Source organism: Mycobacterium shunyiense, assembly GCF_058270075.1.
This window is the reverse complement of sequence record NZ_JBZDPU010000014.1, coordinates 285,433-516,118: the sequence shown is the minus strand read 5'-3', so window position 1 is coordinate 516,118 and position 230,686 is coordinate 285,433. Positions and strand designations below refer to the sequence as shown.

Genomic DNA, 230,686 nt, shown 5'->3' with positions numbered 1-230,686 from the left:
CTGGTCCGGAGCAAGGCCCGCTACGAGCTGGTCATGCCCTCGAGCCGCGACGCCGGACTGGCAGAGGCGTTCAGCCACAACCAGCAGCGATTCTTCGAACTGCACCGCAACGTTGTGGTGGCACTCTGCCCGGCCGACACCGACCCGGGTCTGATCGACGAAAAAGCTTATGTGCTCCTGACTTTCATCAGCGGCCTGATGCTGGCACTGGCCCGCGGCGACCGCACGATCAACTCCGACGAGGAACTCCACGACATCATCGCCGCGATCGTCGCCGCCGTGCCGGCGGCCTCACATCGCGAAGGAGTAGCCGCCGTTGACCGGTAGCGTCTGGCCGGTGATCCAGGAGCCGTGGTCGCCGGCCAGCAGCACCGCCAGATAGGCCACATCCTCGGGTAGCCCGGGCCTGCGGATCGGGTAGCGAGACAGGATCGCCTTGGCCTGTGGGGAATCGGCCATCTCGGCCCACAGCGGTTCGGTGAGCGGGGTTCGCATGGTGCCCAGCGCGATGTTGTTGGCGGTGACGCCGTAGCGGCCGTTCTCCAGCGCGATCGACCGCGTCAAGCCCGCGGCACCGGCCTTGGCGGCCGCATAGACCGCTCCGCTGGCGTCCCCCGTCCGGCCCGCATCCGAGACGATCGTCACGACCCGGCCCCACTGCCGCTCCACCATCGCCGGCAGCACAGCGCGAGTGCAATTCAGCACGCCGTACAGATTCACCTGGAGGAACGGGTCCCAGTCCGCGGGTGAGGTTTCCGCGAACGGCATCCGGGCGGCGAATCCCTCGGCCCCGGCATTACCCGCGTTGTTCACCAGTACGTCGACCGGCCCGGCCTCTTCGATCGCGTCGGTGACCGCTCGATAGTCGGTGACGTCGAACGGTACCGCCAGCGCGTCACCGCCCGCTTCCCGCAGTTCTGCGACCACCGCCTCGGCCCGGTCGCCCCGGAGGTCGTTGACCAGCACGGTGGCGCCGGCGGCCGCGAAGGCATCGGCCAGGCCCCGGCCGACTCCCTGTCCGGCACCGGTGATCAGCACGCGTCGGCCCGACAGATCGAATTGCAGCGTCATCGTCGGTGAGCTCTCCTTGTGGTTTGGTTTGGGACAACCTACTCCACGAAGTCTCTATATATGTAGAGTCCGTGCACGACGGAACGGAGCCCTCGTGAAATTCATCTTCAACCTGCCTCACATGCTGCGGCTGAAGGCGACGATGCAGCCGTGGGAAGCTGAAGTCACCGGTGCCGACCAGACCCGGATGGCCAAACGGGCTGACGAGTTGGGATACGACATGATCGCCGTACCCGAGCATTTCGCCATCCCGCGTGAGCACGTCGAGTTGTCGGGGCCGCACTATCTGCAGTCCACAGTCGCGCAGGCCTACCTGGCAGGTGCCACCTCACGGATACGGCTCAACTCCTGCATCACGGTGCTGCCGCTCCAGCATCCGCTCGTCCTCGCCAAGTCACTGGCAACCGCGGACTGGATGAGCAGTGGGCGAATGATGGTCACGTTCGGAGTCGGTTGGCTGCAGCGCGAATTCGAATTGCTCGGTGTGCCATTTCACGAACGGGGGCGGATTGCCGACGAATACCTGGCGGCCATCATCGAGCTGTGGACCAGTGAGAACCCGCGATTCGACGGACGGTACGTGGCCTTCGAGGACATCGCCGTCGAACCCAAACCGATTCAGAAACCATACCTTCCGGTGTGGATCGGCGGAGACGCCGACGGAGCGCTGCGGCGCGCAGCGAAGTACGCCACCGGATGGTGGTCGTTTCTCACCCCTCCCGAACAATTGGCCGAGCGGATCGAGTTCATCAAGTCGCAGCCCGAATACGACGGACGCGACTTCGACGTCGTTCACGGCATGGCGACCAGACGGGTCGGGGAGGCGCATACCGTGCGTGAGGACCCCGATGCCCGGTCCGGGATGAGTGCGCAGGAGATGGTCGACCGGTTGTGCTGGCTGGGGGAACAGGGAGTCACGGTGAGCGCGGTTCCGCTGCCGGCGGTGAGCGGTGTCGACGAATATCTCGAATACGCCCAATGGGTGATCGAGGAGATCAAAACAAAGGTGCCCTAGGACCCTGGGTACGCACCGGTGCAACCCATAACCTGGAAGCGTTCAGCCATAGGAGGGCACTGATGAGCGACCACGACGTACGGATGATCATCCTGTCGACGGACGACCTGGATGAGTCGATCCGCTTCTACAGCGAGACGCTGGGAATGCCACTGAAGTTCCGCGACGGCGCACACTTCGCCGCGCTCGACGGTGGATCGCTCACCCTCGCGCTGGCCACGTCGGTGGACCACCCGATCCCCGGCCAGGTTGTCGTGGGGATCAAGACCGCCGACGTCGACGGCGCGGCCAAGGCCATCGAAGCCAGCGGCGGCGGAATCATCAAGCACCCGTACGACGATGCGCACGAGCGTCGGGCCGTGGTCTACGACAACAAAGGCAACGGCCTGGTCTTCTACAGCCCTCTCAACCGCTAGCCCAGCGAACCCGCGGCGGCGAGCAGGGTTTCGGCCAGAAGTGCTGCCGCGGGTGTCATGCGCTCGGCCGGCGGTGCGGCGAGATAGACCTGCCACACCGCCGGGTCCCGCAAAGCCACAGCTCGCAGATCACCAAAGCGCCGCGCCTCGGACACGGGCATGAAGGACGTCCCAAGACCGTTGCCGACGAGTTCGGCGATCGCGGCGAATCCGGCGGGCACCTCGTACTGCGTCTGAGGTTGCACGCCTGCGCGGTGGAACGCCTCGTCCATCAGGCGCCGCAATCCGAATTCGGGCGGGAAACCGACGAGATCCTCACCGGCCAGATCACCGAGATCGAGGCGACGACGGCGCGCCAGCTCGTGGTCGTCACGGCAGACGAACACCATCGGCTCCTCGAACAGCATCTTCATGTCGAGCTGCGCCGGGAACCGATTGGGCAGCGACACCAGTGCCAGGTCCAGCGAGCCCTCCAGCAGTGCGGCAAGATAGGCCGACGCGCCGGACTGACTCAGCCGCAACCGCAGCCGGACATGCGGGTGGTCCCAATGAAAATCGCCGAGGGCGCGGGCGACATCGACCGGCCCATAGGAGATCAGCGAACCGAATTCGACTGTGCCCATCAGTGATCCACGAAACTGGGCGGCGGATTCAGCCGCCGCCCTGGCTGCGTGCAGAATCTCGTGGGCATGTGCCGAGAAGGCCTCCCCCGCGGCGGTCAGGCTGATCCGCTGCCGTGACCGGTCGAACAACGCCACCCCGAGTTCACGCTCCAATTTCGCGATCGACGTCGACAACGCCGACTGCACGACGTGCGCGCGTTCGGCGGCTCGGGTGAAGCTCATCTCACCGGCCACCGCAATGAAGTGTTCGATCTGGCGTAACTCCACCGTGTCAGCCTATCTATCTAGTCGATAGGGCTCATCAGATTCAATCGTTGGACTTGATGGACACTCGGGGGTGAGATGGATACCGACGAGCCCGCGAGAAGGAGCAGCAACGGTGAACGGTTTGAGCAGAAGGAATTTCGGCTTCCTCACGGCAGCCGCTGCCGGCGCGGCCACCTTGGCGGCCTGTGGCACGCCGTCCACTCCTGCCCCGGCTGCCTCAGCCGGCGCGCCATCGAAACCGTCACACCCCATGAACCCGGTCAAGCAGATCGACGCCGGTGATCTCAACGTGGGCTACACCGAGGCCGGTCCGACCGATGGCCTCCCGGTAATCCTGCTGCACGGCTGGCCCTACGACATCCACAGCTACGCCGACGCCTCCGCGCTGCTCGCCGAGCAGGGCTTCCGCGTGATCGTGCCCCACCTCCGCGGCTTCGGCTCGACCCGGTTCCGCTCGGCCGACACCGTCCGCAACGGCCAGCAGGCGGCCCTGGCGCAGGACGTCGTCGCGCTGATGGACGCGCTGAACATCCCCAAGGCCGTGCTCGGCGGATACGACTGGGGCGGGCGGACCGCCAACAACGTTGCCGCACTGTGGCCGCAGCGCTGTGCGGGACTGGTCGCCGTCAGCGGTTACATCACGGTCAACCTGGCCGCCAACCTCAAGCCGCTGGCACCCGAGGCCGAGTTGGGATGGTGGTACCAGTACTACTTCGCGACCCCGCGCGGCGAACTCGGCTACCGCGAGAACACCAAGGAATTCAACCGGCTGATCTGGACCAAGGCCTCACCACTGTGGCACTTCGACGACGCCACCTACGATCTGTCCGCCGCCGCGTTCGACAATCCCGATCACGTCGCGATCGTGGTGCACAACTACCGGTGGCGGCTCAGCCTGGCTCCCGGCGAAGCGCGCTACGACGCCGACGAAGCCCGGTTGGCCGGCAAGCCCCCGGTCACCGTGCCGACCATCACGATCGGGTCCGACTTCGACGGTGCGGCCAAGGACGGTGCCGGCTACCGCTCGCTCTACACCGGGCCCTACGAACACCGAATCCTCGACGGCATCGGACACAACGTTCCCCAGGAAGCGCCCGAACAGTTCGTCGCCGCCATCGCCGACGTCAGCCGGATGGGTGGACACTGACCTCATCAGGGATACGGCCGTCCGGTCAGCTTCCGGATCGTACGGATCTCACCGTCGCGGTAGGGCCGGCCATCAGCATGGAACAAGTCATGGAACCACACCGGCGGCGGAGCCTTGTACGGCCTGTCCCAGGAGTCCCACGGCAGATAGGTCTGCGTCTTACCCGCGACCAGGCCCCAGTTGTACGCACCGACGTTGTGTCGTTTGGCGATCGGCAGTACACCCTCGATGGTGCTGCCCTCCCCACGGGCCAGGTACTCGGTGCACAGGATCGGACGCCCCATCGGGGCCAGCTCACCGATGCGGGCCTCGAACCCTTCCGGATGGTCATAGCTGTGGAAGGTCACCACGTCGGAGAGGTCGAGCTGCAGCGTCGCCATCCGGCTGCGCGCCAACGGATCAGCCCACGGACCGTCCCACACGCCGCTGGTCAACGGTTGGACGGGATTGACCGAGCGAGCCCACCCGAAGACCTGTGGCAGCAACTCCTCGACCAGGGCGACCTTGTCCTGGCGTTCCACCTCGCGGTAGTTGGCCGCGGGATTGTCCGGCTCGTTCCACAGGTCCCACCCCAGCACCCGCTCGTCGCGACGGAACTGGCTGATCACACCGACGACGTACTCGCGCAGCAGTCGCCGGTAGCGGTGATCGTCCAGGTGCTGTGCACCCGGGCCCTGCACCCACACCGAGTTGTGGATCCCGGGCCGGGGGCGACGCTGATGCCCCAACCGGGGAAACGGATCCCAGCAGGAGTCGAACAGTACGAACAGCGGTTTGATGCCGTGACTGGACGCGAGAGCAACGAACTGGGCCAGGCGGTTCTGAAAGCCCAGATGCCCCTGCGCCCACAGCTGGTCGTGCAGGAAGACCCGCACCGTGTTGAACCCGGCCAGCCGGGCGATCCGCAACTCGTTGTCGATCTGCTGTGGGTCGTAGGTGTCCGGCTGGAACATCTCCAGCTGGTTGCCCGCGTTCGACGGGATGAAGTTGGCGCCGACCAGCCACCCCTGTTCGGCGTACCAGCGGTGCGCCCGCTCCGGCGACCAGCGGGCTCCGTGGCCGTCGATCTGCGCATCGGCCCGCGGCGCCCTGGCTACCGACAAACCTGCGGTGATCAGCAGCGACAGCTTGAACGCAGCACGACGGCCCAAACTGGCGCCGTCGTCTTTCCTGTTGGCCTGCATGGCTTTACGAATCAATGGCAATCTTCCTGTACGAAACCGTGACGCTCGACGAGTACCCACCACAAGGGATCCCAACTCCACGGTGAGTTGTCGACTCCGCATCCGCCGGTAGCGTTGTCCAGGTGGAACACGCAGACGGCGAGAAGGTCCCCAAAAGGGCCGCGGCCAGCGCCCTGACCGGCGTTTCGGAAACCGCACTGCTGACCCTGAACGGCCGGGCCACCCAGGCCCGCCATCCCCACCCCATCATCGATGATGCCATGGCCGTCCAATTGGCCGATTCCATCGCCTACGACTTCGCAAGATTCGGCCGCCGGACGGGTCAGGAGATGGCGCTGCGCTCGCTGGCCTTCGACAAGGCCGCCCGCGGTTATCTGAGCGAGCACCCGGCGGCCACGGTGGTGGCGCTGGCCGAAGGTCTGCAGACGAGTTTCTGGCGACTGGATGCGACGCTACCGGGTGCGCGGTTTCGTTGGCTCACCGTGGATTTCCCGCCCATCATCGAATTGCGCGAGCGTCTTCTGCCCGCGTCCGACCGCATCGCCGTACGGGCGCAGTCGGCGCTGGACTACAGCTGGATGGACGCGGTGGATCCCACCGACGGGGTTTTCATCACGGCGGAGGGGTTGCTGATGTACCTGCAACCTGACGAAGCGCTCGGCCTGATCACCGAGTGCGCCAGCCGTTTTCCCGGCGGTCAGATGATCTTCGACCTGCCACCCGTGCTGGTGAAGAGGTTCGCGCCCAAAGGCATGCGGTCCTCGAGGCACTATCGGGTGCCACCAATGCCGTTCAGCCTGACGCCGGCCCAGTTGGCCGACCTGGCGCACACCGTGCCCGGTATCAAAGCCGTGCACGATCTGCCGATGCCGCGCGGACGCGGATGGTTCTTCCACACCGCGTTTCCGGCGTTCTGGCAGTTCAAGCCCACGCGCCAGATTCGCGGGGCCTACACGCTGCTGGAGTTCGGCTGACTAGCTGCCAGCAGCGGCCAACCGGGCGCGTTCCCGCATCGAGGCGACGACACCACCGTCGTTGAGGATGTCCGTGCCGGTGAGATAGCCCGCCCGCTCACTGGCGCAGTAGGCCAGCAGATCAGCCATCTCCTCGGGCTTGCCCCAGCGCGGTACCGCCGCGTCGGCCACCATCGCGCCCGCGCCCGCCTGCTCCTCCAACCGGCCCATCTCGGTATCGATGGAACCCGGGGAGACGGAGACGATCCGGATGCCACGACCGTTGAACCGCTCGGCCTGTGACGAGCTGTACCACTTCACGAAGGCCTTGCTGATGGCATAGGAGAACCCGGAGCGCATGTCTTCCGGAGCCATGCCGCACGCCGCCAGCATTTCGGTGAGGAACTGGTCCTGGTCCTGCAGCGCCAGGGGGAAGTGCTGCGCGGGAATGACTTCCTCGGGTAGCAGATGTGCCGCCATCGACGCCACGTTGACGATCGCCGCGCCCTCGGGCGCGGACGCGAAAAAGGCTTCGTTCACATGCAGCGTGCCCAGCGCGTTGGTCTTCATCACGTACTCGGCGTCACCCATGCTTGGGCTGACCCCGGCCGCGTGGATGACGGCGCTGACGGTGCCGAGCCCGGCAGCGGTCTCCAACAACCGGTCGACGGCGGCCCGGTCCGTGACGTCGGAATTGACGATCCTGGCGGCGATCCCCAGGTCCCCCAGTGCGGTGGCGGCGGCGTCGAGGCGGTCCTGCCGGACATCGCACAACACCACTGTCTGGTCGCGGCCGACGACCTTGGCCGTGGCGAACCCCATTCCACCTGCGCCGCCTGTGATCACCGTCACCCGTGTCATGGCTAGCACGGTAGTGGCCGGTACGCGGCCCGGTCACGGCGGGGTTGGTGCGACTGCTCAGCAGTGCGCCGGGCCGAGTGTTTCCAACCCGAATATGCGCAGGCCCGCTGTGCGAACGGTCTGACCGGCATATAACGGGTAGTGATGACCTGCCCGTATTGCGGATCTCCGCTCGATGCCGCCGACACCTGCAGCCGGTGCGGGCAGATCCACTCGTCCGCGCCGACCGGGTGGCGTCCGGACCCCACCGCGCGTCACGAAGGCCGCTACTTCGTCACCGGGCATCCGACGAATCGGGTGCGTGACGGCCGAAGCGCATCGAGCGATCCGGATGGCGGGCGGATGCTGCCGGACTACCTCGAACTGAAGACGTCGGGTATCAGGGCAACCTGGTTGGGAACGACGGCCGCGGCGGCGATCATCGTGATGGCCGCTGCCGTGGTCTGGGTGCTGCTGGTGGCCGGGCGCAGACCACCACCCTCGCCGGAAGCCGGATACCTCAACGCACTGAAGGACGCCGGACTCAGCGGTCAGTTCAACTCCGACGCCAACGCCATTGCCCACGGTCGGCAGGTCTGCCGTCACCTGGAAGACGGCGAACCCCAGCAGGGCCTGCTCGCCGACAAGATCGCGGTCGACACCTTCTGTCCGCTTTTCTCGCAGGGTTTTCACATACTCGAAAAGGCCAATGTCACGGGCACTTTCGTACTCACCGATAATTCCGGGGCCGAGGGCATCGTCTCGGACGGCGCAAAATGCCAGGGGGCGAACGGATATGCCGACGTCAATGCCGGCACACCCGTCACCGTCAAGAACGGCAAGGGCGACGTCCTGGCCACCACCACCCTGGGGCCCGGCAAGAGCGGTACCGCCAACTGCACTTTCACGTTCACCGTACCGCTGACCGAAGGTGAGGACCGCTATGTCCTTTCGGTCGGACGCCGTGGCGAATTCAGCTACAGCTTCGAACAGCTTGCGGCCAAAGGGATTCTGATGCAGCTCGGCCAGTGATGTTTGCGAAAACCACGTCTGACGGGGAGTTCGCGCTGCCGATACCCTTCCTTACCACGCCGGACGCGGGCGGTTGGAAACGATGCGGTCACGAGTACGGCTCACTCACATGTCAACCCCGCAACCATCTGAGAACTTGTGTGGACACCGATTTCGGGCAGCTCTACGGTTGCGCTCGACACAATTTTCACCGATGTAATTTATCCGCACGAAAAAGGGAGTCGCTCGTGATGACCACCTTTGCCAACATCACCGTCAAAACTGCTATCGGCGCTGGGTTTTGCCTGACAGCAGTGGCGGCCGCGATGGCGCTGAGCCCGCATGCGGCAGCGCTACCACTCAAGACCGGCGGATATAAATGCGTCGACGGGGCCGCCGCGCCCGGTGCACCGTGCGCCGCGCCGGCGGTGGAAGCCGCGGGGGTTGTTCCCGCAGCCGCACCTGCAGCCGTGCCTCCGGTACCTCTGGCGCCGCCACCGGTGGTTCCGCCGGTCCCCCTGGCACCGCCGCCACCGATCGTTCCGCCCGTGCCGCTGGCACCCCCGCCGGTGCCGGTGGTACCCGCCGCTCCCGTCGTCCCCGCCGCCGCACCGATCGCCGCGGCTCCGGTGACGGTCGCCGCAGGGACCGGAAAGGGTGTGCCGACCGTGTCGCCCGGAGGCGGCCCGGTCGCCGGGACCCCCACGCTGCCCGGCCCCGCCGACTAACCCGTCCCCCAGCGCCAGAAAAGGCGCCTGGCTCGTGAGCCAGGCGCCTTTTCTGTGTCTTCTTCTGCGTGTCTGCCTTCGTGTGTCTTCGTGTGTCTTCGGGAGTCTGCAGCTGGGTTCTGCCCTGCCTCGCGCTGCGTTGACTTGCCTCGCAGCGGGATTCGCTACTCCTGGACGATCACCGGATCGCCGACGTGGACCGTGTTGAAGTACCACTCGGCGGCCGCCGGGATCAGGCTGATACAGCCGTGGCTCGTGTTGTCCAGCCCCATCGACGGCACGGCCCACGGCGCCGAATGCACGAACAGACCACGCTGGGTGAAGCGGACCGCGTAGTCCACGTCAAGGAGGTACCCGTCCGGCGCGTCGACGGGGATACCGACACTGCTGGAGTCCATCTTCACCGTGCGGTCTTTCCCCAGAACGGTGTAGGTGCCGACCGGGGTCGGATATTCCGGACGTCCCAGGGAGGCCAGCAGCACACCCGCCTCGCCGGCGTGCGGCAAGTGGTGCGGCGCGGGCAGATCGATCGGCGGCTCTTCACCGATCCCGTCGATGGTCACCGTGAAGGTGTGCTCGGAGATGTCTGCAACACCGATAACGGCTGGGCCGGTTTGGAACTCGGTCCGCAGGCCCCCGACCGACAGCATCACGGTGCTGTGCGCCGGCCAGAACTCGGCCGGCTTCCACGACACGACATTGGCGTCGAGCCACTCGTAGGTGCCCGCACGAGCCGGTGTCGACTTGAGCCCGAGGGCACGTTCGACGACAGGGCGGTTGGTGACCGCATTCTTGAACGTGACCACCACCGGATGCCCCACCCCGACGACGGAGCCGGCGGCCGGCGCGATCGATTCGATGGTCGACGTCAGCGGAAGGCTCACCGCCGCCGTGTCGACGCTGTTCGTACCGCCAGAGAAATAGGTCATGACGACCACGACCAGAACGAGAACACCCTGAACTACCGCGCGCATCAACCCGATCTCTCTGCGATGCCCCCATGATCTTGAACGATGTCATGGTATGGCTCGCGGACAGCCCGAATGTGTAGTCACACGTAGACAATTCGGTCAAGCGTTCGTCACGTTTCGGCTACGGCGTCGGGCCCGCGGCGAAGGGCCCGCGACCTACCTCGCCGACTGCACCATTGCGGTGGACGGCGGGGCGCTGCGCGCAGCTGAGACCGCGGAGATCTTTCGGACGTCAGTCCGCGATGGCCTCGTCGCGGACGGCGGGCAAGGTGAGGACCCGAGCGCACGCCAGAGGGGTCACCAGGGCGTTGGTCCGCAGGCCGGACTGCGACGGACGCTGAGATTCCACGTCGGGCGCGTCGTCCTCATCGTCAAGCCGATAGGACGACGGATGCCTGCGCTTGGCCGCGGCGAGTTCACGGGCGTACCGCTGCGACGAACACCACAGTGGGTGCGTCGCCAGCTCGATAACCGTCGAGCCGGCAGCTTTTGTCGCCATGTTCAATGACCTCCAGCGGAGCTTCACGACACTTCTACTCAGTGCCAAGCGTGCTCGGCCAAGCTGAGACGGTGCATCGAGTTGGCCGTGGACTCCTTAAGGATCCCTCTTAAACGTCTTTTACACATCCAAAGAGCTTGAACAGAGACGTAATTCACATTCCTGAATTTGACATTGTTTGCTGTGACTGCTCCGGCAAGTCGAAGTGCGTCACGGTGACGCAATGACCCCGTGCATCCCAGCCAGTCGCGGGACCGCTACCCGCCAACCTTCGAGAACGCCGGCCTGCCCGACGCCGGATCCGTGACAACCCGCCGAAGACGGATGATCACGCATCACCGTCCCGCGCAGCAGAATCCATCGACTGTCGCGGTCCCCGTCCCGATCCGGGGTGTCACCCACGACCCTCAGAGAGACGGTGCGGGCTTCCCCGACAGCTTCACCCCGGCCATGCGACGGGCCGCCGGGTAACCGGCCCCTGGTTTGCCGTATATACAGCGGGCCGTCGAGTGCCGGCCGCAACCTGCCGCATCGCTCACCCGGGGACGCGTTGTTGAGTTTCTCAGGGTGTTCCGTCGTCGCCGTCGTGGATTCCAGCTACCGGATTCACCGCCGCGACCCGACTACCCGTCGGGGGAGCCCACAAGAATCGGGCCAGTTTCTTACATTCGCAAGAAACTTGCATGTAGGGCGATTCACAAGTTAAGGAAGCACGCCAGCGAACGCGCCGCGGTTAGCCCCGTCGATGCGCAATCGTTACCAATCATTTAACCTGTCCCGTGGCCGAGCTGCCCTTCTAGAACGTCAATTAGCTCGGCGAAGGGTGGTACGGCTGTGGATGCACATGATCCGAGCGTCGGAGAACATGCGCGTCCGACCGTGACTCGGGCGTCTCGCGCATCGATCGAGAGCTGGCCGCTGCGGTGGAAAGTGGCAGCGACGCTGGTGCTGCCGATCATGCTCGCGGCGACCTTCGGCGCAGTACGTATCTACAACGAGCTGTCGGCCGCATCGCGGCTCAACCTCGCGTCGGACAATGCCGTGATCGTGGTGCCTGCGGTGGAACTGGTCGACCGGATCGACGGGCTGGCGTATGCCGCCGCCTCGGGTGCACCGATCGACGAACCGCTCGCACAATTCGACGAGAGTGCCAAGGCGCTCGACACCCTGATCAAGTCCGCCGACTTCGACTCGACCGTCGCCACCGAGCTGACGACCGCGTCCTCCACCGCCAAGACGTTGCGCGACGACCTCAAATCCGGGCCGCTGCCCCAGCAGGTGATCGCCGAGCGGGCGCAGAACGTGGCCTCCGGCGTCGTCTCCGCGATCGCAGCGACCACCGCCACCGTGGACGACCGCACCGTGCGCCCGCTCGCGGACCAGCTCGTGGACGCCCTCGCGGCGCAGCGTGCACTGACGGCACAACGGATACTGATCGCCGCGCCCGATTTCGCCGATTCCGATGAGCTGCGCAGCGAGGTCGCAGACGCGGCAGGCGCAGAAGCGGCCGCGATCGATCGGCTCAACCGGCTGATGACGACCGACGAGACCACGGCGCTGTCCAAGGAATCCGACGTCCGTCGCGCCACCTACACCCGACCGTCCGACGACAACGTGCACGCGCCCGCGTTCACCGACGCGATGCGGGCCAGCGTCGAGGGCTACCGCGCCATGACCCAGGACCTGTCCGCCGACCTCGACGGCACGTTGCACCATCGGGCCAACGCCCTGCGGTCCGATGCCCTGCGTGACACCGCGATCATCCTCGGTGCGGTGCTGGCCGCTCTCGTCTTCGCGCTCGCCGTCGGCCGCTCGCTCATCCGGTCGATCGGCCGCCTGCGCCAGGGGGCGCTGCAGGTCGCACAGGTCGAGCTACCCGAAGAAATCGAACGGCTCAGCAAGGGCGGCGGCATACCGGAGATCGAACCGCTGCCGTTCCGCACCAATGAAGAGGTCGGACAGCTCGCGCGCGCGATCGACGACATCCACTCCCAAGCCGTCCGGCTGGCCGGCGAGCACGGTGTCCGCCTGCAGATCGGCGACATGTTCGAAACCCTGTCCCGCCGAAGCCGCTCACTCGTCGAAGAACAGCTGGCCCTCATCGAGACACTCGAGCTCGACGAGGAAGACCCGGTCCGGCTGGATCACCTCTTCCGCCTGGACCACCTTGCGACGCGCATGCGCCGCAACGGGGACAACCTCCTCGTCCTCGCCGACACCGTGGAACGCCATCGGGTGTCCGCGCCCGTCGCGCTGCCCGACATGCTGCGCGCCGCCATGTCCGAGGTCGAGGAGTACCGCCGGGTTCAGGTCGGACACCTGGCCGACGTCTCGATCGCCGGCTCTGCCGCCGGCGATATCGGCCACCTGGTCGCCGAACTGCTCGACAACGCGCTGCGCTACTCGCCGCCCGATGCGCCCGTGTTGGTCACGGTGGGACGCGCGATCGACGCCGGCCTGCTGGTCGAGGTGGCCGACCGCGGACTCGGCATGTCCAAGGACGACTTGACCGCTGCGAACGACCGGCTCGCGCTCGGTGGCGAGGTGACCTCCGAAACCGCCAAGCGGATGGGGCTTTTCGTGGTCGGCCGGCTGGCGGGACGTCACGAAGTCACAGTGCGGCTGCGCACCACCTCGGCGTTGACCGATCGGCCCGGTGTGACGGCAAGTGTGCACATCCCCGGCACGCTGGTCTCGCCCATCGGGGTGGGTGAGTCGCTCGACGATCTGCGCAACGGCTCGTTTACCGGGTCGCGACCGCAGCCCGCCGACGAAGGACGGAATGCGCTGACGAGTGCGGCCACCGGCGCGCACGCCGAGGCCAACGGCTCGCAGGCGGCGTCGCTGCCGTCGGAGCGAGGGTCCGACGCCCCGGCCCGGGCCACCGTCAACGGGCTGCCGAAACGCTCGCCCGGTGCCAGCGGCGTCAACGGCACCCCCGCTCCGGTGACCGCATCGACCGCGCCGGCGCCGGCGTCTCCGGCCGCACCTGCGGAACCCGACCGGCCGCAGCGCGGCAACCCGCTGTCCTACTTCACCTCTGGAACATCGGCCCCGGCCGCTGCCGAGCCCGCCGACGCTGCGCCCATACCCGCCACCGAGTCCGAGCAACCGCACATTGAGCCGGAGAGTTTGGAGAGTGCACCGATCTTCGAGCGGATGGCCTCGGAGTGGCTGATGGATCCCACCGCGCCCGAATCCCGCAACCGGGTCTGGTCCAGCTCCGCCGACGCGGGCTGGGCGGCTGCAGCAAAGGCTGTCGAGCAGGAAACCAAGCGGCACACGGCATCCGGACTGCCGATCCGCGAACGTGGAGCGCGCCTGGTGCCCGATGAGGCAAGATCAGAACCCCAGGCCAAGGCCAACGGGGGCAACGACCCCGCGGCGATCCGCGACATCCTGAGCCGACAACTGGCCGGCGTTCGCAGAGGCCGAGCCGAAACCGACGCAGCACACAGCCGAATCGAAGGAGATCGATGAACACCGGCACGCAACCACAGGATCGGTCCGCGGGGTCTGCTGCAACACCGTCGGGGACCTCCGGCACCCTCGACTGGTTCGTGTCCAACTTCGTCCGTGATGTACCTGGCGTGTCACATGCGATCCTGGTGTCGGCCGACGGGCTGCTGATGGCCTCGAACTCCCACCTTCCGGCTGACCGCGCCGAGCAATTGGCCGCCGTGACATCGGGTTTGGCGAGCCTGTCGAACGGTGCCGCCCGGCTGTTCGAGGCCGGCAACGTGCGCCAGTCGATCGTCGAGATGGACGACGGCTTCCTGCTGCTGATGGGCGTTGGCAACGGCTCGTACCTCGCCACCCTGGCGTCGATCTCGTGCGACATCGGCCAGGTCGGCTACGAGATGGCCCTGCTCGTCGACCGGGTCGGCAAGACCGTGGAGGCGACCCCGCGCGCCGGCCATGGTGCTCGATGACGCTCAGCATGGACAGACCCGAGCAGAAACAGACCGCAAGCCGCGCCCGGCCGTACACCCTGACCGGCGGGCGGACCCGCGCCCGGGTCGAGATCCCGATCGAAGCTCCGGTGGAGGCCCTGCTGCCCTCCGGTGAACTCGACTGCGCACCAGGCGATATCCCCGCCGTCATCGTCCGGTTGTGCAGCAGCAGGCCGTCGATCGCCGAGATCTCGGCTCACGCCGGTCTGCCGATCGGAGTGGCCCGGGTGCTGGTGAGCGACCTGGTGGACAGCGGCCACCTCCGAGTTCACGCCACCCTGACCGACCGCTCGACCGTTGCAGAACGGCGCCTACTGATCGAAAGGACCCTCAGTGGCTTACGCGCACTCTGACTCCGGCTCCACGGTGTCTTCGACGAAGATCGTGATTGCCGGCGGCTTCGGCGTCGGCAAGACCACGTTCGTCGGCGCCGTGTCGGAGATCGTGCCGTTGCGCACCGAGGCCCTCGTCACGAACGCCTCGCAGGGACACGACGACCTCGAAGCGATTCCCGGCAAGGAAACCACCACGGTTGCCATGGATTTCGGCCGGATCACCATCGCCGACGACCTCGTGCTCTACCTCTTCGGTACCCCGGGGCAACGGCGGTTCTGGTTCATGTGGGACGACCTGGTCCACGGCGCGATCGGCGCCGTGGTGCTCGTCGACACCCGCAGGCTCGAGGACAGCTTCGCCGCCGTCGACTTCTTCGAGGCCCGCAGCCTGCCGTTCCTGATCGCCGTCAACGAGTTCGACGACTCCCCGACCCACAGCATCGAAGAGCTTCGTGAGGCGATGTCCGTGTCGCCGAACGTACCGATCATCACTGTCGATGCCCGGCAACGCGACTCGGCGAAGAACGCGTTGATCGCCATCACATCGTTTGCGCTGGAACGCCTTCCGACCGCAGCGCCCTAGATCCACAGCCCGCCAGTCTCACAGTCTCGAGGAATCCACCGTGAACCACCAAGTACATCACTTCGACATGGGCCTCTGGCTGCTGTTCCTGGCATACATCGTGTCGGTGACCGGATCGGTCGTCGGCCTGGCATGCACCCGTTGCGGTGCAACTGCGACCAACGGACGCGACCGCCTCCGCTGGCTGCTCATGGCTTCGATCGCCATCGGCGGCGTGGGCGTCTGGCTCATGCACTTCATCGCGATGCTCGGTTTCGCGATCCCCAACAGCATGGTCCGCTACCACCTCGGCTGGACCGTCGCGTCGGCCGTCATCGCGATCGCGGCGGTATTCGTCGGCCTGATCACGATCGGTCGCACCTTCGATCTGACGCGCCTGCTCGCCGGTGGCGTCATCACCGGGCTCGCCGTCGCGATGATGCACTACACCGGCATGTGGGCCGTCCAGATGCAGGGCACGATGACCTACGACACCGCGCTTGTCGTCCTTTCCTTCGTGATCGCCGTCGTCGCCGCCACCGCAGCGCTCTGGTTCACCCTCGTCCTCAAGTCCCGTGGTCTCCGATTCGTCGCCGGCCTCGTGATGGGTGTCGCCGTCGTCGGCATGCACTACACGGGCATGGCCGCGGTGCGCGTCGATGTCGACCACACGATGCCGGTTCCCGGTGGGCCCGAAGTGTTCTCGTTCCTGTTCCCGGTCTTCGTGATCGGCCTGCTCGCGCTCGTGGTCCCGATCACCGCAGTGATGCTGGCTCCTGATCGCAGCGCCGAGAACGCGGACTCCGAGTCACGACCGGTGGCAGCGACGGCCGGGCGGCACCGGTAGAACGGTGCCCACGGGCGCAACACTTCGCCGCCTGACTGTAAAAACTGTCCGAATCTGACAGTTTCTGTCCGCAGCGACGTTCCGCAATGCCATGATGCGGTCGATGCTGGACAACCTCCTCCGCGCGGTATGCGTCGCGCTTCTCGTGGCCATCGCAGGACTGGGGCCGTCGGCTGTGGCCCACGCCGGACTTCCGCCGGGATACGACACGCGCTTCGACATCTGGCCGACCGCGGTCGACAAGGCGCAATGCCGACCGGGCGACCGGGTCGAGACCGGATTGCAGGGTGAGGTGCCGGTTGCGGACCGGGAATCCCACCGCAGCGCGCAGGGCTACAACTGCAACATCGACCTGGTCGGTCAGCACCAGGGCACCGGCGCAGGCATCACGAGCACTTCATACAAGAACTGCACCTACGTCGGGTCCACCTGGCCCTACACCAACGGCGTCCAGGTGATCGACGCGTCCGACCCTGCCCACCCGGTCCAGGCCGATCTGCTCACCGAGCCGGCGATGGTCGGCGGAACCTGGGAGTCCCTGAAGGTACACGCGGGCCGGGGGTTGCTGGTCGGAACGGGCGTTCCCCTGTTGTTCGGGGGCGGCTACATCTCCATCTACGACATCTCACAGGACTGTCGGCACCCCCGGCTGCTCAACGAGGGCGCCGGTTCCCTTCCCGGCGTACGGATCCCGATGCTCACCCACGAGGGCAACTTCTCGCCCGACGGCAACACCTACTGGGCCGGGGGCATCATCTGGAACAGTGCGGTGGACATCACCGATCCGACTGCTCCGCATGTGGTGTGGAGCGCGCCGGTCGGCTGGGCCTCACACGGCATGGGCTTCGCACCGGACGGGCGGACCATGTACATGTCGCAGTTCAGCGGCTTGACGGTGCTCGACACCTCTGCGGTACAGGACCGGGTGGCACCCGATTTCACCATGCACCAACTGCTTCCGGCCTACAGCCACAAAGCCTGGGTGGACGGGCAGGAGGCCCAGCACAGCGTCTACGTCACCTACCGAGGCGTACCGCACATCTTCACCATCGACGAACTCGGTTCCGGGGGCGTCAAGCTGTTCGACGTCTCAGACCCGACCGACCTCAAGCTGCGCAACATCATCAAACTCGAGATCAATCTGCCCGAACACATGGACAACTGGACGAGCAGCGGTGGATTCAACGGGGTGTTCGCCTACGACTCTCACTACTGTTCGGTGGACCGGCAAGACGATCCGACGGCCCTGGCCTGTGGCTGGATCCAGTCGGGTATCCGGGTGTTCGACATCCGCGACCCAGAGCACATCACGGAACTCGCCTATTTCAACCCACCGGCACAGTCCGACAAGAAGTACGAGGACCTACCCAATTCGATTCACGTCTACAATCTTTCGGTTCTCGCGACCCCACCACTCACCGGAATATTCGGGGTGGGACGGGCTGCCCTCGACGGGAAGATCCAGCTTTCCGACATCGTGCTGGGCAACCGGCCGGGCTGGGGACAGCCGGCCGATTTCTCCGCAGACTGGTGCATGTCACCACCGGAGTTCCGGGGAAACCTGCTCTACGTCACGTGCTCCGACAACGGGTTCATGACCCTGAAGCTGGACCCGACCGTCTACCCGCCACGATGAGCGCTTCCATTCCCGCCCGCATTTTCGGCGCCACCGTCGTCATCGCGGCCGCCGCGTTTCTCGGCGCGTTCGCCGAATCCCACCGGCACGACAGCCCACCGCCACTGATGTCAGAGGCCGACGTGACCTTCGCGCAGATGATGATGACCCACCACCAGCAGGCGATCACCATCTGCGACCTGCTCAGCGCGGACGCCGCTCCCGAAATACGCACGCTCGCAGACCAGATCAGACTTCAGCAACAGGCGGAGGTCGGCACCATGGTCGGTTGGCTACAGCTGGCGGAACAGCCCCTCAACCCCACGGTGCCCACAGAGCACACCGGACACGGCATGTCCCATCACCACGACACCGGACAGCCCCTCGGCATGCAGATGGGGATGGCGTCCCCCGATGAATTGGCCCGCCTTCAGCGCGCCACCGGCCCCGCAAATGAAGCCTTGTTTCTCCAGTTGATGACCCGCCACCACCAGGGCGGCGCCGAGATGGCATTCGACGAAACCCGCGATGGCTCCAACGAGGCGATCCGGCGTACGGCCCTGGCCATGGTCACCGAGCAGACGCAGGAGATCCAGGTCATGGAACACCTGATGAAATCGCGGGCCGCCACACCCCTGCCGTATCCGTGAGGCGGAAACGCTAACCCCAGTAGGAGAAGTTGCAGACGGGGTTCACCTCGGTCTTGAACGACACCAACTTGTCGCCGTCCATCGTGATCGTGCAAGTGAGCGTGGCACTTCCGCCATCGGCGGCGACCTCCGACTCCACCTCCCCATAGACGGAGTACTGCTTTTCCCACGGCAGCGTCACGTTCGATTCGGTTTGCTCGGCACCGCCGTTGATCCGGTAGCGGATCGTCACCGGGGCGGATCCACCGAGGACCTTCATGACCGCCGTACCGACCGGCGCCCCGGTCGGCTCGGCAGCCTTGGGCGACTCGGTCGTCGTAGGAGCCGGTTCGGTCGAGGCGCTGTCGGAGGCGACAGCGCTGGTGGTTTTCGCCACCGGGGTTCCTGCGGTCGTCGTGCATCCCGCGGCCACCGCCGCGGCCGACACGACACTGATGGTTACCCCGACGAGACCCCTGAGCGGATGCATACCTGAGATTACGACGCGGAGGTGGGCCCGGATCGCTTATCGCGACAAGTGATTGCCCACCGGGCCCGATCCCCGCTCAGTCGGTCAGGACGCGATCAGCTCATCGATCTGGTTGATCGCCGACGAAGCACCCTCGACCACACCCATGTCCAGGACCTGCTGAAGTGCTTCGGCGGACTCGTAGGTGCTCACGTAGACGGCACGGGTCCCGCCGTTGTGCTCGGCAAAGGTGTAGACGTTCTTGGAAACCGGCATCTCCGGGTTCGGGTTGAAGTCCTGGTCGGCGAATCCGTCGTCGAAGGCGAAGCTACTCGGCTCGTCGACGGCGGTGACCTCCCAGTAGCCCGCGTGCTTGTCACCCTCCGGGCCGGTCATGAAGTAGGTGACGCGGCCACCCGGTGTGAGGCTGTGGTCGACCACAGTGGCCGGGTAGGTCGGCGGCCCCCACACCTTTTCGAGCTGACGCGGGTCGGCGTACACCTGCCAGATGCGCTGCACCGGCGCCGCGAAGTCGGCGGTGATGGTCAGTGTCAGTTTGTCGAGGTCGTGTTGAACGTCGGTCACGGGCATGGTCAGTCCTCCTTGGGATCGGATGCGATCAGTTCATCGATGCGTGCGATGCGGCCACGCCAAACCTGTTCCAGCTCAGTCAACATGGACGCCACCGACCGCACTGCCTCCACGTCACCGCTGGCCAACTGCTCACGACCGTTGCGTCTCTTGGTGATCAGCCCGGCCTTTTCCAGCACGGCGACGTGCTTCTGCACTGCCGCGAAGCTCATGTCGTACTTCGCCGCAAGCACCGAGACCGAGTGCTCCCCCGCCAGGACCCGGCGCATGATGTCCCGCCTGGTCCGGTCGGCGAGCGCGTGGAACAGGGCGTCTGCCCGGTCCTCGTCACGCTCGGTCACTTCTCAAATATACAACCGATTGGTTGTATGTTGTCAAGCGGTTCGTTCCGAGATTCGTGACTGGCATCACACGTTGTCATATATATTGAGCCGGCATGTGTTCGCTGCGGCCGGCATTCCCGTCACCGGCGGATGCGGACAACGTCGGGGAATGTCAAGGGGGACATCGATAATGGCGCACGGTTCACGCTGCCCGAAAACAGCCAAGCGCATACCGCTGCGGTACAGCCTGTCCGTCATAGCGGTCGGCATCGGTGTCGGGATCGCAGGCACCAGCGCGCACACCGTTGCCTGGGCGGACCCCAGCGCCTCCGGGTCATCCGGCTCATCGGGCCAGTCGTCGAGCCATACGAGCGCGGGATCCGGCCACGGCCCCAAGAAGCCGACCGACCGTCGCGGCAACCGGCCGGGCAAGACATCTCCGTCCTCGCCCAAGACCCCGGCCGCCGGCACCACATCCCCCGCGCCGACCTCGTCGGACGAAGACGACGACACATCCGCCGTACGGTCCCCCATCGCCTCCAAGGCGAATTCTCCGGCACCGCAGCAGGAGTCGATCGCCGATTTCGTCCGCGGGAAGCTGCGCGACATCAGGCCCACCGCTCCGGTCCAGCCCGACGGCACGCAGCCGGCCAAGTCCGACTTCTCGCCGCGAGCCACCCCGAAACGCCTGGCCGCGATCACGTCGTCAGCGCTCCCGGACGCCACGCCGTCACGGGCGCAGGCATCGGCACCGACATCGGCTCAAGCCCCGGTGATCAAGGCCACGCTGCCGGATCTCACCGCGATCGTCCGGACCGCCCCCGATACCACCGCGAAGGCAATCCCGCCGACCGCCAAGGTCGCCAAGGTCGCCGCGGTCACCACGACAACCAAGACCACACCGAAGCCCCCTGAGCCGCTCTCGCCGATCGCCAAGATCGCCGAGCTGCCCGGCCGCATCGTCAACACGGTGCTGCAGGTGCTGGACATCACCGTGTCCGCCAACGGGCCGAAGAGCCCGCTCGACTTCGCACCGATCAACAACGCCCTCTTCGCGGCGTTCCGCGAGATCGAAGGACAGCTGGGGCTGACCAAAACTCCTGCCGCGCAACCGGTGCCGCCCACGATGACGTATGACGGGCCCACCACCGGCAAGACCCCGACCGTGTCGCAGTTCCTCAACGCCGCGACCGCCGCGTACGTGTGGGGCGGTACCCCGGGCGACCTGAAACCGTTCGTGGTCAACGGCAAGCAGATGCAATCGACCAATGTGCTGACGGGTATGTCCGGCAAGGCCTGGGTGACACCGGACGGCCAGATCATCATCGCCTACCAGGGCACGACGGGCGGCACGAACCTGCTGCACAACCCGCTGATCGCGATCTCCCAGGTGATCGCCGATACGCAGGTGATCTTCACCGACACCCCACCCCAGGCCTTCCTCGACTCGGTGGCCTTCGAGCAGGAGGTGGAGGCCGCCGCGATCGCACAGGGCTACCGCAAGGAAGACATCTTCGTCACCGGGCACTCACTCGGCGGATGGGAAGCCGCGTACGTTGCGCAGCAGACCGGCGTCGGCGGTGTCGGTTTCGAAAGTCCTGGCCTCAACACCACGGTGCCGGGCAACGGCGCCGACTCCGGGTTCGTCAACGTGCTGACCTACGGCGACACCGCGGCCTATTTCTCCACCGACCTGCCCGGACTGCAGCCGTTCATGCCGGAGTACGTGCCCGGTGGAGGCAGCAAGCCGCACTACGGGTCGATCGTGATGATCGGCAACCCCGACGCCGCAGTCCCACTGATGAACTCGGCTGCGCTGCTGAGCACCGGGCCGATCGGCGCCGCGATCTTCGTCGCCGACATTCTGGTGAACTTCCTCCAGTACCACCTGCCCGGCATCCAGGCCTACCACCTGGGCGTCGACCCGGATCCCGGCGTGGTGCCGTGGCTGGGCAACGCGTCGGGACCGGTGAACGCCGACTACGCCGACATGACGATTCCGGAACTGAAGAAGGCGGCGTCGGATGCGGGGACGCTGATCAGGCCGTGAGCGAGCCGCTGATCGAGCCGCTCATCAGGCGACAGCGGCGGGCCGCTCATCAAGCAGTGGTGGACTCTCGCTGAATCTGTTCTGCCGCTTCCTGTTTGATCTGTTCGAATTGCGCAGCCATCGCCTCGGACAGTGCGGTGGCTCCCGACAGTGGCCGAACCATAACCATGAAGTCGTCGATCTTGCCTTCGTCATCGACATGCAGAAAGTCGCACCCGGTGATCTTCTTGCCATCCACCGTGGCTTCGAAGACCAAGGCGTGGTCGCGGCCATCGGCGATCTCGCGGATGTAGCGGAAGTCCTCGAACACCCGCATGACACCGCGCAGGATCGCCGCGGTGATCGGCTTGCCCGGATACGGCTTGAACGCCACCGGGCTGGTGAACACCACGTTGTCTGCCAGCAATGCCTCGATCGCAGCCTCATCACGCGCCTCGACTGCCTCCCGGAACGGATGCATACGACACCTCCTCAACCCATTCATCGACTAGCGGCGATGGTAGGCACGCCCCCTTCCCATAGTCAACATTTTGATTATTCGCATTGCTGCTAGCATCGGCTCATGGCGTTACGCGACGCGATCCTGGCCACGCTCCTCGACGGCGAGGCATCGGGCTATGACCTGGCCAAAGGGTTCGACGCGTCAGTCGCCAACTTCTGGATGGCCACGCCCCAGCAGCTCTACCGCGAACTGGACCGCATGTCCGCCGAAGGGTTGATCGAAGCGCGGCTCGTCGAACAGGACCGGCGACCCAACAAGCGCCTGTACTCGCTGACCGACGCGGGTCGCAAGGCCTTGGTCGAGTTCACCGAGGTGCCGCCGAAGCCAGGCGCTATCCGCGAAGACCTCCTGGTACAGATCCAGGCGGTGGATTCCGGCAACATCGAGGCGGTCGGCGACGCCCTCGCCGAACGTCTGCAGTGGGCCACCGCCAAACTCGGGCGTTACCGGCGCACGCAGGACCATCTGCTCGCCGGCCGCACCGAGGCTGCCTACCTGGCCGAGGCCGAACGCATCGGTCCGTATCTCACGCTGCTGCGGGGAATCCGGTTCGAGGAAGAGAACATCGACTGGGCGGGCCGGGCACTGGGCGTCATCGAACAGCGACTGGGCGCGGCGGGCCGGCCTCGTCGCTGACAGTCTCCTGCGGCTCGGTGACCCACGCGCTGAACACCGGCACACCGCGCCACGGCTCCGGCCCCTCGTAACGGTCCGCACAGGCCAGTACTGCGAAAGGGCGGTCGAAGCGGATCTCGATCCGGCGGACCAACACCTTGTGGAAGGACGGCATTCCCGCCGCGCGGATACCCATCGCGGTGATGGCGGCGGCCTTGAACCCGGTCCTCGAATAGGAGGCCACGGCCGCCTGCTTCGCATCGAAGCCGGCCGGCTGCTCCTCGTCCCGAACGAAACCGGCCAGCGTCGCGAACACCGGGGCCACCCCGGGTGCGTTGTCGAGATCGTGGTCGCTGATCGCCGACCAGGCCGGCAGGTAACTGCGCCATTCGGCCTGTACGTCCGGACCACCGACCCGGCGTTCCCGTCGCTCGGTCACGGTCCACGCGTGCCCGTCGGTCAGCTCTTCGATGGGGACCCGGCGGGCGGCACGGTCATCGCCGCGCAGCATCGCCGCCACCTGATGTGCCGCGGCGTCCACGTCATGGGGTGCCACCTCCGGCGCGGCGATCACGCTGAAGACATCGAGTGCGGACGACGACGGCGGTGAGGCCACCGCGACCAGACCCGCAGCATCCGTGTCGACCACCAACTGGATCCCGCCCCGGAACGTCAACGCCGTGCCGACCGCGTCTCCGAAGGCCCCGCCCAGCTCCGTCGTGGTATCCAGTGGCTCCACCCAGCTGATGTCGGTGGCGAGCGCGGAAGCGAGTACCAGCCTGGTCAATTCGCCGAGCTGGAGCGGGAATCGGTCGATCAACCCGTTCGTCTGAGACCGCGCCCAGGCATCGGCCTGCGCCTGATCTGGGACCGGGCCCCGCTCCACCACTTCCGGCAGGGTCCGCGCCCATGTGTCGAACGCCGGCCCCAGTTCGCGGTCCCACACCGCCGCGAGTGCGGATACCGCCGGGTGCGGATCACTCAACATGACGCCGGCCCGGGCGGCGGCGTCGTCGACCGTCGTGCCGAGCGCCGCCTCGAGATCACGGCGGGAGGCTCCCGCGGTGGCCGGCCCGACCAACGCCAACAGCAGCCACAGACCCAGCGGCGATGCCACGGTGTGCCCTTTGAGTACCGACTCGTTGAACCGGGCAGCGTAGGCAGACACGATCTCGGGGTTGCTGAGGCCGGGCATGGCCGCACCATATCTGCTGATCGAACATTGCCGGTTGTACGCGTAGCGCCGGGCAGACGTTAGTGTGCTTTCGTCGGCTTCAGCGAACAGCCGATAGAAAAGTTGAGCAAATCCATGACCGCAGCACCAGAAGCATCGGCGCTCGAAGCCCGCGTCGGCCACTACTACGAGGCGGACGGCCTCTACCTGGTAGGCCGCGAGAAGGTACGCGAGTACGCGCGTGCCGTGCAGGACTATCACCCCGCACACTGGGACGTCGACGCCGCGGCGAAGCTGGGGTACGCCGGGCTGGTCGCGCCGCTGACCTTCACCTCGACCCCGGCCATGGCCTGCAACCGGCGCATGTTCGAATCGGTGGTCGTCGGGTACGACACCTACCTGCAGACCGAAGAGGTCTTCGAGCAGCATCGGCCGATCGTGGCAGGTGACGAACTGAAGATCGACATCGAATTGACGGCGGTTCGCAGGATCGCGGGCCGCGACATGATCACCGTCACCAACACCTTCACCGACACCGCCGGCGAGCGGGTCCACACCCTGCACACCACCGTCGTCGGCGTCACCGCAGACGACATCAATCCGGCGACGATGACCGCCGTCCAGAACGCGATGATGCACGACGTCGACTTCTCCGGTATCGGCGCATCCGATGACGATTATGTGAAGACCGTGCGCCCCGAAGGCGAAGTACGGATCTCCGAAGGCGGCCTCACCCGCACGCCCGGAACCCTGTCCTTCGACGACCTCAAGGTCGGCGACGAACTTGGGGTGCACCACACCCGGCTGTCGCGCGGCGACCTGGTGAACTATGCCGGCGTGGCCGGCGATGCCAACCCGATTCACTGGGACGAGGACATCGCCAAGCTTGCCGGGCTGCCCGACGTGATCGCCCACGGCATGCTCACCATGGGGCTCGGCGCCGGCTTCGTCTCCGCGTGGTCGGGTGACCCCGGTGCCGTCACCCGCTACGCGGTGCGGTTGTCCCAGCCGGCGATCGTGTCGGCCAAGGAGGGCTGCGATATCGAGTTCAGCGGAAAGATCAAGTCGCTGGACCCCGAGACCCGCACCGGCGTCATCCTGGTCGCGGCGAAATCCGAGGGAAAGAAGATCTTCGGCCTGGCGACACTGAACATCCGCTTCAGCTGACCCGCTGACGCCGCCTCACGACGCCACCTCCGCCGGATCTCGCTGGATGGGCTTGGGCCATGGGGAACGCGGCGGGCGCGGCCGCACCCGCTGCGGCCACCAGAACCACCGCCCGAGCAGAGTGGCGATCGACGGTGTCATTAACGCCCGGATGACGAACGTGTCGAACATCAGGCCCAGGCCGATGGTGGTGCCGACCTGGCCGATCACGATCAGCTTGCTGACCGCCATCGAAGCCATGGTGAACGCGAACACCAGCCCCGCGGCGGTGACCACCGGACCGCTGCCACCCATGGCGCGAATGGTGCCGGTCTTCAACCCGGCATGGATTTCCTCTTTCATCCGCGACACCAGCAACAGGTTGTAGTCCGCGCCGACGGCCACCAGCACGATGACCGACATCGGTAGCACCATCCAGTGCAGCGGTATCCCGACGATGTGCTGCCATATCACCACGGAGAGTCCGAAGGCGGTGGCCAAGCTGACCACCACGGTGCCGACGATGACCGCCGCGGCCACCAGAGCCCGGGTGAGGATCATCATGATGATGAGGATCAACATCAGCGCAGCCGTTGCCGCGATCAACAAGTCGTAGTCGGCACCCTGCTGCATGTCCTTGAACATCGCCGCGGTACCGCCGAGGTAGACCGAGGATCCCTCCCACGGTGTTCCCCTGATGGCCGCGGCCGCAGCGTTCTTCAGCAGCTCGGAACGGGACGTGCCTTCGGGCGTCAGCGGGTCGCCTTCATGAATGATGGTGAACCGCACGGCCTTTCCATCCGGCGACATCATCAGCTTCATGCCTCGCTGAAAATCATCGGTTTCGAACGCTTCCGGGGGAATGTAGAACGAATCATCGTTCTGGGCTTTGTCGAACGCCTCTCCCATCGCGGTGCTGTCCTTCTGCTGCGCCATGGTCTGGTCCTGCTGCGTCTTCTGAACCTGATACTGATTGAGCATCATCTGCTTCTGGTTCTTCATCGACTGGATCATCGACGGCATCAATGCGACCAGTTGCGGCATCAGGGCGTCCAGGCGCTCCAGGTCAGGTACGAGATCCTGAATGTCGTCAGACAACGTGTTGATTCCGTCGAGAGTGTCGAATATCGACCGCAACGCCCAGCACACCGGGATATCGAAACAGTGTGGCTCCCAATAGAAGTAGTTTCGGATCGGCCGGAAGAAGTCATCAAAGTCGGCAATGTGGTCGCGAACCTCATTGGTATCCGTCGAGGTCTTCTTCGTCTTCTGCACCATGCTGTGGGTGACCGCAGCCATCTGCTGGGTGATGGACTGCATCTTCTGCATCGTGTCGATGGAGGTCTGCATCTCGCCCGCCTGGGCCAGGATGTTGTCGATGACCCCCTGCTGGTAGTCGTTGCCCATGATCTGGCCCGTGCCGCTCTGGCTGAGTGTGTACGGGATCGTCGAGTGCTCAATGGGTTTGCCGTCGGGGCGGGTGATGGTCTGCACCTGGGCGATGCCCGGCACCTGCGCCAGCTCCTTGGCGATCTTGTTGATCACCAGGAAGTCAGCTGGATTCCGCAGATCGTGATCCGTCTCGATCATCATCACGTCGGGATTCATCCTGGCCTCGGAGAAGTGTCTGGTCGCAGCCGCGTAACCGACATTCGCCGACACATCAGGGGGCAGATATCTCCGATCGTTGTAGATGGTGTGATAGCCGGGCAGGGCGAGCAGACCGAGCAGGCACGCCGACACCGCGAACACCAGCAGCGGGCCGGGCCAGCGGACCGCCGCGGTGCCGACCCGGCGCCACCCTCTGGCCTTCGACTTCCCGCGCGGCTCCAGGAACTTGCCCCAGCGGCTGGCTATCGAGATCAGCGCGGTTCCGAACGTCAGCGCTGTCGCGACGACGAACGCCATACCGACGGCCAAGGGGAAGCCCATCGTCTGGAAGTAGGGCAGCCGGGTGAAGTGAAGGCAGAAGGTGGCGCCCGCGATGGTCAGGCCCGAGGCCAGTACGACGTGGGCAGTCCCTTCAAACATGGTGTAGTACGCCGATTCTCGATCCTCGCCGGCTCGGCGCGCCTCGTGATATCGGCCGACCAGGAAGATCCCGTAGTCGGTCACCGCGGCGATGGCCAGGGTCACCACCATGTTCGTCGCGAAGGTTGTCAGGCCAAAGACGTTGTAGTAACCCAGGAATGCGACCAGCCCACTGGCACCCGCCAGTCCGGCGATAAGCAGTACGCACAGGAGGAGCGTGGTGGTCACGGATCGGTAGATCACCAACAGCATGACGATGATGACCCCGAAGGTGACCATCTCGATCATCCGCATGCTCTCGTCGCCGATCCTGTTCTGATCCGAGCTCGTCGCCGCCGCGCCCGTCACGTACGCCTTGACCCCCGGCGGCGCCGGGCTCTCCTCGGCGATCTGACGAACGGCGTCCACCGATTCATTGGCCAATGCCTCGCCTTGATCGCCCGCGAGGTAAACCTGGACATACGCGGCCTTGCCGTCGACGCTCTGGGCTCCCGCCGCCGTGAACGAGTCGCCCCACAGGTCCTGCACGTGCTCTACGTGTTTGGTGTCGGCGCGCAGGTCGCGGATCATCTTGTCGTAGTACGCGTGCGCGTCGGCACCCAACTTGTCCTGTCCCTCGATCACGATCATCACCGAGCTACTGCTGCGGTATTCCTCGAATTTCGTGCCGATACGTTTGATGGCGATCATCGACGGCGCATCGTTGGGGCTCATCGACACCGACCGCATCTTGCCCACTTCCTCAAGTTGGGGCACGACGGTGTTGAGAATCGCGATCAAGGCGATCCAGATAACGATGATCGGGACAGCGAAAATCCGGATGAACCGGGGGATGACCGGCCGCGACTTGTGACGCCGGCCTGGAACGGGAGCGGTCGGCGCATCGTCTAGAGGCGCGCTCATGCTGCCTTCACCAGGCAGAAGGTTTGTGCGTTCACTCCGGTAGCCGTCCTCTCGTCCTTGACGACGTCATCGACGGTGATTCGGCAACCGATGCTGTCGCCGTCGGTCTGGGCCAAGATGTTCGGTGACGCCGAGGGGGCCGTAGTCGTCAACGTCAGACTCCAGGGCAGCCCCACGGTTCCGGCACGCTGTGGAATTCCGTCAAGATCCTTGTAGTTGATCACCGCCGTACCGCCCGAGCCGTACACCTCATAGGTGACGACCTTGGGATTGAACTTCTCCGCGGTGTCAGCGCCGATCGGTGTGACCAGCACCGGATGCGCACCGAAGATCGTCCTCAGGTGCGAGACCGTGAGAAAGCCAACGGACAGGGCAACCATGATGGCGATCGGCAGCCAGACCTTCCGGAATATTTTTGTCAGCATCCCTGCCTCCCGAAGTTGACCAATGCAACCTTCGGCCACCTGCTGACCCGACCGATTTCCCAAGGCCATCGAACACGTGACCGCGGTACACGTGTCGGAAACCTATTGGCAGCTGTCATCGTCCGGCCTTTCGAAGTTTTCGAATGGCCACAGGATCTGGTGGTCGTCGTCAGCTTAAGGAGCAAACCTCGACCGCCGGACGAAAACGCAACGAAATGGGTGGTGAAGAGCTCGCTGCGCTAGTGCAGGCGCGAGTCCAGGGCAAGAAGTCCAGGGCCGGACAGGCGGTCGAACGCGACGGTGCGACCGCACACCGCCAGCATGATCGCAACGCCCGGACCGGAGACGGCCCGGCCCTCCCCCCATGTGCGCCCAGTATCCTCGTCGTGTAGCGCGATACCACGCAGGCGATTACGTGGGAAGAACCCGAATTGTGTTCGGCTGGTGAGGAAATCGAGCACCCGAGCGACGTGCTCAGGATCGGGCTGATGCGGAAGTCCCAGCGGGATGCGCATATCGGCGCCGTGCACCAACACATCTGTCAGTCCCGACAACGGGCCGGTGATGGGCGGGCTGAGCCGATAGTCGGCGCGACGACGGAGCGTCTCGGCGATCTCGGCAGCTGACGCCTGGGCCCGGCGGCGGGCCAGTGCATCGATGCCGCGGTCGATATCACCGTGGCGGATACCGCTGACCAGGAATCCCCAGAACCCGTCGGTGAAATCGCTGACCAGATGAGCCGCAACCGTCTTGACGTCCCAGCCCGCGCACAGGCTCGGTGTGGCCAACTGGTCGGCATCGAGCCCCTCGACCAGGGTGGCGATCGACCGGCGCTCGTCGGCCACCGCCGCGAACACCCGCTCGCGCTCGTCTCGGCTCAACCGCACAGATCGGCCTTTCAGCCCGGGACACCGGCTTTGAGGGTGGCCAACGCTTCGGTGCTCAGCCGGGCGAGCTCGTCGGCCTCGGCCTGATCAAGGGCGGCCTCGAAGATCTCGACCATCCGCCGGTTGGTCGCCTGCTCGATCTCGGCGTACCGGTCCTTCTTGTCTTCACCGTCGGCGAATGGCTCGGGCCAACCGAACATCGCGGTGTACTGGGGCCCCTTGTTGAGCATGTGTGCCTCCACCGGGGCGATACCCGAGATCGTGAGCGCGTTGAAGTGAACGCCCGCGCGCAGTTCACGGAGCACGAACATCACCTGCAGCGCCCGCGCCGGGGCATCGTCGTCCAGCGGCATCGCGCGCCACCCCGCGAACAGCGGCAGGCCCGCGATCGGCGTCGCGGCGATGAGCTTCTCCCCCAGTTCGGAGATGCGATCCAGCCCTTCGGCAGCGGACAGGTACTTGCGTCCGAACTCCGCGGCCTGCTCCCAATACTGTTGTGCCGCACCCTCAGCGCCGCGGACCGCGACGCCTTCATCCCACATCGCGGCAAGGCCGGTCGGCTCGAACACCGCGAAAACGGCACTGACCGTGGCACCGGACGCATCACCCAGCACCCCGCCGCGGCCTGCGACATACCCCGCCAGCGGATTCTCGTAGCCGGCGGCGATACTGGCCGCGAAGCTCTCCGGATGCAGCATGAAGATCGCGACCGCCTGCTCCATCGCCGTACCGGTAGCGGCAGCAGCGTTCAGCATGTCGGTGTTGGTCATGACAGTGATTCCTCCTGGTGCATCATCTGGCGAGATCCCACTGGCCGTAATCGGCTGCGAGAACGTCATTCACGTCGACGTGGATACCGTCGATCACGAAACCCGGGTCGGATGCGGTCACGACCTCTCTCTGGAACAGCACGGCAGCCGGCTCACGCTCACCCCGCGACCATGCCTTCGTCTGCCAGGCCCACCGGTAGCCGGGAGTGCTGGAGGCGCCGACCACACCGTCGGCTAGCGCCCATCCACATTGCCTGCGACCGCCGTAGATTCCGGTCCGCGCCACCCCCAGCACGGAGTTGATCCCCCGAAACCACTGGACTGCCAAACGTTTCCACGTTGCCGCGTCGATGTCCTCATCGACGCTGAAGAAGATCGGTGCCGATGCCGGACCGCCCGCCGCGGTATGGAGCCCCAACGCCGTCCGCGCGTCGGCCACACCTCCGTCGTACCCGCGGGTGAAGTCCGACGGCGTCGGCCACCCGGGCTTGCCGAACTGGTAGCAGCTGACGACCTGCAAGCCGGCCGCGCGGAGGCGATCGGCGTAGTCACGGGTGACGGGCTTGAAATCGAACGTGGCGCCCGGCCGCAACTCGGACACATAGACCAACGCACCGCCGAACCCCGCGGACTTGAGCTGTTCGGGCTGGACCAGCCGGTCGGCGAAATCGACGATCTGCAGACCGTCGGCCGAGGCCGTCGGTGCGCCGGCTGACGCAGTCAACGCACCCGGGACAACCAAGGCCGGGGCCAGGACAGCGGCATACCTGAGGACTTCGCGTCGTGAAGCGGATGGCGTCACGCAGGAAGCGTATCCCCTGTTGCCTCCGCTGAGTGTTGCGGCGTTGGAGCCAGAACTGCTCCGTATCGCGGGCCGATGAACCACAATGTGTTCACTCAGTTGGCGGCCGAGCGAACAGACGATCGACTGGCAGGACCACCCGTGCGACGTGACGTGATCGATTTCGACGTGATGCTGGATCATTCATGTCCGGATATCTGGGAGGTCCTGCAATCACACGAGGAGTATCCGCGATTCTTTCGCGGACTCGGGTCGTGCGAGCAGACCTCTGACCATGCGCAGCAGTTCGAGCTCCGGTTCTCCACCCCCCGCGGCACAGTCGTTGTTCACGAGATGCACCTGACAGTTCGGCGCTCCGGCAGGGAGATGCTCCTCCACGCCACCCAGATGCCCGAAAGTTCGGTGTCGATTCGGCTGACTCCCGGAGCGAACGACACCCGGATCGCAGTGACCGCCTTCTCCATCGGCCAGCTTCACCCTGACCTGGCCAAGATCGACGACAGCGCCGTCGAAAACTGGGTCCGAGAAGGCCTACAGCGCATTGCCGACTATCTGGCCGGCAAGCCATCCTCACTCCTGGTCAACATGGGCGACATGCGCTCCCTGCAGCTCAGCGTCGCCAAGACCATGGTCGTCAGTGGCGTCGTGCGGGCATCCCGGCCCGATCGCGGACTGCGACAACTCAACTCCCTGTCCAAGTGGGGATTCACCCTGGCCGGCGGCCTCACCTCCGCCGCTGCCCGATCACCCCGCAACCTTGCGTTGATCGATGGCCTCGGGCAATCGACCTATGCGGAAGTGGCTGAGCGAACCACCTCCATCGCGTCGGGTCTCACCACCGTCGGCTTCACCGCGAACAGCAAGCTCGCCATCCTGGCGCGCAATCACTCGGCGATGGTGGAGTGCATGGTGGCGGCCAGCAAGCTGGGCGCCGACCTCGTGTTGCTCAACACCGGTCTGGCCGCGCACCCGATCGAAGAGATCATCCGCCGCCATGCCGTCGACGCGATATTCGTCGACGAGGAGTTCGAACAGCAGGTGCGCTATCTCCCCGCCGAGATTCCCCGCATCGCCACGCGCCCCGCTTCCGCTGCACCGCAGCGTCGTTCGATCGGCGACCTGATCTCGGCCGGTACCAACAACGGGCCACTGGCCCCGCCGAAACAGCCGGGCAAGCTGGTCGTTCTCACCTCCGGTACAACGGGCACACCGAAAGGTGCGCGCCGACCCACCCCACAGGGCTTCGGCACGATCGCCGCGATGCTGTCCCGGATGCCGCTGCGTCGCGACGAGGTGATGCTGGTGGCCGCGCCACTGTTCCACGCCTGGGGCCTGGCCGCGCTGCAGCTCAGTGCCGCGCTGCGTGCGACGGTGGTGCTGATGGAACGGTTCGACGCTGAAGAGTGTCTGAAAACCATTGCGCAACACCGATGCACGGTCCTGATTGCCGTACCGGTCATGCTGCAGCGGATTCTTGAGTTGCCGGTCTCCGTGATCAATCGATACGACACGTCGTCGCTGAGGGTGGTTGCCAGCAGTGGGTCGCCGATCCCCGGAGCCTCCGTCATCAAGTTCATGGATACCTTCGGCGACATCCTGTACAACTTCTACGGCTCGACCGAAGTGTCCTGGGCGACGATCGCCGACCCGACCGACCTTCGCGCCGCCCCGACCACCGCCGGTCGGCCTCCGCTCGGTACCCGCATCGCCATACTCGATCAGGCGGGCGATCCCGTGCCGGTCGGCGCCGTCGGTCGCATCTTCGTCGGCAACGACATGCTGTTCGACGGCTACACCAACGCAGCGTCACCTGCCATCAAAGACCAACTGATGGACACCGGCGATGTCGGACACCTCGACGCCAGTGGGCGCCTCTTCGTCGCCGGACGCGACGACGAGATGATCATCTCCGGCGGCGAGAACGTTTTTCCGCGGCCCGTCGAAGAAGCGCTCGCGCTGTTGCCACAGGTCTCCGAAGTCGCGGTGATCGGCGTTCCCGATCCGGTGTTCGGCCAACGCCTCGCGGCGTTCGTCGTCGTTGCCGACGGCGCCTCTCTCGACCAGGAAATGGTCAAGAATTACATCCGAAACCGCCTGAGCCGCTTCTCGATTCCGCGCGACGTCACCTTCCTCGACAAGTTGCCGCGCACGACGACAGGCAAGATCATCAAACGTAGCCTGCTCGAGGGATAGCCCGACCGAAGGCTGCGCGGCATCGCGGTCAGTGGCGCGGCGTCGTGGTGATGTGCACGTGGTCGTAGTGGCCGTAACCCGATGACTGCGGACCGCTCGGCGTGTAATAGGTGCCGCGCCAGATCACGTCCTGCAACCCGAATCGGGCCGCATTGCTCAGCGCGTACGCGAGAATCTCGTCGCCGAGCGCGATGCCCTCAGGGCTTTCGGGGTTGGGAATCATGATGTCGATCGCCAGACCGCTGGGATGCCACGGCTTCGAATCCGGCCGGACCCCGTCGATGTCGGCGATCTGGGGAAAGCGCGCGCTGACGGCCCGGGCGGCCAGGATGGTGTTGGGCTGTAACCCGACCTCGGAGGCGACACCGACCGGCAACCCTTCCGGGATGTCTGCGGGAGCGCCCACGGGAAGTGATCCCGCGTTGTCGACGATTGCCTGCTGTTGCGGTGCCAGTGCGCCGTACTGCGCCTCTGCGGCGGCGATCTGCCGCTGCAGTTCACTCCATTTGGCCTGAAGGTCTGCGCGCACAGCGGAGGCTTGCTCGACGGCGGCGCGGGCATCAGCGGCCGATGTCTCTGACGCCTGCGCGGCGGCCGCCGCGCGCTGATGCGTCGCCTTGAAGGCGAACATGTCATCGGCCGACTTGGCAGCCACGACCCGTTGCAACGACAGCTTGTCGATCAGTTGTCGCGGCGAGCCTGCGGTCAGCACCGCTGCCATCTGACCGTCGCCGCCGCTCATATAGGTCATTGCCGCCACCCGGTTGACCGCGGCCTGATAGGGCGCAAGCTGGACGTTGGCGGCGGCAAGGGCCTCCAGGTCCGCGCGGTGGCGGTCTTCGGCCGCGGTCTGGGCAGCAAGTTTGGCGTCGACATCGCGTTGAGCGGCAGTGACGGCCTCGCGACCCTGCACCGCCTGTCGGGACAACTCGTGGAGCTTCGACAGCGCGTCAGCCCCGGGCTCCGCCTTCACGTCGCCCATCGACGTCGCCACCACCAGGGCGGCGATGGCGGAACCGCACAGCGCTCGCCGCAGTGAATGGCGCACCCAGGTCATACGGATTTGTCACGATCTTTCGCTGCGAGGACCGTCGTGGCCCGGCTTGGACGTCTCGCACAGGCTACGAACTGGCATGGGAGATGTCGAGTCTCTCTTGAGCTGCTTTTCACGATGCCATCCGAAGAGTCGGGTAGCCGACTACTCGCGCACCCCGAAACGTGCCCGCCCAGGATTGGATCCATCAGCAAGCAGCCCGCTTGCGCGAACCAGAGGTGGACGAAAAATGGGACTCAACAGCATGCTCCTCACCTCGCCGGCTCGTGACGGTCAGCTCGAGGCCTGCCTGGTGTCTGATCCGGCGCACATCGGGGAGGGCATCCACGACGTCGGCGAGCACGTGCGGCGAATCCAGATCGCGCTGAATGAGGTCGATGCCGCCGGGCTCTCCGTGGACGGTGTGTACGGAGAAGGCACCGGCGACGCGGTGGAGGCATACAAGAACAAGCGCGGGATTCTGGGCCCGGGGCAGGTCACCGCAGACAGGATCGTCGGAAAAGGCACGATCAGACATCTCGACGACGACGTCAGGGATTTCGAGAGCCTGACGCCACCGGGAGACGGCCTGGTCTCACCCACGGAAGCGGGCGACCTACATGATCATTCGCAATGCCCGACCCCACCGCGCGTCTCCGCGCCGGGGCCCGACGGCCGTGCCCAGCATCAGGGGACCCCGATCAACCCGATCGGGAACGCCATGCGGATCAACATCTACGGCGAGGGGGAAACCGACTACCTCGGGTTCTCCGACTTCGCCACCGAGAGTCAGCATGCTCATGGCCGACCATTGACGGCCGGCCTGGTCAGTGGTTGCGCCAGCGATATCTGCATGCGCAGCGCGCCCATCAACCAGGTGACCCTCGAAGAGATTCGACGCCTGGCACAGTCAGCCCTCGTCGGTGGGTGCCGGTTCACCTACGCATCGAACCAAGTGCAGTTCTCGACCCCACGCGCGGACATTCTCAGCCTCGGCACCGTCATCCAGCAGCACCGCATCTCCGACCCCGCCGATCCCGGGAATCCTCAGTTCGACATGGAGGTGTGGGTCGTCGAAATGTTCTGACTGCCCAACCCGGGAGGAAACCCCGGCTACTCGGCAGCGAGCCTGACGATTGTGTCTCTCGTAGCGGTCTCGCGGAGGTTCGTGTTCATGACGTACACGTTGCCGTCGCCGTCGACCGTGATGGCGGATGGGCTTTGAAGCCCGTTGAACGGGAGTTCGACCCAGTCACCCCCGCCGGCCGGCATCCGAGACACCGTTGCGGCCTTCCGGTCGGTGGCATACAGATTGCCCGCGGCGTCCACCGCCAGCCCGCCCACCTTGTCCGGCGCCCCTGCCACCGGCTCGGCCTTCTCCGCGTCCTTCGCAATCTTCACGATCTTCTCGTCCATGGCTGCATACACGTTGTCGTCGGCGTCGATCACCAAGTGCCCCAACCCGTTGGTGATCTCGACGGAGAGCTCCGTGGGGGCGCTCGCGCCGGGCGTGAGCTTCAACAGCTTGTCGCGCTGGTTGTCGGCCAGGTAGACCGACCCGTCCTGGCCCACCGCCATCTGACCGTGCCTGGTGAGCTTGTCGAACGGCAGCGGCTCCGAGGTGGTCGAGCCGGGTGCGATCGTCTCGACGACGCCATCGAGAGTGGCAAAGGACAACCGGCCGTCCGGCGCAACCCCGAACGTCGACACAGGAGGATTGCCACTGGGCTTCATGGGCGTCGGCTGGGCCGCCCCCGGAATCAAGGTCGCGAACCCACCGATACCACCCAGATAGAGAACGTTCTTCGCGTCGACACCCATCTCCCGGTAGTCAAACCCACTGAACGGAATCGTGGTCTGCTCACCCGACTGCAACGGGACATCCTTGATCAGCGCGGTCGGCGCAGACCCCGGCGAACACGCCACCAGCACACTGCCCAGGACAGCAACGACCATGCCGAAGACACATCCTGCACTCGGACCCAGTTTCATCTGTCCCCTCCCGACAGTTCGGATCCTAAGCTTGCCCGTCCCAGCGGATGACTTCCTCTTCAGGCGCGCGTTTCGGTGAGCCGGGCCAGGGTGACTCGCCGGTCAGGTTGGTCGCCGCGCCTCCTCGGCCATCTGGGCGGCCGATTAAGCTGGTAGGACCGGCGGGCGCAGAGTCCATCCCAGCTGCCCTGGCTATGGATCAATTGGAGGACTTATGCGGAGGCGGCTGTCGAAGCCTGCGATGACGTGCATGGCGATCGTCGGCGTGGCGCTGCTCGTCAACGGTTCTGCGGCACCAGCTTGGTGCATGCCCGCAGCGCCGGTCATCGCCCCGCAGCCGCCGTTGACACCATTGGACGTGGATGCCGAGCCGCTGACGCCATGGGACGGACTCGATGCCCGCACCCGCCAGGCCACCGCCGACGCGGCCAAGTCCGGAGCCGACATCGAAGTCGTCGTGATGGACCGCGACACCGGTCAGATCGTCTCCAACGGTGCCAACCAACCCTTCCCGATCGCCTCGGTGGTGAAGCTGTTCATCGCCGACGACCTGCTGCTGCAGGAATCCAAGGGCGAGACGAAACTGTCTGCTGCGGACCGCAAATCGCTCGACATCATGCTCCGCTCCTCCGACGACGGCGCGGCCCAGACCTTCTGGGACCGCAGCGGAGGAAACGCGATCATCTCACGCGTCGTGGCGCGGTACGGATTGTCGGGCACCACCGCGCCCTACAACGGACACTGGGACGTCACGCAGAGCACCGCAAGTGACCTGGTCCGCTATTACGACATGCTGCTCGACGGCACTGGTGGGCTGCCTCCGGAACAGACCAGCGTGATCATCACCAACCTCGCCCAATCCACGCCGACGGGAACCGACGGATACCCGCAGCGCTTCGGCATCCCCGAGGGGCTGTTCGCCGAGGCGGTCGCCGTCAAGCAGGGCTGGTTCTGCTGCTGGAGCGGCGCCAACCAGCTGCACGTGTCCACCGGAGCGATCGGCCTGGACGCCCGCTATGTGATGGCGATCAGTTCCCTGGAACCGGGCGACGCCGCGGCTGCTCGCAACACCATCACCCAGGCCGTCAAGACCATGTTCCCCGGCGGGCACATCTGACGCCAGCCGTACTCGCTTACGTTCATGGCGTGTTGTCGGTGCTCTCGCGCAAGTAGGTTCTCATCCTCGGCTGAATCGACCGACCGTCTTGACGTGGCCTTTCGACCTTTGTCTCACGGTGACCGCACTGCCGTTGTCTCACGAGCCGTTGCATTTCCTACAAGTACCTCGAAGGTCATGGGCTCTAGATCTGTTGGACGCTGTAGCGGCTTGAGTTCAGGGCGGCGAGTTTCGTCGCGGTGAGGCCCTCCAACCGCCCGTGCTCGCTCGAACGGCGGTGCGACGTGCTGTCGAGATGCAGCGAAGGTTTATAGGACTCGCCTAATTGCCGTCAAGCAGCTTTGTCACCCCTGCGGCTGTTGTTGAGAATGTGATCGCTAAGCGGCATCATCCAATCGCACACCGACGGCGTCTTGTTCTTCTGCTCCTTCCATGCGACCTGCATCTCGGCCTCGTCGACGATTTTCTGAATTCCCTTGCCCTTCGCGGCGGTCCGGTGCAGGATGCTGCCGACGAAGACTTGCGGTCCGAGAATCCCTGCTGCGTAGCTGATTACGGCGGAGCGCTGCTCACCGACGGAGCGGCAGCCGCTACTTCTTCAAGTCCTGTGGCTTCTCAAGTTCTGTGTTCACACCCGGCTCGCGGAGCTGCGTTGTTGGCGACGTTCTCAATTGATGTCCACGCCGCGAATTCTCACTTTGGTGTCCACTGCCACAGGACGGGGCATTGATTCGCGCCGTGTCTAATCCACCCTGACGGGCTCAATACCCGGCGTTTCGCCACTGACGAGCAACGTCGTCGATATTTGCTTGTGGCCCCAAAGTTGCTCAGCAGCAACGCATCTTGCGAATGGGCTGCTTACGATTGCCCGAAGACGTCAAACGGGACGACCCGTTGCCGCGACCGTACCCGACTGTCGAGTCCCCGATTGGCGTTTCGCGACTAGTGGAACCCCCTTCGGCCCGGACACGCGGGGCGCCAAAACGGTTCTTCAGCAAGCCGCGATCCTCTGGTTGTCAGGCAGCTCCGAAACGAGGGAACAAGCGCTCGGCGTTACCTCGCTCGATGGCATGCCGACCGGCGCTGTCGAGCGCCTTTGAGGACATCAACTGCTCGATGTTGCGGGTGATGAAACCCTCTGGCGCGGCAGTAAAATCGGTGCCGAAGAGGATATGATCCGTGCGGGTGACTTCCAGAGTAGGAAGCAACGAATTGGGGCTGCCCGCCAGCGCGGTCTCGTAGTAGAGATCGGCTAGCACATCACGGAACTGCTGAGCATCGATGGCAACATCAGCGGGCCCTTGACCCAGCCCGAGATGCTCGGCGATACGCACCGCCAAGGTGGGTAACGCTCCCCCGCAATGAGCCAGGATCAGCGTGAGCCCTGGGTGACGTTCAAACACTCCGGTCAAGGCGGCATTGGTGATGTTGCGGGCCGTGTCGAACGGGAACTCGATGAACGATCCGACCCTGCCCAGGTTGAGTTCGCTGCTGTACGCGCAGTCTGTCGGATGCACGAACACCGGCACGCGTCGGCGGCCCAGTTCTGCCAGGATCGGCTCCAAAGTCGGCTGACCGAAGTAACGTCCACCAACATTCGAGGTCAGTGCGACACCGTCGAGCTTCAACACATCGAGGGCGTAATCGATCTCAGCCAGCGTCGCGTCGATGGTATTGAACGGCAGCGTGGCGAAAGCTCCGAAGCGCCCAGGATGGTCTTTAATCACCTCCGCCATGGCTTCGTTGATCTGGCGGACCAGCACCGTGGGGGACTGCGAATCGGTGGAATCAGCAGGATTGGTGGTGAAGCTGAACGGCAACGACAACACCTGAGTGGCGATGTCGTGGCGGTCCATGAACGCGATTGCCTTCTCCGGTGTCCACTCCGCGATCGGGAAGTTGCCCGGCAGAAAGCCTGAATTGCGCAGGTATCCGTAGATTGGTTGGCCCATGTAGTGGTTGTGCACATCAATACGACGACCGGCCATCGCACGCTCCTCTGCTGAGGCGGTGTCGCGGCAATGGCCGCTTCAGCCGCAAGATACTATTCGTATCTTGACGCTAAGCTATTCTTTCGAGATACGCAACGTATCTATGTCGCAGGGAGGTGCCTTGGCCAGGCGCTACGGACAGGCCCTTGAGGACGCGATCCGGGCAGCGGTGCGCACCGAGCTAGCGAGGCACGGTTATTCCGGGCTGACGTTCGACGGCGTTGCGGCGCAGGCGCAAACCAGTAAACCGGTGCTGTACCGACGCTGGCCGACCAAAGCGTTGATGGTCGTCAACGCTTTAGAGGTGACCGCACCGCTGACGCCAACTCCCGACACCGGCTCACTCGCCGGAGATCTGACGGCACTGCTCAGCGCGATACGGGATCGGTTTCCCGAAAAGAGCCGCGACACCATCATCGGGCTGATGGCCGACCTCGACGACCGGGCAGGCGTACTTGCACACGCGTTGCTATTGGAATCCGCAGACGAACTACTACAACCGATCCTGCGACGCGGACGTGCTCGCGGCGAACTCGGCGATGGAGAGATCCCGTTAAGAGCACTACGCGTTCCGTTCGACCTGATGCGCCACGACGCACTTGTCGGCGCACCCCTAAGCGACGCCGATATCGACGCAATCGTCGACGACTGCGTCGTCCCGCTGTTGATAGCACTAAGCGACTGACGAATAACAGCCGCGCCTTGCCGATGTCTCACCCCGCCGCTTCCGGCTCCCTTAAACGAAGCGGCACCTCACCGTCCCGACAGACGCACAATTGAACATCCAAGATTGACGCCAGCCAACGAATTGCTATGCGAGACAGCAGAAAAACTGTGAGCAACTCAGACATCTCATCGCGGTGCCCAACGTGCATTGCACAGCGGTGTTCGTCGCCCGCTGCACGCACTTAGCGATGTCGTGATCGGCGGCGCTCCTAGCCTTTCATCTTCGAGGCCGTTGGCGCGCGTCCAGCCACTCCATGAATGCAGTTGGTCTACTTCGCGTTACATCGAATGATGGATGTCCGCCGAGGATGCTCATTTCGACATTCGTCCTGGTTCACGGTGCCAGTGAGGGGGACCCGGTGACGCTGCACAAGTGGATGCGCCAGGCCGATATCGATGAAGGCGCCAAGCCTGGCAGGAGCACTGGCGAGTCCGCTGAGCTGCGGGATGCGCGGCGTCGGATCAAGTTGTTGGAGCAGGAGAATGAAGTCCTGCGCCGGGCCACGGCCTATCTGTCGCAGGCCAACCTTCCGGGAAAAGGTTCTACCCGCTCGTGAGTGAGCTCGCCGCCGACGGGATACCCGTCGCGGTGACGTGCCGGGTTCTCAAGCTCGCCCGCCAGCCCTATTACCGCTGGCTGGCCCATCCCATCACCGACGCCGAACTCGTCGAGGCCTATCGCGCCAATGCGCTGTTCGACGCGCATAAGGACGACCCCGAGTTCGGGTACCGCTACCTGGTCGAAGTGGCCCGAGAGGCCGGCGAGTCGATGGCCGAGCGCACCGCCTGGCGGATCTGCTCGCAGAATCAGTTGTGGAGCGTGTTCGGCAAGAAGCGCGGCAAGAACGGCAAGGTTGGTCCGCCGGTACACGATGATCTTGTCGAGCGTGACTTCACCGCTGATGCGCCAAATCAGTTGTGGGCTGTTGTTTAACAATCAATGCACGCTTTTCAATCTTCATTGCATCTCGACAAGCATGTAGGTTCTCACGATCGGCTGCATTTCCCAGATTGCTGACCTGCAGTTATTCCATATGTCTCACGGCAACTGCACCTGGGTTTGTCTCACGAACCGTTGCATTTCCTAGGCACGGGCGATTTCGCCGAATCCGTCGTCATCCGACATGCTTGCCAAACTCGATAGCCGTTGTCGCCGATTCGTCACAGTGACGGTGGTGGAACAGAACTCGAATACTCCGGCCCTTAGCGCCTTGCCGTCCGTGGTGGCGTCGCCGATGCCGAGGAGGAGACGGGCTATCTGTTTAGGTTGAAAGCTTTTGTCCCACAACATGTCCCGCGTTCTCGATTCGCACTTCTGGTTGTAAGTGGCTTCGACATCGCATTCGGTTATTCTGGGAATGCCCCCAAATTCACGACTGGACCGCGAATCCTCTATCCGCGTGGCATTTACGGTCGTCAACCTAAGTCGTTGAATCAGTACTGCACCCTGGTCGCCCACGCTCCAAGGCGGCTTGGCGACCGGGGGCGGGACGAGGCCGTTCGTATCCTGTGCCCTGGTCCCCCGGTGTTTGGTTCAGCCTTCCAGGTATCGAGCGTGTGGCGCTTGGTTTACTCGCCTTTTGCCGACAGCCCTCTGCCTCAAGGCGCGGCACCCCGCGATCCGATTCGTTGGCGGATCCAGGTCGCGATTCAGTCGGTTACCTCCCCTGCGGAGCTGCCCTTCTCGGCCAGCTTTTCCGCTGCCGCTTCCACGCATACGTGGTGGTGCAGGGATGCGTCAGCGTCGGTCAGTGGTTCGACCGCCGATCGGGGGTGTTGCAGCGGCATCCAGATTCTGGCTACCCAGCGACTCGTCAAACGCCAGCTGCGAAGGAAACGAAGCGGACAACATTCTCTCCCTTATGACGTAGATCGCTATACGTGTCATATCATACGCGCATGACGCTACAAATCGGCGATATTGAGAGGGATCTATCTGCTGCACTTTTCAACAATTGTCATCTCGTTGAGATTGTGAATGCGATCGCGCAGAGTGGCCGGAAACCGTTCACCACGAGAAACATTGCGACGACGACCTCGCTCTCCGACAGCGTGGTGCGCCCCGTTATACGCAGGCTCATCGATTCTCACCTTCTCGAGTTGGCTGAATCCGCTTCTGTCGGCCGCGGGCGGTCACCCAACTATCTCCGTACAACCAACGCATCCGGCTGGACCGAGCTAAAGGCGTTGTGCCGCAAACTAGGTGGCTGAAAGTGACCTACTAAGACTGACTGTCGAAGCTGTTGCGTCAGTTGCGTGTATGAAATGCGCTTGTTGCCTCGCGCGATCGGGTAACACCACAGTGAAAAGCCAAATATTTCAAGCACAGTCAGTGACGGCACTCATGAGCGGGAGCACCGGTGTTACACGCTCAGTGCGGCTGGTCGAGTCGGCTGCGAGCATCTTGACCGTCGGCTTGACCTAAAGTTCGCATCGACGACCCACGGTTCGACGGCTACTTCACGCAGTTGTCCATGAGTTCGAGGTGAGCGCCCACAGAGCCACTGAAGATGCGGTTCCGTGCAGTGCGTCACGCTTCCGTTCTCGTCTTAGCACCAAGCCTGTTCCCGTTCGCTGCCAGCCGCTCGGATAGCAGGGATGGTTTCCCCGAGGGAAGTTAGCGTCCTTGTTAGATACCCACTGCTGGTTGTAAATTCACGCTTTGGTGGCAGGCGAGTACTGCAGAGGGTTGGCACACGACGAGCCTGGCCAACGCAGCATCGCTCAGCCCCGCGTAGACGTTGTGTTCAAGCTGTCGACGCGGCCTGTCGCGACGGAATCAAACGTAGGAGTGCCCTGCTATGCCAAACAGTAGCGATAGCCTGATCGTCGATATCCCAGTCGAACTGACCAGCGTAAGCGTGGTGTTCAGTATTGCGTCGCTGAGCTTTGAGGGTGACCTTCCGGCCGCGTTGTTTCACGCGAATCTGATTCGCGATGACGCAACGGTTTGGGGCGTCGAGCCGAACCTGATTGTCGTATTCCACACCAACGCCGGACATCCCGCGCTCAGCGACCAAGCGTACAACCGCGACCGTAACATACAGACCGGCAATCCATTTCGCGGACTCATCACCGACCTGATGGCCGCCGGTGTCGGTGTTGAACTGTGTGGAGCAACCGCTAGAGCCCACGGGTGGATCAACTCCGACACCATCGAAGGCGTCAAGGTGAACACGGACGCGATGGCTCGTATTACCCAGCTGAGCCAGCAGGGTTACGTGGTCATCTCTGAGTCGTAAGTGGCAACTCTACCGCAGCTTCGAGATTCCATTGCTTTCACCGCTTTCCAGCGTCTACGACGTGTCGCGCTCACACCTGAAGGAACAACCGGAATGACCGAGAAGATCGCAACGACCGATGGCGGCGCACCAGTCCCCAGCGTCGAGCATTCACTGACCGTCGGCCCAGACGGGCCGGTCCTGCTCCAGGACCACTACCTGATCGAGCAGATGGCCAACTTCAACCGCGAGCGCATTCCCGAGCGGCAACCGCATGCGAAGGGCGGCGGCGCCTTCGGCGAGTTCGAGGTGACCGGCGACGTCAGCAAGTACACCAAGGCCGCGTTCCTGCAGCCGGGCGTCAAGACCGAGATGGTGGCCAGGTTCTCCACCGTGGCCGGTGAGCGTGGCAGCCCAGACACGTGGCGCGATCCGCGCGGCTTCTCGCTGAAGTTCTACACGTCCAAGGGCAACTTCGACATGGTCGGCAACAACACCCCGGTGTTCTTCGTGCGTGACCCGATGAAGTTCCAGAACTTCATCCGTAGCCAGAAACGCATGGCCGCCAACAACCTTCGCGATCACAACATGCAGTGGGACTTCTGGACGCTGGTGCCGGAGTCGGCCCATCAGGTGACGTACCTGATGGGGGACCGCGGCATCCCGAAGTCGTGGCGGCATATGAACGGCTACTCGAGTCACACGTATAGCTGGGTCAACGCCGATGGCGAACTGTTCTGGGTGAAGTACCACTTCATCTCCGACCAGGGTGTCGACTACCTCACGCAGGAGGACGCGGATCGCATCGCCGGCGAGGACGGTGACTACCACCAGCGCGATCTCTACGACGCGATCGAGGCGGGCGAACACCCGAGCTGGACGTTGAAGGTGCAGATCATGCCGTTCGAGGACGCCAAGACGTATCGGATCAACCCGTTCGATCTGACGAAGGTGTGGCCGCACGCCGACTATAGGCTCGTCGACGTGGGGACGATGACGCTGAACCGCAACGTCGTCGACTACCACGCGCAGATCGAGCAGGTGGCGTTCGAGCCCAACAACACCGTGCCTGGCACGGGGCTGTCGCCGGACAAGATGCTGCTGGCGCGCGGGTTCTCCTACGCCGATGCGCACCGGGCCCGACTTGGGGTGAACTACAAGCAGATTCCCGTCAACGAGCCCAAGGTCGACGTCAACGCGTACTCGAAGGACGGGGCCATGCGCATCAAGTTGTCGACCGACCCGGTGTACGCGCCGAACTCGATGGGCGGCCCGGTGGCCGAGGATCCGAAACGCGTGGCCGAGGTGCACTGGATGTCCGACGGCGACATGGTCAGGACCGCGTACGCGCTGCGGGCCGAGGACGACGACTGGAGCCAGGCCGGTGCGTTGGTGCGCGACGTGTTCGACGACGCTGAGCGCGAACGTCTGGTCGGCAACATCGTCGGGCACGTCCTCGACGGCGTGAAGGAACCCGTGCTGTCTCGGGTCTTCGAGTACTGGCGCAACGTGGACCCCGAACTGGGAAAAAAGGTCGAGCAGCGTGTGCAGGCCAGCCTCGGGCGAAGGTAGAAGGCCGGTATCGACGTCCCCGCCGCGTTGGGCGGCCAACTCGTGAGCTTCGTACGTGTTTCAGATCTCGCGCTAGCGATCACCCCGGTGCGGCAGCATCGGCGTCATTGCGTGGTTGCTGGAAGGCGAGATCAACTATCCCCAGAAGGAATTGGACATGGCTAGTACAAGCTCCCTAGCGGGGCAGACGGTTTTGGTCATCGGCGGCACTAAGAACATTGGGCTAGCCATCTGCCGCCGCGCAGCGCAGGCTGGCGCATCGGTCGTGATAGCCGGACGCAACGCTGCGTCCGCGGCCGCGGCGGCCGCCGATCTGCCCGGCGCCACCGGCATCAGGTTGGACCTCGATGACGAGTCGACCATCGTCGCAGCCGCCGAATCGATGTCGGTCATCGATCATGTCGTTATCACCTCGGCGGCTCATCACAACGTTGCGGTCGCAGACGTGCAGAAAGACGGAATCCTCGGAGCGTTTCAGGCGAAGGTCGTCGGCCCCTTGTTGGTTGCCAAGCATTTCGCACCGAGGATGCCTGCCGGTGGTTCGTTCCTGCTGTTCTCTGGCATCGCCGCGTGGAAGCCGGCCGCGCCCTACAGCGTCATGGCGATCGCCAACGGAGCCGTGCAGTTCACCGCCAGCTCCCTTGCCAAGGAATTGGCACCTATTCGGGTGAACGCGATTTCGCCGGGAATCATCGACTCGGGAGCCTGGGATGCGATGCCGACCAAGCAACGGCAGTCATTCTTCGCCCAGTCGTCCGACGGCGCCTTGGCGGGCCGGGTCGGCACCCTTACCGATATCGTCGATGCTGCGATGTGGCTATTCACCGCGAGTTTCGTCAGTGGAGAGACCGTGCACGTCGAAGGTGGAGCACGCTACGTGTGACATACGTTACGGCGACGCGGAGAACCTGATCTAGTCTCGCGTGCCGCTAGCCGATGGTTGATTGCGGTGGAGTGTCCGCGGCGGCGCTCCAACCCGAGGGTCGGTGACAGCCGCAGGCGTCGAGGCGCGACGAGCAGGACGTTGGCAACTGCGCGGCTGGGTCCAACCAACTCAGGCGGCGGCAGCAGTTTCGGGACATCCGTGGGCACCCCCGTTGAACTGTCCGACCGCAGCCTCGATAGCAACGACGGGTCTACATGCCGGGCACGCCTGAGTCCTTGATGAAGTTGAGCAGGTCGGCGTTGATCACGTCGGCGTGGGTGGTGGGCATACCGTGGGGGAAGCCGTCGGCGTAGGTCTTCAACGTCCCGTTCACCAGCAACTGTGCCGACTTCGGGCCCGACGCTACAAACGGAACGATCTGGTCATTGACGCTGTGCATCACCAGGGTAGGAATGGTGATGGTCCTGAGGTCGTCGGTGAAGTCGGTTTGCGAGAACGCGACAATGCCGTCGTATTGTGACAGCGCGTCACCCATCATGCCCTGCCGCCACCAATTCGCGATGATGGCCTCCGACGGCTCCGCGCCGGGCCTGTCGAAGTTATAGAAGGGCCCAGCGGCTAGATTGCGGTAGAACACCGAGCGGTTTGCGGCCAGTTGGGCCTGCAAGTCGTCGAACACGCTCTTGGGCAACCCTTCTGGGTTTTCCGCGGTCTGCACCATCAACGGCGGGATCGCACTGATCAGGGCCGCCTTCGCTGCGCGACCCTCGCCGTGGCGGGCCAGGTAGCGGACAACCTCACCGCCGCCAGTGGAGTGCCCTACGTGGACTGCGTCGCGCAGATCGAGGTGTTCTGTCAGGGCTGCCAAGTCATCGGCGTACTGGTCGATGTCGTGGCCGCCGGAGGTTTGGGTGGAGCGGCCGTGGCCTCGCCGATCGTGGGCGATCACCCGGAAGCCCTCGGACAAGAAGTACAGCATCTGGTTATCCCAGTCATCCGAGGACAGTGGCCAGCCGTGGCTGAACACGATGGGTTGGCCGGTCCCCCAATCCTTGTAGAAGATGTCGGTGCCGTCAGGGGTGGTGATGAAAGCCATTGTCCTACTCCGTTATGGTCGTGGCGGGATGATCAAGAATGGCCGACGCACGGCGTCTGAATTCTCTGGTGCGGCAACGCGATTAGCGGAGCGGCCTGGTTTAGTAAGACTGTCGGGTGTTCGGTGTCACGCGACCACGACGACTTTGCCGATCATCTCGCCGGACTCGACGGCTTGGTGGGCCTCCCGTATACCGGAGGCATTCAGGCCGTGGATCGTCTTGGTGACCGTGGTCTTGATAGTTCCGGCATCGACGAGCGCTGCAGCCTCGCTCAGGAGGCGCTGCTGCGCGAGCATGTCGTAACCAAAGAGGGGCCGCGTGAACATCAACTCCCAATGCCATGCGATGCTCTTGGGCTTCAGCGGGGCGAGATCCAGGCCTTCAGGATCGTCGATGGCGGTGATGTGTCCGAATGGGCGCATCACCGCGGAGAAGGTCTCGACGTTTCCGTGGGAGAAGGGCGTGAAGAGGTAATCCACGCCACCGGGAGCCGCCTGGAGCGCTTCCTCTTCTAGGTGGTGATGATCGACGACGTCGTCGGCCCCCATCTGCAACACCCATTCTCGCGATTCGGGTCTGCTCGCGGTGGCGATGACCCGGACCCCGGTCAGCTTCTTGGCCAGTTGCGTCATGATCGAACCAACGCCGCCGGCACCCCCGATGATGACGAGATCCCCGGTTGTGTCCTTGGTCAGGGCGAAGCGCTCGAACAGCGACTCCCAGGCGGTGATCGTGGTCAACGGCAAGGCGGCGGCTTCGGCGAACGTGAGCGTTGTCGGTTTGCGAGACACGATGCGCTCGTCGACCGCGTGCAGTTCGGCGTTGGTGCCGGGGCGGCTGACGTCTCCGGCGTACCACACCTCGTCCCCGATCGACAACGTCGTCACTTCCGGGCCTACGGCTTCGATGGTTCCCGCTGCATCGAAGCCCAGTACCACCGGGCCGTCGGCGGCGGTGAGACCGCGGTGCCGTTTTCGGTCGACGGGATTCACCGACACGGCGGCTACGCGCACCAACACGTCGTGCGGCCGTAACACGGGCTGTTCGACCGCGATGTCCTGGATGGACGTCGGGTCGTCCAGCGACAGCCCCGCATACGACGCCACCGCCTTCATCGTGCTCATTTCGCGTTGTTCCCTTCGCTCGGAGAGTTTCATGACGACCAACAGTGTTGTGGCAGATAATCTTCCGTGCTCACGCCGTGACGTCCAGGGCGGCGCGCACGATACTGTCGGCGTCGATCCCGTGGTATCGGTAGACGGCGTCGAGATCGCCGACTTGTCCGAAGCGGCTGACACCCAGGGACGTCAGCGTGACGTTGTTGATCGTGCTCAGGAACGCCAACGTGTGAGGGTGACCGTCGAGGACCGTCACCATCGGGGCGGAACGGCCAGTTGGGAAGACCTGGTCGAGTATCCAGGTAGGAGCATCGCCGAGCCCGCGGCGCGCCTGCACGGCCTCGAACAGCAACCCCGGACTCGTTACGCACACGACGTCGACGCCGATACTCATGTCCGCCAAACGATCTGCCGCATGAAGTGTTTCGGTCACCATTGCCCCCATCGTGACGAGGGTGACGTCAGCGGCCGCGGCGCGCCGCAGCGTGTAGGCGCCGGCGACCACATGCTGACGCCGCCGCTCGCGAGCGACGGCGTCGGCGGGCACCGCGGCCAGGGTCTGGTCGACGGGTCGGGTCGACAACCGAAGATAGGACGACGATCCGCCGGGGCGACCCAGCCTCCCGATGCACGACAGCAGAATCCATTCGACGTCGAGGGCGAACGCGGGTTCGTAACTCATGCAGTCCGGTTGCTCTAGGCCGATCGACGGGGTCTTGATCGACTGATGTGCTCCGCCTTCGGCGGCCAGGGTCACGCCGGACGGCGTCCCCACCAGGATCGATTGTCCGCCAGCGTAAATGCCGTAGGACCACGGTTCCAACGCGCGTTCGACGAACGGGTCGTACAGGACACCGATCGGGAACAGCGGCTGACCCCAGCGGCTCCATGTCGCCCCCAGTTCGCCGATCAACCCCACCAGGTTGGTCTCGGCGATTCCGAGTTCCATGTGTTGGCCGCTCGGACCCTGTCGCCAGTGCATGAGGGTCTCGGCGTCGTCGTCGAACCAGTCTCGTTGCTCCGCTGGCGACCACACACCCACCTTGTTCAGCCAGCCCGCGAGGTTCGTCGTCGAACTGACGTCCGGGCTCACCGTCACCACTCGGCCGGCTACCGACGGCGCCCCGCGAGTCAGATCGAGCAGCGCCCTTCCGAGGGCGGCCTGCGTGCTCGAGGTTCCGCCGGGTGTGCGCCCGAAGTCGCTCGGGATACCGTCGATGACCGCACTTGCGTCGGGAACGGCATGTCGCGTGAGGCGGCTAGCGGTTTCCACACAGAGCCGCGCCTCGGCGCTCTGTACGTCGAACCCCTTCCAGGGGAGATCGACATCGGTAGCCAAATCGGCGGCCAGTTCTTGGTATTGGGCTTCGGTGAGCAGTGAGGAGTGGTTCTGCGGATGTCCTTCAGTCGGTAATCCACGTCCTTTGATCGTGTAGGCGACGATCACCGTCGGCCGGGAGTCGTCGATCTGCGAGAACGCATCCCGCAATGCTGCGAAGTCGTGCCCGCCGAGGTTGCGGATCGCCGTGGCGAGGGTCTGGTCGTTGAGACCCGCAATCAGCTGCGCGACGGAGTCGGCGTGGGCGCCGCCGCCCGGTAGGCGGCGTCGCAGCTCGTCGATGTCGCATCGCAGCAGACGTTGGTACTCCGGGTTCGGCATTTCGACGATGCGGGCCCGCAGTGAGGCTCCGTGCTGAGGGTCGGCGAACAGGGATTGCAGCAGGCCCCCGAAACGCACGTTGATGACCTGCCAGCCAGCAGCATCGAACATCTGCTCCAGCCGGTCGGCGGCGATGTGGGGTACCACGCGGTCCAGCGACTGACGGTTCATGTCGACGATCCAGACGATCTCACCGAAGTCGGCCACTGCGGGATCCAGAACTGCTTCCCATACCGCGCCTTCGTCGAGTTCGGCATCGCCGACCAGTGAGTACTGGCGCGCCAAGGCCGCGCCGCTCGAACGATCAGCTCCGACAAGGTCATCCGGCTGCCCGTACCTGCTGTCGACGTAACGCCGCGCCATGGCTGTCCAGATGGGCGCCGTCGCTCCGATGCCGACCGACCCGGTCGAGTAGTCGACCGGATCGGGATCCTTGGCACGGCTGGGGTAGCTCTGCAGTCCGCCGAACTCCCGGAGCCGGGTCAGATACGACTCGTCGAGCTCGCCCAGAAGGTAGTTGATGGCGTGGAGAACCGGCGATGCGTGGGGTTTGACTGACACCCGATCACCCGATCGCAGGTGCTCGAACCACAGCGACGTCATGATCGTGACCATGGATGCCGACGATGCCTGGTGGCCGCCGATTTTCATGCCGGAGTTGTTGGCGCGACGGCGATTCGCGTGATGGATCATTGCCGTGGACAGCCACAGAACACGACGCGCAACGTTGTCCAGGACGCCGTCGGTCGATTCGGTATCGGTGATCTGAGCGGACCGGTCCTGCGTCACAGCATGCCCAAGAGTTGGTTGAACGCTTCGGTCATCGACGGATGGGTGTAGATGGAGTCCCGCAGTGTCGTCGCGGTGATGCCGTGGCGCATCGCCAGTGCCACGGTGTTGATCACCTCGTGGGAGTCGTAGGACAGGAGCGCCGCGCCGAGGATCTCGTCGGTGTCGGCGTCAACGACCACCTTCATCAGGCCGGCAGGTTGGTGCACGATGCGCGCCCGCGGCACGGTCGCCATCTTGGCCACCGGCAGCGCAGCGACCTTGATGGCGCCGCCCGTTTCGCGGGCTTGCCGTTCGGTAAGTCCCACTCGCGCCAACGGGGGTGTCATGAAGAGCGTGTAGGGCACAGCGACACGATCGGAGGTGGTGCGGGATCCGTTGCCGTTGAGTTGATCCAGTACAATTCGGTAATCGTCGAGCGATACGTAGGTGAATTGAGGGCCGCCGTTGACGTCACCGACGGCGAATATGTGGGGTTGACTGGTGCGGAGGTGCTCGTCGACCGCAATGGTGCCGTCGTCGCGGATGGCGATGCTCGCGCCCTCCAGGTTGAGGCCGGATGTCACGGGACGACGGCCCAGCGCCACCAGGATGCCGTCGGCTTCCACCGATGTTTCGCGGGCCCCGACGCGGTAGTGCACTGTCGACTCGTCGATCGAGGTGACGTCGGCCGCGCACACGATGCGCACTCCGGCCTCTTCCAACAGTTTCACGGCGACCGCCGCGACGTCGTCGTCTTCACGGCTCAGAACCGCCGGCTGCCGTTCCAGCAGGGTGACGTGGGCGCCGTACGCGGCGCACATCGCGGCGAACTCGAGGCCCACGTAGCCGCCGCCGAGAACGACCAGACTGCTGGGCAGTTGATCCGTGGCCAGTAGCTCGGTGCTGGTCATGGCCCGCGGATTACCCTGTAAGCCAGGAATACTGGGCCATACGGGTTCCGATCCGGTGCCGATTACGATGTGGTGGCCCTCGACCGTCACCACGCCGTCGTCAGTCTGGACCGACACGGTGTGGGCGTCCAGAAACGTCGCCGTTCCCGTCAGGACATCGACACCGGGGATGCTGTCGAGCATGGCGTAGTTCTGTTCGCGAAGGCTGGCTGTCAACTCCGCCGTCCGGTGCACCGCGGCGGTGTACATCTCCGGGTCACGGGGATGGCCGAGTGCTTCCTCGGCTGCGAACACCATCGACTTCGTGGGCACACAGCCGATGTTGATGCACGTACCGCCGTACATCTGGTTCGAGCGTTCGATCATGACGACACGTTTGCCTTGGCGACCCAGCGTCGCAGCGAGTGTCTTGCCGCCCTTGCCGAAGCCGATGACTACCAGATCCGCATCAATGTCACTCACATCAGTCTCGCTTCCGTCACAAAGCACGTCGATTCTTCGGCTGGACCCACCAACTCGGTCAGGGAACGCCGTTGATCCCGGGGTGCTGGCCCCCCGGAACGGTGGGTGCGGGCGGGGCCTGAACCGACGGCGTGAACTTATTCGCGCCGGTCGGATCGATGGCCTTCTCGGTTGGCGTTACGGTCGCACTCGACGTGGTGCTCTCCGACGTGGTGGGACTGGGCTCGTCGGCGTGCCCACATCCGATGACCGACACGGCAACCACAGCCGTTGTCATCGACCAGGCCGCAACCCGGCGTAATGCCTGTGCTCGAACGTTATTCATGCGGGAAGTCCTATCCTTCGATGTGCGGTGCGCATCGACCGTCGGTTCTCACTCAGTTGTTGCGGTGAACGCCGGGCGGCTCGGTCGGTGCCGGCGGGGCCTTGATCTCGGGGGTGAACAGGTTCCCCCCGTTGGGATCGATGCTCTTCGTCGTGGGCTCCACACTGGGCTGCGGGCCGGCCGGCGATGTGGAAGTGGACGTCGAGGTCGGCGCTTCGGGCTTGTCGTTCGAGCCGCAGGCCGAGACGAATGCAACCACCATCAGTAGCACCGCGGTGCAACCCGCGACGACTCGCGACCGTCGTGTTCGTTTCGTTGCTCCCACTTTCGTCTCCTTTGATCCGCGCCGCTTGCTTCGAGTTCTGCGGCGACCACCTCTCGCGCGTCGCCTGGCTTTCCGGGATATCGGTTGCCGCGCACACCGTCCGGAACCACGTTGTGCCGGCGGACTATCCAGCGGATCGTCGGCCGAGCCAGCGCGACGTGCTGGATTACGTCGCCGCGATGGTAGGCCCTGCACCTCGCTGTCCTGCAAGGACCGTTAGTTTCCTAGGCGACACCAAAGCTGGTAAAGCGACCACTGGGTCGCACCTGTTCCGAGGTCCTGCGCGTGCGCGTGAACCACCGACGACCTGCGATCCTTCGGTACCGCTCCCGCATGAACACGCTGCGCGGTCAGCACCGCGGTCACGAACGAGTGTCGAGGCGAATTCTGTCGGCCTCGTGAAGCAAGGAGTCGAGCCCTCGCAGCAGGAGATCGCGACTGAAGTCGAACCGGGCATCGTGGTCGCCAGACACATGATGCTCATGGGCGACCTTCACGGACGGGTACTGCGCCACGTCGACACCATGGTCAAGCCGCTGTCGCCAGTCCTCTGGTTCGCCTTGCTGCTCGAGAACCAGGCCCAACACGAGTGCAGAAGAGTGCCAGGTCGCCCAGGTTGCCACCTCTTCGGAGAACCCGGCGGCGAGGAACGTGCTCGTGAGCTGCTCGGACAGCGCGAGGGTGTTGGGCATCACCGAATAAGTTCCTGCGACCAGACGCGCACCGTCGCGGTGACGTAGCAGGGCGTGTCGATAACTGTTCAGCAAGGCTGCGAGCCGCTCTTGCCAGTCTCCCGACAGCGCGACGCTGCCACAATCGTCCAACACGGCGTCGGCGATCATCTCCAGCAGTTCGGGCTTGTTCTTCGCATGCCAATACACCGTGTTCAACTGCACGCCAAGCTGTTTGGCCACCAAACGCATCGTCAACCCGTCAAGGCCGACGTCATTCAAGACCACCAGGGCGGCGCGCACCACATCTGCCCCCGTCAAATTCTTCGGTGCCCTCGTCGACATGTGGTCTCTCCCGCCTAGTCGCACGCGCAAGCGGTGTGACGTACCGCGGTGCCGTTGATCAATGATCAACGTTAGAGCATACTGGTCTTGATCAAAGATCAAGGAGGCTGCCTTGTCGGATTCGTCGCTATCGCTTCATCCGGATCTGCGGACGGGCACCGCGGACCTGCCTGAACTGCATCTCTTCGCCGACATAGCGGCCACGCGCGCGTCTATGGCGGAAAACCCACCCCGATGTCCGGGTGGCGGTCTACTCGTTGAGGACCGGGTCATCACCGGACCCACCGGCGGACCGCTCACTGTGCGTATCTATCGCGCTCGCCAGGGCCCCGGGGACCAGCTGCGGCCGGCAATCGTGTGGTGTCACGGCGGCGGGTTCGTTCTCGGCGACCTGGGAACCGAGGACGCCCATTGCCGGCGTACGGCACGTGAGCTCGATGCCGTGGTCGTTTCCGTCGACTACCGACTCGCACCGGAGCACCCCTATCCGGCGGGATTCGACGACTGCTGGTGGGCAACGGAATGGGCCATCGCTCATGCTGGGGAGCTGTCGATCGATCGGACTCGGGTCGCCGTGGCCGGCCACTCGTCAGGGGCCGCAATGGCTTTCGGGTTGGCCGTGAAGTCGAGGGATCTGGGCTCGCCGGAAATCTGCTATGTCTTCATGGGCTACCCCGTTGTAGATGATCGCCTCGACACAGGATGTCGGAGTTGCCCCGAGGACGCGCGGTTCTTCGGTCGAGACGACTGTGTGGACATGTGGTCGCTCTACCTAGGCGGCGACGATCCTGCCGAGGCGTTGTATGCAGTCCCTGGGCGTGTCGTCGATCTTGCCGGCCTGCCGCCGATCTACGTGATGATCGGTGCACTGGACCCGAGTCGAGATGCCGTCCTGGGATGGGTGCAGCGACTCACCTCGGCGGGGGTCTCGGTCGAGTTGCATCTCGTGCCGGGAGCACCGCACATGTTCGATCTCTATGGTTCGGGGACTCCGCTGGTCGACAGGGCGGTGACGAACTGGTCGAGTGCTCTCGGTGCTGCGCTGCATCCGGAGGACGCGGTTTCCGTTCATACGCTCGGCGGCTCATCCGGGGGACGTGGCCGATCATGACCGCGGCCTTCGAGGAGCATCTGGGTCCGTGCGCACCACCGGCTCAGTCGATCGCTCGGTGCACGTTGTTCGAACTGCTGGGTTCCAAGTGGTCGGCGCTGACGTTGGACCTGCTCTATGCCCGTGGGGTAGCCCGCTTTGGTGAACTGCAGCAGTCTTTGCCGGGAGTCGGGGCCAAGATGCTCACGCGCACACTGCGACGTTTGGAGGCGGTCTCGCTGGTTCACCGGACGGTGTATGCGGAGGTCCCTCCGCGCGTGGAGTACGAACTCACCGAACTCGGTGTCAGTCTCGCTGAACGATTGGCCAGCATTCAGCGCTGGTTCGTCCTCAACGTCGATACCCCCGAGCTCCGCCTGGCACCGATTCGCTCGCCCAGTACGTCCACGGAGTCGCCTTCTGCGATGTTGCAGCCGCATCTCCACAGCGCACCGTCGCGTGCTGCCGACGACATCGCCTGTGCGCGCGGCTAGTCGAGGATTCGCCTGGCCACGTTCGCGGTGAACAAGTCGAGAAGCTCTTCGCCCCGGCCAGCCAGCACGGTACGGATCGCGTACAACGAGAAGCCTTTTGCCTGCTCTAGCGTGATCGACGGCGGAACGGACAACTCCTGGCGCTCGGTCACCACGTCAATGACGGCTGGGCCCTCGTGGGCGAATGCCTCGGCCAGTGCGGCGTCCAGGTCACCGGGGCGCTCGACGCGGCGGCCGAACATACCCAGGGCCTCCGCGACGTCGGCGAAGTTCGGTGTGTTGTCCGTTGCAATTCTCCGTGTCGAATTGCACTACGAAATGTCGAATGATGTCGAATTCGACATTTCGTAATGCAACAGTAAAACAGAAAAGCCGCGAGAATGCCTAGCCTTGCTAAAGGTTATGGTCGGCCGACCATCATCACCGAAAGTCGAGTCCAGTAAGAGCCGACAGAGTCGCCACCGTGTTGTCGCCGAAAGTCTCGCGCACCGCAAAACCGGTGCGTGTGACGTCGAAGATCGCGTGGTCGGTGTAGACGCGGTCGACACACCTGACACCCGTGAGCGGATATGTGCACTCTGCGACGAGCTTGGACTTCCCGTTCTTGGTCAGCAGGTCGGTCATGACGTAGACGGACTTTGCGCCGATCGCGAGGTCCATCGCACCGCCGACCGCCGGGATGGCTCCGGGCTCCCCGGTGGACCAGTTCGCGAGGTCGCCAAATTGCGACACTTGGAATGCTCCGAGCACGCACACGTCGAGGTGTCCGCCACGCATCATCGCAAACGAGTCTCCGTGGTGGAAGTAGGCGGCACCGGCGACGGCGGTGACTGGCTGCTTGCCTGCGTTGATCAGGTCGGGGTCGACCTGCGCTCGATCAGGTGCTGCACCCATACCCAGCATTCCGTTCTCCGTATGCAGGATGATTTCCAGGTCCTCCGGCAGATAGTTCGCCACCGCAGTCGGCGCGCCGATCCCGAGATTGACGACCGCCCCCTCCGGTATGTCGGCTGCGATTCGCTGGGCGAGGTCATGGCGGGATATGCGGGTGCTCATGTGTAGGCCCCGCCCTCCGCGCGGTCTGCGAGCGGTCGCCCGTCGACATCCACGCCGCCAACGAACATTCCGTCGACGAGCCATGGACGTTCGCCGATCGCGACGACCCTATCTACGAAAACTCCTGGTGTGACAACGACTTCGGGATCGATCGCTCCGAGTGGCACGATCTGGTCAACCTGCGCGACTGTCGTTGTCGCGGCGGTCGCCATGATCGGTCCGAAGTTGCGTGCGGTCGCGCGGAAGACGAGATTGCCCCACCGGTCTGCCAGGCGAGCGGAGATCAGGGCGACATCCGCGGTTATCGGGTACTCGAGCACATAGTCACGGCCGGCGATCGTACGCGTTTCGCGGCCCTCGGCCAGTTGCGTGCCCACACCTGTTGGAGAGAAGAACGCGCCGATTCCTGCCCCGGCGGCACGAATCCGTTCGGCGAGGTTTCCCTGTGGGACGAGTTCCAGTTGTATCCGACCCGCACGGTAGAGTCCGTCGAACACCCACGAGTCGTGCTGACGTGGGAATGAGCAGATCATTTTGCGCACTCGGCCTTCGGCGAGTAGCGCCGCGAGCCCGGTATTGCCGTTGCCCGCGTTGTTCGACACGACGGTCAGGTCCCGGGCGCCGTGCGCGATGAGTGCGTCGATCAATTCGATGGGCTGTCCGGCGCGACCGAATCCGCCGATCATTACCGTCGCACCGTCGGCGACGTCGGCGACCGCATCGTGGGCGGTCGGAACTGTCTTGTTGATCACGCGTCACCCCGTGTGACCGACTGTTCTGCCAACGTCACGATGTTGGACAGGAGCATGGCCCGTGTCATCGGACCCACACCGCCGGGGTTCGGCGACAGCCAGCCGGCGACGCTTTCGACGTCCGGATGGACGTCGCCAGCGAGCTTGGCCTTTCCTGAGGTAGTGGTGCCTACGCGTGTGACACCGACATCGAGTACTGCTGCTCCCGGCTTCACCCATTCCGGTTTGACGAAGTGAGGCGCACCGAGCGCGGCGACCACGATGTCCGCGCGCCGAATCTCGCCCGGCAGATCGACGGTGCGCGAGTGGGTGAGCGTCACCGTGGCATCGAGGCCTCTGCGCGTGAGCAACAGTCCGAGCGGCCGCCCGACGGTGACACCGCGTCCGATCACGGTGACCCGTCGTCCGCCGATCGGCACGTTGTGGCGCAGCAGCAGTTCAACGATTCCGGCCGGTGTGCACGGCAGCGGGGACAACAGGCGTCCCCCTGTCGTGAGCACCAACCGGCCGAGATTGGCGGGGTGTAGACCGTCGGCATCTTTGCCGGGGTCGATCGACTCCAGCACTGCGTTCTCGTCGATACCGGCGGGGAGCGGAAGCTGCGTGATGTATCCAGTCACGTCGTCATCGGAGTTCAACTCTGCGACCGCCCGTGCTATATCGGCGCCTGACGCCTCAGCCGGCAATTCCTTGCGGATGGAGGCGATGCCGACCTCCGCACAGTCTCGGTGTTTACCGGTCACGTAGGAGACAGACCCCGGGTCCTGTCCGACTAGCAGGGTGCCGAGCCCGGGGGCGCGACCGTCTGCCTGCAATCGTTCGACGCGTTGCCGCAACTCGCACTTGATGGTCGCGGCTGTCGCGATGCCGTCCAAATGTTCCGCCACGATGCGGTATACATCCCTTCGAATAGTTCCTGTTGGACTCGGTCCGCGATACGAAGCCGTCGCAGGCCGGCGATGTCACCCGCCAATGGCCGCGCCTAGGGCAGGACGTGGGATCTGCTCGACGTCGACGGCGCGGTTGTTGACGAGATCGAAGTAGGGGTAACGGCCCACCGTTACCCGGATCCGCTTCTGCGGCGTGCCGGGACGACCCCACAACACAGTCAGCTCGGAGCCCTCGGCTGCGTGCCGCTTGTCGATGAACCCAAGCGAGATCATGCGCCGGTAATAGACGCTGTTGATGCGCCCCGTTGACGTCCCGATCTGTTCGCCGTCCGCGAGCACCCAATCGGCGTGGTATCCAAAGCCCGGGCCGCCCAGATTGAAGTAGATGTCGTAGGGCCGGTCGTCGATCCGGTCGTAGGGTTCGACGCCACGGCCGCGGAATTTCGAGGCCACGACATCGGCGATGTCCTGCTCGTTCCATACCAATGTGACCGTCGCCCAGCGATCTTCTTCGGCTTCGCGCTGCAGCGCCTCTTTGCCGATGAAGTCGTGGCCGAAGTCGACCATCTTGCCGAGCCCAATCTGGTACGGAGTCACGAACCGTGCCTCGATATCGGGACCGACGCTGCCGAACAGGTGGCGAAACTTGTTGTAGAAGTTCTGCGTCGGTTGGGTGTCGAAGTACGCGGCCATATCGGGCTCCTCGTACCAGGGCAGCGGGTAGTGCAAGTTGATATTCGGAAAGCCAGCTTCGGTGTGCTGCATGAGATACGCGGTCTGTCCCTGCTTGACAAGACCGAACCGCTGCCCTGCGTCCCAAATTGCCCGGTAAACCGTCTCGGTATCGGCAGTCGCGCCGTGCACCTCGTATCCCAGACCTCCTGCCATGCCAAGGCGCAGGATGCGCACGGGGACATCGGCGATGCGGGACATGCGGTGCCTGCCGAAGCCGATGTCGTGTAGATCCTCTCCGGCCGCCGCCTCGAGCACTTCAAGCGATCGCGGACCCGCCAGCTGGAGGAAGAATTCGTTGAAGGATTGGTCGACGCCGGTCACGTCCATCCCCGAGTTGATCAGTCGGTATGCCAGAACAGGGGCGAGCCAGTACGTGCGATACACGTCGTCGTCGATCCGCGCGGCGACGCCTTCGGTCAGGACCTGACCCTTGTGATTACAGAGCACGGCGTGGCGGATCTGGCCGACGTGGAAGTTCTTGAAGGAGTTGATGCATACCGATCGCAGGAATTCCAGCGCATCAGGCCCGGCTATGTCGTATACCGGCGACATTCCGTTGAGTCCGGTGCCTAGGCATGCGGTCTGCTTGGAGGCTAGGGCCTCCTGCTCGTAGCCGAGGAACTCGAGCGGGATTCCGCCTAGCCCTGGAGCCAGAGTGAATGCACCCTCAGCGATAGTTTCTTGAGCGGTCACGTCATTGTCCGTTTCTGGTCGTGCGCAGGCCCACAAGCCTGTGCGGGTATTGGTGTGGTTCAGTCGGCCGCGTCGGCGACCGCGTAGCCGACGCCGGCGACCGCGCCGCCGTCGACGGGCAGGACGCTGCCGGTGGTGTAGGTAGCACGCGAGACGAGGTAGATCATCATGTCTGCAACCTCTTCGGGGCGCCCGTAACGACGTATCGGCATGGATGCCGTAATGCCAGCCTCATCACCGCCGGTCATCATGGCTGTGTCGGTGTAACCCGGCTGCAACGCGTTCACCCGGATGCCGTGCCGCCCAAGTTCGAGAGCGGCGACTCGGGTCAGACCGAGGATCGCCATCTTCGACGCGACATAGGGGGCGAGAAGGCTGGGTGGGACCACAGCGGTGATTGACGCCGTATTCACGATCGATCCGCCACCTGCGTGCCGCATTGCGGGCACCACAGCCTGGATTCCGTTGAAGTGACCGGTCAGATTCACACTGAGGACGCGGTCCCAGGTCGCCGGCGCCATCTCCTCGATCGCAACCGGCAGGTTGATACCCGCGTTGTTGACCAGGATGTCGAGGGTGCCGCCGAATGCGACCGCGCCCTCAACGCACTCTGACCACTGCGACCGGTCAGTCACGTCCAACCAGGCGAACCGCGCTTGCTCACCGATGGCGGCCGCCAGGGCCTCACCTTCATCTTCGAGTATGTCTGCGATCACGACGTTAGCGCCGCACCGCGCAAGCGCACGGCAATGTGCTGCGCCGATACCGCGGGCACCTCCCGTGACGATCGCGGTGCGCCCTTCGAGGCTGTCAATGGCCATGTTGTCCCGATCCCTGGGTCGTGTTCGGTGAGCACGTCCGGGTTGCTGTCACCGTGACGATGTGCGGCCGGCGCGCTCCGATGCGTGCCCGTCGAGGGTGCTGCGGCACTGCGGCGCAGGACAGCGTGAACACACCCGATAACGCACGTACTTGGCCCGCGCGAGTGTTCATGGGGTCACCCCGTCGGCGCCGCGCATGTCGATGACACCGGTGATCAGCTCACGGTTCACTGCCGCCCTCATTGCTTCGCCCGCTTCGTCCAATGTGTATGCGCGGGAGAGCATGATGTCGACATCGAGCAAGCCGGCTTCGATCGCACTCGCGACGCGCTGTACGTCGCGGTTGAGGAATCCACCGCCGCTCTGAGAACCCACGATGACCCGGCCGAACATCGACACAGCATTTGTCGGGAAGTGCGACATGGCCGAGTCCAACGGCGCGACCATACTGGTGGCCACGACGGTTCCGCCGTTGCGGCACAGCGCGAACGCCTGTTCGTCGCCGCCTGCCTCCCCGGTCGCCTCGAGAGCGAGATCAGCACCCCGTCCAGCTGTGACGCCTTTGACCACTTCGTCGGCGTCCTCTGGTGCGACCACGTCTGTGGCCCCGACCATCGTGGCGAACGCGCGACGTTCTTGAAGCGGGTCCACCGCGATTATCCGGGATGCCCCTGCAGCTTTGGCCGCCTGGATCATCCAAAGTCCGAGGTGTCCGCAGCCCACCACCGCCACGCTGTCGCCCGCCTTGAGGCGCCCGACTTCCCATACCGCGCCGACGCCCGATAAACCTCCACAGCCCAGCAGGGCAAGTTGCCTGGCGTCCAACGTGCTGTCGACCACGGCAAAACAATGCTCGCGGTACTTCATGTACTCGGCGAACGTTCCTGCGCCACCGAAGCCTGCCACGGCCACACCTGAGGATGTGCGTCCGACGACCGGCGGCGTCGGGACTTCGATCCAGAGCCGTTCGCATTGCGACGGCGAACCGTGCTGGCATGGATAGCACTTGCCACATTCCATGGTGCCCGCCACAACGACTCGGTCACCGACCTGAGTCTTTGTGACCCCTGGTCCCACTTGCTCCACGATCCCGCACGCGCTGTGTCCGGGTATAAGCCGCCGGTCCGGGCTCACAGGGTCGTCCATGAACAATTGGTCGGTCCGGCATACAGCGGTGACCTCGACCCGAACTACTACTTCGCCCCAATGCGGCGGATCGAGTTCAACTTCCTCGATCTCGATCGGCGCTCCGCTTCCACGTGCAACAGCTGCTCTCATCCGACACCTTCGTCTCCTGACGCTGGCCTCCTTGCCATGCGTCCGCCTGTGGACCCATGGTCGGGTCGCAGAATGCAAAAGACGATGGATTCGCCGAGCATCGCGTACGACATCAGGTGATTGCACCCTAGGGACGAGTTCGACGCTCTGGCCTAATGTGACCTGGACGAATAGGCGCATCAACGGCGAGCGCCGGGCAAGGATTTACATGAGCACTCATCGGGGGCTGCCCGTCAGCCAACTGACCGAATTTGTCGGTCGTGCAGCAGAATTGGGCGAACTGCGGACCCTCGTGGCAACGCGTAGGCTGGTGACCATCACCGGCCAGGCCGGAGTGGGAAAGTCACGAACGGCCGCGCGCCTCGCCGAAATTCTCCGGCGGTCTTACGGCGAGTCGACGGCACGCGTGGCTGCCAAGTGCGCCACACCGCGCGATCTCATCGAATTGATCGCCGAGACCGTAGGGGCCAGAGGTGCGACGGCCGGGGACATCGCACGGTCGCTGGGTGATAAGCCGTTCCTACTCATCCTCGACGGTATCGAGAACCCCCAGGCCACCGCGACCGTCATCGAGCAGCTCCTGGAGCGCACCACCGAGACGCACATCGTTGTCACGTCGTGTGAACGGACGGGCATCCGCGGCGAGATGCCCTACCCCCTTCCTCCACTCGCCGTTCCGGCGGCGAGCCCGCTGGCACAGACCGCCGGGGCCCCGGGCAGCACCGAAACTGAAGACCTTCTTGTCCAGAGGGTTCTGGATGCCGATCCGGATTTCACCGTGACTGACGCGGCGATCGAGGATTTCCTGGCTGTGTGCCGGTCGACCGATGGGCTGCCCCGTTTCATCGAGGCAGCCGCACGCGCAGTGACCGTCCTGGGACTGCACGAAGCAGCCGTGGCGGTCACCGAGCGGCCGACTGTTCTGGACTCGTTTCTGCCCTACGGGTCCAGTGCACAGGCCTCCGCCGTGGTGTTGGATGCAGCGATTGCTCGGGTGTCGCCCGACGCTCGGGCGCTCATGCAGCGACTGTCCCTGCTCGAGTCGGGCTGCGACGTGCGTTTCGCCGCAGAACTGTTCTCGGCCGGGAGCTTGGCGACGCTGGCCCTTCCGGTCGCCGAACTCGTGGGCGCCTCACTCGTTCGGTCTGAGAATGTCGACGGGGAACGTCGCCTGCGCGTCCCGCTGCACTACCGCGCGAGGTTGATCGAGGTCTGGCCGAGCGAGGAACGAAGCCATGAGGAGCAGCACATTCGCCAGGTGTTGATCGCGCGGCTTCGACACTGCGCGGCGGTCTGGTTCTCCGGCGAACAGCTGTCAGCGGTCCAATTTCTCAATCGTCATGCCGCGGACATCACCCGAATGCTCGGCGCCATGGCCGCGGAGCAGGGCTCCGCCCACGAAGCCCTCGAGATCATCAGCGCGTTGCGCTACTACTGGCAGCTGCATCCGGTGGACCCATGGCCGCGCGCTCGGGACTGGTTGCACAGCGCGTTGTCCCTCGTCGATCTGAAGGACGTGGTCACCCTGCGCGCGATACAGACCGACGCCTACATCGCGTACCACGAAGGCGACCTTGACGGTGCCCGCGCACGACTCAAGGCAATCGACGCCGAGTTCGAACCCGGGATCGCCGAGTACGCGGACGAGCTCTTCGGCGTATTCGTCGCGGCGCTGGTCGACGTCGCCGATGGCCGCGTCGAGGAGGCAGAACCGAAACTGTCAGCAGCCCTGGATGCCGTCCTAGAGGCGGAGGTGCGCGACCATGTCGGCGAAAAATACTGGCATCTTGCCGCCTGTCAAATCGTCTTGAACAAGCAGGACGCAGCGCTGCAGACGGTGACCGACGGGGTGGCCTACTGCGACCGAATTGGCGACGTGTGGGGGCGTGCCTACCTGTGGTGCCTCCTGGCGATCATCGAGGACCGCGACTGTGACAGCACCGCGGCCGGCGAGCGGGTGCGAGCAGCGCTCGATGTGATGGCGCGATTCGGTGATCGCGTCGGGCTTGGCCTCTGTGTGCAGCTGCTCGCCTCCATCCGCACTGAGGCCAGCCAGGGCGCTGACCTCACCAGCCTCAATGAGTTCGTCCCGCAAGCAACGCCGTTACGGCCGGATGCCCTGACAGGGTTCAGTGGTAACAGCGGATGGCTATCGCACCCCGCTGCGCTGCCTGACGGCCGCCAACTCGGCGAGGTGTTAACCCGACTCACTGCGAGGGACGCCCCAATGTCATCCATGCCGGATCGCACCGATGCCTGCGATGCTCTCAGCGCGCGGGAGACCGAGATCGCCGTGCTCATCGCTGAAGGCCTGGGCAATCCTGCCATCGCGGCACGGCTCGTGCTCTCACGGCGCACGGTCGAAGGACACGTGCAGCGCATATTGGCCAAGCTCGGGTTCCGGTCGCGCAGTCAGATCGCGGTGTGGGTGACTAAGAATGTCGATAGCGTCGCCGGACGGAAAGGGTGAGGTTCGCGGCGTTGTCCGCTCACGCGAACACGATCGTGTGATTACCGTGCCGGATGACTCGATCCTCGGCGTGCCACTGCACGGCCCGGGACAGGACGGCTCGCTCAACGTAGGCCCCTCGCGCCTGCAGGTCCGCGACGGTCATCGCGTGGTCCACACGCGTCACGTCCTGTTCGATGATCGGGCCTTCGTCGAGATCCTTGGTGACGTAGTGGCTGGTTGCACCGATGAGCTTAACGCCGCGTTCGTGCGCCTTCCGATACGGCGCAGCGCCGATGAAGGCCGGCAGGAACGAGTGATGGATGTTGATCACCGGCACGCCGACCGTATCGAGAAAATCCTCGCTGATGATCTGCATGTATCGCGCAAGCACGATGAAGTCGACGTTGCCCGCGACCAGCTCCATGATCCTTGCCTCGGCTTCTGACTTGTCCGGCCCTTGTGAGGGCACATGGAAAAAGGGGATGCCGAAGGAGCGAACATCGCTGGCCACATCCGTGTGATTGGAGATCACCATCGGAACCGTCACCGGCAGCTCGCCGCGCCGGTGACGCCACAGCAGGTCGAGCAGGCAGTGATCGGACCTCGATGCGAGAACTGCCATGCGCTTTGGCCTTGACTGGTCGGTCAGCAGCCACTTCATCCCGTAGGGTTCGAGGCTGGTCGCCAGGTCGGATTCGATGTCCGCGATCGCTGCTTGCAGATCGCTGCGATGGAATACCACCCGCTGGAAGAAGTCGCCGCCTTCCGGGTCTGATGAGTACTGATCGAGTGAGACGATGTTGCCCTTGTTGCGGGTGATGAGCGCCGTGACTGCAGCGACGAGCCCGGCTTGGTCAGGTCCGTGCACGATGAGGCAGGCGTGGTCGCGCAGGCGTGTTGTCGGTGCCATGGGATGTGCTTTCTCGGGCGGCGGTCAGTTGACCGGGTCGTCGGATACAGGTGCGAGCGAGATGTCGAAGGATGTCGAGCTCCAGGTCTCGCGCAGTAGCTTCCCGCGGGGACCCGTACCCGGCTCGTGAACGGTGAAGGGGACGATCAGGGACTCTTTGACGCCGAATACGGTGTCGTGACCGAGCCATTCGTCACCCTCTACGAATATGTGGGTGATCAGCGTGTGGTAGCCGGGTGCGCTCACCATGAAGTGGATGTGAGCCGGGCGCATGGGTGAGCGTCCAGCCGCCGCGAGAAGCTGTCCGACCGGGCCGTCGTGCGGGATCGGGTAGGCAGCGGGTTGCACTGTCCAGTAGTCGAAATGTCCGGCCAGGTCGGTGTGTAGCCGGGCGCGGCCGGCGAGCCGGGCACCCTCGTACTGCACGTCGTAGAAGCCGTCGTCGTCGGCGGCCCACACTTCGACGCGAGCGCCTGCAATGAGATCGCCATTGGTCGAACGCACCGTGCCGCGCACGTGGCAGGGTCGTCCGACCATCCCCTGCCCGATGTCGTCACCGTTCATGATCGTCGGAGCGTCGTCAACGAAGAACGGTCCGAACACGGTCGACTCGGTTGCCTCCGAGTGAGGGGGCGAGTTGACGGCGACCGTCATCATTGAGGCACCCAGCACGTCGGACAGGAGGATAAATTCCTGCCGGTGCTCATCGGTGATGTGACCGGTGCGCGTCAGGAAAGCGATCGCGGTGTCCCATTCGGTCTGGCTTAGGCGAATTTCGCGGATGAAGCCGTGTAGGTGTCGCACGAGCGAGGACATGACCACTCTGAGACGAGTGTTCGGGCTGTTTGCGAAGCTGGCGACCACCCTCTCGGTCAGTTCGGTCTCCCTCGACACATTCACCGGGGACACCTCAGCGTTGTCACTCATCCATGGGGTCCCTTCGCTCGGAGGCGGCCGCGAGAATCTGCATCAGGCCGGCGCGTGTGACTGGCCGCGGGTGGTCGATCGGGAGGCGCCCGGCTATGGCCTCGACGGCGGTGGTGATCTGGTCTGGATTCAGGCCGACGTCGCACAGGCTGCGCGGTGCCTTGGTCTGAACGATCAGCGCATCAAGACCGTCCACCGCATCGACGGCTCCGAGCGCCTCAGCGATCGCTGCAGCAGCTTGCGGAACGCTCGGTGCGGTGAATCGCAGAACCTCCGGCAGGATGACTGTGTGGGTCGCCGCGTGGGGAAGGTCGAACTCACCACCGAGCGCGTGGCAGATCTTGTGGTGGAGACCCGAGCCCGCCTGTGCGAACACCAGCCCAGCAAGGAAGCTGCCGTACTGGAGTTCGTCGAGCGCATCCTGCTCGCCTCTTTGAAGAGCGCGGAGGCCATCGGCGAGGTGCCGTACGCCCTCACTCGCCAGTACCGAACTGACCGGGTTTGCCGCGGTGCCCCAATAGGCCTCGATGCAGTGGGCCATGGCGTTGAACGCCGATGTGACTGCCAAGGCCGGCGGAAGTGAGGTTAGAAGCACCGGGTCGTAGACCACCGCGCGCGGAAGCACTGCCGGATGCCGTCCGGTCTGTTTGCGTCCATCTGTCGTGATACCCCAGGTGTCAGTCATCTCCGATCCAGCGAGCGTCGTCGGCACAGCCACGATAGGAAGACCCGTTTCCAGGGCAATGACCTTGGCCGTACCCGTGCTCGATCCGCCTCCGATGGAGAGGACGAGGTCGGCGTGTGCATACGTCGCGGCCTCGACCGCTTCAGTGGCTGTAGCCGCCGGAACGTGCTCGACGACTCCGGCGAATCGACCAGCTACGCGGTCACCGAATTGCGCGGTCAGACGCTCGACATTGGCGGTCTGTGACGACGAGGCGACGACCAGGATGCGGCGAGCATGGTGGTCGTCGACGGCACGGCGAACGTTGTCAGCGGCGGACTCACGTCCGAAGTAGACCTGGACGGGCAGCGCACGGTAGCTGAAGGCAAGCTTCGTCATCTCAACGCTCTTTCAGCTGTTGCGTCACGCACGAAGGCGGGGGAGCGCCGCTGCGAACGCAGGGCGGTGATGACGGCGGTGAGGTCGCGGCGTTCGAGTCCCTCGACCACCTCTTCAAAGCCACCCGTTGGGGAGATGTTGGCGAAGATCGCCGCGGTGATCGTTCGGCGGTCGATGCCCGGCAACCCAAGTGAACGGTACGCTCGCAGCAGTGACTCGGACCCCGCAAGCCCGACGAATACCTCTGCGCAGTCATGCAAAGCGCTGACTAGGTCCGGGATGCTCTCCGCCGAGCCGCCAGGACCTGCACGACGGATCGGCTGCAGAAGGGCACGCAATGTTGCGACGTCGTTGTCGGTGATGCGGCCGATGATCTGGGCGGCCACGCCGAGTTCGATCACAAGTTTCGCTTGATAAGCGTCGTCGACCACCTCGTCTGGAACGGCGGCCACGCTGTGCACCCCGTCGACCCGTTCGGTGAGTCCTTCCGATTTCAGTGCTGACAGGGCACGCAGGATCGTGCCACGTGATGCGCCGAGATCGCGTGCGAGTTCGTCCGGGTCAAGTACGTGCGCCGAGTCGGTGCGGAGCGCGAGGACCCGTGCGCGAACCGTGTCGAGAACCGAACGGTCGGCTTCGGTCCGAAGGTGTGCGAAGTTGCCGCGGTAGTAGGCCAAGGGGTTACCGTCGACGGTGTCTACACCAACCACGCTGGCGCGAAACTCCCAATGTGATCCGGCGGGGATCGCGTCCACGATGCGGCAGCTGAGTGCCGCGACGCGGCCCGCCAGGACCGGGTTTCCAAGGACATCGTCAGCGAACTTGAGTCCCGCGAACCTGTCTGCATCGCGGGTGGCGAATCGACCAGCGACCGCTGCAGCGTCCTCATCGAGAATGTTGATCGCGAACGTGCGGGTACGCAAGATGGCCAGCGCGGTGCGGGACGTCGACGACAGCGACACCATGACCGTGGCAGGGTCAGAAGCGATCGGGGCAATGGCCGCGACGGTGGCCCCGACCGGCTGCCCGTCATCACGGGAAGTCACGACGGCCACCCCCGAGGTGAAACAATTCATCGCCGTCACGAACTCATGTGGCGCAACCGGTTTCGTCAGTTCACTCGGTGCGGACACGGACTCAGCGGGCGTCATCATGACTCCGCTCGCGCGCCGGCGAAATGTTCCGCGGCGTACATGGCGGCGGTGGGATCGGCAAGTTGGGTGTTGAGGTGACTCCACCATTGACTGAGGTCTCGCCAGATGCGTTCAGTGCGAGTGCCCTGAACGACGGCACTCGAACCGATCGACTTGAAGAGAAAATCGCTGACGGCGTCCCAGAGCAGTCGTGCGGATTCATGTGCGACGAGGGCAACGTGGACGTCCGACGCTCGTGAGTAAGGAGTTGACACCGAGTCAGCGATGGTGCGGTCAAACAACGCTCCCGCGAAGTCCATACTCGCGAGCGAGGCATCGAGTTTCGCCCGAGCTCGTCCGTAGCGCCACTGGAAGAAGGTGTCGTCCACACGCAGGACGAAGGGAGCGTTCACGGTCTTGCGCACCGTCATCTGAGCGTCGTATTCGTCAAACAGAGCGAGGGCCGCGCCGAGGGCGAGCGAATTCAGTTCGAGAGAGAAGAACCCGATACCCGGCGCCCCATACATCGGGTTAGCGTGCAGCGCCCGGCCGGGGGCCTGGGTGGCCGGATCGATCGAGAGTTGACTGACCCCTTCGAGCACAAACTCTTCGGGGATGAAGGCGCGCTCGAACTTCACCGAGTTTGAACCGCTACCCCTTAGCCCGAGGGTGCCTCCCCAATCATCGAGCACTTCGTACGTGCCGCGCGGAGCGATGAAGTTCGAGACGACGCCGGGTCGGTCATCGTGGAAGGCGTGCCCACTGAAATGCGTCGCGTAAGGCACACCGGAGGCGTATCGGTGCACGCCGTCGACCAGAAAGCCGCCGTCGACCCGGGTGAGGGTGCCTGAGGGTGCGCTCGTCATCGGCGCAGCAAAATAATCGCCTGCGAAAAGCTGCCGCTGTGCCTTCTCACTCCAGTAAGAGGCGACTTGCAGATTGTGTCCGGAAGCAAGTGTCAGACACCAGGCGGTCGCCATGTCGGCATACGCAATCTCGCGCATGACCCTCAGAAAGTCAGGGAGAGTGAACTCATAGCCGCCCCAAGTTTTCGGGCGCAGGAGATGGTAGAAACCAGCGTCGAGGAACTGCGCGTGCAGTGCTTCGGAGTGACGAGATTTTCGTTCAGTATCGGGAGCCTCAGCTAGAACCTGCTGGCCGATCGAACGCGCGCGCTCCAGCGCCTCATCGAGGGTGAGAGAGTCAGGGGGCGCCGTTCGCGTCGTCGCGGGTGAGGTCATCTTTCTGCTTCCTTCGGCCGTCGTTGGCGGGGTGCCATGACAGGCTCCCGCGCGGACTAGCCCCAGCCATAGCGTGAGGTCACCCGACCTGCACGTGTCTGACCCTCACCTATACCGCCACGTAAGAACGCCGAACAAGTCCTCGGACGTGACCTCTACACACGACGCATCGAACTTGAACAGATCTGCCATCCAGTGAACCGCCGCGAGTTTGAAAGTGACGAAACTTCGACAACGCGATGTGTGGACCTGGCGGTTGTCTACATCGACGCCGAGCGTGCCGTTTAGGCCGGCGCAGCGGAACCGCTTCCGGTGACAGCGCTGCCGGCGGAGCGGATGCGAAAAGTGACAAAATTGAGAAAAGCGAGCGTGACATCAAACGAGAACGTCTCGGTCTTCCCAGCTCAGCGGCCTGGGATGTGACAAGCTATATGAGAACGGACAGGCGGTTGTCCGTTCTCAAACGTGATGTCACATTCTCAAAATCGATGTCACTCCGATGTCTCAAGTGACACGGATTTGAGAATGTCCAGCAATGCTAACCAACCGTCTCCGGTAGGCCACGCCGACCGATGAATGATGACTGCCGGGGCTCCTTTTTAGGCTGAACACGCTGAGGACTTCGGGCAGCCCGCGACGACGGCATGAGCTGACACTAGGCCGACCGCGCCATAGCATCGAGCGCCTCTTTGGAAGACGGACCCAGCTGCTACAGCTCCGGACGTCGGCATTCGATGGGGGTGCCAGCTGGCCGAACCGCCGCGCCCGCAACGCGCCTCCAGTGTGGGATCAGAAGTTCGGGGTGTCGGCGCCAGCACACGGCCGCAGGGTGGTTGAGTGAGTCTCAGGCGTTGGCGCTCGGCACAGACGGCGCCGCTCCCGCAGTCTGGAAGAGGGTGTAGTCCATGGCGCGAGTTGAATGGACTCGCCATGAAGGCGACGACATCGAAGCCGTCGTTGGCATGTTCATCTGCAGCGACTTCCCCAACGCCGTTCGCGTCCGACCTAGTCAAGGCGACGGTGGCGTCGACATCTTCGTGCCCGGCCCCGAAGGCTTCGCCAAGCACCGCACCGTCTATCAGGTCAAGAAGTACCATGCCAACCTGACCAGCAGCCAGAAACGCAAGATCACCAAGTCGTTCAACAACGTCGTCGACGCCAGCAAGGCGGAAGGCTGGGAGATCATCGAATGGCATCTCGTCATGCCGCTCGACCTCACCGACCACAACCTTGCCAACTGGCTGAAGCAGCTCACCGCAGACGCAAAATTCCCTTGCGAGACACACGGTCTGCTGTACTGCGACACGAAAGCCGCTCAGTATCCGAAGGTCGTCGACTACTACGTGCGCGACGGCAAGGAGCGTCTTCAGGCCGCCGTGGACAACCTCACCGCGATCATCGCCCACCGCGTTAATCGCCGACCCAACGAACCACTCATAGCCACGGACGTCATGTCCGACCTTGCGTCGATCTACAAGGCACTCAACGACCACGACCCGTTCTACCGGTACGAGTTCAGCGTTTCAGACAGCCCGCCCGCGCCCACGCCCGTACCGGAGGACCCCGGTCTCGTCGGCGTGTACGCAATGCAACACGACTCGGTATGGGTCGCGATAAAGATCTTTGCGCTCTCGCTGGAGTCCCTGCGGGAGCGCCCGATAACCGCCCAACTCCAGGTCGCTTTTCCCCGCGGAGACAACGAACTGCAGGAGCAATTTCAGAAGTTCATCGCCTACGGAGCGCCGATGGCGATGCCGCGCGGCACCGTCAGCGGCCTACTCGACCTTCCTGGCGGTCTTGGCGGGGAGCTGCAGGACGCCAGCCTTCAGGTGATTGCAGCCCCCGCAGACGAACAAGCAGACCCAATTGAGCTGATCGTTGCCGTCGTTGAGCCAGACTCCGAGACAGTCATCGCCAGCACGACCATCCAGAGAATCGAACAGTCTGCCGGCCAGGCCGGCATACGTAGTGTCTTCACCGACCAGGCCAATCTCTTCACGTTGGAGATGCTGGTACAAGCAGGCCAGCTTGATGGAACCATGAGTCTTGAAGTTGACTACGACCTCGCTGGCCGCAGACCCGCCGAGCTCATTGACAGCCTGAAAGTCTTGTCTGCGTGGCATAGTCCGAACCGCCTTGCCTTCGCTCTAACCTACGGACCGAGGGACTACGGCATCGTCGCGACTCTCCCCACCGACCGATCCGGTAACTCGGGACACTGGCCAGGGATTTGCGAAGCGCTGGCCCAGATTCAAGATCACGTGCCAGTGCTACTGACGATGCCCGAAGAGATGTCCGCAGACGAGGCGCGGGACATCCTCTTTGCAGCCAAACTCGTTTCAGGCCAAGCTGTCCCAACATCGAAGTCAAGACCCTTCACTGTCTACCACGACGTCCACCCGCCAGAGATCGCGCGGGAATCCGGCCGCACCTATGAATTTCTTGCGATCAACCCCACAACGATTTCGCTGGCAGGCCAGAAGATTGACGTCGGAAAGAACGCGTTGTTCTTCCTCGGCAAGTACCTTGAGATCGAAGAGGGCCACTCCAGGATCGAGCCACTCACCGACGGAGTGAGCGTCAGATACCTCGGCGAACTCGAAGCCACACGAGTGCTCGCCCGATCGCTCAACAACCGCTCGATATCGAGCCAGCCTCTGGCGAGCAGCAAACGCACCTTGCGCCGTAAATCCTATGCCGCGCAATGATCATCGGTGAACGCACAACCGCTCGTAACGCCCAAAGTGGCAGCACCCGGGGCAGATTCACCCCGCATCATGAGAGCGCCACCGTGGCCCCGGCCGCCGTCATCGAGCGCCGCCCGTGCGCTGAGGTCGTGCACCACCGTACCGTTCTAGGATTCGACATCCAGAATGCAAAAACCCGTTCGACAAACCTGATGCAATCACGCGAAAGCGCAGGTCAGGGCATCCTGATATGACACGGAGTTTTGCAACCGACAACGAGGAGATCAGCTCGCCGAACAACATCGTCAGCCCCACCGTCACCCGCGAACGCAACGACCTGACGCCGACGATCCACGGCCTGGGCGCCTATCGCCAGGGGCAGTGCGCACGCCATGGTGCCGTGGTTGAACGAACCGATCAGCCGCCGCTTTCCATTCATCGTCAGATAGCGGGCGGCCCACACCACCGGGGAGCCTACGTCGACGGTGAACACCGCATCGTCGGTGGCCATCCGACTGGCTTCTGCCGCAACATATTCCGGCCGTATGGGGGTGCGATCGCGATCGTTGACCGCGAGTGCGTCCAGCGATGAGCGGGTGTTGCGGTAGTGCCGCAGACAGCGATCGAGGTGGGTGCGGTCACGCTTCTGCTGTAGCAGCGGCTGCAGAGCGCTCAGTGTGTCGGCGACCCTACCGACCAAACCCAGGTCGACCGGGGTTCGGCGGCCCAGATGGCGGCCGCGGATGTCGACCTGGATGACCGTCGCCTTCTCGGGATAGAACTGCTGATACGGAAAGTCGGTACCGAGCATCAGCAGCACGTCGGCCTCGTCGATGGCTTTGTATCCTGACGCGAACCCGAGCAGCCCGGTCATGCCGACGTCGTAGGGGTTGTCGTATTCGATGTACTCCTTGCCGCGCAGCGCGTGCACGATCGGCGCCTGCAGGGTGGCGGCCAGCTGAAGCAGTTCATCATGCGCGCCGGCCACCCCGGCACCACCGAGGATGGTGATGTTGTTGGCGCCGTTGAGGATCGCCGCGGCGGCGGCCAACGACTCGTCGGTGGGCCGGACCACGGATCTGGTGGGCAGCACAGGCCGTAGCCACGGCGACTTGGCCATCTTGGCCAGGAAGATCTCGCCGGGCACCACGACGACGGCGACGCCTCTCTCCTCGATGGCGGCGCGCATCGCCATCTCCAGGATGCGCGGCATCATCTCGGGTGTGCTGACCAGTTCGCAGTACACGCTGCATTCTCCGAACAGGTCCTGTGGATGGGTTTCCTGGAAGTACTCGGAACCGATCTCCGTCCGCGGGATGTGCGCGGCGATCGCGAGCACGGGGACCCGGCTGCGTTGCGCATCGAACAGTCCGTTGATCAGATGTAGATTGCCGGGCCCGCAGCTGCCGACGCAGACGGCGAGCTGATCTGTGAGTGCGGCATCGGCGCCGGCGGCGAACGCCGCGGTCTCCTCATGGCGGACGTGTTCCCAGCTGATGTCGCCAGCTCGGCGAATGGCGTCGGTGAATCCGTTGAGGCTGTCGCCGGGCAAGCCGTAGATGCGGCGGATACCGCTGAGCTTCAATACCGAGATGACGTGATCGGCAACAGTTGCCATGGCGATACCGGCCTTCCTCGACGTGGTCGATGACTCATGGGCGTGCGTGACTACTAAGCGGATGCGGCCATCTGTGCGGTGATGGCGGCTGTCGTGGTGACGTGGTGGGCGAGGTATTGGTAGTTCACCATCGCTGCCTGGTATCCGTCACCCCAGAGCGGGTGCCGGGGTCCGGCTGTGGCGTCGGTGACGACGACGACTTCGAATCCCTGTTCCAGTAGCTCGCGCAGGTGGGATTCAACGCACATGTTCGCCAGCATGCCGCCCAGGATGACCTTGCTCACCCGGCGTTTGCGCAGTTGCAGAACGAGGTCATTGGTCTGGGGTCCGAACACCTTGTGGGGGCTGGCGACGATGGTGCGCCCGTCGTCGATGTAGGGCTTGAACTCCGGAAGCCAGTCGGCGCCCGACTCGCTGAATCCGGTCAGGTCCAATGCACCCGCACGGCTGAAGGTCCGTGATTCGAACTCAGCGGATTCCAAGGGGCCGTTGAATTTCCAGTCGTCATCTGCGGGATAGAAGTAGTGGGGCGAGATTGCGACGTGGAATCCGTGAGTCTTGGCGGCCTCGAAGATGGCGGTCATGTGCTCGACGGTTCCGTTCTCTGTGACGCTGTCTTCGAGCACCGCCCAGTTCTTTCCGCGGGGACTAAGGACATCGATCTGGGGATCGATGAACACAACTGCGGTGTCGTGCTTGGTGATCTGCATATTCGGTTCCTCGGGATCTGATGAGTCGATTCGTCGACGGCACTTTGTCAGGACAGTAGAGGTGGAACGGTCGCGTCCACACTCACCTCGATGAGATGAGGCCGGTCTGCTGCGACACCGCGTGCCAGGACGTCACGCAGAGCGGCGGGATGGGAGACGCGTTCGGCCGTGCATCCGTAGCCGTTGGCGAGCGCAATGAAGTCCAGCCCCGGGAGGTCGAGTCCGGGCACTCCCGGTGTTTCCAGCAGTTCAGCGAAGGACTTCAAGATGTTGTACGCGCCGTTTCGAGCCACGACGAACAGCACGGGGAGTCGCTGTTGGACGGCCGTCCAGATGCCCTGGATGACGTAGTTGGCGGCACCGTCCCCGACGATGCAGATGACCTTGCGGTGGGAGCCCTGCTCACGTTCGGCGAGGGCGACGCCGACCGCGGCGGGAAGTCCGTAGCCGAGGACGCCGCTCGACATCGAGTAGAACGACGCCGGACTAGCTGTAGGGATGATTCGGCGTAGCTGCCCGACTGTTGACATGGATTCTTGAACGATGACGCTGTCGGTTGGCCGCACCTGCTCGATCGTCGTGTACAGCAGGACCGGGGTCAGATGGTCGGGATCGGCGACAGCCTCGGCCTTCGGTGTGACCGCGACTTCGCGGCTGGCTTGGGGAAGCGCTTCGGCGAGAACAGCGCATGCGCGGGCGGGGTCGGCGAGGATCGAGGTGCCCACGGGCGCTCGCGCGGCTTCTGATGGGTCGTCGGTGACGTGGAACAGTGTTGTCGTGTCTGCGACGTATTCGCCGGGAATGTAGGGGTAGTAACGGAACACCGGCGCACCGATGACGACGACGATGTCGTGGTCGGACAATCGCAGTCCCAGTGGACCGATGGCCGGTGGCAGTGACCCCGCGAATTGGGGATGATTCTCGGGGAATCCGGGTCTGCCCTCCAACGGTGCGGCGTAGACCTTGCAACGCAACCGCTCGGCGAGCGCAACGGCGTCGTCCCACCCCCCGACTGATCGACCGCCCCACCGAACACCAGGGCTGGCGCGGTCGCTGAGCGTAGGGCGTCGATGATCGGGGCCAGTGTGACCGGGTCGGCCGCCAACCGTGAACTCACCGTGCGTACCGCTGGAATGCGCGCCACGGCCTTGTCGCAGTCGTCCATGGGGATGGACAGGAACACCGGTCCCGCGGGGGGAAGCACGGCGGCGGCATAGGCGCGGACCAGCGCTGCCGGGACATCCTCGGCACGCGCCGGTTCGTAGGCCCACTTCACGAAGGGCTCGGCGACGACGTGCGGTGCGGAGTTCGTCAAATACGGTTCCAGCAGCAGCATTTCGCGTGTCTGCTGGCCGGCCGTGATGATCAGCGGAGCCCGATTGTAGAAAGCGCTTTCGATGTTGCCGATGGCGTTTCCGAGTCCGGCCGCGGTGTGCAGGTTGACCAAGGCCGGTCGTCCGGTCCGTTGCGCGTAGCCGTCGGCCATTGCCACCGCCGGTGATTCCTGCAGCGTGAGCACGTAGGTGAAATCGTCGGGGAAGTCCTGCAGGAGTGGTTCTTCCGTCGATCCCGGGTTCCCGAACATCGTCGTCAGACGCAGCTGGCGGGCCACTTCGAAGAACGCCTCACGCACCGTGAACATGGTCTCGACTCTCGTTTCTATGCGGTTCGTATCGGGTGGCTGTCGTGGCCGTCATACCGATACCACGTACTTGCGGATAGCGGGCTCGTCCCAGATCAGGCCGGCGCCCGCAAGGTTGGGGGCCGTGACGTGACCGTCAACTGGTAGGGCCGGGTTATCCAGGATCGGATGCGCCCAGTCCACCCACTCCAACCAGTGCGCGGACGGGCTGACCCGCAACAGGTGGGCGGCAAATTCCGGGTAGAGGTGGTTGGAGTATTGGATACCTGCTGCCGCGGCCACTCCGGCTGTTCGAAGCCAACCGGTCACGCCGCCTATCCGCATCAGATCCCCCATTGCGTAATGGACGCCGCCAGCGGCCGCCAGATTCCACAGATCCCTTGGCCCGTAGTGGTTTTCGCCGAGCTGCAGCGGCGTCTTCACATGCCTTGCCAGCTGGGCGTATCCGCTGAGGTTGTCGTAGGCGATCGGTTCCTCGAACCAGTACAAGCCCTGATCGTCGAGTTCGTGGCATCGCCGCACGGCGTCCCCGAATCCCAACGCCTGATTGAAGTCCACCATCAAGTCGAGGTGCGCTTCGGTGGCTCCGCGGACCGCCGAGATGGCGTACAGATCGTCTTCGAGGTGTTCGTTGCCCAGGCGCACCTTGACGGCGGTGAAGCCGCCGTCCGAGAGCAGTTCGGCGGCCTCGGCTTGTAGCGTCGCCGGGTCGTGGCGCCACAGTCCGTTGCTGTTGTAAGCCCGCACGGGCCCGACTGATCCGCCGAGCAGAACGGCCAGCGGCAGACCGGCCTGTTTGGCCAGGGCGTCCCACAGAGCCATGTCCAACGCCGAGGCCGCGATCCGCGACACGCCAGCAGTTCCCACGACGTTGGTTGCCTTGGCGGCGGAGTCGAAGACGTCGATCGGTGACGAGCCGCGAAAGACGACGTTGTCGACCAGGTCGCTGATTTCGGCGACGATTCCACGCACCGCGGACTGCCGGTAGGGCGCGATGTAGCTCGAACCCACGACCCCGTTGGTGGTTTCGATATCGACGAGCACCAGGGGCCATCGATCGAATCGGCCGATGTCGGCGATCACCGGTCTCCCCAGCGGCACGACCACTACGCGCGTCGATACGTGTCCTATGGTCAATCCCGAGTCGGCCATTCCCGAGACGTGGTCTTCCATCTTCGGCCGCCTCTCGATCGTGGGGAGTTGAGGTCTCGACGAAGACCGTTTGGTAGCCGACGTGCGCACGCCTGCGGCCAGGCCGAAACGGTAACTGCGAGACGCCGCTTTCCGTCAAGGCCCGCAAGTTTCCTCACGGAAAGCATTGGAGCGTATGGCGGGGCGAGCAAGCACCGGGGCATACGGCCCCGTCCACTCTGGCGCTCCATAGTTCCCTCGGTGATAGTTGCCGCCCTTGCTTGATACCGCACTTCGGCGATTACGTTGGCGGCGTGGTTGCATGTTGGTCGGCGGAAGGAATGTTGTGCCCAGACCCGTCCGCGTTGGACACATTGGACTGTCGTTTCACGATGCCGCCGCCGAACAGGTCGAATTGGTGCTGCGCTCCCACGGTCACGACGTCGAGCGGACCTCGGCGCCGCACTCGTTGATGTTCGAGGCGTTCGGCAGATCCGAAGTGGACGTGCTCGTCGCGGCGTGGTTGCCGTGGAGTCACGGCCAGTACTTCGCCCCGCTCGCCGATAAGGTGCGCATGCTCAGCGTCCTCTACGAGCCCTACCCGATCTGGGGGGTGCCGGATTACGTTCCTGCGGAAATCGCGTCAATATCGGATCTTCTGCGCCCGCTCGCGCTCGATCGCATGGATCGCCGCATCCAGGGTATGGCGCCCGGGGCCGGTATCAGTGAGATGTCCCCGCGGGCCGTCAGTGAGTACGGGCTTGACGGCGCCGGTTACCACTTCGAGAACGGCACCGAGGATGACTGCATTCAGCGCTTCATCGACGCCGTAGGGGATCAGCAGTGGGTGGTGATGCCGTTCTGGCATCCGCAGGCCCTGCACGCACGTTTCCGGATTCGCCGGCTGCAAGACCCGAAGGTGATCCTCGGAGCGACCGACAACGCCACCTTGCTCGTCTTGCGGGACTCCGAACATCTCATCGGAGAGGCGGCCCTGGCCGATCTCGCTCAGCTGTACATCGGCAACGAGATGCTCGTACGACTCGACGCGGCGATCCGTAAACGCTCGTCCAGCCCGTACACGGACTTCTCGGCATGACAGCGCCCGCGCCCGACGAGCGCACCACTGCAGGCGAACTCGCTCACTCCCTACTGCGGCGTCCCGGCACGCTCTACCAGACATCGACCATCGCCGCCCTGTTGGAAGGCGTCTACGACAGCGACGTCACGATCGCCCAGCTGCTCACCCACGGCGACTTCGGACTGGGCACGTTCAACCACCTCGACGGTGAGATGGTCGTGCTCGACGGCATCTGCTACCACCTGCACTCGGACGGCACCGCGGTCCTCGCCGGTCCCGACGAACGGACGCCGTTCGCCGCGGTGACCTACTTCGCCCCCGAGGTGGTGCTCCCCGTCGAGCAACCCTCCCCCTTCGCGGCGATGCGCAACGTGATCGACGCTGCCATCGGCAGCTCCAACGCGATCGTGGCGATACGCGTCTCCGGCACGTTCAGCGAGGTTCGTACCAGAACGCTGGCCGAACAGCACCGTCCCTACCCACGCCTCGCCGATGCGACCACGGGCCAACAGGAAGCGACCTTTGGCGCGATCTCGGGGAATCTGGTCGGCTATCGCACCCCGGCATTCGAACAAGGCATATCGGTAGCCGGCTACCACCTGCACTTCATCGATGAATCGCGCCAACCGGTGGACACGTCCTGGACTGCCAACTCGAGTCGGGTCGGATCGAACTGGCAGTGGAATGCGACCTGCATCTGAGCCTGCCTCAAACGGCTGAATTCCTCGCCGCCACATCTCATCACGATTCCATGGACGCCGAGATCAGGCGCGTGGAAGGTTCGCTCTCACAGGATTGACGAGCATGACAACACCCCATCCGCAACGCGCGCTGGGTGCCTTCGAGCGGCTCTTCTACCGCTACTCCGAACGCAACCCGCTTCACTTCGCGTTCGTTGCTGAATTTCCCTCTGAAATCGGCGATCCCGCGCTTAGGGCTGCACTTCGCGCCGTTCAGGCGCGGCACCCGCTGCTGCGTGTGTCGGTCGAGGACGACGGCGCCGGTGGTCCCGTGTTCATCGCCCAGGCGTCGGTGCGACCGATCCCCCTACAACGCGTCGCAGACACCTCCGCCCAGTGGACGCACATCGCGGCCGTCGAACTGTCCACGCCGTTCGATCGCCAAGCAGCTCCCCTGGTGCGCGCGACGCTCATGGCGGGACCGCTGCGCAGCACCATCCTGCTGACGTTCGATCACACCATCGCCGACGGCATCTCATCGGCTCTGATCGTCGAGGACCTGGTGTCCGCGCTCAACGGTGTCGAACTCCCACCGCTCCCTCTTCCGCCGCCGCAGGAAGTGATGCTGGCGCAGCACCCACCACGTGTCCCGGGTTCGGCGCTGTCACCAGACTCCGTGCCGGCCGCAGATCCGCACCTGAGTGCCATGAGCACGATCCGACCGTTCGACAGAACCCCTCCTCACCTCGCTACCTGCGAGTGGACCGAGAAGGACACCGCCGCCCTGGTCGAGCAGTGCCGAACCCACGGAACTACCGTGCACTCGGCGATCGTCGTTGCGGCATCACGGACATTCGCGGATTCCCGCAGCCTGCCCTACGTACGAGTGTTGTCCCCCATCAACTTTCGCGGGTTGATCGGAAACCCGAACGACTGTGCCGACTACTTCATGGCCGCCCGCACGGGAATGGCCACCACCGATCGCGCCTCGTTCTGGGACGATGCGCGCGACGTGCTGGACCAGCTCCGGCCGTTGAGATCAGCACACGGTATACGCACGGCGTCTGGGACGGTGCAGTCCATGGTGCCGGCCCGTATCAGCGCACACGGGGCGCAGCAGTTCCTGCTCAATGGACTCAGCCACGACCTGACCGTCACCAATCTCGGTGTACGAAAGAACGACTCCGATCCTGTCCGCGCGATCCGGCCCGACGCCCTGTGGGGCCCGATCCTGCTGAATCAGATCGCCGACGAGACCGTCACCGGCGTCACGACGTACCAGGGCCGGCTTCGGATGGTTACCACCAGCTACACGCCACCAGGGGACTTCCTCGATGCCATGGTCGATCGGTTACTGCACGTCGTCCGCTGAATTCTCACCGCAGCACTCGTCGCGTACCCGTTGGATCATCATCAGCAGGCAGGGCTCATCGCCGGCCTGACCGCTGCGGTGTCTGTGTCCACCGGCTCCGGCGGCAGTGGTGTGCTGATCGGCTCCCCAATGCAGATCACCCGGCCCGAACGCCACTCGCGTCCCGTCCTGCGCTTCAATGAACCACCGACCGCGCAACGCGACCACCCATTGCGGATGCGGGCTCTCGTGCCAGTCACCAACCCAACCGACGGGTAGAACGAGAAAGGACACGTTGTCGAAGTGACCGGGAACGTCCTTGGCGGCTGTCGGAGCCGCCTGCCCACCCACCGATCTGACCACGAATCCGGCGAGCTCGGCTTCGGCGATCGTGCTCAGACCGGACGCCCCGGTAACGAGCCGGTGGTAGGAGGCGACCGGCGCCGCCGCCGTGTGCCGAAGCTCTGTCATATCAATGCGCTCAACGCGTTTCGCCGGTGTACTGCAGAACGTCGAGGCCACCGTTGTAATCGGTGGTGAACGTCACCCCGTCGTCGCGGACGTACACGTCCGCGGTCTGCACGACCGGTTTGCCGCCGGGACGAGGGTCGATCACGCGGTCCGGCTGTCCGGGCACGAACGCGGCCACCTGGACGGGCTGAAACGGATCCGATAGATCGTAGGCACGCACCCCGGCGTTCTGGTAGGTGGCGAAGACGATCTCCTCGGACACGAAGCTCCCCGGCCGGTTCTCGTGCAGATTGTGCGGACCGAAGTGACGCCCCTTGTGGGCGTAGTCGTCCTCATCGGGTGTGGGGAACGTCGCGATGCTGATCGGGTTCTCGGGCTCCCGCACGTCGAACACCCAGACGTGTTTGAGGCCGTCGGCGAGGTCGTCGGCGGTGGCCTCATCGGCCACGACCAACAGGCCGCGACCCGGCAACGGCAACGCGGTGTGCGTACCGCCGCCGAAAGGGGGCGACCAGTTGCGGTACGAGATCTGTCGGGGACGTCGCCGATCGCTGATGTCCAGCAAGGCCAGACCGCCGTCGCGCCATGACGCATAAGCGGTGTCGCCGTCGATGATGGCGTGATGCAGCGCGTATCGCCACTTGTCCTCATCCCAGCCCGGAGTCTCGCCGGCAGCGGAATTCATTCCAGGAAGCCAGTATTCGCCGATGAACGAGGGCCTGGCGGGGTCATGCAGGTCGATGACCTTGAACACGTAGTCGGTGAAGCCCTCCGACAACACCGAGGCGTACGCGTAGCGCCCACCGGGGAACCACAGGCGATGCACTCCAACGCCCTCGACCGGGAGGAACGAGATCTGACGCGGTGTGGCGGGATCGGAGATGTCGTAGACGGCGACGCCGGCACTCCAGTCCTTGGTTGACTGCTGCAGTCGGGTGCCTACCGAGCCGGTGTAGTAGCTCTGTTCGACGTCGAACTGTTTCCACAGGTCCTTGGCGTGGATGACCAGCAGAAGGTCATCGGCGGCCTGCAGATGGATGTTCCACGTGTTCTCCGGCGCCGGGTGGAATCCGACGGTGCGCGGTTCGCGGGGACTGGACACGTCGATGACCGAGAATCCGCTGTTGAACAGGTGCCCGACGTAAACATGCTCACGCCAGTACTGCACTTGCATCGCGTCGGGCCGCCCACCCTGATCGGAGTGGCCCAGGTGGATGAACCCGGTCGCGAGGTCGGGGGCTCTCACGGCCGCACCCCGTCGCGTGATCCGGCAGTGACGCGGGTTCTTGGGAGTGAAATCTTCAGCATCAGTACGGCTTTCGCTCGGTCAGGATGTCGGATCGCTTGCGACGTCGATGAGCACCTTGCCGACCGCGTGGTGTTCGACCGCGCTGTGGGAGAGTTCGGTCTCGGCGAGTGTGTAGCGCGTGATGGGCAGCCCGGCGGCATCACCCACGGTGAGCGCCCCTTCGGCAACCGCGGTGCTCACTGACTGCATGGCGCGGTGCTTCTGGGCCGGCGTCGTGGTGTAGGTGAGGATGAAGGACACCTGAACGTTCTTGGTCATCGCCGGTATCGACGGAATCGATGTCGTGCCGTCGCCGGGGGTGTAGATGGAGATGCCACCATGATGGCCGATCATGGCCATGTCGGCCGCGATGTTGGCCTGAGCGTTGACCTCGACGATGAGGTCAACTCCGTGCTCGGCGATGCCGGAAACCTGCTCGGGTACGTCGACCTCACGGTAGTTGAGGACGTGGTGAGCGCCCGCAGCTCGGGCCAACCGCCCCTTGGTCTGGTCACTGACCGTGGCGATGATCTCGGCGCCCGCCCACCGAGCCAATTGGATGGCCGCATTGCCGACCGCGCCGGCGCCGCCGGCCACGAGCACGCAGCGCCCACTGAGCGCACCTGCAGACAGCTCCAGCGGACCCTCGGCGAGAGAGGTGAGCGCGCGGTGGGCGGTCAACGCGGGAATGCCCAGCGAGGCACCGACGTCGAACGACACCTCCGCAGGCAATCGAACGGCCTGAATCGCCGGCACCACGACGTACTCCTGGGCGGTGCCTTCCGTGCGTTGCCATGCAACGTCCCACAACCACACGCGGTCGCCGACCTCGATGCCGTCGACGTGCTCGCCGACCGCATCGATGATTCCTGCACCATCCTGTCCGGGGACGTAAGCCGCTGCCACGGCGTCGCGATCCCGACGGCGAGCGTCCAGATCCGTCGGTTTGACCCCAGCCACGACGACACGGACACGAACTTCCCCGGCACCGACCGGCGGAATCGGCCGATCGATGAGCTCAAGCACCGAATCCCCGCCCGGGTGGTAAACGATCGCCCTCACTGACCGGACTTCACCAGTCGAATCGGCGTCGCGCCGATGTGCTTGCGAATGATCAAGTACGGCAGGATCCGGTCGTCGACGCCGGAGTTGAACAGCGGCGAACGGGGCAACTGGTTGACGCTGACATACAGGTAGCCGTCCCCGCCCAACGCCAACGTGTCGGGCCACAGCAGATCTCGGCCGTGGAACACGGTTGACCACTCACCCTCGGCGTCACGTCTGAACACCGCGGAGTGCTCGTAGGCGGTGACATACAGCGCGCCGTCGGTATCGGATTCCATGCCGTCGGAGGCGCCTTTGTCGCCGTGATCGGTGATTGTCTGTGCGACGTCGTCATCGTCACGGCCACGGTCCAACAATGCTGCGGTGTCCACCGAATACAGTCGGCGACTCGACAAGGGGCAGTAGAAGATTCGTGAGCCGTCGGCACTCATGGCAATGCCGTCGGCACCGACCTTGTAACCCTCGCGCACGACGCCTTGGACCACCGCGCGAAACTGATCGACCGCTTGCGTCGAGTAATGGCCGCGCAGCCGGCACCAGGACTCACCGGTGTGCAGGTCGAAGACGATCAGTGCACCCGTCGGCTGCGAATCGGTGACGTACGCATAACCGGCCACCCCGCGCGAGAAGTCGAAGCGGACGTCGTTCAAGTACGTCGTCGCCGTCACGGCCTCGGCCGAGGGACGCAGCACGCGCACCACTTCATTTGTCGATAGGTCAACCTGTATCAGCTTGGCCCCGCCTGCGACGAACGGACCGAACTCCGGAGCACCCGTATCGAGAAGCCATAGCGATCCAGTCGGGTCGACCACCACGCTTTGCACCGAGATCAGCTGCGTCGCGGGATCACCCGGTGACCACCGGTTCACCTCCGGGTTCGGGTACGGAACCGGCCGGCCATCGACGATCTCGGCGACTGTGAACGGGACATCGTCGCCCCATCGAGGGAACGACACGAAGACACGGCCGTCGTCAGCGACCGTTACACCCGTCGGCATGCTCTCGCTGATCTCGGCGACCACCTCGTAGTCCTCGCCGACCCACGACCCCAGAGGCTCCACGCCGCTCACACGATCACTCTCCAAACGGTGCCACCTGTTCGGACCATCAGCCACCCTTTCGACGGGACTGCACTCTCGTCGCCCCGGACGCGGTATGCGCCGAAACGTCGGTACGCCGAATGGTAGAAGCGACAGCCCGGTGTCCTTCAAGGCCCATTACTATCGGTAGCGAAAGAAATGCAGGTCATCAGCCAGGAGTCGTGTCCGATGCCCACACGTTGTCCCTCGGGACGTCACGATCAGCACAACGTCTACGCCGAACGATGTCCCTGTCGCGCGTTGCTCGATCTGCTTGCCAATAAGTGGTCGGCTCTGGCCATCGGACTGCTCGACGAGCGCGATCGCATGCGATTCTCCGAACTCCAAGCCGCGCTGCCCGGAGTGGGCGCGAAGATGCTCACCAAGACCCTCCGCCGCCTCGAAGCGGCCTCACTGGTGGAGCGGACCGTGTACGCGGAGGTGCCGCCGCGGGTCGAGTATTCGCTGACCAAGCTGGGTATCAGCGTGAACGAACCGTTGGCCCAGATCAGAGCGTGGGCCGAAGACAACATCGACACCATCGATGGTCTCAACCCGCACTGGGACGTCCAGGCTGATTGATGCTGATAGGTGCCATCTCCATCTCGGTTGTTCTGTACGGCGCGCACCACTGATTTGATGGTAGACGCTGGGGCCACGGGCCTCACCGAGCAGGCGCGGAACATTCCGCATGACCGCTGCCTGTCGATCTAGGCGTAATGCGTCGCCGCAGCCGCAAGCCCCCGTCCACCAAGAGGTTCCGTTTTCGGCCGGTGACACCAGGCCGCCGAAGCTGTCTTCGTCGACGCCCCAGATTTCAGCGACAGTGGGCATCCGTTCGCGGCACGGCGACGACCGCAGGCGGGAGATACCGATCAAGTCCGCAATCGTAGCCGTATAGAAGTACTGCGGTGCGGCGCAGCCGCACTTGTGGCGCGTGACCCCGCCCCTCGAGCCTGACGGGTCAAGCCAACCTCAACAATGCTTGCACGCTCATAGAGGTCAGAGGGTCTTGACCTGCGCGTACAAACTCCGCAAAGCGACGTCCGACATGTCGATGATCGGCTCGTACATAAATGAGTTCACGTGAATGTTCTCGGGGGTCATAAGGACCACGGTGTCGAGGGTCGCCGTCGACTCCGGCGTCCCGCAACTGCGGTTCTTGAATGAGTTAAAGAGGACGGCCGTCTGATTCCCGTCGATTGCGTCCGTGAAGGCCTGATCGTTCAGCTCCCCGACCATGAATTTCTCCGCCTGTAACCGCGTCGCAATCGACAGTACGATCTTGTTCTCAAAGTTCACGCCCTCGTCGGCCTGCAGCGCACAGTCGGCCTGAGCGTAAATCAGGTCGACCACCGGATCACTCGCCGCATGCCACGCCTGAGATTCGTTGCCGGGGAACGTCTCCTTGAAGATACGGTCGAGATCTCCATTCGTGATGCCCAGCGAATCGTGCTTCCAGTGCAGCAGCGAGGTGAGCCTCATGTAGTCCGGGTCGTCGGTGCCCTTCGTGTACTCAAGGATGTTTCTGACGAACGGGATCGACGCCACCCGCTGCATTCCGTCGCTGAAAAAGTTCAGCTTGAACGCCCGGATGAACGGGTTGTTCACGTGCTCGGCCTGGCTGAGAACGACCTTTGCTTCTCCCTTCTGAGCCATGAAGCACTGCTTGTAAGTGACGACGCCGCGGCTCAGGAGAGTCCGGAAGAAATCGAAGTTATGAGTCAGGAGGATGAGCTTGAAGTTCGTGTGCTCGGCCATCTCCTTGAGGTACTGGATGATGGCGTACTTGTTCTTGTAGTCGAACGAGTCTGCGAGGTCGTCGATGACGAACAGCGTTTCGCGCCCGGACGCTTTGCGGGCCTCCATCTCGAACAGCACGTTGAGGATATAGAGCGCTTTCTTCTCGCCGTTGCTGAGCACCGAAAGGAGTTCTTCGCGCGCAACGTCCGTCGACTCATCGCCCTCCTCGAACTTGAAGACGAGCTTGAGGACGTCCTCCTGGCCCAACGCGACCCTGTGCTTATTCTCGGCGCTAAGCCTGAACGGCACAAAAAACCGGTCGTTGAAGATCTCGATGACCCTCTCCCATTGGGTCCGCTCAGCCGCCGCCGCCTGCTCGATCTCCTTCTGGCGTGCCTCGCTGTTGGCGAACAAGGTGACGACGCGTGTGAACAGCTCTTCGTGAGACTTCAGGTACGACTGCCACACCTTCTGCCGGAAAAGGTCGATGTTCGCGAACTCTGGGAGCATTTCGACGTGTTCGGAGACATAAGCGAAGAACTGCCGAGTGTTCTCGTTCCGCTGCAGTGCCTTCTCCAGGAGGTTCAGCCTCTTGCGCAGCACCTCATCATCGGTGATCCGCTGCTTCTCCTCGGCGACCAGTTCCTCGAACTCCTTAGGGCTCTTCACGGTGCGGGACTGGGCCGGCCCCTGAAGCACCAGCGAGTGATTGGCCGCGAAGAAACCGTTGGCTCCAAGGCTCTTCGTGACGTTCTCCGCGTTGTAGTAGCTGAACGTCTCACGGCTGAAGAACGCGGACTCGTCCAATAGCTCGTTCCAGCGCGTCACATACTGCGTCAACTCAGATTGCAGGTCCTTCGACTTTAGGATCGCGTCGAGCTTGTCGTTGAACAGCACGTCGTAAGAAAGATCGGAGAACCGGGGCGCGTCCAGCGTGTCGACTTCGTACTTGGTGCGCATGAGCGCTTCGAAAAACTTGTCGTCCTCAGGCATGAACGCCTGCGAGACAGCCCGGATCACGTCCTGCTTCGTTCCCGACTGCACCTTCAGAGCAGCCACCAGCTCCGTGCGGGCGGCGAGCAGATCGGTCTGCAGGGCCTCGTACTTCTTGCGCAGCTCGGCGTTGACGAGGAGGGTCGATGTCGACTTGGTCGGGCCGAGATCCTCGTCGTAGGAGAGCACGACGACGACGTCCGCCGGGTCGATCTCGGTGCCGGCCTCGTCGGTGAAGCTCCGCTGCGACACCCGGTCGCGGAACATGCGGTCGACAGTCTCACCCCCCTTTGCGAAGTCCTTGAACGTGTGCGCCAGGGAGGTCTTCATCGTGCCGTTCGGCGCGTAGACCGCAACAGCATTGCCGCGTTTGAAGTCGAACGTCGCGTTGAGCTCCCGGATGCCGTGACAGTTGGCGAGGGCGACGTCCAGCTTCTTCATGGCCGCCAATGTAGACGGCGACCCCGACACATCTGACCGCCACGCACAATTGGGATCAGGCGACGCCAACCCCGTCACCTGCAATGAATCTACTTGCAGAGGGCCAATGCCGGACTTCGCCATCTGGGCCCGAAGGTCCATCGCTCGCACCTCCGCAAACCAACTAGGTGAGCCGACGTGTGCAGGCACCGCGACTGACTAGCACCTAAAGCCTGTCGGCCGCAGATGTGACAGTAGCTAGTCATGACAGACTTTTCCAAGGAGCGGGTCGACGTCGACGAGCTCCAGCCGGGCATGACCGGGGTCTGGCTCGTCGTATCCCAGGGCAGTCGTCACGAGTGGGATCTCGACACGATGACCTACATGCGTATCGCCGGCCAAGACGGTAAGTCCGGGAGATTCGCGATGGACAGCCAGCGCATGCTCATCACCCGAGTGGGACGGTGGCCGCGAGTCGGTTCCACGTCGTTGGTGTACTACGACGACCCCGCGAGGCCACTGGACTACGAGCACTTCCGTCGATCGTCGCGTATCGAATCCATCACCCGGATCGCGCAGAGTTCTTCGGCCCTCCCGCCGGTTCGACCGGCTATCTGCTCCTCGATGCCCAGGCCGATGGGGACGCCGCCGACAGCTGAGCCCGTGTCCAGTCGCTAGGCCGGTGTGTAGACGAGGTGTTCGGCGCAGGTGGCGCAGAGGGTTTTGATGCGGATGCGGTGGCTGCGGTGCAGGATGCCGGGCGCTCCGCAGCGTTCGCAGATGAGGGTGGAGGCGCGTTCGGCGTTGTCGATGACGGCGTCCATGGCGTCGAGTAGCTCCGGATCGGGATCGTCGCCGCTTGCCTGACAGTAGTAACGCAGGGTGCCGAACTTCTCCTTGATCTGCAGTACCCGGTAGTGGGGGTCGAGTCCTGTGAGTTGTCTGTCGGTGGCGATCACGAGGGGATACCAGCCGCCGTCGACGCTCAGATAGCGCCCCCACCCGTCCGGGATGCGTCGCAGGATGGCCTCGATCGCGGCCGCGTGCTCTCCGGCGTCGGGTGGGATGCGCAGGGCATTGAGGCGCCTATGGGGTTCGACGTCCAGGGCCGTGAGGCGGCCGGTCACGTCGACGTCCTCGGGTGTGGCGGTGAGGTTGTTGAGCGCCTTGCTCATGGCGGTGATGTCGGATTCGACGGCCTGCGAGAGGATCTTCTCCGCCTCGGTCAGCTCCGGGATGCCGTCGTCATCGTCGTCGTCGATGGTCACAGGGACATCCCCTCGGTGGGGGTGGCGCGGTAGCCGCCGCTGCCCACCTCCGCCAGCGGCGCCGCGGTGGTGACGAGGCCGGTGTCGTCGGCGGCCAGGACCGCGCGGCGGACGATCTCGCGCAGGTCGCTGCCGCTGGTGTGCTCCGGAAGCGCGGCGGCCACCGCGTCCGTGTCGACGGCGTCGGCGCCGGGCAATCCGGTCAGCAGGGCAGCCAGGATTCGGGCGGCGTCGGCGCGGGTGGGGTAGCCGATGTCGACGATGGCGTCGAAGCGGCCGGTGCGGATCGCGGCCCTGTCCAGGGCGGCCGGGTCGTTGGTGGAGGCCAGGGTGAGGATGCGGGCGTCGGCGGCGATGTCCATGGCCTGCAACAGTTCCGAGAGTCCGCCACCGTCGGTGTTGCGGTCGCGGCACCACAGGTCGACGTCTTCGAGGATCAGCAGGATCGGGCCGCCGAGACGCTGAGCCTCCTCGACGACGGCACTCAGGAGGTGTTCACCGGCTTTGTCGTCGACGTAGATCACGGTGAACTCGCCGACGACGTCGGCGGCGATCACTGCCGAGACCGCGGATTTGCCGGTGCCCGGTGGCCCGCAGAGCAGCACTCCGCGGCGGGCACCGAGGCCGTGGGTGTTGAGCAGGTCGTGGCGGTCGCGTACGGCGGTCAGGCCGAGGTCGATCTCGCGCCACACCTGCTCATCGACGATGACGGTGTCGCGGGTCGCGGTGGTGGGCAGGGCAGTAACCGTCAGGTGCAGGCCGTGGCTGTAGCTGGCGCGCAGGGCCCGTCCGCGGTAGGGGTTGAGCTCGTTGGCGCGCTCAGCCAACCGGTCCAGCACCGCACGCACCGCGTCCTGATGCTCGGGGGTACAGAACGCGCTGACCTCCGGGAAGCGCATCGACGTCTGCCGTGTCTCGATGCCGATCACACACCCGGTGTCGGGGAGCAGGGTGCCGGCGGGGAAGTGCACTCGCAGGCATTGTGGGTGGCGGTAGGTACGGTCGCCGATCTCGGTCTGGGTCCACTTCGGGGGCTGCGCCCGCTCGCCGGGTCCGATCTCGACCACATCGGCGTGGGCGGTGATCCATTCGGCCAGCGCGACCGCGGTGGTCAACCGCGACACCGGATTGAGCTCGCGGTCCTCGTCGACGAGCAGCCCGGTGTCGGCGACGTCGAGGCAGCAGGCGGTGAACCGGTCCGCCGATTCCGCCCCCACCGGCCGCGCCGTCACCCCGACCAGCAGTTCCCCGAGTGCCCGCAGCACCGCACGGGCGTCCTCGGGCAACTCGTTGAGGTACGCGCCGACATCGGTGATCGGCCGGCGACGAGCCCCGCGTCCCGTTGGGACGTCGGGCGGCGTTGTGGCTGTTGCATTTTCGCTGAGAGTCATCGCTTCAGGTGGGGTCGGCGGGATGGAGCAAAGTCGTACAGGGTCTCATCCCGCGGCCGAACTGGCAAGAACTTTTCCTCCGTCATGCTCGCGGCGCGCCACGGAATTCGCGCGACACGGAGACGGCGGTGGTGTCATCCTGACGTCCCGTGACCGACGAACGGTTTCCGCTGACTGCGGCGGAGTACCTGGAGCGCAGTGAGCGTGTCCGCGCGCAGGCGCGTGTCCGCTACGTCGCCTATCTGGCGGAGATGCTTCATGAGCGGGGCATCGCAAATTCCGTAGACGTGGCGGACGCGGTGTTGGCTGCGTTGACCGAGTGGACCGACATCGAGACCGGTGAACTGTGCCGCTGCTCCTGTCACCCGCAACTGCCCAGCAGCGAACTCCACGACTTCGGCTTCGGCTGCAATTGCACCCGCACGCACAAGAATCGGAGCGACTCAGTTCGCAAGCTGCTCAGCGACATCGACGATTACTGGCGATCCCCAGAAGGAGCCGAAGTCCACGCCGCCGCCGAGGCCGCCGAAGATGAGCTGCAGGCCTGGCTTAGGCAACAACAGGGTGTCGTGGTCGATAGTCACGGCGGCTGGGCACCCGAACAGTGGCGCGGCACCATTGATGGACACCGCTTCCACTTCCGTGAACGCGGCGGCGACTGGGACCTCGAAATCGACGTTCGTCCCACTGGGGAATCCATGCGGATCGTCGACGGTCAGAACGACGACGGCACCACCCGCTACCGACAGCTCAACCTGGAGCGCGGAGACATCATCGCTTCAGGCACGATCTACACCGGCGGCTACGGAACCACCCCCGCCGAGCGCGCCCGGTTCATCATCACCACCATCCGCGACCACCTGGCTCGCGCCGGATGCACACACTATCTGGACAGGCTCGACTCGATCAGCGGAGTCATCGGGTGTACTGCCAGGTGGTGCCCTCGATGCGGAACACGCCTGAAATCACCGCGATTTGACTGAGTTCCACGATTGCTGCGACTACGAATTCGCAACTCCATACCGGCCTTGGCCCGTAACGATGACGGATCCGACTCGGGACCGGCCGGCTCATGACCCTGGAAGCGCCCGAAGACAAGACCCGTTGGTAGCTGGCACTACCAACGGGTACGCCCCGCAGAGCGCTGTCTTGGCAGACGGCAGAAGTGTATCGCTAAGGCTGCACTAGTGGTGCATTTAGGGGTATTCGCATCGGCTAGTTTCGCTCCGCTGCAATACTCTGCCAACGATCATCCCTCGGAAGTTAGCGAATCCCCTCCAAGAGCTCAGAAGCACTGACGCCGACAGCCAGTGCGATATCGAAGAGCCGTTCATGCAGAATGCCTCGGCGACCGTGCTCGATATCCATCAGCACATTCCGTGAAACTCCTGATAGCAGCGCGAGCTGCTCCTGTGTCAGTCCACGCTCAATTCTGAGCTGCTGAATACGCATTCCTACCTGGCGTCGCCGTCTGTGCCAAGCGGCGACCCTCTTGGGGTCGTCTTGACTTGGACGAGTGGGCACGCATTCAAGCTGCTACGCGGCGCGTCCTTAGTCTGCCCTACTAGTAGTGCATTCGCGTTGGAAACGGTGCGCTCCAGCTCTCCCACGTAGGGCTGTTGAAGTGAATCTGCAAACGCTACTTCCGGCCTCGAGATTTGTATGCTCGAACGGCATCCACGACGCGCTCGCCGTCGTCAGTTAGTTGCATGGGTCGCCCGCGCTCGGCACGGATGAACAACTTCGTGGCTAGTTCGCATTCTATGCGGTTGATCTGGTTGACCAATGTGAACTGGTGAATGCCCAACTTCTCCGCGGCGGCGGTGAGCGTGCTGAAGCGAGATGCCGCGACAAATCGTTCGAGGCGCTCTCGCCCACCTACGCCAGCCAGCGCTGGCCCCAGCAGTTCTGGCGCGTTCGCGGCATCGTCTGCGGCGCCCAAGGCCGAACTATGGCTGGGGCCACCGCGAGCACGCAGCGGGATTCCGTGAGTTTTCGCCCATCGAGCCATGTTCGCGGTACTCATGCCGGTTTCCCTCGCGAGATCGGGCAGTGTCCGGCGCTTGTTGACGTATTGGTCGTGCAGCCAGCCGCGTTCGATGACGGTGCGAGCTTTCAGGCCGGGTTCGCGGAGTGCCAGGTCGTAGTCGCGGGCGATCCGGCCGACGACTTGACGACTGACTCCGACGGATTCGGCGATATCGCGTAAGGACATGCGTTGACGTTCGTAGAGTTCGAGCAGTCGTTCTCGTGGAAGAGCTGCCTTCGCGGTGACGTACGCCCGGTTGTACGGAGTCGTCATGGATCGCACCTGCGGAGCTGGGGGGTGGGTCTCCAGCAGATAACGCACCGTGTCAAGGCTGATGTTCAGGCGCTTCGCGGTGGCGCCCAGCTTGATTCCGTCGATCGTGACGGCGTTGTGGAGTTCTTCAATCCTCACTATGCCGGGGTCGTCTCCCGGTAGGTCCAGTCCATCGAGTACTGCTGCTGGGGGTTCCCACATAGACGGTTCGCCTGAGACACCTTGGTCAGCGAGAAACTCCTGTGCGTGCATGTCGAGGGCTTGGTCGAGTTCAGTCGTCAGGTAGCGGGGGAAGTCGGCGACTTGGGTGCGAAATGCATTGCTATCGGGGAATGCTGACGAAGCACTCGCAGGAAGTCCGCTGAGACGCTCGAACAACAAGCATCGCGCGATCCTGGCTCGGATCGAACGAACCCCCGGAGTACCCGTGTCGCGGCAGATCTGCGTCCACACTTTGTCGGGCAGCAGCATGGAGTAGTCGAGCTGGCGCCGCCGACGGTAGTCGATGGGGATGCGGCAATCGGCGAGATAGTCCGCCATCCGGATCAAGGCAAGGCGAAGTCCGTCCCACTGAGCCTGCTCCTCCAGGAGTTGCAGCACGCGGGATACCGCGTGGCCGTCGAGGGGACTGTCGATCATCGTTGCAGCTTCGTCGAGATTGACCCTGCTGTTGACCAGCAGCAGAGCACTGGAGAGCGCCGGTCGCAGATGACGTTGATGGCTGTCAGTGATGGCCATCCGAAGCGAGCACGCGGGCCAGAGCATGGTCGGTAGGCCCTGGGCCAGCACCTCTGCGCCGCGCTTGTCCGCCGTCGGCCGGTTGGGCAATGCGGTGCCGACGCGATGGCGTAGCTGATCGCTCGGCTTCAGGAGTGGCCCGAGTGCTGCCAACTGGACGGCGCTCAACACCGGGGTCGTGTTCTTGCCCCAAGCGATGTTTGTTGCCGAGACCGCGGATCCCCGCTCCCGCGATGAAATGATCAGCCATCGCAGCGAGTCACCGGCCGCAGAGACATCGTTGCGGTTCAGCACATCCATCGCGCCCACTGCCCCTACCGCAGCCGTGGCGGCACGGGCCGGAGCCGCCAGTCCGGGCTTGGCATCATTTTGAGCGGGTGCGTAGCGTCGCGACGGACGCTCGTCCATCGATTGGTGTGCGACCAGTAGGTCCGGTGTGATGGTGGCTTGCAGATCCTCGGTGGTGGCGTAGGCGAGTATCCGGCCGGCGACGGCGCGAATGTCCGACAGAACGTTGATACGCGGCTGCGGATGGAGCCGATAGACCCCGAACGCCGCTGTCTCGCTCTCGATCACAGCGTTGATGGTCTTTTGGGCGCGGACGACCGGGTGGGCGGCGTCAAAGGTCACCGTTGACACTGTTGTCAGATCGGCTCCGCATCGCTCGGGTGCCCGTCCGACCGCATCGCGGGCGGGGTGTGCACAACGACCGGGCTGGGGCACGACGTCGCCTATGTGGGTTCGGAGCCGCTGGACCACCCCGCATTCCGGACATGCGTCCGCCAGCAGGCAGTTGTGCATGGTGCAGGCGAAAGCCCAGCCGAGGCGCCAGCTGAGTTGCCATCGTCCGCCAGTTTCTTCGAGGCACTTCGGGCAGAAGCGTGATCCCCTACCTCGCCCCCAGGGGAAGGTTCGACTCAGGGTCTTTCCGTCGGGGCTGATGCGCAACGCCCTCTCCGAGTAGTGCTGCAATGCCATTGATTCGAGGAGATCGGCACGCAGGGAGGTAGCGACGCTGAGCGACTCGATTTCGCTGGCGGAAGGCTGGACCATCCAGGTGCTGATGCCCATTCCTTTTTTCGCCTTCAGTCCCACTGCGGAGAGCAGGTCGGCGTGCATGGTGTTGGTGCGGTGGGCGACCGCTTCAAGCCACGAATCCAGTGCCTCGCCGGAAACTGGCGCGACACGGATCGGCAGCGTCCGCACCGAACTCATCCGGCCTTGCCGATCCTGGTGGTCAGGCGACGTGATTCGAAGGCCACCTCCAGTTCCTGACGGGCCTTCTCCGAGGCAGCGTCATTCTTGACCAAATCCATCAGCTCGCGCGACAGATACTCGGCTCCGGTGCGCACGGCCCGTTGACAGCCGCGGTTGATCAGCGTCATCAGCGAGCCGATGTGCCCCGTGCTGCGGGCGAAGAGGTAGTCCGATAGGTCATCTGCCAGCATTCCGGGTCGTTTGTCAGCCAGCACGATCCGCTTCTCCAGCGCGAGAAGGAGCTGGCGCCACTCACGACGGCCCTTATCGGTCGTGGTCACAAACGGCTGGACATCGAGTTTTGTTGTACGTCTGCCCGTTTGAGCTATCACGGCATCCTCGTACGAGTGCCCCTCAGAGAAGAGTCCTCGCGCGGCGAGACCGACTCCGACGAAGACCAAGGTGACGGGAAACTCATTGGCGATGTACTTGAAGTGGTTGCTGATCTCGACTCCCGCGGTGTTTCGCCAGCGCAGAAAGTGCAGGTCGTCGACAATCAGTAGCTTCGTTTCGCACGCCAGCACACAGTCGAGTGCTCGGTGTGCAAAGTGGGCGGCGTTGCCCTTGGACATTCCCGGGTGAGCGAAGAATGACAGCATGGCACGGTTGAATTCCACCATCCCCGTGTTCCCGGTCAGCCCCACTCGGCTCACGGGCCAACGTTCGTTGCCACCTGCGGTCTCGCTACCTTGCTCCTTGATCTCGCGCTTGTGAAACTTCTTGGCGAAATCCAGCACCGTGGTGGTCTTGCCCAGGCCCGGAAATGCGTCGATGGCTACGGCGCCCTTGGCCTTGTCACCGTCCTGGACGTTGCTGTCGACGATGTCCCAGAGGTCCTCGTGCAGAGCCGCCATTTGTGGGGTGTTGATTGGGCCGAGGTTGGCGTGCCATTCGCGCCGTTGTCGGTTGTAGTCGTCGAAGGCCTCTTCACCAAGTTGCTCAAGTTCTCTGCGGGTCAACGGTTCCGGCGTGATGCGAGCAGGTGTATTGACGAAACGAAGCCAGCCCTCTTTTCGGGAGAGTGTGAGATTGTCCAGGCGGGCTTCAGATTCCTTGGGTGGCTGCGTCTGTTTCGCCGTCACGCGTCCTCCAGAGCGTCTGCGTAGAAGTCATCCAGATCCTGGTCGAAGTCTTCGGCATGGAGTTCGTCTACGTCCTCGTCCAGATCATCATCACCGGTTTCGGGGTCGGGCTCTTCAACTCTCTCGCTCTGGGCTTCTTCAGGATGTTCGGTGGCGGCAAGGACCCGTGCCACCGACGGCAAGGCGGCAACGTCATTGTTCGAAGGAAGTTCGTCAAGCAGGACGGCATCACGGGATAGACGCAGGGCCATACGCCGCTCGGCGAGCGTGTCACCGAGGCCAAGGTTCCAACGTTCGAAGAGGTCGGCTATGGCCAGCCGGTCATCAGGATAGGTGTACTTGGCGGCAGCCAGTTTCCGGGCAAACGTCATCGCATCTTCGCTAAGAGGCATGTCCATGGACGGCGCGTGCTCCCACGTCAATGTGTGCCATTGTCGCGTCTCGGGATCTCGGAAGTAGGCGCGGGTGATGTCGTCGGGGCTGTAGTGGATAGGCCAGCGCCCCTTAGCTTTTCCAGTGTATGAACTGGTGACATTGCGGTAGGGATTGAGCGCAGAGCCGTTGTATCGGCGCCCGAGATCGACACCGTAGTGCTGGATGGTCCGCCACTGCATGTTCAGGAACTCGTATGCCAAATCGGGGTCGCGGGGTGCCTCGATATACCCGGCCCGAGCCATGCCATGCTCGAACATCTCTGCTGGAGACATGAGCAGTCCCGACGCGTAAGGATCACGCAGACTCTCGTGCGGATCGTGGTGGTAGAACGTTGCAACCCACTCTCGGATAATTGCTTCGAGTTCGTCGAGGTAGAAGAACGCTTCTGATTCTGGATCGACTCCGCGGGAGTGGACGTCGGGGCCCTTGTAGCCTGGTAAGACCTGGAGTAGAGATTCGCGGAGCGTGCGAAAGAATCGTTCGACGGGTCCCTTGTCGCGACCGGTCCGCAACCTGGCGGGCTGAATCGAGACACCCATCCGCTGGCACACACTCGTCAGATGCTCGGAGACGTAGATTTTGCCGTGGTCGACGACGATGGTCTCGGGCACTATCGCCGGACCGGCCACACAGCGGATCGAGCCCTCGATCGCCTCAGTGTCCAACAGCACGGTTCGTGGGATACCGTGCTCCGGCCACACCGCTTGAGCCGGCCAATCGGTCCCTGCGGGTCGTGGCCTGTACGCCTGATACAGAACTGCTGCCGCGTCCACGGACTTGGTCGACACCGGGGTGACCCGAATCCCTGTGATGCACCGCGTGTACCAATCCATCCCCACCGTGAGTTCAGCCTGAACCCATCGCAAGGTGAGCGGGTCCAATGCGAAAACGTCCAACCTGGTGGTGTCCATCAGGAGGTACTCGCCGGGCCTCGTGGGTCGCAGCTTGCCGTGCGCCTCAGAAGGTCTGTCCGCAATGTCGCGGTTACGTTTCGTGCTGTGCCGAAAGGTGGGGTGCCGGTTCTCCAGCTCCGCGAGAATTCGGTACGCAGTCGCCCGCGAAGGGATCTTGACGGCTCCTTCGCCAAAGCGCGCGATGACCCTCGCGTTGGTTCGGCTGATCACCATGCTCTGGGATGGCCTCGATTGGTCCGTGTGCTCGACCATTACTTCAAGAGCTGTTTCACCCCAGACGTCGTCGACGTTGCCAAGGTGCTTTTGGCGGTTGGACTGCTTTCGTGCCAACCCGGCCACGCCGTATCGGCGGAAGTCGGCCACCCACTGCTTGATCGTCCTCAGGCTAACGTCGAGTTCAGCCGCCTTAGCGGTGTAGCGGCTGGTGAGCGACATGCCAGGGTCGTACTGAACCCGTGGTTCATCTTTCGCGGGAAGTTCGGCAGATCCAGATCGATATCCCGTCAACACTTCTCGCACATGAGCCGCGCGCTCGTTGAGCTCATTCCGTTCGAAGTCCGACATCGCTGCGAAGAGGACACCGGCGAGGTCCACATCATCGTCAGCCTGCGGGCCGCTGTCGTCAGGCAGCAGTCGCGCTCGACCACCGTCAAGTAGCTCACGCAATGCCACCCGGATAACAGCTGTGCTCCCGCCTGAGGCAGCTCCAAGAACAACCACCGTTCCGGTCGCGGCGGTCTGCATCTCCACGACCTGCATGAGTTCGCCATCGTGAATGAATCGGGTGCCAACACTGACTCGAACGAGGCCATCGCTCATGGCGGGCTCCTTACCTGAGGACAGTTCGGGGGCTGAGGGGTTGGTCGACTCTCACTGCAAAGTGGTTGCACCACAACAAATGAAGAACGGCGGAACGCACAATGGGCTCTGTCCAATTGCGGTACTCGCAGAACGCGTGAGCCAACGTTCGGCCTTTAAGATCGTCGCGGGCCTTCAGCGCGTTGATGAGTTCCGGGTCGAAACGCTCAGCATTGCGGAATCCCGCCAGAAAGCGGACGGTCTCGAGCTCGGTCGCCGGAGGTTCACTCCATACCTCGTAGCGCCATCCACGCCGTTCGACGAGTGTCCTCGTCCAGTCGAGTGTGAAATGGACTTTGGGCTCATCTAGCTGAGAGCGGGGCTTCACATCAACGACTACCGGCCCATCGTCGGTCAACAGCAAGTAGTCCGGCACGTGCTTGCGCACACGCTTATCGATGACGGCGCGAATCAGAAACGGCTGCGCAATGATTCGAGTAATCGCGGGTTCAAAATCCGCGAACAGCAGCCGCGCGAGCTCCAGGCGAGATTCGTAGATGACATGCGCCCGCTCGGTCGCCGACCAGTAAGTACCCGAATAGTGCTTCTGACCGTGGCGCCAGCGGAACGTCCGCCAAGGCGCGGCATTGCTGATCAATTCAAGAGGAGCGCGATCCCATTCGATGCAGGCCTCCGTCAAGGAGTCCCTTGAGCGCACAGAGATATTCGGGAGTGGCGGTGCGCCCGCTTCCGGCATGCCGCCACCATCGCATCTCCGAAATGCCGCTATGCGGATTCCAGACGGCGTGTCTCAGTCTTTCTGCACAAGTGCAGCAGTGGTGCAGTCAGTCGTGAGAAAGTGCAGTCAAATTTGAGAACCTACAAAGCATTCGGCTAACGCGCCATATTCGTGAACCGCGAGAAGTGAAGCTGGTGCGCCACAGTGATATTCGCGGTAGGTCCGTTACGGTGCTTGCCCAGGATGATGTCGGCTTCACCGCCGCGCGGATCTTCCCGGTCGATCGCATCGGGGCGGTGCAGCAGCAGGACCATGTCCGCATCTTGCTCCAACGAATTATGTAGGCTAACTAAATTAGCGACGAAATTGTGCGTCCCGCTGACCGTTCCGTCGTAGACGTCCTGTTCGCCAATGCTGGTGATCTCCACAATCTCGTCCCAGAACACGTCGTTGGTAGCGAGGTCGCGCAGAGTCTGGTTGTTGAGCAGGTTCGCGGCCTTACGCAACCGTTCCCGACTCGGCGAGTGCTTCCACATTGTCGAACCACAGAACTGGGTGCCCATCGCCGCCGCGAACTGGCGGTGTGTCATGCCGTCACGGGTCAGAGCCGACTTCACTTGCTCCCACACCTCTTTGGGCACGGTGTCGAGATTGGTATTGCAGCTGATAGCCGTCAGGTGGCTCAACACATCACGCGCCAGCACACCACGCCCACCGTGCACGCCGACATCGGACAGGAACCGTCGCTGGTTCTCCACACCATAGATCAGCACGTGCCAGCAGTCCCGGTACCCGGTCTTCTTGGCCCGCTTGATCCGCGCGGACACCCCGACCCGCAGCAGCAACTGCATCACATCGTCGGCCAACTGTCGGCTGGTGGTGGCGTAGTAGATCCGGCCCTGGTTGACCTTGGCGTCCCACCGCACCGATCCATCCGTCGCCCACAGGTGGTGGAGGAACAACGCCACCTGATCATTGGGCAGCGCGAAAACCAGCTTGGGCACGAACTTCTCGTAGCTTCGCTTCCCGAACAGCCCCAAACCGTCCAGCCAGGCTGCGATCGGATTGCGCTTACCGTGGGTGAGCCGGTACGGCGCCGGCATACGCAGGGTCGTCACCCGGGCCGCCGCGTACTCGTCACGTACGGCGGAGATTCCGAAATGGGTCGCCGCCGTCGTCACGGCGGTCAGATTCTCCTCATCGATGCTGGCGTAGCGGATCGGCTGACGCTTCACGCATGAGCCGTCGCCGATCATGTGCGCCAGCATCACGATCTCCGACTCCGCCATCCGTTCGGTATGCACCGGTTCGGGCACTAACCGCGGAGCCGCCACCCGGGAACCAACGGTCAACTCTCCCAATGGAACCCAACCGTCCAGTGTGTGGAAGGGGTGGTTGGCGGTGGCCTCGACCTCACGCCCCGATGCCAGCCGGACCTTAAAGACTTCCTTGTGCCCGCTGTAGAACACGTTGGTCATCGGGCGGGCGACCATGCGCTTGTGCTCGTCGAGCGACCACACCAACGGGCGCTCATCGGTCGCCATCAGCTCACCGAAGGTAACCTCAGCACCGTTGTCGGCGCGCAGAATTCGCGTGTTCGCCGTCAGGCAGCCCGACTCACGAAGATCAGAGACCTGGGGACGCTTGTCGGTACGTTGCTCGGGACCACGGTTGAGCTGGCTGATCGCGATCACCGGCACTTCGAGTTCCTTGGCCATCAGTTTGAGGCTTCGGGAAAAGTCCGACACTTCCTGCTGGCGTGACTCGTACTTCTTGCCCGAGCTCATCAGCTGCATGTAGTCGACGACCACGAGCTTCAGATCCGCCTTCTGCGCGAGCCGTCGCCCCTTGGCCCGGATCTCCATCATGGTCAGGTTCGGCGAGTCGTCGATGTAGAGCGGCGCCTCGCTGATCTCACTCATCCGACGGGCCAGCTTGGTCCAGTCGTCATCGCTCATCCGGCCCGAACGCATATCGGCCAGTTTGATTTTCGCCTCGGCCGAGAGCAGTCGCATCACGATCTCGGACTTGCTCATTTCCAGCGAGAAGATGACGCTGGCCATCCGGTGCTTGATCGAGCACGACCGCATGAAATCCAGGCCGAGGGTGGAGTTGTGCGTCGGCACCATGGCCGGACCCGCCAGGTACAGATGCGCAGCATTGTCGACCTCGACACACCGGACCGGCACGCTGGGTAGCCGCCGCACCGCCGCCACCTGGCAGACCGGCGTCAGCACCGCCGCTCCCCCACCCGAGGTGGGCGCAGCAATGGTGTGCAGGCCCGGGCGCAGCCGAGTGGTGGTGCGAATGCCGTCGCCCGTCGGCCATTGGTGCTGGGCATCGGCGACGATCACTGTGCCGTCGGAGAATTCGACCTCGAAACACGGTCGGTCAAGCATGACCTCGGTGGCCGCCACAACTCGCGTGGGCTCACCGTCGGCACCAATGAGATGGTCGCCCACGGCGACGTCACCCATCGTGGTCCAACCGTTCGGTGTCGGGAGCGGGGTATCGAGTGCGAGTGCCTTCCCCACGCCAGGTCTCGCCGCGATGATGATCATCTGCCCGGGGTGCAGGCCGTTGGTGATCTCGTCGAATTCGGTGAACCCGGTGGGCACACCACGCGAGATACCGCCCTGCGAAGCGATGGCGTCGATCTCGTCCATCGTGGGCTGCAGTAGGTCTTCGAGCGCGACGAAGTCCTCCGAGGCGCGTCGCTCGGTCACGTCGTAGATCTCGGCCTGGGCCCGGTCGACGACATCCGTGACATCGGCGCCGTCGGCCCCGGCATAGCCGTACTGGACCACCCGGGTGCCGGCCTCCACCAACCGGCGCAGCAGGGCCTTCTCGGCCACGATGCCGGCGTAGAAACCCGCATTGGCCGCAGTGGGCACGGTGGAGATCAGCGTGTGCAGATACGGCGCCCCGCCGATGCGGCGCAGCAGACTACGCCGGTCCAGCTCGGCCGCCACGGTGACCGCGTCGGCGGGCTCACCCCGGCCGTAGAGGTCCAGGATCGCGTCGTAGACGTTCTGGTGTGCCGGGCGGTAGAAGTCGCCAGGACGCAAACGCTCGAGGACGTCCGCGATCGCGTCCTTGCTCAACAGCATGCCGCCCAGGACCGCCTGCTCGGCCGCCATGTCCTGCGGCGGCTGCCGGCCGAAGTCCTCCCCAGGCGGAGGGCCATCCATCTCCGAATCCGGATGCCCCAGGTCGTCCACCACCGCCACGGACTCCCCACCCCCTTCCGAGACCCGCCTCAGACAAGCTCGAACGTTTATTCGAATCGGTACTGCAACTGTAAAACACGTCGGCGACAAAGCTTCGTGACGGCGCCGCGACGCATCACGGTAGACGTTGCTGGAGCCGCCCGAAACCACCCCTGTTGATCAACCTGTGGATGGTGTGGGGATAGGTCTCGGTCGCGGTGTTGAGCCTCTGGGGAGAACCTGTGGATCATTCCCGAGCGATCTTTTGTTTTCCCTGGTCAGGGTGCCATAGGGGTTGTCAGTGTTTGTGTATGGGAAGTTCTTCGGCGTGTCGTGCCGGGTTGCCGTCCCGGGCGTGTTGTGTTGCGCCCCGGGACCCGGCGGGTTAACACCGAGTTAGCTTCGCTGTCCAGAGTTTCCCGCAACGAGTTCGCCAGAGATACAGCAAACGCCCGGGTGGAAACCTCTGCAGGTCCCCACCCGGGCGATTGAGTGCCGGCGGAATTGCTCCGCTACGGATTACTCCGCGGCGGGTTTACTCACTCAGCGACGACGTTCAGCGACACCTTGGCTTCGACCCCGGTGTGAAGCTTCACGGTGACCGGGTGCGTGCCGACCGACTTGATATGCGCCTTGGGCAGCTGCACCGTGCGCTTGTCCAGGTTCGGGCCGCCGGCCTTCTTGATCACGGCCACGACGTCAGCCGCGGTGACCGAACCAAACAGCTTGCCGGTATCGGCAGCGGCGTGAACCGGCAGCGACACCTCGCCCAGACCTTCGAGCGCGGTCTTGAGCTCGTTGGCGTGCTCGACGCCGCGGATCGACTTGGCCTCGCGGGCCCGGCGGATCTCCTCGGCCTGGCGCTCGGCGCCGCGGGAGGCCACGATGCCCAGCCCACGGGGCAGCAGGTAGTTACGGCCGTAGCCGTCCTTGACCTCGACGACGTCGCCTGCGACGCCCAGGTGCTCAACCTCAGCGGTGAGAATCAGCTTCATTGGTCTGCCCCCTACCGCGTCGACGAGCCGAACGGCAGCAGAGCCACCTCGCGGGCATTCTTCACCGCGACGGCAACGTCGCGCTGGTGCTGGACGCAGTTGCCCGTCACCCGGCGGGCACGGATCTTGCCGCGCTCGCTGATGTAGGTGCGCAGCAGCGCGGTGTCCTTGTAATCGATGATCTGCCCCTTGCCCTTCTTGGAGCAGAACACGCACTTGCGGGTCTTGACCGGCTTTTCCGGTGCCGGCCGCCGCTTGGTATTCGACTTGGCCATTGGTTATCTCTTCCTTGCAAAAATTTCGTTGTTGATCAGAACGGCGGCTCGTCGTCGGCTCCACTGAAGGAGCCCGACGCCGGCGCACTGCCCCACGGATCGTCTTTGGGCTCGGCCTGGCGCGAACCTCCGCCGCCACCACCACCGAAGCCACCACCACCGCCGCCGCCACTACGGCTGGCCTTGTTTACCTTGGCCGTGGCGTAGCGCAGGGACGGACCGATCTCGTCGACCTCGACCTCGACAACGGTGCGCTTCTCGCCCTCTCGGGTTTCGAAGGACCGCTGCTTGAGCCGGCCGGTGACGATCACCCGCGAACCCCGGGTGAGGCTCTCGGCCACGTTCTCGGCCGCCTCACGCCAGATGTTGCACCGCAGGAACAGCGCCTCGCCGTCCTTCCACTCGTTGCTCTGCCGATCGAACATCCTCGGCGTCGAGGCGACGGTGAAGTTGGCGACTGCTGCGCCAGACGGAGTGAAACGCAGTTCCGGGTCAGCGGTCAGGTTTCCGACAACTGTGATGGTGGTGTCACCAGCCACGAGATCCTCCTGGGATAGGCATGTCCGTTTGCGCGAAGCCTACGTAGCCCCGCCGACGACTGACAGCCTTTAGTGCTTGTCGGTCCGCATCACCTTGGTCCGCAGCACGGACTCGTTCAGGTTGAGCTGACGGTCGAGCTCGGACACGGTGGCCGGTTCAGCCTTGACGTCGACAACGGCGTAGATGCCCTCGGCGTGCTTGGCAATCTCGTAGGCCAGCCGGCGGCGTCCCCAGATGTCGACCTTGTCGACAGAACCGCCATCCTTGCGGATGACGTTCAGGAACGTCTCCAACGACGGAGCTACAGTGCGCTCGTCAAGTGTGGGGTCGAGAATGACCATGATTTCGTATGGACGCATTAGAACCTCATCACCTCCTCTGGTCGTGTACGGCCACGGCGAATTCCGTGGCAGGAGGGTCGCCTGCGTCGGCAACCGGGTTAGGCTACCGGAAATAGCCCTGATCTGCGAAATCCGTGCGATGCGGGCCATCCGACGTCAAGATCGAGGGGATCTGTGACCTATCCCAATTCGCCCTTCGGCCAGGAGTTCCCCGACCAGTCCGGCTATCCGGAGCCCAGTTACACGCAACAGCCATTGCCACCACTCTTCAGCCATCCGCAACAACTTCCCAGCGCAGGACCGTCCGTGGAACCCAGCGGGGCCACGGGGATCACCGCGGCCGTGTTCGCGGCGCTCGGCGCTGTTGCAGGCATCGGGACCAGCGTTCTGGCGGCGATCGCAGTCGCCGCATGGGCCACCAGCTCCAGCGGCTCCGGTGCCGAGCTCGCGTTTCTGATCATCGTGACCGCGCTCAATGCCGCCTTCGGAGTGATGTGTGCCATCGGAGCGGTGAAGCTGCGCGAACGGCAGATGCGAGGCCGATGGCTCGTGGTCGGGTCATGCGCGCTGGCAATCGTGAGCACCCTGCTCATCTTCGGCGTGACCGCTGCCGAAGCGTCGTCCTACGGCTACCACGCCCGTGAGATCTTCGCTGTGGTGGGGACCGTCTTCCCCATCGTGACCATGGTGTTGGCCCTGGTGCCGTCGACGACCGCGTGGATCGAAGCCGAACAGAATCCAGTTGCGCCCCAGCCCTACCCGCAGCACCCGGGCTGGGGTTGACCCGAAGCCGACCTGAAGCCAAAGCCGCTCTGAGTCACCCAAACCGGAATATGGTGAGCCTGTAAAACTTCGAGGGTCGGGGGAACCGTGACGTATCCCAATGGGCCGTACGGTCAGGGGCTTCCCGGCCAGCCCGGCTATCCGCAGCAGCCTGGCTACCCGCCGCCGCAGCCCGGCTACCCGCAGCAACCCGGCTATCCGCCGCCGGGCTACCCGCAACAGCCCTATGGCATGCCGCCCTCAGCCCCGGTGCCCCCGAGTGGGGTCACCGGCATCATCGCGGGTGTCCTTGCGGGCCTCGGCGGCTTGGCGAACGTTGTAGGGGGCCTCTTCATGGCCTTCGGGCTTTCGATACTGATAGGCGAAACGTCCGATGCTGCCGGAAGCGCATGGACACCCCTGGTCGCCATCACGGGGCTGAACATCGTTGCCGGAGTGCTGCTTCTGATCGGGACGGTGACGTTGTTGCTACGCAAGATGATTGGGCGGTGGCTCGTGGCCGCAGGCTGTTCGGCATCCATTCTGAGCACCCTGATCAATCTCACCTGGACGCCGTCGGCGATCGCGGACTATGAGTACGACCGCGGCGTCGCTGCGGATCTCGTGGGTGTGATCTTCCCGATCGCGACTCTCGTGCTGGTACTACTGCCGTCGACAGCTGCATGGATCCGGGCGAAGCAGAATCCGATTGCGCCCCAGCCGTATCCGCCGTACCCGGGCTGATTCCGTACACCCCCACCAACCACCCACGATCGGAGCAGCAGTGACCTCTCCCCACGGATCCGAGGGGCAACACCCCGAGTCCGCGCTCGTCGAATCCCGATCCGAGGGCCATCCGGAGGCCGCGCCGGGCGCGCTCACAGCGATCATCACTGCTGTCCTGTCCGGGATCGGTGCACTGCTGACTCTCAGCAACGGCATCATCGGGCTGAGCGGTCTGGCCGCACTGGCAGGAGACACGGGCCTACGGACTTTGGCCCTCAGAACCCCCGGTGCGCTGGCGTTGACCGTCCTCGCGACGCTGCTGAGCGTCGTCTGCGGAATCCTGCTTCTGGCCGGCACCGTGGCGCTGGTGCGACGCAAGATGATCGGACGCCGACTGATCGTCAGCGGCTGCGTATTGATCATCCTCGGCAGCCTGATCAGCCTCGGACTGAGTCTGGCCACGACAGCCCGCTACGGGTCCTACGCCATCAGCGGACTGGCGATCCTGAGTCTGATTCTGCCGATCGCCACCCTCGTGGTGGCATTGCTCCCGTCGACCGCGGCGTGGATCCGGGCGAAACAGGACCTGGTTGCCGCGACCTGACGCCGACTGGCTCGGGCTGCGCGAACGACACTGGCACTGTGCCCTCGGCAGTCCAGATAGGCTGGGCCCTGTCAGCCTTTGAGACTCCGGGGGGATCTGTGACGTTTCCCAGTGGTCCCTTCGATCAGGGAATGCCGGAACAACCGGCCTTCTCACAACAGCCCGTTTTCGAGACGCCGCCGCCCGTCTTCTCCCACCAGCCCGGGTTCGGCCAACCCAGCTACCCGAGCGCCCATCAGCCGGCACCGTCGAGCGTCCCGAGCGGTGCCACCGGGACCATCGCCGCCATCGTGGCGCTACTGGGCGGACTGGCCGGACTCGTCCTGGGCATCCTGATCATGGTCGCGGTGATCAGCAGGCATCGTTCCGAGGTGCCGGCTGCCACGGTTGCTCTGTTGTGTATCGCCTCCGGACTGGCACTCGTGACCGGAGCGATACAGCTGTGGCGACGCAAGGCAATCAGCCGCGGGATCATCGCCGGCGGATGTGCCGCGATCATGCTGGCCGGTGCGCTCTTTCTGATCGAAGGATTCTCCAACGCCGAACCCAGCGCGGGCGCCATCGTCACAATCGCATTGCTGGACTTCGCCTTCCCGATCGGAACGCTGGTCCTGACGATGCTGCCCTCGACGAAAGCCTGGATCCAGGCGAAGCAGGATCCAGTTGCTCCGCAGTACTATCCGCCATACCGGGGTTGAAGCGGTGCGGATCTCGTGCCTACCGCGGCCCGTGTGAACGTGGACTTCGAGGAGGCGGTGTGAACGATCCGTACGGGCCCTACCGGCCGGGGTCCGGTGGTCAGCCCGACTTCGCACAGCAGCCCTCCGGATTCCCGCAACCGGGACTCCCCCACCAGGGCGGTTCTCCACAGTTCGGCCAGCCGCCGGTCGTAAACGCCCAGCCCGGCCAACCGCAATCCGGACCAGCCGCCCCGGCCAGGGGTGTCTTCGGGATCGCCGCCGCCGCCCTGGCAGGCGTCGCCGCGGTGATAGTTTTCGGCGTCCTTCTGGCAGGGGTGGTCGCAATGCTTGTGGATGTGAGCAACGGCCGGATGGAACTCGGCGAGGCTTTGGGAACGATCGTCGGTAATCTTCTGGTGATCGGCGGCTACGGACTGCTCTGGCTGTTCGGCGCGATAAAGCTGTACAAACCCAAGAGGGCCGGCCGCGGGCTGGTGATCGCCGGTTCCGCACTGGCCGTGCCGATCGCTGTCGTCGGCCTCGCGGCGACCTACACCGACGCCACCCGCGATGGCCGCCCCGCCTTTTTCTTGGTCTGGACCGTGGTTCTCATCTACGTGCTCACGACGCTCGTCCTGGCCATGCTGCCGGCCACGGGTGCCTGGATCAGGGCCAATCAGCCTGCCGCACCAGAGGAAACCCCACCTCAGCCGTTTTCACCGTTTCAGGGGTACCCGGTGCAAAACCCGGGGTACCCGCCACATCACGGCTGAGCCCACCCATTGTCACGCCAGCGTGGCTGTCGGCGCCGAGCGTCACTCTGGCGTGACAACCGAGGCGTCCAACAGCTCGGGCTCCGGAGCCGGTTCGATACGCACCCGGTCAGCCGACGGTCGCAGCCAGTCCGGCAGCCACCGCGGCGGGCTATCGGGTGCTTTGTCGAACACCCCACCGGTGGGGTCGTCGATGCGGCCGCCGTGCCGGACCAGGTCGAGGTCCGGGCGATAGATCTGACGAATAACCAACGCGCACAACGCGATCACCGCGAGATCACGCAGCAACACAGTGGTGGTGAACCACTGCTCGGGGAGACCCTTGTTGGCCTCGCCGTACAGATAGAGCATGCGCGGCACCCACACCAGGGCGTCGATGGTCATCCACGCCAACAGGATTCGGCGGTGCGGCAAGGCGAGCACCGCCAGCGGCACCAACCACAGAGAGAACTGCGGGCTCCACACCTTGTTGGTCAGTAGGAAGGTGGCGACCACCAGGAACGCCAGTTGCGCCAACCGTGGCCGCTGCGGCGCCGTCAGTGCGATGTAGCCGATCGCAATGCAGCACGCGGCGAACAACACCGCGGTGACAGTGTTCAACACCGTCGGCGGCTGCCAGAAACCCAGGTCCGGATCGAAGCCCTGCCAGTCGCTGAACGATTTCACCACGTTGTACAGCGAATCCATGTCGTCACCACGACGGGTGTTGAGCCGGAAGAACTCTGACCATCCGCGCGGGAACATCACCATGATCGGCAGGTTGACGACCAACCACGTCACCACCGCTGTCAACGCCGTCTTGCCGACCTCACGCAGACGCCCGGTGCGCAACCCGAGCAGCACGAGCGGAACGAACAACAGCAACGGATACAGCTTGGCCGCCACCCCGATTCCGATCAGCGCCCCGGCCCACACCGGTTTTCGACGGGCCCACGCCAGCATCGCGCCCGCCGCGGAGGCGGTGGCGAGGGCATCGAAATTGGTGAACACCTGGAAGATCACGATGGGTGAGCCGGCCACCAACGCGGCATCCCACACCCGCCGGCCGGCCAGTCGTGAGGTGGCCCAGATCGTCGCCAACCAGGCCAGCGCCAAACCGAACGCGGCAATGTTGAAGAACATCACCACTTCGGCGATGAGCGGGACCGACACCAGCTTCGTCAGTGCGGTATAGGTCTTGGCCAGTGACATCGACACGTACTGGTAGAGCCCCGTCAGCACCGGGTATTCCATGTAGCGGATCGCCGGACTGCCGTCGTACTGCATTCGTGGCTTGCCGGTCGCGTCGTTCTCGACCCAACTGGACTTGTAGGGAAACTTGCCCTGGTTCAACAACTCTGCGGTGTAGAGCGGAACCGTGTCGGAATAGCACAGCTCGTAATAGGCCCGGTTGTTCTCCCAGTTGGCCACCCGCTGCCCAGCGGTCCCGCTGCCGGTCGTCTGCAGGCACGCGGCCTTGGACGTATAGCCCAATGCCAGGAACACCACGGCGATGATGAACATCACCCTCAGCGGGGTCATGAAGCGGGACCGGCCGATCAACGCATGTCGGCCGACGGGCCCGCCCACCGTCTGCGACAGCGCCTCGGTCAGCCGGTCGTTGCGGCTGGGGAGGTCGCGGTCGTCGGCGCTCCGTCGGTCTTCTGCGGGCGGCGCCGGGGATACCAGTTCGGCCGGCGGGGCCGGCGAATCCAACTCGACCGGCGGAGCCGGGGACGCCTGGTCCGTCACGGAGGCGGCGGTGGCACCGGCTCGCCCGGCACGCCAGGCACAACGGGAGCTCCCGGCGGCGGTCCGATCGGCACGGTCGTCGGGGGGCCGATCGGGATCGTGATACCCGGGGCCACTTCGATGGTCGGCTGAATCACGGTCTCCGAAGGCATCACGATCGGTGGACCACCCGGAGTACCCGGTGCGGGCGGGGGCGGCGGGGCCTGCGGCACACCCGCATAGCCCCCGATCTCGGTCGGCTTCGGGAACTTCTCGTTGTCGGTGCCTTTCAGTGCGCCGTCCATCGTGGATTTCCAGATGTCCGAGGGCAGACCGGATCCGTAGACGGGGCCCCCTCCTGCCGTCTTCAACGGCTTCACACCGTCGGAGGTACCGACCCACACCGCGGTCGAAAGCGACGGTGTGTAGCCGACCATCCAGGCGTCCCGGTTGTCGCCGGTATCGCCGAGCTGATTGGTGCCCGTCTTGGCGGCCGAGGCGCGCCCGCCGGCCAGGTTGTGCCCGCGCGACCAGCCGGCGATCGGCTGCATCGCCGACGAGACGTTGTCGGCCACGGCCTTGTCGATCCGCTGTTCACCGTTGTCCTGGCTGGACGCGTCGAAAAGCACCTGTCCCGACGAGTTCACGACCTTCTGGACGAAGTGCGGCTTGTGGTAGACGCCGGAGTTCGCGAGCGTCGCGTACGCCGAAGCCATGTCGATCACCCGGGACTGGTACTGGCCCAGCACCACACCGTTGTTGGGCGGGCCGCCCTTGCCGTCCTCGGACAGCGTGTGTTCGACGCCGGGGAAACTCTCGGCCACGCCGGCATCGTGGGCCGCCTTGGCGACATCCTCGGGGCCGTGCTCCAGCTTCAACATCAACCGGTAGTAGCTGGTGTTCAGCGATCGCTTGAGCGCCTCGGCGATCGAGCAGGTGCCGCACCCTTCACCTTCGACGTTGCTGATCTTGATGCCGTTGACCTCGACCGGTCCACTGTCGACCTGATAACCCAGACCGATGCCCTGCTGCAGGGCGGCGACGAGAGCGAACACCTTGAACGAGGAGCCTGTCGGCAGACCGGCCTGGGCGAAGTCGAAGCCATTGGCATCCGAACCGCCGTAATAGGCCTTGACCGCGCCGTCACGTGGATCGATGGACACCACCGCGGTCCGCATGTCGGAGTCTTGGCCGTCCATGTATTTGGTCACCGCATTCTCGGCGGCCTGCTGGGCCTGCGGGTCGATCGTGGTGGTGACCTGCAGACCCTCGGTGTTCAGCGCCTGCTCGCTGATGTCGAACAGATCCAGCAGTTCCTTGGTGACCTGACGCTCGATCAGTCCGTTCGGGCCCGTGGTCTGATTCGCCTGGCGGGCCTGGTCCGGCGGCACCGTCGGCGGGAACACCTGGCCGGCGCGTTCCTGGGCCGACAACGCGCCCATGTCGACCATGCCGTCCAGCACCCAGTTCCACCGCTCGGCGGCGCCCTCCGGATCCACTGCGGGGTCCAGCGTCGAGGGACGCTGGATCAGCGCGGCCATCAGTGCGCCCTCGGCGACGGTGAGCTGCTCCACCGGCTTGTCGAAGTACGCCTTGGCGGCCGCCGCGATCCCGTAGGAGCCGCGACCGAAATAGATCATGTTGAGATACGCCTGCATCACAGCGTCTTTGGACCATTCGCTGGCCATCTTGGTCGAGATGACCAGTTCCTTGGCCTTACGGATCAGACCGCCGATGCCAGAGCGCTCGTCACCGACGAGCGCGTTCTTGACGTACTGCTGGGTGATGGTCGACCCGCCCTGCAGATCACCGCCGACCAGGTTGTTCTTTATCGCGCGCAACAGCGCGGTGAACGAGAAGCCCGGATTGGTGTAGAAGTCGCGGTCCTCGGCGGCCATCACCGCGTTGCGGACGTGCTCCGGGATCTTGTCGATTCCGACGTCGACGCGGTTGCCTTCAGGAGGCACGATCTTGGCGATCTCGCTGCCGTCGCTGGCCAGGATCGTCGACACCTGGTTGGTGCGGATGTCACCGGGCTGCGGGACGTCGACGATCATGTACGCCATCCCGAAGGTCACCAGCGGAAGCAAGATCATCGCCACGACAGCGGCTATCGACAGCCGTCGGACCAGCTTCCAGTTGATGTGGAACTGCCGGGTCGTCTTGGGGCTCGACCCCGACGGACCTGACGGACCCGAAGGCCCGTTCCCGCGGCCGCCTCCCGGCGGCGGAGGGGGAGATTTGGGTGGCGGCGGTTTCGGCGGCGGAGTGCCGTCCATCGCCGCCCTGACGACGTCGAGCGGGGCAGGTGCGCCGTCGCGCACCGGCGGCAGCACCGTGGTGAGCCGATCATCGGGCGGTACCGCCGGACGACCGGGACGACCCGTGGGACCGTTCGGCCGTCCCGTGGGCGCATTCTCACGAGCGGGCGGGCGGTTCTCCCGCACCGGGGGCTTGTCCAGCATCGGCGGCTTCTCCCGCGCGGGCGGGTTCTCTCGCGCGGGCGGGTTCTCTCGCACCGGGGGCTTCTGGGCCGGCGGCCGGTTTTCGCGCGCGCCGAGGCGGTCAGCCGCACTACGGATGTCGTTGGCTGACCGGCTATGGCGCCCTTCGTTATTCACTGGCCGTACGCGCCGACTTGCGCGTGCCTCGAGTGCCACGTGCCTTCGGCGGCCGAGGCGCGCCCAGGACATATGACTTGACCAAATGATTCCAACTGCAGGTGCGGCATACCTCAACCACATGGACTGCGAACTCGTCGTAACGAGTTGCCAACATCACCAGCTCCTCCGCGGTGCGCGCTGAGCCCGACACCGGGCCCAGATGATCACCGAATACCCACGACACCAGCGTGAGCTGCTCTTTACGGCAGATCGGACACATCACCGAACTTTGCTTGCCGTGAAATTTTGCCGCGCGCAGCAGGTACGGGTTGGCATCACAGACCTCCGAGACGCCGGTGCGCCCCGAATAGACCTCAGCCAGCAGGGACCGCCGCCGAAGCGCGTAATCCACCACCTGTCTCTGCAATCGCACGATGACCAGAGTACGTCGACCCCTTGGACACCGAGGCGCGACCGCGTCACACCTCCTACGATCATCTTCCGTGGCAACTCGGCAGACCTCGACCACCCGGGCCAAAGACAGCGATCGCAACGACACCTGCAAGGTGCTCGACAACGCGCTCGGTGAAGGCCAGTTGTCCATGGAAGAACACCGTCAGCGGGTGTCGGCGGCCACCAACGCCACGACCCTCGGAGACCTGGCCCGCCTGGTCGACGATCTACAGAACTCCAATGCGCCGGTGAAGATGCCGACGCTGACCGAGCCCCGCCTGCCCCGCATTCGCAAACCAGCCGGTTCCGGGTGGGGGTTGCGGGTGGCCTCGGCCGTCGTACTGGTCGTGCTCGGCATCGGTATCGGCTGGGGTCTGTACGGAAACACCCCGTCACCGTTGAGTTTCAACCCCGACCCGGGGGCGGTGCCGGACGGCATCGACCCGGTGGTGCTGACCCCGCCGACGCAGCTGCAATCGCTCAACGGGTTCAAGGGTCTGTTCGAGCAGATGCACCAGAAGTTCGGCAACACCTTGGGCTTCGAGATCGACATCCACGACGACATGGCGATGCTGGACCGGCCCGATCCGCAGGACAACCGCCGCAAACAGACCTACTACTACCGCGGCGGCTGGGGCGATCCCAGTTCGTCCCCGAGCACGATCGACAGCGACGACCGGCTGATCGACCTGGCCAAGTTCGACTACGAGAAGACCCTGGCGATCCTGCGGGGAGCACCCGACACCGTCGGGGTGAAACGGGCCGACGTCAAAGACGTCTGGATGCGGATCGGGCCGGGCAAGGACCCGTCCGCCCCCGAGGCGGTGAACGTCGAGATCTTCGTCAACAGTGATTTCGGCTCCGGCCGCATCGAGCTGTACCCCGACGGAACCACCAAGCAGCTCTGGCCCGCCAACCGCTGAGCCGGCTGCGCCGTCGTCGCCGCAGTTCGGGCCCAGCGTCACGCTGGCGTGACGCTGGAGCTCGACCGCCACTCCAGCGTGACAATCGACGGCCAATCGATGGCCAACCGCGTGAATCCGTGGCATTCAGTTGGCACGCAATATATCGGCGCGATACAGTTTGGCGAGGTGTTGATCCGTCGTAGCGATCAATTCCATCTGATCTGTCGAAAGGGGTGTTTTCGATGCTGGAGCTCGCAGTCCTGGGCCTATTGCTCGAATCACCCATGCACGGCTACGAGCTGCGCAAGCGATTGACGGGTCTGTTGGGGGCGTTCAGGGCGTTCTCGTATGGGTCGCTCTACCCGGCATTACGGCGCATGCAGGCCGATGGCCTGATCGTCGAGGACGCCGCACCCTTGGGACCGACCAAGGTGCGTCGCGCTCGGCGGGTGTATCAGCTGACCGATGCCGGCAAGCAGCGGTTCACCGAGTTGGTCGCCGACACGGGGCCACAGAACTTCTCCGACGACGGGTTCGGTGTCCACCTGGCCTTCTTCAACCGCACCCCGGCCGAGGCCAGGATGCGAATCCTTGAGGGCCGGCGTCGTCAGGTGGAGGAACGTCGGGAAGGTCTGCGTGAAGCCGTGGCGCGGGCCAGCAGTTCATTCGACCGCTACACCCGTCAGCTGCACCAACTGGGCCTGGAGTCCAGCGAACGAGAAGTCAAATGGCTCAACGAGTTGATCGCGGCCGAACGTACGGCCCAGGGGCGCTCGGAAAACATATGAGCACCGATCCGCACAAGGCCCCAGGCCGAGCACACAGAACGAGTAAGGAGATCGTCCATGTCTGAGCACGCAGGAGAAATCCGGGTCGCCATTGTCGGCGTCGGTAACTGCGCATCGTCCCTGGTCCAGGGCGTGCAGTACTACCACAACGCCGACGAAAATGCGTCCGTGCCGGGCCTGATGCACGTGAAGTTCGGCCCGTACCACGTGCGTGACGTGAAGTTCGTGGCCGCGTTCGACGTGGACGCCAAGAAGGTCGGCTTCGACCTGTCCGAGGCCATCTTCGCCTCCGAGAACAACACCATCAAGATCGCCGACGTGCCGCCGACCAACGTGACGGTGCAGCGCGGCCCGACCCTCGACGGCATCGGCAAGTACTACGCCGACACGATCGAGGTCTCTGACTTCGAGCCCGTCGACGTGGTCAAGGCGCTCAAGGATGCCAAGGTCGACGTCCTGGTCTCCTACCTCCCGGTGGGCTCCGAAGAGGCCGACAAGTTCTACGCCCAGTGCGCGATCGACGCCGGCGTGGCGTTCGTCAACGCGCTGCCGGTGTTCATCGCCTCCGACCCGGTGTGGGCCAAGAAGTTCGAGGACGCCGGTGTCCCGATCGTCGGCGACGACATCAAGAGCCAGGTCGGCGCGACCATCACCCACCGCGTCATGGCCAAGCTGTTCGAAGATCGCGGCGTCACGCTGGACCGCACCTACCAGCTCAACGTCGGCGGCAACATGGACTTCCTGAACATGCTGGAGCGCTCGCGCCTGGAGTCCAAGAAGGTCTCCAAGACCCAGGCCGTCACCTCCAACCTGACCGGCTCGCTGGCCGGCAAGGTCGAGGACAAGAACGTCCACATCGGCCCGTCCGACCACGTCGCGTGGCTCGACGACCGCAAGTGGGCCTACGTGCGCCTGGAAGGCCGCGCCTTCGGTGACGTCCCGCTGAACCTGGAGTACAAGCTTGAGGTGTGGGACTCGCCGAACTCCGCCGGTGTGATCATCGACGCGGTGCGCGCCGCCAAGATCGCCAAGGACCGCGGTATCGGCGGCCCCATCGAGGCCGCCTCGGCCTACCTGATGAAGAGCCCGCCCAAGCAGATCGCCGACGACGTCGCGCGCATCGAGCTGGAGACCTTCATCAACGGCTAGATCCTCCTTTCACTCTGCGCTCAGGGCGTGTGCTTCTCGCACATCTACGCCCTGGGCGCAGAGTCGTTTTGGAAGTAAGGTCGGCGGCGTGGTGAGCGACGACGCATTGACCGACCTCGACGAGTTCGGCCTCCTGCACGAGAACGCTGAACAGATCGGCGCAACCGCGATACCACCGGTCGAGCGCATCGAACAGGGGCCCGTCAGCGCGCTGAAGTTCGGCACTGCCGCTCCGCGGATCGTGTTCCTGCACGGCGGCGGTCAGAACGCCCACACCTGGGACACCGTGATCCTCGGACTCGGTGAGCCCGCCCTGGCCGTGGATCTACCCGGCCACGGCCGCTCGGCCTGGCGCGAGGACGGTGACTACGGCCCGAAACTCAATGCGGCAAGCCTGATTCCGGTGCTCGAAGATCACGCACCCAACCCACGCCTGGTCGTCGGAATGTCGCTCGGCGGGTTGACGGCCCTGCGGATCGCTGCGACCGAACCCCGGCTGGTTCCCGAACTCGCGCTGGTCGACGTCACCCCGTCGGCCCCCGAGCGGCACAACGAGATGACCAAGGCACAGATGGGCACCGTCGCCCTCGTGCAGGAGAACCGCACGTTCCCGACATTTCAGGCCATGCTCGATGTGACCGTCGCCGCCGCCCCACACCGGGACCGGAACTCCTTGCGGCGCGGCGTGTTCCACAACTCCAAGCAGCTCGAGGGCGGCAGCTGGACGTGGCGCTACGACACCTTCCGCAAAGGCGACGGGTTTGACGGCCTGTGGGACGACGTCCCGGCGATCACCATGCCCACCACCCTGATCCGCGGCGCCAACTCCTATTTCGTCAACGACGACGACGCCGAGCAGTTCGCAAATAGCGCACCAGGTTTCCAGCGCACCCACGTGGTCGCCGACTCGGGCCACTCGGTGCAGGGCGATCAGCCGGCCAAGCTGGTCGAGATCCTGCGCGGCCTACTGGGCTGATCCGGCGCCCCGCGCATCACATCGGAGAGCGCTGCGGGGGTTCAAAGAGCAGTCCTCGTGGGTACGCTCACCCATGTGAGCCATCCCATCCGCATCGGCGTGCAACTGCAGCCGCAGCACTCCCCCACCTACAGCCACATCCGCGACGCGGTGCGTCGCTGTGAGGACATCGGGGTCGACATCGCCTTCAACTGGGATCACTTCTTCCCGCTCTACGGCGACCCCGAAGGCGCGCACTACGAATGCTGGACGATGCTCGGCGCCTGGGCCGAGCAGACCTCGCGCATCGAGATCGGCGCACTGGTCAGCTGCAACTCCTACCGCAATCCGGAACTGTTGGCAGACATGGCCCGCACCGTCGACCACATCTCCGACGGCCGGCTCATCCTCGGCATCGGAAGCGGTTGGAAACAAAAGGATTACGACGAGTACGGATATGAGTTCGGCACCGCAGGCAGTCGCCTGGACGATCTTGCCATAGCTCTGCCGCGGATCGAGGCCCGGCTGGCCAAACTCAACCCGGCGCCCACCCGTGAGATCCCGATCCTGATCGGCGGTCAGGGGGAACGCAAGACTCTGCGCCTGGTAGCCGAGCACGCCGACATCTGGCACGCATTCGTCGACCGCAACACCTACCCGGGCAAGGCGGAGGTCCTCGCCGAACACTGCGGCATCACCGGCCGCGACCCGGCGACCGTGCAGCGCTCGGCAGGGGTGCAGGAGACCGGCGGCATCGACGCGATGCTCGCCGAGGCCGACGCACTGGCCGATCTGGGGGTCAGCATCCTGACCGTGGGGGTCAACGGTCCGGACTACGACCTGACGGGGGCCGAGGCCCTGTGCCGCTGGCGCGACGACCGAGCGCGCAAAGTTCAGCGACTGAGCTGAACCGACTCAGGTCTCCGAACTGGCGGGCGCGTGAGAAACTGGCGAAACATAATCGCCATAGGGGGAGATAAACCAGGGTGCCGAAGAATTACGGGGTCAAGGAGAAGGACCAGGTTGTCACGCACATCATCAATTTGGTGATGACGGGCAAGCTGCGCTCCGGCGACCGCATCGACCGCAACGAGATCGTCCGTGACCTCGGGCTCAGCCGCGTTCCGATCCAGGAAGCAGTGGTTCAGCTCGAGCACGACGGAATTCTCTCGACGCGATATCACCGCGGCGCATTCGTCTCCCGCTTCGACGAGGCCACAGTGGCCGAGCACCATGAGCTGTACGGAATTCTCAACGGCATCGCCTCCGCCCGCTGCGCCACGAACCCGACTCCGCGCATGGTCGCGCATCTCGATGACACGTTGCGCATGATGCGTTCAGCAAAGGACACCAAGGGCTTCCAGGAGGCGTGCTGGGTGTTTCGCGACTCGATCAACGACGAGTACGCCGGGCCGCGCCTGCACGCCACCATCCGTGCCGGTAAGAGCTTTGCGCCCGCGGAGTTCTGGATCAGCTACCCGAAGGCGAAGGCCGACTTTCTCGACGGCTACGAGGAGGAGATGGCGGCGATCCAGGCCCGCGATCCGGAGAGAGCCCGCAAGGCCTGCACCGACCGCGCCGAGAAGATGGCGCAGATCATGATCGGCGAGCTGACCCGGCGCGGAGTGTTCGGCGACTTGCGGTCCCCTTGAGCGGAATCACTCATCACGAGGCGCCCGCCCACTAGGTTGCATCAGATGGACGCCAGACGATCGGCCGCGCTGCTGACCACGGTCCTGATGCTGCTTGGGCTGGTGTGTGCAGCGCCGGCCGGAGCGGACGTCGACCAGTGCGCCCCACCCGGTGTCGACAGCGCGAGCGCACTGCCCACCAACCTTGCCGCCGCGGCCACCGGACCCGGCGCCGACAAGTACACGACCGCCACCGTCATACCCCTGGACACGGTCCGGCCCGAGAACCTCGGCCTCGGCACGCCCGGCGTCCTCACCGTCGGCACGCTGTCGGACGCGCCGCCCAGCATCTGCATCAACTCGGCCGGACAGTTCACCGGTTTCGACAACGAACTGCTGCGCGCCATCGCAGGCAAGCTCGGCCTTCGGGTCAACTTCGTCGGCACCGACTTCTCCGGCCTGCTGGCCCAGACCGCCTCCCGCCGCTTCGATGTGGCGTCCAGCTCGATCACCACCACCGACGCCCGGCGACGCACCGTCGGCTTCACCAACGGCTACGACTTCGGCTACTTCTCGCTCGTCGTGCCCTCCGGCTCACCGATCAAGGGATTCGGCCAGCTCGCCGCCGGGCAGCGCATCGGCGTGGTGCAGGGCACCGTGCAGGAGGCGTACGTCATAGACACCCTGCACCTGCAGCCGGTGAAGTTCCCCGACTACAACACCGTCTACGCCAGCCTCAAGACCCGGCAGATCGACGCCTGGGTGGCACCGTCACAACAGGCCTCGGGCACCGTGCAGCCCGGCGACCCGGCACAGATCATCGAAAACACCTTCAGCCTGGACAACTTCGTCGCATGGGCGGTGGCCAAGGAGAACCAGCCCCTGATCGACGCGCTGAACTCCGGACTCGACGCCGTCATCGCCGACGGGACCTGGGCCCAGCTGTACTCCGACTGGGTGCCACGGGCTCTGCCGCCCGGCTGGAAACCGGGCTCCAAGGCCGCCCCCGAACCCAAGCTGCCCGATTTCGCCGCGATCGCCGCCGCCAACGAGAAACCCGCCGCCGGTGGTCCGGTGGCACCCAAATCGACACTCGCACAACTGGCGGACTCGTTCCTGGACTGGGATCTCTACAAGCAGGCGATCCCCGACCTGCTGCGTACCGGACTGCCCAACACGCTCATCCTGACCGTGTGCGCCAGCATCATCGGACTCGTACTCGGCATGGTTCTGGCGGTCGCGGGCATCTCCCGGTCGCGCTGGCTGCGCTGGCCCGCCCGGGTATACACCGACATCTTCCGCGGCCTGCCCGAAGTGGTGATCATCCTGTTGATCGGATTGGGCATCGGCCCGGTGGTCGGATCACTCACCGGCAACAGCCCCTACCCGCTGGGCATCGCGGCCCTCGGCCTAATGGCAGCGGCCTACGTCGGGGAGATCTTTCGCTCGGGCATCCAGAGCGTGGAAGCCGGACAGCTGGAAGCCTCACGCGCGCTGGGCTTCAGCTACGCCTCGTCGATGCGATTGGTCGTCGTTCCACAGGGCATCCGGCGGGTGCTGCCGGCATTGATGAACCAGTTCATCTCGCTCCTGAAGGCCTCGTCGCTGGTGTACTTCCTCGGCCTGGTCGCCAGCCAGCGCGAACTGTTCCAGGTGGGCCGAGATCTCAACGCACAGACCGGCAATCTGTCACCGCTGGTCGCCGCCGGGCTCTTCTACCTGCTGTTGACGATCCCGCTGACCCATCTGGTGAACTTCGTCGACAACCGCCTGCGCAGAGGCCGGCCCCCGGCCGAGGAAGATCCCCTCCCCCCGGCGACCACCCAGGAGATGATCTGATGTCGGCACCACAGCCGGTCGCGCTGGCCGCCAACGACATTCACCTGTCGTTCGGGCCGAACGCGGTGCTCCGCGGGGTGGATCTCGACGTGCCTGCCGGTACGACGACAGCCATCATCGGCCCGTCCGGATCCGGAAAATCGACGCTGCTGCGCACCCTCAACCGCCTGTACGAACCCGACCGCGGTGACATCCTGCTCGACGGACGCTCGGTGCTGACCGACAATCCCGATCAACTGCGCCAGCGCATCGGCATGGTGTTTCAGCAGTTCAACCTGTTCCCGCACAAGACCGTTCTCGACAACGTCACCCTCGGTCCGCGAAAGCTCAAGCGGCTCAGCCCCGAACATGCCCGCACCGTGGGGCTGGAGCAGCTGGATCGGGTTGGCCTGCGGCACAAGGCCGATGTACGTCCGGCAACCCTGTCGGGCGGCCAGCAGCAGCGCGTCGCCATCGCACGCGCGCTCGCCATGGCCCCCCAGGTGATGTTCTTCGACGAGGCCACCTCGGCGCTGGACCCGGAGCTGGTCAAGGGGATTCTGGAGTTGATCGCCGAGCTGGCCGCCGAAGGAATGACCATCCTGGCGGTCACCCACGAGATGGGCTTCGCCCGTTCCACCGCCGACTCGGTGGTGTTCATGGATCACGGAAAGGTCGTCGAGTCGGGTACCCCCGACCAGATCTTCGAAGCGGCCGAGACAGATCGGCTGCGCCGCTTCCTGTCCCAGGTGCTGTGAGTTTGCCGTGAAACCCCTGCATCAAACGGAACAAGCTGACAACCTGGCAGCGTCAGACAGGTTAGACTAGCGAATTATGGGAGAGCCCGAACCGCAGGTCACTGAGCTGGCCGGAGAGCTGCAACGCGTACTCTCCAAGGTTTTCTCGGTGCTGCGCCGCGGCGACACCAACAAGGGCACCGCCGGGGAGCTCACGCTGGCCCAGCTCTCGATCCTGCTCACCCTGCTCGACCAGGGCCCGATCCGGATGACCGAACTGGCCGCCCGTGAGCGCGTGCGCACCCCCACCACGACCGTGGCGATCCGCCGGCTCGAGAAGCTCGGGTTGGTCAAGCGCTCTCGCGACCCCTCCGACCTGCGCGCCGTTCTCGTCGAGGTCACCCCGCGCGGCCTCGTGCAGCACCGCGAATCCCTGGCCGCCCGGCGAGCTGATCTGGCCGCCCGGTTGGCCAACCTGAGCTCCGACGATCTCGCGACGCTGGCCACCGCACTGGCCCCGCTCGAGCGGTTGGCCGGCCAGAACGACCAGGCCACCGCCGCCCACGCCAAATCTGAGTAACCGGGTCAGCCCAGCCAGTCCAGCACCGCAGCCGCGGTCCACGACTGCTGCATGCTGCCCAGCGGTTCCCCGGTGAACGGCTCGTAGTACTCGGCGAAAGTCCCGTCGCTGGCCTGACGCAACCCTTCCCGGCGCAGCGTCGTGGCCCGCTCGGCCCAGCCCCGCCGCGCGAAGCACCACGAGAACAGCCACGTCATCACCGGCCACACCGGGCCGCGCCAGTACTCGCGCGACCGGAAATCCCGCGACACCGGCGACGTCGACGGGATGAGCGCGTACTTCAGGTCCGGATGCCCGCAGAACCGCGGGCCTTCCAGCAGTCGCAACAGGGCGCGTTCGCGTTCGTGCGGCAGCCCTCCGCACAGCAGCGGGGCGAACTGCGCCACGGTCTCGGTGGCCACCCACCTCTTCGCCCGAACGTCGTAATCCCTTGCCGCACCGGTTCGTTCGTCGGTGGTCTCGACAACGCCGACCCGGAAACGCTCGGCCCACGAGTAGAGATCGCGGACGTCGGCGTTCGGGCGTTTGTAGTCCTCCCCGATCTCGGCGAGCACCTGGCAGGCGACCGAGAAGATCGCCGAGACGAACACATCCTCGACCGCGAAGCTCATCACCTTCGGAAGCAGATCATCGTCGTAGCGAACGGATTTCATCTCCTCGAGCAGCCACAGGTACCTGTCGTACTCGAGATCGCTCGGCCGCTGGGTGGCGTCGGTGATGATCGCGTTGTCCTCGCGCTGGTACTCCGGCACGCTGCCAGGAACCACGTTGGCGTAGGCGCTGTCCCAGCGCGGCGAGTTGTCCATTCCGGACTCCCACCCGTGGTACAGCGTGATGCGGCCGTGGCCGTCCTGGTCCCGCGACTCGGCCAGCCAGCGGTGCCACCGCACCAGATCGGCCCACCGTCGATCGAGGAAGGTCTCCGCCACCGCCCGCGTGGACCGGCCTCGGCTGCGGGCGTGGTCGAGGATGCGCTGCACGGCGATCGCATGGACGGGCGGCTGCGTGATGCCCGAGGTGTGCCGGACCCGCGGCGCGTTGGCGGCCAGCGCCGAGGTGGCCCACCTGGCCGGACCCGGAAAGTAGCCGTCGACGCCGTTGGCGAACACGATGTGGGGAATCATCCCGTTGCGCCACTGCGCCGAGAGCAGCGTGTCGAGTTCCACTACGGAACGCTCCACACTCAGCGGAGCCAGCCCGATCGCGACGAACGCCGCATCCCAGCTCCACATGTGCGGATACAGCAACGGCGCGGCAGTGGTCATCACACCCAGGTCGTTGCCGCGCAGCAGGTAGGCGGCGCGCGCGGCGAGTTGGGTGGGAGCGAAGCTGGGATCCGGTGGCATCCCTACCATGATGCGACGCCGCGCCCCGGTCCGCAGGTCGGCCCCGTCGCATTCGGCATCACAGTAACGTTGCAGTCGTGCCGACTGCATTGATCACCGGAGCCTCTGGCGGCATCGGCTCGGCCATCGCCGCCGCCCTTGCTCCCACCCACACGCTGCTGCTGGCCGGTCGCCCGTCGCGCCGCCTCGACGCGCTCGCCGAACAACTCGGCGCGCCGACCTGGCCGCTGGATCTGACCGACGCGGACTCGATCGAATCGGCCACCGAGGTGCTTGCCGAACTCGATGTACTGGTCCACAACGCCGGCGTCCTCTACCCCGGCCGGGTTTCCGAGTCGATCGCCGAGCAGTGGCGGGCGTCGTTCGAGGTGAACGTCACCGGTGCGGTGGCGCTCACGCTGGCCTTGCTGCCTGCCCTGCGCGCCGCCCGCGGGCACGTTGTCTTCATCAATTCCGGTGCCGGGCAGAAGGTTTCGCCCGGAATGGCGTCATATTCGGCCAGCAAGTTCGCGCTGCGGGCATTCGCCGACTCACTGCGCGCGGACGAACCTTCGCTGCGGGTCACCTCGATCTTCCCCGGGCGCACCGACACCGAGATGCAGCGCGATCTGGTGGCCTACGAAAGCGATGGCGTCGGTGAGTACGACGCCACGAAGTTCCTCAAACCCGAGACCGTGGCCGGACTGGTGGCGACCGCCGTCACCACCCCGCCCGACGGCCACGTCCACGAAATCGTGGTCCGCCCCGGGTGATTCGGGTGCGTCCTAGACGACGAGGTTGACCAGGCGGCCCGGGACCACGATCACCTTCTTTGGTGTGGCACCGTCCAGGAACGCCTGCACCTTCTCGTCGGCCAGCGCCGCCGACTGGATGGCCGCGGCTTCGGCATCGGCCGCAACCGTGATCTTGCCGCGGACCTTGCCGTTGACCTGAACCGGGAACTCGATGGTGTCGTCCACCAGGTACTGCGGATCGGCCACCGGGAACGGACCGTGCGCCAGTGAGGTGTCGTGGCCCAACCGCTTCCACAACTCCTCGGCCAGGTGCGGCGCCAGCGGGGCCACCATGAGCACCAGCGGCTCGATCGCGGCGCGAGCCGACACGCCCTCCTTGGTGAGGTGGTTGGTGTACTCGATCAGCTTGGCCGCGGCGGTGTTGTTGCGCAGTGCCGCATAGTCTTCGGTCACACCGGCGATGGTGCGGTGCAGGACCTTGAGCGTGTCGGTGTCGAGTGCCTCGTGCTCGTTGACGTCGGTCGCACCGGTTTCTTCGGAGACCACCACACGCCACACCCGTTGCAGGAAGCGGTGCGCGCCGACGACGTCCTTGGTGGCCCACGGCCGCGACGCCTCCAGCGGGCCCATCGACATCTCGTAGACCCGAAGCGTGTCCGCGCCATACTCGTCGCAGATCTCGTCGGGTGAGACGGAGTTCTTCAGGCTCTTGCCGATCTTGCCGAACTCCTGGTTGACCTGTATTTCACCATCGGGGCCCGGCCAGAAGAACTTCCCTTCCCGCTCAACGACTTCGGCCGCAGGCACATAGCTACCCCTGGCATCGGTGTAGGCGAAGGCTTGGATGTAACCCTGGTTGACCAGGCGGCGGTAGGGCTCCTTCGAACTGACGAAGCCGAGGTCGAACAGCACCTTGTGCCAGAACCGCGAGTACAGCAGGTGCAGCACCGCATGCTCGACGCCGCCGACGTACAGGTCCACACCGCCCGGATCGTTCGGTCCGTGCTCGGCCGGACGCGGGCCCATCCAGTAGGCCTCGTTCTCCTTGGCGCACAGCTCTTCCGAGTTCTGCGGGTCGGTGTAGCGCAGCTCGTACCAGGAGCTGCCCGCCCACTGCGGCATCACGTTGGTGTCGCGGGTGTAGGTCTGCAGCCCGTCGCCGAGATCCAGCTCGACGTGTACCCACTCGGTGGCCTTGCCCAGCGGCGGCGACGGTTCACTGTCGGCGTCGTCGGGGTCGAACGAGACCGGGGCATAGTCCGGGATGTCCGGAAGTTCGACCGGCAGAGCCGATTCCGGCAGCGGGTGGGCGCGGCCGTCGGCGTCGTACACGATGGGGAACGGCTCACCCCAGTACCGCTGCCTGGCGAACAGCCAGTCCCGCAGCTTGTACTCGATGCGGGCCCGGCCACGACCGTCGGCCTCCAGGTGCTCGATGACAACCTTCTTGGCCTCGGCCACCGACAGCCCGTTGAGATAGTCGGAGTTGACCATGGTTCCGTCGCCGTTGTAGGCCGCCTCGGTGATGTCACCGCCGGAGACCACCTCGACGATGGGCAGGCCGAACTCGGTCGCGAAGTCCCAGTCACGCTGATCACCGCCGGGCACCGCCATGATGGCGCCGGTTCCGTATCCGGCCAGCACATAGTCGGCGATGAACACCGGAACCTGTTGCCCGTTCACCGGATTGGTGGCACATGCACCCAAGAACACGCCGGTCTTGGTCTTGTTCTCCTGGCGCTCCAGATCCGACTTGGCCGCGATCCCGGCGCGGTAGGCAGCGACTGCCTCCGCCGGCGTCGCCGCGCCGAAGGTCCACCGCGAATCGGTGCCCTCGGGCCAGGCGTCGGCCGTCAGCGTGTCGACCAGATCATGCTCGGGAGCCAGCACCAGATAGGTGGCGCCGAACAGGGTGTCCGGACGGGTGGTGAAGACCTCGACGTCGCCGGCCGCAGTGCCGAACTCCACCGATGCTCCGGTCGAGCGGCCGATCCAGTTGCGCTGCATGGCCTTGACCTTGTCCGGCCAGTCCAGCAGCTCCAGGTCGTCGAGCAACCGGTCCGAATAGGCGGTGATGCGCATCATCCACTGCCGCAGGCGCTTCCGGAACACCGGGAAATTGCCGCGATCGCTACGGCCGTCGGCGGTGACTTCCTCGTTGGCCAGCACCGTGCCCAGGCCCGGGCACCAGTTCACCATCGAATCCGCGTGGTACACCAGCCGGTAATCGTCCACCACATCGGCGCGCTCGCCTGCCGACAGCTCCGCCCAGACCCGGCCGTCGTCGAGAGTGCGTGCCCCGGACTCGAATTCGGCCACCAACTCGGTGATGGGCCGGGCCTTGCCCGCCGCCGTGTCGAACCAGGCGTTGTAGATCTGCAGGAAGATCCACTGCGTCCACTTGTAGAAATCGACGTCGGTGGTGGCGAAGCTGCGCCGCGAATCGTGGCCCAGACCCAGCCGGCCCAGCTGGCGACGGAAGTTGACGATATTGGCGTCGGTACGGGTGCGCGGGTGCGTCCCGGTCTGCACGGCGTACTGCTCGGCAGGCAGACCGAACGCGTCGAAGCCCAGTGCATGCAGCACGTTGTGCCCGGTCATCCGGTAGTACCGGGCGTAGACGTCGGTGGCGATGTAACCGAGCGGGTGCCCGACGTGCAGGCCGTCGCCGGACGGGTACGGGAACATGTCCTGGACGAACATCTTGTCGGCCGGCACCGGCGAGGTGTCCGCCAGCGAACCCACCGGATTGGCCACATTGAAAGTCCCAAGCTCGGCCCAGGTCTGCTGCCAGGACTGCTCGATCTGACCCGCCAGCTCCGCGGTGTAGCGGTGCTGCGGGGTGTCCTCTGACTGCCCTGACTGGGCGGCGGCGGCGGGTTCGATCACGCCGTTCAGGGTATAAGGCCACGGTTTGGGCAGCTCACCGCCCGTCTTTCGATGACGCAGGCCACAGGTTGGTATCGGTTTCGTCGCGGCTCTGTCAGGGGTTGATTCCAGGTCGATTGAGTTGCTGGTGGTGGGCGGTCATCCCTGGATAGTCTCGGCGCTCAGTGGAGAGGTCCCAGGTGGGACACGGTTTGCTGGGAGGAATCAAGCGATGATCGAGTTGACCCGCCGGTGGCGGGTACTGGCAGCGGGCACGGCCATCGGCGTGGCCGGGGTTGTCGGTTTCACCGGTCAGACCGCTTCTGCCGAACCCCTCCTCCCGGCTCCCAGCGTTCCCGGCCCGGTGACGGTGACCCAGACCGTCACGGTCGCCCCTGCCGCAGCCCCTGCCGCTCCTGCGGCCCCGGCCGCCCCCGCCGCAGTACCCGCTGCCGCAGCAGCCCCCGGCGTCCCGGGTGCGGCAGCCAACGCCGCGCCCGCGGTCGCAGCGCCTGTCCCACCGGCCCAGACCATCACCCCCGCCTCGTCTGGCACCCTTGCCGAATTCTTCAAGAGCAAGGGCGTGAAGATGGAGCCTCAGGTCAGCCACGACTTCAAGGCGCTCAGCATCGTCCTGCCGCTGCCGTCGGGCTGGACCAAGGTGCCCGACCCCAACGTTCCCGACGCCTTCGCGGTGATCGCCGACCGCGCCAGCACCGACCTCTACACCCCCAACGCGCAGGTGGTGGTCTACAAGCTCGTCGGCAATTTCGACCCGGTCGAAGCGGCCAGCCACGGATTCGTCGATACCCAGCAGCTGCAGAACTGGCGTCCCACCGACATGGCCATGGGTGACTTCAACGGCTTCCCGTCGGCGTTTATCGAAGGTAGCTACCTGTCCGGCAGCCAGGTGCTCAACACCTCACGCAGGCACATCCTGGCCACCGCGGGCCCCGACCATTACCTGGTGTCGTTGTCGGTGAACTCCTCGGCCGCCAACCAGGGTGTTTCCGCGGCTGCCGACGCCGCCGACGCGATCGTGTCCGGGTTCAAGGTCAGCGCGCCGGCCCCGGCGGCTCCCGCTCCGCCAGCTACTCCCGCCCCGGCCGCACCGGCGCCACAGCCGGGTTTGCCCCAGCTCCTGGGCCTGCAGGGCTGAAACACCAGAACCCGCCCCGACCTCGCAATACCGACCGGCGCCTCGTATTGTGTGGCGCATGCTGATCGCCGCGCTGCTGTGTTTGAGCGCCGCCGTCATCGTCGGTGTGCTCGGGCTGTGGTTGTTGACCAGGCCCCGTACCGGTGATCCCGTGCGCTCGGTCCTGAGGGCTGTGGCCCCGACCCAACTGGCCGCCGCGGTCATGCTCGCCGCCGGGGGTGCCGCCGCCCTGGCTGCCGCGCCCCACACCGGCCTCATGGTCGTCATGGTGTGCATCATCGGGGCCATCGCCACGGTCGCCGCCGGCTGCTGGCAGAGCGCCAAGGCCGTCGCGGCGGCGGAGGCGGGCGCCGGCTCGGGAGCGGACTGCGCCGGCTCGTGCGCCAGCTGCACCCTGTCTTGTAAGTAGTCCAGAAGCTAGTTGCGGCTCACGTCGATCGGATGCGTGGCCAACAACGACATCGGCAACGGCTGACGACGCAACACCCGGCCCCACAGATCGACCCGGGGCTCGATCAACACATCCGACGGCAGCGCCGACAGCACGATCCAATCGTCGCGCTCGATCTCGCCGTCGAGCTGGCCGATGGTCCAGCCGGAGTATCCGGCGAATATCCGCACACCCTCGATCACCGGGGCCAGCGTGTCCGGATCGGCGTCCAGATCGACCATCACCACGCGGCCCTGCACGTGCCGCAGTCCCGGAACGCCGTCGGCCTGCATGCCGACCCGCAGCGTCGCCAGGCACAGCGCCGAGTCCCGCTTGACGGGGCCGCCGATGAACATCGTCTTGGGTTTGTTGGTGAGCTTCGCCCACTGCGGCAGGACGTTGTAGACCGCCGTCTCACTGGGGCGGTTCAACACGACGCCGAGGGTGCCGCCGGCGTTGTGCTCGACGATGTAGATGACGCTGCGCCGGAAGGTCGGCTCCAGCAGATCAGTGTTGGCCAGCAGCAGCGTGCCCGGACGTACCCGGTGCGCCGCAGGCGCGATGAAATCCTCCGGGTCTTCTGACTGCGCCACGGTTACATCATGGCACCGCGATTGCCAAGACGTGGCGAACAAGCCCGGGCGCGGTCGGATTTCGGCGCAGCTTTGTACTGTTGATCGAGTGGTTCATGCTCAAGCGCTCCGTGCCCTCTGGCACTCGTTGCGTGGCATGACCGAGTTCCGCCGCCTGCTCGAGTTGCGTGCGGTCAGTCAGTTCGCCGACGGCCTGTTCCAGGCCGGCCTGGCCGGCGGACTCCTGTTCAATCCCGACCGGGAGGCCGAGCCGTGGGCCATCGCCGGTGCGTTCGCCGTCCTGTATCTCCCGTACTCGGTGCTCGGTCCATTCGCCGGGGCACTGCTGGACCGCTGGGACCGGCGAATGGTGATGATCGGTGCCAACCTGGGCCGACTGCTGCTGGTGCTCCTGGTGGGTGGGCTGCTGGCGTTCGGTGTCGGGGATCTGCCGATCCTGTGCGGGGCGTTGATCATCAACGGGTTCACCCGGTTCGTATCGTCAGGTCTGTCGGCGTCGCTGCCCGATGTGGTGCCGGCCGACCGGGTCGTCACGATGAACTCGGTGGCCACCGCGATCGGAGCGCTCGCCGCGTTCCTCGGCGCCATCTTCATGTTGGTGCCGCGAACGGTGGTCGGCGCCGACGACGTGGGCGCCTCGGCGGTCATGTTCATCGTGGCGCTCCCGGTGGCGCTCGCGTTGTGGTTGTCGGTGCGCTTCGGCCCGCACGTGTTGGGGCCGCACGAGAGCAAGCGCGCCATCCACGGCTCGGTGGCCTACGCGGTGTCCACCGGCTGGGTGCATGGCCTGCGCACGGTGCTGACCGTGCGGCCCGTCGCAGGAACCCTGGCCGGGCTGGCCGCGCATCGGATGGCCTTCGGGATCAATTCCCTGCTGGTGCTGGTGATCGTGCGGCACACCGATAACCCCGATATGACCGGGCTGGGCCTGGGTAGCGCGTTTCTGTTCCTGGCAGCCGGCGGTATCGGCCAGTTCCTGGCCACCGTGGCCGCCCCGGCGGTGATCGGCCGGTTCGGGCGCTATGCGACCGCCAATGGCGCGCTCTGCTTCGCCGCGGCCATCCAGCTCTTGGCGCTCGGCCTGCACATCCCGGTGATGCTGACTTGTGGTCTGCTGCTCGGCGCGGCCGGGCAGCTCGTGAAGTTGTGTGCGGATTCGGCGATCCAGATCGACGTCGACGACGCTCTACGCGGTCACGTGTTCACGGTGCAGGATGCGCTGTTCTGGATGTCGTTCGTCGCGGCGATCGCGGCGGCCGCCGCTCTGATCCCCGCCGGCGGGCACTCGCCTGCTCTGGTGGCCGCCGGGGCCGTCGCCTACCTGATCGGGCTCGGACTGCACGCGGCGGTGGCATCCCCGAAGCGGGTGTGATCCCCCGGTCTAGGCTGACCGCCATGGTGAGCGCCGGGCCGATCGTGGCCGACCTGTCCGCCGAGAGCGATGTACTCGACGCCCTGGTGGCCGACCTGCCGCCCGAGCGCTGGGCCACCGCCACGCCGTCCGAGGGCTGGACCATTGCCCACCAGATCGCCCACCTGTTGTGGACCGACCGAGTGTCGGTCATCGCGATCACCGACCAGTCCGGCTTCGACGCCGTCCTCGCCGAGGCGATGCGGAACCCGACGGGGTTCGTCGACGCCGCAGCCGAGGAACTCGCACTGACGCCGCCAGAGCAGCTGTTGGCGGACTGGCGCGAAACCCGTGCGCGACTGCACACCGAACTCGTCGACGTGGCCGAAGGCCGCAAGCTGCCGTGGTTCGGCCCGCCGATGAGCGCGACGTCGATGGCCACCGCCCGCATGATGGAGACCTGGGCGCACGGTCTCGATGTGGCCGACGCGCTGGGGGTTCATCGGCCCGCCACCGAGCGGCTCCGCTCGATCGCCCACATCGGCGTTCGCACAAGGGATTTCGCATTCACCGTGCACGGGCTGACCCCACCCGCCGAGCCGTTCCGGGTGGAGCTGACCGCGCCCGACGGCTCGCTGTGGGAGTGGGGGCCGGCCGACGCACAGCAGCGCGTGACGGGATCTGCCGAAGACTTCTGCATGCTGGTCACCCAGCGACGGGCCCCGGCCGAACTCGACGTGACCGCCGTCGGCGACGACGCCGCCAAGTGGTTGACGATCGCGCAGGCCTTCGCCGGGCCTCCGGGCGCCGGGCGAGGCTGAGCGGCGAAATTGATCCTGCGCTCAGGGCGCGGAAGTTCGAGTAGACGGGGCCCTCACCGCAGAGTCATCGCTCAGGAGACCGAATCGGCGCGGCCGTCGCCATCGGTGTCGGCCAGCTTCATGTCCCACCGGCCATCACCGTCGGTGTCGACGTACGCCAGGTTCCCGACCAACGCCCGATCGGCCAGGCCGTCCCCGTCCACGTCGATCAACCGGTCGTCGGTAGCCCCGTCACCGTCGAAATCGACCACCGGTACTCCATCGATTCCCGAGTCGCTGCGCTCCTGCCCGCCGACCGCCCGCTCCACCCCGTCCAAACCGAACCAGCGCACCTGTCCGGACCGGTCCACACTCACCGCCCAGGTACCCGAACCGTCGTCGGAGAAATAGCTCTCGGCCTGTCCGTCGTCATCGGCGTCGAGCACCATCCGCTCGGCGACGCCGTCCCCGTCGAAATCGGCCATCACGTCGTCGAGCCGGCCGTCCCCGTCGAAATCGAGTCCGATGCCGTCGGGGCTGCCGTCCCCGTCCACATCCATGTCCGGCACGCCGGTGAAGATGGCAGCGGTCCCGTCGGGCTCACCCAGGCAGTAGTCCATGACTGATCAGACGCACGATCAGCTTCTGGCGTTCCACCACTTCAACAATTCGTCGATGGCCTGCTCACGGGACAGCGGTCCATGGTCGAGCCGGAGCTCCTTGAGGTACTTCCAGGCCTCGCCGACCTGGGGGCCCGCGGGAATGCCGAGGATCTCCATGATCTCGTTGCCGTCGAGGTCCGGCCGGACCCGCTGCAGATCCTCTTTCGCCGCCAGCTCGCCGATCCGGTTCTCCAGATCGTCGTAGTTGGCCTGCAACCGCGCCGCCCGGCGCTTGTTCCTGGTGGTGCAGTCGGCGCGGACCAGCTTGTGCAGCCGGCTCAGCAGCGGACCGGCATCGGTGACGTAACGCCGCACCGCCGAATCGGTCCACTTCCCGGTGCCCTTGTCGTCGGCATAGCCGTGGAACCGCAGATGCAGATACACCAGCTGCGACACGTCGTCGACCATCTGCTTGGAGTACTTGAGCGCGCGCATCCGCTTGCGGGTCATCTTGGCGCCGACCACCTCATGGTGGTGAAAGCTCACTCCCCCGTCGGATTCGTGCTTGCGGGTCGCGGGCTTGCCGATGTCGTGAAGCAATGCGGCCCAACGCAATACGAGATCCGGACCCTGATCCTCGAGATCCACCGCCTGCCGCAGGACCGTCAGCGAATGCCAGTACACATCCTTGTGCTGGTGATGTTCGTCGATGGCCATCCGCATCTCGCCGACCTCGGGCAGGACCACCTCGCCCAACCCGGTCTGCACCATCAGATCGACGCCGGCCACCGGATCCGCGCCGAGCAACAGCTTGTCCAACTCGGCGGCGACCCGCTCGACGGTGATGCGCTCCAGCTGCGGTGCCATCTCCAGCAGCGCCTCCAGCACCCGCGGCGCCACCCCGAACCCGAGCTGCGACACGAACCGGGCCGCGCGCAGCATCCGCAGCGGATCATCCCCGAACGACACCTCCGGCGCCGACGGGGTGTCGAGCACCTTGGCCTGAATGGCCGCCAAACCGCCAAGCGGATCGCGGAATTCGGCCGGACCGTCGGCCGTGATGCGCACCGCCATGGCGTTCACGGTGAAGTCGCGGCGCGCCAGGTCGTCATCGAGGTTGTCGCCGAACTCCACCGTCGGGTTTCTCGACACCTGGTCATAGCTGTCGGCCCGGAACGTGGTGATCTCGAGCCGGTGCTCCACCCCGCCCACCCGCTTGCCCACACCGATCGTGCCGAACTCGATCCCGGTCTCCCACAGCGCGTCGGCCCACGGACGCAGGACCTTCAGCATCTGCTCGGGACGGGCGTCGGTGGTGAAATCGAGATCACTGTGATCGGTCAGCCGGCCCAGCAGCGCATCGCGCACACTGCCGCCGACCAGATACAGCTCGTGACCCGCCTCAGCGAACACCGCGCCGAGCGCGCGCAGCACCTCGGCGCGGTGGTTCAGCGCGACCAGCGCGCCGGCCAGCAATTCGGCATCAGTAACAACAGCGTCGGACACGTTCGATGAGCCTAATGCTCGCGGTGTGGTCACAACCGGCGAGTGCGGCAGGAGGCCAACCCCATGGCAGCTACTATCGCTTGGGTGTCGGACGGCGAACAGGCCAAACCACGACGGCGCCGCAGCCGGCGTCGTGGCCGTCGTCGTGCGCAAAGGGCGGCGGGGCCACCAGCCGGTGATCAGGGCAACGATGCCGAACGCCACACCGACGGCCCCGGCGAAGCTCCCGTCAGTACCGCAAATTCCGCCCCGACCCCGCGCGACCAGTCCAAGCAACGTAAGTCGCGTCCTCGGCGACCACCGGAACGTCTGCGCACCGTTCACGAGACCTCGGCAGGCGGCCTGGTCATCGACGGAATCGACGGACCCAAGGACACCCAGGTGGCGGCGTTGATCGGCCGGGTCGACCGGCGTGGCCGGATGCTGTGGTCCCTGCCCAAGGGGCACATCGAACTCGGTGAGACGGCCGAACAGACCGCGATCCGCGAGGTTGCCGAAGAGACCGGTATCCGCGGCGACGTGCTGGCCGCGCTCGGCAGCATCGACTACTGGTTCGTCACCGAGGGCCGCCGGGTGCACAAGACCGTGCACCACTACCTCCTGCGCTTCCAGGGCGGCGAACTGTCCGACGACGACGTCGAGGTGACGGAGGTCGCCTGGGTCCCGCTGCGGGATCTGGCGTCCCGGCTGGCCTACGCCGACGAGCGCAAGCTCGCCGAGGTGGCCGGAGAGCTGATCGACAAGCTGCACACCGACGGGCCGGAGGCCTTGCCGCCACTGCCTCGCAGCGCGCCCCGGCGGCGTCCCCAGACCCATTCGCACGCCCGCACCCACCGCCGCGACGACTCTGCCCAACCCCAGCCCCGCCGGCGCACGAACGGATGCGGACAGGGGCCGTGACCGCCGCCCCGGCGGTGCGCCGAGGGTTCTCCCTCCTGGCGCACACAGTGGTGCTTGTGGCGGTGGTGTTGTTGTTCTCGGTGTGGTCCACCGCCGCGTGGCCGGTGCTTCTGCCGCGCGCGAGCGCCAGTGAACCGGGAGCGATGCCGTTCCTCCAGATCCGCATCGACCGCGTCACCCCCAACGTCGTCACCACCACGAGTGAATCGGTGCTGACGGTGACCGGGGCCGTGCTCAACGTCGGCGACCGGCCGGTGCGTGACGTGGACATCCGGATGGAGCACGCGCGCGCGGTGACCTCATCGAGCCAGCTGCGCACCGACCTCACCGGAGATGTCGACCGGTTCGAGCCGGTAGCCGACTTCGTGACCGTGGCACCCGAGATGGATCGCGGCCAGTCGGTGGGCTTCACGCTGTCCTATCCCCTGCGCTCCGAAGGCCCCGGGTCACTGCACATCAGCGAGCCCGGCGTCTACCCCGTGCTGATCAACGTCAACGGGACACCGGATTACGGTGCGCCGGCCAAACTCGACGACGCCCGCTTCCTCCTCCCGGTCCTCGGAGTGCCGCCCGACCAGGCCGCCGACAATGCTCCCGAATCGATGTCGGCCGCCGACACCCTCAGCTCGGTGGTACCGCCGGACACCTCCCACCCGGTGCGGATGACCATGCTCTGGCCGCTGGCCGACCGACCACGACTGGCCCCCGGCGCCCCCGGCGGCACCACACCGGTGCGGTTGGTCGACGACAGCCTCGCCGCGTCCCTGGCCCCAGGCGGGCGGCTCGACACCCTGCTGTCGGCAGCCGACTTCGCCACCGGGCCGACCGTCGACTCCGGTGGCCAGCTGCGCGCCACCTTGTGCCTTGCCGTCGACCCGGATCTGCTCGTCACGGTCAACGCGATGACCGGCGGCTACGTCGTCAACGACGGTCCCGACGCCGGGGCAGCCACCCCGACGCGACCCGGCACCGGCCAGGAAGCCGCCGTCAACTGGCTGAACCGGTTGCGCGGCCTGGCCGGGCGGCTCTGCGTGGCACCGACCAACTACGCGCAGGCCGATCTGACCGCACTGCAACGGGTCGGCGATCCGGGGTTGAGCGCGATCGCGACCAACGGCGCCGGCGACATCGTCGATCAGATCCTCGGCGTCACCTCGATCCGGGGTGCCAGCATCCTGGGTGACGGTCCGCTCACCCGCCCCGCGCTTGACCTGCTGGCAGCCCAGGGCCAGACGGTCGCCATCTCGGCCACCCAGATCGCCGCCCAGGATTCGGCCACCGGCGCCCCCGAGACCGCCGATGTGACCCCGCTGCGGTACGGGCCCGAGGTCGTCGCGGCCGGATTCGATCCCGCGGTCGGTGCCGCCCTGGCCGGTGCGGGCACCGATCCGATGGCGCCGTCATACCTGGATCCGTCGCTGGAGATCCCGGTCCGTCACGACTCGCAGACGGCCCGGCGCCAGGATGCGCTGGGGGCGCTGCTGTGGCGGGGCCTCACCCCCACCGAGGAGCCCCGGACCCAGATCCTGATGCCGCCGCTCGTGTGGTCGCTCGACGCCGACGATGCGCAGGCCATCCTGACCTCGGTGGCCACCACGATCCACGCCGGGCTGGCCGTGCCGCGCCCGCTGCCCATGGTGATCGCCGAGGGCAACGCGGCGCCGCCCGAACCCGTGCAACCCCCGCCGCCGGATTCCCTGGGCAACCCGCGCAGCGCCATCGACGAGAACATCAGCAGCGGCATCGCGGCGGCGGTCAGTCGGCTGTGGGGACTGACCGCGGCGCTGACCACCGATGAACGCACCGGACTGACCGGCATGCAGTACACCGCGCCGCTGCGGGAGGACATGCTGCGGGCACTGAGCCAGTCCGTGCCGCCGGAGGCCCGAGAGGGGCTGGCCGAGCAGCGGTTGCAGACCGTCGGCCGCAGTGTGAACGACATGTTCGGCGCGGTCACGATCGTCAACCCCGGCGGGGCCTACACACTGGCCACCGAGCGCAGTCCGCTGCCCCTGGCCCTGCGCAACGACCTGCCGGTTCCGGTGAGGGTCCGGCTACACGTCGACGCACCACCCGGGATGACCGTCACCGACATGGGCGAGATCGAGCTGCCACCCGGCTATCTGCCGCTGCGGGTACCGATCGAGGTGCACTTCACCCAGCGGGTGGCGGTCGACGTCAGCCTGCAGACCACCGACGGTCTGACACTCGGTGAGCCCGTCCGGTTGTCGGTGCACTCCAACGCCTACGGCAAGGTGCTGTTCTTCATCACCCTGTCGGCCGGGGCCGTACTGGTGGCGCTCGCCGGGCGCCGGTTGTGGCACCGCTTCCGCGGCCAGCCCGACCGTGCCGATCTCATCCCACCTGGCGAGCACCCCGACCCGCTCGACGTCGCGATGGCGTTCAACAACGACGCCGACTCTGACAACACCCACGAGGCGCCCGCCCCGCCGTCCCCGCCGGCGACGGCGACCAGCCCGGACCGACCCTGATGACCTCGCCCGACCAACCACCGGCCCGCCCACCGGGCCCGCCGAGGATTCCGCATGCCACCGGCCCGATCCGTCCTGCCGGGCGGGCCGAACTGTCCGATGCCGCCGTCGTCTCGCGCTCGTGGGGCATGGCCTTCGCGACGCTGATCTCACGCATCACCGGGTTCTTCCGGTTCGTGCTCCTCATGGCGATGCTCGGCGGAGCATTGACCAGCTCGTTCTCCGTGGCCAACCAGCTGCCCAACATGGTGGCCGCACTGGTGCTGGAGGCCACCTTCACGGCGATCTTCGTTCCGGTCCTGGCCCGCGCCGAACGCGACGACGCCGACGGCGGCACCGCGTTCGTGCGGCGGCTGGTGACCCTCGCCACGACACTGCTGCTGGTCACCACAGTGCTCTCGGTGCTGTGTGCGCCACTGCTGGTGCGACTGATGCTGGGCAGTGATCCGAAGGTCAACAATCCGCTGACCACCGCGTTCGCCTACCTGTTGCTGCCACAGGTGCTGTTCTACGGCCTGTCGTCTGTCTTCATGGCAATCCTCAACACCCGCAACGTCTTCGGTCCGCCTGCCTGGGCCCCCGTCGTCAACAACGTGGTGGCGATCGTGACGCTGGGCGTGTTCGTCCTGGTGCCCGGCGAGTTCTCGATCGATCCGCCCCACATGGGGACGGCCAAGCTGCTGGTCCTCGGGATCGGCACCACCCTGGGCGTGGTCGCGCAGGCTGCCGTGCTGCTCGTGGCGATCCGCGCCGAGCGGATCAGCCTGCGGCCACTGTGGGGCATCGACGACCGGCTCAAGAAGTTCGGGACCATGGCCGCCGCCATGGTGCTCTACGTACTGATCAGCCAGATCGGCCTGATCGTCGGCAATCAGATCGCCAGCGGGGCCGCCGACACCGGGCCCGCGATCTACAACTACACCTGGCTGGTGTTGATGCTGCCGTTCGGGATGATCGGCGTCACGGTGCTCACCGTGGTGATGCCGCGCCTGAGCCGCAACGCGGCCGCCGACAACATTCCGGCCGTGCTCGACGACTACTCCCTGGCCACCCGGCTCACCATGGTGACGCTCATCCCGGTGGTGGCGATGATGACCGTCGGCGGGCCCGCCATCGGCAGCGCACTGTTCGCCTACGGCAACTTCAGCGCCTCAGACGCCGGTTACCTCGGCATGGCGATCACCCTGTCGGCCTTCACGCTCATCCCCTATGCGCTGGTACTGCTGCAGCTGCGGGTGTTCTACGCACGGGAGAAGCCCTGGACCCCGATCGCCATCATCGTCGTGATCACCGCCGTGAAGATCATCGGCTCGATCATCGCCCCGCACCTGACCGACGACCCCAACATGGTGGCCGGCTACCTCGGACTGGCCAACGGGTTGGGGTTCGTCGCCGGAGCCGTCATGGGCTACGTGCTCCTGAAGTCCAACCTGCGTCCGCGCGGCGGCCGGTTACTGCGCGACAGCGTGATCCGCACCATCCTGGTCACCATCGCGGCGTCGTTGGTGGCCAGCCTGGTGGCCCACGCCGCCGACCGGCTGCTCGGCCTGGACTCACTGACCGAGCACGCGGGCGCCGCGGGTTCGCTGCTGCGGCTGCTCGCCCTCGGCGTGATCATGGTCCCGATCATCGCCGGGGTGATGATCGCCGCCCGGGTTCCGGAGGCGCAGTCGGCCCTGGCAATGGTCCGCCGCCGGCTCGGGCGGGGGCGTCCCGCCCCGGCGCCGGGGGCCGGACAGGTAGCCATGCAAACAATTGCGCCGCCCGTCGGACCTCAACCTGCAGCGCCCGTCACGTACCCTGATCAGAGGAATTCTTCTCCCACTGGGTGGCCGTCAAGCCCGGCAGCCGCCGGAGGCGGGACTCCGGCACACGTTGCCGGAGCGGGGATGTGGAAAGGATCACCGGTGACCGACGAATCTGCGGACGACGCGGCACTGGACGCCACCTCGAGTTCCGGGATGACAACGGATACGACGAAGTTGCCGCGTCCGGCCGCCGACGAGTTCCAACCGGATGTGGCGCCCGCCGGTTCGGCAGACACCCCGTCGGAGGAGGGCACCGGATCTGGTGAACCCGCCGCGAGCCGGTCCAACGGGGCAACGCGCCCGCTCACCGACTACGGCGGTGACCCGACCCGCGAGCCGATCTCGTTCGCACCGCCGCACGATGCCGCGCTGGAATCGGCGGACGACGACGTGCACCTCATCCCCGGGGCCACCATCGCCGACGGCCGCTACCGGCTTCTGGTGTTCCACGGTGGTCCGCCGCACCTGCAGTTCTGGCAGGCCCTCGACACCGCACTCGATCGTCAGGTGGCGCTGACCTTCGTCGACCCTGATGCCACCATGCCCGACGCCCAGGTGCAGGAGATCCTCTCGCGCACCCTCAAACTCAGCCGCCTCGACGTTCCCGGTATCGCCCGGGTGCTCGACGTCGCACACAGCGGGTCGGGCGGCCTGATCGTCTCGGAGTGGATTCGCGGCGGCTCACTGGCCGAGGTCGCCGACACCTCGCCCTCCCCGATCGGCGGGGCCCGCGCCATCCAGTCGCTCGCCGCTGCCGCCGAGGCGGCCCACCGCGCCGGAGTGGCACTGTCGATCGACCACCCCAGCCGGGTGCGGGTGAGCATCGAAGGCGATGTGGCACTTGCCTTTCCGGCCACGATGCCCGACGCCACACCGGACGACGACATCCGCGGCATCGGCGCGGCCCTGTACGCGCTGCTGGTCAACCGTTGGCCGCTGCCGGAATCCGGATCACGAAGCGGGCTGGAGCCCGCCGCCCTTGATCCGGCCGGGCAGCCGGTCGAACCGCGCGCCGTCGACCGCGACATCCCGTTCCAGATCTCGGCTGCGGCCGCCCGTGCCGTCCAACCCGGCGGCGGAATTCGAAGCGCTCCAACCCTTTTGAACCTGCTGCAACAGGCCACCGCCATCGCCGATCGCACCGAACTGATGGCGGGTTCGGTCGAGGAGACGCCGGCCCCGGCAGCTCCCGTCCGCGCACACGAAACCCCGGAGGAACACGAAGCCGCCGAGGCCCGGCGCCGCAAGGGCGTCATCATCGGGGTGAGCGTGGGCGCGGCCATCATCCTGGTGGCACTGCTGGTGCTCGCGTCCGTCCTCAACAGCATCTTCGGCGACGTGGGGGGCGGCCTCAACCGGGACGAGCTCGGCCTGAACGCGCCGTCGGAGAACAGCGAGCAGACCCAGGACAATTCGTCGGCCGCCACCGGTAGCACGGTGAAACCCGTTCGGGCAACTGTGTTCTCACCCGAAGGCGAAGCCGACTCACCGGCTACCGCCGGGCAGGCCATCGACGGCAACACCAGCACGGCATGGTCCACCGACACGTATTCGGATCCGGCCCCGTTCCCCGGGTTCAAGAACGGCGTCGGCCTGATGCTGCAACTGCCGCAGCCCACCACGATCGGCGCCGTCACCCTGAACGTGACCAGCACCGGTACCTCGGTGCAGATCCGCGCGGCCCAGTCGGCCACCCCGTCATCCCTGTCGGACACCACCGAACTGACACCGACAACCCCGCTGAAGCCCGGCTCCAACACCATCTCGGTGAACAAGGCACAGTCCACCTCGTACGTGCTGGTGTGGATCTCGACGCTGGGCACCGTGGACGGCAAGAGCCGCACCGACATCTCCGAGATCACCCTCAAAGCGGCCTCCTGAGACGTCATCCCCAGGCCCGATGGCTTCTTGACCTGGCGTAACACCGTCCCGGGCAAACAAGTGTCCGGGCGGCTGCCGGACAGCGTTTAAGTTCAGCGTGTGGGAAGGTTCGGGGGGACCGGGAAGCCGGCGACGACGCAGCTGCGGAAGCATGGCACCGCCACGCGTACCGATGCCGAACTGCTGGCCGCCCACGTCGCCGGGGACCGCTACGCATTCGAGGAACTCGTTCACCGGCACCACGGTCAGCTGCGCCGGTTGGCGTTCCTGACCAGCCATCACCACGACGACGCCGACGACGCCGTGCAGGATGCGTTGTTGTCGGCCCATCGCACGGCCGCGTCGTTCCGCCACGATTCGGCAGTCAGCAGCTGGCTGTACCGGATCGTGGTGAATGCCTGCCTTGACCGGGTCCGCCGGTCACGCCACCAGCCCACCTCGTCCGAACACGAGCTGGACCACCTCCTCCATCTGCGGGACCCCGCCGGCGACCCAGCGCCCCGGGTCGCCACCGCGATCGTGGTGGAGCGGGCACTCATGCAGCTGCCGCTCGAGCAGCGCGCCGCCGTGGTGGCCGTCGACATGCAGGGCTATTCGGTGGCCGAGACGGCCCTGCTCCTCGGGGTCGCAGAGGGCACCGTGAAGAGCCGGTGCTCGCGCGCCAGGCACAAGCTCGCAGGCCTGCTCCAGTACTTTGAAGGCGATGAACGGCAGCACACCCCCAGTGCCGTCGGACGGCCCGATTCCTGCTGAGTTGTTCGCCGATCTGCAGGCCGGGCTGCTCGACGACGACACGGCCGCGCAGCTTCGCCGACGGGTACGCACCGACCCGATCGCCGGACCGGATGCCAGGAACACCCTGGCGGCCCTCGATCGGGTGCGTCGCGATCTGGCCCAGCTCGGCCAGGACCCCTCCACCGCTCCCCCGGTGCCTGACGAGGTGAGTGTCCGGCTGTCCGAAGTACTGCGGGCCGAGCCTGCCCCGCCGGCGCCGCCCGGACGACGCTGGAAGTCGATCGCCGCCGTCACCGGGGCGTGCGCGGCCGTGGCGGCCGCAGTGGTGGGCGCGCTGGTGCTGGTACGCCCGGCGGGCCAGGCCCCTTCGACACTGACCAGCTTCGGCCGGATCACCGTCTCACCGCCGCGCAGCGCGATCGGTCTGTCCGAAACCCAGATCCAGGGGCTGCTGTCGGTCCCGCCCGACCTGGGACCGCTGAGCGACCCACAACGCCGCAATGCGTGCCTGTCCGCGCTGGGCTACCCCGCCGGTGTCCAGGTTCTCGGCGCTCGCCCGATGGACGTGGCCGGTCGCCACGGAGTGCTGGTGTTGATGTCGCCGACCGACCCGGACTCCATCGTCGGGGTCGTGGTCCCCGCGGACTGCGACGCCACTCATGCCGGATCGCTGGCAGACACCGTGGTCAAACACCCGGTGAAACGTCCGTAGTGTGTCCTGCGAGCCAGGTGGGAACACATCCGGCCTAGGCTGACGTTGCAACCCGTGCCGAGTACGGCAGAAAGGCCTACATGTCCTCCTCAGCGACGGTCCACGACGTCATCATCATCGGTTCCGGCCCCGCCGGATATACCGCAGCCATCTACGCTGCCCGCGCCCAGCTCAAGCCGCTGGTGTTCGAGGGAACGCAGTTCGGCGGCGCGCTGATGACCACCACCGAGGTGGAGAACTACCCCGGGTTCCGTGAGGGCATCACCGGCCCTGAGCTGATGGACGAGATGCGTGAGCAGGCCCTGCGCTTCGGCGCGGATCTCCGCATGGAGGACGTCGACGTCGTCGACCTCACCGGCCCCGTGAAGTCCGTCACCGTCGGCGACGAGACCCACCAGGCGCGATCGGTGATCCTGGCAATGGGCGCCGCGGCCCGCCACCTCGGCGTACCCGGTGAGGAAGCCCTGACCGGCATGGGTGTGAGCACCTGCGCCACCTGTGACGGCTTCTTCTTCCGCGACGAGGACATCATCGTGGTCGGTGGCGGCGATTCGGCGATGGAGGAGGCGACGTTCCTCACCCGCTTCGCGCGTTCGGTGACCCTGATCCACCGCCGCGACGAATTCCGCGCTTCCAGAATCATGCTGGAACGCGCCCGGGCCAACGAGAAGATCACCTTCCTGACCAACACCGAGATCACCCAGATCGAGGGCGATCCGAAGGTCACCGGCGTGCGCCTGCGCGACACCGTCACCGGCGAGGAGTCCAAGCTCCAGGTCACCGGCGTGTTCGTGGCGATCGGCCACGACCCGCGCTCGGAACTCGTGCGCGGCCAGATCGATCTCGACGACGAGGGCTACGTGAAGGTCGTCGGCCGCACCACCGCGACCACGCTCGACGGGGTGTTCGCCGCAGGCGATCTCGTCGACCACACCTACCGCCAGGCCATCACCGCCGCGGGCAGCGGCTGTTCGGCTGCCATCGACACCGAGCGCTGGCTCGCCGACAACGACTGACCCCCAATAGATTTCGACCCGACAGGAGAGCTCCATGAGTGCGGACAGCGCAACAGTAACGGTCACCGACGATTCGTTCTCCAACGACGTCTTGACCAGCAGCACACCGGTACTGGTTGATTTCTGGGCCACCTGGTGCGGGCCGTGCAAGATGGTCGCCCCGGTGCTCGAGGAGATCGCGAGCGAGAAGGCCGGCGAGTTGCGGGTCGCCAAGATCGACGTGGACGCCAACCCGGCCACCGCGCGTGACTTCCAGGTGGTGTCCATCCCGACGCTGATCCTGTTCAAGGACGGCGCACCGGTGAAGCGCATCGTCGGCGCCAAGGGCAAGGCCGCGCTGCTGCGCGAACTTGCCGACGCACTCTGAGTTCACACACACCCCACACACCCCGGATACGCCTGGCGTTTTCCGGATTGTGGCCGAAATCTGAGACAATGCTGGCTAGCTAGCCTGGCAGATCGCCGGAAACCAGCATGGAGGGGCCGAATGTCGAGTCTGCGTCGCGGTGACCGTGGCGGAGCAGTCACCGAGATCCGGGCAGCCTTGGCCGCGTTAGGTCTGATCGACAACCCTGACGCCGACCTGAGCACCGGCAGACATGTTGCGCTCGACGCATTCGATGACGAGCTCGACAGCGCCGTCCGGGCATTTCAGCAGCACCGAGGCCTGTTGGTGGACGGCATCGTCGGAGAAGCCACCTATCGAGCCCTGCGTGAGGCCTCCTACCGGCTCGGAGCCCGCACCCTGACTCACCAGTTCGGTGCGCCCATGTACGGCGACGACGTGGCCACCCTGCAGGCTCGCCTCCAGGACCTCGGCTTCTATACCGGCATGGTCGACGGGCATTTCGGCCTACAGACCCACAACGCGTTGTCGTCGTACCAGCGTGAGTACGGGCTGTACCCCGACGGTATCTGTGGCCCGGAAACGTTGCGCTCGTTGTATTTCCTGGGCTCGCGGGTGACCGGTGGGTCTCCGCACGCGATCCGGGAAGAAGAGCTGGTACGACGCTCGGGTCCGCAGCTCTCGGGTAAGCACGTCATCATCGACCCGGGCCGCGGCGGATCCGATCACGGGATGATCATGAACGGGCCCGACGGCCCGATCAGCGAAGCAGACATCCTGTGGGACTTGGCAAGTCGGCTCGAAGGCCGGATGACGGCGATCGGCATGGAGACGTTCATCTCCCGCCCGGCCAACCGCAGCCCGCTGGATTCCGAACGTGCCGCCACCGCCAACCGTGTCGGTGCGGATCTGATGATCAGCCTGCGCTGTGAGAGTCAGCGCTCCCCCTCCGCAAACGGCGTGGCCTCGTTCCACTTCGGGAATTCCCATGGGTCGGTGTCGACCATCGGCCGTAACCTCGCCGACTTCATTCAGCGGGAGGTGGTGGCCCGCACCGGATTACGTGACTGCCGGTCGCACGGCCGCACCTGGGATCTGCTGCGCCTGACCCGGATGCCCACCGTCGAGGTAGACATCGGCTACATCACCAATCCCCATGATCGCGGTCTGCTGCTGTCCACCCAGACCCGTGATGCGATTGCCGAAGGCATCCTGGCGGCGGTCAAGCGGCTGTATCTGCTGGGCAAGAACGACCGTCCGACAGGGACATTCACCTTCGCCGAGTTGTTGGCGCATGAGCTTTCGGTGGAGCAGGCGAGCCGCGGCGCGTGAGCGCCAATTCAGCAGCGGCGCGTGAGCGCCGACTCAGCCCCGCAACTGCCCACCCGGCCATGCGATGGTCGTTTCGTCATGTGACACCACATATCTGGTGAATCGGCGTGGTCAGATCGGCCGCCCGATTTTAGGAAGACCGGCAGTCGACGACGAGTGCGCCGCGGGCGGCACCCAGCCCGGTGTTGCCCGGCGGAATCACTGTCGCCTACGAGCTGGATACGCTTCGGCATCCGCCGGCGGGTCCGCACCTCTCGACGTCAGGGCCACGGCGTGCTTACCTGACGAGATGGCCCGGCATTACCGTTACACCGACAGCCGTGAAGTTGCCGTCCACCCCCTCGTGGTCTGGGAAGTGCTTACAGATCACGACCGGATGTCCGAGTGGATGCCTACGCGCAAGGTCGTCCTGGAGACGGCCGGCAGTCCTGATCGAGACGGGGTAGGTGCCATCCGTGCGATTCATTCGTTCGGAACGGTTATCCGCGAACGGATTACGACGTTCGACGCGCCGACAACCCTGCGATATGAACTGCTCTCCGGGCTGCCGTTCCGTGATTACACCGGCCAGATCACCGTCGAGCCCCGTGCCGGTGGAAGCCGGATCTCAACGGAGATCAGCTTCTCCACCGCTATTCCTGGCAGCCAGCTCCTCGTCGCAATCGCGATCCGGGTTGCCAGCGCTCGAGCTGCCCGCGCCGCCGACCGACGAGCTTCCTGAGGCCGCGGGCACAGTCTCGGTTGGCGGTCTACGTCAGACTTTCCTGTCGTGTCGGACAACACTTTTCGCCCCGATGCCGGCCCCGGACATCCCGGCACCGATCGGCAGCTCGATCCGCGCGTTCTCCAAGAGGCGCTCGAGGGCGGCTTCCACTTCGGCCTTCCAGCCGAGGCCTTTGTCGAGTTCCAGACGCAGTCGCGGGAAGTACGGGTGTGGCGCGACAACGGTGAAACCGACGTCTTCGAGGAAATCGGATGTCAGCATGCAGTCTTCGACCGAACAGTCCCCCAGCGCCGCCACTACCGGAGACAGCTCATCGGGAAGCTTGCCGCCGTCGGCCAATTCGCTCACGGCCGAGGTGTAACCGAATGCTTCCAGAGCCCGAACGCCGCGTCGCACCAAATCATTGACCACGGCGGCCAGCAGACTCTGCGACAACAGCCCGCGGTCTTCGGCACATTCAACACCGATCGCCGTCAACAAGATCGCGTCCGGGCTGACGGGAGCGGTCGGGAAAAGCCGGGCCCGCGGCACGGCGCCGGGGGGTGCATAGAACGCGAAGCCCAGACACGGATCGTCCACGACAGCCGGAGCCGTCCAGTCCTCACCCTCCGGCCCCACGAGGCCTGCTGCGTCGGCGGGTACCACCAAGTCGAACGCGGTAGCGGAGTCGGCATCTGACCCTGTATCTGGATCCTGGTCGGGTGCGTCCGCGCGAGCCGTCACGGCCAGTTGGCCGCATGATCCCCACTCGAGCATGACCATCGAAAGCCACGCTTCTTTTTCGAATTCGGGATCGGTCAGGTGGTCGTCACCGATGGTGGAGGGATCAACTTCCCAGAACACACAGCGCCGCGCATGCTTGGGCAGCTGCTCGAAGCCCTCGAGCCGAAGCGGCGTTATTCGTGCTGTCACTGAGGTCCCTGGCTTTCACACTGTGTGCGTGGCTGCCCCTCAAGGATAGGAGAGTCCGCCGGAGTCGGACCACTGCGCCCTGAAAATGTCATCCAGTTCCGCCTCCGAGGTGAAATGCTATGCGGCACAGAAGCTTTGCGCTATGTGGCGCTCGCGACTGCGGACTCTGATCACTGATGTGTCACAGTGACGGAACAACCTGGTGTCGTTGGTCGTGGGTTCTCAGTGGTCTTCGGCGCTCATAATTTCGACAATGCGCTGGAGATCATCCACCGATCCGAACTCGACCACAATCTTGCCTTTTCGTTTGCCAAGGCTCACGGTGACCCGGGTATCGAACGCTGAAGAGAGCCGCTCAGCAACGTCCTGCAAGCCCGGCATCTGGATCGGCTTACGCCGCGGCGCCGGTGGCGTGGTGTTGCCGTCGCGGTTGGCCAGCGTCACGGCCTCCTCGGTGGCACGCACCGACATGCCCTCGGCAATGATGCGGGCGGCCAACTCTTCCTGCTTCTCCGCTCCCCCTTCCAGGGCGAGCAGCGCACGTGCGTGCCCCGCGGACAGCACACCGGCCGCGACGCGGCGCTGCACGGCGATCGGCAGGCGCAACAGACGGATCATGTTGGAGATCAGTGGCCGTGAGCGACCGATCCGCGCGGCGAGTTCATCATGGGTGACTCCGAATTCGTCGAGCAGCTGTTGGTAGGCGGCGGCCTCTTCCAACGGGTTGAGCTGAACCCGGTGGATGTTCTCCAGCAGCGCGTCACGCAGCATGCTGTCGTCACCGGTCTCACGGACGATCGCCGGAATGGCTTCCAGGCCGGCTTGCTGGGCGGCCCGCCAGCGCCGCTCCCCCATCACCAACTGATAGCGGGATTCGCCGTTCTCTTCGACCGCGCGGACGACGATCGGCTGCATCAATCCGAACTCGCGGATGGAGTGCACCAGCTCGCTCAGCGCCTCCTCGTCGAACACCTGGCGGGGCTGCCGCGGATTCGGCTGGATCAGGCTGGGATCGATCTCCCGATAGGTGGCGCCCACGTCGCCGGCAAGGACCGGGTCGGCCCCATCGGGCGCGGAGGACGTCGGGGGCGCCGTCCCCGCGTCGCTCGGGCCGGCCGACGGCCCGAGCAGAACGTCGGCTGCAGTTGCGCCGATCTTGGGGCTCAGGACATCGGTACCGTCCTCAGCGGGACCGGTCGGAATGAGGGCTGCCAGTCCCCTGCCCAAGCCACTCCGCTTCCGTGCCGGCTGATTCATGGTCGTCTCCTGCTCATCGTGCCGTCCGCTGTCTGTCTACTGGCTGTTGGTCACTGGCGTGGTGCCGGCGCCTACTAGGCGCGGGGCGGGGCTCCGCGCTCTGCGATCTCGCGGCTCGCGTCGAGGTAGCTCAACGCACCACGAGAACCCGGATCGTAATCGAGAATCGTCATCCCGTAGCCCGGAGCCTCCGACACCTTCACACTGCGCGGGATGACCGTACGCAACACCTTGTCGCCGAAGTGCTCCCGCACATCCTCGGCCACCTGATCTGCCAGCTTGGTCCGCCCGTCGTACATCGTCAGTATCACGGTGGACACCGACAGCTCGGGGTTGAGATGCGCCTTCACCATCTCGATGTTGCGTAGCAGCTGCCCCACCCCTTCCAGCGCGTAGTACTCGCACTGGATCGGGATGAGCACCTCGGGAGCCGCCACCAACGCGTTGATGGTCAGCAGTCCGAGGGACGGTGGGCAGTCGATGAACACGTAGTCGAAGTTGTGGTTGGCCAGAGCGGCGAGCGCTGACCGCAACCGCCCCTCGCGAGCCACCATGCTGACCAACTCGATCTCCGCGCCGGCCAGATCAATCGTCGCGGGAATGCAGAACAACCGGTCGCTGTGCGGGCTCTGCTGCAGGGCCTCCTCCACCGGAATGTCTCCGATGAGGACCTCATAGGACGACGGGGTCCCCGGTCGGTGTTCGATGCCCAGCGCGGTGCTGGCGTTGCCCTGGGGGTCGAGGTCGATCACCAACGTGCGCAACCCCTGCAGTGCGAGCGCGGCCGCGACGTTCACCGCCGTCGTCGTCTTGCCGACGCCGCCCTTCTGATTCGCGATCGTGAACACGCGCTGGCGCGACGGCCGGGGAAGCTGTCCGTGCGAGGTGTGGAGCACGCGGGTCGCCTGCTCCGCCTCCGCCGCTATCGGGGTGTCCATGCTGGCGTCCGTGGACCACGCAGCGCCACCACCGTTCTTCCATGTTTCACGTGAAACTGTTTCACGTGAAACGGCGGGCGTAGCACCCGCGCCAGCGGTTGCCGGCCGATCAGAACCCATCCTCATCTCCTGCCCGATCTCCCCCGCGACCCGGAGGCTCTGCCCGTTGACCGGGTGCCCGGTCTCACCGCCACGCGTCGCACGGCGACGACGGTTACGGGCGGGTTCAAATAGTTCACGCCACATTTCACCACCCTGGCATCGACTGCACCCAGGGAAGCCATCCCACGCCGGTGCTCTTCGATCTCAGCCTCGGCGCGCTCACCTTTGAGGGCGAGCATCCTTCCGTCGACGCGAAGGAGCGGCATGCTCCACCGCGTCAACTTGTCCAGTGAGGCGACCGCACGGGAAGTCACCACATCCAACTCGCCCACCGATTTACGAACGTCTGAGTCTTCGGCCCGACCACGGACCACCGCGATGTCGAGCCCCAATTCGTCGACCGTCTCACGGAGGAACTCGCTGCGGCGCAGCAGCGGCTCGATCAACGTGACATGAACGTCGGGGCGCGCCAGGGCCAACGGGATACCCGGGAGGCCGGCGCCGCTGCCGATGTCGGCGACGCGCTCATCGGGAGCCAGAAGCTCTCCGAGAGCCGAGCTGTTGAGAATGTGTCGATCCCAGAGCCGGTCCACTTCTCGCGGACCGATCAGACCCCACTCGACACCGGCACCGGCAAGAATCGCCGCGTACCGTTCGGCGGTCTCCAGACGCTCTCCGAAGACCTCCGCCGCGGCGTCCGGTGCCGCGGGGACCGGTCCATGTTTCACGTGAAACATCCTCCGCACTCCCTACGGCACCGTCGCCGCAAAACGAACTACACCCTTGTAACTAGAACTCAGCCAAGCAGAACGACGACGCGTCGCGACGGCTCCACGCCCTCGCTCTCGCTGCGGACACCATCGACCGCGGCTACAGCGTCGTGCACGATCTTGCGCTCGAACGGCGTCATGGGAGCCAGCTCCTCACGCTCACCCGACTCCAGCACCCGTCGGGCCACCTTGTCGCCCAGCGCCGCCAGCTCGTCGCGGCGACGGCGGCGCCACCGCGCGATGTCCAGCATCAGCCGGCTGCGCTCGCCAGTCTTCTGGTGCACGGCCAGTCGGGTCAGCTCCTGGAGAGCGTCGAGCACCTCGCCCTTGCGCCCGACCAGCTTGCTCAGATCGCCCCCGCCGTCGATGCTCACCACCGCACGATCGCCTTCGACATCGAGATCGATATCGCCGTCGAAGTCCAGCAGGTCGAGCAGCTCCTCGAGGTAGTCGCCGGCGATCTCGCCTTCCGCGACCAATCGCTCCTCTAGGTCGTCCTCGCTCTTGGGCGCCGACTGGGTGTCCTCCTCCAGCTCCGCGCCGGGCTCGGTCGTCTGTGCGTCCGTCATATCCGTCTTCTCCCTACTTGTAGCCAGCGTGAGAACTGGTCACCGTTTCCGCTTCTTGGGGCGTGCACCGGGCTTGGGCGTGCGGTTCACGCTCGGGGCTGCCGATTCACCTGCCGCGTCCTTCTGGTCTTTCGTCTGCGCCGCATCCGACTCAGGTTCAGCGTCTTCCGTAGCGGCCGCCGCACTCGCGGCTTCGGCCTTACGGGCACGATTCGGTTTCGCTCCGGGCGCCGGTGCGTTGGCCGAACGTCGTTCGATCGCCTCGGCCTTCTTGGCCTCTTCTTCCTTCTCGATCATCCCGAACACGTAGTGCTGCTGACCGTAGGTCCAGATGTTGTTGGACAGCCAGTAGATGATCACGGCCAGGGGCAGGAACGGCCCACCGACGACCACGCCGAGCGGGAACACGTAGAGCGCGAGCTTGTTCATCATCGCGGTCTGCGGGTTGGCGGCGGCCTCCACACTCTGGCGGGCGACCGAGGCGCGGCTGTTGAAGTGCGTGGCGATACCGGCCAGGATCATGATCGGAACGCCGACCAGAACCACGGACAACCGGTTGAATTCGGTGAACGCCTCGAGGCCGTGCTGCTGAACCATCGTCGCGCCCAGCGGTGCCCCGAACAGGTTCGCGTCGAGGAAGTGACTCACGTCGGTCGCACTGAACACATAGTTCGCGAGGCTGCGGTTCTCCTCCACCGACAACCCCAACCGGCCGATGCCGGTCTGGGTCCGGTTGAAGGACATCAACACGTGGTACAGACCCAGGAACACCGGCACCTGCGCCAGCATCGGCAGGCAGCCGAGGATCGGGTTGAACCCGTGCTCGCGCTGCAGCTTCTGCATCTCCAGCGCCATCCGCTGGCGGTCCTTGCCGTACTTCTTCTGCAGCGCCTTGATCTGTGGCTGCAACTCCTGCATCTGCCGCGTGGTGCGGATCTGCTTGACGAAGGGCTTGTAGAGGATCGCGCGCAGGGTGAAGACCAGGAACATCACCGACAGCGCCCAGGCGAAGAAGTTCTCGGGGCCGAGCAGGAAGGCGAATGCCTTGTACCAAACCCACATGATCGCCGACACCGGGTAATAGATGATGTCCAGGCTGAACCAATTAAACACGCGACTTGCTCTCCCCTCGCTTCGCTGGGGTATCCCAGACAAGGTTTTCGGCGGCGGCGATCTCGCCAGAAACGGTCTCATCAGAACTGACGGACTCGTGATCGTGTGGGCACCGGTCCGGGATGGGATCCCATCCCCCCGGGTGCCATGGTCCGCATTTCAGCAGTCGGATCAACGTCAGCCACGCACCGCGGAACAAGCCGTATTCGGTGAGGGCGTCGACCGCGTATTGACTACAGGTCGGCATGAATCGGCACGACGGCAGTCGAAGCGGAGAGATGGTGTGGCGGTAGAGCTGAATCAGGAAGATCGCACCGCGGGCTGCACCGGCACCCGCCCTGCGGATCATGGTGACGTCCTGCGCCGTGCCTCCAGGCGCTCGAGAGCGCGCTGCAACTGTTGCTCCAACCGCGGCGACGGCGCTTCACTGCTGCCGGCGCGAGCTCGGATCACCACGAGGTCCGTGGCATCCAGTTTCGGTATGACGGTACGGGCGGCATGACGCAGCCGCCGGGATACCCGATGACGCTCCACGGCATTCCCGACGGCTTTGGACACGATCAGACCGACCCGCGGGCCGGTTGCGTCCGTTCCCTCGTGGAGTGCGTGCACGACAACATCAGGTTGCACTGCACGCACGCCACGACTGACGGTGGCACTGAACTCCGCGGACCGCCTCATCCGGTATCGAGCCGGAAGCACCGCGCTAGATCCTGCCTGAGAGCCGCAGTATCACGCAGTGAGTGCGCGACGGCCCTTGCCACGACGGTTGGCGACGATGGCGCGGCCGGCGCGCGTCCGCATCCGCAGCCGGAACCCATGCACGCGCGCACGGCGGCGGTTGTTGGGCTGGTAGGTCCGCTTGCCCTTGGCCACGGCAATCTCTCCTTGTTCCGTTTGGCACCCGCATCCACCGACACCGAAGTGCCGCCGAAAACAGTTGCCGTTGCAAGCTCTGTTTAAGCTCGTCCGTCGTGCTTTACTAACCGGCGCGTTCTCCGGAAACCTCCCGGGCGCAGCCGTATCGCCACGTGCGGGCGACTGCTCGAGGGTACTGATGAGATTTCCCTCGGTCAAACCTGCGCCGACCCGCCTACATGGTGCGTATCGGATGTTGCAGAACTGTTGGCACATCGAGAGAAAACTGTTAGCTTCTGGCAATGCCGTTCCGAGCCTGGATCGGCCCCGGAAAATGAAACGAGAGCTCGCGGCGCGGCACACCCTCGCAGCATGCGACGTATCCGGCTACGACGCTCTCACAACAGACAACAGAGCGACGACGACTGTCCTTTCTCCACAAGCTGTGGATAAATATGTGGACAGTTCGTCATCGTTCTTTTTGGTCGTCACCGGGTCGACCTCGATGCACCTCTAAGGGGGAACAGTCGTTGCCAGCTGACCCCGATCCACCGTTCGTCGCAGTCTGGAACAGCGTCGTCGCCGAACTCAACGGCGACCGGGACGCAAACTCCGATCCAGCTCTCCTCCCGCTGACTCCTCAGCAAAGAGCATGGCTCAAGCTGGTGAAACCCCTCGTCATCGCCGAGGGGTTTGCTCTGCTGTCGGTTCCCACACCATTCGTCCAGAACGAGATCGAACGGCACCTCCGCGAACCGATCATCAACGCGCTCAGCCGCAAGCTGGGTCAGCGGGTCGAGCTGGGCGTGCGCATCGCCACTCCGCCGGAGGAATCCGAGGACTCCCCCACCGCGTCGGATTCCGGGTCCACCACCGACGACCGGGACGACACGGCCGCTTCTGCCTCGCCCGCCGACGTCGACGAGATCGACGACGACCGCGCCGCCAAGGTCAGTGCCGAGGAAAGTTGGCCGGGCTACTTCAGCAGCCCGCAGCGCGACTCCACCATCAGCGACGACAACGCGGTCAATCTGAACCGGCGCTATACCTTCGACACCTTCGTCATCGGTGCGTCCAACCGCTTCGCCCACGCCGCGACCCTGGCCATCGCCGAGGCGCCGGCGCGGGCCTACAACCCGTTGTTCATCTGGGGTGAATCCGGTCTGGGCAAGACCCATCTGCTGCACGCCGCGGGAAACTATGCGCAACGTCTCTTCCCGGGCATGCGCGTGAAGTATGTCTCCACCGAGGAATTCACGAACGACTTCATCAACTCACTGCGTGACGACCGCAAGGCCTCGTTCAAGCGCAGTTACCGCGACATCGACATCCTGCTCGTCGACGACATCCAGTTCATCGAGGGCAAGGAAGGTATCCAGGAAGAGTTCTTCCATACCTTCAACACTCTGCACAACGCCAACAAGCAGATCGTGATCTCGTCGGACCGGCCGCCCAAGCAGCTGGCCACCCTGGAGGATCGGCTGCGGACCCGTTTCGAGTGGGGCCTCATCACCGATGTGCAGCCGCCCGAGCTGGAGACGCGCATCGCGATCCTGCGTAAGAAGGCGCAGATGGATCGTCTCGACGTGCCCGACGATGTGCTCGAGCTCATCGCCAGCAGCATCGAGCGCAACATTCGCGAGCTCGAGGGTGCGTTGATTCGGGTGACGGCCTTCGCCTCGCTCAACAAGACCCGGATCGACAAGGCGCTGGCCGAAGTCGTGTTGCGCGATCTGATCGCCGACGCCACCACCATGCAGATCAGTACCGCGGCGATCATGGCGGCCACCGCCGAGTACTTCGAGACCACGGTCGAGGAGCTGCGTGGGCCCGGCAAGACCCGGGCACTGGCGCAGTCCCGTCAGATCGCCATGTATCTGTGCCGTGAGCTCACCGATCTGTCCCTGCCGAAGATCGGCCAGGCGTTCGGGCGTGACCACACCACTGTCATGTATGCGGAGAAGAAAATCCGCGGCGAGATGGCTGAGCGACGTGAGGTTTTCGACCACGTCAAGGAACTCACCACCCGCATTCGTCAGCGCGCCAAGCGCTGAAACCTCTCCCGCCACCCCCTCGAGATGACCTCCGAGGGGGTTTAGTGCTGCCATGGCGGGGTATCCGGCGTCTCACATCGTGGTCACCGTGGGCCCGTCCGGCGAAAAATCTTGTAACAACTTTCGCCCCGCGAGGCATCACATGTCACAGCTGACCGCTGTGGATACGGCTGTGGACAACCTGCGGGCAAACCACGGGATGAATGACAAAATCATCCACACGATGTCATTTGTCCACACTCGGCGGCCGGTCCGTCCACCGGTCTCCACAGCCGACTCACATTCCGACACACCTGGAGTACTGGGCAAACACCCGTTCATCCCCAGTTTTCACAGTCCCTAATACTGTTACTCAAATATCTTCTAAGAGTTCTTTCTAGAAGAAGGGGCTTGGGGACACCGGACGAAACCTCGGCTCTGCCCTGGCTCGAGAAGCACATGCAAGCCCCCATGTCACCCCGGTGGATTAGCTTTCAAGTTGATGCGGAAAGCTCTACGGTGGTTCAACGACAGCGGTTCCAGCTTTGTCATTCAGCGCGATGCTGCGTGGCGGTGTTCTGGGAAGACGCTGGTAGAGCTCGTTATGGGGATCATCGAAGGGGCGCATAGCACGTGGCGACGACGACGGCTGGGCTGACCGACTTGAAGTTCCGCGTGGTGCGTGAGGACTTCGCGGACGCGGTGGCCTGGGTGGCCCGCAATCTGCCGACCCGGCCCACCATCCCGGTTCTGGCCGGGGTCCTGCTGACCGGCACGGATGACGGTCTGACCATCTCCGGCTTCGACTACGAAGTTTCCGCCGAGGTGCGTGTCAGTGCCGAAATCGCGTCTCCTGGAAGCGTTTTGGTATCCGGACGGTTGCTGTCGGACATCACCAAGGCATTGCCGGCCAAGCCGGTGGAGCTCAGCGTCGAGGGCACCCGGGTGGCACTGACCTGTGGCAGCGCCCGGTTCTCGCTGCCGACCCTGGCAGTCGAGGATTACCCCGCGCTGCCGACGCTGCCCGACGAGACGGGTGTGGTGTCGTCCGACCTGTTCGCCGAGGCCATCGGTCAGGTCGCCGTCGCCGCCGGCCGTGACGACACTTTGCCGATGCTGACCGGTATCCGCGTCGAGATCTCCGGTGAATCAGTGGTTTTGGCTGCTACCGACCGCTTCCGGCTGGCCGTGCGTGAGCTGACCTGGGAAACCAGTGCCACCGACGTGGAGGCCGCGGTCCTGGTACCGGCGAAGACTCTGGCCGAGGCGGCCAAGGCCGGCACCGACGGCAACCAGGTGCATCTGTCGCTGGGTTCCGGCGAATCGGTCGGCAAGGACGGCCTGCTCGGTATCCGCAGTAACGGCAAGCGCAGCACCACCCGGCTGCTGGACGCGGAGTTCCCGAAGTTCCGTCAGCTGCTGCCGAACGAGCACACCGCAGTGGCGACCATCGGCGTGGCCGAGCTCACCGAGGCCATCAAGCGCGTGGCACTCGTGGCCGACCGGGGAGCCCAGATCCGCATGGAGTTCGGCGATGACGTCCTGCGGCTCTCGGCCGGCGCAGACGATGTGGGTCGCGCCGAGGAAGACCTGCCGGTCGAGTTCGCCGGCGACCCGCTGACCATCGCGTTCAACCCGACCTACCTGACCGACGGGTTGAGCTCGCTGCACTCGGACCGGGTGACGTTCGGATTCACCACGCCGAGTCGTCCTGCCGTGTTGCGGCCCACGAGCGAGGATGGTGGTACCGGCGGTGGTTCGGGACCGTTCCCGGCCGCCAAGACCGATTACGTCTATCTGTTGATGCCGGTTCGCCTTCCTGGCTGACCGGCGCGGTCGAGAAAGGGCGCACATGCAACTGGGGTTGGTCGGCCTGGGCAAGATGGGCTTCAACATGCGCGAGCGCCTGCGCACCGGTGGCCACGAGGTGGTCGGCTACGACCCACGTCCTGAAGTCAGCGACGTGGCGAGCCTGGCCGATCTGGCCGGCGCGCTCGAGGCGCCGCGGGTGGTCTGGGTGATGGTCCCGTCCGGCACGGTGACGCACCAGACTATTGTCGCGCTGGCCGATGTGCTGGGTGCAGGCGACCTTGTGATCGACGGCGGAAACTCTCGGTACACCGAGGACGGACCGCACGCAAAGTTGTTGGGCGACAAGGGAATCAACTTCATCGACGCCGGCGTATCGGGCGGTGTCTGGGGTCTGAAGGAAGGGTACGGGCTGATGGTCGGCGGCAGTGACGCCGACGTGGCTCGAGCCATGCCGATCTTCGACACGCTGCGTCCGCCGGGTGATGTGGCCGACGGCTTCGTGCACGCCGGTCCCGTGGGCGCCGGTCATTACGCCAAGATGGTGCACAACGGCATCGAATACGGCCTGATGCACGCCTACGCCGAGGGTTACGAGCTGCTGTCGGCCGAAGACCTGATCACCGATCCCCAGGCAGTGATCCAGGCCTGGACGAATGGCACGGTGGTGCGGTCGTGGCTGCAGCAGCTGCTGGCGAAAGCGCTCAAGGAAGACCCCGGATTCGCGGCGATCAGCGGATACACCGAGGATTCCGGGGAAGGTCGCTGGACCGTGGAAGAGGCCATCAGCCATCGGGTTCCGATGCCGGTCATCGCCGCATCATTGTTCGCCCGGTTCGCCTCGAGGCAAGAGGATTCCCCCACCATGAAGGCAGTGTCGGCGCTGCGCAACCAGTTCGGTGGCCATGCTGTGCACCGGATCAGTGAGTCCGGTTAGGCGATTCCGATGTATGTCCGTCACCTGGGGCTGACCGACTACCGGTCCTGGGCACAGATCGAGCTCGAGCTGGAGCCCGGCCGGACCGTATTCGTCGGACCGAACGGCTTCGGTAAAACGAATCTCGTTGAGGCACTGTGGTATTGCGCCACTTTGGGTTCCCATCGGGTGGCTTCTGATGCGCCGTTGATCCGGGCCGGCGAGCAACGTGCGATCGTCTCGAGCATCGTCGTCAACGAAGGCCGGGAACTCGCGGTCGACCTCGAGATCACCAATGGCCGGGCGAACAAGGCCCGGTTGAACCGGTCGCCGGTGCGGTCCCCGCGCGAAATCCTCGGGGTCTTACGGGCCGTGCTGTTCAGCCCGGAAGACCTTGCACTGGTCCGTGGTGATCCAGGAGACCGGCGGCGTTATCTGGACGAGTTGGCGACCACCCGCCGGCCGACCGTCGCAGGTATCCGTGCTGACTACGACAAAGTGGTCCGGCAGCGCACCGCGCTGTTGAAAACCGCTGCGGGAGCCCGCTATCGGGGTGATCGCAGCGTGCTGGACACCCTCGATGTGTGGGATGGGCACCTGGCCGCCCATGGTGCGGCGTTGACTGCCGCACGCATCGCGCTGGTCGAGCAGCTGCACCCCGAGGTGCAGAAGGCCTATCAATTGTTGGCGCCCTCGAGCCGCCCCGCGACAATCCGGTACCGCTCCGGGGTGGAGGCCATCGCGAACGCGCCTGGCCTCGAGTCCGTCGAGTTCTACGAGGCCGCGCTCTTGGACGCGCTGAGCCGCCGGCGTGATGCAGAGTTGGACCGCGGAGTCTGTCTGGTCGGCCCACACCGTGACGATCTCGAGCTGTGGCTCGGCGACCAACCCGCCAAAGGCTTTGCCAGCCATGGTGAATCGTGGTCGATGGCGTTGGCTCTGCGGCTCGGCGCCTACGAGCTGTTGCGTTCCGACGGGGTCGATCCGGTGCTACTGCTCGACGATGTCTTCGCCGAACTCGACACCTCGAGGAGGCAGGCGCTGGCCGCGGTGGCCGGTGAGGCCGAACAGGTTCTGGTCACCGCGGCGGTGGGTGAGGACATCCCGCCGGACTGGGCGGTCAACCGCGTCGAGATCAGGATGACCGAAGGGGACCAGGGGCGGATATCGGTGGTGCAGTCATGACGGACGATCCCGCAGAAACCGACCAGTCGGCCATCCCCTCCCCCGCCGTCTCTCCCGAGGACCTGAGCCGCATGCGCGGCATGGACCTGGTGCGGCGGACTCTCGAGGAGGCGCGCGGGGCGGCCCGCAGTCAAGGTAAGGATGTCGGCCGCGGCCGCAGAACCCCGGTCCGGCGGACGGCAGGAAACACCGGCCGGCGTCGCAGCTGGTCCGGTCCGGGTCCCGATGTCCGTGATCCGCAATTGCTCGGGTCCGCGACCCAGGATCTGGCGAAGGTTCGAGGCTGGGGCTCGAGGGTGGCCGAGGGTTCGGTATTCGGTCGGTGGCGGACCGTGGTGGGTGACCAGATCGCCGACCATGCCAATCCGACGGCCTTGAACGAGGGTGTGTTGACCGTGTCGGCAGAGTCGACTGCGTGGGCCACCCAACTTCGGATGGTGCAGTCCCAGCTGCTGGCCAAGATCGCGGCCGCGGTCGGGGATGGAGTGGTGACCTCCTTGAAGATCGTGGGTCCGGTCGGCCCGTCGTGGCGGAAAGGTCGGTATCACGTGCCGGGCCGAGGTCCCCGCGATACCTACGGCTAGCCCGGGCGGTATTGCGCTGAGAGCGTCGAGACGGCCGAAAGCGATCTTCTGAAGCGTCCGAAGGCACCGAGACCCGCGAAATTCCGCGCACGGCGCAGTTAGGTAGGTGAAAACGCCGCTACAGAGTCGGCCCTGTCCGTCTGGACCGGTAGACTGTGGCGAGATCTGCAGGGCGGCGACGCAACCGCTTCCCGCGAACCCCAAGGAGACGCGTCCGACGTGGCTGCCCAGAAGAAGAATGCTCCAACCGAGTACGGCGCCGATTCGATCAAGGTGCTCGAAGGACTGGAGGCCGTTCGTAAACGTCCGGGCATGTACATCGGTTCCACCGGTGAGCGGGGTCTGCACCACCTGGTGTGGGAGGTCGTCGACAACGCGGTAGACGAGGCGATGGCCGGGTTCGCCAGCAAGGTCGACGTGCGGATCCTCGAGGATGGCGGCGTTCAGGTCACCGACGACGGCCGCGGCATTCCGGTGGCCATGCACGCGACCGGTATCCCGACCGTCGATGTCGTGATGACCGTTCTGCACGCCGGCGGCAAGTTCGAAGAAGGTGCCTACCAGGTATCCGGCGGTCTGCACGGCGTGGGTGTGTCCGTGGTCAACGCCCTGTCGACCCGGCTCGAGGCCGACATCTACAAGGACGGTTACGAGTGGTTCCAGACCTACGACAACTCGGTGCCGGGAACCCTCAAGCAGGGTGACAAGACAACCAAGACCGGTACCACCATCCGGTTCTGGGCTGACCCGAATGTCTTCGAGACCACGGTCTACGACTTCGAGACCATTGCCCGTCGTCTGCAGGAGATGGCCTTCCTCAACAAGGGCCTGACGATCGACCTCACCGACGAGCGGGTGTCCCAGGAGGAGGTCGTCGACGAGGTGGTCGCCGACACCGCCGCCGCCCCGAAATCCGCGGAGGAGACGGCGGCCGAGGCCGCCGCGCCCCACAAGGTGAAGCACCGGACCTTCCACTACCCGGGCGGTCTGGTCGACTTCGTCAAGCACATCAACCGCACCAAGACTGCGATCCAGCCCAGCGTGATCGATTTCGACGGCAAGGGCCCCGGTCACGAGGTCGAGATCGCGATGCAGTGGAATGCCGGTTACTCCGAGTCGGTCCACACGTTCGCCAACACGATCAACACGCACGAGGGAGGTACCCACGAAGAGGGTTTCCGCTCGGCCCTGACCACCGTGGTGAACAAGTACGCCAAGGACAAGAAGCTCCTCAAGGACAAGGATCCGAACCTCACCGGCGACGACATCCGTGAAGGCCTGGCCGCGGTCATCTCGGTGAAGGTGGCCCAACCGCAGTTCGAAGGCCAGACCAAGACCAAGCTCGGTAACACCGAGGTGAAGTCGTTCGTGCAGAAGATCTGCAACGAGCAGCTGACCCACTGGTTCGAGGCGAATCCCGCCGAGGCCAAAACCGTGGTGAACAAAGCAGTTTCATCGGCGCAGGCGCGTATCGCCGCCCGCAAGGCGCGTGAGCTGGTCCGGCGCAAGAGCGCCACCGACATCGGTGGCCTGCCCGGCAAGCTCGCGGACTGCCGCTCTACGGATCCGACGAAGTCCGAACTGTATGTGGTGGAGGGCGATTCGGCCGGCGGTTCGGCCAAGAGTGGCCGCGACTCGATGTTCCAGGCGATCCTGCCGCTGCGCGGCAAGATCATCAACGTCGAAAAGGCCCGTATCGACCGGGTTTTGAAGAACACCGAAGTCCAGGCCATCATCACGGCCCTGGGTACCGGCATTCACGACGAGTTCGACATCAGCAAGCTGCGCTATCACAAGATCGTGTTGATGGCCGACGCCGATGTCGACGGCCAGCACATCTCCACCCTGCTGCTGACCCTGCTGTTCCGCTTCATGAAACCGCTGGTCGAACACGGCCACATCTTCCTGGCTCAGCCGCCGCTGTACAAACTCAAGTGGCAGCGTCAGGAACCGGAGTTCGCGTACTCCGACCGTGAGCGCGACGGCTTGCTCGAGGCGGGTAAGGCAGCCGGCAAGCGGATCAATGTCGACGACGGTATCCAGCGTTACAAGGGTCTGGGCGAGATGGACGCCAAGGAACTTTGGGAGACCACCATGGATCCGTCAGTGCGGGTCTTACGTCAGGTGACGCTCGATGACGCCGCCGCGGCCGACGAATTGTTCTCCATTCTGATGGGTGAGGACGTCGAAGCCCGCCGCAGTTTCATCACGCGCAACGCCAAAGACGTTCGGTTCCTGGACGTTTAGGCGGAACCGACGATGCACACAGCGTTTATCCGGGTCAAGGTTGCCCCCGAGGCGGCCGAGCGCGCTGCGACCGCGATGCAGAATCTGGTCGATCCCACACTGGCCGAACCGGGCTGCATCACCTACGAGTTCTATCGCGATCTCGAGGACCCGTCGCTGTTCCTGTGCTTCGAACATTGGGATTCGAGGGAGTCCATGGATGCGCACGGAACCACGCCGCACGTCGCGACCTTCCTGACGGAGCTGGGACCGAGCATCGAAAAGTGGGAGTACAACCACACGGCGGCGTTGTGACCCCGAAGACGCACCTGCCCTGCGCGCCACCGTAATTCACGCCGCAGGGCCTTTGACCGCAACAAGCCGAGCCGACGAGCGAGGAACACATGACCGACATCACGTTGCCACCCGGCGACGGAACCTCAGACCGTATCGAACCGGTCGACATTCAGCACGAGATGCAGCGCAGCTACATCGACTACGCCATGAGCGTGATCGTCGGCCGCGCTCTGCCGGAGGTGCGTGACGGCCTCAAGCCCGTGCACCGGCGCGTGCTCTACGCGATGTACGACTCGGGCTTCCGCCCCGACCGCAGCCACGCCAAGTCGGCACGTTCGGTGGCCGAGACGATGGGTAACTACCACCCACACGGCGACTCCTCGATCTACGACACCCTGGTCCGGATGGCTCAGCCCTGGTCGTTGCGCTACCCGCTGGTCGACGGCCAGGGAAACTTCGGCTCACCGGGTAACGATCCCGCCGCGGCCATGCGTTACACCGAGGCCCGGCTGACGCCGCTGGCCATGGAGATGTTGCGGGAAATCGACGAGGAGACAGTCGAGTTCATCCCCAACTACGACGGCCGGGTGCAGGAACCCACGGTGCTGCCGAGCCGGTTCCCCAACCTGCTGGCCAACGGGTCGGGCGGTATCGCCGTCGGTATGGCCACCAACATCCCGCCGCACAACCTGCGGGAGTTGGCCGAGGCGGTGTACTGGTGCCTGGAAAACCATGAGGCCGACGAAGAGGCGACCTTGGCCGCGGTGTGCGAGCGCGTCAAGGGTCCGGATTTCCCCACCCACGGTCTGATCGTCGGGTCCCAGGGCATCCACGACGCCTACACCACCGGCCGCGGCTCCATCCGCATGCGCGGTGTTGTGGAGATCGAAGAAGACAGCCGGGGCCGCACCGGCATTGTCATCACCGAGCTGCCCTACCAGGTCAACCACGACAACTTCATCACCTCGATCGCCGAGCAGGTGCGCGACGGCAAGCTGGCCGGCATCTCCAACATCGAGGACCAGTCCAGCGACCGGGTCGGGCTGCGAATTGTGGTGGAGCTCAAGCGCGATGCCGTCGCCAAGGTGGTGCTGAACAACCTCTACAAGCACACCCAGCTGCAGACCAGCTTCGGCGCCAACATGCTGTCGATCGTCGACGGGGTGCCGCGCACGCTGCGGCTGGATCAGATGATCCGGTACTACGTCGCGCACCAACTCGATGTCATCGTGCGCCGCACCCGCTACCGGTTGCGCAAGGCCAACGAGCGCGCGCACATCTTGCGCGGTCTGGTCAAGGCCCTGGACGCACTCGACGAGGTGATCGCTTTGATCCGGGCCTCGCAGACCGTCGAGATCGCCCGGGCCGGACTGATCGAGCTGCTCGACATCGATGAGATCCAGGCCCAGGCCATCCTGGACATGCAGCTGCGTCGGCTTGCTGCCCTGGAACGCCAGAAGATCGTCGACGACCTGGCCAAGATCGAGGCCGAGATCGCCGACCTCGAGGACATTCTGGCCAAGCCGGAGCGGCAGCGCGCGATCGTTCGCGACGAACTGGCCGAGATCGTCGAAAAGCACGGCGACGACCGCCGGACCCGGATCATGCCCGCCGACGGCGAGGTCAGTGACGAGGATCTGATCGCCCGCGAGGACGTGGTCGTCACGATCACCGAGACCGGGTACGCCAAGCGCACCAAGACGGACCTCTACCGCAGCCAGAAGCGCGGCGGCAAGGGCGTGCAAGGTGCCGGGCTGAAGCAGGACGACATCGTCAACCACTTCTTCGTCTGCTCGACCCACGACTGGATCCTGTTCTTCACCACGCAGGGCCGGGTGTACCGGGCCAAGGCTTACGAGCTGCCCGAGACCTCGCGCACCGCGCGTGGCCAGCACGTGGCGAACCTGCTGGCCTTCCAGCCGGAGGAGCGCATCGCCCAGGTCATCCAGATCAAGAGCTACGAAGATGCGCCGTACCTGGTGCTGGCCACCCGCAACGGTCTGGTCAAGAAGTCCAGGCTGGTCGACTTCGATTCGAACCGCTCCGGCGGCATCGTGGCGGTCAACCTGCGCGAAGGTGACGAACTGGTCGGCGCGGTGCTCTGCTCGGCCGACGACGACCTGCTGCTGGTGAGCGCCAACGGCCAGTCGATCCGGTTCTCCGCAACCGACGAGGCCTTGCGTCCGATGGGCCGTGCCACCTCCGGCGTGCAGGGCATGCGGTTCAACGAGGATGACCGGCTGCTGTCCCTCAATGTCGTCCAACCGGACACGTATCTGCTGGTCGCGACCGCTGGCGGCTACGCCAAGCGCACTGCGATCGACGAGTACACGGTCCAGGGTCGTGGCGGCAAGGGCATCCTGACGATTCAGTACGACCGCAAACGTGGCAGTCTGGTCGGAGCGCTGATCGTCGATGACGAGACGGAGCTGTACGCCATCACCTCCGGTGGCGGCGTCATCCGGACCGCTGCACGTCAGGTTCGCAAAGCTGGGCGTCAGACCAAGGGCGTTCGCTTGATGAACCTGGGCGAGGGCGACACACTGATTGCGATTGCGCGCAACGCCGAGGAGGACTCGGAAGCGGATGAGGCCGAGTCCGACGAAGAGTGATGCTGTCGCCGAGGCCCAACCCGGACCTCGGCCTGAGCTAAGGAGCTGTTAGGTGAGTTCACCGAACGAGCCGGGGTACCCGCGAACGGGCGACCGGTCCGGCAGCTCCAACGGCTCGGGTACCGGGGCCGCAGGGGCCGAGGCCACCCCGGCCGCCGGCAAGACGGCCGGGACGCAGGCGCGCCCCGCCGGCGGCCAGATCACCGAGACCGGGGAAGCGCCGCCGTGGCAGCGGGGCACTGCCGCCCGTACCACCCCGCCGCAGGCACCCGAGTCGCGTGAAGAAGGCGCCCGTACCTCGGGATCGCACTCCCCCGGTGTGGAGGCCCGGCTGCAGCGCTTCGTCGCCGGCACCGAGACCAAGGACACCGAGCAGCAGGCCCGGCCTGCCCGTCCGGCGCCACCTGCTCCGTCGGCAACCCGCACCGAGCAGGTGCGGCCCGAGGCCTACGCGAGCGAGATCCCGGACCTTTCCGGGCCATCGCCGCGTACCCCGCAACGTAAGACGGCCACTGAGGCGCCTGCCGCTCGCAGCTCGAGTAACAGCCCCACCACCCGGATCCAGGTCGCCAACCGTGCCTCGCATCAAGGGCCGGTCCGGGCCAGCATGCAGATCCGCCGGGTCGACCCGTGGACTGTGCTCAAGGTCTCACTGGTGTTGTCGGTGGTGCTGTTCTTCGTGTGGATGATCGCGGTGGCATTCCTGTACCTGGTGCTCGGCGCCATGGGTGTGTGGAGCAAGCTCAACAGCAATGTCGGCGACCTCCTCACCAGCGCCAGCGGCGCCTCAGGCGGCGAATTGGTCTCCAGCGGAACGATCTTCGGCGGGGCGGCGCTGGTCGGCCTGGTGAACATCGTGGTGCTGTGTGCCATGGCGACCATCGGTGCCTTCATCTACAACCTGACCACCGATCTGGTCGGCGGGGTCGAGGTCACGCTGGCCGACAGGGATTGATTTGGGACTCTGCGCTCCGGTGCGGTAATCTCTGCGCTCGGTCGATCCCAATTTTCGGGCCTATAGCTCAGGCGGTTAGAGCGCTTCGCTGATAACGAAGAGGTCGGAGGTTCGAGTCCTCCTAGGCCCACGACACCCGGTGTAGCCGGTGATCACCGAGAGGTTGTGCCATGCGGTTCATGCTTCTGGCCGGCATCGCAGCAGCGGCGGTGATCGTATGGCGATCACGACACGGTGAAGAAGTTTGGCATGACTTGGCAGATGCGCCACCTCGGCCAAATGAGGGGCCTTAGCTCAGTTGGTAGAGCGCTGCCTTTGCAAGGCAGATGTCAGGAGTTCGAATCTCCTAGGCTCCACAATCAAAGTTCGGTCAAAGCGGTTCCGGTGACAGCCATCCGGGGCCGCTTTTCTTGTTTCCGACCACAGGCCGGCCATAACCTGCGTGCTTGAATGTGGCCGGGAGTTTTCGGGCAGTCGGGGGGCAAGTGGTGGTCAGCAGAATGGTGCGCGTGTTGCTCGCGCCGGTATTCGCAGCGGGGCTGATGTGGGCGTCCGTCATCGCCGGGCCCGTCTTGTCTGTGGCTCGCGCCGACGTCCTCCATCAGGTGTGCCCCGACCCCGCTGCCCAACTTGATGCGTGGATACAGCGCGCGAACGATCACAACAGCCGGACCGGCTCCGTCAACGCCTACGACCATGCCGCTGTCGATGTGTTCAACGCGGAGAAGGTACAGCTCGAGGCCGACCGCAGCGCGCTGATGCCGCGTATCGACGCGTGCGACGCCGCAGTCGCGGTGCTGACGCCCAAGGACCCGTCAGGGCTACAGCTGGCCACGCCCACGGCAGCGCAACGGCTCGCGATCGACGACGCGAGGAAAGGTATCCCCGCGGGCTATCAGCCGCCGTCCGTCCGCAAGGGGGATCGGGAAACGATGCCCAAGGACGCGCCGGAACGGCCACTGTACGAAGCTCTGCGCGGAGACAGCTCGAGGAACGTGCCGAAAGATATCCACCTTGCCGGTGCAGCCGCGCCGCCGGCAGGAGCCCCCGACCCGGCCTATCCGGGACAGAAGATCGGAGAGACACCGGCCGGCGACGCGAAAGTCGTGCCGGACCACATTGTTCCGCTGGCGGAGCTGATCAAGCTTCCTGGCTTCCTGAAGTTGACCTCGGATCAGATGTATCTGCTGTCGCAGGTACCGCTGAACTTCCAATGGATGTCCTGGACTGCGAACACCGCCGAGTATTCGGGCAGCGCTGCACGCATGCTGCCCGAGGCGGACCGGAGCTGGGCGGGAAAACAGATACAGCTACAGAACGAAACCCGAAATCAGCTGCAGGACATCATCGACAACCTCGTGAGGGCCAACGGAGAGTGAGTCGGGTGGAGATCGGCTTCGATCAAGTGGCCGCCGAATTGACCGCAAAAGGCAAGGTGGAGTGAGGTGTGATGACAGGACCGACGTCACCGTTTGGTGGTGACCCGAACCGTCCCGGCGCGCCTGACTGGGCGTCGCCGCAACAGCCTTGTCCGCCAACGGGTTACGGGCAGCCGCCGAGCTATCCCCCATCGGGATACCCGGCGCCCGGCGGCGCCCCGCCGGTCTATGGGATTTCGCAGTCGGGATTTCCGCAACCGTGGCAGGGATATCAGCAGGAGCAGCCCGGAAGGAGTGCGGGCAGGTCGAAGTTGTTGATCGCGTTGGCGATCGCCGTGCCGGTGCTACTGATCCTGTGCGGTGTCGGCGGTTGGATCTGGTTCTCGACGAGTCGGGAAAAGGGGGCGATCAAGGACGTCGCTTCTCAATTCGCCGACGCGATAGACACCCAGGATCAGGACAAGATGCTGGCGACACTCTGTCAGGAGGAGCATGACCTGGTCACCGACGGCGACGGCTTCGATCCTGGCGATTCGGGTCCGGGGGCCAAGGACAACCGTCAGCCGTTCGAAGTCACGGACGTCACGGTGAAAGACGATGTGGCGCAGGTCCAATTCCTGCGACCGAACTCCGAGCACTCCGGTTCGCTGTACTTGCGCAAGGAATCGGGCGCGTGGAAGGTGTGCGATCCGGCCGAGGCGCAGTTCAACCAATAGCCGGGCGCGCAGCCGCTACGGCGTCAGGGCTTCGGATTGACCTCGACGCTGGGCGGCAGCGGAGAGGGCTCGGGCCGAGTGGACCGCCGCACGATCGAGAACGTCACGGCCCCACCGGCAAGGACTGCCGCGGCGACCCCGGCGAGCACCAACCGGCGGCGACGTCGCTTGGGCTCGGGAGCTGCCGCCGCCTCCTGCAGTACCTCGGGCAACGCCGCCACCGCTTCCGCGGCGGCGGTGAGCTGACGGCGCAGCTTGCCCGAGTCGTAGCGCTTGCGGAGCCCGGCGGCAACGGCGGACACGGTGTTGGCGCTCAGGCCCACCACGCCGCGGGTCACGTCGACCGGACCGACAGCGCTGTATTTCAAGCCGCGGGCTAGGCGCTGACGGGGGGCCAACCGGGTATCGACGTTCGCGGTCATCTGGCACCTTTCTGGGCACTGGCGGGACACTGGCGACGGACCCGGGTGGGCCATCTGTCGGCTGAGATCCAGACTGCCATCTCTGCGCGGGTCTGGGGCGCTTGGTGGGGTATCTGACCCTCGCCGCGAACAGGGATGGCAGACTGAGTAGCCGTGACGAGCCCCATTCAGACCGCGACGGCGACATTGCACACCAACCGCGGCGACATCAAGATCGCACTGTTCGGAAACCACGCTCCCAAGACCGTGGCCAACTTCGTCGGCTTGGCGCAGGGCACCAAGGACTACACCACCGAGAACGCCTCGGGCGGCACCTCCGGTCCGTTCTACGACGGCGTCATCTTCCACCGGGTGATCGACGGCTTCATGATCCAGGGCGGTGACCCGACCGGTACCGGGCGTGGCGACGCCGGCTACAAGTTCGCCGACGAGTTCCACCCTGAGCTCCAGTTCGACAAGCCCTACCTGCTGGCCATGGCCAACGCCGGGCCGGGCACCAACGGCTCGCAGTTCTTCATCACGGTCGGCAAGACGCCGCACCTGAACCGTCGCCACACCATCTTCGGTGAGGTCGTCGACGCCGAGTCGCAGAAGGTGGTCGACGCGATCGCCTCCACCCCGACCGATCGCTCCGACCGCCCGACCGACCCGGTCGTCGTGGAATCGATCACCGTGTCATAACGGGCACTTCCCCGCACATACCAATGCGCGACGCCCCCGGACTCGGGGGCGTCGCGTGTTGTGTGGGGAATTTTCATTTCCGGGCCTAGCCGGTCGAGAAACCGGCCTGGGTGAGCGCGTCGAGGACGTCGAGGGGGTCTGTTCCCAGGTCCCACCGCGTGAGGACCTCCAGCCGGTCGTCGACCGTGTCGATCTCGAGCAGGCGGACCTTGCGGGCGATGCGACGGAACTCGGTGATGCGGATCTTCCGGATCTCATTGCGGCGATACGTCCGGGTCCGCAGCCAACCGGCGACGGTGAGACTGTCTTGGTTGATTGCCAGTTTCGGCCGGGCCCGCCACGACAATGTTGCGAACGTGAGCAATCCCACCCCAGCTATGCCGGCAAGAACACGTCCGGGCGGGTCTGTGATCACGGTCACAGCTGCGATAGCCATCGCTAGTCCGGCTACGGCGCAACCTGCGACTCCAGCGGCCGGTGGGCTCCAATGAGTTTGCTGCACGGGTTCTTCACACCCTCTTACCGCGACTAATGGAGTTATCCACAGGTGCTATCCCCAATGGGGATGAATCACAACGATGTGATTGAGCATCGCCGGCGTTGCTGGGCTGGTAACGCTGAAAACGTAAGATGAATTCATTATCGTCTGCTCTCGGATCAACGCCAGCGCATCGTGAGCAACAGCCCGCTGATCATGAAGGCAAAGGCGACCGCGTAGTTCCACGGACCCATATCGGCCATCCACTGAAGGAAGGACGGGGTGTCCACGGGGTTGGTCGCGGCGAGCTGGAAAACCAGCAGCCACAACAGGCCGAACAGCATGAGACCGATGAACAGCGCGACGAACCACACACTCGACGGTCCGGCTTTCACCTTGACCGGAGTCCGGCTCACCTGCTTGATGGTGAAATCGTTCTTCTTACGGACTTTGGACTTGGGCATGGGTACCTTCGCGGACAGTCGGCGTCACACGGTGCGACGATGAGGCAGGATGCCTCACGAGCCTAACGTAGCTGCACGTCCAGGAGAGACTGCGATGGACCAACCGGATCGATCCCCCTGGCGCTTCGGCGTCCCGGTGGTCTGCCTGGCCGCCGGTTTGTTGCTGGCCGCCACCCACGGGGTCTCGGGTGGTGACGAGATTCGCCGCAGCGACGCACCCCGGCTCGTCGACCTCGTGCGTGAGGCCCAACAGTCCGTCGACCGGCTCACGGCCCAGCGCGACTCGCTGGCCACCGAGATCGACAGTCACCACGGCGGATCGCCAGGCTCCCACGCGGCCCTCGAGGCCATCACCCGACGTTCGGCCCAGTTGGCCGTGGACGCGGGCACAGTTCCCATGCGTGGGCCTGGCCTGGTGGTCACCCTCAACGATGCCCAACGCGACGCCCAGGGGCGCTTCCCCCGCGACGCCTCCCCCGACGACCTCGTGGTACATCAACAGGACATCCAGGCCGTCCTCAATGCGCTGTGGAGTGCCGGTGCTGAAGGCATCCAGATGCAGGACCAACGCATCATCGCGACCTCGGCGCCCCGCTGCGTCGGCAACACCCTGCTGCTCAACGGCCGCACCTACAGTCCGCCCTACGTGATCACCGCGATCGGCGACGCCCCGGCCATGCAGGCCGCGCTCGCGGCAGCCCCTCTGGTCACCCTGTACAAGCAGTACGTGGTGCGCTTCGGATTGGGCTATGTCGAGGAGCCCCGGGCCGAGGTAGAGCTGACGGGGCACACCGAGCCGGTGCGAATGCGCTACGCGAAACCTGCGGGCCCTGTCGGCTATTGATCTCTGTCTGCGCTGACTCCGCGACCGGGGCGCAAAAGTGCGAGTACAGACCGCCGTCACCGCAGAATCGATGCCCTGGATCATCCAGTAACCTGGGCCGATGCAGGTTCTGGTCGTCGACAACTATGACAGCTTCGTGTTCAACCTGGTCCAGTATCTGGGCCAGCTCGGGGTGGACGCGCTGGTCTGGCGCAACGACGATGAGCGCCTGGCCACCGAGGCGGACCTCGCCAAGATCGCAGCCGACTTCGACGGCGTGCTGCTCAGCCCCGGCCCCGGCACCCCGGAACGTGCCGGCGCCACGATCCCGCTCGTACACGCGTGCGCGGCGGCAGGCACTCCCCTACTCGGCGTCTGCCTGGGGCATCAGGCCATCGGCGTCGCCTTCGGCGGCACGGTCGACCGCGCACCCGAACTGCTGCACGGCAAGACCAGCGTGGTGCATCACTCCGACGCCGGCGTGCTCAAGGGTCTCCCCGATCCGTTCACCGCGACCCGCTACCACTCGCTGACGATCCTGCCCGAGACCGTGCCGGACGAGCTCGAGGTGATCGGGCGGACCGACAGCGGAGTGATCATGGCGGTGCGGCACACCGAGCTCCCCATCCACGGCGTGCAGTTCCACCCGGAGTCGATCCTGACCCAGGGCGGGCACCGCATGCTGGCCAACTGGCTCGGCGTCTGCGGTGCCGCCCCGGAGGAACGTCTGGTGGCCGCGCTCGAGGCCGAGGTGGCCCACGCCGTAGCGGCGGCTACGACGCGAAGCTCAGCGTGACCTTCGCCCCGAAGTTCACCGCGCTGCCCGCCGGCGGACTCTGGGTGACGACAGCGTTGGTGCGCTGACCGCTGTCGCGGATGTCAGGCCCCTTGTCCAGTACCCCGGTCCAGCCGAGAGAGGTCAGTCGCGGATAGACGTCGTCCCAGACCTGGCCGACCAGGTTGGGCATGACGAACTGGTTGCCCTTGGAAACGTGGATCTGGATCGGCGTGTCCTTGGGAACCGACGTGCCGGCGGCTGGTTCGGTACCCACCACCTGCCCTGGAGGCGCGGTGTTGTCGACGTCGATGACCACGGTGTTGGTGAAGCCCGAGGCGGTCAAAATCTGCTTGCACACATCGGCGCTCTGACCCTTGCAATCGGGAACCGAGGTGTCCTCGGGGCCCGAACCCACCACGAGGGTGACCTCGTAGATGATCCCCGCGGTTTGGTTGGCCGGCGGGTTGGTGGCCAGCACCCGGCCCTTCTGCTCCGGCGTCGACGGGCTCGCCGATTCCTTGACCTTGTCGAACCCGGCGTCCTTCAGCTTCTGTCGGGCCTGGCTCGGGGACAGGCCGGCGACGTCGGGGATCTGGGCCTGCTCGGGTCCGCGGGAGACGTTCACGGTGATCTCGTCACCGGCGGCCGCCATGCTGTTGGCCCCCGGGTCGGTGCTGATGACGTACCCCGGCCGAATCTGGTTGTCCGGCTTGTCTTCGGTGCGGGTCTTGAACCCGCGGTTCTGCAGTGTGGCGACGGCGTCGGCCGAACGCTGACTGCTCACGTCGGGCACCTGCACGTCGCGTGGCTTGCCGTCGAACATGTTGATCGCGACTGTCACCACGACAGTCAGCACCGCCAGTACCGCGACGGCGATCAGCCAACGGGCCAGCGAGGCGTTGCGGTCGGCGGGGCGAGGCACCACCAGGTTCTGGGTGGGCGCAGCGCCACCCTGGGTCAGCATCGGCCCGGAGTTCATCATCGACGTCCGCTCGGCGTCGGTGAGCACCTTGGGTGCCTCGGGAGCCTCGCCGCTGTGCACGCGGATCAGATCAGTGCGCATGTCGGCCGCGGTCTGGTAGCGATTGTCCGGATTCTTGGCCAGTGCCTTGAGCACGACGGCGTCGAGCTCTGGGGAGATGCCCGTGTGCCGGCTCGACGGCGGGACCGGATCCTCGCGGACATGCTGATAGGCCACTGCCACCGGGGAGTCACCGATGAAAGGTGGTTCGCCCGTGAGGATTTCGTAGAGCACGCAGCCCAGTGAGTACACGTCGGAACGAGCGTCGACGGTTTCCCCGCGGGCCTGCTCGGGCGACAGGTACTGCGCGGTGCCGATCACCGCGGCGGTCTGCGTGACGCTGTTGCCGGTATCGGCCAGGGCCCGCGCGATACCGAAGTCCATCACCTTCACAGCATTGGCCTTGCTGATCATGATGTTGGCCGGCTTGACGTCCCGGTGCACGATGCCGTGCTGGTGGCTGAAGTTCAGCGCCTGGCAGGCGTCGGCGATGATCTCGATCGCGCGCTTCGGCGGGATCGGACCCTCGGTGTGCACGATGTCGCGCAGCGTCACACCGTCGACGTACTCCATGACGATGTAGGGCAGCGGCCCGTTGGGTGTCTCGGCCTCGCCGGTGTCGTACACCGCAACGATGGCGGGATGGTTCAGCGCGGCCGCGTTCTGCGCTTCCCGGCGGAAACGCAGGTAGAAGCTGGGGTCGCGGGCCAGGTCGGCGCGCAGGACCTTGACCGCGACATCGCGGTGCAACCGCGTGTCGCGTGCGATGTGGACTTCGGACATGCCGCCGAAGCCGAGGATTTCACCGAGTTCATATCGGTCAGAGAGATGCTGAGGCGTCGTCATTGCAGTATCTGTTCTGGTGCCTTCGGGACAACCTGAGCGGCGGCTCCCCTGGGCACGATCGCGTGGAATGCCAGGTCCGGCAACGCTGCCGGCGTTTGGTAGGGCGTCGTCTGGGTCACCGTGTCGGTGACGGTGGGCGGGGGTTGATCCTTGCGGTCCTGAGCATTGAGGACGATCAGGATGGCAATCACGATTGCCAGCGCGCCGAGTACCCCGGCGGCCCACAGCAGGGCACGTTGACCCGACGAGAACGTGCGTCGCGGGGCGGGCGCGGGCCGGTGTGCGGCCGTGGTCGGCCTGGCCCGGGTGGCGGTCACCGGGGTGCGGCCGCTGAGGTCCGCTGCGGCGCGCGCCTGCGCTGCCGACGGAACCGCCGCCGGGGCGGCCCGACCGAGCGTCGGAGCCTGGTTGGGACGCGGGGGACGACGACCGGAGCGCACCGCGGCGACCGCGTCGGCGAAGGGGCCGCCCGACTTGTAACGCATCCCCGGGTTCTTCACCAGGGTGATCTCGATCAGCTCCCGCACGTTGGGCGGCAGATCGGCGGGCAGCGGCGGCGGGGTCTCCTTGATGTGCTTCATCGCCACCGTCAGCGCACCGTCGCCGGTGAACGGCCGCTTGCCGGAGACAGATTCGTAGCCGACGACTCCCAGGGAGTACACGTCGCTGGCCGCGGTGGCGTCATGGCCAAGCGCCTGCTCGGGCGCGATGTACTGCGCGGTGCCCATCACCATGCCGGTCTGGGTGACCGGGGCGGCGTCGACAGCCTTGGCGATACCGAAGTCGGTCAGCTTCACCTGACCGGTCGGGGTGATCAGGATGTTGCCCGGTTTGACGTCGCGGTGCACGAGGCCAGCGGTGTGTGCCACCTGCAGGGCGCGTCCCGTCTGCTCGAGCATGTCCAGGGCGTGGCGCAGCGACAACCGGCCGGTGCGCTTGATCACCGAGTTCAACGGCTCGCCGTTGATCAGCTCCATCACCAGGTACGCCGTGCGGCCCTCGCCGTCCAGCTCGGTCTCGCCGTAGTCGTACACGCTGGCGATGCCGGGGTGGTTGAGCATGGCCACCGTGCGGGCCTCGGCCCGGAACCGCTCGACGAACTCGGCATCGGTGGAAAACTCGGCCTTGAGTACCTTGACCGCGACGCGCCGGCCCAGCCGGGAGTCGACAGCCTCCCAGACCTGACCCATGCCGCCCGTGGCGATCAGCCGCTGCAGCCGGTAACGCCCGGACAGCGTGACTCCAACGCGCGGGCTCATTTCTCGCCTCCGGCGAGGTGACTCATGACGCCTCCCGCAGTGCCGCCGAAATGGTGGCACGTCCGATCGGGGCGGCGAGTGCGCCGCCGGTGGCCGACAACCGGTCCCCGCCGTCCTCGATCAACACCGAGACCGCGACCTTGGGGTCACTGGCCGGTGCGAATGCGATGTACCAGGCATGCGGCGGAGTGTTACGGGGATCCGTCCCGTGCTCTGCCGTACCGGTCTTAGAAGCGATCTGCACGCCGGCGATGGCTCCCTTCTGCTGAGTCACCTGCTCGGCGGCGACCATCAAGTCCGTAAGTGTAGCTGCGACCTGGGGTGACACCGCCCGGCGCTCTTGGGCGGGGGCGGTGGTGGCGATCGTGGCCAGGTCGGGTCCTTTTAGGCTATCCACAAGATACGGGCGCATGGCGATGCCGTCATTCGCAATGGTGGCGGCCACCTGCGCATTTTGCAGGGGTGTCAAAGCGACATCCCGCTGCCCGATGCTGGACATACCCAGTGCCGCCGCGTCCGAAATCGGCCCGGTGGTCGATTCGGCCACCTGTAGCGGAATGGTGGGCGGGGCTTCGTCGAGTCCGAACGCCTGGGCGGTGGACTTGAGTTTGTCGGCGCCGGTGTTGAGGCCCAGCTGAACGAACGCGGTGTTGCAGGATCTGGCGAACGCCTCACGCAGCGTCGCGGTGGGACCGGGACCGCACGAGGATCCGCCGAAGTTCTCCAGCGTCGCGGTGCTGTCGGGTAGCGGGATCCGCGGCGCCGCGGTCAGCTGGGTATCCGGAGTGGCGCCGGCCTGAAGCGCAGCCGCGGTGGTGATCACCTTGAACGTGGAGCCCGGCGGGTAGGTCTCCGAGATGGCGCGGTTGAGAAGTGGGGACTGCTCGTTGTCGCGCAACTGCTGCCAGGCCTCGCTCTGGGCGCCCAGGTCGTGTGTGGCGAGTTGGTTGGGGTCGTAGGAGGGAGACGACGCCATGGCAAGGATCTTGCCTGTCGAGGGCTCCAGGGCCACCACAGAGCCCTTGCAGGGGCCGTCGTTGCAGCCGTGCTGCAGCGCATCCCAGGCGGCCTGCTGCACCTGCGGATTGATGGTGGTGTCGACATTGCCACCGCGCGGGTCGCGGCCGGTGAAGAAATCGGCCAGCCGGCGGCCGAAGAGGCGCTCGTCGGAGCCGTTGAGGATGGTGTCCTCGGCCCGCTCCAGCCCGGTACTGGAATAGCCCAGCGAGTAGAAGCCGGTGATCGGGGCGTACACCTCGGGGTTCGGGTAGACCCGCAGGAAGCGGAACCGGCCGTCGGTGGCCTTCGAATAGGCCAGCAGCTGGCCGCCTGCGGTGATCTGGCCCCGCTGGCGCGAGTACTCGTCGAGCAGCACCCGCTGATTGCGCGGGTCCGCACGTAGCCCGTCGGCGGTGAAAACCTGGGTGATCGTGGCGTTGGCCAACAGCAGCACGATCAGCACCATGATCGTGACTGCCACCCGGCGCAGGGAGGTGTTCATACCTTCTCGATCACCTCGGTGCTGGCCGCAGCGATCGGGGTGGGGTTGGGCGCCGGCGTGGTGGTGATCGGCCGCCGTGCGGAGTGAGAGATGCGCACCAGGATGGCCAGCAGGATGTAGTTGGCCAGCAGCGAAGATCCGCCGTAGGACATCCACGGGGTGGTCAGCCCGGTCAGGGGAATCAGCTTGGTGACGCCTCCGACGACGATGAACAGCTGGATGGCCAGGGTGGCGGACAGGCCGGCGGCCAGCAGCTTGCCGAAGCTGTCACGCACCGCGATCGCGGTGCGCATGCCACGGATGATGAAGATCGTGTAGAGCATGAGAACGCCTGCGAGCCCGACCAATCCGAGCTCCTCGCCGATCGCGGCGATGATGAAGTCGGTGGCTGCGGCGGGCACCGTCCCGGGTTGTCCGTTGCCCAGACCGGTGCCGAAGATGCCGCCGGTGGCGAAGCTGAACAGGGATTGCACCATCTGGTAGCCGGCGCCGTCGGGATCGGCGAACGGGTCGAGCCAGGTCTCCACCCGCACCCGGACATGGCCGAAAACCTGGTATGCCACAACGCTTCCCGCGGCGAAGAGGGTCAGCCCGATCACCACCCAGCTGAGGCGCTCGGTAGCCACGTAGACGAGCACGAGGAACGAGGCATACAGCAGAAGGGAAGTGCCCAAGTCCTTTTCGAAGACCATCACGCCCACCGAGGCGGCCCAGGCCAGCAGCAGGGGAGCCAGGTCACGGGGCCGTGGCAGGTCGAGGCCGAAGAAATGTTTCCCCGCACTGGTGAACAGATCGCGCTTGGCCACCAGCACCGCAGCGAAGAAGATCAGCAGCAGGATCTTGGAGAACTCGGCGGGCTGAATCGAGAAGCCGGGGAACTGGATCCAGATCTTGGCGCCGTACTGCTCGGAGTATCTCGTCGGCAGCAATGCCGGAATCACAAGGAGCACAAGGCCGGTCAGCGCACAGATATACCCGTACCGGGCAAGCATGCGGTGGTCGGTCAGCAACGCGACCACGACGGAGAAGCCGATCACGCCGATCAGCAGCCACGTCATCTGCTGGCTCGCGGTGCCACCGAGCCCATCCGTCGCGGTTTCCCCCTTGGCCAGGTCGAGCCGGTGGATCATGACCAGGCCCAGCCCGTTGAGCAGCGCCACGACCGGGAGCAGCAGCGGGTCGGCATACGGCGCGAACCGGCGGATGGCCAGGTGGGCGACGCCCATCAGGGCGATGAAGGCGACGACGTAGCCGACCAGGTCCCAGCTCAGGCCCTGCTCCTGGTTGGCCTCGACGATCAGCAGCGCGATGGTGGTGATGAAGGCCGCGAACCCCAGAAGCAGAAGTTCCGCGTTGCGCCGATTGGGGAGCGGCGGCATGACGGTAACCGGCGACTGGGGTTGAGTCGTCATGACACGGCTCGGCAGTTCTTCCCCGGTTCTTGTGGTGGGGGCGGCAATGCGGTGACCGTCGGGGACTGTGTCGGTAGGACCGGAGCCGGCACAACGGCGGTCCCGGGCGCCGAGGATTCAGGCGCAGGCGTTTCGGGTGCCGGCGTCTCCGCGCCAGGTGCCGGAGTCGGCGCGACACCCGGAGCAGGTGACGGCGACGGCGACGGACTGGGCGGTGGGGTGGGCCTCGATGTCGTCGGCGCGGTGCGCGGCGCACACACCGGCAGGACGGAGCCGTGGGCCATGTCGTTGATCTGCTTGATGGCCTCGTCCTGCGTGCCACCGGGCAGGCCGGCCGCCACCGAGGTGCGCTCGGACTGGCGCAGGTCGTCGACCGCCATCAAGCGGCAGTCGAGCCGGCTCCGGTCCTCGTCGACGCCGATCAGCGACAGTTCGTTGCGTGCGTTCAGGCAGCCCAGGCGGTACGGCTCCTGCAGGGAGATGCCCAGAAACGAGCCCTGCACCCCGCGCATGATCGACACCGTGCCGTCGTGTGCGGCGACGTAGTAGTTGTTGCGGATGATCTGCCGCCCGATCGCCAACCCGCAGATGAGCACCAGCACCAGCAGTACGGCGGCGATCAGTATCCGGCGTCGCGACCGCGGCTTGCGGTCCGGCTCGGCCGGCTGGGGGACCACTCGTTTGGGCTCGTTGCGGCGCGGGTTGAACGCAGAAGCCCGCCCGGCAGCGGTGTCCGGCGGCGCGCTCTGGTCGTCGTCCCCGGACACGGCGCCGGCCAGAATCGGCTGGGTCTGTCCGTAGTCGTAGTCGACGACGTCGGCGACCACCACGGTCACGTTGTCCGGTCCGCCGCCGCGCAGGGCCAGCTCGATCAACCGGTCGGCGCTCTCGGCGACGTCCTCGATCTGGAGGGCCTCGTGGATGGTCTCGTGGCTGACCGGATCGGACAGACCGTCCGAGCAGAGCAGGTAGCGATCGCCGGCCTTGGCCTCACGCATGATCAGGGTCGGCTCGACCTCGTGGCCGGTCAGCGCCCGCATGATCAGCGAGCGCTGCGGATGGCTGTGGGCCTCCTCGGCCGTGATCCGACCTTCGTCGACAAGGGTCTGGACGAAGGTGTCGTCCTTGGTGATCTGGGTCAGCTCGCCATCGCGCAGCAGGTATCCCCGGGAATCGCCGATGTGGAGCAGGCCGAGGCGGTTGCCCGCGAACAGGATCGCGGTGAGCGTCGTGCCCATGCCCTCGAGTTCAGGGTCGGCCTCGACGTGTGCCGCGATCGCCGCATTGCCCTGGGCCACGGCTGTATTGAGCTTGCCCAGCAGGTCGCCGCCGGGTTCGTCGTCGTCGAGGTGGGCGAGCGCTGCGATGACCAGCTGCGAGGCCACTTCGCCTGCGGCGTGGCCGCCCATGCCATCGGCCAGTGCCAGCAACCGCGCCCCGGCGTACACCGAGTCCTCGTTGTTGGCGCGAACCAGCCCGCGGTCACTGCGCGCGGCATATCGGAGTACGAGGGTCATGTTGTTTCTCGTGCTCCTCGCATGCGCAGTATCCGATCTGCTCCTCGCGTGCGCAGTGCCGGATCTGCTCCTCGCGTGCGCGGCGTCACGGACGCAACTCGATTACCGTCTTACCGATTCGGACCGGCGTCCCGATCGAAACCCTTACCGCTGTTGTCACCTTCGCCCTGTCAAGGTATGTGCCGTTGGTCGATCCTAGGTCCTCGACGTACCACTCCGAACCTCGTGGCGAGAGCCGGGCGTGGCGCGTCGAAGCGTAATCATCGGTGAGCACCAGTGTGGAGTCGTCGGCACGGCCGATCAGTACCGGCTGGGCACCCAATGTGATGCGGGTACCGGCCAGTGCGCCCTCGGTGACCACCAATTGCCGCGCGATGTGACGTCCGTCCCGACTCGGCAGCAGAGAGCCGCGGAGGGCCAACCCCCGGCGCACCATCACAGCGCCCGTGGGCGCATAGATATCGGTCCGCAGGATGCGCAGCACCGACCAGATGAACAGCCACAGCAGCAGGAGGAATCCGACACGCGTCAGTTGCAGCACTAACCCCTGCATCTGACGTCCTCTCCGTATCCGCCCCACTGGTATCGCTCAGCTACCGTCGGCAACGTCACGATACTTGGACGGCGTTCGCCGTGAGGGCGAAGCGGGGTGCTTGCCACTCAGGTGTGTCCGGTCTCAGACGCTCAATGCACGCGCACGATGATCTCGGAATGGCCCAGCCGGATCACGTCGCCGTCGGCCAACTGCCACTCCTGCACCGGTGCATTGTTCACCGTGGTGCCGTTGGTGGAGTTGAGATCTGACAGCAACGCGACCTGGCCGTCCCACCGGATCTCGAGATGCCGGCGTGACACCCCGGTGTCGGGCAGACGGAACTGTGCGTCCTGACCGCGGCCGATCACGTTGGCGCCCTCACGGAGCTGGTAGGTGCGGCCGCTGCCGTCGTCGAGCTGCAGCGTGACTGCAGCGCCACCTGCGGCATAGTCACCGCCGCCGTAGCCGCCCTGCTGGGCACCGTAACCGGGCTGGCCGCCCTGCGGTGCGCCGTAGTCGCCGCCGCCGAAGCCGCCCTGATCGCCATAGCCTGCTGCGTCGCCGTAGCCGGGCTCCGCGTAACCGCCGCCCTGCTGGGGCTCGGCGTAGCCGCGACCGTAATCCTGCGGCTGGCCGTAGTCCTGGCGTCCGTAGGACTGTCCGCCGCCACCGCCGTAGCCGCCCTGTTCGGGGTAACCGCCACCCTGCTCCGGGTAGCCGCCGCCCTGGCGGGGGTCCTGACGTCCGTAGTCGTAGTCGCTGGCGCCGCCGTAACCGGGTTGGCCACCCGCGGGGGCCTGCGGGGGCTGGCCGTAGCCACCACCCGGTTGGCCGCCGTAGCCGCGGTCATAGCCACCGCCCGGCTGGCCGCCTTGCTGGCCGCCGTAGCCGGCGGGCGGGCGCTGCTGCTCGTAGGACTGCGGGGGGTAGCCGCCCTGGTCGGGGTAGCCGCCTTGATCGGGGTAGCCACCCTGGTCGGGGTACCCACCGCGGTCGCCGCCGCCGTAACCGCCGCGCTGCGGAGGGTAGCCACCCTGATCCTGCGGGGGATAGCCACCTTGATCCGGTGGGTACTGCCCGCCACGGGGGTCATCCTGCGGGTGGCCGTAACGGTCGTCGTAATAGTCGTCGCCGGGCCGCCCTTGTCCCTGGCCGCCGCGGTAATTCGGGTTATCGGTCATAGGTGGTTCTCCTGATTCTGCGGTGAACGCATGGTCGCCTTGGGCTCGCGCGGATTCGCCAGCGGTCGAATCGGGGTTAACCGCGCCATGTGCGCGGAACTGTCCGGTGTGCAAGTTCGGTGATTGCTCGAATCTAACGACCACATCACCATACGTTTGCCACCCCTGATCACGAATGAATCCCCCCAGATGTTTGGCGAACGCGGTCGAGGTCAGGTCAGTATCGGCGCTTACTTTCTTATAGTCAGTGCCACTGAGCGTAATTACGTAGTCGTTCGGTGCCAAAACTCGTCCACCGGCCACCGTACGGGCTCGGGACTCGGCTTCCCGGCACAACGCCGTCTCTACTTCCTGGGGCACAATCGAGCCGCCGAAGACCCGGGCGAACGCATCGCCGACGGTCGACTCGAGTTTGCGTTCGATGCGGTCGACCAGACCCATGTCACCGCCCGCCTTTTCTCGTTGTCGTACGTCGCCTCGGCACGGCCACCCGTGCTCCCGCGTGTCGCTCTGGCCACACTGCTCACAAGCATGGTATCGGCCTGGTGCCGTAATGCGGGACCAACAGAACTCTGAGAATCCGATCGATGCAGGTCAGTGACCTGATCTAGATGAGGTTAAGGGTTTTCTGACAGTTTGACGGCCGCCTGATCGGCCCGCTGATCGGCTGGTTTGGGAACGGCGCGCTCGCAGTGTTACGCTGCCTCGGTCATTCGGGCGAGTGGCGGAATGGCAGACGCGCTGGCTTCAGGTGCCAGTGTCCTTCGGGACGTGGGGGTTCAAGTCCCCCTTCGCCCACAGAGAGCGGTTCTACGAACCGTAGGCATAAAGGTCACGAACTCGAAAAGGGTTCGTGACCTTTATGTTTGGTGGGGTTGGTGATCGGGAGACCGTGTATCGATACGGCCGGGACTTCCGTTGTTGAATCCCCTTTCGTTCGGGCCGACCCGTTTCATATTCGCTATAAGGCCTACACCTCCCGCCCCGCCTCTACCCTCCGGCTGACAGGGACAACGAGAGACGACGGTTGCGGTGGAGGCGGGCGACGCCCTCGAAAAGCAGTACGACGCCTTTGGAACGCAGCGACCACCGGATGTCGGGCAACGCCCCGGATGAGATTGATCTGACGGCTATCGCGCCGCTCACGCCGCCCCTCGGCACACGATTCTCAAACTCAGGCGACTTGCCTTCGACAAGGACAAGTTCGTGCGTCCCTTCAACTGCATCCGAGATACCGCCTCGCGTACGTCTCCAACAGCGATCGAGATCGTAGCGACCCAGATCTGGCCGCGTTCAACAGCGAACAGACGGCATACGACGAAGTACTCCGGAATTCATCGCTCCACCAAGTTCGGCAGTGGCAAGTACGTCGATATCGGGCCCAGCGTCCGAATCGACCGGAGCTCCAAGTGAGGGAGACGGTTGAACGCCGGCTCTCGCACCGAGCGATTACTTGACACAATGTAGATATGCCCATCAGCCATTCCGCGTTCGTCGAGACGTACGGGCAAGCGATCCTTTCTGGCAACGCCGCGGTCTTCATCGGCGCCGGATTGTCCCGAGCTGCTGGCTACCCGGATTGGGGCGCGCTCTTAGCGCCGATGCAGAGTCGTTGCAGCATCCCTGATCATCACGATCTGCCGCTGGTCGCCGAATACATCACGCTCGATCCAGCTAATGGAGGACGGGCCGCTCTTGTCACACACATCTTGACTGCAATGACGGGCACCCCGCCGGTACCCACCATCAGCCATCAAATCCTGCAAAAACTCGACATCAAGGAGATCTGGACAACCAACTACGACCGACTCCTAGAGACGGCGATTCCCGAAGCGGTGGTCATCGCTGGCGAGGGTGCGACACATGAGATCGCGTCACACAAGAGGGCGATTATCAAGATGCACGGCAGTATCGGCGCGGGCGGCTCCTGGCAGCAGCCGCCGGTGATCACCCGCACCGACTACGAGCGATACGAACTGGACAACCCGCGTACGTGGACAGTGCTTCGCTCGTCCTACATGAGCCGTACGATGCTGTTCCTGGGGTTCAGCTTCTCTGACCCCAACATCGAGATCCTCCTACGGCTCGCTCGAACCCTCGGCACAGCATCCGATGATCGCCACATCGCGATCATGAAGCCTCCGAATGGTCCTACAGACACCGACGATGACCGGCGAATTCACAAGCTTCGAGTCATGGATCTCGAAAACAGCGGCGTGACTGTCTGCGAGATCCAGGACCACAGCGAAATCCCCGATCTGCTCGCAGACCTAGCATTGCGCACGCGCCCTCCGCGCCTCTTCATCGCTGGCAGCGCTAAATTGGTAGACCCAACTCCCGAGCAAGACGAAGAGATCCTCGGTCCGTGGTGCGCTGCGGTCGCATCCACCCTTGTGGACGAGCCTCAATGGGAGATCCACAGCCTCCGCGGCCCTGCAGGTTGGCTGACGTCACGCGACGTAGCGCGAACCCGGCTCAAAGAAGGAAGCTACGACCCTAGCCATATAGTGCTGCACTTCCGCGGCAAGAGCGAGCCCCCCGACGCGCCCCCGGAGAGGGTCGGCACCTCGATATACACCGATCGAACTCGAGAGCAGCTTGTTCCCGGCGTCCTCGATGATTGCCGCGCACTAGTGGCTATAAGAGGCGGTGGCCGCACCGCCGAAGAGATTCGTTGGGCTAACGATCGACGCGTCGCGGTGATCCCCATCGCCGGGTCCGGAGGTGCTGCCCGTGACTACTGGCAAGCCAACCTGGCCGCTCCGCCAGACATTGGCAGTCGGCCGACCGACAAAGCGACCTGGGAGCTGCTCAATGACAGCGATCCGGGCATCGCCGGACGTGCAGCGAAAAAGCTGCTTGAGCAGGCTATGTACAAAGCCCCGAGCGTGCCGTGATTCAGATGTCACAGCACCCTCGTAAAGTTGCGCGCATGGAGCAGGAGTATGTGCGGCAAGTTGCGATCGTCATGGCCGCGCTGGAGTTGCTTCCAGCCCAGCCCAGCGATCTAACTGGGATTCTCCGTGATCCCGACCAGTTCCACGCCTTGATTGATCCCCACGCACAGTCTCACGAATCTGAACTTGTGGGGTACTTGCGAGCCAACCTTGACCCAGCGCGAATTGATCACTGGCACAAGCAGGTTGACCACCTCATTATCAGCGAAATCGCGTTCCCGATCCTTGCGGGGAACCTACCGGACGCGCCGACGTACCCGCCGAGGCTCGCAGAGTGCTGGGATGCTCCGCCGCTACTTTTTTCGTCGGCTTCGCTCGACGACAGCAGAGAACGAGCGTCGATCGCCATCATCGGGAGCCGCGCTGCCAACAACGAGATACTCACAGAAACCCGCCAATTGGCTGCAGATCTTGCTGCCTCGGCAACTATTGTTTCCGGCCTTGCCCTCGGCGTTGATGCTGCTGCGCATGAGGGCGCTCTTGACGTTGGCGGCCGCACAGTCGCTGTCATGGGTACTGGAATCACGCGCATTTACCCCGAGCAAAACCTTGATCTCGCACAGCGAATCCGAGCGACGGGAGCAGTCGTCTCACAATTTGCACCGTTTGCGCCGAGAACAAGTACATCGTTCCTACGTCGCAATGCCGTGATCGCGGGTCTGAGCGACATCAGCATCATCATGGCAGGCGAGTACCGCAGCGGAAGTCGCAACGAGATCAGGCACGCCATGGACTACGGTCGCGCCGTGCTCATGTGGGCACCCGGGCTAGAGCGTCAGCAGTGGGCACAAAAACTCGCGGACGCTGGCGAAGCCGCGTTCATAACTGACGTTGATGATGTTCGCCTCGCGATAAAGGAGATCGACCACTGATCGAAAACGTTGACCCGCACCTGTGGGAGCTCTCTGAAACGGCAATCCCTGAACTCGTAGCCGTTCCCGTCGACGGTCAAGCGGAAACCTGTTGGCGGTGTCGGACATGGACCAACTGGGAAACCGGCGAATGTTGGAACTGCAATCAGAACTTCCAGAAGCTGGGCACGCCCGCCGTACCGTTGGACATGATCTCTCTCTACGAGAAGCCGTCCCAGCTGCGAGAGTGGCTCACTTGCTATAAGGGTCGTCTTGACGAGAGCGAACCATTCATCCCAGAGTACGTCGACGTAGTGAAAGCCCTTATAGCTCGGTATTTCTACGAGAACGGCGCCAGGATCTTGGACCGCTGTGCCGTTGATGTGATTACCGTCGTGCCGTCCTCTAGCAGACCCGCGCCGCATCCAATGGAATCGGTTCTCAAGGACCTTCCGCTGACCGTTCCGGTTGAGACACTGCTGATTCGCGGACCGGGCGAACTCGGCTTCAACCATCCGTCACAAGACGGATTCCTCGCCATAGATTCGCAGCCGCGACGTGTTCTACTGGTTGACGACGTGGATACGACCGGCGCGCGAATCAATAGTGCCGCATACTCTTTGACTAAGGCCGGCCACACTCTTTCTGGCGCCTTCGTGATCGCCCGACGTATCAACGTTCGCTACAAGGGCACTCCGGCATTCTGGGAGACTCAAAAAAGCAAGCGGTTCACGTGGTCGGACGGTCCGCTTGTGAACAGCCAAAGGCCACCGTCATAGCCAGAAATTGGGCGAATCGGAATCACTCTGAACGCTGGCACCTGCCGGATGCTTGGGCAGTCCGCCCGGCGGACCAGCTAAGTACGATCCAGCCGCCACTCTAGTTGGTTCTCGTTATAACCTTCGTCGTAAAACGTTCCAAGGCAGCGGAATCCCCTGCCCTTGAGAATCTTCACCGACGGATTGGTCTTGACTTCGGTCTTTGCAACCACTGTGACAATATTGCCGCTTTCGAATGCCTTGTTGACGAGCTCGACCACGGCGGCCGTGCCAAGTCCGCGCCCCTGTAGGTCGCCCGCGATCTCGTATCCAATTTCGACAGCTCCATCGACGGGAGGGCCGTGGTATCCGCCGGAACCGACGAGCTGCCCCGACTCGTCGATGAAGAGATAGACCCACCAGTCCATTTCGTGTGGACGAAGTAAAAGTTGTTCGATTGCGTACTCGAACATGGCTGACTTCTCGGGCCATCCAGCGGGTGCATCTAGGCCCGTCAATTGGGTGAATGCCTCGCCCCCTGCGACGGCGGCTTGGAGTTCTACGATCGAGGCTCTCCGCAAGATCACCTGTCCAGAACCGTCCGGAGTCATATGTCTCCCTAGCTAACCTGCGCAGCTCGGTAGGCGAGGTCAACACAACCGCTGCGCCACGGCCGACGATGACAGATTCCAGTAAACCCTGGGAACCGTCCGCATGAAAAGTGCAGGCGCGGCGGCCGTGTCGTCCCAAAGGTGGGGGTGAGCCAGTGGTCGGTTCCCGCCAGGCGGGCTGAACTATCCGACGCCCTTGATGAACGGCGGCACAAGCCTATAACTCGGACCCCCGTCGAGTGGCAACGACGGATGGGGGTGGCGATTGGTGCGACGGAACCAGCTAACGACGGATCTAGACGCAACCGCGTCGCACCCCTATTCAACGACTTTCTCCGACCCCCAGCGTAGGGCTCATTCAATAGACGTCAGGCCGTGCTGAGCACGAGTGGCCTGTCATCAGCTTGAGCGTCTACCGACGAACAGAGTACCGCTGGAGATCGGCACCGATAACCCGGACCCATGCTCGGTTCTGGCGGGCGATTGAACGGCTAGCTAGCCCACCCCGCCACTGCGCCCGGCTACGGCCCCAGCAGCCCCGACCAGGTGAGCGCTCACGTGCAGTCCGATGGACGGATGGCCATCACCCTGACCGAGGGCAACAGGCCTGCAGGTGCCCGACCTGGACGAGTGGCAGCTTCTGGGCCGCGTACAGATGCGCAGCGACATGCCAAGCGAGCTCAAGATCAACGTGGTGGCGTACCACCGCCACACCGGACGGCTAGCACCCTTCTACATGATCCGCCCGCAGCATTCCGATGGGCTTGATCCACTGGACTACAGCTCCGATCCCGATGACCTGCCTGGTTATGCAGCCTGGAAGCAGTAGTGGGACCAGGTGAACGTCGCCGGGCGGTACGAGACCGATAAGCCGCTGTGGGACTTGGTATTACCTCTACTGCGCCGCCCGGATCATCCGTAACGAAGGCGGTGTCATCACGGCCTACGACGGCGACCGCATCATGGCCGTCTTCATCGGCGACTCCAAGAACACAAACGCGGCCAAATGTGGGCTCAGAATCAACTACGCCGTGATCGAAATACTCCGGCCCGCCATCAAGAAGCAATACCTCGAGAACACGTTCGACCTCAAACAACGTGTCGGCATCGACACCTCCGACCTGTTCATAGCGCGGATCGGAATCCGAGGCAGCAACAACCTCGTTTGGGTCGGAACGCCGCCAAAATGGCCGCACTGTCCACGGACTACCTGACCTACATCACCGCAGACGTCTACTCAAAGCTCGCCGACACGTCAAAGTACGGGGGTGATCCCCGCAAGGACATGTGGACCTCTCTCGGCTCCACAGCCCTCGGCTACAACATCTACGGATCAACGTATTGGTGGAACTTCTAGCCAAGCGCTGCAACGCGCACTCGCCCTGCTCACACCTTTAATTTTCGGCCTCATTGTGGCAAGTCTGGAACCCCCACATGTGGGCGGCCTGAGCTATAAAGAGGCCGTAGCCCTCTTCGCCTCGACCCAAGTTGTTGGAGCCCTGGTAGATGAGATAAGGATGAATGTGACCGTAATGTTCACCTTCAATATCCACAATTAGACAGCCAGAGTCTCCAAAGTCAAGTGGCCTACTTAACAGCATGTTGGCCGCACGTAGGGGTTCCTTTTCGTCATAGCTTCTAAAATAGAAGGCGTCGCGAAAACCCATAAACCCTGTTATATCAGCGTCAACGTCTTCGTGTCCGGTGAGGTAGCGAACTCGCTTAAAGCCGATAGTGTCAGAATAATCAAACGGTGTTGCGCTCCTCGATGAGTCGTTAACTTGTACGATTGCCACGTCGAGCTTCTGGCTCGTTCGCAACAGTTTGCCGGTCACTTCCTTGCGCTGGCTGTCCGTCCGCACGGTTGCGCCTAGGGCCGCGTCAGCCGGTTTAATGACATGTCTTGCGGTGAGAACGCCCGCCCCCTCCGAACCTCTCAAGTCCACCCAGCAGTGGCCGTCATGAATACGGGAGCCGGAATGCGGCTGGGGAATCCATGGGCGCGCAACGATAGGGAACATCGCACCGCCGATGAGAATCTTCTGGCGGGTTGGGGCAAAGGGAAGTTTGCCTGGCGAGTAATAGTTGATTAGCGCTAGCTTGAGACCGTGAAAATGGTCGCCTTCGCATTTTATCCAGACCAAACCAACCATACTAAAGAGTGGTTTGACTCGTCTCTGGTCTAGGGACCACCGTTTGGGCGACGTCGCCAAAGCCACTGCCCACAGTGAGACCCGCAGACGTTCTCCGCTCGTCCCGTCCTTAATCGGGTACCGGCTAATACCGCGATCGGGGTGTTCCGATGGGAGAATTTCAACCGGTGGATCAAAGTCTGGAATCGAGGTTCGCAGGTGGTCATCGTTGTATCCGCTGACTATGCCAAACCCTGGAGCGAGGCTTTGGCGCCGAACTACCGTCATCCAGTTTTCTAAGGTCATTGCCAGTAAAGTATTGCGACTTTCACGGCTTCCGAATAGTAGTCCGCGAAGCGTTGGTCGATGGGGACGAGGTGGCTCTCTTACGGCGGACATGAGCTACTCATTGCGAACGAATTTTAAGGTGAGAGAGACCTCCCCGCCGACTGTCACGATCCCTACGCTGCCCTCGGCGGTAATCGACAGGCCAACCTCAACTTCATCGAGCGAGAAAGGTCCCCGCTTCGGATTTGGAAGATCGTCTAGGAGGGAGTCGAGCTGACCCTGAATTACGCCAAGCTGGGACTTAACATCGTCGAGATTTACATCTTTCTTCGCCGCCGCCTTGCCAAGTGCCCAGTCCTTGAATCCGTGTTCTACTGATTCGCCGGGCCGCAGTTGCGACGTACTGGCGTCCTCGGCGGCGACTATGAGTGTGAGCGTGCGCTTTGAGCTCGCCTTTGCCATGGCTTTGCACCCCCGAAAAATGCGCCTGAAGGAGGTCCTGACATCCGGCGGATCCGGTTGTCAAACCGATAGTCTCATAGTGACTAGCACCGCGTTCCGCAAATGCGTCAGTCTGGATCCGCCCGATTATTGGCCGCGGTCCACCCGCCTAGTCAGGGCCATCTGGCAAGGGGGCTCCTATCCGATCCTGAACATTGGGAGACGGGGTAAGCCTTGGTCCGTCTAGCGGCACAGGAGGACAATTCAACATATGAACGATAGCCAGTTTGCGGCCTACGCGGCGCGGCTGCGTGGAGTCTGGGCCGCCGGCTTGCTGCCGCAACGGACACTCACTAGACCCCGGCAAGTACCAGGTCGGGAGCCAAGCGTGCCGCTGCGGAACGATCCACCGCGTATTTCACTGCGGTGTGTGCGCTGATCGGATGTATCGGCCGGCACGAGGACGATCGTGTTCATTCTTGAACTTCGATGGCCGCGCGGCGAGCACCTGTTAGGCCGATGCTGCTTCATCTGACCATTCAGACCCCTGGCATCGGACTCTCGAAAGAGGGAGGTTGCCTAGTCAGGCCAGTTCTCCTGCAGAACACGGGTATTGGCGAGCGCCTCCCTGAGCGTCCCTGCGGTCTGCAATTGGTCGAGAAGCACCCACAACCGAGCCGACGGATAGATGCCCTGCCCGTTAGGTATCGGCTCGAATGGCGGGATCCGCGGCCCGAGGGCATAGACGGCATGCGCTCGGTCACTCGCGGGGCCCACAGGGGGCGATTGGCGCTTCGGACGAGATCCGTTTCCTAAGCCGTCGCCACTCGTGCATGACCCTGGGCCGCCTCCTGGTTGGCCCGATTAGGGACCGAGCAAGCGCTCGATGCGCGTCCCCATCGTCGGCGAAATTTGCTGCACGCGTTCATGGACCGGGGCGCCTAGCGCACATAGGCTGTAGCTCGCCAGCTACGCTCCGCCCGAGAGCCCGTTCAACTCTGCGGCCGCATGGATGGCGGTCTTGAGTTCGTCGAAGGAACACTGCGTTGGACCGAGGGCTAGCAGCGGTCCGAGCCGAATCTTCTTCTGCTCCGGAACTTTTCGGTTAAGTTCGGTCGTGGGCATCACATAGAACGTCCATTGCCTGACGTCGAGCGGATCGACCGGTTCGCCAATCGAGCCGTTCAGCAGGCAGAAGACGTACACTTCGGCGCTTCGCTTCGCACTTGGCGCATAGGTGTTGGTGTGGGCGTCCCACCCCTTTGCCGGACCGATGCCGAACTCGATCACCGAGGGTCGGGTCTGCTGCCACGATTGCACGTAGGCAGCCGATTTCACTTCCACCCCGACCTTGACACCGTCGACGTCGACGTCGAGGTCGTGACTGTGCCATTCGACGCGCTTCACCTCATCAATGCCGAGTGCTGTCGCCACGATGTACTCGGCCAGCACGCCACGGGTGGTGTTGGTGAGCAGATCGTCGTACGCCCAGGCGTGGAATTCCCCTTTTTTGATGTCAGTCATCGCCGAGTCTTCAATGCTTGAGCCGTTCCCCTGCCAAGTACCGTCGTCACTTTGAGCCGATCGATGTCGTCGATGGTCAGGACCGCTTCGGGTCGGGTGATCCGCTTGATGTCCTCGGCTTGCGGTTGCGGCACCAGGAGTGCCAGTTCGCGCGCCTCATCAATGTCGATGTTTGTGTGCATCCACTGGCGCTGATCGGTGCGCTCGTGGTCGACGCTCACGAACCAGTTAGCCAAGAATTCCTGCAGGTGCGGGATCAGTGTCCACACCTTCCGCCTGGCCAGCGCCGAACGCGCATCTGGCCGGGTGAATGCGAGCCAGGCGAGTGCTTCACTGTCGGCGTCGGTGAGCTTCCAGAACACCCGGCCGTTGTGCGCCAGCGGTCGGGTGACAGCGATGCGCTCTCCGGTCTCGCGGGCCCGCGTGGTGTAGTCGGGAAGCGTGTCGGTGTGGTCGGGAACGCTGTAGAAATAGTCGTGTGGCCTCTGCGGTCCCAGCCGTCCGCTTCGAGCGTTGTCCATCAAACGCGCCCCCTCACCGCGAACCATGTTGCCATGTCATCGGCCCCCTGTGTCTGACGATCCGATTACCGGTCGTTGGCCGAACGGCATCAGAGTCGCACATGCCTCCGACAAGACGCCGCCGACAGAGGTCGTCTAGAACCTGAGGGCACCACCACCGGCATCCCGGAGGACGCCGCACTCTCAGACGGTCATGGAAAATCCGCCGAATCCGGATCACTCTCAGGTATTCGCGGAACACTCTCAAGAAGTAGTGGATCGGACAGCTGATCATCGGCTTGGGCATTGTCGTTCTGCAGGGCGGGAAGCGCGGTATTGCCCTACCGATAATCGGGGCATACGTCAACCATCGTCCTGTCGGCGTCGGGCGGGGTGGCTGTGTCGGGACGCTGCCTGGGTACGACGACGCTGGCTACGCGTCGTGGGCCCACGCGATGATTTCGTCGACCACCGTGCGGATGCTCGCTAACTCGACACCGGCCAGGTCCAGCGCGCGGACGATTCGCCGCACGCCATCAGTGGTGTTGAGTGGTAGTCGGTAGTGTTCGAGAGCATAGGTCTTCCAGTCCGCTGAGTCCGACGGGCCGAGTCCGTCCGCTGCGCGGCACTCGTCGACCAGCGTCCGCCATTCCGGAAATGGGCCGTTCAGGAATTTCCGTATCGAATCCACCGGAAGGGCGAACAGCAGATCGTCCTCAGCGACGCCGAAAAGCGTTGGTAGCGGTCGGCCTTGGTCTTCGAACCGTGTGATGAGCCTGACGAGCTTGATCTCTTCTGAGGAACGTTTTCTGTTACTGCGGTCCCATAGCGTCGCGACGTTGGTGTTGTCGGTCAGGACACCGGTCTTGATCCCCAGCCGTGCGGTGAATTCGCCGTCGATAAGGCCTTCGAGGTTCTTTGTGCCGTGAATCGGAATGATGCTCACACCCGCGGCGTCGAGGCGCCCTCCGGCGTATTCATCCAGGACAGCCACGTCGAGAGGTCCCTCGACGAACAGGATCGCCCGGTGCAGGGAGAGCGCCGCGGCCGGATGCATGCCAACCTCATCGGCCAACTCCTGCAGTGTTGAAGTGGCGGCCGTCGTGATGGTTCGGGCGATCGACGACGATCCATCTTTCGTGACTTTGACGTAGGTGACGTCCTCGCCGGAGGCGCGCAGAAACTCCTCGTGGTGTGACGCCGCGAGGAGGTTGAAGCCTCTTCCGACCATGCGGTGACACCATCGGACGATGCTGGCCACCGCGGAGTGATGCAGGTGGGCCTCGGGTTCGTCGATAAACAGCACATGGCCGGAGAATTTCCCGGATCCGACCGAATCGAGAGAAGTCGTCTCGGTGTCGCCCTCCATGATGCGTAGCGCCAGTTGCACCGCGATACCCATCCAACGAGAAGCTCCTCTGCCGAAATCTGCCAGGCTCCGCCCGCGCGCCCCTCTGGGGCGGTAGTACAGCCGTACCCGCGGATGGTCATCCCACCCCTCCGGCATTGAGAAGGTGGCTCCAATCTCGCCGTCGAGGAAGTCCGGCAGGAGGTTGGTTGCCAACGATGCGAGTTGCTCGACAGCGCGTTTCACCGCGGGGCGGAGTCGAAACGTCGGAAGGTCATCATCACCGTCATCGTCGGAGTCTTCGTCCGAAGCGATGCGCTCAAGCGGGGTATTGAATTCCCGGTACTTCTTATCCCCAGTTAGCTTGGCGATCGCCGCGGTCACCCACGTGTCGATCTCGTGAAACTCCCAACCTAAGAGGAGCGGCTTCGGAAAGGGACCGGCAGAGGAGCGCTGCTGCTCGTCTAATTCATAGTCGGGGCCAGGCCCGTTACCGGGAGCATCAAGGATCTCCCGAAAGATGCCCTGGTAGAACTCGCTGAGGTCGGTGAACCACAACTCCGTGCGGCTTCGGTCAGCACTTCCGTAGCAGACCTGTCGAGGCGGCAGGGGGCCAAACCGGACCGCGTCCTCCTCGACAGGCTCCCAGTGCGGAAATGAGTCGAGAACATCGCGATCAAATTCGAAGTCCGAATCGAGTTCCACGTAGATCGCTCCAAGGCACGCTCCGATCTGCTCGCCCGCTGAAGCAGTGCTGTCATATCCGCGCAGCCACGCTTCGCCGGCCCTGGGGGCGTGGGTGGCGAGCATTAGGTAGATGAAGTCGAGGATGCTGGTCTTGCCGGCGTTGTTCTTTCCGAACAGGACTGTGAACCGGCCGATTCCGAACTCATTTTCAGACTTAAACTGTCCACCGTCGTCGGCCAGATAGACTTTGTTCATTCGCACGACGAGAAACCTAGCCGAACAACGCACCGGTTCTAGGGGATTCAACAGGCCCGCTATCGGCAACGACGGACTGGCCGATAGCCGCGAACTATGTCGGACAACTGGGCCCGAGCAATGACCGCAGATTCGGAGTTAGCCGTCGTCACCTGGGTGGGGACAGCGTTGGAGCGCCGTCAGATCGAGGAAGTTCCGCGGTGTCGTCTCGACTACGCAGCCGATGCCGTGCTGCTCTAGCAGTCCGACCAGGTCGTCCGTCGGTGCCTCAGGCAAGAGCACCGCGAGCCGCGAACCCTCAACGTACCGGCCATAATCGAGGATTTGACCGAGTGCGAGGCGGACACTCATGCGGTCGGCCGTTCCTTTGGCCTCATACAAGATGTTTTCGGTAGTATCCGCCAGATCGCTGTAGAGCGAGGAGACCCCGGCCGGCGTGATTCGGTACCGCATCACCTGGCGACCATGAGCCTCCAGATACTGCTGAAAGCGTTCCGTTAATCGCGCTTCCTTCTGGACAGCAGGCCCGCTCACTGTCTGCTTTACCTCAGTGGCTTCGGTGACGAGGGCCTGCTCTGGATGGGCGGTGTCCACGGCGACGACTTCCAATGAAGTGCTGCGTCCGGTGGCTGTCGATGTACTCGTCGGTCCGGCCGCTGTGTTTGCATCCTGGCGCCGGCGTCCGTCGCCTCCGCCATGTCGGGGGACTTGGGCTGTTCGTGGAAGAGATTGGGCCCCAGACACTATGGCTTTGAACTGTGGGCCAGGGCGGAACACCGGGACGGCGACGGCTCCGCTTCTGGCAAATTCCCCGGTCCGCGGGTTGCGCATAACGCGGGCCTTTCGGCGGCGCTGGTCGAAGACGCCGAATCCCGCGATGGTGACGTGATCACCTCCGTGCACCGCGCGCATGATCGTGTCAACGGTGGTGTCTACAACGGCGGCCGCGTATTGACGGTCTGTGCCCAGCCTGCGTGCGAGCTCGTCGACGAGCTCTGCTTTGTTCACCTTGTACCGGGCTCCCAGCTAGTCGGTCCGGCAGCGCTCGGACTGCGCGCCATATCTGTGCCCAACTCGCCATCTCCTGATCGCCATCATTTCGCGTGGATGGTCATCCAAGTCATTTGTAGCCCAACCTATTCCGTGCTTTCCTGACAACATCTTCGCTGAACAGTTCGGGGTAGTTGAGCACCAGTTGCTCGCTGGTCAGATCCGGACGGCGAGGCTCGACGTCCCACGCCAGCTTGACGAACCCCTCTGCGGGGTAGCGAGTATCCACGACCATCCGAGTGGCTTCGACAGCCCCGTGCTGCTTCACCATCTGGATGAAGCGGGTCGGGTTGTAGCCGAGCCGCTTGGATTCCTCGATACCCTGCCACAGGTCCGCCTCAAGACGCTCCGCATCGCCCACTCCATCACCTCCCGTAGCCAACGATGACGACTATTTGCGTGTACAGCTTGCCAAATCACGATCTACGAGGGACCGAATAGACGGTGTTTGGTCGGCGGCGGTTCGGGTGGAACCACCACCGCGCCGGCAGCGTCTAATCGACATGCGCTCCATTGAGGTGATCGATTCTGAGTTGAGCCTGCTAACAGTGATACGAGCTGTAATGCGCCAAGACGGCGTCGGCTCCCGAGCATCGGCCGGGCCGACGAGTTGTTGGTCGAACGGCTAGCCGCGGACCACGCCTCATCCCAATAGCACGTGGAGTCAATCCAAGCGGAACCCGACGACGTGCGGCAACCGCAGATCCCATACCCGCGGCCGCCGGCGTGTGCAATCTGGTTTCACTGAGTAGCAGAGTTTCAGGGCCAGGCAGGGCGAGCGCGAAGTGTGCGGCGGCAGATGCAGCTTGGATAGCGGTCAAATCACGAGTGTGCGGGTTCCATCTCAGGCGGCAGCGAGCGTCGAGGCTGTCAAAAGTTGATCAAGGAGGTCCCGTAGGCGAGATGCACGATACTGCTTACCGTTGGGGATCGGTTCGGACGGTCAGGCCGAGCGCGTAGACCGCGTGGGGACCGTTGGTGGCGGGGTCGGGCGCGACGTCGGGGAATCGGTGCCGCAGCGTGGGATGACCTCGCGGTCTATGACTCGGAGGGTCCGTTGCACCCTGCCAACCCATCGGAGGCCATGAAATTCAGTGCCACATGTGTCGACGACCGATTTTCGTTGCTTACCGTCGACAGTCCTGAGGGGAGCAGGGTCAACGTCACCCAATGAAGAAGAGGCTGAAGCCAGAAATGCGCGGTGAATGTTGGCGACCCATGGTTACATGCTGCTGGTCAGTGTGCAGCCGACCGAAAGAGCCAGCAATGTCGTCCCCTCAGTACGTGGAATGGCGGCAACGGTGGCCCGCACTCGTTACGGATCGACAAACGGACAAGGCTGCGGAGCTGCTGCAGCGTTACTACGACACAGATGGTGCAGGCGTGCCGTCATATTCTGGGTCGCAGTTCGAGGCGATGGTGGCGCTCAACGAAGATCTTGATTCGATTGGTCCCGCCGACTTTACGGCCGCGTCCATGCTCAGCGTCGACATTCCAGCGCAAGCGGCGATCCGTCTGCTCGGTAAGGACGCGAGAGAAATCACCAAGCTGCTGAAACAGATCCCCGCCGATCGCGACATCGTCGACGTCGACTCAGACGAACTTGTCGCCGGTTCGGCAGCCAGCAAGCTGTGGCGAGTCCTTCGCCGTGGCAACGACGGCATGGGCAGGACTCGGACTAGCAAGCTAATGGCCGCGAAGCGTCCACGTCTGATCCCGATCTGGGACAGCTTCATCGAGCAAGCCACCGGCCTCGACACCTCGGATTACTGGAGACAGTTTCAAGGAGTACTCGTCGCCGACAAGCATGCGGCGTGGACGTGGTTGACCGAGGTACGTGCTCAAGCGACGAACGTGCCCACCGCGGTCTCCAACCTGCGGATCCTGGACGTTCTGCTCTGGATGACGATCGACCAGCAGCGTTGAGACTCAAGGCTGCTGGTATCCGGCCCGTGATCGCCTGAAGTGAAGGCTGCGATTCACTGGGCGAGCCGGGACTGAACCCGCTGAATACGCATTGCGTCGACAGCACTTCAGGCCACACACGCGAAGATTTCGATATGCGTCCGATCCGTCGGGCCACGTTCGCCGACCACCTGGAGAACGCGTACGTGGTCGAAAGTGTCATTCGGGTACAGCCCCAGCTGAGCGAACGGGGATTGGTCCTTCGCGATCTGCCAGCTACAGAACGAGTCGATGATTGTTTTAGCGACGTTGTCTACGTCCAGGGGCCTCCCAGCCTTCTGGACTCCGATGCGAAAGCCCCACCACAGGACATCACGGACAGCGAGCACGGCCTCAGTCCCGTTGGTCGCGGCCCTGCGGTAGTTCTCACGGCGCTCGCGGTCGGTCTTTCCAGGCTGCATGTCTGCATACGAATGTGCCCAGGGCACAACAAGATTTAACACTTTGACGAACCGCGTGGTGTCGTTGAAATCGTAATTGTGCATTCCGCAGATCGTATTCGAAGAACTGGAAACAGTGCTGACGTTTCACCTGACAGCTCGCGGTCACCGACTGTGCGGATAACGTCGGTGGCAGCAGCGTGGTTGAGCCGTGGGACACACCGCCAGTTCTCCACCGATAACAGCGACGTACGGCGCGGTCGCAAGAGCCTGGCGCACTGACTGACAGCGGCCCCTCGTAGGGTTGTGCCAGTCGCGATTCAGTGAATTCTGGTCACCGCTGGCCGCTGACAAGTCGGCGGCGATGAACTGAAATCTCTGTTCGGAGAAGCCATAGCGAGCGCTGGCGTCCAATGGCAATATTGGCCGGTGGCATCTGAAGCCCTCTTGGCTCGCGCACTAGCTTTCCTGCTGAAGGCGCTGCTGGCTGTGATCCGATTCTTCCGTCCCTCGACGTCCCACGCGGAGCTCAGCACCACTGCCAACGAGCTGCGCCGGTCAGTCGAGCAGCGCGAGAAAGGCCTCCTCGATCAGCTTCGGGCAGGGCCCGGCTGGGTCCTAGACAAGGACTACCAATACACGTCGCGTTTCCTATCCGGCCCAACTCGCGAGGCCGAATCTCTTTCAGCCGTCGGCTCGGTTTATCGCCAGGTAGGGCCACCCGAACGACTTGTTATATCTGGCCGGACCGGGTCTGGCAAAACCGTCCTGGCCATCCACCTTGTCCTCGACCAACTCAATCATGGTGGCCCGCAGGGCCGTACCGAGAACCGAGCGCCCATTCCCGTCCGGGTTAATGCGGCCGGTTGGGACGGTCAAAGCAAATTCTCCGATTGGCTCGCAGGCTGCCTATCGACCGACTATTCACTGCACCGTCGTGTGACACGAGCCCTAGTTTCCAAAGGTTGGATTCTTCCTCTGCTTGACGGCCTTGATGAGATGGGTGCGCGCGACGTCGTCGTAGAGAGAGCTGCGTCTGCACTGCAGCAACTCAATGGCAAACCGTGGGATGGCCGACCAGTCGTCGTTATTTGCGGCCAACTGTACGAGGAGATCCGAACCCAGCCGGCGGGAGGAACGGGACTGGACGGTGCGCTAGTGCTGACACTCCCTCCACTATCGGTCACGGAGGTAAGCCTCCACTTATTCAATTGCCTCGAACAACTGGGGCTTCCGGCACAGGACTGGTCGCCGGTAACTGATCAGATTTTCAACCGCCCGGACGGCCCACTTGCAACGGCGCTCCAATCGCCTTGGCTGCTTGGCCTTGCCGTTGATTCATTGCGTCACCGAGCCCCGGCCGAAGAACCGGCCTCCGAGCTGGCCGCCTGTGAATCCGAAGCTGAAGTTCGCAACTATCTACTCAGAGCGCAAATCCCGGCCGCGATCCGTGGCACGTCATCGGATGATGGAGACACTGCCACTTACACCGAACTACAAGTTCACGCGTGGCTGGGTTCTCTAGCGGAACATTTCGATCAGCAAACCAAAGATGGCCTCGGGGGCAACGAGATTCGACTGGACCAAGTGTGGACGCTTGCTGGCGCCACTCTATGCCGTGCGCTCTATGGTCTAGCAGCGGGCGTCATTGCCATAATTGGCGTGGCGTGCATCATGTTGCCACTCATCAAGCTGAGTATGTTAGTTGCCGGCTGGCAAACAGCCACGTTGACAGCTCCTATTTCAGGTTTTCTTTACCTGGGAGGATTCACAGCGTTACTCGCTGGATTATTGGGCTCGTCCACCTCAGCGTCAGAGCGGTTCGCGTGGCAAGTACCGGGTATCAGACGCTGGCCACGAGGCCTTGTGCCGGGCGCCGTAGCAGGGCTCGTCTTTGGCGCCTACGCCGGACTGACCTCGACTGGTTTTCCCAATCCGATAATCCCTGGTTGTGTGGCGGGAATTATCGCGGCCGGATTGGTGGGCTCTCTTGTCGTTCTGCGGACCACTTCGCGAGAGCGCCTGGCGCTGGGCCAGTACCCGGATCGATTGATACGAGACGATCGAAACTTTGCGCTCGCTGGAGGAGCAGCGGCTGGCCTCGCTGTATGCCTCACGGGACCGTTCATAGCCTGGGCGGCGTTCGGGCGATGGTCTGGTGATATCAACTGGATTAGGTATGTTCCGGTCTTCGCCATACCCGCTGGGTTTGTTGTGTGGATGGTCGCGGTTCTTGTGCTTGGCCGTACCTACGGTCGTTACGCGATTGCTTGCCTTCTGTTCCGGTACAGGGGAACGTTTGCACCCAAACCACGCATATTTCTTGAGTGGGCGCGAAACGCCGGGCTGCTTAGAGTCACAGGGGTGGCGTATCAATTCCGTAACGAAGACTACAGACGCTGGATCACCTCTCGGTCCACCGCCTGAGAGACTCGCGCTGCTCCTGCGGCTGACCGTTCCAACCATGGCAACGAAAACCGTTCATGTCGAGGAGAGTGGCCAGCTTCCGACCAGGTGTGTTCGCTGAGGTCGATACCGTGCCGTCACGACGACAACAAATTGCTAGGACGTCGGCGGTACCTTCGCTGACGCTGGCAGGTAGGACGCCGATAATCGCGGCACATGATGCCGACGAAGCCGGCTTTGATGGAGGCCATCAGTCGTTGGGGCACATGTCGGTGACCGCGTAGCGTACAACCTGCTCGGCGTCACTCAGCGTCATCCCGTTTTCGGTGCCTTGACCTTGAACCGATTCGTTTGCGAGTGTGGATGCCACATCGCTGCGCGAGTTCCCGTCGTCTAGTGCGTTGCAGATCTCCTGCCCGAGTAGGCCCGGTGCCGGGGCGCTAATCCCAAGAGACTGCAGATCATGGACAAATGCGTCGACATCGGCGTGGGCCGGCGCGGCGAACAGTAATAGGGTCGTGGCAAGCAACGCCGCGACCAGCGCGGAAATCCTACTTTGTTGCTTCATGCAATGATCGTATGACGCAACCGTCAGAGGCAGACGGCGCTTGCCGATTTTAATTGCTGTCTGTGCGCTGGCTTAACGCTAGTTGTCGGCATTAGTGATGCCCTCAGTCAGGTCAGTCGGCACGCGAGTCAATCGTGAGAACTTGCACCCCGGCCTTCGCCCGCGTGGTGGCGGTTGCGTTGCTCGGACGCTAGCGACGACGGTTCGGGCGGAACCATATCGGCGTCAACTGCGTCTAACTGATATGCGCTCCATTGAGATGATCGATTCTGAGTTGCGCCTGCTGGCCGTTATCAGAGCTGTAATGCGCCGAGACTGCGGCCGGCTCCCGAGCATCGACCGGGTCAACGAGTTGTTGGACGAACGGCTAGCCGCAGACCACGCCTCATCCGAATAGCACGTGGGGCCAATCCAAGAGGGACTCGACGGCGTGTGGCAGCCGCAGATCCCATCTGGCGCGGCCTGTGGCGTCTGCAATCTAGCTTCACTGCGCAGCAGAGTTTCATGGCGCGGCAGGGGAGCGTGAAGCATGCGGCGTCAGATGCAGCCTGGATAGCGGTCAACTCATGAGTGCGCGGGTTCCATCTAAGGCAGCAGCGAGCGTTGGGGCTGTCAAAAGTTGATCGAGGAGGACCCATAGGCGAGATGCACGATACGGCTTGCCATTGGAGATCGGTTCGAACGGAATCTGCGGGCCGAGCGTATACAGCGCGTGGGGGCTATTGGTGACAGGGTCGGCCGGGACATCGGGGAATCGGTGCCGGAGGGTGGGGATGACCTCGTGGTGGATGACTCGGTGGATCCGTTGCACCTGTCCGTTCCAGCGGAAGGCCATGAAATTCGGTGCCTCCGTGGGCCATCCGTTGCTGCTGCCGTATGGGTGGAAGTAGCAACCTTCGTCGATGACGTACTCGAGGAATGTCCGTTCTCCTCCCCCGCCGGGGCGTTCGTTGTTTAGAACCACGCAATACGTTCTGCTGTCTTCGGGCTGGCGCATCCGGATCACCACTTTCAGATAGGCGTGCAATTCGTCGAGCCATTGCCGTTCAGCGCCCCGTCGACCATCGCGGGTATCGGCAATGTCGGTGAGTACGTCGCTCCAGGGCAGGTGCACGACGGGCACACCGCCGATGGATTCAGGGAGTCCGTAGGAGCTCGCCAACTCGTGGGAGGCCTGCGACAAGGTGACCAGTACGCCGCCGTTGGGTTGCTGGTTGATCCGTCCGGCGTACCTCTGCAGCTGAGCTGTCTCGGGGACGATCCATCCGCTCTTGGCTTCGAAGATGACAAGCGCTCCGGGTAGGCGGAGCTCAAGGTCCGTGCGTCCGCCCTCGTCGCGCACTTCGAGAGCAAGGTGCGCCTCATCTGGTGCGGGGCCGCCCGGCCACACTCGGCGCAGGACAGCCGCACAAAGATGTGGGCTTCGGGACAGCACGTAACCGAGGGCCGCCGTCACATCGTTCTCGTTCTGGCCGATCAGACTGAACACGGATGCCACGGAATTGCCGTGGTGGGTGAGGTCGGCCATCAATAGATCATCGCTGATTGGTGGAGCCCGAAGATGATGCTGTCGTAATTCCGTCAGCGCGGCGTGCGCGGCGTCCTCACGTCGGAAGTCGGCGGCATATTCCACAGCGTGCACACCAGTGTCGAGGTACTGCGGTACGTTCCCGCTATATCGCTGCGCGTGCGCAGGATGGGGGTGCGATGGCTTGGAATCCGCTGGAGTGGGCCGGTGCGGCAGCGAGGTGGGCAGGGTCGGCGGTCGGCGGCGTGTTCTCCTCGCCCAGCGTGGAAGTGCCGGGCCGATTGTTCTGCGGATCGTGCGGGTTCCGTCAGGATCCACGGCTTCCTGCCGGGACGATGATCTGTGAGAAATGCCAAGCTTGGGACGGCGCTGTCGACCGGCCTGCCAGGGAATTTGCGGACTCGACCATCGTGGCAGATCGGAGCGCTGAAACTCCGGTCCGGCCAGTTCCGGAGCAAGATCCACGTGGCGGTCGGCTGCAGTCCGGCGGGGAGTTGGTCCTGCATGCGCCCGATCATGGCTCCATGAGCGGGTGCCCGACCACTCAAAAGACATCTACGCGTTGCTGAACCAAGAAGATGGCGTTCGGCAGTTGATGCAGCGGTTTTGGGACGAGCTATCGGACACGGAGCGCAGCGATCTGATGGAACAGCTTGTAGCACAGGGCTTTCACGCACAGAAGACGTTCGGCATGCTTGTTTACTGGGCGACTGCTCGTCTGCGTGTGAGACTGGGAGAGCAGCTCCGCACCGCGATGTACGGGCTCCCAATTCGCGTCTTCCGTGGCGGCCTGCCAGGCCAAGGGAAGTAACGAGGTGGCCATCGGCTCGAACTAAGGTGCAGGTCCGCGCCATGCCACTCACCGCAGGCCAACGGTTGCGTCGTCCTCACGCTGACCCTGTGACTTTCAAGGCCTTTGCGGCCGCGGCGTGAGCAACGAGACGACGCTGAGAAAGACCGTAAAGGCCGTCTGCCAGTCCGTGAAATACGCAGCGACCGCGCCAATGCCCAGCGCAGTCAAAAGTGCGAGATAAGTTTCGAATGGACCCGCGGAGACTGGCGGTTGGGACCTGGGTGTCGGTTCTAAGCTCACTTTTGCCCTTCGAGTTTTTGGAGAACGAAAGGGACTGCTCTGTCGCCTCGGACAGCCGGCCAGCGGTACGAGCCAGTTCTCTTCGTAGACCGGGGTATCCGATCTGGACCGAAGGCTACGCACGCCATCCGCTATTCGACAGCCTCCCTGTGGACAACGCTGTGGAACATTTGCGGATAACTAACTCGGCGGCTGACTTGAGACTGTGAATAACATGTGTGTAATTCGATGTTGTTGCTGGTAACCGCCGTATGCTCCTGTGGACGAAAAATGTCCCGGCGTGTCTCGCGCTTTCGGCGTTCGAGCGTGTCGCGTTGCTGCGCGATAAGGCCTATGAGCCCGCACGCAAACGCGATCACACCCTTGTGGGGCCGTTGACGAGGTCGTAGATCGTGTCGGCGGTGACCACACCACGGTTGTATGGCCCGTCTGGCAATTCAGCCGAGGGGCATTCGCCCACAGTCGATGGGGCTGCTAGTCGTCTTCGCGCAGCGTTCCGCGGAAGGTGCGCTCTGGGCGCCCTGCTTCTTGCCATTTGTTGTAGGCGCGTTCCATGTGGCCGTACACGCGCGTGAGCTCGTTACCGCTGCGCCGGGTGAGTGCGAAACCGATGAGTTGGGTCGGCTGGATGAATCCTTCGCGGAACGGAACGTCGATGCCCGGCAGCGGAGTGTCTTGTTTGGAAGTGTTGTCTTGAGGGGGGATTGCGACCCAGGTTCCTTCGAAGGCCCGGCGGAAGGTTTCACCTATGTAGTACACGAAACGCATTGTGCGGTGGACATTCTCGTCACCGGTGTACGCGGTGCGGTTGTTGTCGTAGAGGTCGGTCAGCTTGGCTTCAGCCAGGGCGAGGCTGGCTTTGGTGAACATGCTGTCCCGCGCCTCTGGGAGGTCGTTGATGGGGAATTCGATGCCCATCGTGGCGTCCTGCATTTTGAGCCAGCTATGGAACTTGTCGTCGGACTGGGCGTCGCGAAACGCCCTCGTCAGCTGAATCGGTACGTAGTTGAATGTGCTGCCCATGGTTGCCTCCCCGTCAGGGTAGCCGGTTCACCCGGAACTGGTCTGGGTACTCGTCTTGCAGCCGCTGCAACTCGGCGAGTTCTGCCTCGCTATACGGGTACTTGCTGTTGATGTTGTAGGTGACGTTCAGGCCCACTTGCAGAGCTTCCTCGTCGGCGCGCAGTTGATCGAAATCAAGTCTGCCGCTCTTATTTTCGACCACCTCGTCCGGTATTCCATCGACCAGGTGAGCCCAGTCCCACCGTCGGCCGGGCACAATCTCGGCATTGCCGTACTGATGGCGCCAACCCTCTTCGGAGTCGTACCCCATGATGTCGGCGACGAGCTGGTCATACCACCACCCATTGGACGCATTCTCCAGGAGCTGATCGTAGGCCTTGCTCCATCGGTCGATGTCCCAGTCGCCTCCGCGTTCGAGGTAGCGCTGCCAGGCCGCCCATTTCGCACGGTCGAAGTAGCGGACCGTGGGTTTGAGTGTGCCGTCGGGTCTGTGTTCGTATCCGACGGCGGGGATGAGGACTTCTTTGTCGAGCAGTGATTTCATCGCCGTGTCGAAGACCGGCGAAAACGTGTTGATGAGCGACGCGGTGGTCTGCAGGGTGTTGATATAGCCGCGAATATTGTCCGAGGCACGTTGGATGAGCCGTCTCGCCACCGCAGCCTCGGCCCGGATCGACAATCCGCCGGTGACCCCGGAGGCCACTATGGACACGGATCCGCTACCGCCGAGCATGAGTGCGGTGAACTTGACCTGCCTGTCGATGGACTGGCGCATCGTGCTGACCCCAGCAGAGAAGCCACCAGTCTGTGCGCTCAACGCGCGGGCGTCGGTGGCCAACGCATCCCCAGGAGCGCTCACTTTGATGATCGAGTCATAGAACGCGATGGCGTCGGGCATTGACGGATCGGGGCGCTTGGTCTGCCGGATGACTCCGTCAACCGCGTCGGTTATGCCCGCGGCGAACCGGCTCCACGCATCGGCGGCGGTGTGGAGCTTGTCGGTGTTGGCGTTGGGGGTTTCTCGGCCCAGCATCTCCAGCAAGCCCGGCAGCAGTTCATCGAGACCAATACCATTGCCACCCACCGAGGTTTGCATCGTCAGGTTCAATTGGGTGATGGCTGGCTCTGGTGGCAGGTTCGCCGGCACCGGCAGCCGGCCCCGGCCATTGCGGAACTCGACCCAGGCGTGGTTCACACCGGCTTGATAGATACGTCCGGCCAGCGCCGACCACGCCTTCGTGAGCGCTGCCACGCCCTGCACCGTGGCGGACGCGCCGGCGTCGTACTTTGATCCCCATCCAGTTCCGATCGGGTCATTGCCCGCCATGTGCAGACTCGCGAAGTCCGCGACAGCTGAGACTGTTCCCGCGGCGCCGGCGAGTTCGGAAGCTGCGCGCCCTAGGACCTCGGCGGTGCTGAAGTACCAATCAGGATCAACGACCCAGACACCCACGTAGGACGACCCGCTCTATCCGTGCGCCATGCGCAGGTTGATCTCCATGACCTTGCGGTAGCTCTCTTCGGCCTCACTTGTCCATGCTCTGAAGTCGGTGAGCGAATCGTGCATGTCGCGCAGCGCGTCGACCCATTCGCGGTGGCGGCGTTGATAGGCGACGGCAGCAGTGCCGTCCCAGTCTTCACTGACCCGGGCTATTAGGCCCTCTACAAGAGACAGACTCTCGGAGGCCTTGGTCAAGAAATGTTGCATTTGTTCTTGAAGATCTTGCAGTGCATCAACATCCACGGTGTAGCCAGCCACGGTCACACCTGCCCTGACCACGTGGCCCGCAGCATTTCGGCGCTGGATTCGTCTTCGTTGACGTAGTGGCTGACGCTCAGTGCCACCAGGCCGGCTATCACATCGGCGTCTTCGACGATCGATTGAGCCGTCTCCCGGAACTCATGCCACTCGTTGGCGAATACCGATGCAGCTTCGCCGCGCCAGGAGCCCTCAACTACCCGGTCAGCGTGCGAAACAAGCCGACGTAACCCATCGCGCAACTCGTCAGCGATCGACTGCAGTTGATCTGAGGCGCTACTCAACGTGTCGGTCTGAACCTGCAACCCATGATCACTGCCCCCACCAACGGTACTTGGCACAAGCACATCCCCCTTCGCCAAAAGCAGCCTACAAGCAGGACGAAGACGCTGCTTGCGCCAAAATTTCAGCCGTGACTGCCGACAGCCCCTCGCGTCTGCGGAACCCTGCATACCGGCGACCAAAGCCAACCGAGAGCTTCTCGACACCTGGCGGCACTCAGATCGCACTGACTCGTCAAAGGACGCTCACTGCCTGTAGCGACCGGGTGCGCAGAGGGTCGCGCCAAGAGATGGGGTTGTCACGCCAAGCCGGCGCTCACGCCGAACAGCACCATTTTTGGGTGGGACCCCAAGAGGGCACTCGAGGGCGACTATTTGCAGTTGTCCCGCGTCCTGCGCGGCCGACTTTCACCTCGTTAACGGCGCTTCGGTTCAAGCCACCCAAGGGGTCCCACACTCCACAGTTTAGTCCAAGTCAGTCCAGCACGTACAGACTTGGCCACGGGTCGGGAGGGTGGGTGCCGAAGAGTGTGGCGGACATGGCATTGCTGGAAAAATGAAGAACCATCAGAGGATTGGCGCCTAGCCACGACACGCCGTATTGCGATATGCGTCCAATCGCGCCCCGAAGCGGTGCGAATGGATTCCGCGCCGGAACTAAATTTCCGCCGAACTGGCCCGATGAAAACAACTGCTCTGCAGGCAGTTTGCGCAATATCTGGACCTAGAAATCAACTGCCGATATTGCGACATCAAAACTGCTGCGGCACAAGGTGTCTGGCGACTAACGATTGGAGGGCGGCGGAGGCTGCCAGAAAATTCGCTTATATTCAAGCTCGACTTCTTTCGGATTCTTCCGGGCGCAACCGGGTTTCTACGAGTAGAGGTGATGTCGATGGCGCGACCAGTCATGAGGCGGCGCGAGCGAGTGCGCGTCGAGTTCGGTCTGTCGCCTGAGCTCGCTGAACGTGTGTACGACTACGCCTATGTCCAGGGCCTGACGTTGGCAGAGACCGGTGAACGTCTTCTCGCCCAAGCCCTTTCCAATGCCGCCGACTCGTCTGCCGACCACGCCTAGCTGCGCCCCAGACATTTCGGGCGTCGAACCTGCGGGAGGTTCATCATGTAGCCGCTGAGATAGGGCATCGCACCAGAAGCGAATCGAATCGGTTGGCGTATCCGACCCCAAAAGCGCCAAAAGCCGGGCTGGCACCCGGCTTCGACGTTCACAAAGAGTTGTGAGGCTCTTAGACCCCTTGAGAAGGGATAGGTGTATTTCAGCGTGTCTGCAAGCCTGTGTCAACCACCCGCGCCGTCGATGTCGCCACCGCGATCCAAGTCAGTCGAACGGTGCTCATTTCGCGCGAAGTCTGGTACCCGCGACACCGGGTCCGTCATGGCTCACCGCAAAACCTCTGAGAGCGCAGGTCGACTGTGTAGGCAGTCCCCGCGCCGCAGCGCCGCAGCTTTATCGGGTGGTTGCTGATGGCGCGGTGGAAGAAGATGGCCATCGCGAGCAGCGCACAGCGATGTGTCGAGTCGAAGCCGACCGAAGAGGCCTGCGCGAACGCGCCGGTGAATACCAGCGTCACGGTGGCGCGCGCGGCGGTCAGGGAACTACCCGCGCTGCCGCCCACAGATGGGGACCGCCGGACGCGGCTACTCCGTCAGACAGTCGCAGCAGACAACCCTGAGATGGCGACGGCGGCAATTCAGGCGGCCGCCACCTTGAGATGCCAGCTGCCGTTCACCACGGCAGAGCAAGACCGCAAGACGGTGGGCCACATCGCGCGCTTCCTGGTGTGGGCGGCGTTTGGGGATGTCGTGGATCCGATCCGCGCATTCACCAGGGCCAACGTCGATGAGTATTTGAGGGTCACCGCAACCGAGAGCCGACGTACGCTCGATCAACGGCGCTACGTGCTGTACGGGACCGGCCGACGTCTGCATCCTCAGCAGTTTCCGGTCGCACAACCGAAGAATGCGCCACTACGGCAACATCACCCAGTTGCCAGCCGCTCAGAGATCGAACGCGCCCAAATGATCGTCCCGAGGCTGCCAATCCGACTCGGGCAGCGCGCACAGGCCCTGATCGACCTGTGCTACGGGGCCGGCGCCCGGCCGGCGGACCTTCGCACGTTGAGGGGCACAGCGATCACCAGCCTGCCCGTTGACGGTCGGGCGGTCAGTGTGGTGACGCTGCCGAACCTGGGTGGCGGCGTGCGGGAAGTACCAGTCGTCGACCGCGAAATCGGCGGGCGTCTGCTGGGTCTGGCGGCTCGTGTCGGTGACCGGCTGGTACTCGCTCCCCATGCTGAGATCGCGGAGCGCAACATCGTCAACCGGGTCAGCGAGGAGTTGCGCGCCCTTGGACATTCCAGCCTGGATCCGGTCGCGTTGCGCAACCGGTGGGTCCTTGACCTGGCCGAACGGGTCCCGGCTGTCCTCCTACAGCAGCTGGCTGATCTCTACGAGCTGCGAATTCTGGGCGAGGAACGTTCGCTCGTGACCCAGTACAAGCTGCACCACAAAATCACCATCCTGACGGAGGCACAGCGATGATCCACCCTCGCCCGCAGCGGTGCCTGATCGCCGACGATATCTTCACCACCGCCGCCGGGGTGATCGGGAAGTCCGGTGCGGCACACACCATTGAGGCTGCTTGCCGCGAATCGTCGCGAGGCGGTGGACGGAAGAACCGCGGAATCGAGTACACCGCGACAGCGGTGCTGGTGGCCCTGCTGGTCCGGTTCCTCATCGGACGCGATATCAGTCTGGTCGGCGCGATGGAAACAATCGGCGAATTCGATGTTGACCAACTCGCTGCAGTGGGCATGTCGGGACAGGACGTGACAGCAATCCGTATTGCGACGGGCACCGAATACAAGAGGTTTCATCGCTTCTGGAATCAGCATCTGATGCCGCTCGATCCTGACTTCGATCTGCCGGCACGACGCATGACGAACGCCGAACACGAGGCGCGATTGAACGCCCGCAACGACGATGAGCGACGGCGCAGCGAGATAGCAGACCAACTGTTGACCACGGTGATCAACGACCTGCTCGCCGGTTCGATACGGGTCGCGGAGCCTGCCAATTGCGAGGGTGACCTCCTTGTTGATGAGACCATCATCGACACCGCCGCACCCGACGGAATGCTCGGTAGTCGACCTGACCGGTACCGCGGAGCCTCGTCGGTTGCACGGTACTGGGCTCGCGACAAACGCGGCCGAGTCAAGACGCCTGGCAGCTCCGGCGAGACTAAATCCAGTGGATTCGGCGTAGGCGCTACCTTCGTCTCCAGAATCGGGCGCCGCGACGCGCTGCACTCCGAGCCGGCGCTGTTTGTGGGCATGGCAGTGCATGCCCCGACCAGTGGCAGTGTGCAAGGTCTGGCAACCGCCGTGCATCACGCGCGCCGTACAGGGGTTGATTGCCGTCGGGGCGGTCCACGCAGTCGCAGGCCTTTGCTGACCGCTGACATGGGCTACAACCCCAAGAGTGGGTTCGCTGAGCTCATGTTGGAAATTGGCTACTCGCCGGTCGTGCGCTACCCCAAACATTGGAATGTGGAGTACCCCAGTGCGCTGCCCCCTGGTGCTCCTGATGGCCCTGCACCTGGCCCGCTGCAGTACGCCGGTGCGTTCTACTGCCCGGCGGTGCTGAAGCGAATCCAGGGGCATCGCACTCCCGGCACCCGGGAACTGCGGGATGCGGGCAAATTCAGTGCACACGACCGCCGACTTCAGAGCATCTACCCGTTCTTGATGGGGCTGCATTCACGGCCAGTCATGGCTGATTGCCGATTTGGTCGGCCACGCTTGAACGAAACGCCTCCGCGGCGCGCTAAACAGCGACAGGTCTGCCCCGCAGCACTTGGAACGGTCATGTGTCCGCTGAAGCCGGAGTCGATGCAGACCGAAACCCCGGGGCTGCCTATGGCGGAGCCGGATTGGCCAGCTGAGGCCATGGCATGCTGCTGCAACTCCAGCGTGACCGTCTACTTCACTCCAGACCAGCTCAGGATGGCCCAAGGCGACCTCATCCCTGGTTCCTGGGAACACACCCTCTATTACGAGGCGGCAAGGGCACTCACTGAGCAGCGATTCAACCTCCTCAAAACAAAGCACGTCGGAGGCCTAGCCTCGATGAAAACTGGGCCGCGCCGAACACCTATGATCAAAATTCTGATCGCCCTCGCCGCAGTGACCGTCAACATCGGCGCCCAGCAACACCACGACCCCAAAGCCACGCGGTCCGAAGCCATCGACATCCGCCTGCGCCAACTCGCCAACAATCTTGGCTATCCACCCACACCGATGCCCTCTCGAAGCTGACATCTCGGCACCCAGGTAGACGGATTGAATTGTATCGTTCAACCCGTCTACCTGCGTATATAGGCTAAAGTCTGTGGAATTTTGCGAGCGGGTTCCTTCGGCGCCGCAGAGAGCCTGCAGGAGGGACCGGACTGACGGGACGAAAATATGACAGCCAGCGGTTTTACCAACTCCACACGTCGACCTACAGGTGCCCGGCGGCTACCAGTTCGCCGGTGCTCGGTGATCCGAAAAGGCAGTGGAAATTTTGCGGAAATCCAGTGGAATGACCTTTCAAATAAGGTGCCTGACCTGCACGGACGAACCGCTCACAGAGAGCGGTTCTACGAACTGCAACTCAAAGGCCGCGAACCCAACCGGGTTCGCGGCCTTTGTGTTTGGTGGCCTGCGCCGGGAGTCCGCAGTCAATTCACAGAGGCGAGTCGGGGGCGTGAATGTCAACGCCGAAGGCCACGGGTTCAAGCGAGTCCGTAACCCCGACAACCCACGGGTCGACAATCTGGCTTTGTCTACTTGCATCCCGGTCATATTGCGACCGCCGAGGTCATGGTGCGCGGAATGGGTGCGGAGGCAGGGCATTGGCGCGGCCAAATTGGTGTGCTCAGCTGGTGATCAGCAGGGTTAGGGTGGGGCGGCCTGTCGAGAGCACCAGAGAACTGGAGGGGTCCTTTGCGCTGTCCGACATACGGCGGCGCACCGGCCGACCCGATTACCGTGCGTGGCGGAAGACCCGAAGCATCCGTTCGACAAAGACCCGTATGCCCGGATCTTCCGGACCAGGGGGCAGTGGTGGCAATGCGTCCGCGTCACGCGAACCGAGCGATACCTGCCCGCAGGGAATTCAGCCGGGAACCAGGAAAAGGCACCGAAGCGCCCGCCGCCGAAGCCCTTTCGCGAATACCAGGCCGGCGACGCGGGCATGTGGTTCGAGCTCTTTCACAACAAGATATGGAGGACCAATGAATCCTGGTGGAAACGACCCATTCCAGGGCGGGGGGTGGCCTGGCAATCAGCCGGCCCCCTCGCAGTCGCCCTGGCCTCCGGCGGGCCCTCCGCAGGGACCGCCGTCGGCGCCGTATCCGCCGCCTCCGATGCCTGGCGGGCAATGGCAGGCCGGTCAACCCGGTCCGTGGAACGCACCGCCGATGATGAACCCGCCGTACGGCCAGCCGCCCAACAACGACAACAACAAAGGGCCGTGGATCATCGGGGGCGTGATCGCCGCCGCGGTCGTCTTGGTGCTGGCGATCGTCCTTGTCGCAGTCAATCTGGGTGGCAGCGATGAGTCGGGTGATAGTGCGGTCGCGACCGGCACCACCAGCGCACGTCCGTCGGGTTCTAACCAGACCACGTCGAAGAGCCCGGCGACCAGCTCGGCAACGGCAGCACTGCCCGGCGCCGACGGCACCGTGGAGGCGTCCGAGCTGGAGGGTGTGTTGTTGTCTGCCAGTGAGATCGAGAAGAAGCTCTATATTTCCGGCGTGACGACCGGGCCGGTCGAGACGTCACTGTCCACCGATCCCGTCACACCCCCGAACTGCGCGGGCGTGTGGGCTCCGGGTGCTCAATCGACCTATGGCGATTCCGGCTACACGGGCGTGGCAATCCAGACCGCGCAGGGCGGGAACGGACTCCACTTGGTTCAGGCCGCCGTGTTGTTCCCTGATGAGGCGGCCGCAAAGGCGGCGTTCCAGAAGCAGGCCTCCGACTGGACGGCGTGTCGATTCAAGACACTCAACGCCACCTATGACGGCCTGGGCACCGACACGGTGAAGACCACGGGCAACGGTGAGGACAAAGCCAAAGAGTTCCTGAACATGTCGATTCTCACCGACACCAGCGGGGCCGCCAATGCGATCACCTGTAGTCGTGGGGTGTCGCGACGGGCCAACGTAGTTGTCGATGTGCGGGGATGCAGCAGTGACAACGTGACAGCCGGCCTTTCGGTCGCCCGTGAGATCGGCACGAAGATCAACGGCAAAAGCTGATCGCTGCGCGGCAACTCGTCTTGGTCATCTAGGTAGAAACGTCCCACGGATGAGCTCCAAGGCATCGTCGCCGAACACCTCGGTCGGAAACCGCCCTGCGATGAGGTCGGTGAGATAGGCGACCAGTCCGTGCGGGTGGTAGTCGTTCGTCAGGCCGTCGCCGATGACGACGGCCGCCCACCGGTTAGGGTCGTCGCCGTCGACGTGCCAGTAACCGGTCTCCCCACCCGGGGCACCGCCCCACCCGTAGTAGGGCACTGGATCGACGTCCTCGAGCACCATCGGGGCCGTCGATCCGTCCGGGTAGATCCAGCTGTGGTTGGCATAGGTGTGACGCAGGTCGGTCAGGGACTGTCGGCAATACGAGCCGCCGGAGACCAATTCATCCTGGGTGGGGGCCATCACCGCCAGGTATCCACCGAATGAGCCGCTGCCGTAGGTGCTGACGAGTCGCTTGTAGTCGTCGGGCAAGGCATGTCCGATTGCCGTCTCGACTGCGCCGAAGTCGCAGTCGGGTACGGACTTCGGCGGCGGCACGAGCGAAATCAATTGATCGAGCGACATGGTCGGACCCTATGCGACGCACAGCCGCTACCGAAGCCCGAATGTGCCACACTCGGCCCGACCCGTGATCGCGAATATGGAGAACAGAAGTGGCGCAGCGTAGAACGACGGCGGAAGCGTCCGGGCACCCGGAATTCACCCTCGAGTACGAGCCCGAGGTGGTAACTGAGCTGGGCATCGAGTGGCTGGCGTCCTGGCTGGAGAGCTGCATCAGGAGCGGCACCCGATTCTCGGTCGGAGAGAGCATCGCCATCGGGTGGCTGAATTGCTACGTCACCGATCTCGGCGACGGCACGCTGGGACTGTGCGAGCCGGATTTCGAGAACGTCCCACCGAACCTTGTCGCCGGTGCATCGAACACCGTCAGCCAGCTGTGGTATCAGCGCGAGGTTGCCGAAAGTGTCGGACTCGCAGACGAACTGGACTTCCCGCGCTACATCCAGTACGCCATGACCTGCGAGCTGTTCGCGAGCGCAGAAACCGTCTTGATGCATCGATATTCCCACGATGAGGACGAGTCCGGTTGGTACATCGGCTGTCCCGGTGACGATCACGACCATGACGAGGCGAACCTTCGGCACGCCACCTTGTACGAGCTCGCCGTGGCCAACCCGGCCATCATCGGGTTTCTGGCATTGCCGCCGGACTGTTCGGCGCTCGTAGGCGACGGGGCACCGTTGGTTGTGCGACATGGCGAACCGTTGCCGGTGCGGGATGGGTCGCTGCTCGCCACGATGTTCGGCGACGATGTTGTAGGCGACCAGACGCCATAAGTGCGTCGCTTACTTGCGTTTCAACAGCTCCAGTAGATAGTCGCCGTAGCCGGATTTGGGCAGTTCTTCGGCGCGCGCGGCAAGTTGGGCGTCGTCGATGTAGCCCTCCCGCCACGCGATCTCCTCTGGCACACCGATCTTCAGTCCTTGGCGGCGTTCGATGGTGCGGACGTAGTCACTGGCGTCCAATAACGAGTCGAAGGTGCCGGTGTCCAGCCACGCGGTGCCTCGGGCGAGAACCTCGACCGAGAGTCGGCCCTGGCTCAGGTAGGTCTGATTGACGCCGGTGATCTCGTATTCGCCGCGGGCCGACTTGCGTAGCGATCGGGCGATCTCGATGACGTCGTTGTCATAGAAATACAGCCCGGGCACCGCGTACTGGGATTTGGGGACAATGGGCTTCTCCTCCAGCGACAGCGCTGCCCCGTTCGAGTCGAACTCGACGACGCCATAGGCCGTCGGGTTGGCCACCCAGTACGCGAATATCGCACCGCCGCTGACGTTTTGGAACCGGCGCAGGCTCGTTCCCAGGCCCGGGCCATAGAAGATGTTGTCGCCCAACACAAGTGCCACGGAATCGGTGCCGATGTGCTCGGCTCCGATGATGAATGCCTGAGCCAGGCCCTCGGGCTGCTGTTGGACTGCGTAGGTCAGGTTCACCCCGAAGGCCGAACCGTCGCCCAGCAGCCGTTGGAACGCCTGGGCATCGACCGGGGTGGTGATCACCAGGATGTCGCGGATACCGGCCATGATCAGAGTGGACAGCGGGTAGTAGATGAGCGGCTTGTCGTACACCGGCAGCAACTGCTTGCTGACACCCATCGTGATCGGATGAAGTCGTGTGCCGGAACCGCCGGCCAGGATGATTCCGCGCACGCCTGCCTACACCCCGACGGGGGTTACCTGCTCGTCATGGCCCAACACGCCCGTCACCATAGCGTGCCTTTCGGCGTGGATTCGACGAATCGAGCTGCCTCAGCGCAGTACATACGACGTCATCGACAACGACCCGTAGGTGTAGCCGGTGACCAGGGGGTCTACCGACCTCCCGGAATCTGGTGCCGCACCGGCCAGCCCGGCGAAGTACAGCATCGGGATGAAGTGGTCGAGGGTGGGAACGGCGGCCGCGTAGTCCGGATGTGCCGCGAGACCGAGGACGTCGGCAGGGGAGTGGGTGAGTTGTTCTCGGGCGGCGTCGTCGAACCGCTTGGCCCAGGCAAAACCGTCCTCGGGCTGGGTGGGGTCCATGCCGGCGAGGTTGTGCACGATGTTGCCGCTGCCCACGATGAGCACGCCGCGCTCACGCAGCGGCGCCAGCCTTGCGCCGAGTTGCAGGTGGTAGTCGGCCGGTTCGTTGGCGTTGATCGCCAGTTGCACAACAGGTATGGACGCGTCGGGGAAGGCGTGCACCAGCACCGACCAGGTGCCGTGGTCGATGCCCCAGCTGTCGACGTCGGCACCCACCCACGTCGGCTTCACCACGTCGCCGACCTCCTCGGCCAGCTCCGGCAACCCCGGCGCCGGGTACTGCATGTCGAACAGCTCACGCGGGAATCCGTAGAAATCGTGGATGGTCCGTGGGCTCGGCATCGCGGTGACCGCGGTGGCGTTGATGTACCAGTGCGCGCTGATCACCAGGATCGCCCGCGGCCGCGGCACGATCTGACCGAAGCCGCGCCAGGCCGTGGTGAAGCGGTTGGACTCGAGCGCGTTCATCGGGCTGCCGTGCCCGATGAACGCCGCGGGCATCAGGCCGACCGCGCCCACACCGCGGCATGCAGGCGGCGGGTCAGCGCCCGACGAGCCGGCAGAAGACATGTTCCGAACTTATGCCGTGTGTCCGATCATGTCGCCTCAGCCCGGCCCACCATGTGGCAGTGACCACGCCGCTGCTGCGGTAGCGTTTCTGGGTGTGTCGGTCCAGTGTGGGCCCGACACCTCAGGAGTTCGCGCTGTTCGAGCTGCCGGAGCAGGTGACGCGTAGCGCTCATGTCCGGCGGGGATTTGGTGTTCTGATGCCCGATCTGTATCCCGTCGACGATCCCGACGACGCGGATCCCCGGCTGGCGCCGTTGCTGGCCTGGCGTCAGGAACTGGTCGATTCCGGGGCGGTCGCAGCGCGCAGTTTCAAGGAAGCCCATCTCCGGCTGGTGCTCCGGTCGGGACGCACCGACGTCGAGCAGATCCGCGAGATGTTGCCCGGTTCGGTCGCAGAACATGCCGAGGACATGGCCCGGGTACTGGCCGACTTGAAGACCCAGGTCCCCGACAAGCAGCAGCAGCCCCCGGTGGCCGGTGACGTGCACCCGATTGCCTTCCGCCACGGCGAGTCCCGCCCCGGCGTCGTCGAATTGAGTTGGCCGGATTATCAAGCCAACGGGGGAGTGGTGCTGTACCGGGTGGTCAGTGCCGAGGACCGGGCGCCCCGATCATCGGAGAACGCTGACCTCGTCGCCGCGACGCCGTTGTCGGCGGCCAGCGACGACCGGCCGTTGACCGGGCCCGTGCGCTACTACCAGGTCTGGGTCATCACCGGGACGTCCCGCGCGGATGCCCTGAGCACCCGGCCGGTGCTCTATGCCAGTGGGGTCTTGGTCGCCCCGCCCGGCGAGGTGGCGATCCGCGAGGACAGCGGCCTGGTGATCGGAAAGTGGACGTCACCGCCCGCGACGAGGGCCGTGCACGTCTACCGCATCCCGCTCGAGGAGGCCGACGGACCCGCGATCGACGAGTCCCGCTACCGGATCCTGGCCGACGGTGAGCACCGGACCGGTTTCGTCGACTCCGGGGCGACCCGGGGTATGCGCTACCGCTACCGGGTGCGTTGCGCGGTGGACGTCGACGGGGCCGTGCAGCTCTCGGAACCCGTCGACGCCGACGTGGAGGTGTCTGCGGTGCTCGCCGCGGTCACCGACATCTCGGTGGACACCGCCTTCGACGGTGAGTCGTTCGACGTGTCCTGGGCGGCTCCCGGAGCAGAGGTGGCGATCTACCTCAGCCAGACCGGTCCGAGCGCGGGGAGTGTCTCCACCGAACTTCCCGAGAACGCCCTCGAGCAGGTAGGGCTGGCCCCGGACCTACGCCTGCCGCAGCCGGTGGCCAATCAGACACAACCCGACGGCAGCACCCGCACCCTGATGACCGGGGTGCCGTGGCCCCAAGGGTGGAGCCGGGCCTACGTCACGCCGGTGACCATCCTGGCCGGGCGCGCCGTGCTCGGCCGCACGGTATCGGCCGTACACACCGGAACCATCCGCGATGTCGAACTGGTCGAGTACTGCAACAAGCAGGTGCTGACGTTCGAATGGCCGGCCGGCGCAGCCGGTGTGGTGGTGACTCTCGCGCCCAAGGGGCACGATCCCCGGGCCGGCCTGACCGGCAGATCCTTCGAGATCTCCCTGGAGGACTACGAGAAGTACGGCGGCATGCACCTGACCGGTGCGCTCCCGGTAGGGGGATGTTCACTGCACCTGGCGCCGGTGGCGTTCTCCGGCGGCCGCCGGGTGACCGGACCGGTCGCCAGCATCGAGTACCCGGGCATGTTGAGGTTGCAGTACGCGGTGCGGATCGGCCGCGACCCCGGCGGGTTCCCCACCACGGCCACCGTCGCGGTGCGGTCCGAGTACGAACTGCCGGGCTCGCCGGCGTTCGTCCTGGTCAACAATCCGCAGCGGATGCCGTTGAGCGTGCACGACGGAAATCCCGTCGACGTCGCACCGCTGGACGCGCAGGGTCAGCTGGCCGACCACCCGTCCAAGTACCTGCGCTGGACGGCGGCGACGGCGTCGGGCGCCGGTGAACTGTGGGCCGCCAACGTCAGTGGACTGCACGGCTGGATCCGGTTGTTCCTCAACATCACCGACCCACTCCAGCTGCGCACCGTGGCACTTTTGGACCCGCCGTCGCAGACTTTGCAGCTCACCGCGACGGTGTTATGACGTCGCGTTACGGCCAGCTCACCTACACGTCGTTCGATGCCGTCGGAACCGTCGGCGGCTGGCAGGTCAAGGAAACGACCGGTGGGCTCACGCCCTCGGAGACCCAGGCATTGATGGCCGGCGTCCACACGGTCTTCCGACCGGTGGGGCCGACACCCGACTTCCCGACCCCCGAACAGCTCGAGCAGGGTCCGCGCCGGCTGGCGTACCGCGATGTCCCCGGCGGCGCGGGGTACTGGCACACCTTCCCGGCGGGGTCGGACAGCACGGGCCGGCCGGGCAACGTGTTCGCCCACGTGCTGTTGGACCGTGCGCCCGAAACCCACCCGCGCTGCCGGGCCATCGAACGGTGGCGTTCGCCGCATTGGCTGCAGCCTTACGGCCCTGCCGCGGTGGCCCGGGCCGAGCTCCCGGCGGACCTGCCAGAGCTGGGGAGCACGGTGACCAAGGACAGCGTGGTCGCGTTCGCGCTGGACACCACCACGTGGCGGCTGGCCACGCTGTTCGCGCTCCTGGATGCGGTGGCCGCGGCGCTCGCGGGCGGGCCGCCGGTGGTGCTGGGTGTGCAGTCCCCGGATGCGGCCGCACAGTGGATCGGTCTGGTGAGTTTCCTGATGTCGTCGGGTACCGCGGCGAGGCTGAGCTTCTCCACCTTCGACCGCGCCGAGCAGGTCGCGCCGCACAACGGTCAGGTGCTGAGCGCGGTGCCGTTGGAGGACCTTTCCGCGGTCGAACCCGGCCTGGTGGTGATCAGCGAATCCGAGCCCGTGTCGCTGGGTGAGCTCGGCGGAGATCCGCACCGCACCGCGGGCGGACACCGGATCGAGGTGACCCGGTGGTCGGTGATGGCGCAGGTGGTGCTGCTCGATGCCGCGTCGGCGCGCGGTGCCCTCGATGACATCGACACGTATTCCAGCCAGGTGCGCGACGACGGGCTGCATCCGGCGTGGCCGATCGCGATGGCGGTGGCCGGGAATCAGGAGTTCGCGGACGCGCAGGCCGAGGCCCACGAGGTGATCGCCGCGCATTCCCCGGCGGGTGCGCTGGTCGGGTCCGCCGCGGCCTACATCATCGCCGACGTGCTCGCCGTTGTGGTGGGTGTCACCACCGCCGACGCCTGGCGGGCGCGGCACGAGCTGCCGGAGGGGGCCGGAGCCACGTACGCCGATGCCACCTACTTCGCCCGGGCCATCGTCGACGACGCGTGGATGGCACAGGACGGACCAATCCCGTTGGGGCCGAGAACGTTTCACGGGAAACCAACACCTTCGTCGTTGCGGGTGGCCATCGGACCGGCCCTGGACCGCAGCAGGCAGCAGGGCGCCGACCGGTTGCTACGGGTCGTAGACCTGCTGTTGCGGGCGGGGGTTGTCGACGACCGACTGCAGGACGCCCTGACCGACGGTGTGCTGCCCGGCCTGGCTGATCCGCGCGTGCGCGGGGTGATCGGCGCAGCCGACCGACTGGCGTTGGGTACCTGGTTGCTGCGCTGCGACGTCGAAGGCGGCGTCATCGGCGACGACGTGCTCGACTGGTTGGCCGAGGCCGGCCCGGTGCCCGAGCCCGCTGAACTCACCGCTGCCCAGCCCTGGGATTCGGTGTGGATCCGCGCCGCGTTGCGCGGGCTGCGGTCGCGTCGGAGCGGAGCGCGGCATCCGGGTGATGCCGGCGCGCAGTTGTGGTGGCTGCGGACTACCGATACGGACAGTTTCGAGGCCGCCGCGGCAGCCTCGGTCTGGAATCCGCGGGATCTCCTGCTGGCCGTCGGTGCCGACAAACTGCCGGGCCGGGCCGCGGTACGCACACTTCTCGGCGCCGCGGACTCGGCAGCGCTGCAGCAGTTGGCCGGCAAGGTGATCGACGACAACGACGACGGCGACGGCGTGGTGGTGGCCTGCGCAGCGGTCCGACACATCGAGCCGCGGAACTGGTTGCAGCAGCGGTATCTGCATACCCACCAGAGCGCGTACACGCCGCTGTGGGATCAGGTGCTGGCCGAGGTGGAACCGGAGTCCGTCCACCCGGACTTCTCGGTGCGGCTGCTGGCGTTTGCCCTGTTGGGCGTGCTCGCCGGGCAGCCCTATCCGCAGGCCTGTAACGCTTTGGCCGCTGAAACCGGCTGTGGCGCACAGGCAGTGGCCCGGGTACTACCGTTGGTCGACGGTGGCCAGTTGGCGCCGGTGACGGTGGTGGCGCTCAGCCTGTTGCGAAACGCGGCAGCCGAGTCCGCCGCCTACGCCCCCGACCCGGTGGAGCAGCTCGCGGGCGTGTTGGCCGGAAAGCTGGCTGCCACGATGAGCGGCGCCGACGCGGAATCCGTGGTGGTGTTGATGGCGCAGTTGTCGGGTGATTCCTCTGAGGGGACGATGCGCGGGTACCGGAAGATGGTGGACAGGCTGCTGACGCGGCGGGGTGCGAATCCGTCGCTGGCGGAACGACTGAGGGGGAGCCGGGGCTGACATGAGCAAGTGCCCGCGTTGCTTCACCCAGCTGAGTCCCAACAACCATCTGTGGACCCTGCCCGCTCAGGCCGGCGGCACCCGGTACCGCGACGATGTCGCCTCGACCTACGTGGGCGCACCCGCCGACTGCGGCCCGCTGTACACCTGGACCCGGGCCCCGGGATACAACGGTCCGCCGCCTCCGGTGTCCGAGGCAAACCGGGCATTGCAGGGGCCCGCGGTGGAGATCTGTCCGGTCTGCCACTTCACCCTCCCCGAGGGTTTCCGGGAGGGCCACGCCATCTGCATCGCGCTGGCCGGCGCGCGCGCGACGGGCAAGAGCCTTTACATCGCCGTTCTCATCAAGCAGCTGGAATTGCTCTGCGAGCGGTTCGGTGTGGTGTTGGAACCGGTAACCCGAGCTACTGCGCAGAACTACGCCACCAACTACGAAGGACCGCTGTATGTGCAGCGGGGTCTGCTGCCTCCCACTCCGACGGTGCACACCCAGGCTCCGAATCAGCGTGAACCCCTGGTGTTTTCGATCGGGATCTGGCACGGCGTGCGCAGGTTCCTGGTACTGCGCGACGTGGCGGGCGAGGACCTGGAGAACGGTGACCTGCGCGCGCCGCCCTTCCAGTTCTTCGGCCACGCCGATGCGGTGTTCTTCATGTTCGACCCGCTGCGGGTCAAGGCCATCCGCGATCAACTGCAGGACCTGCTGCCGCCTCAGCCGTTCAGTGGTGGGGAACCGCGTTCGGTCCTGGGGAATCTGCTGGTGGCGGTCAACCCGGGTCAGCCCAAGCTGGCGGTGATCCTGTCCAAGTTCGACGTGCTGCGGGCCCTGCGTGACGTGCAGGGTTCGGAATGGTCGCTGGTCATGTCCAACGGGGGAGCGGCTTTCCTGCGGGACACCTCCGACGGCAAGCAGTATGACGACGTCGACGGCCAACTGCTCGATCAGGAGGTGCGCAGCCTGCTGGTCCGTCTGCACGGTGGCTCGATCGTGTCGGCCGTGGAGAACCCGTCCGCCGGAGCGCGGCTGGCCACCCGGTACTTCGCGGTATCCGCGCTCGGGCATCCGCCGACCGGAAATCGGCTGCACGCCAGGGGGATTGCCCCATTCCGCTGTGTGGATCCGGTGCGGTGGGTGACCTCACAATTCGGCGTGCTGTAGGCGGTTGGTCGGGTTACCGACCGCGTTCGCGGAGTCCGGTGAGGCCGTGGCTATGGTGGGCTGACCGATCAGAGAGGTGACAGGTGGGCAAGAACGAGCGCACGAAGATCGTCATGAGTGACGATGAGATCGCCGAATTCATCGAGCACAGCCGAACCGCGACGATGGCTACCGTGCTGCCCAGCGGCCGACCGCACCTGGTCGCCATGTGGTACGCGGTGCTCGACGGTGAGATCTGGTTCGAGACGAAAGCCAAGTCGCAGAAGGCGGTCAACCTGCGCCGCGACCCCACGATCACGACGATGATCGAGGACGGCGACACCTACAACACGCTGCGTGGGGTGTCGATCGACGGCACCGCGGAGATCGTCGACGACCCGGAAACCATTCTGCGCGTGGGTATCAGCGTGTGGGAGCGCTACACCGGTCCCTACACCGAGGAGATGCGCCCGTTCGTCGACCAGATGATGAACAACCGCATCGCGGTGCGGGTCGTGCCCAGCCGGCTGCGCAGCTGGGACCACCGCAAGCTCGGGCTGCCCGAGATGCCGGTGGGCGGCAGCACTGCGCAGTATTTGAACGCGAGTATCTGAACACCTAGCTCGAGGGGCGCGGGCGCGGCTTGAGCCGCCCGTTCGGCAAGGGCGGCGCGGGTAACCGGGCGATGTTTCCGACATAGCCCTGCACGTCGCCGAAGCGTGCGTCGTTGGCCTGCCACAGTTCTCGGTAGGTCGCGATGTCGTCGTGGCTGCGGCCGACGAAGTTCCACCACATCACCAGTTCCTCGGTGAACGGCGGTCCGCCGAGCAGAATCGCCCGGGCCGGGCCGATACCGCGGTTGGCCAGGTGAAGCTGTGTGCGCCCCGCGGCCTGGTAGCCCAGATCGGCGACGGCCAGCGTGGTGCCGCACGCTTCGATCGCGCCCTGGTCCAGTAGCACGCCATGTTCGAAGGCCGGATCGACGTCGAGCGTCAGCTCGGCGCCCGGGTCGAGGTCGATCTGGGCGCCCAGCAGCGGCGTGAAGGTGTGCACCGGTGACTGCGACTGCTCGAGCTCGCCGAGGAACACCCGGATGGTGGCGCCGTCGATGGTCCGCGGCAGGGGCGTGTGGTGCGCGAAGTCACGGCCGGTGTCGCGGGCGGCATCGGGCAGCGCCACCCACAGCTGGACGCCGTGCAGGATCGTCGTCTCCGGTGTCGAGACCTCCGAATGGCAGATCCCCGCACCGGCCGTCATCAGGTTGAGTTCACCCGGGCGGACCATGGCGTGGACCCCGGCGCTGTCGCGGTGCTCGATCAGGCCTTCGAAAAGCCAACTCACGGTTTGCAAACCGGTATGGGGATGGGGCGGCACGTCCATGCCTCTGCCCGCGGCCCGCACGTCGTGCGGCCCGTAGTGGTCGGCGAAACACCAGGCGCCGATCATCGACCGGTCCCGTTGCGGCAGGGTGCGCCGGACCAGCAGTGCGCGCGGCCCGCCCAGCGGCACCTCCCGCGGATGCAGCACCCCGGTGAACTCCGAGTTGGTGCAGGTGACTTCGGCGGGCGCCGTGTCGGTGTTGCTCATGAACCTCACGGTAACCGCGTCCGGGGGCCTCGGTGCGCGGTTAGCATGACCGGCATGACCGGGGGATTGACTGCCGAAGATGTTCGCAGCACCGAATTTTCGAAGCCGCCGTTGGGCAAGCGGGGTTACGACAAGAAGTCGGTCGACGACTTTCTGGCGTTGGTGGCCCGCAGGCTCGACGGGCGCGGGCACTTGGGTCCCGATGACGTCCGCAACATCGTGTTCCCGAAGCCGCCGATGTTTCAGCGCGGCTACAACGAGGACGAGGTGGACAGTCTGCTCGACGCGGTGGTCGTCACGCTCGAGCGGTAACGGGAGAAGAAGTTCGGGGACGGTGCCGTCACTGCGCCTCGCGGCGAGTGGTCACTCGAAGCGACGATTTTGGTGTGGGGCCCGGGGCAATGCCCGGCACCGTCTGCGGGTGTAACGACACACCCCGGGCCCCTATTCCTCCCCCAGTGGAAACTCGCCCCTGCCCTGCCGTCCCCTCGAATCGGCAGCGAAAGGGCCAGACAACAGATCTGGTGAAGCGGTGTTGCGAGAGCGGGATCAGGCGGCTTCGGGAAAGACCAGGCCGAGCTTGCGCACCGGGTAGCCGTTGCGCTCGGCCAGCGATCGCAGCTGCTTGAGCGCGAAGTTACGGCCACGGCCGGCCTCGGGAACCATGATGCCGGCCCAAAGTCCTTCGGCGCGGGGCAGTTCGCAGGCCTCGCGAGCGCACAGCCAGCGCCGGGGGCATTCCCGGCAGATGACCTTGGCCTGGTCGTCGGGGGTAGAGGTCCACCGCTCCGGGTTGCTGGTGCAGACGCCGAGCGGGATGCCGTTGGCCATGAGTGCGTTCATGCTGCTGCTCCTGTTAGGGCTCTTTGTTGCGGTGTCTACCGCGTTGAGGGGAACGCTATAGCAAGAACCGTAGCGATGCAACAGTTTGGTCGAAACCGCAGCGGTGCAACGCTACGGAAATTTGCAAAGGTAACGATGCGGAATCACCAGCGGAAAGTCGACATGGATCTAAACATGCACGTCAGGACGCCGATAGGTACTTGGCTGTACCCGTAGCAGGGCTGCGGTTTGTCCGGTCAAGAAGCCGTAGCGTCGGGGTTGTTTGCTACATATGCGAAAAACCCAAGGTGTAGCGGTGCTTCGGTCTGGGGTTAGGATTGAGGGGTCCCGGCAACCGCTTCAGCACTGCGCTGAGCTGAGCACATCCGCGAGGAAACAGCCCCGTATGACCGACGCTGAGTACGACCTCGCCACTGGTGAGTTCGATGTCGGACTCATCCGCGCGGGTGCCGCGGCTGCGGCCAGACGCCGCGAGCTCGACATCAGCCAGCGCAGCCTCGCCGCCGACGGAATCATCAACGCCGGAGCGCTCATCGCGTTCGAGAAGGGCCGCAGCTGGCCCCGTGAACGCACCCGGCTCAAGCTCGAAGAGGTGTTGCGCTGGCCACCGGGCACGATCGCCCGGCTCCGGCAAGGCGGGCCGGTACCGGATCCGGCAATGCCCGCGCCGCCGCACATCGAGCCGCCGACAGTGGTCACCGCGCGGCCGGCAGCTGTCCCGTTGACGACCACACCTCCGGCCAGTGACGAGGTACCGCTGATCGCCCAGGCGGTCCTCACCGCGGTGAGCACCCTCGAGTCGACGATCGCCACGTTGCCCGGTGTCGGGGAACAGGAGTTCACGCCGCGGGTCACATCGGTACTGGCCGACCTGCGTCAGCTCGAGGCGGTGGCCGCCCGCGCCGCGCGGCTGAGCATGGTGACGCCGGCGCTGATCAAGGCACTCAGTGCGGTACGGCGCCAGATCGATGAGCTGACCACCCTCGCCGCCACCGCCCCTGGCGCCACGCTCGGGCAGCGCCTGTATGCCGCCCGTCGGCAATCGAATCTCACGATCAGTGAGACCGCAACGGCCGCCGGTGTTTCCGAAGACATCGTGGCGCGCGCCGAGGCGGAATACCCCGTCGACGCATCCGCCGTCCACGCTCTGGAGGCGCTGATCGGCGCGATGCGCTGATCAGGCCCGGCTAGCGGTCCCGCCGCTCGTCATGGGTGGGGAAGTGCTCGGCGAGCGCTGCGGCGATCTCCAGGAACTTGCGGCGGGTCGGCATCGACATCTCCCGCGGATCGACGACGCCACCGGGACGCAGATGCCCGTCGTACGGCACCTCGATGACCCGCTGCCCCTGACCCGAGAACTGTCCGGCCAGGATCGTGCGCGTGCGTTTGTCGGCGTGGCCGTCGGAGTCGTTGAGCACCACGACGGTGCGCTGCAGCAGTTCCGTCATCTCGTGGGCGGCCAGCCAGTCCAGTGTCTGTCCGGCGGTCGCGGCGCCGTCGACCCACGGGGAGGACACCACGATCAAGCCGTCGAGGTCGCGCAGCACTTCCTGGGTCACCGGTGAGTCCATCGTCGAGCTGCAGTCCACCACCGAGATCGAGAAATGCTTGTCGAGTCGAGTGGTGGCCTCGCGGTAGATGGCCGCGTCGAGCACGCGGCGGCGGGCCGGGGTGCCCTCGCCCGCCAGGACGAACAGCCCCGCAGCGTTGTTGCCGACCCGGCTGCGCACGTCGGCGAACGAGTCCAGGTGTTTGTCGTTGGCCAGCTCCCAGTACGAGCTCTGGGCCTGGGGATCGACGCGGCTGCCGAGCTTGCCGAACGATGTGTCGGCATCGATGGCCACCACGCGATCGTCCTGGCGCAACTGGGCGAAGATCGACCCGACGCTGGCCGAGACGGTGGTCTTGCCGACCCCGCCCTTGCCCATCACCCCGACCTTGTAGTGCCCTCGCAGGAGTCCCTTGATCTTGGTCTCCAGCTCGGCGACCCGGAGATCTTCCGGCGACGGGCCGGGATTGATCATCCCGAACGTGGCCCGGTACACGAACAATCGCCAACCGCTGGCCGGTGGCTGACGCTTCGGCGGAACCAGGTCGTTGACGCGGATCCGGTCCGCGTAGGAACCGGTCGGCAGGGGCGGAACACCGGGTGCGGGCGCGCCCGGATCCGGTGCGAATCCGCCTTCGGCGGGCCAGGGTTGGCCGGGTGGTGGTCCGTACGGCGGCTGCGGTGGGCCCCCGGGGCCCGGGGGCCGCTGCGATGGAAGCTGCCAGCCGGGCGGGCCCTGTTCCCAGGCATCCGGCCGGGGTTCGGGATGGCCCATGTTCGGCGGGGCCTGGTGGGGCGGTGCCTGACGGGTGTCGTGCGGCGGCGCGGGCGGCGGCGGAGGAGGCGGCGCCTGCTGCTGCGGTGGGGTCGGGGGTGCAGGAGGCGCCTCCCGGAACGTGTTGCGGGCTCGCTCGGCGTCACGATCGACGGGTACGACCTGCGACGTGCCGGAATCGTCGGAGCCGGAGCCGGCGGGAGTCTTCGACGGCACGAAATCCACCGGGGGCCGTCCGGGTATCGACGGTGGCGGCTCTGGTGGCTTGCGGCGGGTCGGCCGGGTGTCGGGTTCGAAATGCGATTCCTCCGGCCCCGTCCAGCCGAGCTCTCTACGCAAGGTGTCGTCGGGGTCGGGCACGCCTGAATCTCCTCCGGAACTCACACACGGGAACTTTGACCGTGCTCAAGTATCGACCACAACCCGTGCGGCTTGCATGATCCGTCCGGAATCGGAGCGAACTGACGTGGTAGCAAATTTGAATGGCAAACCCCGAGTGGGTCGCAGCGGAGCTGGATGCCACCCCGGCGGCACCCCGATGTGCCCTTGCGTCGGCCGCTCCTGAGAGGCCGCCCGGTCGTGCGGCGCAACCGCTCGGATGGTCCTGCAAAAGGGACCGTTCAACTGCAAAAGATGGTGGTCGGAGTGGGTTCGACGGCCGTCGTCCAGAGGTGGTCGCAGGCCCGAAATTGGTGCGCTGACCGGGTCGAATGCGCTGGTAATCTCTGTTCCGGCGAAGGGGATACGGGGTATGGGACTGCTGGGGGACATTGCCGATTTCGGCAAAGGCGTGATCGGGAACAACCTGAAGTGGACCGAGCGTGCCGCAAGGGTCGGAGAGTTCATCGTCCGCAACACCGCCGGCTCCGAACTCGAGCAGGTATCCACGTTCGGCGGCCAGGTGGCCGACCTCAGCCACAAGGCCGCCAACTTCTTCGCGTCGCAGATCGGCGGCCGGCTGATCCGAGCCGCCCGGTCGCCGGTCCTGGCCGCCGGCCAGCAGACCATCGAGTCGATGAAGCACAGCACCGGAGTCGGCGATCCGGAGAACGGACACCGTTTCGGTGAAGGGGCCGACAAGATGGAGGCGGTCGGGCAGGTGCTCGTGTCGGCCTTCCCCGGCGACAACTGGGACAGCAGCGGGGCCAGCGCCTATGCGGGCCGCAACACCGAACAGGTCGGCCGGGTCCAGACGATGCTCGGGTTGGACACCATGGTGGCCGAGGTGCTGTCCACCGAGGCCGGCCAGATCGCGGCCACTCGCGACAGCCTCGACGATCACTCCGACTGGCTGGGCGCGATGAGCATGCTCACCACGAGCGCGGGAATCGTTCCGGGTTTCGGTCCGGCGGCCCAGATGACGGCCGAGTTCGCGATGGTGGCGAAGGCAGTCGGCGACTCCGACAACGATCTGAGAACTCTGTGCGGCCACATCGAGGAGAACGCCGCCGTCTTGCAGTCCGCGGCGGTCCAGTACGAGAACCTGGCAGGCAGCGCCACCTCCGCGGAATTCGAGCGGCCGGCCGACGACTCTGAGGTGCCCACCGTGCCGGCGGATCCCGATGCCTCGGATCCGGCCATCCTGACAGGCGGCGACGATGCTCCGTCAGACAGTTCAGACAGTGAGGTCCCGTCGGGCGGTGGCGGAGACGTTCCGTCGGGCACCGGTGGTGCGGCTCCGTCGACCGGCGGTGGGGCCGGTATGCCGTCCGGTTCCTCGCTGTCGCCGTCGATGCCTACCGGCATGCCGGCTGCCGGGGCCTCACCATCCGATGCGGCGACAAGCGCGGCCGGCGCCCTTGGCGGGATCCTGGGCTCGCTGGTCAACCCCCTGAGCGGAATACTCGCCGGGATCACCCAGGCGGCGCAGGCTGCCACCCAGGCCGGGACCCAGGCGGCGCAGATGGCCAGTCAGGCGGCCGGGCAGGCCGGTGGTCCCGCTGCCGATGCCGACGAGCTGGACGACCGCGACGAGGATCGGGACGGCCGCGACGAGGGCGAGAAGGACGAGCACAGCAAGGACCGCGAGACCGACGGCAAGGACGGCGAGGACCAGGTCGGCGAGCCCGAAGAGGGTGAGGCCGGCGGCGTGCCTGCCACGGATTCAGCTGGTGTGCCGGCCGATCCGCCGGGCGCCGGCGCGGATGACGAGGCCGCCAAGACACTGCCTCCGGACCTCGAGGCCACGGCCGCGGGCGGCGCCGCGGCGGGCCAGGCTCCGGTGCATGTCGGGGCGGATTTCGAGCAGGGCCAGCTGCATGTGGCAGCGGCGGCTACATTAGATCGCGGTGTACCCGGATCTGCGGCCGTGATCGACAGGTAAGAATTCGGGGACAGGGATCGAGGGGAATTTCATGGCGGGTAATTTGCGGGTTGCCACCGCTCATTTGCACGAGCTATCGGCCAAACAGGATGAGGCTGCGACCGGTCTCACCGTGGCTACCGGCGTGGTCGAAGGTGTCGACAACGCGGTACGCATGACGCACGGGCCGATTTCGTCGGCATCGGCGGCGGCCGTCGCGCGAGCGGTCAACGCGCGTCGGACCGCGGGCACGGGTTTGGCCGGTGTGTCGCGAGACCTCGGGGCGAAGCTCTCCCGCGCAGCGGGCGGGTACGACCGGACGGATTCGACGATGTCCGGTGCCCTCCATGGAACCGTGCGGTAGAGGCGGAGCGACAGATGACAAATTCTTTTGGCGCTGACGCGAATACCGCGGCTATCGACGATGTTGTCGGGGTCGAGCTGACGATCGACGGGATCCTGGTGGTCGCCGACAAGCTGGGGCTGACCGATTTCCCGCCTTCGATGGGGATCCGGTTGAACATTCCCCAGCCGGATCTGCGCAACATCGTGTGGGAGCAGGTGGCCCGCGATCTCACCGCCCAGGGCGTGCTGGACGTCTTCGGCAATCCGCATCCCGAAGTGGCGGCGATGCTCGACACCTTGAGCCGCCCCGAGCGCACGCTTGAGGGGCGCTGGTGGCGTCGCGACTTGGGCGGCAAGATGATCCGGTTCGTGGTGTGCCGCAAGGGCGGTCGGCACGTGGTCGCGGCCCGCGACAACGACATGCTGGTGCTGCAGCGCGTGGCCGCGCAGGTCGGATTGGCCGGGATGGTGATGACAGTGCTCGGCGAAGGACTGCCGGCCAGCGTCGAGCCGTTGACCGGCGTCGCGGCGACGCTCGCCAATTGCCGCACGGCCGACGAGCTGACCGGCTACGGGATCCCGCCGACCTCGGCCAGGGTCTACGCGAACATCATCTCCGAGCCCGAGAGCTGGGTGGAGCTGGTGGTTTCCGAACGCAATCCGGGCGGCACCACCTCACAGGTCGACGTGGCCGCGGGTGTGCTGGACTCGAAGCAGGGGCGCATCGTGTCGATTCCGCGCCGGGTGAACGGCGAGCTCTACGGCAGCTTCCTGACCGGGACCAAGGACAACCTGCAGCGGGCGCTCGACGGCTTGATCGAATTCCTGCCCTCGGGCTCGTGGTTCGACAAGTCTGATCCGGACCGCTCCTACGCGTACTGAAAGAGGCCGCCACGGTGGGTGACTTTCCGCCACATTCTTCGGACGACGATGACGACGATGACGACCTCTCGGCGCTGGATTTCTCGTATTCGGATGACGCTTCGAACGCGGCGGCCCTCGATGCGCTCGGGACCTACGACGACGTCGTGCCGACCGAGGACCACGGCGATGCGGTATCCGGCGACGCTTTCCCGGACGAGTCCGGCGTTGACGACGAGACAATCACGGTGCCGTTGTTCGCCGTCACCAATCCGCCCGAAACCGTCACGGTGACGGCATTCATGGATGGCCGGGTGCGTCAGATCGAGTTGGCACCGAAAGTCACCAATCTGACCGAACGGGATCTCGCCGAGGAGATCCTGGTGATCGCGGGCCTGGCTGCTCAACAGGCCAAGTCCGCCCAGTACTCGTTCATGCTCGCGGGAATGCGGGAGCATGGACACGACGACGCGGCGACCCGCGACTTTCTGACCCGTGACCTGGATCTACCTACGCCGGAGCAAGCCGATGATGCTCGGGCCCAGGTCTTTTCGACCCGCTATGGAGGCGACGATGGCTGACCACCTTGCTGGAATGTTCGGTAGCGCGGTGGGCATGCTGTCCGGCTCGCCGGCCCGCTCGCTCGAGATATTCACCGAGATAACCAATTACGACGAGGCTGCCTGTGATGCGTGGGTGGGTCGGATCCGTTGCGGTGACAGCGACCGGGTGACGCTGTTTCGGGCCTGGTATTCGCGCTCGAACTTCGGGCAGCTGGCCGGTACCGCCGAGATCTCGATGAACGGTGTCGGCGCGCGGGTGCCGATCGGCGGCATCTACGGGAAAGACATCTCCTACCCGATCAACTCGCCGCTGGCGATCACCATGGGCTTCGCCGTGCAGGAGGCGGCCGAGGGCAACTACGCCGACGCGATGGAGGCCTTGGAAGATGCCCCCGCCGGCGGGTCCGACCATTTGGTGGCCTGGGTCAAGGCGGTGATCTTCGGTGCGGCGCAACGGTGGACCGATGTGATCGACCAGGTGCGCGGCGCCGACCAGTGGCCCGACAAGTTCCTTGCCGCGGCAGCCGGTGTGGCGCACGGCGTCGCGGCGGCCAACCTCGGGCTGTTCACCGAGGCCGACCGCAGGCTCACCGAGGCCAACGACACGCCGGCCGGTCAGGCCTGCGCACCGGCGATCGCCTGGTACCTGGCGATGGCACGGCGTTACCAAGGTAACGAGGAGTCGGCCCAGGTTCTCCTGGAGTGGTTGCAGGCCAACTTCCCCGAGCCCAAAGTCACTGCAGCACTGCGTGATCCGGCCTACCGGCTGGAGACCACGACTGCTGAGAAGATCGCTGCCCGTACCGATCCGTGGGATCCGTCCAGCGTGGTGGCCGATACCTCGGGGCGGGACAAGCTGCTCGCCGAGGCGCAGGCCGAACTGGACAAGCAGATCGGTCTGAGCCGGGTCAAGGAGCAGATCGAGGCTTACCGGGCGGCGACGCAGATGGCCCGGATCCGGGCCGCGCGCGGCATGAAGGTGGCCCAGACCTCCAAGCACATGATCTTCGCGGGTCCGCCCGGTACGGGTAAGACGACGATCGCGCGCGTGGTCGCCAACATCCTGGCCGGCCTCGGGGTGATCGCCGAGCCGAAGCTGATCGAAACCTCGCGTAAGGATTTCGTCGCGGAGTACGAAGGTCAGTCGGCGGTCAAGACGGCCAAGACGATCGATCGCGCCCTGGGCGGTGTGCTGTTCATCGACGAGGCCTACACCCTGGTGCAGGAGCGCGACGGCCGCGCCGACCCGTTCGGTACCGAGGCGCTGGACACCCTGTTGGCCCGGATGGAGAACGACCGCGACCGCCTGGTGGTCATCATCGCCGGTTACAGCAACGACATCGACCGCCTGCTGGAGGCCAACGACGGTCTGCGGTCGCGGTTCGCCACCAGGATCGAGTTCGACTCGTACTCGCCCGACGACATCGTCGAGATCGCCAAAGTCATTGCCAAGTCGAATGATTCGTGGCTCGACGATGATGCCTGCAAGCGCGTCAACGAAGCGGCCTCGTTGTTGAGCCAGCGCAGGCTCAACAACAAGCCGGCGCTCGACATCGCAGGCAACGGTCGCTACGCACGGCAGCTGGTGGAAGCCGGTGAGCAGAACCGCGACATGCGGCTGTCCCGGTCGCTGGATTTCGAGAGCCTGGGTGTTGAGCAGCTCAGTGAGGTCAACGGAGACGACATGTCGGCGGCGATCGCGGCGGTGCACAGCCGCCTGAATGTCGGCGAATAAGCGATGGCAGGTTTCCGGCTCACTACCAAGGTCCAGGTCAGCGGCTGGCGTTTTCTGCTGCGTCGCGTCGAGCACGCGATCGTGCGCCGCGACACCCGGATGTTCGACGATCCGCTGCAGTTCTACAGCCGGGCGGTGTTCGCCGGTGTCGTCGTCTCGGTGCTGATCTGCCTCGGCGCGGGTCTGATGGCGTACTTCAAGCCGTTGGGCAAGCAGGGCAGTGACCAGTTGTTGGTGGACCGCACCACCAATCAGCTCTACGTGATGCTGCCCGGCAGCAATCTCCTTCGCCCGGTGTACAACCTGACCTCGGCGCGGTTGGCGCTCGGCAACTCCGGTACCCCGTCCGCGGTGAAGTCCGAGGAGCTGAACCGGTTGCCCAAGGGACAGCCGATCGGCATTCCCGGTGCGCCGTACGCCACGCCGATCGGCGCGCCCGCCTCGCGGTGGACGTTGTGCGACACCGTGGCCAAGCCCGACAGCTCGGCGCCCAAGGTGGAGTCCTCGATCCTGATCAGGTCGCTGGCGACGGACTCCGGGGTCGGCCCGATGCGCCCGAACCAGGGCATGCTGGTGTCCTTCGAGGGGGGTAACTGGCTGGTCACCGAGGACGGCAGGCACAGCATCGACCTGTCGGACCGGGCGATCAGCTCGGCCGTGGGCATCCCGGTGACCGCGAAGGCCACCCCGGTCTCCGAGGGGTTGTTCAATGCGCTGGCCAACCGGGGCCCGTGGCAACTGCCGGCGATCGGGGCTGCAGGTGCGCCGAATACCGTTGGCCTGCCCGAGAATCTGGTGATCGGCTCGGTCTTCCAGACGGCCACCGAATCAGACCCGCAGCACTATGTGGTGCTGCCGGACGGGGTGGCCCGGGTCAACCCCACCACCGCTGCGGCATTGCGCGCCACAAATTCTTACGGCCTGTTGCAGCCGCCGTCGGTCGAGGCCAGTGTGGTCGCCAAGATCGCCGAGCAGGTCTACGGGTCGCCGTTGCCGGACAAGCCGCTCGAGGTGCTGCTGCGTCAGGACGCCCCGGTGCTGTGCTGGGCCTGGCAGCGCGAGCCGGGCGATCAGGCGCCCAAGACCACCGTGATCGCCGGCCGTCGGCTGCCGATCCCGTCGTCGGCGGTCGGCACCGGGATCGACCAGATCGGCGGTGACGCAACGGTGTACATCGAAGGCGGTCAGTTCGTGCGGCTGCAGTCGCCGGATCCCCGGGTGGGTGAGAGCCTGTACTACATCGACCCGCAAGGAGTGCGGTACGGCATCGCCAATGACGATGCGGCGAAGAATCTGGGCTTGTCCGGTGCGGTGAACGCACCGTGGCAGGTCGTCGGGCTGCTGGTCGAGGGCCCGGTGTTGTCGAAGGACGCGGCGCTGCTTGAGCACGACACGCTGCCTGCCGACCCCCATCCGCGCAAAGTGGAAAGCAAGCAAGGCTCATGACAACCAAGAAGTTCACCCCGACCATCAAGCGGGGGCCGCGGCTGACACCGGGCGAGATCAACGTCGCCGCACCGGATGACCTCGGCATCGAGATCCCGCCGTCGGGCATGCAGAAGGCCATGCCATGGGTCATGGGCGGCTGCATGCTCGGCATGATCGCGATCATGATCTTCACCGGTGTGCGCCAGCTGTCGCCGTACATGCTGATGATGCCGCTGATGATGATCATGGGCACCGTCGGCATGATGGGCAGCGGAGGCGGCGGCGGCAAGAAGGTCCCCGAGATCAACGCCGACCGCAAGGAATACCTGCGGTACCTGGCCGGCCTGCGCACCCGCGTGACGTCGTCGGCGTCGGCTCAGGTCTCGTTCTTCGGTTACCACGCACCGCATCCCGACGATCTGTTGTCGATCATCGGCACGCACCGGCAGTGGTCGCGTCAGGCCAACTCCGACTTCTACGCCGCCACCCGGATCGGCATCGGCGCCGAGATCGCGGTGGACCGGCTGCTCAAGCCGAACACCAGCGGCGAGCTGGCCGGTCCGCAGGGTGCGCCGCAGCCGCACCTGGAGCCGGTCAGCCACATGTGGGTGACCAAGTTCCTGCGCACCCACGGCCTGATCCACGACTGCCCGAAACTTGTTCAGCTGCGGACGTTTCCGACGATCGCCATTGGTGGCGACATCGACGGTGCCTCGGGGCTGCTGACCGCGATGATCTGTCATCTGGCGGTGTTCCATCCGCCGGACCTGCTGCAGATCCGGGTGCTCACCGACAATCCCGAAGATCCGAAGTGGTCGTGGCTCAAGTGGTTGCCGCACACCCAGCACCAGACTGACACCGATGCGGCCGGACCCACCCGGCTGGTCTACACCCGCCCCGACGGTCTGAGTGACCTGACGGCGCGCGGCCCGCACAGCGCCGACGCAGCGCCCGGCGGCCCGTACGTCATCGTGGTGGACCTGACGGGCGGCAAGGCCGGTTTCCCGGTCGACGGCCGGGCCGGGGTCACCGTGCTCACGCTCGGCAATCACCGGGGTTCGGCGTACCGGTTGCGGGTCGACGCGGACGGGACGGCCGACGACAAGTTGCCGAACCAGAATTACCGCGAGGTCACCCGGGTCGTCGACCGGTTGACCCCGGCGCAGGCGGGCCGCATCGCCCGCAAGCTG

Annotated in this window: 209 protein-coding genes, 3 tRNA genes and 5 pseudogenes (2 of these 217 running past the window's edge); 108 read left to right on the top strand and 109 right to left on the bottom strand. The window is 64.8% G+C overall.

All coding sequences use genetic code 11. The features are described 5' to 3' along the window. On the top strand, positions 1-327 hold the 3' portion of the coding sequence (locus tag AC4ELH_RS13460; protein WP_055119009.1) for a TetR/AcrR family transcriptional regulator. 297 nt of this gene lie to the left of the window's left edge; 327 of the gene's 624 nt are visible here — the last part of the coding sequence; its start codon lies beyond the left edge, outside the window; its stop codon occupies positions 325-327. Here the strand turns inward: AC4ELH_RS13460 and AC4ELH_RS13455 are convergent. Beyond that, a complete protein-coding gene (locus tag AC4ELH_RS13455; RefSeq protein ID WP_448444571.1) occupies positions 292-1,071 on the bottom strand; it encodes an SDR family NAD(P)-dependent oxidoreductase in 780 nt (259 codons plus the stop codon). The genes AC4ELH_RS13460 and AC4ELH_RS13455 overlap by 36 nt on opposite strands. Before the next feature lie 94 nt (positions 1,072-1,165). Between AC4ELH_RS13455 and AC4ELH_RS13450 the strand changes: the two genes are divergently transcribed. Beyond that, entirely contained in the window at positions 1,166-2,086 is a 921-nt protein-coding gene (locus AC4ELH_RS13450; protein WP_055119016.1) for a TIGR03619 family F420-dependent LLM class oxidoreductase, read from the top strand. A gap of 62 nt (positions 2,087-2,148) precedes the next feature. After that, entirely contained in the window at positions 2,149-2,502 is a 354-nt protein-coding gene (locus AC4ELH_RS13445; protein ID WP_055119019.1) for a VOC family protein, read from the top strand. On the opposite strand, the gene AC4ELH_RS13440 is transcribed toward AC4ELH_RS13445, so the two are convergent. Continuing rightward, positions 2,499-3,392: a LysR family transcriptional regulator gene (locus AC4ELH_RS13440; protein ID WP_498884859.1), complete on the bottom strand. Its 894-nt coding sequence runs from the start codon at positions 3,390-3,392 to the stop codon at positions 2,499-2,501. The genes AC4ELH_RS13445 and AC4ELH_RS13440 overlap by 4 nt on opposite strands. A gap of 250 nt (positions 3,393-3,642) precedes the next feature. Here AC4ELH_RS13440 and AC4ELH_RS13435 point away from each other — a divergent pair, with 250 nt between their 5' ends. Further along, positions 3,643-4,539, top strand: a complete 897-nt coding sequence (locus tag AC4ELH_RS13435) for an alpha/beta fold hydrolase (protein WP_448444566.1) — start codon at positions 3,643-3,645, stop codon at positions 4,537-4,539. 5 nt (positions 4,540-4,544) lie between these two features. Here AC4ELH_RS13435 and AC4ELH_RS13430 read toward each other — a convergent pair whose 3' ends face one another. After that, the gene (locus AC4ELH_RS13430; RefSeq protein WP_418010879.1) at positions 4,545-5,690 is read right to left on the bottom strand and encodes a glycoside hydrolase 5 family protein; all 1,146 of its coding nucleotides are present in this window, start codon (positions 5,688-5,690) and stop codon (positions 4,545-4,547) included. A 155-nt stretch (positions 5,691-5,845) separates the two neighbouring features. On the opposite strand from AC4ELH_RS13430, the gene AC4ELH_RS13425 reads away from it, so the two are divergent. Continuing rightward, positions 5,846-6,697, top strand: coding sequence for a class I SAM-dependent methyltransferase (locus AC4ELH_RS13425; RefSeq protein WP_498884857.1), 852 nt, complete (start codon positions 5,846-5,848; stop codon positions 6,695-6,697). On the opposite strand, the gene AC4ELH_RS13420 is transcribed toward AC4ELH_RS13425, so the two are convergent. Then, entirely contained in the window at positions 6,698-7,537 is an 840-nt protein-coding gene (locus AC4ELH_RS13420) for an SDR family oxidoreductase (protein WP_498884855.1), read from the bottom strand. A 144-nt stretch (positions 7,538-7,681) separates the two neighbouring features. On the opposite strand from AC4ELH_RS13420, the gene AC4ELH_RS13415 reads away from it, so the two are divergent. Together AC4ELH_RS13415 and AC4ELH_RS13410 are read left to right on the top strand one after the other, a co-directional pair. After that, complete coding sequence (locus AC4ELH_RS13415) at positions 7,682-8,548, top strand: DUF732 domain-containing protein (RefSeq protein ID WP_448444560.1); 867 nt, start codon at positions 7,682-7,684, stop codon at positions 8,546-8,548. A gap of 230 nt (positions 8,549-8,778) precedes the next feature. After that, positions 8,779-9,255: a hypothetical protein gene (locus AC4ELH_RS13410; protein ID WP_064880397.1), complete on the top strand. Its 477-nt coding sequence runs from the start codon at positions 8,779-8,781 to the stop codon at positions 9,253-9,255. Positions 9,256-9,419: 164 nt separating this feature from the next. On the opposite strand, the gene AC4ELH_RS13405 is transcribed toward AC4ELH_RS13410, so the two are convergent. Both AC4ELH_RS13405 and AC4ELH_RS13400 read right to left on the bottom strand, forming a co-directional pair. Then, positions 9,420-10,229 carry a L,D-transpeptidase gene (locus AC4ELH_RS13405; protein ID WP_448444558.1) on the bottom strand — a complete coding sequence of 270 codons (810 nt, stop codon included), beginning with the start codon at positions 10,227-10,229 and terminating at the stop codon, positions 9,420-9,422. Positions 10,230-10,458: 229 nt separating this feature from the next. Further along, positions 10,459-10,725 (bottom strand): hypothetical protein, encoded by a 267-nt coding sequence (locus tag AC4ELH_RS13400; RefSeq protein ID WP_448444556.1) that lies wholly within the window; start codon positions 10,723-10,725, stop codon positions 10,459-10,461. A 231-nt stretch (positions 10,726-10,956) separates the two neighbouring features. Here AC4ELH_RS13400 and AC4ELH_RS13395 point away from each other — a divergent pair, with 231 nt between their 5' ends. The 8 genes from AC4ELH_RS13395 (at position 10,957) to AC4ELH_RS13360 (ending at position 18,687) form a co-directional block, all read left to right on the top strand. Continuing rightward, on the top strand, positions 10,957-11,196 hold the full coding sequence (locus AC4ELH_RS13395) for a hypothetical protein (protein WP_498884852.1): 240 nt from the start codon (positions 10,957-10,959) through the stop codon (positions 11,194-11,196). Between the two features lie 408 nt (positions 11,197-11,604). Next, positions 11,605-14,205, top strand: a complete 2,601-nt coding sequence (locus tag AC4ELH_RS13390; protein ID WP_448457017.1) for a sensor histidine kinase — start codon at positions 11,605-11,607, stop codon at positions 14,203-14,205. Further along, positions 14,202-14,657 carry a roadblock/LC7 domain-containing protein gene (locus tag AC4ELH_RS13385; protein WP_236734677.1) on the top strand — a complete coding sequence of 152 codons (456 nt, stop codon included), beginning with the start codon at positions 14,202-14,204 and terminating at the stop codon, positions 14,655-14,657. The genes AC4ELH_RS13390 and AC4ELH_RS13385 overlap by 4 nt, the downstream gene beginning before the upstream one ends. Further along, positions 14,654-15,031 (top strand): DUF742 domain-containing protein, encoded by a 378-nt coding sequence (locus tag AC4ELH_RS13380; RefSeq protein WP_110776968.1) that lies wholly within the window; start codon positions 14,654-14,656, stop codon positions 15,029-15,031. The genes AC4ELH_RS13385 and AC4ELH_RS13380 overlap by 4 nt, the downstream gene beginning before the upstream one ends. Further along, positions 15,012-15,596 (top strand): GTP-binding protein, encoded by a 585-nt coding sequence (locus AC4ELH_RS13375; protein ID WP_064880340.1) that lies wholly within the window; start codon positions 15,012-15,014, stop codon positions 15,594-15,596. The genes AC4ELH_RS13380 and AC4ELH_RS13375 overlap by 20 nt, the downstream gene beginning before the upstream one ends. Positions 15,597-15,636: 40 nt before the next feature. Further along, positions 15,637-16,422 (top strand): MHYT domain-containing protein, encoded by a 786-nt coding sequence (locus tag AC4ELH_RS13370; RefSeq protein ID WP_448444549.1) that lies wholly within the window; start codon positions 15,637-15,639, stop codon positions 16,420-16,422. 103 nt (positions 16,423-16,525) lie between these two features. Then, complete coding sequence (locus AC4ELH_RS13365; protein WP_236734676.1) at positions 16,526-18,058, top strand: LVIVD repeat-containing protein; 1,533 nt, start codon at positions 16,526-16,528, stop codon at positions 18,056-18,058. Further along, positions 18,055-18,687, top strand: a complete 633-nt coding sequence (locus tag AC4ELH_RS13360) for a DUF305 domain-containing protein (RefSeq protein WP_448444546.1) — start codon at positions 18,055-18,057, stop codon at positions 18,685-18,687. The genes AC4ELH_RS13365 and AC4ELH_RS13360 overlap by 4 nt, the downstream gene beginning before the upstream one ends. A gap of 10 nt (positions 18,688-18,697) precedes the next feature. Here the strand turns inward: AC4ELH_RS13360 and AC4ELH_RS13355 are convergent, their stop codons facing one another. From AC4ELH_RS13355 to AC4ELH_RS13345, 3 genes are all read right to left on the bottom strand, one after another. After that, positions 18,698-19,156, bottom strand: coding sequence for a hypothetical protein (locus tag AC4ELH_RS13355; protein WP_498884849.1), 459 nt, complete (start codon positions 19,154-19,156; stop codon positions 18,698-18,700). Positions 19,157-19,240: 84 nt separating this feature from the next. Next, positions 19,241-19,726, bottom strand: coding sequence for an SRPBCC family protein (locus AC4ELH_RS13350; protein WP_463791698.1), 486 nt, complete (start codon positions 19,724-19,726; stop codon positions 19,241-19,243). A 2-nt stretch (positions 19,727-19,728) separates the two neighbouring features. Continuing rightward, positions 19,729-20,067 (bottom strand): ArsR/SmtB family transcription factor, encoded by a 339-nt coding sequence (locus AC4ELH_RS13345; protein WP_064957474.1) that lies wholly within the window; start codon positions 20,065-20,067, stop codon positions 19,729-19,731. 172 nt (positions 20,068-20,239) lie between these two features. Here AC4ELH_RS13345 and AC4ELH_RS13340 point away from each other — a divergent pair, with 172 nt between their 5' ends. Beyond that, the gene (locus AC4ELH_RS13340; RefSeq protein WP_498884846.1) at positions 20,240-22,099 is read left to right on the top strand and encodes a hypothetical protein; all 1,860 of its coding nucleotides are present in this window, start codon (positions 20,240-20,242) and stop codon (positions 22,097-22,099) included. A gap of 49 nt (positions 22,100-22,148) precedes the next feature. Here the strand turns inward: AC4ELH_RS13340 and AC4ELH_RS13335 are convergent, their stop codons facing one another. Then, entirely contained in the window at positions 22,149-22,559 is a 411-nt protein-coding gene (locus tag AC4ELH_RS13335; protein WP_498884844.1) for a nuclear transport factor 2 family protein, read from the bottom strand. Positions 22,560-22,661: 102 nt separating this feature from the next. Between AC4ELH_RS13335 and AC4ELH_RS13330 the strand changes: the two genes are divergently transcribed. Beyond that, the gene (locus tag AC4ELH_RS13330) at positions 22,662-23,237 is read left to right on the top strand and encodes a PadR family transcriptional regulator (RefSeq protein WP_498884842.1); all 576 of its coding nucleotides are present in this window, start codon (positions 22,662-22,664) and stop codon (positions 23,235-23,237) included. On the opposite strand, the gene AC4ELH_RS13325 is transcribed toward AC4ELH_RS13330, so the two are convergent. Beyond that, a complete protein-coding gene (locus tag AC4ELH_RS13325) occupies positions 23,194-24,411 on the bottom strand; it encodes a hypothetical protein (RefSeq protein WP_498885056.1) in 1,218 nt (405 codons plus the stop codon). The genes AC4ELH_RS13330 and AC4ELH_RS13325 overlap by 44 nt on opposite strands. A 114-nt stretch (positions 24,412-24,525) precedes the next feature. Between AC4ELH_RS13325 and AC4ELH_RS13320 the strand changes: the two genes are divergently transcribed. After that, positions 24,526-25,557, top strand: a complete 1,032-nt coding sequence (locus AC4ELH_RS13320; RefSeq protein WP_064880320.1) for a fused (3R)-hydroxyacyl-ACP dehydratase subunits HadA/HadB — start codon at positions 24,526-24,528, stop codon at positions 25,555-25,557. Between the two features lie 15 nt (positions 25,558-25,572). On the opposite strand, the gene AC4ELH_RS13315 is transcribed toward AC4ELH_RS13320, so the two are convergent. From AC4ELH_RS13315 to AC4ELH_RS13295, 5 genes are all read right to left on the bottom strand, one after another. Next, complete coding sequence (locus tag AC4ELH_RS13315; RefSeq protein ID WP_498884840.1) at positions 25,573-28,470, bottom strand: MMPL/RND family transporter; 2,898 nt, start codon at positions 28,468-28,470, stop codon at positions 25,573-25,575. Continuing rightward, entirely contained in the window at positions 28,467-28,892 is a 426-nt protein-coding gene (locus tag AC4ELH_RS13310; protein ID WP_498885044.1) for an MmpS family transport accessory protein, read from the bottom strand. The genes AC4ELH_RS13315 and AC4ELH_RS13310 overlap by 4 nt, the downstream gene beginning before the upstream one ends. A 242-nt stretch (positions 28,893-29,134) precedes the next feature. Continuing rightward, positions 29,135-29,782: a maleylpyruvate isomerase family mycothiol-dependent enzyme gene (locus AC4ELH_RS13305; RefSeq protein WP_448444535.1), complete on the bottom strand. Its 648-nt coding sequence runs from the start codon at positions 29,780-29,782 to the stop codon at positions 29,135-29,137. Positions 29,783-29,793: 11 nt separating this feature from the next. Beyond that, positions 29,794-30,552, bottom strand: a complete 759-nt coding sequence (locus tag AC4ELH_RS13300; RefSeq protein WP_498884838.1) for an SCO6745 family protein — start codon at positions 30,550-30,552, stop codon at positions 29,794-29,796. A 22-nt stretch (positions 30,553-30,574) separates the two neighbouring features. Next, a complete protein-coding gene (locus AC4ELH_RS13295; protein WP_448444531.1) occupies positions 30,575-31,354 on the bottom strand; it encodes a glycoside hydrolase domain-containing protein in 780 nt (259 codons plus the stop codon). A gap of 141 nt (positions 31,355-31,495) precedes the next feature. On the opposite strand from AC4ELH_RS13295, the gene AC4ELH_RS13290 reads away from it, so the two are divergent. Next, a complete protein-coding gene (locus AC4ELH_RS13290) occupies positions 31,496-33,547 on the top strand; it encodes an AMP-binding protein (RefSeq protein WP_498884836.1) in 2,052 nt (683 codons plus the stop codon). Between the two features lie 28 nt (positions 33,548-33,575). On the opposite strand, the gene AC4ELH_RS13285 is transcribed toward AC4ELH_RS13290, so the two are convergent. Then, positions 33,576-34,604, bottom strand: coding sequence for a coiled-coil domain-containing protein (locus AC4ELH_RS13285; protein ID WP_498884834.1), 1,029 nt, complete (start codon positions 34,602-34,604; stop codon positions 33,576-33,578). 226 nt (positions 34,605-34,830) lie between these two features. On the opposite strand from AC4ELH_RS13285, the gene AC4ELH_RS13280 reads away from it, so the two are divergent. Next, positions 34,831-35,667 carry a peptidoglycan-binding domain-containing protein gene (locus AC4ELH_RS13280; RefSeq protein ID WP_064880305.1) on the top strand — a complete coding sequence of 279 codons (837 nt, stop codon included), beginning with the start codon at positions 34,831-34,833 and terminating at the stop codon, positions 35,665-35,667. Positions 35,668-35,693: 26 nt separating this feature from the next. On the opposite strand, the gene AC4ELH_RS13275 is transcribed toward AC4ELH_RS13280, so the two are convergent. Beyond that, complete coding sequence (locus AC4ELH_RS13275; protein WP_498884832.1) at positions 35,694-36,536, bottom strand: NHL repeat-containing protein; 843 nt, start codon at positions 36,534-36,536, stop codon at positions 35,694-35,696. 250 nt (positions 36,537-36,786) lie between these two features. On the opposite strand from AC4ELH_RS13275, the gene AC4ELH_RS13270 reads away from it, so the two are divergent. Continuing rightward, positions 36,787-37,689 carry a serine hydrolase gene (locus AC4ELH_RS13270; protein ID WP_064880301.1) on the top strand — a complete coding sequence of 301 codons (903 nt, stop codon included), beginning with the start codon at positions 36,787-36,789 and terminating at the stop codon, positions 37,687-37,689. Between the two features lie 1,016 nt (positions 37,690-38,705). Here the strand turns inward: AC4ELH_RS13270 and AC4ELH_RS13265 are convergent. Next, positions 38,706-39,677, bottom strand: coding sequence for an amidohydrolase family protein (locus AC4ELH_RS13265; RefSeq protein ID WP_448444519.1), 972 nt, complete (start codon positions 39,675-39,677; stop codon positions 38,706-38,708). Between the two features lie 106 nt (positions 39,678-39,783). On the opposite strand from AC4ELH_RS13265, the gene AC4ELH_RS13260 reads away from it, so the two are divergent. The 7 genes from AC4ELH_RS13260 (at position 39,784) to AC4ELH_RS13230 (ending at position 46,082) form a co-directional block, all read left to right on the top strand. Continuing rightward, positions 39,784-40,365 carry a TetR/AcrR family transcriptional regulator gene (locus tag AC4ELH_RS13260; RefSeq protein WP_498884829.1) on the top strand — a complete coding sequence of 194 codons (582 nt, stop codon included), beginning with the start codon at positions 39,784-39,786 and terminating at the stop codon, positions 40,363-40,365. 349 nt (positions 40,366-40,714) lie between these two features. Then, positions 40,715-40,963: a transposase gene (locus AC4ELH_RS13255; protein WP_448444515.1), complete on the top strand. Its 249-nt coding sequence runs from the start codon at positions 40,715-40,717 to the stop codon at positions 40,961-40,963. Continuing rightward, positions 40,960-41,340, top strand: a complete 381-nt coding sequence (locus tag AC4ELH_RS13250; protein WP_448444513.1) for a hypothetical protein — start codon at positions 40,960-40,962, stop codon at positions 41,338-41,340. Before AC4ELH_RS13255 ends, AC4ELH_RS13250 begins: the two co-directional genes overlap by 4 nt. 965 nt (positions 41,341-42,305) lie before the next feature. After that, positions 42,306-42,617, top strand: coding sequence for a hypothetical protein (locus AC4ELH_RS13245; protein ID WP_142242273.1), 312 nt, complete (start codon positions 42,306-42,308; stop codon positions 42,615-42,617). Positions 42,618-43,207: 590 nt separating this feature from the next. Then, the gene (locus tag AC4ELH_RS13240) at positions 43,208-43,648 is read left to right on the top strand and encodes a DsrE family protein (protein ID WP_498884826.1); all 441 of its coding nucleotides are present in this window, start codon (positions 43,208-43,210) and stop codon (positions 43,646-43,648) included. A 93-nt stretch (positions 43,649-43,741) separates the two neighbouring features. Next, positions 43,742-45,199, top strand: coding sequence for a catalase (locus AC4ELH_RS13235; RefSeq protein WP_073907111.1), 1,458 nt, complete (start codon positions 43,742-43,744; stop codon positions 45,197-45,199). A gap of 115 nt (positions 45,200-45,314) precedes the next feature. Continuing rightward, the gene (locus AC4ELH_RS13230; protein WP_498884824.1) at positions 45,315-46,082 is read left to right on the top strand and encodes an SDR family oxidoreductase; all 768 of its coding nucleotides are present in this window, start codon (positions 45,315-45,317) and stop codon (positions 46,080-46,082) included. 253 nt (positions 46,083-46,335) lie between these two features. Here the strand turns inward: AC4ELH_RS13230 and AC4ELH_RS13225 are convergent, their stop codons facing one another. The 7 genes from AC4ELH_RS13225 to AC4ELH_RS13195 all read right to left on the bottom strand — a co-directional run bounded on the left by AC4ELH_RS13225 (position 46,336) and on the right by AC4ELH_RS13195 (position 53,728). Next, positions 46,336-47,181, bottom strand: coding sequence for an alpha/beta fold hydrolase (locus AC4ELH_RS13225; RefSeq protein ID WP_073907113.1), 846 nt, complete (start codon positions 47,179-47,181; stop codon positions 46,336-46,338). A gap of 126 nt (positions 47,182-47,307) precedes the next feature. Further along, positions 47,308-48,306: a zinc-binding alcohol dehydrogenase family protein gene (locus tag AC4ELH_RS13220; RefSeq protein WP_029372807.1), complete on the bottom strand. Its 999-nt coding sequence runs from the start codon at positions 48,304-48,306 to the stop codon at positions 47,308-47,310. 70 nt (positions 48,307-48,376) lie between these two features. Continuing rightward, positions 48,377-50,749, bottom strand: a complete 2,373-nt coding sequence (locus AC4ELH_RS13215; protein ID WP_498884822.1) for a thiamine pyrophosphate-binding protein — start codon at positions 50,747-50,749, stop codon at positions 48,377-48,379. Further along, the gene (locus tag AC4ELH_RS13210) at positions 50,746-52,104 is read right to left on the bottom strand and encodes an FAD-dependent oxidoreductase (protein ID WP_498884820.1); all 1,359 of its coding nucleotides are present in this window, start codon (positions 52,102-52,104) and stop codon (positions 50,746-50,748) included. Before AC4ELH_RS13210 ends, AC4ELH_RS13215 begins: the two co-directional genes overlap by 4 nt. A gap of 58 nt (positions 52,105-52,162) precedes the next feature. Next, a complete protein-coding gene (locus AC4ELH_RS13205; RefSeq protein WP_036425663.1) occupies positions 52,163-52,429 on the bottom strand; it encodes a hypothetical protein in 267 nt (88 codons plus the stop codon). A gap of 52 nt (positions 52,430-52,481) precedes the next feature. Then, a complete protein-coding gene (locus tag AC4ELH_RS13200; RefSeq protein WP_051244253.1) occupies positions 52,482-52,691 on the bottom strand; it encodes a hypothetical protein in 210 nt (69 codons plus the stop codon). Between the two features lie 425 nt (positions 52,692-53,116). Continuing rightward, the gene (locus tag AC4ELH_RS13195; protein ID WP_458609598.1) at positions 53,117-53,728 is read right to left on the bottom strand and encodes a TetR/AcrR family transcriptional regulator C-terminal domain-containing protein; all 612 of its coding nucleotides are present in this window, start codon (positions 53,726-53,728) and stop codon (positions 53,117-53,119) included. Between the two features lie 154 nt (positions 53,729-53,882). Here AC4ELH_RS13195 and AC4ELH_RS13190 point away from each other — a divergent pair, with 154 nt between their 5' ends. Next, a complete protein-coding gene (locus tag AC4ELH_RS13190) occupies positions 53,883-54,881 on the top strand; it encodes an alpha/beta hydrolase (RefSeq protein ID WP_029372800.1) in 999 nt (332 codons plus the stop codon). Next, positions 54,878-55,354 (top strand): winged helix-turn-helix transcriptional regulator, encoded by a 477-nt coding sequence (locus AC4ELH_RS13185; RefSeq protein ID WP_029372799.1) that lies wholly within the window; start codon positions 54,878-54,880, stop codon positions 55,352-55,354. The genes AC4ELH_RS13190 and AC4ELH_RS13185 overlap by 4 nt, the downstream gene beginning before the upstream one ends. On the opposite strand, the pseudogene AC4ELH_RS13180 reads toward AC4ELH_RS13185, so the two are convergent. The 7 genes and pseudogenes from AC4ELH_RS13180 to AC4ELH_RS13150 all read right to left on the bottom strand — a co-directional run. Continuing rightward, a pseudogene (locus AC4ELH_RS13180) lies at positions 55,351-55,629 on the bottom strand (thiamine pyrophosphate-dependent enzyme); the annotation flags it as partial. The gene AC4ELH_RS13185 and the pseudogene AC4ELH_RS13180 sit on opposite strands and share 4 nt — an antisense overlap. 145 nt (positions 55,630-55,774) lie before the next feature. Then, positions 55,775-56,410: a 3-oxoacid CoA-transferase subunit B gene (locus AC4ELH_RS13175; protein ID WP_055119101.1), complete on the bottom strand. Its 636-nt coding sequence runs from the start codon at positions 56,408-56,410 to the stop codon at positions 55,775-55,777. Continuing rightward, positions 56,407-57,162, bottom strand: a complete 756-nt coding sequence (locus tag AC4ELH_RS13170; RefSeq protein ID WP_055119103.1) for a 3-oxoacid CoA-transferase subunit A — start codon at positions 57,160-57,162, stop codon at positions 56,407-56,409. Before AC4ELH_RS13170 ends, AC4ELH_RS13175 begins: the two co-directional genes overlap by 4 nt. Beyond that, complete coding sequence (locus AC4ELH_RS13165) at positions 57,159-58,052, bottom strand: bifunctional methylenetetrahydrofolate dehydrogenase/methenyltetrahydrofolate cyclohydrolase (protein ID WP_498885042.1); 894 nt, start codon at positions 58,050-58,052, stop codon at positions 57,159-57,161. The genes AC4ELH_RS13170 and AC4ELH_RS13165 overlap by 4 nt, the downstream gene beginning before the upstream one ends. A 72-nt stretch (positions 58,053-58,124) precedes the next feature. After that, a complete protein-coding gene (locus tag AC4ELH_RS13160) occupies positions 58,125-59,480 on the bottom strand; it encodes an aminomethyltransferase family protein (RefSeq protein ID WP_133062586.1) in 1,356 nt (451 codons plus the stop codon). A gap of 59 nt (positions 59,481-59,539) precedes the next feature. Beyond that, positions 59,540-60,301, bottom strand: coding sequence for an SDR family NAD(P)-dependent oxidoreductase (locus AC4ELH_RS13155; protein WP_055119110.1), 762 nt, complete (start codon positions 60,299-60,301; stop codon positions 59,540-59,542). A gap of 168 nt (positions 60,302-60,469) precedes the next feature. Beyond that, positions 60,470-61,579: an alcohol dehydrogenase catalytic domain-containing protein gene (locus AC4ELH_RS13150; protein ID WP_161494423.1), complete on the bottom strand. Its 1,110-nt coding sequence runs from the start codon at positions 61,577-61,579 to the stop codon at positions 60,470-60,472. Positions 61,580-61,787: 208 nt separating this feature from the next. On the opposite strand from AC4ELH_RS13150, the gene AC4ELH_RS13145 reads away from it, so the two are divergent. Next, complete coding sequence (locus AC4ELH_RS13145; protein ID WP_055119113.1) at positions 61,788-64,049, top strand: ATP-binding protein; 2,262 nt, start codon at positions 61,788-61,790, stop codon at positions 64,047-64,049. Positions 64,050-64,068: 19 nt separating this feature from the next. Here AC4ELH_RS13145 and purU read toward each other — a convergent pair whose 3' ends face one another. The 5 genes from purU to AC4ELH_RS13120 form a co-directional block, all read right to left on the bottom strand. After that, on the bottom strand, positions 64,069-64,941 hold the full coding sequence (gene purU / locus AC4ELH_RS13140) for a formyltetrahydrofolate deformylase (protein ID WP_055119114.1): 873 nt from the start codon (positions 64,939-64,941) through the stop codon (positions 64,069-64,071). 24 nt (positions 64,942-64,965) lie between these two features. Next, on the bottom strand, positions 64,966-65,868 hold the full coding sequence (locus tag AC4ELH_RS13135) for a dioxygenase family protein (RefSeq protein ID WP_088305573.1): 903 nt from the start codon (positions 65,866-65,868) through the stop codon (positions 64,966-64,968). Next, on the bottom strand, positions 65,861-66,931 hold the full coding sequence (locus AC4ELH_RS13130) for a maleylacetate reductase (RefSeq protein WP_055119118.1): 1,071 nt from the start codon (positions 66,929-66,931) through the stop codon (positions 65,861-65,863). Before AC4ELH_RS13130 ends, AC4ELH_RS13135 begins: the two co-directional genes overlap by 8 nt. Beyond that, on the bottom strand, positions 66,928-68,007 hold the full coding sequence (locus AC4ELH_RS13125) for a flavin reductase (protein WP_264010437.1): 1,080 nt from the start codon (positions 68,005-68,007) through the stop codon (positions 66,928-66,930). The genes AC4ELH_RS13130 and AC4ELH_RS13125 overlap by 4 nt, the downstream gene beginning before the upstream one ends. A 74-nt stretch (positions 68,008-68,081) precedes the next feature. Further along, the gene (locus AC4ELH_RS13120) at positions 68,082-69,305 is read right to left on the bottom strand and encodes an acyl-CoA dehydrogenase family protein (RefSeq protein ID WP_055119122.1); all 1,224 of its coding nucleotides are present in this window, start codon (positions 69,303-69,305) and stop codon (positions 68,082-68,084) included. 905 nt (positions 69,306-70,210) lie between these two features. Between AC4ELH_RS13120 and AC4ELH_RS13115 the strand changes: the two genes are divergently transcribed. Beyond that, a complete protein-coding gene (locus AC4ELH_RS13115) occupies positions 70,211-72,013 on the top strand; it encodes a hypothetical protein (protein ID WP_133058795.1) in 1,803 nt (600 codons plus the stop codon). Positions 72,014-72,271: 258 nt separating this feature from the next. On the opposite strand, the pseudogene AC4ELH_RS13110 reads toward AC4ELH_RS13115, so the two are convergent. The 5 genes and pseudogenes from AC4ELH_RS13110 to AC4ELH_RS13090 all read right to left on the bottom strand — a co-directional run. Continuing rightward, a pseudogene (locus tag AC4ELH_RS13110) lies at positions 72,272-73,610 on the bottom strand (thiamine pyrophosphate-binding protein); the annotation flags it as partial. A 53-nt stretch (positions 73,611-73,663) separates the two neighbouring features. Then, positions 73,664-74,320: a cysteine hydrolase family protein gene (locus AC4ELH_RS13105; protein ID WP_498884812.1), complete on the bottom strand. Its 657-nt coding sequence runs from the start codon at positions 74,318-74,320 to the stop codon at positions 73,664-73,666. A gap of 47 nt (positions 74,321-74,367) precedes the next feature. Further along, on the bottom strand, positions 74,368-75,591 hold the full coding sequence (locus AC4ELH_RS13100) for a thiamine pyrophosphate-dependent enzyme (RefSeq protein WP_498884810.1): 1,224 nt from the start codon (positions 75,589-75,591) through the stop codon (positions 74,368-74,370). 122 nt (positions 75,592-75,713) lie between these two features. Beyond that, positions 75,714-75,905 (bottom strand): annotated as a pseudogene (locus AC4ELH_RS13095) (thiamine pyrophosphate-binding protein); the annotation flags it as partial. A gap of 108 nt (positions 75,906-76,013) precedes the next feature. Next, a complete protein-coding gene (locus AC4ELH_RS13090) occupies positions 76,014-77,063 on the bottom strand; it encodes an enolase C-terminal domain-like protein (protein ID WP_498884809.1) in 1,050 nt (349 codons plus the stop codon). A 376-nt stretch (positions 77,064-77,439) separates the two neighbouring features. Between AC4ELH_RS13090 and AC4ELH_RS13085 the strand changes: the two genes are divergently transcribed. The 3 genes and pseudogenes from AC4ELH_RS13085 (at position 77,440) to AC4ELH_RS13075 (ending at position 80,226) form a co-directional block, all read left to right on the top strand. Continuing rightward, entirely contained in the window at positions 77,440-78,192 is a 753-nt protein-coding gene (locus AC4ELH_RS13085; RefSeq protein ID WP_498884807.1) for a glycine betaine ABC transporter substrate-binding protein, read from the top strand. Continuing rightward, positions 78,189-78,973, top strand: a pseudogene (gene budA, locus AC4ELH_RS13080) (acetolactate decarboxylase). Before AC4ELH_RS13085 ends, budA begins: the two are co-directional and overlap by 4 nt. Positions 78,974-78,978: 5 nt before the next feature. Continuing rightward, positions 78,979-80,226 (top strand): condensation domain-containing protein, encoded by a 1,248-nt coding sequence (locus AC4ELH_RS13075; protein WP_498884805.1) that lies wholly within the window; start codon positions 78,979-78,981, stop codon positions 80,224-80,226. Here AC4ELH_RS13075 and AC4ELH_RS13070 read toward each other — a convergent pair. From AC4ELH_RS13070 to AC4ELH_RS13055, 4 genes are all read right to left on the bottom strand, one after another. Next, the gene (locus tag AC4ELH_RS13070) at positions 80,206-80,676 is read right to left on the bottom strand and encodes a hypothetical protein (protein WP_498884803.1); all 471 of its coding nucleotides are present in this window, start codon (positions 80,674-80,676) and stop codon (positions 80,206-80,208) included. The two genes, AC4ELH_RS13075 and AC4ELH_RS13070, sit on opposite strands and share 21 nt — an antisense overlap. Positions 80,677-80,686: 10 nt before the next feature. Next, the gene (locus AC4ELH_RS13065) at positions 80,687-81,922 is read right to left on the bottom strand and encodes an LVIVD repeat-containing protein (RefSeq protein WP_498884802.1); all 1,236 of its coding nucleotides are present in this window, start codon (positions 81,920-81,922) and stop codon (positions 80,687-80,689) included. An 81-nt stretch (positions 81,923-82,003) separates the two neighbouring features. After that, positions 82,004-83,026: an NADPH:quinone reductase gene (locus tag AC4ELH_RS13060; RefSeq protein WP_498884800.1), complete on the bottom strand. Its 1,023-nt coding sequence runs from the start codon at positions 83,024-83,026 to the stop codon at positions 82,004-82,006. Beyond that, a complete protein-coding gene (locus tag AC4ELH_RS13055) occupies positions 83,023-84,099 on the bottom strand; it encodes an SMP-30/gluconolactonase/LRE family protein (RefSeq protein WP_498884799.1) in 1,077 nt (358 codons plus the stop codon). Before AC4ELH_RS13055 ends, AC4ELH_RS13060 begins: the two co-directional genes overlap by 4 nt. 198 nt (positions 84,100-84,297) lie before the next feature. On the opposite strand from AC4ELH_RS13055, the gene AC4ELH_RS13050 reads away from it, so the two are divergent. Next, a complete protein-coding gene (locus AC4ELH_RS13050) occupies positions 84,298-84,690 on the top strand; it encodes a winged helix-turn-helix transcriptional regulator (protein ID WP_498884797.1) in 393 nt (130 codons plus the stop codon). Positions 84,691-85,110: 420 nt separating this feature from the next. Here AC4ELH_RS13050 and AC4ELH_RS13045 read toward each other — a convergent pair whose 3' ends face one another. Then, the gene (locus AC4ELH_RS13045; protein ID WP_498884795.1) at positions 85,111-87,285 is read right to left on the bottom strand and encodes a phage infection protein; all 2,175 of its coding nucleotides are present in this window, start codon (positions 87,283-87,285) and stop codon (positions 85,111-85,113) included. Between the two features lie 243 nt (positions 87,286-87,528). Here AC4ELH_RS13045 and AC4ELH_RS13040 point away from each other — a divergent pair, with 243 nt between their 5' ends. Further along, positions 87,529-87,942: a hypothetical protein gene (locus tag AC4ELH_RS13040; protein ID WP_498884793.1), complete on the top strand. Its 414-nt coding sequence runs from the start codon at positions 87,529-87,531 to the stop codon at positions 87,940-87,942. Here the strand turns inward: AC4ELH_RS13040 and AC4ELH_RS13035 are convergent. Together AC4ELH_RS13035 and AC4ELH_RS13030 are read right to left on the bottom strand one after the other, a co-directional pair. Then, positions 87,939-88,532, bottom strand: a complete 594-nt coding sequence (locus AC4ELH_RS13035; RefSeq protein ID WP_498884791.1) for a hypothetical protein — start codon at positions 88,530-88,532, stop codon at positions 87,939-87,941. The genes AC4ELH_RS13040 and AC4ELH_RS13035 overlap by 4 nt on opposite strands. Further along, positions 88,529-89,923: an AAA family ATPase gene (locus AC4ELH_RS13030; RefSeq protein ID WP_498884790.1), complete on the bottom strand. Its 1,395-nt coding sequence runs from the start codon at positions 89,921-89,923 to the stop codon at positions 88,529-88,531. The genes AC4ELH_RS13035 and AC4ELH_RS13030 overlap by 4 nt, the downstream gene beginning before the upstream one ends. Before the next feature lie 149 nt (positions 89,924-90,072). On the opposite strand from AC4ELH_RS13030, the gene AC4ELH_RS13025 reads away from it, so the two are divergent. Further along, complete coding sequence (locus tag AC4ELH_RS13025) at positions 90,073-90,906, top strand: hypothetical protein (RefSeq protein WP_498884788.1); 834 nt, start codon at positions 90,073-90,075, stop codon at positions 90,904-90,906. 280 nt (positions 90,907-91,186) lie between these two features. Here the strand turns inward: AC4ELH_RS13025 and AC4ELH_RS13020 are convergent, their stop codons facing one another. The 10 genes from AC4ELH_RS13020 to rpsF all read right to left on the bottom strand — a co-directional run bounded on the left by AC4ELH_RS13020 (position 91,187) and on the right by rpsF (position 103,566). Further along, entirely contained in the window at positions 91,187-91,447 is a 261-nt protein-coding gene (locus AC4ELH_RS13020) for a helix-turn-helix domain-containing protein (protein ID WP_498884786.1), read from the bottom strand. 115 nt (positions 91,448-91,562) lie between these two features. After that, positions 91,563-94,178, bottom strand: a complete 2,616-nt coding sequence (locus AC4ELH_RS13015) for a TniQ family protein (RefSeq protein ID WP_498884784.1) — start codon at positions 94,176-94,178, stop codon at positions 91,563-91,565. Continuing rightward, a complete protein-coding gene (locus AC4ELH_RS13010) occupies positions 94,175-95,302 on the bottom strand; it encodes an AAA family ATPase (protein ID WP_498884783.1) in 1,128 nt (375 codons plus the stop codon). The genes AC4ELH_RS13015 and AC4ELH_RS13010 overlap by 4 nt, the downstream gene beginning before the upstream one ends. Beyond that, positions 95,299-97,470 carry a TnsB C-terminal domain-containing protein gene (locus AC4ELH_RS13005; protein WP_498884781.1) on the bottom strand — a complete coding sequence of 724 codons (2,172 nt, stop codon included), beginning with the start codon at positions 97,468-97,470 and terminating at the stop codon, positions 95,299-95,301. The genes AC4ELH_RS13010 and AC4ELH_RS13005 overlap by 4 nt, the downstream gene beginning before the upstream one ends. Before the next feature lie 10 nt (positions 97,471-97,480). After that, positions 97,481-98,206, bottom strand: coding sequence for a TnsA-like heteromeric transposase endonuclease subunit (locus AC4ELH_RS13000; RefSeq protein ID WP_321181086.1), 726 nt, complete (start codon positions 98,204-98,206; stop codon positions 97,481-97,483). 137 nt (positions 98,207-98,343) lie between these two features. Continuing rightward, a complete protein-coding gene (locus tag AC4ELH_RS12995) occupies positions 98,344-101,418 on the bottom strand; it encodes a replicative DNA helicase (RefSeq protein WP_448444511.1) in 3,075 nt (1,024 codons plus the stop codon). 518 nt (positions 101,419-101,936) lie between these two features. Continuing rightward, positions 101,937-102,392, bottom strand: coding sequence for a 50S ribosomal protein L9 (gene rplI, locus AC4ELH_RS12990; protein WP_064880285.1), 456 nt, complete (start codon positions 102,390-102,392; stop codon positions 101,937-101,939). A gap of 11 nt (positions 102,393-102,403) precedes the next feature. Continuing rightward, complete coding sequence (rpsR, locus tag AC4ELH_RS12985) at positions 102,404-102,667, bottom strand: 30S ribosomal protein S18 (RefSeq protein ID WP_055119147.1); 264 nt, start codon at positions 102,665-102,667, stop codon at positions 102,404-102,406. A 35-nt stretch (positions 102,668-102,702) separates the two neighbouring features. Then, entirely contained in the window at positions 102,703-103,206 is a 504-nt protein-coding gene (locus tag AC4ELH_RS12980; protein ID WP_055119149.1) for a single-stranded DNA-binding protein, read from the bottom strand. Between the two features lie 69 nt (positions 103,207-103,275). Next, positions 103,276-103,566, bottom strand: coding sequence for a 30S ribosomal protein S6 (gene rpsF, locus AC4ELH_RS12975; RefSeq protein WP_018603055.1), 291 nt, complete (start codon positions 103,564-103,566; stop codon positions 103,276-103,278). A 156-nt stretch (positions 103,567-103,722) separates the two neighbouring features. Between rpsF and AC4ELH_RS12970 the strand changes: the two genes are divergently transcribed. The 5 genes from AC4ELH_RS12970 to AC4ELH_RS12950 all read left to right on the top strand — a co-directional run bounded on the left by AC4ELH_RS12970 (position 103,723) and on the right by AC4ELH_RS12950 (position 107,093). Then, positions 103,723-104,331 (top strand): hypothetical protein, encoded by a 609-nt coding sequence (locus tag AC4ELH_RS12970; RefSeq protein ID WP_448444505.1) that lies wholly within the window; start codon positions 103,723-103,725, stop codon positions 104,329-104,331. 87 nt (positions 104,332-104,418) lie between these two features. Further along, positions 104,419-105,054, top strand: a complete 636-nt coding sequence (locus AC4ELH_RS12965) for a hypothetical protein (RefSeq protein ID WP_448444503.1) — start codon at positions 104,419-104,421, stop codon at positions 105,052-105,054. A gap of 40 nt (positions 105,055-105,094) precedes the next feature. Continuing rightward, entirely contained in the window at positions 105,095-105,640 is a 546-nt protein-coding gene (locus AC4ELH_RS12960) for a hypothetical protein (protein WP_498884779.1), read from the top strand. A gap of 131 nt (positions 105,641-105,771) precedes the next feature. Beyond that, on the top strand, positions 105,772-106,338 hold the full coding sequence (locus tag AC4ELH_RS12955) for a hypothetical protein (protein ID WP_498884778.1): 567 nt from the start codon (positions 105,772-105,774) through the stop codon (positions 106,336-106,338). Positions 106,339-106,397: 59 nt separating this feature from the next. After that, positions 106,398-107,093 (top strand): hypothetical protein, encoded by a 696-nt coding sequence (locus AC4ELH_RS12950; protein WP_498884776.1) that lies wholly within the window; start codon positions 106,398-106,400, stop codon positions 107,091-107,093. Between the two features lie 42 nt (positions 107,094-107,135). Here the strand turns inward: AC4ELH_RS12950 and AC4ELH_RS12945 are convergent, their stop codons facing one another. From AC4ELH_RS12945 to AC4ELH_RS12935, 3 genes are all read right to left on the bottom strand, one after another. After that, complete coding sequence (locus AC4ELH_RS12945; protein ID WP_498885040.1) at positions 107,136-108,788, bottom strand: glycosyltransferase family 87 protein; 1,653 nt, start codon at positions 108,786-108,788, stop codon at positions 107,136-107,138. A gap of 32 nt (positions 108,789-108,820) precedes the next feature. Beyond that, a complete protein-coding gene (locus tag AC4ELH_RS12940) occupies positions 108,821-111,268 on the bottom strand; it encodes a transglycosylase domain-containing protein (protein ID WP_082963336.1) in 2,448 nt (815 codons plus the stop codon). Between the two features lie 148 nt (positions 111,269-111,416). Next, positions 111,417-111,839 (bottom strand): DUF5318 domain-containing protein, encoded by a 423-nt coding sequence (locus tag AC4ELH_RS12935; RefSeq protein ID WP_036443617.1) that lies wholly within the window; start codon positions 111,837-111,839, stop codon positions 111,417-111,419. Positions 111,840-111,909: 70 nt separating this feature from the next. Between AC4ELH_RS12935 and AC4ELH_RS12930 the strand changes: the two genes are divergently transcribed. From AC4ELH_RS12930 to AC4ELH_RS12890, 9 genes are all read left to right on the top strand, one after another. Next, positions 111,910-112,782: a DUF1707 SHOCT-like domain-containing protein gene (locus AC4ELH_RS12930; protein WP_448444496.1), complete on the top strand. Its 873-nt coding sequence runs from the start codon at positions 111,910-111,912 to the stop codon at positions 112,780-112,782. Between the two features lie 224 nt (positions 112,783-113,006). After that, complete coding sequence (locus AC4ELH_RS12925) at positions 113,007-113,552, top strand: PadR family transcriptional regulator (RefSeq protein WP_055120968.1); 546 nt, start codon at positions 113,007-113,009, stop codon at positions 113,550-113,552. Between the two features lie 57 nt (positions 113,553-113,609). Further along, positions 113,610-114,701, top strand: coding sequence for an inositol-3-phosphate synthase (locus AC4ELH_RS12920; RefSeq protein ID WP_064880273.1), 1,092 nt, complete (start codon positions 113,610-113,612; stop codon positions 114,699-114,701). Positions 114,702-114,789: 88 nt separating this feature from the next. Next, positions 114,790-115,677, top strand: coding sequence for an alpha/beta fold hydrolase (locus tag AC4ELH_RS12915; protein WP_498884773.1), 888 nt, complete (start codon positions 114,790-114,792; stop codon positions 115,675-115,677). Positions 115,678-115,734: 57 nt separating this feature from the next. Then, entirely contained in the window at positions 115,735-116,565 is an 831-nt protein-coding gene (locus tag AC4ELH_RS12910) for an LLM class F420-dependent oxidoreductase (protein WP_498884771.1), read from the top strand. Positions 116,566-116,642: 77 nt separating this feature from the next. Continuing rightward, complete coding sequence (locus AC4ELH_RS12905) at positions 116,643-117,308, top strand: GntR family transcriptional regulator (RefSeq protein WP_064957497.1); 666 nt, start codon at positions 116,643-116,645, stop codon at positions 117,306-117,308. 45 nt (positions 117,309-117,353) lie between these two features. Then, a complete protein-coding gene (locus tag AC4ELH_RS12900) occupies positions 117,354-119,126 on the top strand; it encodes an ABC transporter substrate-binding protein/permease (RefSeq protein WP_064957498.1) in 1,773 nt (590 codons plus the stop codon). Then, positions 119,126-119,863 (top strand): amino acid ABC transporter ATP-binding protein, encoded by a 738-nt coding sequence (locus AC4ELH_RS12895; protein WP_055119170.1) that lies wholly within the window; start codon positions 119,126-119,128, stop codon positions 119,861-119,863. Before AC4ELH_RS12900 ends, AC4ELH_RS12895 begins: the two co-directional genes overlap by 1 nt. A gap of 76 nt (positions 119,864-119,939) precedes the next feature. After that, positions 119,940-120,422, top strand: coding sequence for a MarR family winged helix-turn-helix transcriptional regulator (locus AC4ELH_RS12890; protein ID WP_064880265.1), 483 nt, complete (start codon positions 119,940-119,942; stop codon positions 120,420-120,422). A gap of 5 nt (positions 120,423-120,427) precedes the next feature. Here the strand turns inward: AC4ELH_RS12890 and ggh are convergent, their stop codons facing one another. Continuing rightward, positions 120,428-121,768 (bottom strand): glucosylglycerate hydrolase, encoded by a 1,341-nt coding sequence (gene ggh, locus AC4ELH_RS12885; RefSeq protein WP_064880263.1) that lies wholly within the window; start codon positions 121,766-121,768, stop codon positions 120,428-120,430. 77 nt (positions 121,769-121,845) lie between these two features. Here ggh and AC4ELH_RS12880 point away from each other — a divergent pair, with 77 nt between their 5' ends. Beyond that, on the top strand, positions 121,846-122,520 hold the full coding sequence (locus AC4ELH_RS12880) for an SDR family oxidoreductase (RefSeq protein WP_064880261.1): 675 nt from the start codon (positions 121,846-121,848) through the stop codon (positions 122,518-122,520). 12 nt (positions 122,521-122,532) lie between these two features. Here the strand turns inward: AC4ELH_RS12880 and leuS are convergent, their stop codons facing one another. Next, positions 122,533-125,400, bottom strand: a complete 2,868-nt coding sequence (gene leuS, locus AC4ELH_RS12875; protein WP_498885037.1) for a leucine--tRNA ligase — start codon at positions 125,398-125,400, stop codon at positions 122,533-122,535. A gap of 202 nt (positions 125,401-125,602) precedes the next feature. Here leuS and AC4ELH_RS12870 point away from each other — a divergent pair, with 202 nt between their 5' ends. Together AC4ELH_RS12870 and AC4ELH_RS12865 are read left to right on the top strand one after the other, a co-directional pair. Beyond that, the gene (locus AC4ELH_RS12870) at positions 125,603-126,529 is read left to right on the top strand and encodes an LpqN/LpqT family lipoprotein (RefSeq protein WP_448444485.1); all 927 of its coding nucleotides are present in this window, start codon (positions 125,603-125,605) and stop codon (positions 126,527-126,529) included. Positions 126,530-126,587: 58 nt separating this feature from the next. Beyond that, positions 126,588-126,938 (top strand): hypothetical protein, encoded by a 351-nt coding sequence (locus AC4ELH_RS12865; protein ID WP_064882438.1) that lies wholly within the window; start codon positions 126,588-126,590, stop codon positions 126,936-126,938. An 8-nt stretch (positions 126,939-126,946) separates the two neighbouring features. On the opposite strand, the gene AC4ELH_RS12860 is transcribed toward AC4ELH_RS12865, so the two are convergent. Beyond that, positions 126,947-127,552 carry a YqgE/AlgH family protein gene (locus tag AC4ELH_RS12860; protein ID WP_463791675.1) on the bottom strand — a complete coding sequence of 202 codons (606 nt, stop codon included), beginning with the start codon at positions 127,550-127,552 and terminating at the stop codon, positions 126,947-126,949. An 88-nt stretch (positions 127,553-127,640) separates the two neighbouring features. On the opposite strand from AC4ELH_RS12860, the gene AC4ELH_RS12855 reads away from it, so the two are divergent. Both AC4ELH_RS12855 and AC4ELH_RS12850 read left to right on the top strand, forming a co-directional pair. Then, positions 127,641-128,924, top strand: coding sequence for an MFS transporter (locus AC4ELH_RS12855; protein WP_498884766.1), 1,284 nt, complete (start codon positions 127,641-127,643; stop codon positions 128,922-128,924). A 23-nt stretch (positions 128,925-128,947) separates the two neighbouring features. Continuing rightward, positions 128,948-129,724, top strand: coding sequence for a TIGR03084 family metal-binding protein (locus AC4ELH_RS12850; protein ID WP_448444481.1), 777 nt, complete (start codon positions 128,948-128,950; stop codon positions 129,722-129,724). A gap of 71 nt (positions 129,725-129,795) precedes the next feature. Here the strand turns inward: AC4ELH_RS12850 and AC4ELH_RS12845 are convergent, their stop codons facing one another. Next, positions 129,796-130,323 (bottom strand): pullulanase, encoded by a 528-nt coding sequence (locus AC4ELH_RS12845; RefSeq protein WP_498884764.1) that lies wholly within the window; start codon positions 130,321-130,323, stop codon positions 129,796-129,798. Positions 130,324-130,341: 18 nt separating this feature from the next. Then, positions 130,342-131,811, bottom strand: a complete 1,470-nt coding sequence (locus tag AC4ELH_RS12840) for a CCA tRNA nucleotidyltransferase (RefSeq protein ID WP_064957505.1) — start codon at positions 131,809-131,811, stop codon at positions 130,342-130,344. A gap of 84 nt (positions 131,812-131,895) precedes the next feature. Here AC4ELH_RS12840 and AC4ELH_RS12835 point away from each other — a divergent pair, with 84 nt between their 5' ends. From AC4ELH_RS12835 to AC4ELH_RS12795, 9 genes are all read left to right on the top strand, one after another. Further along, positions 131,896-132,711, top strand: a complete 816-nt coding sequence (locus tag AC4ELH_RS12835) for an NUDIX hydrolase (RefSeq protein WP_448444477.1) — start codon at positions 131,896-131,898, stop codon at positions 132,709-132,711. Further along, positions 132,708-135,203, top strand: coding sequence for a DUF6049 family protein (locus AC4ELH_RS12830; protein ID WP_498884762.1), 2,496 nt, complete (start codon positions 132,708-132,710; stop codon positions 135,201-135,203). Before AC4ELH_RS12835 ends, AC4ELH_RS12830 begins: the two co-directional genes overlap by 4 nt. After that, positions 135,203-138,892, top strand: a complete 3,690-nt coding sequence (murJ, locus tag AC4ELH_RS12825) for a murein biosynthesis integral membrane protein MurJ (RefSeq protein WP_064882426.1) — start codon at positions 135,203-135,205, stop codon at positions 138,890-138,892. The genes AC4ELH_RS12830 and murJ overlap by 1 nt, the downstream gene beginning before the upstream one ends. Positions 138,893-138,991: 99 nt before the next feature. Further along, entirely contained in the window at positions 138,992-139,645 is a 654-nt protein-coding gene (gene sigM, locus AC4ELH_RS12820; protein WP_448444471.1) for an RNA polymerase sigma factor SigM, read from the top strand. Next, the gene (locus AC4ELH_RS12815) at positions 139,596-140,339 is read left to right on the top strand and encodes an RsmA family anti-sigma factor (RefSeq protein WP_498884759.1); all 744 of its coding nucleotides are present in this window, start codon (positions 139,596-139,598) and stop codon (positions 140,337-140,339) included. The genes sigM and AC4ELH_RS12815 overlap by 50 nt, the downstream gene beginning before the upstream one ends. 80 nt (positions 140,340-140,419) lie before the next feature. After that, the gene (trxB, locus tag AC4ELH_RS12810; protein WP_448444467.1) at positions 140,420-141,355 is read left to right on the top strand and encodes a thioredoxin-disulfide reductase; all 936 of its coding nucleotides are present in this window, start codon (positions 140,420-140,422) and stop codon (positions 141,353-141,355) included. A gap of 34 nt (positions 141,356-141,389) precedes the next feature. Next, on the top strand, positions 141,390-141,722 hold the full coding sequence (trxA, locus tag AC4ELH_RS12805; RefSeq protein WP_055119196.1) for a thioredoxin: 333 nt from the start codon (positions 141,390-141,392) through the stop codon (positions 141,720-141,722). Between the two features lie 120 nt (positions 141,723-141,842). Next, a complete protein-coding gene (locus tag AC4ELH_RS12800; RefSeq protein WP_003883338.1) occupies positions 141,843-143,033 on the top strand; it encodes an N-acetylmuramoyl-L-alanine amidase in 1,191 nt (396 codons plus the stop codon). Positions 143,034-143,322: 289 nt separating this feature from the next. Beyond that, positions 143,323-143,754, top strand: a complete 432-nt coding sequence (locus AC4ELH_RS12795) for an SRPBCC family protein (protein ID WP_448444465.1) — start codon at positions 143,323-143,325, stop codon at positions 143,752-143,754. Positions 143,755-143,787: 33 nt separating this feature from the next. On the opposite strand, the gene AC4ELH_RS12790 is transcribed toward AC4ELH_RS12795, so the two are convergent. From AC4ELH_RS12790 to rpmH, 9 genes are all read right to left on the bottom strand, one after another. After that, on the bottom strand, positions 143,788-144,669 hold the full coding sequence (locus tag AC4ELH_RS12790; RefSeq protein ID WP_498884755.1) for an acetyltransferase: 882 nt from the start codon (positions 144,667-144,669) through the stop codon (positions 143,788-143,790). A 222-nt stretch (positions 144,670-144,891) separates the two neighbouring features. Continuing rightward, positions 144,892-145,926, bottom strand: a complete 1,035-nt coding sequence (locus AC4ELH_RS12785) for a ParB/RepB/Spo0J family partition protein (protein ID WP_448444461.1) — start codon at positions 145,924-145,926, stop codon at positions 144,892-144,894. A 74-nt stretch (positions 145,927-146,000) separates the two neighbouring features. Next, complete coding sequence (locus AC4ELH_RS12780; protein ID WP_236734751.1) at positions 146,001-146,864, bottom strand: ParA family protein; 864 nt, start codon at positions 146,862-146,864, stop codon at positions 146,001-146,003. 122 nt (positions 146,865-146,986) lie between these two features. Beyond that, on the bottom strand, positions 146,987-147,703 hold the full coding sequence (gene rsmG, locus AC4ELH_RS12775; protein WP_064932196.1) for a 16S rRNA (guanine(527)-N(7))-methyltransferase RsmG: 717 nt from the start codon (positions 147,701-147,703) through the stop codon (positions 146,987-146,989). A gap of 59 nt (positions 147,704-147,762) precedes the next feature. Next, positions 147,763-148,305: a Jag family protein gene (locus AC4ELH_RS12770; RefSeq protein WP_055119208.1), complete on the bottom strand. Its 543-nt coding sequence runs from the start codon at positions 148,303-148,305 to the stop codon at positions 147,763-147,765. Between the two features lie 39 nt (positions 148,306-148,344). After that, the gene (gene yidC / locus AC4ELH_RS12765; RefSeq protein WP_498885035.1) at positions 148,345-149,367 is read right to left on the bottom strand and encodes a membrane protein insertase YidC; all 1,023 of its coding nucleotides are present in this window, start codon (positions 149,365-149,367) and stop codon (positions 148,345-148,347) included. Positions 149,368-149,410: 43 nt separating this feature from the next. Beyond that, positions 149,411-149,767 (bottom strand): membrane protein insertion efficiency factor YidD, encoded by a 357-nt coding sequence (yidD, locus tag AC4ELH_RS12760; protein WP_055119213.1) that lies wholly within the window; start codon positions 149,765-149,767, stop codon positions 149,411-149,413. Then, positions 149,764-150,120: a ribonuclease P protein component gene (gene rnpA, locus AC4ELH_RS12755; protein WP_064882403.1), complete on the bottom strand. Its 357-nt coding sequence runs from the start codon at positions 150,118-150,120 to the stop codon at positions 149,764-149,766. The genes yidD and rnpA overlap by 4 nt, the downstream gene beginning before the upstream one ends. Before the next feature lie 30 nt (positions 150,121-150,150). Beyond that, positions 150,151-150,294, bottom strand: coding sequence for a 50S ribosomal protein L34 (rpmH, locus tag AC4ELH_RS12750; RefSeq protein WP_055119217.1), 144 nt, complete (start codon positions 150,292-150,294; stop codon positions 150,151-150,153). Between the two features lie 512 nt (positions 150,295-150,806). Between rpmH and dnaA the strand changes: the two genes are divergently transcribed. From dnaA to AC4ELH_RS12685, 13 genes are all read left to right on the top strand, one after another. Beyond that, positions 150,807-152,330: a chromosomal replication initiator protein DnaA gene (dnaA, locus tag AC4ELH_RS12745; RefSeq protein ID WP_064957514.1), complete on the top strand. Its 1,524-nt coding sequence runs from the start codon at positions 150,807-150,809 to the stop codon at positions 152,328-152,330. 612 nt (positions 152,331-152,942) lie between these two features. Further along, a complete protein-coding gene (gene dnaN, locus AC4ELH_RS12740; protein ID WP_064957515.1) occupies positions 152,943-154,136 on the top strand; it encodes a DNA polymerase III subunit beta in 1,194 nt (397 codons plus the stop codon). Continuing rightward, a complete protein-coding gene (gene gnd / locus AC4ELH_RS12735) occupies positions 154,129-155,055 on the top strand; it encodes a phosphogluconate dehydrogenase (NAD(+)-dependent, decarboxylating) (RefSeq protein ID WP_448444777.1) in 927 nt (308 codons plus the stop codon). Before dnaN ends, gnd begins: the two co-directional genes overlap by 8 nt. A gap of 9 nt (positions 155,056-155,064) precedes the next feature. After that, positions 155,065-156,219: a DNA replication/repair protein RecF gene (gene recF / locus AC4ELH_RS12730; RefSeq protein WP_064957517.1), complete on the top strand. Its 1,155-nt coding sequence runs from the start codon at positions 155,065-155,067 to the stop codon at positions 156,217-156,219. Beyond that, positions 156,216-156,803, top strand: a complete 588-nt coding sequence (locus AC4ELH_RS12725; RefSeq protein WP_064882392.1) for a DUF721 family protein — start codon at positions 156,216-156,218, stop codon at positions 156,801-156,803. Before recF ends, AC4ELH_RS12725 begins: the two co-directional genes overlap by 4 nt. Before the next feature lie 219 nt (positions 156,804-157,022). After that, a complete protein-coding gene (gene gyrB, locus AC4ELH_RS12720) occupies positions 157,023-159,050 on the top strand; it encodes a DNA topoisomerase (ATP-hydrolyzing) subunit B (protein WP_064882390.1) in 2,028 nt (675 codons plus the stop codon). A 12-nt stretch (positions 159,051-159,062) separates the two neighbouring features. Continuing rightward, complete coding sequence (locus AC4ELH_RS12715; RefSeq protein WP_055119229.1) at positions 159,063-159,344, top strand: putative quinol monooxygenase; 282 nt, start codon at positions 159,063-159,065, stop codon at positions 159,342-159,344. A gap of 89 nt (positions 159,345-159,433) precedes the next feature. After that, positions 159,434-161,938 carry a DNA gyrase subunit A gene (gyrA, locus tag AC4ELH_RS12710; protein ID WP_498884748.1) on the top strand — a complete coding sequence of 835 codons (2,505 nt, stop codon included), beginning with the start codon at positions 159,434-159,436 and terminating at the stop codon, positions 161,936-161,938. Between the two features lie 52 nt (positions 161,939-161,990). After that, on the top strand, positions 161,991-162,893 hold the full coding sequence (locus AC4ELH_RS12705) for a DUF3566 domain-containing protein (RefSeq protein ID WP_498884747.1): 903 nt from the start codon (positions 161,991-161,993) through the stop codon (positions 162,891-162,893). 56 nt (positions 162,894-162,949) lie between these two features. Beyond that, a tRNA-Ile gene (locus tag AC4ELH_RS12700) sits at positions 162,950-163,023 on the top strand. A 153-nt stretch (positions 163,024-163,176) separates the two neighbouring features. After that, positions 163,177-163,249 (top strand) — tRNA-Ala (locus AC4ELH_RS12695). Between the two features lie 153 nt (positions 163,250-163,402). Next, entirely contained in the window at positions 163,403-164,272 is an 870-nt protein-coding gene (locus AC4ELH_RS12690; RefSeq protein WP_498884745.1) for a hypothetical protein, read from the top strand. Between the two features lie 71 nt (positions 164,273-164,343). Further along, positions 164,344-164,988 carry an Rv0361 family membrane protein gene (locus AC4ELH_RS12685; protein WP_498884743.1) on the top strand — a complete coding sequence of 215 codons (645 nt, stop codon included), beginning with the start codon at positions 164,344-164,346 and terminating at the stop codon, positions 164,986-164,988. A gap of 23 nt (positions 164,989-165,011) precedes the next feature. Here the strand turns inward: AC4ELH_RS12685 and cwsA are convergent, their stop codons facing one another. Further along, positions 165,012-165,410: a cell wall synthesis protein CwsA gene (gene cwsA / locus AC4ELH_RS12680; RefSeq protein ID WP_064885500.1), complete on the bottom strand. Its 399-nt coding sequence runs from the start codon at positions 165,408-165,410 to the stop codon at positions 165,012-165,014. 153 nt (positions 165,411-165,563) lie between these two features. Here cwsA and AC4ELH_RS12675 point away from each other — a divergent pair, with 153 nt between their 5' ends. Beyond that, the gene (locus tag AC4ELH_RS12675) at positions 165,564-166,091 is read left to right on the top strand and encodes a peptidylprolyl isomerase (protein WP_064885499.1); all 528 of its coding nucleotides are present in this window, start codon (positions 165,564-165,566) and stop codon (positions 166,089-166,091) included. A gap of 85 nt (positions 166,092-166,176) precedes the next feature. Here AC4ELH_RS12675 and AC4ELH_RS12670 read toward each other — a convergent pair whose 3' ends face one another. Continuing rightward, a complete protein-coding gene (locus AC4ELH_RS12670; protein ID WP_064885497.1) occupies positions 166,177-166,593 on the bottom strand; it encodes a PH domain-containing protein in 417 nt (138 codons plus the stop codon). A 155-nt stretch (positions 166,594-166,748) separates the two neighbouring features. Then, positions 166,749-167,033, bottom strand: a complete 285-nt coding sequence (gene crgA / locus AC4ELH_RS12665) for a cell division protein CrgA (protein ID WP_036443688.1) — start codon at positions 167,031-167,033, stop codon at positions 166,749-166,751. A gap of 94 nt (positions 167,034-167,127) precedes the next feature. Here crgA and AC4ELH_RS12660 point away from each other — a divergent pair, with 94 nt between their 5' ends. Both AC4ELH_RS12660 and AC4ELH_RS12655 read left to right on the top strand, forming a co-directional pair. Further along, complete coding sequence (locus AC4ELH_RS12660) at positions 167,128-167,877, top strand: DUF881 domain-containing protein (RefSeq protein WP_055119247.1); 750 nt, start codon at positions 167,128-167,130, stop codon at positions 167,875-167,877. Positions 167,878-167,977: 100 nt separating this feature from the next. After that, complete coding sequence (locus AC4ELH_RS12655) at positions 167,978-168,652, top strand: aminodeoxychorismate/anthranilate synthase component II (protein ID WP_498884739.1); 675 nt, start codon at positions 167,978-167,980, stop codon at positions 168,650-168,652. Here AC4ELH_RS12655 and pknB read toward each other — a convergent pair. The 7 genes from pknB to AC4ELH_RS12620 all read right to left on the bottom strand — a co-directional run bounded on the left by pknB (position 168,630) and on the right by AC4ELH_RS12620 (position 178,347). Further along, positions 168,630-170,501 carry a Stk1 family PASTA domain-containing Ser/Thr kinase gene (gene pknB, locus AC4ELH_RS12650; protein ID WP_064957525.1) on the bottom strand — a complete coding sequence of 624 codons (1,872 nt, stop codon included), beginning with the start codon at positions 170,499-170,501 and terminating at the stop codon, positions 168,630-168,632. The genes AC4ELH_RS12655 and pknB overlap by 23 nt on opposite strands. Further along, complete coding sequence (locus AC4ELH_RS12645) at positions 170,498-171,760, bottom strand: protein kinase domain-containing protein (RefSeq protein ID WP_055119253.1); 1,263 nt, start codon at positions 171,758-171,760, stop codon at positions 170,498-170,500. The genes pknB and AC4ELH_RS12645 overlap by 4 nt, the downstream gene beginning before the upstream one ends. 22 nt (positions 171,761-171,782) lie before the next feature. Continuing rightward, positions 171,783-173,261, bottom strand: coding sequence for a D,D-transpeptidase PbpA (pbpA, locus tag AC4ELH_RS12640; RefSeq protein ID WP_064885492.1), 1,479 nt, complete (start codon positions 173,259-173,261; stop codon positions 171,783-171,785). Beyond that, the gene (locus AC4ELH_RS12635; protein ID WP_448444435.1) at positions 173,258-174,673 is read right to left on the bottom strand and encodes an FtsW/RodA/SpoVE family cell cycle protein; all 1,416 of its coding nucleotides are present in this window, start codon (positions 174,671-174,673) and stop codon (positions 173,258-173,260) included. Before AC4ELH_RS12635 ends, pbpA begins: the two co-directional genes overlap by 4 nt. After that, the gene (locus tag AC4ELH_RS12630) at positions 174,670-176,190 is read right to left on the bottom strand and encodes a PP2C family protein-serine/threonine phosphatase (RefSeq protein WP_064885489.1); all 1,521 of its coding nucleotides are present in this window, start codon (positions 176,188-176,190) and stop codon (positions 174,670-174,672) included. The genes AC4ELH_RS12635 and AC4ELH_RS12630 overlap by 4 nt, the downstream gene beginning before the upstream one ends. A gap of 85 nt (positions 176,191-176,275) precedes the next feature. Continuing rightward, on the bottom strand, positions 176,276-176,743 hold the full coding sequence (locus AC4ELH_RS12625) for an FHA domain-containing protein FhaB/FipA (RefSeq protein ID WP_055119261.1): 468 nt from the start codon (positions 176,741-176,743) through the stop codon (positions 176,276-176,278). 131 nt (positions 176,744-176,874) lie between these two features. Then, complete coding sequence (locus tag AC4ELH_RS12620; RefSeq protein ID WP_498884735.1) at positions 176,875-178,347, bottom strand: FHA domain-containing protein; 1,473 nt, start codon at positions 178,345-178,347, stop codon at positions 176,875-176,877. Between the two features lie 274 nt (positions 178,348-178,621). On the opposite strand from AC4ELH_RS12620, the gene AC4ELH_RS12615 reads away from it, so the two are divergent. The 4 genes from AC4ELH_RS12615 to AC4ELH_RS12600 all read left to right on the top strand — a co-directional run bounded on the left by AC4ELH_RS12615 (position 178,622) and on the right by AC4ELH_RS12600 (position 182,493). Continuing rightward, positions 178,622-178,704: transfer RNA gene (locus AC4ELH_RS12615), tRNA-Leu, on the top strand. 671 nt (positions 178,705-179,375) lie between these two features. Further along, positions 179,376-180,803: an SIR2 family protein gene (locus AC4ELH_RS12610; RefSeq protein ID WP_498884733.1), complete on the top strand. Its 1,428-nt coding sequence runs from the start codon at positions 179,376-179,378 to the stop codon at positions 180,801-180,803. Positions 180,804-180,838: 35 nt separating this feature from the next. Next, positions 180,839-181,735, top strand: a complete 897-nt coding sequence (locus tag AC4ELH_RS12605) for a DNA-processing protein DprA (protein ID WP_498884731.1) — start codon at positions 180,839-180,841, stop codon at positions 181,733-181,735. 188 nt (positions 181,736-181,923) lie between these two features. After that, complete coding sequence (locus AC4ELH_RS12600; RefSeq protein WP_498884729.1) at positions 181,924-182,493, top strand: phosphoribosyltransferase; 570 nt, start codon at positions 181,924-181,926, stop codon at positions 182,491-182,493. A 77-nt stretch (positions 182,494-182,570) separates the two neighbouring features. Here the strand turns inward: AC4ELH_RS12600 and AC4ELH_RS12595 are convergent, their stop codons facing one another. Further along, positions 182,571-183,083 (bottom strand): GNAT family N-acetyltransferase, encoded by a 513-nt coding sequence (locus AC4ELH_RS12595; protein WP_498884727.1) that lies wholly within the window; start codon positions 183,081-183,083, stop codon positions 182,571-182,573. A gap of 613 nt (positions 183,084-183,696) precedes the next feature. Here AC4ELH_RS12595 and AC4ELH_RS12590 point away from each other — a divergent pair. After that, a complete protein-coding gene (locus AC4ELH_RS12590) occupies positions 183,697-183,912 on the top strand; it encodes a hypothetical protein (RefSeq protein ID WP_498884726.1) in 216 nt (71 codons plus the stop codon). A 357-nt stretch (positions 183,913-184,269) separates the two neighbouring features. After that, positions 184,270-184,440, top strand: a complete 171-nt coding sequence (locus tag AC4ELH_RS12585) for a hypothetical protein (RefSeq protein WP_498884724.1) — start codon at positions 184,270-184,272, stop codon at positions 184,438-184,440. 37 nt (positions 184,441-184,477) lie between these two features. Here AC4ELH_RS12585 and AC4ELH_RS12580 read toward each other — a convergent pair whose 3' ends face one another. The 8 genes and pseudogenes from AC4ELH_RS12580 to AC4ELH_RS12545 form a co-directional block, all read right to left on the bottom strand. Beyond that, the gene (locus AC4ELH_RS12580; protein ID WP_498884722.1) at positions 184,478-185,236 is read right to left on the bottom strand and encodes a trypsin-like peptidase domain-containing protein; all 759 of its coding nucleotides are present in this window, start codon (positions 185,234-185,236) and stop codon (positions 184,478-184,480) included. 381 nt (positions 185,237-185,617) lie between these two features. Next, entirely contained in the window at positions 185,618-185,965 is a 348-nt protein-coding gene (locus AC4ELH_RS12575) for a Pepco domain-containing protein (protein ID WP_498884720.1), read from the bottom strand. 948 nt (positions 185,966-186,913) lie between these two features. Next, a complete protein-coding gene (locus tag AC4ELH_RS12570; protein ID WP_498884718.1) occupies positions 186,914-187,468 on the bottom strand; it encodes a hypothetical protein in 555 nt (184 codons plus the stop codon). Next, positions 187,465-187,989 (bottom strand): hypothetical protein, encoded by a 525-nt coding sequence (locus tag AC4ELH_RS12565; protein ID WP_498884717.1) that lies wholly within the window; start codon positions 187,987-187,989, stop codon positions 187,465-187,467. The genes AC4ELH_RS12570 and AC4ELH_RS12565 overlap by 4 nt, the downstream gene beginning before the upstream one ends. Before the next feature lie 412 nt (positions 187,990-188,401). After that, positions 188,402-190,258, bottom strand: coding sequence for an AAA family ATPase (locus AC4ELH_RS12560; RefSeq protein ID WP_498884715.1), 1,857 nt, complete (start codon positions 190,256-190,258; stop codon positions 188,402-188,404). A gap of 138 nt (positions 190,259-190,396) precedes the next feature. Beyond that, positions 190,397-190,867 (bottom strand): hypothetical protein, encoded by a 471-nt coding sequence (locus tag AC4ELH_RS12555; RefSeq protein WP_498885054.1) that lies wholly within the window; start codon positions 190,865-190,867, stop codon positions 190,397-190,399. Between the two features lie 144 nt (positions 190,868-191,011). Next, positions 191,012-191,266, bottom strand: a pseudogene (locus AC4ELH_RS12550) (HU family DNA-binding protein); the annotation flags it as partial. Positions 191,267-191,378: 112 nt separating this feature from the next. Continuing rightward, positions 191,379-191,669 carry a hypothetical protein gene (locus tag AC4ELH_RS12545; protein WP_498884713.1) on the bottom strand — a complete coding sequence of 97 codons (291 nt, stop codon included), beginning with the start codon at positions 191,667-191,669 and terminating at the stop codon, positions 191,379-191,381. 905 nt (positions 191,670-192,574) lie between these two features. Here AC4ELH_RS12545 and AC4ELH_RS12540 point away from each other — a divergent pair. Then, the gene (locus AC4ELH_RS12540; protein ID WP_498884712.1) at positions 192,575-193,234 is read left to right on the top strand and encodes a DUF6308 family protein; all 660 of its coding nucleotides are present in this window, start codon (positions 192,575-192,577) and stop codon (positions 193,232-193,234) included. 107 nt (positions 193,235-193,341) lie between these two features. On the opposite strand, the gene AC4ELH_RS12535 is transcribed toward AC4ELH_RS12540, so the two are convergent. After that, on the bottom strand, positions 193,342-193,758 hold the full coding sequence (locus tag AC4ELH_RS12535; protein WP_498884710.1) for a hypothetical protein: 417 nt from the start codon (positions 193,756-193,758) through the stop codon (positions 193,342-193,344). A 324-nt stretch (positions 193,759-194,082) separates the two neighbouring features. Between AC4ELH_RS12535 and AC4ELH_RS12530 the strand changes: the two genes are divergently transcribed. Then, positions 194,083-196,080 (top strand): hypothetical protein, encoded by a 1,998-nt coding sequence (locus AC4ELH_RS12530; RefSeq protein WP_498884708.1) that lies wholly within the window; start codon positions 194,083-194,085, stop codon positions 196,078-196,080. A 229-nt stretch (positions 196,081-196,309) separates the two neighbouring features. Here AC4ELH_RS12530 and AC4ELH_RS12525 read toward each other — a convergent pair whose 3' ends face one another. The 6 genes from AC4ELH_RS12525 to AC4ELH_RS12500 all read right to left on the bottom strand — a co-directional run bounded on the left by AC4ELH_RS12525 (position 196,310) and on the right by AC4ELH_RS12500 (position 202,482). Beyond that, positions 196,310-196,627, bottom strand: a complete 318-nt coding sequence (locus AC4ELH_RS12525) for a DUF732 domain-containing protein (protein ID WP_498884706.1) — start codon at positions 196,625-196,627, stop codon at positions 196,310-196,312. A 559-nt stretch (positions 196,628-197,186) separates the two neighbouring features. Then, complete coding sequence (locus AC4ELH_RS12520) at positions 197,187-198,260, bottom strand: SRPBCC family protein (RefSeq protein WP_498884704.1); 1,074 nt, start codon at positions 198,258-198,260, stop codon at positions 197,187-197,189. Positions 198,261-199,722: 1,462 nt separating this feature from the next. Continuing rightward, the gene (locus AC4ELH_RS12515) at positions 199,723-200,271 is read right to left on the bottom strand and encodes a hypothetical protein (protein ID WP_498884702.1); all 549 of its coding nucleotides are present in this window, start codon (positions 200,269-200,271) and stop codon (positions 199,723-199,725) included. Between the two features lie 13 nt (positions 200,272-200,284). After that, on the bottom strand, positions 200,285-201,724 hold the full coding sequence (locus AC4ELH_RS12510) for a hypothetical protein (RefSeq protein ID WP_498884700.1): 1,440 nt from the start codon (positions 201,722-201,724) through the stop codon (positions 200,285-200,287). 15 nt (positions 201,725-201,739) lie between these two features. Next, positions 201,740-202,030: a WXG100 family type VII secretion target gene (locus AC4ELH_RS12505; RefSeq protein WP_498884698.1), complete on the bottom strand. Its 291-nt coding sequence runs from the start codon at positions 202,028-202,030 to the stop codon at positions 201,740-201,742. 2 nt (positions 202,031-202,032) lie between these two features. Beyond that, entirely contained in the window at positions 202,033-202,482 is a 450-nt protein-coding gene (locus AC4ELH_RS12500; RefSeq protein WP_498885032.1) for a WXG100 family type VII secretion target, read from the bottom strand. A 724-nt stretch (positions 202,483-203,206) separates the two neighbouring features. Here AC4ELH_RS12500 and AC4ELH_RS12495 point away from each other — a divergent pair. The 4 genes from AC4ELH_RS12495 (at position 203,207) to AC4ELH_RS12480 (ending at position 208,636) form a co-directional block, all read left to right on the top strand. Next, complete coding sequence (locus tag AC4ELH_RS12495) at positions 203,207-203,389, top strand: hypothetical protein (protein ID WP_498884696.1); 183 nt, start codon at positions 203,207-203,209, stop codon at positions 203,387-203,389. Between the two features lie 407 nt (positions 203,390-203,796). Beyond that, the gene (locus AC4ELH_RS12490) at positions 203,797-204,873 is read left to right on the top strand and encodes a hypothetical protein (protein WP_498884695.1); all 1,077 of its coding nucleotides are present in this window, start codon (positions 203,797-203,799) and stop codon (positions 204,871-204,873) included. After that, complete coding sequence (locus tag AC4ELH_RS12485) at positions 204,870-206,648, top strand: hypothetical protein (RefSeq protein WP_498884693.1); 1,779 nt, start codon at positions 204,870-204,872, stop codon at positions 206,646-206,648. Before AC4ELH_RS12490 ends, AC4ELH_RS12485 begins: the two co-directional genes overlap by 4 nt. A 1,091-nt stretch (positions 206,649-207,739) precedes the next feature. Next, the gene (locus AC4ELH_RS12480; protein ID WP_498884691.1) at positions 207,740-208,636 is read left to right on the top strand and encodes a sensor domain-containing protein; all 897 of its coding nucleotides are present in this window, start codon (positions 207,740-207,742) and stop codon (positions 208,634-208,636) included. A gap of 24 nt (positions 208,637-208,660) precedes the next feature. Here the strand turns inward: AC4ELH_RS12480 and AC4ELH_RS12475 are convergent, their stop codons facing one another. Next, a complete protein-coding gene (locus tag AC4ELH_RS12475; RefSeq protein WP_448444428.1) occupies positions 208,661-209,200 on the bottom strand; it encodes a hypothetical protein in 540 nt (179 codons plus the stop codon). An 89-nt stretch (positions 209,201-209,289) separates the two neighbouring features. Between AC4ELH_RS12475 and AC4ELH_RS12470 the strand changes: the two genes are divergently transcribed. Next, the gene (locus tag AC4ELH_RS12470) at positions 209,290-209,973 is read left to right on the top strand and encodes an immunity protein Imm33 domain-containing protein (RefSeq protein ID WP_448444426.1); all 684 of its coding nucleotides are present in this window, start codon (positions 209,290-209,292) and stop codon (positions 209,971-209,973) included. 9 nt (positions 209,974-209,982) lie between these two features. Here the strand turns inward: AC4ELH_RS12470 and rfbA are convergent, their stop codons facing one another. Together rfbA and ygiD are read right to left on the bottom strand one after the other, a co-directional pair. Then, positions 209,983-210,849 carry a glucose-1-phosphate thymidylyltransferase RfbA gene (gene rfbA, locus AC4ELH_RS12465; protein ID WP_498884689.1) on the bottom strand — a complete coding sequence of 289 codons (867 nt, stop codon included), beginning with the start codon at positions 210,847-210,849 and terminating at the stop codon, positions 209,983-209,985. 99 nt (positions 210,850-210,948) lie between these two features. Next, positions 210,949-211,722, bottom strand: coding sequence for a 4,5-DOPA-extradiol-dioxygenase (gene ygiD / locus AC4ELH_RS12460; protein WP_498885030.1), 774 nt, complete (start codon positions 211,720-211,722; stop codon positions 210,949-210,951). Between the two features lie 161 nt (positions 211,723-211,883). On the opposite strand from ygiD, the gene AC4ELH_RS12455 reads away from it, so the two are divergent. From AC4ELH_RS12455 to AC4ELH_RS12440, 4 genes are all read left to right on the top strand, one after another. After that, a complete protein-coding gene (locus AC4ELH_RS12455; RefSeq protein ID WP_498884687.1) occupies positions 211,884-213,911 on the top strand; it encodes a SaeA-related protein in 2,028 nt (675 codons plus the stop codon). Further along, positions 213,908-216,370, top strand: coding sequence for a GAP1-N2 domain-containing protein (locus AC4ELH_RS12450; protein WP_498884685.1), 2,463 nt, complete (start codon positions 213,908-213,910; stop codon positions 216,368-216,370). The genes AC4ELH_RS12455 and AC4ELH_RS12450 overlap by 4 nt, the downstream gene beginning before the upstream one ends. A 1-nt stretch (position 216,371) precedes the next feature. Further along, a complete protein-coding gene (locus tag AC4ELH_RS12445) occupies positions 216,372-217,529 on the top strand; it encodes a hypothetical protein (protein WP_064878644.1) in 1,158 nt (385 codons plus the stop codon). Between the two features lie 83 nt (positions 217,530-217,612). Further along, entirely contained in the window at positions 217,613-218,122 is a 510-nt protein-coding gene (locus tag AC4ELH_RS12440; RefSeq protein ID WP_064878642.1) for a pyridoxamine 5'-phosphate oxidase family protein, read from the top strand. Positions 218,123-218,126: 4 nt separating this feature from the next. Here the strand turns inward: AC4ELH_RS12440 and AC4ELH_RS12435 are convergent, their stop codons facing one another. Further along, complete coding sequence (locus tag AC4ELH_RS12435; RefSeq protein ID WP_448444417.1) at positions 218,127-219,095, bottom strand: pirin family protein; 969 nt, start codon at positions 219,093-219,095, stop codon at positions 218,127-218,129. A 45-nt stretch (positions 219,096-219,140) separates the two neighbouring features. On the opposite strand from AC4ELH_RS12435, the gene AC4ELH_RS12430 reads away from it, so the two are divergent. After that, positions 219,141-219,407 carry a DivIVA domain-containing protein gene (locus AC4ELH_RS12430; RefSeq protein WP_448444415.1) on the top strand — a complete coding sequence of 89 codons (267 nt, stop codon included), beginning with the start codon at positions 219,141-219,143 and terminating at the stop codon, positions 219,405-219,407. Between the two features lie 237 nt (positions 219,408-219,644). Here AC4ELH_RS12430 and AC4ELH_RS12425 read toward each other — a convergent pair whose 3' ends face one another. Then, positions 219,645-219,938, bottom strand: coding sequence for a WhiB family transcriptional regulator (locus AC4ELH_RS12425; RefSeq protein ID WP_448444413.1), 294 nt, complete (start codon positions 219,936-219,938; stop codon positions 219,645-219,647). 385 nt (positions 219,939-220,323) lie between these two features. Between AC4ELH_RS12425 and AC4ELH_RS12420 the strand changes: the two genes are divergently transcribed. Further along, on the top strand, positions 220,324-221,115 hold the full coding sequence (locus AC4ELH_RS12420) for a transcriptional regulator (RefSeq protein WP_448444411.1): 792 nt from the start codon (positions 220,324-220,326) through the stop codon (positions 221,113-221,115). Between the two features lie 10 nt (positions 221,116-221,125). Here AC4ELH_RS12420 and AC4ELH_RS12415 read toward each other — a convergent pair whose 3' ends face one another. Beyond that, the gene (locus AC4ELH_RS12415) at positions 221,126-222,622 is read right to left on the bottom strand and encodes a MinD/ParA family ATP-binding protein (RefSeq protein WP_448444409.1); all 1,497 of its coding nucleotides are present in this window, start codon (positions 222,620-222,622) and stop codon (positions 221,126-221,128) included. A gap of 391 nt (positions 222,623-223,013) precedes the next feature. Here AC4ELH_RS12415 and AC4ELH_RS12410 point away from each other — a divergent pair, with 391 nt between their 5' ends. The 7 genes in view from AC4ELH_RS12410 to eccCa are tightly spaced (at most 31 nt apart) and all read left to right on the top strand, a layout consistent with a single transcriptional unit that may run on beyond the window. Next, complete coding sequence (locus tag AC4ELH_RS12410) at positions 223,014-224,585, top strand: EspA/EspE family type VII secretion system effector (protein ID WP_498884681.1); 1,572 nt, start codon at positions 223,014-223,016, stop codon at positions 224,583-224,585. 31 nt (positions 224,586-224,616) lie between these two features. Then, entirely contained in the window at positions 224,617-224,928 is a 312-nt protein-coding gene (locus tag AC4ELH_RS12405) for an ESX-1 secretion-associated protein (RefSeq protein WP_498884679.1), read from the top strand. A gap of 14 nt (positions 224,929-224,942) precedes the next feature. Next, complete coding sequence (locus tag AC4ELH_RS12400; protein WP_498884677.1) at positions 224,943-225,791, top strand: ESX secretion-associated protein EspG; 849 nt, start codon at positions 224,943-224,945, stop codon at positions 225,789-225,791. Between the two features lie 14 nt (positions 225,792-225,805). Next, complete coding sequence (locus AC4ELH_RS12395; RefSeq protein WP_498884675.1) at positions 225,806-226,351, top strand: YbaB/EbfC family DNA-binding protein; 546 nt, start codon at positions 225,806-225,808, stop codon at positions 226,349-226,351. Next, complete coding sequence (gene eccA / locus AC4ELH_RS12390) at positions 226,344-228,068, top strand: type VII secretion AAA-ATPase EccA (protein ID WP_498884673.1); 1,725 nt, start codon at positions 226,344-226,346, stop codon at positions 228,066-228,068. The genes AC4ELH_RS12395 and eccA overlap by 8 nt, the downstream gene beginning before the upstream one ends. Before the next feature lie 3 nt (positions 228,069-228,071). Beyond that, a complete protein-coding gene (gene eccB, locus AC4ELH_RS12385) occupies positions 228,072-229,514 on the top strand; it encodes a type VII secretion protein EccB (RefSeq protein ID WP_498884671.1) in 1,443 nt (480 codons plus the stop codon). Further along, positions 229,511-230,686, top strand: the 5' portion of a protein-coding gene (gene eccCa / locus AC4ELH_RS12380; RefSeq protein WP_498884669.1) for a type VII secretion protein EccCa. It continues 1,056 nt past the right edge of the window; 1,176 of the gene's 2,232 nt are visible here — the first part of the coding sequence; its start codon is at positions 229,511-229,513; its stop codon lies off the right edge, out of view. Before eccB ends, eccCa begins: the two co-directional genes overlap by 4 nt.

Coding starts and splice junctions, on each gene's coding strand:
- AC4ELH_RS13455 (WP_448444571.1), bottom strand. CDS start 1,071: ATGACGCTGCAATTCGATCTGTCGGGCCGACGCGTGCTGATCACCGGT.
- AC4ELH_RS13445 (WP_055119019.1), top strand. CDS start 2,149: ATGAGCGACCACGACGTACGGATGATCATCCTGTCGACGGACGACCTG.
- AC4ELH_RS13435 (WP_448444566.1), top strand. CDS start 3,643: ATGAACCCGGTCAAGCAGATCGACGCCGGTGATCTCAACGTGGGCTAC.
- AC4ELH_RS13420 (WP_498884855.1), bottom strand. CDS start 7,537: ATGACACGGGTGACGGTGATCACAGGCGGCGCAGGTGGAATGGGGTTC.
- AC4ELH_RS13415 (WP_448444560.1), top strand. CDS start 7,682: ATGACCTGCCCGTATTGCGGATCTCCGCTCGATGCCGCCGACACCTGC.
- AC4ELH_RS13410 (WP_064880397.1), top strand. CDS start 8,779: ATGACCACCTTTGCCAACATCACCGTCAAAACTGCTATCGGCGCTGGG.
- AC4ELH_RS13405 (WP_448444558.1), bottom strand. CDS start 10,229: ATGCGCGCGGTAGTTCAGGGTGTTCTCGTTCTGGTCGTGGTCGTCATG.
- AC4ELH_RS13400 (WP_448444556.1), bottom strand. CDS start 10,725: ATGGCGACAAAAGCTGCCGGCTCGACGGTTATCGAGCTGGCGACGCAC.
- AC4ELH_RS13385 (WP_236734677.1), top strand. CDS start 14,202: ATGAACACCGGCACGCAACCACAGGATCGGTCCGCGGGGTCTGCTGCA.
- AC4ELH_RS13380 (WP_110776968.1), top strand. CDS start 14,654: ATGACGCTCAGCATGGACAGACCCGAGCAGAAACAGACCGCAAGCCGC.
- AC4ELH_RS13365 (WP_236734676.1), top strand. CDS start 16,526: ATGCTGGACAACCTCCTCCGCGCGGTATGCGTCGCGCTTCTCGTGGCC.
- AC4ELH_RS13360 (WP_448444546.1), top strand. CDS start 18,055: ATGAGCGCTTCCATTCCCGCCCGCATTTTCGGCGCCACCGTCGTCATC.
- AC4ELH_RS13355 (WP_498884849.1), bottom strand. CDS start 19,156: ATGCATCCGCTCAGGGGTCTCGTCGGGGTAACCATCAGTGTCGTGTCG.
- AC4ELH_RS13350 (WP_463791698.1), bottom strand. CDS start 19,726: ATGCCCGTGACCGACGTTCAACACGACCTCGACAAACTGACACTGACC.
- AC4ELH_RS13340 (WP_498884846.1), top strand. CDS start 20,240: ATGGCGCACGGTTCACGCTGCCCGAAAACAGCCAAGCGCATACCGCTG.
- AC4ELH_RS13335 (WP_498884844.1), bottom strand. CDS start 22,559: ATGCATCCGTTCCGGGAGGCAGTCGAGGCGCGTGATGAGGCTGCGATC.
- AC4ELH_RS13330 (WP_498884842.1), top strand. CDS start 22,662: ATGGCGTTACGCGACGCGATCCTGGCCACGCTCCTCGACGGCGAGGCA.
- AC4ELH_RS13325 (WP_498885056.1), bottom strand. CDS start 24,411: ATGCCCGGCCTCAGCAACCCCGAGATCGTGTCTGCCTACGCTGCCCGG.
- AC4ELH_RS13320 (WP_064880320.1), top strand. CDS start 24,526: ATGACCGCAGCACCAGAAGCATCGGCGCTCGAAGCCCGCGTCGGCCAC.
- AC4ELH_RS13315 (WP_498884840.1), bottom strand. CDS start 28,470: ATGAGCGCGCCTCTAGACGATGCGCCGACCGCTCCCGTTCCAGGCCGG.
- AC4ELH_RS13300 (WP_498884838.1), bottom strand. CDS start 30,552: ATGACCAACACCGACATGCTGAACGCTGCTGCCGCTACCGGTACGGCG.
- AC4ELH_RS13285 (WP_498884834.1), bottom strand. CDS start 34,604: ATGACCTGGGTGCGCCATTCACTGCGGCGAGCGCTGTGCGGTTCCGCC.
- AC4ELH_RS13280 (WP_064880305.1), top strand. CDS start 34,831: ATGGGACTCAACAGCATGCTCCTCACCTCGCCGGCTCGTGACGGTCAG.
- AC4ELH_RS13275 (WP_498884832.1), bottom strand. CDS start 36,536: ATGGTCGTTGCTGTCCTGGGCAGTGTGCTGGTGGCGTGTTCGCCGGGG.
- AC4ELH_RS13270 (WP_064880301.1), top strand. CDS start 36,787: ATGCGGAGGCGGCTGTCGAAGCCTGCGATGACGTGCATGGCGATCGTC.
- AC4ELH_RS13265 (WP_448444519.1), bottom strand. CDS start 39,677: ATGGCCGGTCGTCGTATTGATGTGCACAACCACTACATGGGCCAACCA.
- AC4ELH_RS13260 (WP_498884829.1), top strand. CDS start 39,784: ATGTCGCAGGGAGGTGCCTTGGCCAGGCGCTACGGACAGGCCCTTGAG.
- AC4ELH_RS13255 (WP_448444515.1), top strand. CDS start 40,715: ATGCTCATTTCGACATTCGTCCTGGTTCACGGTGCCAGTGAGGGGGAC.
- AC4ELH_RS13245 (WP_142242273.1), top strand. CDS start 42,306: ATGACGCTACAAATCGGCGATATTGAGAGGGATCTATCTGCTGCACTT.
- AC4ELH_RS13240 (WP_498884826.1), top strand. CDS start 43,208: ATGCCAAACAGTAGCGATAGCCTGATCGTCGATATCCCAGTCGAACTG.
- AC4ELH_RS13235 (WP_073907111.1), top strand. CDS start 43,742: ATGACCGAGAAGATCGCAACGACCGATGGCGGCGCACCAGTCCCCAGC.
- AC4ELH_RS13225 (WP_073907113.1), bottom strand. CDS start 47,181: ATGGCTTTCATCACCACCCCTGACGGCACCGACATCTTCTACAAGGAT.
- AC4ELH_RS13220 (WP_029372807.1), bottom strand. CDS start 48,306: ATGAGCACGATGAAGGCGGTGGCGTCGTATGCGGGGCTGTCGCTGGAC.
- AC4ELH_RS13205 (WP_036425663.1), bottom strand. CDS start 52,429: ATGAATAACGTTCGAGCACAGGCATTACGCCGGGTTGCGGCCTGGTCG.
- AC4ELH_RS13200 (WP_051244253.1), bottom strand. CDS start 52,691: ATGGTGGTTGCATTCGTCTCGGCCTGCGGCTCGAACGACAAGCCCGAA.
- AC4ELH_RS13185 (WP_029372799.1), top strand. CDS start 54,878: ATGACCGCGGCCTTCGAGGAGCATCTGGGTCCGTGCGCACCACCGGCT.
- AC4ELH_RS13175 (WP_055119101.1), bottom strand. CDS start 56,410: ATGAGCACCCGCATATCCCGCCATGACCTCGCCCAGCGAATCGCAGCC.
- AC4ELH_RS13155 (WP_055119110.1), bottom strand. CDS start 60,301: ATGGCCATTGACAGCCTCGAAGGGCGCACCGCGATCGTCACGGGAGGT.
- AC4ELH_RS13150 (WP_161494423.1), bottom strand. CDS start 61,579: ATGAGAGCAGCTGTTGCACGTGGAAGCGGAGCGCCGATCGAGATCGAG.
- AC4ELH_RS13145 (WP_055119113.1), top strand. CDS start 61,788: ATGAGCACTCATCGGGGGCTGCCCGTCAGCCAACTGACCGAATTTGTC.
- purU (WP_055119114.1), bottom strand. CDS start 64,941: ATGGCACCGACAACACGCCTGCGCGACCACGCCTGCCTCATCGTGCAC.
- AC4ELH_RS13135 (WP_088305573.1), bottom strand. CDS start 65,868: ATGAGTGACAACGCTGAGGTGTCCCCGGTGAATGTGTCGAGGGAGACC.
- AC4ELH_RS13130 (WP_055119118.1), bottom strand. CDS start 66,931: ATGACGAAGCTTGCCTTCAGCTACCGTGCGCTGCCCGTCCAGGTCTAC.
- AC4ELH_RS13125 (WP_264010437.1), bottom strand. CDS start 68,007: ATGAATTGTTTCACCTCGGGGGTGGCCGTCGTGACTTCCCGTGATGAC.
- AC4ELH_RS13120 (WP_055119122.1), bottom strand. CDS start 69,305: ATGACCTCACCCGCGACGACGCGAACGGCGCCCCCTGACTCTCTCACC.
- AC4ELH_RS13115 (WP_133058795.1), top strand. CDS start 70,211: ATGGCGCGAGTTGAATGGACTCGCCATGAAGGCGACGACATCGAAGCC.
- AC4ELH_RS13105 (WP_498884812.1), bottom strand. CDS start 74,320: ATGCAGATCACCAAGCACGACACCGCAGTTGTGTTCATCGATCCCCAG.
- AC4ELH_RS13075 (WP_498884805.1), top strand. CDS start 78,979: ATGACAACACCCCATCCGCAACGCGCGCTGGGTGCCTTCGAGCGGCTC.
- AC4ELH_RS13070 (WP_498884803.1), bottom strand. CDS start 80,676: ATGACAGAGCTTCGGCACACGGCGGCGGCGCCGGTCGCCTCCTACCAC.
- AC4ELH_RS13050 (WP_498884797.1), top strand. CDS start 84,298: ATGCCCACACGTTGTCCCTCGGGACGTCACGATCAGCACAACGTCTAC.
- AC4ELH_RS13045 (WP_498884795.1), bottom strand. CDS start 87,285: ATGAAGAAGCTGGACGTCGCCCTCGCCAACTGTCACGGCATCCGGGAG.
- AC4ELH_RS13040 (WP_498884793.1), top strand. CDS start 87,529: ATGACAGACTTTTCCAAGGAGCGGGTCGACGTCGACGAGCTCCAGCCG.
- AC4ELH_RS13030 (WP_498884790.1), bottom strand. CDS start 89,923: ATGACTCTCAGCGAAAATGCAACAGCCACAACGCCGCCCGACGTCCCA.
- AC4ELH_RS13015 (WP_498884784.1), bottom strand. CDS start 94,178: ATGAGTTCGGTGCGGACGCTGCCGATCCGTGTCGCGCCAGTTTCCGGC.
- AC4ELH_RS13005 (WP_498884781.1), bottom strand. CDS start 97,470: ATGAGCGATGGCCTCGTTCGAGTCAGTGTTGGCACCCGATTCATTCAC.
- AC4ELH_RS13000 (WP_321181086.1), bottom strand. CDS start 98,206: ATGCCGGAAGCGGGCGCACCGCCACTCCCGAATATCTCTGTGCGCTCA.
- rplI (WP_064880285.1), bottom strand. CDS start 102,392: ATGAAGCTGATTCTCACCGCTGAGGTTGAGCACCTGGGCGTCGCAGGC.
- rpsR (WP_055119147.1), bottom strand. CDS start 102,667: ATGGCCAAGTCGAATACCAAGCGGCGGCCGGCACCGGAAAAGCCGGTC.
- rpsF (WP_018603055.1), bottom strand. CDS start 103,566: ATGCGTCCATACGAAATCATGGTCATTCTCGACCCCACACTTGACGAG.
- AC4ELH_RS12955 (WP_498884778.1), top strand. CDS start 105,772: ATGCCGGAACAACCGGCCTTCTCACAACAGCCCGTTTTCGAGACGCCG.
- AC4ELH_RS12940 (WP_082963336.1), bottom strand. CDS start 111,268: ATGCTGGACAAGCCCCCGGTGCGGGAGAACCGCCCGCCCGCTCGTGAG.
- AC4ELH_RS12925 (WP_055120968.1), top strand. CDS start 113,007: ATGCTGGAGCTCGCAGTCCTGGGCCTATTGCTCGAATCACCCATGCAC.
- AC4ELH_RS12920 (WP_064880273.1), top strand. CDS start 113,610: ATGTCTGAGCACGCAGGAGAAATCCGGGTCGCCATTGTCGGCGTCGGT.
- AC4ELH_RS12900 (WP_064957498.1), top strand. CDS start 117,354: ATGGACGCCAGACGATCGGCCGCGCTGCTGACCACGGTCCTGATGCTG.
- AC4ELH_RS12895 (WP_055119170.1), top strand. CDS start 119,126: ATGTCGGCACCACAGCCGGTCGCGCTGGCCGCCAACGACATTCACCTG.
- AC4ELH_RS12890 (WP_064880265.1), top strand. CDS start 119,940: ATGGGAGAGCCCGAACCGCAGGTCACTGAGCTGGCCGGAGAGCTGCAA.
- ggh (WP_064880263.1), bottom strand. CDS start 121,768: ATGCCACCGGATCCCAGCTTCGCTCCCACCCAACTCGCCGCGCGCGCC.
- AC4ELH_RS12870 (WP_448444485.1), top strand. CDS start 125,603: ATGATCGAGTTGACCCGCCGGTGGCGGGTACTGGCAGCGGGCACGGCC.
- AC4ELH_RS12865 (WP_064882438.1), top strand. CDS start 126,588: ATGCTGATCGCCGCGCTGCTGTGTTTGAGCGCCGCCGTCATCGTCGGT.
- AC4ELH_RS12850 (WP_448444481.1), top strand. CDS start 128,948: ATGGTGAGCGCCGGGCCGATCGTGGCCGACCTGTCCGCCGAGAGCGAT.
- AC4ELH_RS12845 (WP_498884764.1), bottom strand. CDS start 130,323: ATGGACTACTGCCTGGGTGAGCCCGACGGGACCGCTGCCATCTTCACC.
- murJ (WP_064882426.1), top strand. CDS start 135,203: ATGACCTCGCCCGACCAACCACCGGCCCGCCCACCGGGCCCGCCGAGG.
- AC4ELH_RS12815 (WP_498884759.1), top strand. CDS start 139,596: ATGAACGGCAGCACACCCCCAGTGCCGTCGGACGGCCCGATTCCTGCT.
- trxB (WP_448444467.1), top strand. CDS start 140,420: ATGTCCTCCTCAGCGACGGTCCACGACGTCATCATCATCGGTTCCGGC.
- trxA (WP_055119196.1), top strand. CDS start 141,390: ATGAGTGCGGACAGCGCAACAGTAACGGTCACCGACGATTCGTTCTCC.
- AC4ELH_RS12800 (WP_003883338.1), top strand. CDS start 141,843: ATGTCGAGTCTGCGTCGCGGTGACCGTGGCGGAGCAGTCACCGAGATC.
- AC4ELH_RS12795 (WP_448444465.1), top strand. CDS start 143,323: ATGGCCCGGCATTACCGTTACACCGACAGCCGTGAAGTTGCCGTCCAC.
- AC4ELH_RS12785 (WP_448444461.1), bottom strand. CDS start 145,926: ATGAATCAGCCGGCACGGAAGCGGAGTGGCTTGGGCAGGGGACTGGCA.
- AC4ELH_RS12780 (WP_236734751.1), bottom strand. CDS start 146,864: ATGGACACCCCGATAGCGGCGGAGGCGGAGCAGGCGACCCGCGTGCTC.
- rsmG (WP_064932196.1), bottom strand. CDS start 147,703: ATGTTTCACGTGAAACATGGACCGGTCCCCGCGGCACCGGACGCCGCG.
- AC4ELH_RS12770 (WP_055119208.1), bottom strand. CDS start 148,305: ATGACGGACGCACAGACGACCGAGCCCGGCGCGGAGCTGGAGGAGGAC.
- yidC (WP_498885035.1), bottom strand. CDS start 149,367: ATGTGGGTTTGGTACAAGGCATTCGCCTTCCTGCTCGGCCCCGAGAAC.
- yidD (WP_055119213.1), bottom strand. CDS start 149,767: ATGATCCGCAGGGCGGGTGCCGGTGCAGCCCGCGGTGCGATCTTCCTG.
- recF (WP_064957517.1), top strand. CDS start 155,065: ATGTATGTCCGTCACCTGGGGCTGACCGACTACCGGTCCTGGGCACAG.
- AC4ELH_RS12725 (WP_064882392.1), top strand. CDS start 156,216: ATGACGGACGATCCCGCAGAAACCGACCAGTCGGCCATCCCCTCCCCC.
- AC4ELH_RS12715 (WP_055119229.1), top strand. CDS start 159,063: ATGCACACAGCGTTTATCCGGGTCAAGGTTGCCCCCGAGGCGGCCGAG.
- gyrA (WP_498884748.1), top strand. CDS start 159,434: ATGACCGACATCACGTTGCCACCCGGCGACGGAACCTCAGACCGTATC.
- AC4ELH_RS12685 (WP_498884743.1), top strand. CDS start 164,344: ATGACAGGACCGACGTCACCGTTTGGTGGTGACCCGAACCGTCCCGGC.
- cwsA (WP_064885500.1), bottom strand. CDS start 165,410: ATGACCGCGAACGTCGATACCCGGTTGGCCCCCCGTCAGCGCCTAGCC.
- crgA (WP_036443688.1), bottom strand. CDS start 167,033: ATGCCCAAGTCCAAAGTCCGTAAGAAGAACGATTTCACCATCAAGCAG.
- AC4ELH_RS12660 (WP_055119247.1), top strand. CDS start 167,128: ATGGACCAACCGGATCGATCCCCCTGGCGCTTCGGCGTCCCGGTGGTC.
- AC4ELH_RS12655 (WP_498884739.1), top strand. CDS start 167,978: ATGCAGGTTCTGGTCGTCGACAACTATGACAGCTTCGTGTTCAACCTG.
- pknB (WP_064957525.1), bottom strand. CDS start 170,501: ATGACGACGCCTCAGCATCTCTCTGACCGATATGAACTCGGTGAAATC.
- AC4ELH_RS12645 (WP_055119253.1), bottom strand. CDS start 171,760: ATGAGCCCGCGCGTTGGAGTCACGCTGTCCGGGCGTTACCGGCTGCAG.
- pbpA (WP_064885492.1), bottom strand. CDS start 173,261: ATGAACACCTCCCTGCGCCGGGTGGCAGTCACGATCATGGTGCTGATC.
- AC4ELH_RS12635 (WP_448444435.1), bottom strand. CDS start 174,673: ATGACGACTCAACCCCAGTCGCCGGTTACCGTCATGCCGCCGCTCCCC.
- AC4ELH_RS12630 (WP_064885489.1), bottom strand. CDS start 176,190: ATGACCCTCGTACTCCGATATGCCGCGCGCAGTGACCGCGGGCTGGTT.
- AC4ELH_RS12625 (WP_055119261.1), bottom strand. CDS start 176,743: ATGCAGGGGTTAGTGCTGCAACTGACGCGTGTCGGATTCCTCCTGCTG.
- AC4ELH_RS12620 (WP_498884735.1), bottom strand. CDS start 178,347: ATGGGTCTGGTCGACCGCATCGAACGCAAACTCGAGTCGACCGTCGGC.
- AC4ELH_RS12610 (WP_498884733.1), top strand. CDS start 179,376: ATGCCCATCAGCCATTCCGCGTTCGTCGAGACGTACGGGCAAGCGATC.
- AC4ELH_RS12605 (WP_498884731.1), top strand. CDS start 180,839: ATGGAGCAGGAGTATGTGCGGCAAGTTGCGATCGTCATGGCCGCGCTG.
- AC4ELH_RS12600 (WP_498884729.1), top strand. CDS start 181,924: ATGATCTCTCTCTACGAGAAGCCGTCCCAGCTGCGAGAGTGGCTCACT.
- AC4ELH_RS12595 (WP_498884727.1), bottom strand. CDS start 183,083: ATGACTCCGGACGGTTCTGGACAGGTGATCTTGCGGAGAGCCTCGATC.
- AC4ELH_RS12585 (WP_498884724.1), top strand. CDS start 184,270: ATGGCCGCACTGTCCACGGACTACCTGACCTACATCACCGCAGACGTC.
- AC4ELH_RS12580 (WP_498884722.1), bottom strand. CDS start 185,236: ATGGTTGGTTTGGTCTGGATAAAATGCGAAGGCGACCATTTTCACGGT.
- AC4ELH_RS12575 (WP_498884720.1), bottom strand. CDS start 185,965: ATGGCAAAGGCGAGCTCAAAGCGCACGCTCACACTCATAGTCGCCGCC.
- AC4ELH_RS12570 (WP_498884718.1), bottom strand. CDS start 187,468: ATGACTGACATCAAAAAAGGGGAATTCCACGCCTGGGCGTACGACGAT.
- AC4ELH_RS12565 (WP_498884717.1), bottom strand. CDS start 187,989: ATGGACAACGCTCGAAGCGGACGGCTGGGACCGCAGAGGCCACACGAC.
- AC4ELH_RS12560 (WP_498884715.1), bottom strand. CDS start 190,258: ATGAACAAAGTCTATCTGGCCGACGACGGTGGACAGTTTAAGTCTGAA.
- AC4ELH_RS12540 (WP_498884712.1), top strand. CDS start 192,575: ATGTCGTCCCCTCAGTACGTGGAATGGCGGCAACGGTGGCCCGCACTC.
- AC4ELH_RS12535 (WP_498884710.1), bottom strand. CDS start 193,758: ATGCACAATTACGATTTCAACGACACCACGCGGTTCGTCAAAGTGTTA.
- AC4ELH_RS12525 (WP_498884706.1), bottom strand. CDS start 196,627: ATGAAGCAACAAAGTAGGATTTCCGCGCTGGTCGCGGCGTTGCTTGCC.
- AC4ELH_RS12515 (WP_498884702.1), bottom strand. CDS start 200,271: ATGGGCAGCACATTCAACTACGTACCGATTCAGCTGACGAGGGCGTTT.
- AC4ELH_RS12500 (WP_498885032.1), bottom strand. CDS start 202,482: ATGCAGGGTTCCGCAGACGCGAGGGGCTGTCGGCAGTCACGGCTGAAA.
- AC4ELH_RS12495 (WP_498884696.1), top strand. CDS start 203,207: ATGGCGCGACCAGTCATGAGGCGGCGCGAGCGAGTGCGCGTCGAGTTC.
- AC4ELH_RS12490 (WP_498884695.1), top strand. CDS start 203,797: ATGGCGCGGTGGAAGAAGATGGCCATCGCGAGCAGCGCACAGCGATGT.
- AC4ELH_RS12485 (WP_498884693.1), top strand. CDS start 204,870: ATGATCCACCCTCGCCCGCAGCGGTGCCTGATCGCCGACGATATCTTC.
- AC4ELH_RS12480 (WP_498884691.1), top strand. CDS start 207,740: ATGCCTGGCGGGCAATGGCAGGCCGGTCAACCCGGTCCGTGGAACGCA.
- AC4ELH_RS12475 (WP_448444428.1), bottom strand. CDS start 209,200: ATGTCGCTCGATCAATTGATTTCGCTCGTGCCGCCGCCGAAGTCCGTA.
- ygiD (WP_498885030.1), bottom strand. CDS start 211,722: ATGCCCGCGGCGTTCATCGGGCACGGCAGCCCGATGAACGCGCTCGAG.
- AC4ELH_RS12450 (WP_498884685.1), top strand. CDS start 213,908: ATGACGTCGCGTTACGGCCAGCTCACCTACACGTCGTTCGATGCCGTC.
- AC4ELH_RS12445 (WP_064878644.1), top strand. CDS start 216,372: ATGAGCAAGTGCCCGCGTTGCTTCACCCAGCTGAGTCCCAACAACCAT.
- AC4ELH_RS12435 (WP_448444417.1), bottom strand. CDS start 219,095: ATGAGCAACACCGACACGGCGCCCGCCGAAGTCACCTGCACCAACTCG.
- AC4ELH_RS12430 (WP_448444415.1), top strand. CDS start 219,141: ATGACCGGCATGACCGGGGGATTGACTGCCGAAGATGTTCGCAGCACC.
- AC4ELH_RS12425 (WP_448444413.1), bottom strand. CDS start 219,938: ATGAACGCACTCATGGCCAACGGCATCCCGCTCGGCGTCTGCACCAGC.
- AC4ELH_RS12420 (WP_448444411.1), top strand. CDS start 220,324: ATGACCGACGCTGAGTACGACCTCGCCACTGGTGAGTTCGATGTCGGA.
- AC4ELH_RS12410 (WP_498884681.1), top strand. CDS start 223,014: ATGGGACTGCTGGGGGACATTGCCGATTTCGGCAAAGGCGTGATCGGG.
- AC4ELH_RS12405 (WP_498884679.1), top strand. CDS start 224,617: ATGGCGGGTAATTTGCGGGTTGCCACCGCTCATTTGCACGAGCTATCG.
- AC4ELH_RS12400 (WP_498884677.1), top strand. CDS start 224,943: ATGACAAATTCTTTTGGCGCTGACGCGAATACCGCGGCTATCGACGAT.
- eccA (WP_498884673.1), top strand. CDS start 226,344: ATGGCTGACCACCTTGCTGGAATGTTCGGTAGCGCGGTGGGCATGCTG.
- eccB (WP_498884671.1), top strand. CDS start 228,072: ATGGCAGGTTTCCGGCTCACTACCAAGGTCCAGGTCAGCGGCTGGCGT.